Source organism: Salinimonas sediminis, from assembly GCF_003429285.1.
In the GTDB taxonomy this organism is placed as follows: domain Bacteria; phylum Pseudomonadota; class Gammaproteobacteria; order Enterobacterales; family Alteromonadaceae; genus Alteromonas; species Alteromonas indica.
Window position 1 is genome coordinate 2594884 of the sequence record NZ_CP031769.1, and the last position, 230686, is coordinate 2825569.

The following is a 230686-nucleotide window of genomic DNA, read 5'->3' on the forward strand; positions in this document are numbered from 1 at the left end:
TTGTGCGCCCCATCCAATCCCCAATGAATATGTGCTTGCTCTAACCAGAATTGCATAAGATCCAAATCTTCAGAATGCAATTCGAACTTACTGCGCATCGCATCAAGCCGTAGGTAATCCATAATCCGGCTTACCTCAAAACGGCTATCGGGCAGGCTCAGTAAGCTTAAAAAAGCCGCAATCAAGGGTTCTGCATCTAAGGGCGAGCGGTCGGCAATGGAACACACTATACGGGGAGGATTGGTGCGCTGGGTGGCCGGCGTACCTACCCGGTGAAACACCGCATCAATCAATGGCGCATAGTCTTCTATGGCCGGGCACATCACCACTATATCGCCCGGTGCCAGGTCGGGATCGCGTTGCATTAAATACAATAACGTATCGTGCAATGCCTGTACTTCACGTAGCGGGCTATGAGCCTTGACCAGTTGCACACTGGTATCGTCCGGCGCCGTGACGAAGTCGGTATCCGGGCGACTTGCATACAAAATATCCTGCTGCATTTGTTGCAACAGCGAGGGCCCCTGTTCAGGTTGTGGGGGTGGGTCGGTGTCAAAGGCACTGACTTCAAATGTATCCAGTTCAGTAAGAAGATTGAATAAATCCCGGCCTTGCTGCCCCAGATTGGCTAGCAGTGGATTATCTTGTTGTTCCAGCTGCCACTGCTCAATACCCTGCTGGCGTAATAATCGGGCGCGCTCACGATCGCTTTTGGTATCGCCCCAATAAGATACACTGGGGTTAAGATGAAAAATATGGATATCGGTATGTACCGCCAGCGCATCAAAAAACTGCACCAATTGTGGCGCCATAGTATTGATCGCAAAGACAATGATGCGCTCAGGCAGAGCGTCACATCCGTTATGATGCAGCGTTTCGACAGCTTCTTTATGCAGGCGCGCAGGATGCAAAGGAGCCTGGGCCACCAGCATCCGCCAGATGGCGGCTTGCCATAGCTCGTCGCTATTTTCTGGTAATACCGTTTGCTGTTGTTCCCAGGCGAACAGCCACTCTGGCCGATAGAGTTGATACTGCTCAAATACATCTGCCAGCGCCGTGGCAAACTGAAGGCGTTGAACGGCTTGTTCATCGACATCCTGAATTGTCTGCCAGTAACGGCAAACGGGTGCCGCTTCCGGTAGGTTGCAAAAATCACTGTGTTGTATCAGCTTTTCAATGCGCCAGACCAGTACCTCACGGCGGTAAACCGACTGCCTGGGTACTTTGTCTTCGCCTAACACGGTCCGGGCCATTTCCCACATAAACCGCGTCGGTAGCGGAAAATTCAGATTCATCGCCACCCGTTGCTGGCGCGCTAGCTCCATATTCAGCCAATGCTGCATACCCGGGCTTTCTACCAGAATCGTTTCTGCCTGCAGCGGCGGCCCAGGCTGCTGTTGAATCAGCGCGCCGAGCAGATAACTTAAGTGTTCAAGCTTGTTTGAAGGATAGAGTGCGAGCAAGGTAAACCATTGTTGCTGGGGGTTTTACGTATGGTAAAAGATATTGCTGATGAACTCTAGCGATGGGCCGATGAATTATTGGGGATAGGTAAAACTACGCGTAGTGAAGAGGATAAATACCACCGGCCTGCCCCGTAACAGCACAGGAAAAAAGAACCCATACAGACCTCAGGACACGAAAAATCTGTATGGGTAAGGTCACGGGCAACCCTTTGACAACCGGGTTTCGGCGTTGCCTGGCACCGAACATGGTTAGCGCCAAAGGATTACACAGTTAACACTAATAGCTAAGGCAGCTTATGTGCCAACAATTTTAATTTTTATAATTCAATTACTTAGATAATTCTTAGGGGTTTGGGCAAATAGGTAGGCCGTGTTTCATGGTGCAAGCGCACCAATATAATGCACAGAAACGGGAATGTTCTTGTAACCCTTTTCTCCTCGCGGTCGCTTAGGTACAATTCCTTCCTTTTTCCAGGAATGCGTCCTTTATGCTAAGCCAACAACACATCGCCACTATGCTCTCTTTACAGGATAAAATGAATGCTAAAGTTAATCCTCAGTGGTTGCACGCTGGCTATGGCTACCTGCGCGCAGCAATGGTGGAGTCAGTAGAAGCCATAGAACATCATGGCTGGAAATGGTGGAAAGCCCAGGCAAAAGATTTGCCGCAGCTGCAAATGGAACTGGTGGATATATGGCACTTCGCATTATCTGATTGTTTAATTCGGTTTGACGGCAATAGTGATCAGGCGGCGGCGCAGTTAGCAACAGAGTTACAAGATACGCCTGTCAGCCTTGATTTTGATGGCCAGACATATGCATTTGCCCAACAAAACTTATTGGATAACCTGGAGCTTATGGCGGGGCTGTGCGCGGCGAAACGCTTTAGCGTTCCGCTGTTTATGAAAATAGTCGAACAATGTGAAATGCCGGCCGCTGAATTATATCGACAGTATGTAGGCAAAAATATTCTTAACTTCTTTCGTCAGGATAACGGCTACAAAGAAGGCCATTACCTGAAGGTTTGGCACGGCCGTGAAGACAATGAACATCTGGTAGAAGTACTAGCGGACCTTGATATAGACGCGGCAAGCTACAGCGACTTAGTGTATGCCGGACTGCGCGCCCGCTATCCGCAATAAACACACCATCGTTGCCCGTGGTATCCAGGCTCATCTTGTATTGATGAGCCTCGTAGCGTATTGCCCCGGGCCGCTTTTGTTACCGCATTACGGCTCTGGCTAACCATCACGGCGCGCGATAGCACCTATCCGGCCACCGGCGTTACTGCCAGTACCAAGTGGCGTTGTAGTAACCCTCTAACCCTATAGCATGGTCTGCAGGCGACCAGCAACAGGGATTACCCCGCTACGCTTTAAAAACCACCGGCTGATCATATTGAGCATGAATAATGGCATCATAGTGCTCTTCTAAAACATGCCGCTTAACCTTCAATGTGGGGGTGAGTAAGTTGTTTTCGATAGTCCAGGGCTCATTCACCACAATTAAATGATCAAGCTTTTGATGGCTTTCCAGTTTGCTGTTTACTTTATCCAGCGTGGTTATAAGCTTTTGTCTAATTGTCGCTTCATCCAGCGCCTCAGCTGGCTCGCTTAGCACAAGTAAACCAACGGGTTGCGGCAGATTGGTGCCCGTTACGCATACCTGCTCAATCAATGAGTTAACCATAAGCGCAGCTTCAATAGGCGAAGGCGTAACATATTTACCTTTTTCAGTTTTAAAAATATCTTTTAGGCGGCCGGTAATGCGAATATAGCCTTCATCGTCCATTTGTCCTTTGTCGCCCGTTTTAAGGTAGCCATCAGCGGTGTAAGTATCTGCCGTTTTTTCTGGTTCCAGGTAATATTCAACCATATTACAAGGTGACTTCACCTGAATCTCGCCCTCGTCAGACAACCGAATATCCACGCCATCATACGCTTTACCAATACAACCAATTTTATCTTCGCGAAACGGCACGCTGGCGCTGCCATATGCACTATTTTCGGTCATTCCCCAACCTTCTGATATATCAATACCAATTCGGTGAAACCAGCGAATAATCGCTGGCGCCAAGGGCGCCGAACCACTGGCCCAAAAACGCGCCTGATCCAGCCCCAGGCCCTGCCGAATTTTACGTGACACCACGCCCTTAATAATTGGAATGCTAAGCAAAACATTGAGTTTCTTTTGGGGCATTTTTGCCAATACTCCCATCTGGAATTTGGTCCACAAACGGGGCACGGAAATGAATAGTGTAGGCTGGCAATGATGGACATCGCGGGAAAATGTATCGAGGGACTCGACAAAGAAAATTTGCGGGCCGCCATAAAACGCCGCCAGTTCCACCAGTACTCGTTCGGTAATGTGGGCTAATGGCAGATAACTTAGCAACCTGTCATGTTGATTCAGCGTCAGCGAACTTAACGAATTCTGTGCTGCCCAGCATGCGGTGCGGTAGGTATGTACCACCCCTTTGGGCTGGCCGGTACTGCCAGAGGTATAAATAATCGTCATCATGGCATCAAGGTTAGGCAGCGGACTGTCGTTAATAGGATCGCAACTTATAAAGTCGGCCCAGCTTTGGGTGCCGGTCAGGTCTGGATAAGGAAAATAAACGGTATGACAATCGGCTGGAATAGCTGCCAGCTGAGCCTCCCGATTATCCAGTTTGCCCACCAACATGAGCTTAACGTCTGCATGCTGTAAGACATACTGAATCGTGCTTTCGCCAGCAGAACCAAAAATTGGTACGGACACATGCCCGGCCATCATGATCCCCAAATCCGCAATAAACCATTCCGCACAGTTTTTAGCAAAGATAGCAATTCTACTACCCGGCGCGTAGGCCATTTGGTTTAACCTGGCGGCCACTCGGCGGGCCTGATCAGCCACCTGTTTCCAGGTATAGGTTTCAACGCCGCCGGCTCTAGGCTGGTGCAAAAACGGCTCGTCACCTCTCGATGCTTCCCATTTGTATAGCATGGAGAGCGGTGATTCGGTCACAGCCGATACATCTGTTGCGGTGAAATCCAGGGGCATAGTTGGTTCCTTAAAGCATTACGCTTAACACATTGTTCACAAATATATAATAAGCCTGTTTTATCACTCAAGTACATTTCTATAATACCTTTTCATACTTAATGATAAGCCGGACAAATAGTTAGCCCCCGGCTGCCAGTAAAAAACCCTGCCGGTGTGAGGCTGCACCTCGTCTATTGCATATTGACTCAGACTAAAAACCATGGTGCTCTACCATAAACTGCTTAGGGAAAATGTAGCCATGATCACGCTTACCATCAATCAACAAACCCACGAATACGACGGCGACCCACAAATGCCTTTGCTATGGTATTTGCGCGATGAACTGTTATTAAAAGGTACCAAGTATGGTTGTGGCATGGCCTTGTGTGGGGCGTGCACGGTACATGTAGACGGCAATGCTACACGCTCTTGCCGCCTGCCGATGGCGGCCGTCAGTAATGCGCAGGTGACGACCATTGAAGGGTTAGACGAAAAGCATCAACATCCACTGCAAATCGCCTGGGCAGAAAACGACGTGCCCCAGTGCGGCTATTGTCAAAGTGGCCAGATCATGCAGGCGGCGTCGTTACTCGCGGCCACCCCCAAGCCCGATGACACCCAGATTGATCAGGCCATGGCGGGTAATATCTGTCGCTGTGGTACTTATCCGCGTATTAAAAAGGCGATTAAACAAGCGGCCGGGGGCGACAAAGTATGAACCAGACTAACCTTTCTCGACGCCAGTTTATTAAACAGGTATCAGTGGGCTCCGGGCTTACATTAGGCATTACCCTGGCACCAAAATCTTTGGCATTGGCTAACGAGCCAGCCTTACAAGAACAGCTGGCGCCCAATGTATTTGTGGCCATCGACAGTAAGGGTGACCTGGTTGTCACCTGCCACCGATCGGAAATGGGACAGCAGATACGTACCGCCATTACCCAGATTATTGCAGACGAGCTTGATGCTGACTGGCAGCGGGTTAGTACTGTGCAAGCCCCTGGAGACGAACAATACGGCGATCAGAATACCGATGGGTCGCGCAGTATCCGCCGCAATCTTGAACGCTTACAAGTGGCAGGTGCTACCGCCGCGTTAATGCTGTGTCAGGCGGCCGCCAAGGGCTGGGGCGTGACTGCCCAGAGCTGTTATTGTGAGCAGCACCAAGTGGTTCATAAACCCTCGGGTAAAAAAGTCGACTTTGGCGAACTGGTGGCGGTAGCCGCCACTTTGCCGGTTCCGGATGAAAAACTAGTCAAGCCCAAAGCCAGGGAAAAATGGCGTTACGTAGGTAAAAACATCCGTAGTATCGATATGCAGAATGTGGTGAGTGGTAATACTGTGTTCGGGCAGGATATTGAGCTTGAGGATATGCTTATTGCGGTTATCCAGCGGCCACCGGTGATGTTCACCAAACCGGTAACCGTTGATGATAAGAAAACCCGTAAAATAAAAGGTGTGGTTGATGTAATTACGCTAAAAAGTGCTTCGGCCCCCGCGAATTTTGCGCCACTTGGTGGTGTTGCCGTGCTGGCCAACAACACTTGGGCAGCCATGCAAGGCGTCGACGCATTAAACATCACCTGGTCAGAAAATGAACATAGCGCCTATCAGTCTACCGCTGAAAAACAACAACTCATTGATACAGCGAAACAAGCTGGCGAAGTAGTACGTAAGCGCGGCGATGGCGCCGCAGGCTTAACACAGGCAGACAAGCGGCTTTCGGCGACGTATTACGCTCCTTTGCTGGCCCAGGCGCCTATGGAGCCGCCCGCGGCGGCGGCCAGAGTCACCGCTGAACGCGTAGAAGTCTGGACCAGTACGCAAAATCCGCAGGCTGCGCAAGATCTGGTAGCGCAGACACTTGGCGTTCCCAAAGAACAGGTCGTTATTCATGTCACCCTGTTGGGCGGCGGTTTTGGTCGAAAATCAAAACCGGATTTTGCAGCTGAAGCAGCGCTGCTGGCAAAACAAACCGGCAAGCCTGTAAAGGTAATCTGGCGCCGTGAAGATGATATTCAACATGGCTTTTATCATACCGTTAGCGCCCAGCATATCGAAGCCGGGCTGGACGATAAGGGTAATACAGTAGCGTGGCATCATAATACGGTGTTTCCCACTATCAGCACCACATTTTCTACTGAAGCAGAATCCCCAAGTGCCGGTGAACTTCGCTTAGGGTTTATCGATAACCCCTTTGATATTCCGCATATTCAACTGGAAAAAGGCAAAGCGAAAAATCATGTACGTATAGGGTGGTTGCGCTCGGTAGCCAATGTTTACCATGCCTATGCTATTCATACCTTTGCAGATGAACTGGCCCATGCTGCAGGACAGGACAGTAAACAATACCTGCAACAGCTTATCGGCAAGCCGCGCCATATTGACTTAGCTCAAGAGGGCGCTGAATATGATAATTATGGCGATCCTTTAGATGTATACCCCATCGATACCGCTCGGTTATTACGCGTTATCGATAACGTAACAGCGGCGGCCCGTTGGGACCAGCGCCACGATGAAAAACGATTTTTAGGCCTGGCCGCGCACCGTTCATTTTTAAGCTATGTTGCTACAGTAGTAGAAGTTACCATCGATAAAGACGGTCAGTGGCGTATTCCCCATACTTATGTGTGTATTGATGCCGGTACCGTAGTTAACCCTGAACATGTTAAAGCGCAGTGTGAAGGGGGGTCAATTTTCGGGCTAAGCTGCGCTATCGGTCAAATCACCGCCGAAAATGGCCAAATTCAACAGACCAATTTTCATAATTACCAGGTGGCCCGCATACAGCAGGCACCCGCAGCATTTGATATTCAGATTATCGATAGTCAGGCGGCGCCTGGCGGCGTAGGCGAGCCCCCTACACCACCGTTTGCCCCCGCGTTAGCCAATGCGCTATTTGCCGCTACCGGCCAGCGCTTTCACGAGCTGCCTTTACCGCTGACCATAAAACCGGCTTAATGGTGAGCCGGCTGTAATGGCCAGTTAATGGTGCTAAACAGTTGGTCGATATGCGCGGCCGGTAAGGGCCGCGCATATAAATACCCTTGGTGCAGATAGCACCCCAGCTGTTCCATACATTGGGCCTGGTCGGGCGTCTCTACCCCTTCAGCGACACATTCCATACCAAAGGTTCTGGCCAGTTGAATACTGGTATGCACCAGTGCATCAGCTTGTTGGTCCACGCCTACTCCAACAATAAAGCTACGGTCAATTTTTAATACATCCAAAGGAAAACGCTTCAGGTAACTTAGGGATGAATACCCTGTGCCAAAGTCATCCAGAGCGAACTTAAAACCGGCCTGCCGAAAGCGCTTAAGCTGTTCATTAACCACCTGCGAATCATCCATCAAGGCACCTTCAGTAATCTCAAAACGAATTGACGAGGCGGGCAAATTACGTTGCGCCATGGCCTTTTGCAGCAACGGCAGGTCCAGCTCACTGCGAAACTGTAACGCAGATATATTAATGGCAACATAACCGGTAAACCCAGCCTGGCGCCATCGGCTTAAATCATCCAGGGTGCGTATAATGGCCAACCGGGTCACTTCTACAATGTACCTTAGCTGCTCAAGCACCGGAATAAACTGGTCTGGATACAACGGTTCAGACATATTGCACCGCAACAACAGCTCTACCCCTTCAGGTAAACCGGTTAGGCAGTTCATGATAGGCTGGTAATGGTTCACAAACCTATTTTCCTGGTAAGCCAGTTTCACGCTATTTTCCAGCTTGAGCTGCTCAATAGCGCGTGCATTAAGCTCTGCGGTGTAATAAGTGAAGCGATTTACCTTGTCTTTTTTCGCACTGTACATCGCTACGTCAGCTTGTTTTAACAACTCTGCAGGTGCACTGGCATCACCTGGATAGAACGCAATGCCAACACTACATGAGGTGCTGATAAATTCTTCACCCAGGGTAATCGGCGTTTCTACCGCATCAATCAGTTGGCCCACAAACGAATTGATGGTGTCGGGATGCGATACATCCTCTAACACAATGACGAATTCGTCGCCGCCTAGCCGGGCGACCGTATCGTCCCGGCTGGCCAGGTTTTGCATTCTGCTGGCCACCACCCGCAGTAGCTTATCGCCATAATCATGGCCCAGGGTATCATTGATACCTTTAAACCGGTCTAGATCGACAAACAATACTGCGACTGTGGTGTTATGGCTTTTCGCATGAGCTAGCGCATGGTCCAACCTATCAAGTAGCAAACTACGATTAACCAGGCCGGTTAAACTGTCATAACTGGCGAGCTTTTGCAGTTTGCGTTCGGCGCGTTTTTGTTCGGAAATATCTGAAATCACCACCAGATAATGATCAATCTCATGGCTAGGCTGCTGCCTTGCTATGGCCCGACCCGCCACTGCGGTAACATCTACCAGTACATCAAATTGCTGACCGTCAATTCCACTTAAGCTGGTTTCCTGCTTCCAGAATGCTCCCGCCTCCAGTGTTTGTAAGGTTGATTGCAGGTTATCAATCAATTCAGGGCGTTGTTGGGTTAGTTTACTCCACTGCTGCGGGAGTGCTTGGTGGGCATTTAAGCCGAAAATAGTACAAAAAGCCGGATTTGCAGCAATGGGTTTACGCCACCGGTCAAATACCACGACCCAGTCGCGGGTTTGCCTGAAGGCCTCACCCATTAACCGTAACTGGCGCTCAGTATTGGCATGTTTGCGTAGTTGTTGATGCCGGTGGGTATAATAAATAAAGACCAAAATCAGCGTGCCCATCACGTACATGGCGTAAGCAAACGGCGACCGAAATGGCGGATAGGCGATGTTGAAGGTGATGTAGGCAGGACTGATGTCGTAATTATAATGCGCAATAGCAGGCTCTACCTCAAACCGATAAGTCCCCGGCGACAAAAACGCGAACGATGCAAGCCCATTGGCTGAAGAGCCCTGGCTAACGACCTGCCCGGCGCGACTCAGGGTATAACTGTAGTTCCCCCGCCCGGCCGCTTCCGACAACATAGGGGAGAACCCTATTTTAATTCCAAAATCGTCATGTTCCAGGTTCAGGTGATACGCATTGAGATTCGTTAGCGGTAAGCTTAACGCGCGCGAGGCGAGTTCGACCTGGGTAATCGCCATAGGTTGGCGAACCCGGCCAGCCTGATCCGAGGCAATAACCGATAAGGGGTCAAATATCACTGCTCCACGGGTAGAACCAAACGCTATTTTGCCGTCAGCCAGGCGCAGCGCCGCGCCTTCATTAAATTCCGAGACCGACAATTCCTTACCGTAGCTGTAGTTCTTTATTAACTTGTTCTGGGGCGAAAAGCGAAAAACCCCTTGATGCGAGCTGTACCAGATATTATTAGCGGTATCCGTAGTGACACCATAAACTACATCAGTGCTCAGTAAATTGTCGGTGTTATAGCGATGTATTACTTGCCTGGTGTGTAAATCGATTCCTAACAGGCCAAACCGGGGAAACCCCAGCCATAACGTATTAAAATCATCTACCGCCCACGACGATATCGCCACAGAATTGTTTTTTTCCTGTGGCTGGTACGCATAGAGTTTTTCGGCTTTTAACGTAGCCGGATCCAACCACCATAACGCATCGAACGTGGCCAGTAACATCTTGCCATCCAGTTTGGCCGACGTGCCAAGAAACTCTACGGCCAATTGTGGCGATAGTCCCTGCTCGCTTAACGGTAAAACGGTTAACGCTCGGGTGGCCGGGTCATAGCGAAAAAAGTCGTCAGCTAAAAAATACAACCTGTCCTGTGTATCGAGGGCCATACCATAGCCCCAGTCACGTAAAATGGCTTCATCGGCAGTATTGTTAGTGGGCAATACACTAAGCGTGTCGGTGAGGGGGTTAAACTGCCTGATACCGGTGAAACTTTCTACATACAGCGTATTATCCGGCGCCGGAAGGATGTTGGTTATCTCTGCGCCCTCTTCGCTAATAACGTTGGTAGCGTCAGCGCTTACTCCGTTTGCGGACGGTGTACTGCTCAGCGCGGTGCCTGCTTGCAGATGCATAGTACTTTGCAGCGTCGTTAAATTAAGCCGGGTTAAGCCATTTGCGGTACCTACCCATAGCGTATCCGGATCGGACTGATAAAACCGCCACACCGTATTGTCAGTTAATACCGGCTCGGCGTCGCCCCGCTGGTTTTGAATTGTATTAATGGTCATGGTTTCTGGGGACCAGTAAAGCGCACCGCCAAGCTCAGTACCAAGCCACAGGTTACCACCGACATCCTGCGCGATAGCAAGAATGGCTTTTTTGGCTAATTGTACTTCACCGCTATTTGGTTCAAGCAAATGTACTGTTTGCCACTGTTGCGTAGCAGACTGCGAAAGGGAAAATAGTCCCTGACTGGCCGCTAACCAAAATTCGCCAGGCTCAGTTTCTATCATCTGCCAAACATTGATATCGGGTAAGACTGGCGTAAATTCAGGAACCCGTCCGGCTACTAATGCGCGCTGTAAATTCTCCAGGGGTATGCTAAACAGCCCCTGCACGGTGGATAGCCATAACCTGCGGTGGCTATCTACCAGCAAATGTTTAGTATTTTGATTCAGGCTATTAGCAGGAATATCCGCCAGATAATCTATGGCCATAACAGGCTCATCGGAATGGACTAATGGCGTAGCAAAAAAACCTGCTGACGTTGCGACATACAGAAACTGCGGTCCCACCCAAATATCGCGGATAATATCTTCGGAGGCTCGCATAGCAGGGGGCAGCGTAAATAGGGTGTGAGGCGTCGTGGTGTTGCTTTCAAAATAAATCACTTCATGGTCAAGCGCCACATACATTCTGCCGTTGCCGGACTGGGCGAAAGCCTGGGCAGTCTGGACCCAGGATGGCGTAGACAGTGCGTTTTGATAGACCACCCGAGTAATTGACTGAGTGGTAAGATCCAGGGTGAAGACACCAGCGGCGAAGGTGCTTATCCATAAGCGAGAAGAAGCATCCAGAAACAACGCCTCAATGCTGGCATTAACAAAAACATCATCAGGGCCGCTGATGGTCGTAAAATGGTAACCGTCCCAGCGGCTCAGGCCTCCCTCGGTTGCAAACCAAACAAAACCATCTTCGTCTATCAGGATATCCTGAACAGTGTCCTGAGCTAATCCCTGATGGGTGGAAAGCCGTGTGAATTGCGGCGAATTCAGTTCGGGTTGGCCAAAGACCGGTAAACAAAACCAGCTTGCTACAAAGCCTGTAGCGAAAAAATGTATTAAGAAACGCCGTACAAGCAAAGAAAGCGTTTGTAGCCCAAGCCGAAGGTAAAATCCCTTCTTAAACACCGCACTCACCGGTTAGCATTCCATTTATTTTTATATATAGCCTGTACTTACTATAGCAAATTCTTACGCCAAAACGACCCTCTATTCGTACTCAGTATCCTGCGTCCGATATTTTACCGTTTGATAGATACACCAGGAACAATAACTGCCAATAACCGCCACATCTGCCCAGTTCAATATCCTAACGAGTACATAGTGATAGTCTTTGATAGCGTCCCTGAATCCTAAATAATAACTAAAGAATGTCACAATCTGAACCATCGCCAACGCCATAAAAATAGCCATAATGCACTTTGATGCAAGTTCAAGTTTAAGATGCAGACATTTTGAAACGGCGTAAATAGCGCCCACTACGACTAAATCGGTCAGCAAAAAGCTGCCGTACCATACCGCCCTCAGCTGCTGCCATTCGCTTAATGTCAGGTCGGCTGCACTAAACATGGGCAGTAAGGTAAGCTCGATAGGCACGTGGATACATTCGATAATAATAATGCAGGCTATTGCCACGGTAAAACTGGTTACCCGTTTGACCACAATAGTGTAAACCACAAGTGCCAATAACCGGAACGCAAAAAATGGCTCTAAAAAATCAAAACTCATCATCCGCCTTTAGCAGTACCTAGGAGTAATTGCGGTAATTGTTGGAGAACATTTTTAAACAAGCGACAACCGCTACATGGCCTAACAACAGTACTGATACAGTATAATTTGATATCACAATCAGTAGGTTGTGGATGGTATCGAACGACTCCCAATAAAAGAATAAGCGGGCAAACAACGTCACAAGCTGTAATAAACCCATGAAAAGATACAATGTAATTACGCCCTTGGAACTCCAATCCAAGGCCATTTTAAGATTGCTCGACCACCACACAATCAAGGCGACAAAAAGTAGGTCTGTAAGCCCAAAAAACACATACCAGGAAACAAATAATACGGTATCAAACTGATGTAATACATTCAGACTAATAAAGTAATACTCAGCTCCCAGATGAAGCGCATCAAGAATTAGGGTGCCTACGAAGACGAATGAAAATACCGTCAGACGTTTCACGGTAAGAATATAAATGCACAAAGCCGCTAGATTTATCAGCGGCCATGTGGGGATGTGAACTAAAGCTTCAAACATTCATTTTAAGTTTTTAGGCGGCGGCCCTTTTGGTGAGCGCCCGCTACCATTGCTGGTGGTTCCTACCGCACATAGCAGTGGAACAGCTGAACAAATATCATCTACTGACACAAGATAATGTTTCTCTTTATTATCCTGGGCGAGTACCGTAAAAGATAATAATCCGATAACCAGAGTTACCGCAATTTTCTGTACTTTTTTCATCATCATTCCTTCGGATTAACTACCGTTAATAACTGAATTACCACATTCAACAAGGCTATCGACCAGTGTCTTGTATCCTGAAGGTAAATTTCACAAAATTTTGTGACTCAGTTATAAACGTGGGGGATCCTTTCCCAGCCTTCCCGAAAGTATAACATCCTACTCTCTACGTAAAGCAATACGTCCCGTCTTGATAACCTGGCGGCGGATACTGGTGAGGGGGGTCAACCGATATAAATCACCATTTAGGCCTACCTGCCGCTTTTTTACGCCTGTGGCTTTGGCCACGTCAGCATGGGCTTGCAGATGTTCTGGCTCACCGTGCACTGGTATTGCAATTTGCGGCTTTACCCATTCATACATTAATGCCAGCTCTTCTGCACAGGGATGCCCGCTGGCGTGAATAGGCAGCTGGCTATCCTCACTTTGCAAGGTAGTGATACCCTGAGCCGCGAATTGCCGCAACAATGACGCCACCGATTTTTCGTTGCCCGGGATAACGATACTGGAGAATATAACCATATCGCCTTTATCCAAAGACAGTTGCGGATGACTATCCCGGGCAATGCGCCCAAGCGCCGCCCTTGGCTCGCCCTGGCTACCTGTGGCGACGGCCATTACTTCGTCAGGTGGAAGATAGCCTAAGTGCGCCGGGTCAACCAGCGGTAGCTCATCTGGCCAAAACCCGGTTTTGCGGGCAATGCTATACATATTCAATAATGAGCGACCAAACAACGCCATATAACGATTGGTCTTTTGGGCCACCCGCGCCAATGAGATTAAGCGGGCTATGTTACTCCCAAAACAGGTCACCACCACCCGCCCCTTGCAAGGCCGAATGGTGTTCAGCAACCCGTCGTAACAATTACGTTCTGATATAGAAAAACCAGGTTTGTTGGCATTGGTGGAGTCGCCTACCAGGGCCAGGATATTTTCATCGCGCAAGCGGCGAAAGCGCTGTGGGTCAAATGGTTTTCCAGTGATAGGCTGGGCATCTATTTTCCAATCTGCAGTATGTAGCACGGTACCTACCGGGGTGGTAATCTTCAGTGCATAGGGTTCAGGAATGGAATGGGTAATAGCAAGCCAGGAAAGACGAAAAGGGCCAAGGTCAACAATAGCATCCGGGTCCACTTCAATAATAGGGACTTTATCTACTAAGCCCGTTTCGGCCAGCTTACGACGTAACACTTCTGCGGTAAAGGCGGTGGTATAAACCGGGCATTTTAAACGAGGCCACAGGTAAGGTACCGCGCCCACATGATCTTCATGAGCATGGGTTATCACCAAGCCGCACAAATGCTCGTTTTGCGCGCTGATAAATGTCGGATCCGGCGCCACGACCTGCACCCGCCCGCCTTCGCTGCTACCATTACGGTAGGGCGGCGTAAGAGGCTCATCAAAACTTACGCCACAGTCCACCATTAACCAGCGGCCGTCATGTCCATACAAATTCATGTTCATGCCTATCTCACCGGTACCACCTAACGGTACAAACCAGAGATCCTGCGGGCCGGGCGTCAACAACGAAATACTCACCTCCAGACACTTACCAACGACAATTCACACTGTGGGTACATTCGGGTAAACTAATAAGCACCCTGACCTTAGCCCTGCTAATCTTTGTGCAATCGAACGTTAAGCTCATCAATAATGACTACCCATTCAGCATCAGCCTGCATCGCCTGAGCCAAAAATGCTTTTTGCCCTTCGCTCCAAAACGGCGCATCTTCAATATGCCGGCTATCGTTCATTCCACGGTGTTTATCAATAAATGCTTCAATAGCTTCATCGCTGGAATCCAATCCCAACTGTTCAAACAGCTCTGGCATAGTAGGTTGTTCTGTAAACATAAATCTTCCTGGTTATTTATTTATGCTGTTTAAACGCGATCAGAGAAAAGCTAGATCAGCTTTGTTGCGCTATCGGCGTGAATTGAAGAAAGATACACAGTATGGTTAACGCCAAACGCCGGCCGGTTACTACCGTAAATACCGCAGATGCAAAAGGCCATGCTCCACTATTTGCAGGTGTACAACACTAAAGCAGCACCTATATAAGCCCATATATCAAGGTGTTTTCAAGATAGTGAACATTGATATCGCAATGTAAACGGGACGAGGCTAAACGGAAAAAATCCATCGAAAGAAAGGGGCAAATACAGCACCACAGCCCGGGCAGAATTGCCAACAGGCGCGTCTTGGCTGTATTTGCTGCGTTTGCGGGTAAGCCAGGCTAGCACCTGGCAACCAGGCACGCTTACATAATTTTTTCGGCGAGAGTTTCCGGATCCATGACTTCGCCGTCTTCACCCGGTACCGGGCACATCATAATGACCAGATTGTCCTGCATTAGTCCCGGTGTCCATTTCTGTAGCCAGTCTTTAAGCGAAATAGCCATAGGCTCGCAATCCGCCCAGTCTTCGGTTGCCCAAATCAATGCCATGCCGGCATCTGGCCAAACCGGCACCCCATCTTCATCATCGGTGGTAAGCATCACACAGCCATCACCATCTTTGAGGATCCAGACCTCTTCATTCTGTTTAATATTACTAATGGTCTCTGCCATTCTTACATCAGCGCCAGCATTTAATAACGGGTGTTGGTCTAAAGCCATAATACGGTCCTTTGCATCATCAGCAGGCAGCAAAAACAAAATAATGCCTGCGAATCAGGATAAATTGATACATCATCAAATGGGCACTATTGATAAATTTGCAAGGGTCTACCTGACCTTCGGGGCAATTTTAATTGAGGTTGTATAAAGACTGCACTGATATGCCAGGCAGGCTGCATTAACTGGCCGGCTTAAATAACTGATCGATGACGGTAGATAACGCAGGACGCTTGACGGTTTTCAGATGGTTCAAATAAACGCAGGCATACGCTTCAGTGAAGGTTTGTAATAAAATGAGTTCACGCTGTTTGTTACCGCGTTGCGCATAAGATAGCGGTAACACCACACAACCGCCCTCTTCTTCCACTGACGATAACGCCAGCCTTAATGAGTTAGTGCGTAGCCTGGCTTCGCGCAACTGGGGAAAAACCTGACATACTGCCTCACGTGGTTTGCTACCCCACTCTATGGCGACAAAGTCGGCTGCGTCGATGCTTTGCTGAGCATCATTGACAGAAAATAGACCTAACGGTTCGCGCCACACCTCTTCGCTTATCACCTCTTCTGACTTTAGCGCCTCTGAAGAAAAGGCCAAATCTATGACTCTTTCATGTAACTGGCGTGACAAATTATCCAGCGTCAGGATTTCGGCTTTAACCGACCAATCAGGGAAAAATTCATGAATTTTAGATAGGGTACTGGATAATTGTAGTTCGCTGGCTAATTGCGTCGCGCCGCACACTACATATTCGCCAGACTCCAATTGCAGTTCGCGCTTGGCGTCTTTAAGGGTGTCACTAAGTTGATGAGCAAAGGGAAGGAGTTTTTCGCCCGCGGGAGTTAACTGTATACTATTGCGGTGACGAATAAACAGGGTTGTCTGAAAATATTCTTCGAGCAGCTTAATACGGGCGCTCACGGCCGATTGGGTAAGAAAAAGATTTTCGGCAGCTTTGCCAAAATGCCGGGTATTGGCCACTTCGATAAAAGTGGAAAGAAAGCGGATATCCATGCTTTAAGACAATAAAAAACAACTTGCCGCTAAAGCTGGCACAATTTACTGAAATTGTAAACAAAAACAAGCCAAACGGCTGTGATTAACAGCCGTTTGGCGGGGATTCGTTATTAGGTTATTAAGCCCCTTCCTGATGCAGGCGACGTTGTTTGTCCCGGCGCAGTACATCTCGTTTCTGTTTGCTTTTAACCTGGTGACGACGATCTTGCTTTTTCTTACCGTGAAGTTCGTCATCCTCTACCGAGTCCCATGCTTCACGTTGGTAACGATAGTCTTTACTCATTGCAGTCTCATTCTTGTTGCCTACCCCTTCATTATCAGCACCGCGGGTAAAAATAAAAACAAATATTAATCATCGTAACGATGAAATATTTTATATGGCAGGAATTAATTAACGCGCTATTTTAGCTACGACGCTATACCAGCAAGGCGCTATAGCGGATTGCCCCATAGCCGCCATCTGTCAGCTATAGCGAAAAAAGGCATGTGCATAATTTTTTGTGGAAAAGAGCAAAAATTTTTGTTTCATTTTTGTCTGACATTCCCTTAAAAGACACGTGAAAACACCCCACACGAGAATGACCATGAAAGCGTTTGATATTCGTTTATCTTCAAAGCCCTTTATTGACCGGATGAAGTTTCCCTATGGTTTTCGTAAGTCAGGCGACTTCAGCATAAGTGAAGCCGATATTCTGGCCACATATGGTAAGACCCTGCTAGCCTTGGAAACCGGTGAGTTGCAGCCGGAAACTGCCGATGAAGCACATTTTGTTGCGTTTATCAGCGGCCAGGCAGAATCAGCTAATCTGATTGAAAAGGCATGGCAGAAATACGTCCGTCTGGCGCGTGGTAAGCGCCACTTTTATACTTTACATAGTTCTGCCAGCAATCAGGCAGACTTTGATGAAGATTATACCGAAGAAGAATATGATGTAGCAGGCTAAAGTTTGCTATCAAAGGGGCCTTCGGGCCCCTTTTTGTTATTTCCGTAACGTTCTTCTTACCTGCCTGAATCAACCCCTTCTATACTCATTATGAGGGTGGGTAGCTAGGTCTATTTTGGGTCTTTTGCCTGGCTACATTAAACGGTCAGTCTTTGCGCTTCACGCCGGACACTACGGCGGTTAAATTGATCCTTCATCGTCACCCTAACGAATTGAATATTAAATTGTCTTCACAACAGAAGGCTGCTTAGCAAAAGGATCGCGCAAGATGATTTCCCACAAACAAATGAAACAATACTCTATTCACGCCACCGATGGCGATATAGGACCCTGTAAAGATATTCTGTTTGACGATCAGAATTTTGTCGCCCGGTATCTGGTAGCAGACACGAACAGCTGGTTACCGCTAAGCCGGAAAGTGGTGATATCACCTATCGCCGTAACCAAAGTAGATACCGAAGCCCAGTGGCTGTCTATTAACATGTCCTCGCAAGGTATCAAAGATGGTCCTTCAATTGACGAACATAAGCCGGTATCGCGCGAGTATGAAGAAACCCTGTTTAAATATTTTGGCTATGGTTATTACTGGATAGGCCCGGGAGCCTGGGGCGATTTTTCTCACCCAACGCAACTGGCAGATCAGGAAATGCAACAGGAAATAGCCAAAGACCCTACCGGGCCCACCAACCATTTACGTTCATGTAATGAAGTGCATGGTTATGATGTTGCCACTACAGATGATGATGTAGGGCATATTACCGATTTTATTTTTGATACTGACACCTGGACCTTGCAGCTTTTAGTGGTAGATACCAATAATTGGCTGCCGGGCGGCAAAAAACTTGCGATCAAACCCACTGATGTACATAACATTGACTGGTCGAGTCACAAGGTACAGGTCAATTTGTCGCATGAAGGATTACTGGAGCAGCCTGAAATCGATATGGACCGGCTGGCTGATTCAGCGTATTTACAGGCAATTTTAACGAAGGCGCAATAATATGGCCGACGTACTATATCAAAAACAGACCGCGCTGGCGGTAGATAACTTTACCATCGGTAATGAGCCTATGCCGGCCACCTTCATTCATGCTCTGGGCTATCTGAAAGCGGCCTGCGCGACAGCTAATTTTGAGCTGGGCAAACTTGAAGAGCCGGTGTGTGAAGCGATTTGCGCCGCGGCAATGGAAGTGGCGCAGGGCAAGCATGATGAGCAGTTCCCGGTAGATGTTTACCAGACGGGTTCCGGTACCAGTACCAATATGAATGCAAATGAGGTTATTGCCAGTTTAGCGACACAGCGGTTAGGTGATACGGTTCACCCGAATGATCATGTCAATATGGGGCAAAGTTCAAACGACATTATCCCCAGCACAATCCACATCAGTGCTATGTTGGTGGTACAGCGTGAATTAATGCCGGCGCTGTCCAACGCCGAGAAGGTTATGTCGGCAAAAATGGCCGAAGTTGATGGGGTCATTAAAACCGGCAGAACTCACTTGATGGATGCGATGCCGGTGAAAATGTCCCAGGAAATTTCTGGTTGGCAAGCGCAACTAACTCAGTGCAAGCACCGCTTAGACGATACCGCCCAGCGGCTTAGCCGGTTAGCTATCGGTGGCACAGCGGTGGGTACCGGTATTAATACTGATAAAGCGTTTGGCGGTAAGGTGTGCGCCGCGTTAGGGCGTTATTTGGATACGACCTTCACCGTTACAGACAATCATTTTGGCGCCATTTCTTCGCAAGATACTGCGCTTGAGCTGGCTGGCCAGCTAAATACGTTAGCGGCTGCCCTGATGAAGATCAGTAACGATATTCGCTGGATGAACAGTGGCCCGCTGGCCGGTTTAGGGGAAATCAGTTTACCTAAGTTACAGGCAGGCAGCAGTATTATGCCCGGTAAGGTGAACCCGGTGATCCCAGAAGCGGTCACTATGGCTTGCGCGCAGGTAATGGGATATCACACGGCGATTACTGTGGCAGCCCAATCCGGTAATTTTCAACTTAACGTCATGTTGCCATTAATCGGCCGTAATCTGATAAAGGCGAGCCAGCTAATGGCAAACAGCTGCGATGCTATTGCCAATAACGCTATTGCTACTTTTACTGTTAATCAGGATAAGCTGCAACAGGTGCTGGCTAAAAACCCTATATTGGTCACCGCGCTAAACCAGAAAATAGGTTATGAAAAAGGCACTGAAATTGCCATGCAGGCATATCAGGATAAACGCGATATTATCGAAGTGGCGAAAGAAATGACCGACTTGGACGAGGCCGAATTAACGGCGCTACTTGACCCCGCCAAATTAGTTTAATCGGGCATTGATGCTGGGTAAAATGTATTAATAAGGCCCAAAACTTTGTGCACCCGTTCGTCGGTGAGTCGGTAATAAATCACCTGACCATCACGACGGGTTGCCACCATTTTTGCTTCTCTTAACAGGGCAAGATGCTGCGATAACACCGGTTGAGTCACATCAATCCGGGTCAGTAAATCAGACACCGATAATTCTTTGCCAACCAGTGACGTGAGCACCATAAGCCGGGTTTTGTTCGCCAGTTGCTTAAGAAAGTGTTCTGCTTCATTGGCATGTTCCAGAATAACTTCGGTTCTTTCAGGTTCGTTGGTAATGACAGACATGTATACTAAAGTAGTAAGTGTTTCAGAGGCCTATTGAAACGCGAAGGCCACAGATCAGACAAGGGCATTGGTCGCACAAATATGACAGTTAAAAGATAACCACTGGAATTTCGCTTCAGCATTGATCATATTAGAGTTTTCTTATGATTCAGGCCGCCTTTGGGACCGTCAATAAGGATTAGCTATGTTAAAAACAATACCTCAACGCCTCGCCTCCCTCCCCCCCTCAGTAAGAAAAATTACCGCCGCCGAGGCTCGGGCTGAAATACAGTCAAACGGGGGGACGTTAATTGATGTTCGTGAAACTGAAGAACGTACCCGACAGCCAAACGATGCTGCCACGGCTATTCCCCGCGGCATCCTTGAAATGAAAGCATTAGAGCAATTTAAGGACGCCGAGCAGCCACTTTATCTACATTGCGCAAGTGGGGTGCGAGCCCAGCTAGCCGCAGCCCAACTACATGATATGGGTTACGCCCAGGTTACCGCTATTATTAGCAATATTACTGAAATTACCGATGAACTTAACCCTGTAGAAAATGGGTAGACAGGTAAGGCTGCTGCATGCCTTATTTTGGTGAATGTTCTATAATTGCGTGTAATACTGGTGTAATACAGTCCTCACCATTGCGAATTTTCGATTTATCATGCTTAAAGCAACCTTAGAACAGTGGCGGATGTTTAAAGCCGTAGTAGATGCCGGCGGCTTCAACCAGGCCGCCCAGGCTGTGCACAAAAGTCAGTCTTCGGTTCATCACGCGGTACAAAAGCTGGAACACGCGTTAGGCATTGAACTGTTTGAAAACGAAGGACGTAAAGTCCGGCTAACCCCGGCCGGTGAGCTTATGCTGCGCCGGGCTGGCTTTCTATTGGACGAAGCGCAGAAGCTTGAAGCGGTAGCACAAAGTCTGCAAAGCGGGGTAGAAACACAACTTAGAGTCGCCGTGGATATCGTGTTTCCCTCAGAAATTTTATACCGCGTGTTATCTCGCGTATCTGAAGAGTTTCCTTTACTGCGGATTGAGATTATGGAGACGGTATTAAATGGCGCTAATGATTTACTGGAGCACGGTAAAGTTGATATCGCTATTTCACCGTTTGCACTAAACCACGGGTTTAGCGAAGACTTGTGCGAAATCGATTTTATGTTGGTTGCTCACCCGACGCACTCGCTACATCAATTGAAACGACCATTGACGGTGGAAGACTTAAAATCCCACCGGCAAATTGTAGTAAGAGACTCATCCAGCGAACGCAAGGCTGAATCAGGCTGGTTGGGGGCAGAGCAGCGTTGGACAGTAAGTCATGTCAGAACCTCCATTGATATGATTCGCCGTGGTTTGGGTTACGCCTGGCTACCGGTGGCCTTAATACAACATGAGTTGGAACATCAGTGTGTAGCGCCTTTGCCTCTGGCGCAGGGGGGCGTGCGGCGAATTTTACTTAATCTGGGGTTCGAAGATGGGGATAAATTAGGGCCGGCGGCACGAACTTTTATTGGCGAATTGCGGTATCAAGCCATGCAAATGCCAGGTGCCGAGCGGGTTTAGCGCAAACTAGCCGTTGAACATAGCACTATTTAACGATATAAATGTCACGAGCAAAAATAATAATAAGAACCAGCAAGGTTAATGATACGCAGTGTTTTCCTTTCTCTAATGGTATACCTGCGGATTACGTAACGACGGGTTGTCGATATCCATGTATTTAACAGCTTACAATAAGCCGAAAATAACTGTTAATGTGACCATGCTCACGTTAGCAATGAATTACGCGTTTTATCTTGCTCAGGTGACGCGTTGGGTTACCCATGGCAGATAACCTTGAGCTGATAAAAAGTGACAGTAATTTACGTAAAAGGCTGCTGCTTGGCTCGATTATGTTGTCGCTACTGGTTATCACCATTTTTTGCTATGTGGGTTATAACCTGCTGCTTGAAATGGAAAAAGATCTTGAGCGTCAGTCTTTTGAAGAACAATATGCAGATGTGAAAACTCTGCTCTCACCGATTATTGCCGAAGCCGACCTTTCGGGCCCGGTATCATTAGTACCCCGTGATTTGTCCATTCTGGCAGAAGATATTCTGATTATTGAATTTGATCAGAAAGAGCTTTATCGCGATCCCCGTCTCGCTCCCCAAACCTTTTTGCAACCTTTAAAACAAACCGGGTTCTTTAGTTCAGGCGATGGTCAGTATTATGTGCATAGCGATGTATTGCCAGAGAATCAAAAGCCATTAACGGTAATCTGGCAATCTGAAAATATGGCCAGTATTTCCCAACACGTTATCAGTCGTTTATCGGTTGCCGCCTTTCTCACATTCTGGTTATCTATCTGGTCAGCATTAATTATGTCGGCGTTTATTGCACGACGGTTTGAAAATGCGAATAAAAGCCTGGAAAAACTGGCGCTCATCGACAATCTTACAAAACTATACAATCGCAACGCGCTGCTGTCTGGCCTGGAACTTAATAATAAGGAAGGGGCATTGATGTTTTTAGACCTCGACCGGTTCAGAGACATTAATGATGCACTTGGCCATGATATGGGCGATCGAATCTTAAAGGCTTTTGCCCTGCGCTTACGGCAGTTGATGCGCCCGCATACCCGGCTTTACCGGTATCGTAGTGACGAATTTGTTATCTGGATCCCCAACCTGCCTGCCGACGAGGTGATGAGCCGAGCCTTCAACTTGCTGTACGAATGCCGTGAGCCTTTGATTATCGGTAAAAGTGAATTCGAGATAGGTTGTAGCATTGGGGTAGCATGTGCGCCCGAGCACGGCGATGAAGCCGAAACCCTGGTGCAAAATGCCGAAAATGCCATGCTACGGGCCAAACGCATGCGCCTGGGTATACAGGTATATAATGATCGGCTGGCTCATAATAATACCGTAGAGGTTACGCTTCGCAGCCAGTTGCGTACCGCGCTTCAGCAAAACCAATTCGAACTGTATTATCAGCCCAAAGTATGGCTCAGTGATGGCAGCCTGGCTGGCGCTGAAGCTATTGTTCGCTGGAACCATCCTGATGAAGGTTTGTTGTCGCCAGGCTATTTTATTAATCTGGTGGAGCAAAGCGGTATCGTTCACGCCTTTACCCGCTATACCATCGACAGCGCGGTTAAACAGATCAAAAAATGGGACAGTGAAGGTACGCCTCTTTCTGTGGCGGTAAACCTGTCGGCGTATAATCTCATGGATACCGCTTTTATTCCGTTTGTTGAAAAAGCCTTGTTTAGCAGTGGTATTGATCCCGCCCGGCTTGAATTTGAGCTAACCGAAAGTGCTACTATGGTTGATATTGCCGTAAGTAAACGGATGATCAGTGCATTTAATTTATTAGGTATTAAAACGTCGATAGATGATTTTGGCACCGGCATGAGTTCATTTGCCTATCTGCGCGAATTAGATGTACACACGATCAAACTGGATCGCGCGTTTATTACAGACGTAGTGCACAATGCTAAAGATGAGAAGATTGTGACGGCGATGATTGCGTTATGTCACAGTTTGGGAATCGAAGTGGTGGCTGAAGGTATAGAACAACAAGACCAGGCTGCCCTGCTGAAAAAGCTTAACTGTGATATTGGCCAGGGCTTTTTCTTTGGCAAGCCAGCACCCGCGGAAAATATCGATGCATTACTGGCAACCCAACAAGATATATCAGCTAACTTAACAGCGACACGAGCTGCTGAGCGCCCATAAAGAAACCCAATCCGGCTAACGATAAACCCAACAACGCGACTGCGCCATCATCGGTGGCCATACCGATCGCCATAATAAATACCGCAACAGCTGGAATCAGTCCCAAAAAGGGCACTAACTCTAACGGCACCATCATAAGCCCGCACAACGCACAGCTTATTGCGATTAAACTGCGAAAAACAATGCGCCGCATAAAAAACCAGCGCGGCATTAAAAGCCGGTCAACCCGGGTTACCGCAGGCTTGATTCTATCAATTCCACTGTTTAAAGAATCGCGCTCAATGCCTATCCCTTTGATAGCCGAAGGTAGCCAAGGGTGAGATTTTGCCAGTAAAACTTGCAATGAAATGAGAAAAATAGTGATACCCGTTACGGTAGGAATACCGGGGATAGCGCCTATTGGGGTAGAACAGATAAACGCAGGCACGGCTAGCATCGGACCAAATCCGCGCTTTTCCATCATCGCAAGCAGTTCCCCAAAGGTGATTTTATCTTCCTCACCGGTACTTTGCATACGTCCTAGCAATTCGTGCAGGCTCATAGAGCGCACTGCCGCCAAATCTAACATCCTGGGTTTCCTGTTGTCCGCATTGAGACAAAACGTTAAGGCTGATACAGTACTTTTAGCGAATAACGTGCCAGTTATCTTAATAGAGGATAAAATTTATTCCTATTTCAGCACGTTAGCAGTAGACTGCAAATTACAAATTATGATCCGAAATGTCCTTTTGTCAGTAAACCGTTTATTGGCAATATAACCAAAATTATAGGGAACAATCCGTGTTAACTGTTTTACTTGTTGACGACGATCCGGAATTCACTGATGTCGCCTGTACTATCATTGAGTTTCTGGGCCACGAGGTGTTAACCGCAGCCAACCTTGATGAAGCCCGCGACTGGCTAACCAAAGAAAGCTTTGATCACATTCTGCTGGATTTCATGCTTCCCGACGGCAGTGGCGTACACCTATTTGAAGAACTTGATGCGCTTCCAAAACGCCCCCGGGTGACGCTGATTACCGGTCATCCTTCTGTACGCGGTATTATTAAAGGGTTATGCGGCCCAAACATTGATTACCTCGTAAAGCCAATACAGCGCGAAGAAATTGAAGCGGTATTGAGCGGTAAAAAAGAAAAGAAAAGTGAAACCGGCACCGCCACTATTAAGAAGTATTTTGGCCATTTGATCGGCGAATCGCCGTCAATGAAAGAGCTATATAAGCTTATTGAACGGGTTAGCCGTACCAGCGCAAACGTAATGCTGTTAGGCGAAAGTGGTGTAGGTAAAGAAGTGGTGGCTGAAGCTATCCATGCAGCTTCTGATGTCGAAGGCCCCTATATTGCCACTAACTGCGGTGCATTCTCCAAAGAGCTGATTGGCAGTGAGTTATTTGGGCATGAGAAAGGCGCTTTTACCGGTGCAGTGGGACGTAAAGCCGGCGTATTCGAGCAAGCAGAAAACGGTACCTTGTTTTTAGACGAGATAACCGAAATGCCTATCGATATGCAGCCTAACCTGCTTCGCGTACTGGAAAATAAGGTTGTTATACGCGTTGGTGGCACCAAAACAATACCCGTAAATTGTCGGGTCGTGTCGGCTACCAACCGGCAGATGGAAGAAATTGCCGAGAGCAAGGTGCTGCGTGAAGATATTTATTTCCGACTGGCGGTATTTCCTATCACTATCCCACCACTGCGTGAGCGTAAGGAAGATATTCCTTTGCTGGCAACCTCGTTTATTGCGGAACTAAACAAAGAAAATAATACCAGCTTTGCATGGAAAGACGCCCAGTTGGATACGCTCAAAGCCTACGACTGGCCGGGTAATGTGCGCGAATTGCGTCACTTTGTACATCGCGCGGCCATCATGAGCGATCCGGATAAACAGGATATCGAATTACCCAAAACGATTGAATCACCGTTTGCTAAAAAGCAATCGACTACCCCGGCGCTGCAAGCTGGCCGTACTATTGAAGATGTCGAAAAAGAGCTGATTTATGCCACACTTGAAAAAGTGAACGGTAATAAGACCCTGGCCGCTGAAATGCTAGGGATCAGTACGAAAACCCTGTACAACCGCTTGCACGCCTACGGCGACTTAAGCAAAGACGACTAGAGTAAACGAGGTTAGTCATGAATGAAAAAGATTATGCCACTCTGGCCAGACACGTTCACGACGCCCGTAAACCGCTAAACCGCATTTCGATGCAAGCGGAACTGGTCAAGATGGCCCTGGACGGCGATGTTCCGCCCGAACGGGCCAAACAGGCTCTGGATAAAATAATTATTAGCACCAAGGATTGCAGTGAAGCCCTCACCGAAATGATGGAAGCTTTAGGCGATTCGCAGTCGGAATCTTAAGTACATGTTAAACAGGCTGATACAATCTATCTACAGCTGGATATTCCTAGTTGGCGTTATTGTTCTTATTATCACCGCTAATTCGTTTTATGTAGTAAGTACATTGGATAAGCTGGCTGCATTAGAAGCCCGCCTGTTCACTACAAACCGGGTTATCAGTGCAGTTAATACACTGCACATGGCGGTATTGCGTGCAGAATCAGGGCAACGGGGTTTTCTGCTTACCCAGGATGAAGCCTACCTGGAAGATTACACCATTACCCTAACCCGCCTTGAGGGTTTGCTGGAAGAAGTAAAAATTAGTTCGCAGGTCTCAGATTTACCTCAACAGGATGAGAAAATCAGCCAGTTAATTAGCCTTAGTCAGGCGAAAATTGATGAGATGATCAGTACTGTGCAAACGGCCAAAGCGGGTAATTTTGAGCAGGCACAACGCATTATAAGTTCAGATCGCGGCTTGTTGCTTTACGACCGGTTTGAACGGCTATTTAAAGATATTGATGCTTCAGAGCGGCTGGTGCAGGGAGAGCATCTGGCGAATTTGATGAAGCTTCGTCGTGACTCGGTTAATACGCTGATTATTTCTGGCGTCACCACCGCGCTATTGATTGTGGCAATATTTATGTTGCTTAAGCTAAATATGCGCGAAAACCTTCGTCATCAGCGCACGCTGGAAAATGTGAACGAGGAGTTGGAGTTTAAAATTGCGCAGCGTACTCAGGAATTACAGATTTATTCTGACGAGTTATCCCGCAGTAACCGTGAACTTGAAGACTTTGCGTTTGTTGCATCTCATGATCTGCAAGAACCTTTACGTAAAATTCGGGCCTTTGGAAACCGTATTGAAGACGGTTACTCTGATGTTATTGACGAACGTGGCCGTGATTTCTTAAAAAGAATGTTAAATGCTGCTGAGCGTATGTCGATGCTGATCAGCGACCTGCTGTCGTTTTCGCGAGTTTCTACCCGTGGTAAAGATTTTACAGAAGTGAATTTGCAGGAAACGGCGGAAGCTGTGCTCAGCGATTTGGAAATAGCCATTGAAGAGTCTGGTGCCCAGGTTAATGTAGGTAGCCTGCCTACCTTGCAGGCGGACAAATCGCAGGTTGAACAGCTTTTGCTAAATATATTGTCTAACGCCCTTAAATTTAAGCAGCCTGACCGCGCGCCGATTATTTCTATCGATAGCCGGCCTTCTGACCCAGAAGAAATTGAAACATTTCATCACTGTGAAGAGTTCGATTGGGTTACAATTTCGATTGAAGATAACGGCATTGGTTTTGAACAGTCGTTTTCAGAAAAAATATTTGCCCCGTTCCAGCGTCTACACGGCCGAACTTCATACAAAGGTACAGGTATTGGGCTGGCGGTATGTCGGCGTATTGTTGAACGTCACAATGGCCAGATTCGCGCCTACAGTGAACCTGGAAACGGCGCCAAATTTGTTATTATATTACCGGTAAATGGAGAGCCATTTGCCAACCTATCCAGTCAAGGAGTTGTAGAGAATGACCGCTAAAGCTGCGTTGCCTATTAATATTTTAATGGCCGACGATGATGAGGATGATCGGCTGTTAACTCTTGATGCACTCAAAGAAAGCCGGGTGCTCAATAACCTGTATTGCGTAGAAGACGGGGTAGAGCTACTTGAGTATTTGCGTCGTGAAGGCAAATACGCTGATCCTAAGGACTCACCGCGCCCAAGTTTAATTCTGCTTGATTTAAACATGCCTCGCATGGATGGCCGTGAGGCACTACAGCAAATTAAAACCGATCCTGCTATTCGTGGTATCCCCGTAGTGATCCTTACGACCTCAAAAGAAGAAGAAGATATGTTGAGAGGTTACGACTTAGGTTGTGCTTCTTATATCACTAAACCGGTAAATTTTGAGGGACTGGTTGACCTTATGCGCACACTTGGTCGTTATTGGATCGAGTTTGTTGAGCTTCCCCACGATTAAATAGCTAAAACTGAGATGTACTGTGAGTGACCTAATTCGTGTATTACTCATCGAAGATGATGAGGACGATTATTTTCTGACCGCTGATTATCTATCACAGTGCAAGGAGCCCAGGTTTGACATAACCTGGGTTACTAACAGTGCCGAAGCTGTTGCTGCGTTTCGTTGTAAATTGTTCGATATCTGCCTGCTCGACTATATATTGGGCGCCGAAAATGCCCTTGATGTTTTGAGCGTGATTAAGTCGAAAGGTATCAATATTCCGGTGGTAATTTTAACCGGACAGTCTGATACAAAGGTAGATGAAATGGTGATGCGTGCTGGCGCTGCCGATTATCTTACCAAAAGCGAAATCGAAAGCCCCCGCTTTATGCGCACTATGCGCTATGCCATGGTGCGACGGGAAATTGAAAATGAACGAATTGAACGACATAAAGTAGAACAGCAAAACAAAGCAAAAGATAAATTCCTCGCCCATTTAGGTCATGAACTGCGCACTCCCCTCACCTCAATTTTAGGTTACACCGAGCTGCTGATTGACGATAGTCAAAACCAGCGAATAAATCAGGAATTATCCATAATCCATACCAACGGTAAGCACTTATTGAGCTTGCTGAATGATTTGCTGGATATGTCACGTATCATGGCGAATAAACTGGAATTGGCACCTAAAGATGTCGATCTGGCTGGTTTTATGACTGATGTTCATTCATTAATGAACCTGGCGGCCAAAGATAAAGGCCTGCAACTTTCTATTGATTGCCCCGCCCCGGTACCAGAAGTTATCCGGGCTGATCCTACACGGTTGCGTCAGGTATTGATTAACCTGATAAGCAATGCGGTTAAATTTACTGATAATGGTAAAGTTGAAGTCATTATTGATATGTTTCATCAGATGGGCACGCAAGGCAAAGAGATGTTGCGCTTTCGGGTGATTGACTCCGGCATTGGCATGCCGCCGGATAAGCTGGAAGATATCTTTCACCCTTTTGAACAAATTGAAGATGTAATGCGAGCCAACCACGGTGGCGCTGGTTTGGGACTGGCTATTTGCCGGGAATTGGTAAGCAAGATGGGCGGCGAGATTTCGGTAGATTCGGCGTTTGGCAAAGGCAGTACTTTTTCGTTCACCATGGATCCAGGCAACATCAGCGAGCAGCCGCGTGAAGCGCTTAATCTGGCCTCGCCCAGTACCCGCACGGCTACCGGTATGAATTTACACGTTTCCGGCCGGGTGCTTATTGTAGACGACTTACGTGAATTACGCCGGCTTACCGGACATTTGGTTAGTCAGTGTCACGCTCAGGTGGCGTACGCCGAAAACGGTGTGAAAGCGCTGGAAGCAGTATTGATCGCAGAGCAAGAAGGCCACCCTTTCCACCTGGTATTAATGGACATCCATATGCCGGTAATGAATGGCATTGATGCATTGAAGGCGTTGCGCAAGCACAATTGTCAAACTGCCGTGGTAGCCATTACCGCAGCCAGCCGAAAAGGACTGCGCCAATCGTTACTGGATGAAGGATTTGACGGTGTTCTTGGCAAGCCTATTGAAAAGAACGCCTTGATGGAAGTATTGGATAAATACCTTATCAGAACCAGTGGCGTAGACATCGAACACCCTGACAACGCATCAGCTGCGTCGTCTGAGAAATCTACTGAGGCGCCCTTGCTCAATAACGGCCTATCACAAGGCCAGCGTATTTTGGTGATTGAAGATGACATAGACGCCGCCGAACTGATGCAGTTGTTGCTTATTCATCAAGGGCACCAGGTAGATATCGCGCAATCTGGTGAAGAAGCGATGAAAAAGCTCCATCATAACGATTTCGACCATGCGCTGCTCGATTTAACCCTACCTGATTACCAGGGCTTTGATCTGGCCCCGAAGCTACGCAATATTGCCCCAGGCCTTAATATCGTGGTGGTTAGCGGCAGAGAACCGGATGCTCATCAGCTAGAAGAGCACCATATTTACCACGCACTGCTTAAGCCGGTGAGTAAACAAGACCTTACCCGTTTGTTTGAAGAGTAAACCCTTCACGCAATTCTTACAACGGCGTGCAGGAATTACCAGCATGCCCGGTCCCATTTTCTACAACATTAAAAATTATTAATACTTATCAGACACTTACGCACAACTCCGTAGTGGTACACGCCTTGCAACCCTCCTTATGCATACATTCATCAATCAAGGAGATAAGTATGGCTACGCAAGCACGAGCTACTACAGCATCAACCGCTAACACGGCTAATACAACAACTGACAAGGCGAATGGAGTGACTGAGTCTACCCATCCTGTCACTGATAAAGTACAGGAAACCCTGCATTCTTCAGTAGATAAGTTGGCATCCTCCGCAAGTCGCGCAGAAGAAAATTTCCGTACAACTGCAGCTGATTCCGCAGAAAATATGGCCGCACGCAAACGCTTAGCTGAGAAAAAATGGCAGGCATCTTCAATTCGCCGTTACGCAATTGAGAATCCGGTTGCCACAGTAGGTGTTGCCTTTGCTGCTGGTATGCTGATTACGTCACTATTACGTAAGAAGTAAGCCCTATGCCAGGTAAAATGTCACCGACAGATTTTGCCCGGGCATCTTTCAGGCCAGAGCGGCCTGTTTCGTTCTGCCCAACCAGTGATACTGGTTGGGCAAGCGATTGCTCGAAAGACGTAACATGGCAAGACGATACTACCTTCAGCGATGCGAAAACCGCTTTTCAAGACCTCTTCAGTCACAAGAAAGACCAGTTCCATGCGTTACAACATGTCGTCGCAGCGGAAACCAATCTGGTTAAAAAATCCCTTATCGTTTCTGTTGTTGGATTAGCTGGTGCATTTGTATTGGCATGCTTTTGTTGGCTTATTATTAATGCCACTATGGGAATAGCACTCGATCGCGCAGACGTACCGTTATGGCTCACCATGCTGATATTGCTTGGTATTAACGCCATTGGTATTACAATATGCGTTAAAGCCGTGAAGGAAAGTTATCGCCATATTTCACTGATGCCTATTATCCGCGCAGCCACCGGCGAAGCGGGCAAAAGCCAGAAGGAATAATCAATGTTTTTAGATTCTGAATTATATAATGTTGATAAAGCGCACAAAGACTATGCTATTGTTAAGCGTCGTACAGATTATATGCAGACCCGCGCAAAAAGAAGAGCCCGATTGTTGGTGGGAAAACCAGCGGTATTATTGAGCATATTTGCGGTAGGTGCATTTAAAGGAGCCACTACGAGCAATCCAAAAGCAAAGCGTAAAATTGCGTTTATGTCTTTCGCTCGCACAGTATTTTATCAATTAATTTCATAAGGATTTTCGCATGGTCGCACGGAGTTTCAGGCAACTAGGTATTAACGTCGCCACATGCGCCCTTGCCGCCAGTTTATTAGTCAGCGGCTGTTCGTCCCTTTCTCCCACTCAACCCACTCCCTATACAGCTGCGAAGTCTACCGACAGTTACGGTTATTCCAGTATGGAACTTACCGACACTGAATATCGCGTTATGTTCAAAGCTACCGAAGCCACCCCAGCCGATAAGGTACAAGAATATTCGCTTTATCGTGCGGCAGAGATAGCCAAGAAAAACGGCTACGAATGGGTGACTATCGTAAAAACCGATATAGAGCGAAAAACTCGCACCGGCAAGAAAATTGTCAGGGAAAGCAATAATTCTGCCCCTGCTGTGTTAAAAGAAGAGCAGTGTACAATGTCCGGTTGTAATGAAGTTGCCCAACCTTTCGAGCCCAGCGATGCGGATGTAAAGGTCGAACAAACCCGAACTAAAGATGTTTATTATTCTATCGTGGTCCGAATGGGCAATAGTCAGGTCGGCACGGGTAAACGTGCCTTCAAAACGCAAGATATACTGGCAACGCATCCCGATAAATAACGTACTGCAATATCGTTGCAATACTTGGCAGCTATACTTTCTGGCTGCCTAGTTTTTACACCCTCCGCCGCAAAATATTCCCTACCCATTAATTCGCCACTTCAGCACTTTCCCCCACTCCTTTTCAAAAAATTTTAACCTTTTGTTATTTAAGGTTTTTATTTTTATTCCAATCATTGGTAATGCTGCTTCGCTGGAATGCGCTATGCATATTCACACTGCGAGTACGTTTTGTAAATATTGTTTCAAGGAGCAGTAAAATGAGTCAGCTACCTGCTAATATCGAAAAGGTTTCCGATATTATCAACGCCTTAAACGGTGGCATTGCGTTTTATAAAGACACGAAAGAAAAAGTAGCCGGTCAAAACCTGCAGGCAATATTTTCCCGCATGCTGGAAGAAAAGCAATTAGCGGTATTGGCGCTACAATCTTATGCTGATGATTTCAAGCCTATCGTAGTTGAAACCCACAAAGACTGGACCGTTGAGATTAGCAATATGTACACGCAACTGCTTGCTCATGTTAATTCTGCCAATGACAATAGCTACTTTGCGCAGCTTGAAGATGTAGAAGATGAAGTATTAGCGAGTATCGACATTGCTTTAGAGCAAGACCAGCCGCAGGAATTTGCCTGTGAGTTACGCCGTATTCGTTCGCGGATGCAACAATGTCGAGAGGAGCTCCATTCTTTGCAACAGTCTTCAGCTATAGCAGGCTAATTTCGCTGTTTTCAACTACGCTCCGATGACAAAACGTTAAAAATTATTGTGTGGAACCAGGCGGTAGTTATTTTACCGCCCCATGTTATGCTTCTATTTTTGATAGCCCTTGATTAATAGCCCTTTGATTAATACCCCTGCTGGTTAATCCCCTTTTTATTTAATAGCTTTTTTGTTTAACCCGGGCACATTCTTTTGACTACCGCTTCTCTAACGTATTTACAAACCCAGGACACCGGCTTTTAGAACACGGGAAGGTGCATAATAGCGCGCTGCCGCGGTATGAAATTTGGTGCCCGTTTATAAATTTCATGCGGGTATATATGAAGAGAGTAGTACGTTTACCCCGTTCGGTGATCGGGTAGCCTATGAAAGTATAAATAAACAGGATCAATAGACTTCGGCTCTTTTCGCTTGCGCACGAAGACAGGGATCCCCGTGTTTTTAATGTCCACCATCTCATTGGGCGAAAAACACGGTTGTTTGGTTAGTCACTGGAACACGGTAAAAACACAACTAGTCCTTTGTTGACGTTATATGCTTATATCTTTGTTGGTTATGCCCCTACTCCAACTTGCGTACAGCGCCTAAACTAACCGGCTGTTGTGTGTAACGGCTTAGCGCCCCTTGCTTTAGCGCCGCTTAACCAGTGTATTGCCACTATGTTTCGTCAGCCTACCAATAGAATTGGTCTGATATTTTAGAGCTCGGTTTTGTTTGATTGTAGTGTTGTTTGTTCTCGATTTTGTTTGAGCCTCAGGCTCGTGCACTAAGTTCAAAAGTACCAGCACGTAGCGAAAGGGTCGGACGGCTGCAATTATGTGAGCACTCACAGTTTATGCGCAGCTAACACTATCTTTGCATGGTTCTGTTATATCCTTATCACCAGGTTAGTTCAGCGTCTTTCACCCGCCACTTTTTTTTATTGCCATCTGTATCTGTCGGGTTTGGGCTGCGAGAGTGACTTCGCTGGCGTAGGCCTGAACATACGTGGTATGGTGCTGCGCTTGCGCCGCTACATTTGCAAAAGGTTGCAAAGCCATGCTGAATTTATCGAAATAAAATATCTACCAAGGAATAAGGCAGATACGCTGACAGCGTTTTGGGTAGCTACAACAAGTTTGCTAACAGTATGATTCGATTAAATTTAGCGTTATTTATATGGATATATAAGAAATTCGCAATATTGCGCTGTTTTATTTGTAACCAACGTGTAAAAAGTGCATAGTGCTTGTAACCCTGAACAGGCCTGTACCTTTATTACTACCCACCAACATGAAACGTTTTTAATAAACCTTTGAATAATAAAGGATTATTATTGTGGCACGATAAAAGCATATATTATTATGACTTTTAAGGAAGCAATACGAGGATATACTCATGTTAGGTTGGGCCATTACATTTTTTATCATCGCCATTATTGCAGCAGTTTTTGGCTTTGGCGGCATTGCCGGCGCAGCAACAGGCATTGCCCAATTTTTGTTTTTCGTATTTGTCGCATTATTAGTGATTTCACTTATCGCGAATGCGTTACGTGGTAAATCACCAAAAGTATAAATTATTAATCAAGGAGCAAGGACTATGTTGTCGTACAAAAATTTACTAAAAACCCTTCTGGTAGCTGGTTTCGCCTTTTCTCTGGCCGCGTGTGATGACGGCGGAGCAGAAAATGCTGGTGAGAAACTGGATGAGGCAGTAAATGATGCAGGTAACGCTGTTGAAGATACTTGCGAAGACGTAAAAGAAGGCATGAAATCAGAAGACGAAGATTGTTAATCTGATTGAGCTTTAAAAAACCCGGCCTTTGTGCCGGGTTTTTTGTGGCTCGAATTTGTTTTATCCGCTGAGCGTCTTCAGTAGGTTACTTTTCACCAGCGAAGTTTTTCTATTTCCGGTAAAAACACTGCGTTGAGATTACATCTCCGGTATTTTTATTTCTGTGCCATCTACCGCATGACCCCGTGGATCCCAATCATTACATGCCTGTATCAATAAGCATGCGCCCTGCCCGTGTAAGTAGCCTCCAAGAATATAAAAATTACTCCCGTGCCAGCGAAACCGAGACGCTTGATTGGCGAAATCTTCACGAGGCTTTTAAGCCAGGCCAGGCCCGTCATTGTCTGTTAACCCTGCTCCCGACAGGCGTTTCGCCATTGGTGTCGACTATCCGCAATAGGAAAACCGCGGCGTCTTGAATATTGTCGGCTATGGCTTTCAGGTCTCTACCGTTCAAATAGTGCCGCTAACGCTATATGGCTGTCTTGTATAGGCCTAGCTGAGGCAAAGGACTTAAATCAGCGGAAGCTCTGTAGCTGCACTAACTATGCGTGGGTGTCTTGGCGCAGACTTTCTATAGGGCATAGCTATGTTTAATTTGTATGGCTGGCCATTTAGGTCCCCTTGTATGGCTGTCCCCTATAAGTCTCCTTGCCTAGAGCCCTACATGGGTGTCTTGTCTGAAGCTTCGCTGTCCCGTATAGGCCTCCTTGTATGGGTGTCTTGCATAGAGTCCTAACGCAATATGGCTGTCTTGTATAGGCCTAGTTGTGGCAAAGGACTTAAATCAGCGGAAGCTCTGTAGCTGCATTAACTATGCGTGGGTGTCTTGCCTAGAGCCCCTGTAGCTGCACTAACTAGGCGTGGGTGTCTTGGCGCAGACTTTCTATAGGACATAGCTATGTTTAATTTGTATGGCTGGCCATTTAGGTCCCCTTGTATGGCTGTCCCCTATAAGTCTCCTTGCCTAGAGCCCTACATGGGTGTCTTGTCTGAAGCTTCGCTGCTACATGGGTGTCTTGTCTGAAGCTTATCGTTAGCTATTTCAAACTACATGGGTGTCTTGCCTCAGACTTTCTATAGGGCATAGCTATGTTTAATTTGTATGGCTGTCCATTTAGGTCCCCTTGTATGGCTGTCCCGTATAGACCATCTCATATAAACCTCTGCGTATAGATCTTTGTGTGGGTGTCTATCGAGAGGAAATACAGAGGAGGTTAAGCCTGAGACTAGTGTTTTGTATGTGAGATTAACAGGCCCCGAAATAAACAAAACGGCCTGGAGGCCGTTTTGTTTATCCATGCCGTTTATTTATACGGGTAGCTGGATCAGGCTTTGCGTGCTACAAATTTATTCAATAGCGCGGGCAGCAAGGTAATATCGGTAACCAAAGCCATGATCATGGCAGTCGCCGTTAATAACCCGAAATTAACGCTGGGTATAAAGTTTGAAAAGCCAAACAGAGAAAACCCTATTGCTATTATCGTAGTAGTGAACAAAATAGCTAAACCTGTATGCCCAAATGCGGCGTCGCTGGCGCGCTGTGCTGCTTGGCCGACGGTGCCCTCTTTCAGCCCTTTTAAATAGGCATGTAGGAAATGAATGGTATCGTCTACGGCTATACCCATTGCGATGGCGGCGATGGTGATCGTCATAATATCCAACGGAATACCTAACCAACCAATGACACCCAGAATACCTAATGTTGTCAGTACATTAGGCACCAAGGCAATCAGTGCCACTTTTACTGACCGAAATATTGCAAACAGCACCAGCCCCAATACAACATACACGATACCAAGGGTTTTAATTTGCGAGTCAAACAACCGACTTAATATATCCTGGTACAGAATAAATAATCCAGTAAGTGAGAACGACTCAGCAGGCACACCCACTGCACTAATATCGCTGCGCAAATCACGCAGAAACTCATCCCGCTGCAACCCTGCAGTAGTATCTTGAACTCGCACAGCGATACGAAGTTCATCATCCTCGGCAGAGAAATAGGAACCTATCAGCTGGTTAACTACTTTTTCATCCAATAAGCGATACACGGTGGTCAGTTCATATTCAGTTAGCGGCCTATTATCGTTGAGTTGCCGCGCCAGCTCGGTAAAATTAGCCACAGAAGTTACACTCCCGGTGGCTTCAAATGCCTTAACCGCGGCCTGCACCAATTGCAATTGGTTAACGTTGTCAGCGGTTAATACCAATTCGTTATTGGCGTCTGTCGCATCCGCTTTTAAAATAATATCCAGCGGTGTAGACCCCCCGAATTGTTTATCTATAAATGCCAGCTCCTGATATACCTGAGTGTCCTTAGCAAAATAATCAATAAAAGAATTTTCTACATTCAGCCGGCTGATGCCCAGCGCAAGGCCAATGAATAAGGTTAGCATAACAACTGAAACCGTCATCGGCCGGGCTAAATTCATTGCCTTAATGCGCTTATAAAAGTGAGTGATGAAGGCATATTCGGCGCTTTCGTTGCGCGCCTTTAGCAAGGATAAAACAGCAGGAAACAAAAGGAGGCTCACCAGCATGGTAATCAGCATGGCAATAAGCATCATGTAGCCAAACACCACCACCGGTTGCAGTCCGCTAAAGACAAGCGAGCCGAACCCTACCGAGGTAGTGAGCGTAGCAAAAAAGCATGGGGCAAGTTTTTCCTGTAAGGTCGCCACAATGCGCTCATGTTTGGTGTAATTAGTGTGCGTGCGGCTGATATCGCGGTAGGCACCAATAAGGTGAATCATCACTGCAAGGGTCAAAATAAGCTGCAATGCCACAAAGTTAGCCGATATTACCGTGGTTCGCAGGTCCAGGAAGCCAAATAACCCCATAGTAAGCACCACACTAATAGCACAAGCGGCCATGGGGAAGATGACCCAGCGTATGGTGCGATAAAGCAATAGCAAAAGTACTGCAATAGCGATAGCGATAGCACTACCAAAAGTTTGTAAATCTGCTTTGATAATATCAATTAAATGCTGGCCCACCACATAGGAACCGCCCAGATAGGTGCTTGCCCGCTCTTCCACCTGAGCAGTAATACTATGCAACTGCTCAATTTCCTGCTGCCGGGTTTCAGTAAGTTGTTGGCGTATCGGGTCAGCTTGCTGCTGTAATGTAGCCAACGTCTGTTCTTGTTCCTGCGATAACGAGGTGTCCAATAATGTCGTCTGAATCTCGGTAATTTTGCGCTCGAGGGCGGCTAACTGCGCGTTTTCCTCAAATACAATCTGTATAGCGGTGGCAGTGTTATCACGATTTACAAGTAAATCGGTAAAGATAGGATGGCCAGATATTAGTTGCTCCATCTGTTCTGGGGAATAACCTTGTTGCTGCCAGGTCAAAGAACTTACATCGGCCGAAGCGGTAAGTGCCGCGGTGTCCTGGATTAAAGGCACAGAAAGAATGGAGGTAACGGCTTTCACCCTGTCAAGTTTCTCAATAGCCGTAGACAAAGCCTGAATATCATCGAACGTCTGGCGGGAAAACAAGGCGTGATTACGCGGCTCGTAAGCCAGTAAAATAAATTCATCAGGCGAAAAAACCTGATTGGCCAACTGATTTTCAATAAATAACTTATTGTCTTTTACCAACAGCGTATCGGCTGATGCGTCAATTTTAAATTTGCCTAACTGACTGATAGCAAGTACCAGAAGTACAGCGAATACCGCGATAATTGCCCAGCGACTGCTGACAATAAATTGGGCAAGTTTATTCTTCATTTTGCTGCTCTTTGTAATAGAAATACTCGTCGCGGCGTTGCCCCTGTATATACTGATTACGGAAATACAGGTATGGGTCGTTAGCCTTATTATAAAGGCTTTGATAGGTCTCTGATTGATCAGAGAAGTCATCAAAACCGTCAAAAGCTCTGATCTGGTAAGACTGTGGTGTATCTATCAATTGATTTACCGGGTGAATGAAACCTTCTGAAACGGTCGAAAACGCTCCTCTTGAATCACTTGGACCTAATACCGGCAAAACCAGATAGGGCCCAGCGCCTACCTCATAATGAAACAAGGTATCGGCTATTGTTTGTTTGTGTGGCGCAATATCAAACCAGTGAGACGCCGGGTCAAATAAACCAAACAAGCCCACCGTTGAATTAATGAGAAACCGGCTTAAATTAGCTCCCGCCTCATCAAATTCACCTGTGGCAAGGTTATTTAGCAAATTGAGCGGCTCCCGAATGTTATCAAATGCATTACCGATTTTATCGCGAACAGTTGCCGGCACTAAATAATGATAGCCGTCAGAGGCCGGAATGAGCACGTAACTATAGAGGTAATGATTAAACGTGAACATGCTGCGGTTAAAGTCTTCCCAGGGGTCATTGTAGTAAACCTGTGATGAAGACTGCCCGGCCGGCGCCTGAGCATCGGTAATAGCCACCACCGTGGGTTCAACTTCGATGGTGCCCTGGCTGGTTTCGACTTTAACCTTTTTACCGCTATTGAGCTGCTCAACGGCATCGTTTGGTTCGGGGTTATCGGGGTTGGCGGGGGTACTTTGCCGGGTAGATGTATCTGTAGAGGGGGGCGCCTGAGTAGTGCTGGAACAGCCACCTAACACAAAAAGTGTCAGTACCAGTGTCAGTAAATGAGAAACCGATTTAACCACAAACAATCCATCCAGTTAGTTGTCTTTTACCTGCTGCACCACCATTATTTAATACAGTGCAACATCCTGATCTTTTTTATAAATTTCAATACGCTCACCATGGCTATATTGATCGCTTTAATCCGCGCCGTCGCGCCATTGGTGCTATTTTCCTCTACGGTGCAATAGAGCCCACTGAAAAATCCATGCGATCACCGTCCCCCTCAACCAGGACATGGCTGTCGCCTGCGCCAATAGGTGTCAGGGGATACGAAGGATAACCTATGGATAGCAAAGTGTGGCCGTATACCGACATTTAACCCATATTCACTGCACAACAAATTTAGGTTACTGCTTTGGCTCATTGTTCCTACTGACGATGGAGCCCGGCCTGACCACTTCGCCCCGCTCCACATACCAAATGCCAATACGTAGTAACACATGTGTATTGTCAGCTGCATGCAGATTACGCCATAAGCAATAGTGCGGCGATTAGGCGGTGACACTGCGGAAATAGTACGGGAGCTGGGTGCGTTAACAAATTATCCAGGTTCCTTCTTACCTTCTACGTTTGTCTGCGCTTTGAAATATGCTATAGGCGCTGTATTGCGCTAAAGGCTTTTTATCTCGCTGAAGGCACTTTATTTCGCTGAAGGCTCTTTATTTTGCTGAAGGCTCTCTATCTCGCTGAAGGCTCTTTATTCCGCTGAAGACTCTTTATCTCGCTGAAGGCTCTTTATTCCGCTAAAGGCTCTTTATCTCGCTGAAGGCACTGTATTGCGCTGAAGGCTCTCTATCTCGCTGAAGGCTCTTTGTGTCGTTAGAGGCGTGTTGCCAAGCGTCAGGCCTTCTAATATGGGTTCAAGCGATTGTATTGCAGGTTACCCTGCTTATAAAGCCGTCGCCAGCCGGTGACGGCGATTGAGTAATACATTTATTAAGGGGAGCCAAGCTACCTCAGGTTAAAGGCTTCCTAATAGCAAAAGCTATCTTAGGTTTAGAGACGTTAAGACTCATGGCATTGGCGATAGCAGACGGTATACTCCCGCCTTGGCCAACCAGCCGGTATGAGCTATTCACCCACTCGCTTCGCTATCCAACTCATACTTTGGGAAGTTTCAGGGTAAGAGACGGGCTCGGCGTTTTTCTTATCATCGTAACGATCAAACCAGTTGAACACAGGCTGGCTTTGCAGATACTGCTGGAAACGGTTTTCCGGTTTAGCATAGCGCTTAGTTTTTAACAGCTTCATTGAATATCCCTCAATATTATTTGATGCATTTCCATTGAATAAAAACAGCAGACTCGGGCTATTTTTCATTCCTGATACCTAAAGGTATTCAAGGATTGCACCAACTTCACATTACAAAATAGACAGGGCGCAAACCCATATCCAGCAAAGCCTACAGAAAAAGTTGCAGTTTTATGAAAAGCGCAACTTTAGCGGGGTTTATAACTTCTCCCCACTACCGGGAAATATTTACATGCCGATCTTACACAATTATGAAATGTCAGCAGCGGGCAGGCTTTTCACCGTCGTTTTTTTGCAAACAAAAAAAAGCGGCATCAAAGATGCCGCCTTATATTCCAGGGATACTCGATTAACGGGAAATTAATTCATCGCTGACTTTTGTTTAAGTTGAAGATTATCTTCAACATTCTTGACATCAGAAGCATTTTTAGCAATTTCTACCGCTAACTGACGTTCTGCATCCGTTTTAACCAAACCGGTTAACGTAACATTGCCTGCTTCAACATCCACATCAATGTCAAAACCGGAGATATCAGAGTCCATTAACAAGCGGGTTTTGATAACGGTAGCTATTTTAGCATCCGTTAACTCGCTGCCTGCATCGTTAGCTTTTTGCTCCATATCATCTTTCATATCGTGGTTTTCACCTTCAGCATACATGTCACTGTCGCTGACCACGGACAGTTTATTGTCAACCGAAGTTACGCCTTCAATATTTTCCACCAGCTCTTCAGCCAGCTTTTTATCAACCGTGTTTTTCACTTTACCGGTTAATACGACTTTGCCGTTTTTCACATCGGTATTAATATCAAACGAATTGAGATTGCCGTTAAACAATAAAGTTGCTTCTGCTTTGCCATCAATCCAGGCGTCTTTCGCCCCTTTTTCCCAGTTATTTTCTGACTGCATATCAGCGGCAGCTACGTTAGTGCTTACCATGCCAGCTACCAGTAAAGACAGTAGTGTACGTTTCATAATGAACTCTCCTTTGTCAATGTATACTCTGTTGATGCCAGCAATGTGCCAACCTGCTTAAATACATGCTATCTTATTGAATAATAAGTATAATAGGAAATTACAGCGCTAGCACTTATTAATTAGATTTTGCAAGGTTTACGTATGAATAACGTAATATTGTCTTAGTTTTGGCTGTCTTTCGTTGTATCTACTAAAGAAGGGTGAACCTAACCGGCGATGCCGCGTAACAATCCAAGTTACCCAAGGCATGTGCCTTAACTTATCGATCACCACGGCACGCGCGTTGGTATAGGAAGCACGACATGTTCGAAGTACTTTGTTTATTGAGTTTATTAATGGTGTTTACCACCATTGCTCCCCACTTACCTGGCGAGCACTGGCTTATCCGCGTATGGGAATTTCCCCGGGTACAGCAGATCGTTATTATGCTCTTCTGTATGGCTGGCTGGGGCGCCTATCTGTATATGATGGAAGTGCAGACCAGTGCCTATTTATTCATGGCCCTGTTAGCTGGCTGTATTGCCTACCAGATTGGCTGGATATTTCCCTACACGCCACTTGGCCCCCGCGAAGTGACCCGTATAAAACAGCCTCGCCAGGACCGCGTATTTAGCGTAATGACCAGCAATGTTTATATGCACAACGATAATTATCAGGGCTTAATTGAGCTGGTTGAGCAGCGCAAACCCGATATGCTGGTCACGCTGGAAAGTAACAAAGACTGGGAAGATGCCTTACAGCCAATACATGATGATTATCCCTATCGCCTTGCGTGCCCGCTGGAGAATCTTTACGGCATGCATTTGTATAGCCGCTTGCCATTCAAAGAAGAAGCGGTACGTTATATAGTCGAAGACGATGTGCCTTCAATGCAGGTCACTATCGAAATAGATGGGGAGCCGGTTGTTGTGTATTTGTTGCATCCTAAACCGCCTAGTCCCACTGAAAACGAGACAGCGGGCCCCCGTGACCAGGAACTGACCATTGTGGGTCAGGAAATTGTGGAAGAAGCCCGGCCGGTAATTATCGCCGGCGATCTAAACGATGTCGCCTGGTCGCCCACTACCAGGAAATTCAGGAAGTTAAGTCACGCCAGAGATCCACGCCGGGGCCGCGGTTTCTTTAATACTTTTCATGCCAAACATAAACTTATCCGCTGGCCGCTGGACCATGTGTTTCACTCTGATCATTTTGACTTAGTGGAAATAAAAAGATTGCCAGGCTATGGTTCTGACCATTTTCCACTTTACACCGCTTTGCAGCTAACCCGTAAATGCGAACCCTGTGAATCGTCTTCAGCCCCACAAACCAGTAAAACAGCCAGCCCGGAAGTTCACCAGCAGTAACCTCTTATCAAGCTCCCCGGTTTTGCGCTGTCAGGCGCTGACCGGGAAGCTGGCACTGGTCGCCAAAGCCTGACAGCGCGCAATAATATCTTTTATGTCTGAAACATCCGGTGCAATATCGTCCCCCGGGTGGTGCGGTAAGGTTGCCACACCCTTCTCAGTGGCACTGATAAAAAGTACCGGCGGGCTGGGTTGTTGTTGCTTTATTTGCGCACATAACTGTGTGCCTTCCACATCGGGCAGCGCCACATCCAGTAACACTACATCATACTCTTTTTCTAGATGCAGCTTTTGTGCGGCTCGCCCACTGGCGGCAAAGTCGACTTGCCAGCCTAACCCTGTCATCACCCGGGTGATAGAACTCGCCGTGACCGGATCGTTTTCTACTACCAAAATGTGTAATACCTGTTTACCGAGCATGTGTTCCCGCTCCTTTCGTTATAGTCATATAGCTGTTTCGCTAAGCGAGTGACATGCTGATGGGGACTCGCTCTGCGCACAACACTATATGATTGCAGCCCAGAGCCCCACTTCCTATTTTGTAGAGCTAAGTACAAGATACGCCAGAATACGCAATAGTGTACATAACGTTGATTAGGCAATTTGTGTGCCCTACAGTACCACCACCGGTTATAAAAACGCACTCAAAATGTAAATATTTGTACCGCAAACATTTTTTATTGGGAAAAAGAATTCAGTAAGGATGATGCAGGGAGGGTGTTAGCTTCCATATCAAGGCAACACCCCAAATGTGAGCATTGGCTGCGCAGGATTTAACGCAGCACGCAAAGCAGGCTACAGGATTACGAGCCTGTATCATCGCTACCCGTAGGTCCCCGAGGTTGGCCCTGACGCAGCAATAGCAGCTAACTTATTTTAAAGCAGGCGTGGTGGCTATTAGGTTTGGTCGATACAAGCCGGTGCAGTGCTCAACGGCGGTAACGGCTAATATACTGGCTTATGTCTGCACAGGCTTTATCCCGGCTGATAAAATGAGCCAACGCCAATAAGCGGTCATCTCGGGGCCATACTGCCTGGTTAAGCATCTCGATATCCGATTCAGTCAGCTGCGCGGTATCCAGCAACAAGGCAATGGCTTTTTTATTAGGTTTAATTAAGGTGGACTCTACACTGGTTACCAGTGAAGGGGGCAATTGAAAAAATTCACGCTTATACGGGTCGCGTACCACATACAGCATATCCTGGTCTACCAGAACGGCCGGCCAGCCCTCGGCAATCCTGCTTTGCGCAAACATCGCCACCGTAAACACAATAAGCATTGCAACGGTGGTTAAAATAAACGTAGTACTTAACCCGGGCGCCAGGAAAACCAGCAGGCCAACCACCGCGACAAACGCCAACCAGGCACCAAACACCCGTCGCATTGCTTTGGGACTGATACCAGAGAATACTCTGGCCCGTCGAATATGGGGTTTATCTAACTTGACCAGACTAAAATGCGTAGAAGATTCCAATACTGCTTTTCCTGTTGCTGACCCTATGGTTTATCGTTGTTAGCGTAATACGTTAAGCCATAGAGCATCGAGAGAGCGTCATCGCCTGCGTCACGCGGGCCAGCCCTACCATAGGCGGCTATGTTCACATAAATATCAATACCATAGCTAGTATAAAAGGATCAGTTACCTGACTACTACCCCCGGCCGGTAGATTAACCATAAATAAACGGCATTTTGGCCCGTCCCGCTGGTTGCGTATAGCCAAGTCATCCGCATATCTAAGTAACGCACATAAGCAACTTTCTGCGTCTGGCTTCGTTAAACATACCGGCCAGACCAACCATTGTTAAGGTAATTTATGACTGATATTACTATCGATCTGGTTTCTGATGTCGCCTGCCCCTGGTGTGCCATCGGCTATGGCAGATTACAACAGGCGTTAGAACAACTTCCTGAAGTTAGTACCACCCTCACCTGGCGCGCATTTGAGCTTAATCCTGATCCTGACGCCACACCAGAACCTATCGTACCCGCATTGTGTCGCAAATACGGGGCGACAGAAGAGCAAATAAATGACTCTCAACGCCAAATGATGACGATTGCTAGCGAGTTAGGATTGCATTTTGACAAAATGGAAAGCCGTTACACGGCCAATACCTTCGATGCTCACCGTTTGGTAAAATGGGCTGCGACGCACAATAGTCAGACGCCAATGAAACTCGCTTTATTTGATGCTTATTTTGGTGACGCGAAACCGGTAGGCGAGCACAGCGTATTGCTTGACTGTGTTAAAGCTGCCGGGTTAGATACCGAGCAAGCGAAACAGGTGCTGGATTCTGATCAGTTTGGCGATGATGTGCGTCGAGAAGAGCAGCAATACCAGCAAGCTGGGGTAAGTTCTGTGCCCGCCTTTATAATCAACAACAAATACCTGATTTCCGGTGCCCAGGAACCTGATGAATTAGCGCAGGCTATTCGCCAGATAGCCTCGGAAAATCCCTAGTCAACAAGGCTGCGCCATGGGTAAAAATGAAACGGCCACCCTTCATACCTGTGGCATGCGGTGCTTGGATGGCTATTAAGCAGGCTGGGTACCTAATAAAGTAGGTAGGTTAGATGTTGCGTAAGCAAGAAAGCAACACGGCCTCACCGCCTGGGGTAGTTAGGTACGTCGTTTCCCGCGCTGGCAAGATTCTGGGTTAACGCCCCGAAACTGAGGGCTATGCGGAGCCTATCGCCTGGCGCTTCGCCAGGTAAGGCTTGCTTCAGGTCCAGGAAGGCAAGCAAAAGAAGGGAAAGTGATCAGGTACTTACCCTGTGTCTTTCAGTTACCCATTTCACCCACGCAGTATTTGCTGGGCTATTTTACAAAAGGTTTGCAGGGTAAATGTACCCGCGGCTTACCGATATATCTTCTGGGCTATTTACCTCTGGGCTGTTTACCCCTGAGCTGTTTACCCCTGAGCTATTTACCCCCTGAGCTATTTTATAACGTAAGTTCATAAAGCGAGTTGGCAAAGTGAGGTTGTAAAGCAAATTCGGGGGGCAAGCCTTCAGGGACTAACGCGTCACGGCTTTACAGTAAGGTTCAGGTTTCACGCGGCCCAGGCTGAATATGCCTGTCGTCAATCTATGTATTACCCGCCCCCGTTTAGTCTCCCCATCTACCGTCGAGCATACCTTATTCACCGCTGGCCGTAGTGGTCTGCTATTCATCGGTTTTGCCGCGCTTATTTGTGGTTATCCATTGATTTTGGTCTGCTGCGCCGCCACTGCCGTAAGAATGGCAATTCAACCCATGGAGACAATTATGGCGAAAAATACAGAAATTCTACTTAAGCAGCGTCCTGAAGACGGCAAAATCGGCGAGCATTTATTTGAAGTTGTTGAACGTGATGTTCCACAGCCCGGCGACAATGAGATTCTGGTAAAGCAGACGCATATGTCACTTGACCCAGCCATGCTTGGCTGGATGACCGCTGACGAAGAAAGCTATATTCCCCCCGTTGAACTTGGTGATGTCATGCGTTCAAGCGGCGTAGGTAAGGTCATTACTTCTAATCATCCTGATTTTGCCGAAGGCGATTTGGTGATGGGAATGATGGGTTGGCGTGAATATCTGGTGAGCGACGGACAAGGCCTGAATAAAGTTCAGGATGGGATAGATGAAGAAACGGCATTATGCGTATTCGGTTTACCCGGCTTAACGGCCACCCAGGGATTGATGAACATTGGCAAACCACAGTCCGGTGAGACTTTGGTGGTTACCGGGGCTGCCGGTTCAGTAGGCTCAATTGTAGGTCAAATTGCTAAAGCTGACGGGCTAAGGGTTATCGGGGTAGTAGGCAGTGATGAAAAAGCCGACTGGATCACTAACGAGCTGGGCTTTGATGGGGCTATCAACTATAAAAAAGATGATTTGGCGCAAAAACTCGAAAGCCTCACACCGGACCGGGTGAATATTTATTTTGAAAATACCGGCGGCGAAATTCAAAAGCATGTGGTGAACCGTATGGCAGAGCATGGCCGGGTAGTGGTATGTGGCATGATAGCCGATTATCAGGCTGATGAACCATCACCGGGTCCCAATTGGTTGCCGCTTATTAAGAAACGGGTCATGATTCAGGGCTTTGCGATGCCGGATCATTTGCATAAGGCCAGTGAGCTGGTAGGCCAGCTTGCCCCCTACGTGCAAAAAGGTCAGATACAATACCGCTCTCATGTTATTGAGGGGCTGACCAGTGCAATGGAAGGGCTTAACCTGTTATTTGAAGGTAAAAACAAAGGCAAGTTACTGGTTAAATTATAAGTGTATTCACGTGCATGGGGCGCCCGCCCCGTGCACGTAATCCGATAGCCTACACCCATCTACCTGCGTCACCCGTTAACTGTATTACGCCCCTGGGCAACGCGGTGTACAAAATGAATATCCACGCGGCCCCTTAGGTTGGCGCAAGCGGCTGTTCGCCTGCTGGCTGGTTTAATCATCAGACACAGTCGCTGATTCTTGGTCCTTAGTGTAAGTAAACTTGCTATATATAGCGGGGGTGGGTAGCGAATGAGGGCTTACGGTATATAATCCGATATACGTTCCGGTAAATCCGCCTACGGTTTCTGAGCTTATGTAACGGGCGCTTACCGTCTCAAGTTTTTGATACTGATTATCCTCAATAACCCCAAACTCATAATGGTCCCGACGCCCTTTAATTACTAAGTTCGTGGTATCGCCAGCTAGCGGGACGGCTTTACTGCGATGTTCAACCTCACCAAAGCGTAAAATTGCCTGCGCGTTAATTTCACCTGCAACATTGACCAACATGATATCAAAGTGCGCACCGTTGTTTAGCAAGGTTAATCCTGCTTGTTCGTGCGCGGCAGGTGTGAATGTTAAGGTGGCAGTAGCGGTAAAATAAGGGTCGGTTACCCGCTGCCCTATAAAGGTTGGCTGTGAGCCTGGATTTTCCAGTACACCTGCGGTAGCGTTTAGCGTGAGGGTGCCTGCTTGTTCGTCCAGCCTGTAGCGTTCCGGGGCCGGGTATTGAACATAATTCCATGCTAAACCCAGCGGCGCGGTAAAATCGGTACTGCGCGCGGCGGTCGCTATGGGCTTTAAGGGTAACGTAGCCGTCTGCATAGTGGGCGTTACGGTGCCGTTACCGTTAATCTGCGGCCAGCCAAACGCTGGCCAGCTAACGGGCGCCAGCATTGTTTCTCGTCCCAGGGTATGATGTACCCCACCCTCTATTACCGTACGATAGCCATGAAACAATAACCACCAGCGTCCGGTATGATCTTCTACCAAATCGCCATGCCCAACCCCCTGAATAGGGTTTTGCTGACCCGCTCGGTTCACATGGGTTAAAATCGGATTAGCCGGATTACTGTAATATGGCCCGCTTATCTTGTGGCTTCGGGCGATGGTAACAGAATGGGCTTCCTCTGTGCCTCCTTCAGCCGCCAGCAAATAATACCAACCATCTTTTTTGTATAGATGGGGCGCTTCTGCATAACGCCCACCGGTGGTGGCCCACACCGGCCCACTGCGGCTGATAATCTCACCGGTTTGGGGATTTATCTGCGCCAGCTCAAAGTCAGAACCGATGCTATAAACCTTGCCATCGTCATCAAAAAACAAATCCGGATCGATGCCTGGCAGATCTATCCAGACCGCATCGGACCACGGCCCCGCCGGGTTTTGTGCGTGCATAATAACGTTACCACCACGATTTATGTTAGTGGTGATAAGGTAAAACGTGCCATCGTGAAAACGTAAAGTCGGCGCATAAATATCGACACCTTCAGGCAACTGTTCCGGCCGCTCCACCACATGACCTATTTGCTGCCAGTTAACCAGATCCCGGCTATGAAATATGGGTAACGCTGGAAAATATTCAAAGGTACTGGTTGTCAGGTAATAATCATCCCCCACCCGCACCACGCTCGGATCTGAATAAAAACCGGGAATGATTGGGTTGGTATAGGTTACTGGTTGGGCCGTGTCGCGGGCAGCGGTAAACGGGTTAATAGCCTGCGCGTGCGCCAGGCCAGGGGCAGCCAGCAACCCCACGACCACCATTAATATGCAAAGTCCGCTCATCATACTAGCCCTGCTGTTCGGTAATATATTGTGCCGCCAGCGTTTTAAGCGAATCGGCCCATATTTGGTAGCCCGCTGCATTAGGGTGTAATAGGTCCGGCATAATATCAGTACTCAAAGTGCCATTTGCAGACACAAAAGCGTTATTAATATCAATAAACCTGATGCCGAATTTCTCCGCCAGAGCCGCCAACTGCTGGTTGGTATGTTGGTTGTTCTGCCGCAGCTCATCCTGATCATCCGCCCCACGGGGAAAAATGGCGTACAAAACGATAGTGGCAGCGGGCTGCTTGTCTTTTACTAATGAGATTATCCGGTTTACGCCTTCGACTATTGCCTGCGGGCTGTCTTGCCGGTGGCCGGTGTTGTTAGTGCCAATCATAATAGTGATCAGCTTTGGCTTCACCGCATCCAGCTCGCCATGTTCAAGCCGCCACAACAGATTTTCAGTGCGATCGCCGCCGAAGCCCAAATTCAACGTATTAATCTTGCCAAAATGCTGTTGCCAGACCTGTTTACCCTGACTTTCCCACCCTTGCGTAATAGAGTCCCCCAGCATTACCCAGTCCACCTTGTGGCGATGGGCTTCAGCCAACTTTTGTTCATGACGTTGTATCCACCAGCTGGCCGACCAATACTCGTTCAGCGGCGCGGGGGTGGTGGCCAGTTGCCGATCTTCTACGCAGTTTAGCGTCGCGGGCTGATGGGTAAATTTAACTGACTTCAATTGTAACTGTCCTTCTCCGCCAAGTTGCAAACCTACTTGAACCGGTGCTTGTAGGGAAAGGTTGGCTGGCTCGTTTACTTCCTCCCCGGGGTGGTTAGCTGAGCGGGCTCCCTGCAGGCAGGTTAAAGGGATACGCAACGTTTGCCAGCCTTGACCAATATGGGCCATGGCCCACTCGCGCAGGCGCAGGGTACGGTTGCAGTGGCCAGCACAATTCAGGCTAACCCCGAATGCCGCTTTATCCATAGACACGGGATTGACCGTAAGTTCAAGGCTGGTTTGCGCCTGGGGGATAAACGCTGTCGGCAGGCTGAACAATAACTGCGAGCTCCAGCTATCTTTAAATGCTATATCCAGTAAACCAGCACTGTGGTTTACCACCATAGTATCGCCGGGTAAGGCCGTGGTCTGCGCCCCAACCTTTCTGTGGTTAATAGTATCATGCAGTGACACACTGACGTTATCAGCTATCGCGCCGTTGCTCACAAGTGCAGCAGGCGTGGCAATGGCCCCGCTGGCGAACACCACACTTAAAACGGCCCAGGCTATACGTATTGGCATAGTTGGTTTTTCCTTGGTATAAACGCCTGCCAGCAACATGCTGACAGGCCGTTGTGTGAATTCCTATAACATGGTACTTATTTTTTCGCCCTTATAGAGCAAGGTCGTGGCCCCTTCGGTATCCCAGTTAGTGGCTGACTCAGTCGCTCCATCAATCAGTCTGATACGATATTCCCGTTGTGGGGTCATACTGTCATAGGCGCCTACCCGCTTATGCAACGTTACGGTGCGGGTGGCATCATCGTATTGAATCCGCACAAGGCTGGATTTACCTTGCTCATAATCGTAGCTTTTCCCGTCATCCTGGTACAGCGTATAGTCGCCATTGGCCCCCGCGTAGATCGTCAGTAAATAAGGTGCATCCGGCTTCTCGTAAACAGTTTGGATGGCTGGCCCGGTTGGCAGTATAGCGCCGGCCCGCACAAACAACGGTATACGATTTAGCGGGGCCGCGGCGGTAATGGTCTGTCCCCCTTGGTAAGCTTTACCGGTATAAAAATCATACCATTGGGTGTTCGCGGGCAAATACACCTCGCGGGTGGTCGCCCCTGCCTCGTATATCGGGTTAACCAATAAGGCCGGGCCAAACATATAGGCATCATTTATATTCAGGGCCTTTTCATCGTCAGCAAAATCCATTACTAAACCACGCATCAGCGTGTTGTGTTGGTCATACATTTTGCCTGCTTCACTATAAATGTAAGGTAACAGGCGATAACGTAGCCGGGTGTAATAGACCATCGAGTTGTACACTGGCGTGCCTTCATCGGCAATGTTATAAATTTCGCGGTAAGGGTTTTGACCGTGGGAGCGAAATAATGGCACGAACGCACCGAACTGGAACCATCGCAGGTTTATTTCCTGCCATTGCTGTTGATACTCCTTATCCATTTGTGAAAAGTGCCCAACATCGGTGCCATCTGCATAACGGTAATGATTTTCGGGGGTAAACCCGCCGATATCCATCGTCCAGTTAGGCATGCCCGATAGGCCAGTACCCACACCTGCTGCAATCTGTTCTTTTAGATTTGACCAGCGCGTAACGGTATCGCCACTCCAGATAGCCGCGGCGGCACGCTGGATACCACCGAAACCACTACGGGTAAGAATAAACGCCCGTTTCTCCGGATCGCTCTCCCGTTCACCCTTATACACGCCTTCTGCATTGGGCACGGCGTAACTATTGAAGTATTGGGCCCCGGTACCTACCGACAGTCCAGTCATATTTTCTTTGCGTTTTTGATACGATAAATTAGAGTGAATATCCGGCTCAGAGGCATCCAGCCACCATGCATCGATACCTTTGCTATTAAGGTTTTCATCAAGCTGCCGCCAAAATATCTGCTGTGACTCCTGGGGATAGGGGTCATAAAAGCCATTTAAATAGCCCGGGCCAATCCAGTCCAGATTTTGCTCTACCTTGACATTGCGGTTTAGCATATACCCTTTGGCATCCAGCTCTTTGTAATTATCGGTGCTGGCGTAAAACTTTGGCCATACTGAAATCATAATATTGGCGTCCAGTTTATGCACCTGATCTATCATTTTTTGCGGTTCAGGGAAGTGAGTTTGGTCAAACTTGTGGCTGCCCCAGGCATCTTGCGGCCAGTAACTCCAGTCTAAGACAATGTTATCCAGTGGAATATCTCGCTGACGATATTGCTTAACAGTATCTACCACTTCCTGCTGATTTTTATACCGTTCGCGGCTTTGCCAGAAGCCATATGCCCACTTGGGCAGTAATACGGCCTTACCGGTAAGCTGACGATAGCCGCCGATAATGTCGTCATAGTCGTCGCCCAAAACAACATAATAATCAATCGCCCGGCCGGTTTCAGAGCTTAACGATACTGATGCGGCGTTGGCAGGATCGGTAGGCCCGATATGGTTTAGCGCCAGATAGCCTCCCTGTGAATCCCACTCTATTTCAACCGGTACCTTTTGCCCTTTTGTCATATCTACCGTGACATCGTGATACCACGGGTTCCAGTTCATCCGCCAGCGATCCAGTACGACCTCGTTATTGAGGGACAGTTTGGCGTAACCACTACTGTACATTTTCAAAGTGTGTCTGCCGGTTTGTTTAGCTTCCAGGCTCCCGCTCCAGACAATCCTGGGTTCAGTTACCTCACCGAGCTGCGCAGGGAAAGGCGTTTCCCGGGTAGTATTATGGGCAAGAAATTGATAGTCGGGGCCTGTTTCTTCGCGGGTTAAAAGGAGTTTGTCGCCATCATAATAGCGGGCGGTAAGGCCCCCTTTCGTGCCTTCTGCAGTATAGAGATCAAGGTCTTCATTAAGCGGTTTGAGGCCCTCGGGATTACCAAAGTGTGATTGGGAAGCATTGTCCCACAAAATACCATAGTGCTTATCCGACACTAAAAACGGAATGGTAATTTCCAGGTTGTGGGTGGTTAAGAACACATTTTGTTGTTTCAGGTTTACCAGCCCATTTTGATGTTGTCCCAAGCCAAACAGATTTTCCGACACCCCCTCATTCCATTGCTGGGTTAGCGCGTAGTGCTTTGCAACCTGGCTGTTTTCTTTGACCGGCTCAGGATCAGCGGTAACCGGGCCAAACTGCCCACTGTTTTTGGCTGCCAATAAGGTGGTTCCGTTTTTATCTACAATACTTACCCGGCCATCGTTAAGACTAACCCGAGCTTGTCCTTTGGCGGTGCTGACTACCACATTCTCGGCATTCTGCGTAACCTCAAAGTCGCCGCCCGCCTCAGCGACAACTTGAATGCTTTTGGCCACTTTACTGAAGTCGTCATGGGCCATGCTGGTAATACGAAAAATATCATCCTGATAAACCTGAATACGTACGGCTTTTGCCTGTCCTTGCGCTGGGGAAACCACCACTCCGTCAGCAATTTTTTTAACTTGCGCTCTAGCCTGTTGCTGGGTGGCAGTTTGCGCCGTGTCCGTGTGGGTTGGCTGGCATGCTGGTAACGATAGCGCGGCGCATATCGCCAGCCCTAAAGTACTGACAGTGGGGAGTGAAGATGTTTTCATAAATAACTTCCTTGGTAACAATAAAAAATAAATTAATGATGCTGATAGGTTGCCAGCGAGACTTTGAGAATATGCGGCGTATCGGTAAAATTAAGTCCCCAGTCGGTTTGATCGCCGTTCCAAACGCGCTCGAAAACCCACTGTTGCCCTTCAAAATGGCCTTCTTCTACCCGCTTTATCATGGTGGGCTGACCATCAAGTTCTGCTGATCCAGTAAATGTCACCCTGGCCCGTAACCCGGTTACCAGAAATTCGCTATCACTGAGTTTAATAATGCTCACGCCACCGGAGGCAGGCTGATTGCCCGTAGGGGGATTTATCCAGAACATCTCGCGCCCGTAAGTAATTTCGACATCCCACAGTCCCAGATCCGCGGTCTGCGTATAGGCTGGCTGTTCAGCTTCACCAGCGGTGGGCTTACCGGAATCCTGGGCATTCCATATTTGTTGACTTTCATCGTGGGGAGGGGCTTCAGAGAACCCATACACAGGGTGTTGGTAACTCAAGGCTGCCCAGGCCTCCTGCATAGGTCTGAACAGATTAAAAATTTCCGCAAAAGGCGCAATAGTCGCGTCGTTTACGGTTTTTGCACCTAAGGGAAAATTGGCGTAATCGGTATAGTCCATGCCAAATGGCGCGAAGCCGATACCTTGGAAACCCAATGTATCGAACAGGTAACGGGCATAGGGTTGATCGTTACCTATTTCGGCTACAAACAAAGGGTTATCGGGTCGGGCATACAACGATAATACTTTGTTCACCGTACGATGGTCGCGAAAGTAAATATCCGGCGATAGCATATCGATATGGGGCGCTGCGGCTTTCCAGACGTCAAGCATATTGTCAGTAGGCCCACCCATAGAGTAACCGTCGCCAGGATTGAACGGATTACGTAGCGCCGCATTAACATTCATGGGTAAGGGTTTAATGTGCTTTGCGGCCTGCGCAATTTCATCGACATACCGGCCGATATGCCAGGCATGGAAGGTTTCATCGGCGTGTTTACCAAATACGTCTTCCCAGGTGCCGGGCTGTTTATTTAGCGCTTTTAATAGCGCCTGGGGTACGGGCCCTTCAAATATCTGTTGTGCTGTTGCACTGTAATCCCGCTTGCTCCCGTAGGTCCCCACTTCGTTTTCTACCTGCACCATAATAACCTGGTGATCGCGGTCATGTTCCTGCAGGTACCGCATCAGGCGGCTAAACGCCTTTTTATCCGCAGCCAGCGTGTTCAAACCATGCGGCGACAGGGAATTTAGCACTTTGCCCTGCTTGTCTATTACCCTGGGAAAGCGTTGATTATCCAGTTTTACCCAAGCCGGCGCGTAGTGCGGGGCGTTGTTTTTCCAACTGGCGAACCAAAGTAGCACCACCCGGACATCCTGCGCTTTAGCCTGCGCAATAAGCGCATCTAAAAAAGAAAAATCGAACTCTCCTTCGACCGGCTCAATTTGCTCCCAGGCCACCGGAATACCTAGCGTGTTCGCGTTGAGCTGTTTGATAACCGGCCATACTTTATCCAGCGCGTGCGGATAATTCGCCGAGTTGTTAGTTTGACCCGCCAACATCAGGTAGGGTTTATCGTCTACCAGTAGCCTATGGCGACCGTTGTGAGTTTGGATGCGGGGTAAGGCTCGGTTGGCTGATGCAACAACCGGCTGCGTGTCACTTGCACTGGCATTAGCACTAGATTGCGCGGTGCTATAGACACTGTGGCAACCGCTGCTAAGCAGCCCTGCCCCGGCCAGAAATAACCACTGTCTCGCTGTTTGATATATTGCTTTATTCACCTGGCTTCCTGCTATTTTATTATTTACAAAACAAAGTGTTAGTTCGGGTGTGCTACCGATACCCAATAGGAGTGTTAACGACATTGGGTGGCTTACAATAATGCTGTAAAAACGCGTCATGCCCGGGCATAGCCTGAACCCCTGCCTGCAGCGTTGCTCGCATCTTTTCACAGGTACGCAGCAGCCGATCATGGGCAAACGTATCGGCTAAGGGGTCGTAGCGCCGCGGTATTACCCCCTGCCCCTCAAAAACCGCGACCCAGCTGCTATCGCTAAATAGCTCTTCGTCATAACGAAAAACCCTTCCCCGACTTTTGTACAGGGCGTATTTATGGGCCAGGGTATCGGGTATGGATTGGCTGGCACAGTGCTGCCAAAATGCCCCATCCTGCCGCTGGTTAGCGTGATAATGTAAAACCAGAAAATCACGAATGCGCACAAACTCTGTCTCAGCCATCCGGTTGTATTCGTCGATATCCACCGGATCAAACGTTTTGTCGGGAAAGGCTTTCATAAGCTTGGCTAGCGCGGTTTGAATCAGGTGGATACTGGTGGACTCCAGCGGCTCCATAAAGCCGGCCGCTAACCCCAGTGCCAAACAGTTTTTATTCCAGAATTTCTTGCGTTTGCCCGTGGTAAAAGATAGCCGCCGGGGCTCGCTAATCGGTGCGCCAGGTAACTGGCGCAACAAGCATGTCAAAGCCTCGTCGTCACTCATAAACTGACTACAGTACACATGGCCATTGCCCGTACGATGCTGCAACGGTATCTGCCACTGCCAGCCGGCGGGCTGGGCAATACTGCGAGTAAATGGCGGGAGCGGGTCTAAGCGGGCGGTAGTAACAGTGATAGCCCGGTCACATGGCAGTAGGCTTTGCCAGTTGTCATAACCGGTATGCAGAGCCTGCTCTATCAATACACCTTTAAAGCCGCTGCAATCGATAAAAAAATCCGCTTTCAGTAGGGCCGAATGGCGCAGGGACAGGGCTTCTATAAAACCGGTTTTTGGGTGTAGCAAAACCTTGTCGACCGTGTCATCAATAACTTTCACCCCACGGGCCAGCGCATATTTTTTTAGCCACGCCGCATATAGGGTCGCATCAAAATGATACGCGTAAGAGATATTCGAAAAAACCGAGTGCCGGTCGTTGTCAGGCAACCTGAATTTGTTTGCCCGCGCAGCCAGGGTGGCCAGACTGAAATCCGCCAGGGTGGGCTGATAACCCTGTTGATGCAGCTTTCGCCAATATTGGTGAAACGCTACCGTGTCCAGGTCGGCCCCGTAGCGACCAAACGGGTGAAAATAGCTATGACCTTGTTCACGCCAATTTTCAAACTCAATGCCCAGCTTAAAGGTACCCTGTGTTTCGCGCAAAAACGTCGCTTCATCAACGCCCAACATCTGATTAAACAACCGTATCGGTGGTATGGTGGCTTCCCCCACGCCTACCGGCGCGATACCTGAGGGTTCAATAACGGTGATAGCACAGGAATGCTGTTCCAACACACGACTGAGCGCGGCTGCGGCCATCCAACCGGCCGTACCGCCGCCCACAATTACAATATGTTCCAGAAAGGTGTTATCGGCCATTTGTTGTTCCTACGTAATAAAAGCCCAGCACCTTACCCACCGCGCGGGTTGCTACCGATAGCGGTTTAACGCGTACTAAGCCGTGGGAAGGTGCCTTGTTCATTAGAACGTCATACCTACCCGCAGGCTTAAACGGCGATCGTTCAATACATAGTCTCGCGGCCGGTTTTCAAAGCCCTGATAGGACTCATTGGTTTCATCCAGCAGATTTACCGCTGCCAGGGTTACCGAAAACTGCGGATTGATGTCATAACTTACCGAAGCATCCAGTTGCCCATAGGCCCTGCTGTAAATAGGCAGGTTCCCCGTGCCATTGCCTGAGGTAGTAGTGACCCAGTCATCGCGCCAGTTATAGGCTATGCGGCCAGACACCTGATCTTTGTCGTACAGTAAAACCAGGTTGTAGCTGTGTTCAGAAAGTCCTTCCAGCGGCACGACTAATGGGTTGCCTTCAATATCGGTGGCGGTAGGACTGGGGGCTTCGCTATCGACAAAAGTATAGTTAGCCTGAATACCAAAGCCGCTAAAATTGGGGGGGAGAAAGTCGAAGAAGGTTTGTATGCCAAGTTCGAAGCCCTTAATCGTGCCGCTTTCACCATTTACCGGTGCGGTAACCTCGAAAGTCTGGGTGCCCTTGCCGGGTACGTCAAAATCGGCGTTATACACCCCGGTTTGCTCGAAGTTTTTTACTTTTTTATAAAAGGCCGTGGCATATGCCATGTCCCCTTCATCGAAGTACCACTCCAGCGCGGTATCAAGTTGGTTCACGGTTAAAGGCTGCAAGCCGGGATTGCCGCCTTCGCCGGTACTGTCCCGGTATTCCGGCGGAGTATCGGGATTACCATCAGCATCAAGATAGTTTTCGGACAGCGTAAAGTTGGCCGCCAAGGCTTCAAAGGAGGGGCGCGACAGACCTTTAGAGGCGGCCACCCGCCAATACAGGGTGTCTGTTAACAGGAACTTGATATTAAAACTGGGTAGCACTTCGGTATAACTTTGATCGACTTCGATAGCACTTTGGCTTTGCAAGTCTGTGGCGGTGTCTGCGGCATTGCGATACGTTAGCGTTTGCGTACCCGCCGCGCCCACTTCTGTTTTTACGATTCTTACCCCCACATTACCTGAATAAAAATCGTCTTCAGGATCAGCAAAATCAAGCATGCCATAGAGGGCGTAGGTTTGTTCTTCCTGGGCATTAAGCTCGTTCCGTTCAGTAAAGCCGGGGGTGGCACCAGATAAAGGATTAAGGCCAGCCAGCGTGGCCAGGGCATTACTATTGTTTTGCATTAATTGGGGGCTGACGACAAAATGCGGGCCAAACGCAGAGGCCGCGCTATCACCGCGCCAGAACGAGGACTGGTGCGGGTCCGGCGAATAATATTCCGGAAATTCGTTATAGGTTGCAGTAGCATCTTCGGAGCCGTCCCAAGGCGGCCCGGATATAGCCGCCCAGTCAAAGCCTGAGTCAGCAGTATTGATATCTTTGGTGGTGTAGCGCGCGCCGGTGGTAAACGTCCGAAATACCGAACCGTGATCGAAGTCCCATTGTAAATCGGCGCGGGCAGCCACTTCATCGCCATCGTTATCAGCCGACCGGGCCATCATGGCCTGATACAGGTAGTTATCCGGGTTAGTTAAAAAATCAGTACTGCCGGTAGCGGTCTCGCGAACCTGGTAAGCGGGCCGGTCGCCGCGTAAATCCATGTAAAAAGTAGAGCCGGCATTGAGACTGCCAAAACCGGTGGCATCGCGGTACTCTGTCGACGAATCTATGTATTGAATATCGGCGCTAATCCCCAGTTGACTGGATAATTGCCAATTAAAACCCAGCGAAAAATCTGAGGTTTGCGAATTGCGCGTGGCGTCACGAGTGAACGACTGAAACGGCGGGTTGTTATAAGCCCCGGTTAGCAAATTGCCCTGGGCGTCAAAACTAAACTCGCCTGGCACAGCATCCAGGGTACCGCCTTCACCCGCGCCATAAGCGAAAATACCGGTCTGGGGATCATAAAACTCGTATTCCGAGCGTAAAAACTGCGAGTATAGGGTAAGATCTGACGTTGGTGCCCATTGCATCGACATCGCCAGACCTTTGCGCTCGCGCTCCCCTACCCAGGCAGAAATGCCTCCCCCGGAGGCAACTTCCACCGCTTCACCTTCATAGCCGGGTATATCGGTACGGGTGTAGAATGGCTCAACAATTACCGCGTCTTCACGAAACTTTGCTTTATTGTAAGAGCCGTTGATTAAAAAGCCGAATTCACCGTGGTCGGTATCCCACCGGTTAGAATACAGGCCAGATAGGTTCACGCCATTTTCTTCGCTCAGGTCATAGTGAATAAGCTGCGCCGTAGCACTAATCAGTTGCCCATCGCTATCAAAAGGTTTGCGGGTACGCAAATTGATCAGCCCGCCGATGCCGCCTTCGATTTGCTCTGCAGATGGGTTTTTGTAGACATCAATGCCGGACAGCAATTCAGACGGCACATCTTCAAAACTTAGCGAACGTCCGCCGATGGTAGAAAAGATATCGCGTCCGTTAAGTTCGGTTCGGATCTGCGTTAAACCGCGAATGGCTACATCACTGCCCTCCCCCCGATTACGGCTAATCTGCACTCCCGAGATTCGCTGTAAGGCTTCGGCAACGTTTAAATCGGGTAATTTGCCAATATCGTCTGCGATAATCGAGTCAACAATTTCAGTTGAAAACTGCTTGCGGCTAACTGCCGTCATCAGGCTCTGCCGTAGGCCCGAGACCTCGATAATTTCCACATCATCGGCCTGTTCCTCTACTTCAGTAGACTGTTGAGCAAAGGCATAGCCATTACTTCCTAAGGCAGCAACAATAGCCATCGTCAGGCAGGAACGCCGCCGTCTGAGGCCGTTCTTGCTCAGCGCATTTATAGAACGTTTCATTGTATTTCCTTTTTCGTTGTTGTGATGGCCGACGCAGCAGTGTGAGTCGACGGATAAAACAATGAACTGATGCTTCCGTGTTGGCGCTTTATCAGGTACTGCTGCCCTGCTTTCGCCTGGAATGTCAGCACGTTGCCATCAAGCGAAACTGGCAGCACTGCACCGCTTTGCGCATTGGTTACGGCTATATGGCTAATCGTGGGAGTATCAGAAAATCGAACCTTTAAAAGCTGGCCTGTTGGCGGATAGACGGCGGGGGTATCCGGCATGGTCAACTTGGCTTGCGTTAGCTCACCATGTTGCCACTGTATCGATACGGTGATGTTGCCACGCGCTTTTAAGCCTGTGACCTGGCCGCCAGGCCAGCTATCAGCTAACGCGGGCAATAGCGCAATATCATTGTTATGACTTTGCAGTAGCATTTCCGCCATACCGGCGGTGGCGCCAAAGTTACCGTCTATCTGAAACGGGGGATGGTTATCCCAAAGGTTACTAAGCGTGCTATGGATAAGTTGTTCAGTTAACAATTTGTGCGCCCGATTGCCGTCCTGTAAGCGGGCCCAAAAGTTAATCTTCCAGGCTTTGCTCCAGCCAGTGCCGCCGTCGCCCCGGGCATTCAGCGTAGTGGCTGCCGCAGTGCTAAGCGCGGGCGTGGTGTCAGGGCTGATTTGATTGCCCGGATGTAATGCATATAACTGTGACACATGTCGATGCTGCGACGCGGGATCGTCGCGATCTTGCCGCCATTCCTGTAATTGCCCCCAATGGCCAATTCGTAAACCCGGCTCTAGTTTGTTCAGCGCCTGCTGTAAACGTTGAGTAAAATCCTTTTTGTTCAACGTTTTTGCCAGCTGTAGCGTATTGCGTAGCAGGTCAGTGACAATTTGCTGCGACATCGCCGCCCCTACTACAAAATTACCGTGTTCTGGTGAGTAAGAAGGCACCACCACCAAGGTGTTAGTGTCGGGGTCGTTAACCAGTGTCTGTAACCATAGCTCGCTGGCCTCTCGCATTATCGGCCAGGCGCGCTGAACCAGAAAATCATGGTCCTGGGTAAACAGGTAATGTTCGTAATAATGCCGGGCTATCCAGGCACCTGCTTCAGGCTGCCAGAAAGCGGTGGGCCAGGCGATGGTGCCGGTAAAGCCCCATACATTAGAATTTAAAAACAACGTCCAGCCGTCAGCTCCTAACAAGCTGCTGGCCGCTATACGGCCTGGCTTGACCAGACTGTCTACATAATCGAACAACGGTAGCTGGGTTTGTGCCAGGTTAGTGACATTTGCCAGCCAGTAATTCATTTGTAAATTGATATTAAAGTGATAGTCCGCATTCCACGGCGCCACCTGGTGAATGTTCCACACCCCCTGTAAATTAGCGGGTAGACTTCCCGGGCGAGAAGAAGCAATAAGTAAATAACGCCCGTACTGAAAATACAGGGCTTCGAGATAACGTTGAGCACTAGCACTGGCCTTGCCCTGCTGATAGCGCTGTAATAATTGATTGGTGGGTAGTGCACTATGCGCATCATCGAGAGTCAGCGCCATCCTTTCAAATAGCGGTTGATAATCGTCCAGGTGGCGCTGTTGTAAGGTAGTAATAGGCGTCGATTTAATCGCAGCCATTACTTTATTCAGACGGCTTATCGCCGCTTCCCCGCGATAATCGGGGTATTGGTTTTTGTAGTTGGTAGCAGCACTAATCTTAAGGGTTACCGCATCGGCATGTTCAACCTGTAGCTGCGATTTAGCCGAAACTGCATTGCTAGCAGCCGGGCGGTTATCGTCGTTCCCGGCATGCGCTTTATTTACCCCAAGCGGGGTAGCTAATGCACCACCTTGAATATCGGCCTGTATATGTAACGCGTACTCCAGCTGATTGTCATTCAACGTACCGCTAACCTGTAAAATGTTATCGGTTACATTTTTATGCGCAGAACGGTTGTCAGGTATGGCTGTCTCAATGGTAACTGATATGCTTGCCGGCTGATTAGCAGTAAGTCGAATAACCACGGCGTCGTCGGGATAACTCACAAAATAATCACGCTGATAATCAACGCCTTGATACTGATATGTAACGCTTGCTGTAGCGGTAGCTAAATCAAGTTTACGCTGGTAATCGGTAACCTGCTGATGGGGAAAAGACAGTAGCAAATCGCCGAGGCTTTGAAAGCTGCCATAGCCGGAAACCGCATGTCCGAGTTTTTGCGCCACATACTATGGGCTGAGCTCGCCTTCCTGCAAAAGCCGTTGCTGCACCAACTCCAGCTGCTCAAGGTAGGCCGCTGGCTTGGCAGGTAAGCCTCTGCTATAGCCTTCAGCGCTCCCTGGCCCACCGGTCCAGAGTGACGTTTCGGTTAAATTAATTCGGTCCTGTGTTACCCCTCCTAACACTGCTGCGCCTAAGCGGCCATTGCCCAGCGGTAATGCCTGCTTCTCCCAATCAGTACCTGCGCTGCTATACCATAGGGTATCGGCCTGTGCCGAGACCCCTGCGCACAGCCCACACTGCACAGTTAGCAACGCCCGTAGCATGGTCGCGCCTGTGGGCAATGTAAGCCTGGCAATGGCCGAAGAAAGACAAACAGGTAATGTCATGGTCACCGTCTTGTAAATTTAGTGTTAACGTTTTCCTTGGAGAATACGAGTACCTAACCACCAAAAATATTGCGATTTTTTATATAAGGGTTTACGAAAATGCCTTTATTCATTCGTTTTTATGACGTTTACAGCCGGCTAAATCTTTCTGCCAGCATAGGTATGCCTTACCTGCCCTGCGCTGGGTAAACCTTTACCGCTGTATAATAAAATAAGAATTTATGGGGTGGGCTGTCAGTTGCGCCAGCCAACTGGCTCTAGCTAACGGGGTTGATGTGGGCCGCAAAAGCGACGTATTGGTAAGCGGCATTCACTTTAAGTTTATTCATCGTTCAGCTAACTATCCGGGTGAGTATTAGTTAATGGCAGTAGCGAGATATAAAAAGCGACGTACGCTTCTACATCAGTGATAGCGCTTATCCCTTCTTTTCTCATGCGGAGCCGGGCCGACTTAGGCCGCATTGAGGCACGGTGCTTTGACCAGAATGGGTCAGCGATATGCGATGGTTTATCGCATTTAACACAGCGACGCATATCGCCAAGCTAGCCAGCCCCGTCTCGCTCGACCAAGGCCGCGCTTAACCAGGACTATAGAGCTGACCTTTGGCATACGATCTACTTCTGGATCGCTCTCCCCGTGCGCTACCTCTTGGCAGTGATCAACGGCCACAGGGCGCGCTGAGATAGGAGATTTACCTGCCGGGCCGTTACAACAGCGCCATGCTTTGTAGCGCATACCGCAATATGTGGAGGATTACTTTTAGCCTTAGCCTCAATAGTTTATAAGCGCACAAAGCATAGAACTTTCATCCTCAACGAGCGGTTTTACTTCATAGTATTTACCTATTGAAAGACAATAGTGGAGTAACGAAAGAAGTAACGAGAGAAGTAACGAGAGATGACATCACCAAGCCAACCATAGCTCACCGCTTGAATGTTGGAACGAGTTATGGCTTCTCTATGATTTCTCGATATGCAACATTGAATCATTGTCAGTAGTTGCATTTAGTTTAGCGGTTTAGCTCCCTGCCCCGTCTTGGGAGAAGATCCGGCCCCCACAAGCTTAGTAATACCAGGCAAACCAAACTAATGTTCAATATATCGCTGCCGACGCGGCTGCGTAAGATGGCGGGATTGCTCCGTTAACCTACTAAAGCATTCTGGACATCGTATAATATATTGGTTCCCGTGGAGTAATTAAGAGCCCGCCGGGTTGTTGCCCCGCTGACAACTTCACATTCTGCTGGCGCTAAAAGATATAAGCTGCGGTTTATATTGAACTTTTTCCGAACCTAACCCGCTGCGCATACCTTGCTCAGGCCTTTTCTTTTATAGCTAATTGTACAAAAACTAACCCCATGATTTTTCTAAGACTTTTTCTCACAATCGCTTGACCCCGGCGGCATTCGCGATTAAGATGCCCCCCATCAAATAGCGCACGGCCAGATTACTCAGGTAGCTTTGGATTGCATTTTCGCTGTTTGTTGTGTGGAGTGGTACCCAAGCGGTCAACGGGAGCAGACTGTAAATCTGCCGGCTCAGCCTTCGCAGGTTCGAATCCTGCCCGCTCCACCAATTTCTTCTTTTTCCCCTTGCGTTCTTCTATGTATTCTTATTGCTAAATACTCTTATTGCTAAATATTCTTATTACTAATTTTTGTTCACTATAATGCCTTGATGAATACCTGCATCGCAAAGTGGTGGGCTGAAGCTATTGCCTATTACGTTTAATAGTACCTGCCCACTGGCGCTATTCCTATGCGCGCTCATCTTTGGATGAACCCATAACCACATGGGTAGTGATGGTTCTGACCTGCGCTATAGCCCCCAATATATCGGCGTGAAATTGTTTATAAGCTTGTATATCGCTGGTTTCTACACGCAACAAGTATTCAAAAGCCCCCGTTATATTGTGGCATTCGCGGACTTGTTCACTTTGGCTAACAGCTTTTTCAAATGCCCGCTGTGACGCCGTAGAGTGCTCGCCCAACCCCACGCTCACATAGGCTACAAAACCTCTGCCCAGGCTGGTCTGATTCACCACCGCCCGGTAACCGGTAATCACGCCCTGGCGCTCCATTTCCTGTACCCTACGTAAGCAGGCTGATGCAGATAAACCGACCTGCTCGGCTAGTTCCGTATTGGCAATCCGCCCATCCGCCTGCAGCACCTGCAATATTTGTTGGTTATATCGGTCATTCTTCATCATTAATTGCGTAAAGAGTAAAATTAGTTAGTTACTTTGCACAATATCACCACAAAATACGAGTTAAAATTGTTACCTAATTAATAACGAACTACTCTCATGATTCCTGAATTATTGTATTCATTAATGCTTTTTGCTCTGGTTTCTTCTATTACCCCAGGGCCAAACAACCTGATGCTAATGAGCTCGGGGGTCAATTTCGGCATTCGTGCCTCCCTTCCGCATATGTTTGGGGTGGCTATCGGTTTTACAGTAATGATTGCTGCCGTTGGGCTAGGCGCTCTGCAGCTGTTTAAAATCTGGCCTGCCACGTTTGATATTCTGCGTATTATCTGCGCTATTTATCTGATGTACCTTGCTTACAAAATTGCCAGTTCCTCTGCGCCCGTTAAGCGCAGCGACAGCGCTCATAAACCTTTGACATTTTTACAGGCTGCCCTATTCCAATGGGTCAACCCCAAAGCCTGGGCGATGGCCGTTACCGCCACCAGTGTTTATGCTGCAGATAGCAGCCTTACCAGTATTTTGGCCGTGTCGTTAGTGTTTGGGGTGATTAACCTACCTTGTATCAGCGTATGGGTGGGAATGGGTCATCACCTGGCCGGGTTCTTAAATGAGCAGAAGCGGCTGCGCTACTTCAATATCCTGATGGCAGTACTTCTGGTCGCCTCGGTGCTGCCAGCGCTGATTCGCGGTACATAGCAAAGCGGCGGCTATAGCTGATAACGAACATGTAGACTAAGCCCTTCAGAACCAGGGTTTGTTTCACCCAGCCCGCCGTTGGAAATATGACCTACTTCAAGTGCCAGCGCCCATCGAGTGTTAAGTTGATAACCCGCATTGAGTGCAGAGTAGAATTCAATGTTGTCACCGAGTGCTTCGGGCGAATCGACAAGCCCAGCGTGAAATGACACCGATAAACTAAACGCGGCATAGCGATATACCTGTTTGTGCACGCCCAGCGAATAATAATGCTGCCCCTCATCGGCATAAATAACCAAAAAGCCGGGCTGGATATCATAAAACCGGCTAAGTGGCCGGTGTAGGTAAGCCAGGTGAACTGCACTTCGGTCAGCATCGTCTAGTGCATTCCACAAGGCTGCGGCCAGACTTATTTCACCTAGCCTGTTGTCCGTCCCCTTAGGGGCAGAAGAATCGGTATTGCTCACGCTCAGTTGACTGGCCTGAACCATTGCAGCAGTACAGGGTAAGGCGGTGGAAGTGGCTAGCAGGCTTAAAACCTGAAAAGAGCGGATAAAGGTTGGCATAAGATTGTTCCTGGCATCAAAAGGCTAACTAAAATGAAATGGGGAATCGCGGCGCATCATATACTCGGCCCCTGCGCGTCATGCAATTGCTCCCCCCGGGGCGATTGAACAGGTGTAAAAGTGCGTTAAATCGCATATTCTTAGTCAAACGTGGTTGCCAACATTTCTTGCATAAGCGCTTTGGACAATAGCATGCTGTTTAAGGCACCCACGGTACAGGTACGCTATAGCGCTTTTTTTCGATTGACTCGCAGTAGGAACACATCGCCATGACAGGCTATTTTTTACAGGCATTTATTTATCTGGCAGCGGCAGTTATAGCGGTGCCGGTGGCCAAACGGTGTGGCCTTGGGTCGGTGCTGGGTTATTTACTTGCGGGGGTGGCTATTGGCCCGGTTTTGGGTTTGGTAGGCTCTGAGACCGTCGCTATACAGCACTTTGCTGAGTTCGGTGTAGTCATGATGTTGTTTTTGGTCGGGCTGGAGCTGGACCCACGCGCCTTGTGGGCGATGAAAAGTAAGCTTATCGGCCTGGGTGGACTTCAAATCGGCCTGACCACAGCTATGGTCATGGGTATTGCTATGGCGTTAGGCCAGATATGGAGTATCGCACTTACAATCGGCCTGATTTTCGCGCTTTCTTCTACGGCCATTGTGTTACAAACGCTTCAGGAAAAAGGCCTGCAGAAAACCGAAGGTGGCAAGAGTGCATTTTCGGTTTTATTGTTTCAGGATATCGCCGTGATTCCCATGCTGGCATTTATTCCGTTGTTAGCATTGCCCGCGCTGGTGTCGGCTACAGATTCTCCCGCCACGGCTGGACATACCGACCACTACAGCCTGGTCGCTGGCCTTCCTGGTTGGGGTCATGCGCTGGTAGTCATTGGCGCTGTGGCCGCGGTTATTGTCGCCGGCCATTACCTTAGCCGCCCTCTGTTTCGTTTTGTGGCTTCCAGTGGTTTGAAAGAAATTTTTACGGCTACCGCACTGATGCTGGTTATCGGCATAGCAGCCTTAATGAGCCTCATCGGGCTCTCTCCTGCGTTGGGTACTTTTTTAGCCGGTGTAGTACTGGCCAACAGTGAATTCAGACATGAACTGGAGTCCAATGTCGATCCCTTCAAAGGCTTACTGCTGGGCCTGTTCTTTATTACCGTGGGCGCCGGGATAAACGTGCAGTTATTGCTGGACAATAGCGGGTTGGTGGTGGCGCTTACGGGTTGCGTTATGCTGGTAAAGGCAGTAGTGCTGTATCTGATAGGCTGGGTGTTCAACGTGCGTGGCAGCGACCGCTGGTTGCTCACCCTGAGCCTTGCCCAAGCCGGTGAATTCGGGTTTGTTTTGCTCAGCTATGCGGTGACCAATCAGGTACTGCCGGAAGGAATAGCACAGATATTAGCGCTGGTTGTGGCGCTATCAATGTTTTTAACACCCGCCTTATTTATCCTTTTTGACCGTCTGATATTGCCCCGCTTTACCCGGCAAACCAATCAGCAACAGCCCGACACAATCGATGAAACTGGCACAGTTATTATCGCCGGCATTGGCCGTGTAGGGCAGATAATTAACCGCTTACTTATGGCAAATGGCATAAAAACCGTGGTGCTGGATGTACGTGCAGAACAAATTGAAACTATGCGCCGCATCAATACTAAAGCTTTTTTTGGCGATGCTTCCAGACCTGACATCCTGCACACAGCAGGTATCGAGCAAGCAGCGTTACTGGTAGTAGCAATTGATAATCGGCAAACCAGCCTGGATATGGTGAAATACGCCAAACATGCCTTTCCCCAGATAAAGGTCATGGCACGGGCTTTTGACCGCGGTCATGGCTATCGGCTGCGCCATGCCGGCGCCGATGCCACCATTTCAGAAACTTATCACTCGGCCCTTGAGCTGGGTGCCCAGGCGCTCCGTTGCGCAGGGTTTGATGCAAAGACAGTAGAGCGACAAAAAAACGCCTATATGCAAATAGAAGAGCAACAATCCAATGCCTTATATCAGGCATGGGTAGATGGCCGCGCGGATGGGCGCACAGATAATAACTACCTAAAGTTGTTCATGCAGTTGGAAGGGTTGATTGACCAAGCACTAAAAGAACAGGGTACCGCGCCGCCAGTCAATGCTATTCCAGCCAGTACACAGACCACATCAATGGCGGCACAAGCGAAGTCCAGCATGACTTCATCCGCGCCGCCTTCACCCTAATACTACCTGACGGGAGCCGCCGCAGCGAAGCTGTCTCTAACGCCAACATGGGTCCATTAGTGCAATAAAAAACCCGGCTAAGACTACCGCCTTAACTGGGTTTTTTAACACATCGATGGTAGTCAGCCTGGGGCGCTTTCAATGGCCTGAGGCTGACAGTTAGCGGCTAGGCTTTTAATTGCTCTTTTAACTGTGCTGCTCGCATAGGCAGGTCACGTAAACGCACCCCTACAGCCTGATAAATAGCATTGCTGATAGCCGGGGCCACGCCGACTACGCCAGGCTCACCTAACCCCACCGGGAACTCGTTACTTTGGACAAATTCGATGTCCATATCGGGTACCTGGTTCATTCGCAGTGGCGTGTATGCATTAAGATTGTTGGCTTTTACGCGCCCGTTTTCAAAAGCATTTCCTTCATGCAGCGCCAGGCTGGTTCCCCACAATAATGAGCCTTCAAGCTGGGCCAAGCCCCCGTCGGGATGAACAACGATACCGGCATCAACCACCGCAGTAAGTTTTTTCAGCGTGATATCTCCGGTTTGCCGATTAACATGAACATGGGCCGCGGTAGCAATCCAGCAAGGCATAGTGCGCTCCTGCCCGGCGGTAACCGAAAAGCCTAGCCCTTCGTCTTTGCCTAGTGGAGTATTTTTAACTTTTGCCTGTAGCTGTTCAAGAACCTTACGCAACCGATTGGCGCCACCCACGCTTTCAGGCGCTGAGCCGCCCTGCTTTCCTTTACCATCCAGCATGGATAGTCGGAAAGCCACAGGGTCTTGCCCCGCCTGATGTGCAATTTCATCGATAAACGATTCCAAGCCAAACAGAATCCACCCCTGGCCGACTGATCGCAACCAGCCGGGAGTGAAAGTGTCATGCGCCAAATCATTGTTCACTGCGGTGGCCCGGTGATTCGCCATGGTGTACCAGTGGTCAGCCCCAGAGGCAGAAAACGGGTCTATTTTTCCCTTACCGTCTACAGCATCTGCCAAAAAACCAGAGGCCATGGCCTTGGTGGGCCAGCCTGCCGCAAAGGTGTGTTCCATGCCGGTAAAATCGCCCTGCTGATTAAAGGAGGCGCGAAACACCGAGGTCGAAGCAGAACGTGGTTGATCAAAATAACTATCATCAGGGCGCGTGAAAACCAATTTAACCGGCTTACCCGCTGCCTTCGCAGTCAACACGGTCGGTATACTGTAATCGCCATATAAGCGACGGCCAAACCCGCCCCCCAGGTAATACTGATGTAACGTGACCTTATCTTCGGTTACCTGAGCCGCTTCGGCCACCCGTGGCAGGGTTAACGACTGCCATTGGTTGCCGGTGTGGACATGCCATTGACCCTCTTGTTCATAGGCCACGGCATTCACCGGCTCCAGGTGAAAATGGCTGGCTGTGGCAGTGGTGTATACTGCCTCAATGGTATTGGCCGCCTGCTCACGGGCCTGGGTCATATCGCCCTGCTCAACAAACAATGCACCATTGGCAGGATCCATCGCCAGTGCTTTGCCGCGGGCCTGAATGTCCGCTTCGCTAACCTCGGCGGTTTTACCCTTTTGATACGCGATAGTCAGCGCGTCAGCCGCTTTAACGGCACTGTAGTAATTGTTTGCGGTAACTACCACCCAGCCCTGACAGGTATCGGTGGGATCGTCCAGAACATAGTGGCCCAGATAGCCGCTCACTTTTTTCGCTTCTGTATCATCAACCGAGGTAACTTTACTGCCAAAAGTAGTAGGCGGCATAACAGGACGCGCGTAAATCATGCCGTCAACTTCCACATCAATACCGAATGTCGCGCTACCATTGGTTTTTGCTGGAATATCTAGTGCGCGGGTATCTTTACCTACTAATTTCAGTTTGTCAGCAGGCTTTATTGGCATCTGGCCAAGCTCATCGGTAGTAAACGTCCGGTCCACATCACCGTTAGTCACAATATCGCCAAAACTGATTTTTTTGCTTCCACTGACCACCAAGCCGTCTTTGGCTTCGCACGTATCAGGTGACACTCCAAGGAGTTTGGCTGCGGCGTCAATTAAGACGGTGCGTCCTGCTGCACCCGCTTGTGATAATGGCTTATACGACTGGAACACCGACCACGAACCGCCCGTCACCATGTATCCCCATTTAGGATCGGTATCGACGTGGCGGATACTGACCTTAGCCCAATCGCAGCCTAACTCGTCGGCCACAATCCGCGCCAGCGCGGTGCCCACATGCTGGCCCATTTCGGCCCGGGCAATATTTACCAGCACTTCACCACTGCCATTCATTTCAAACCATACGGTAGGTGAAAAGGCTTTTTCCGTTAATGCTACTTTAGCGGTTTGTACACTGGCCAGGGCGGCTGGGGCAAATGCCATCAGTAACGAGGCATTGACGGTTCCTACCATGAAACCGCGCCGGCTTAGATCTATCGTGTCTTTTTTACTTTTTTGCAGGCTCATGATCAGGCTTCCTTATCTGCCGTTTCGGGAGTGTAAGTCTGAACAGCATTTTGGCTGTCCTGCGCGGCGCGTTTCACCGCCTTTTTAATCCGCACATAAGCCATGCAGCGACACAGATTACCGCTCATATGATTGACAATATCTTCATCGCTCGGGTTCGGATTATCCGCCAGCAAGGTAGCCGCCTGCATTATTTGTCCGGATTGACAATACCCACACTGTGGTACCTGTTCTTCAATCCAGGCTGCTTGCAAAGGATGCGTATTGTTAAGCCCCTCAATGGTGGTAATGGATTTGTCGGCCGCCAACGAGACCGGAAACGAGCAGGAACGTACCGCGCCACCATCCACGTGAACAGTACATGCGCCGCACATTGCTATGCCACAGCCAAATTTGGTGCCCTTAAGGTTAAATTCGTCCCGAATAACCCATAGCAAAGGCGTATCGGCCGTGACATCCGTGCGCACGGTTTTGCCGTTTAATGTAAATTCAATCATCGTGTTGGTACCTTTGTGTGAATAACGGTCTGGCGTGTTGTTACTGTTGGCTGCCCAGGCAGCCATTGTGTTGCGCTATATCCTGGGTAAATTGTGGTGTTTATATAGCAACAGGCCAGGGTAATACCCGGTCTGGTAATAGGTTATCTTGCCAGTATAGCGCAGGGCTCGTCACTTTCCGCCTGGCTGTAATCGTTCAATTGTACTTGCGGGTGTTGTAATGTGCACTTGCCAATTGGCTGGGTTAGCCGCAAAGATTAGCAAGAACCTATATTCCGCTTATTATTCGTACACGTTGAAGCTATTCAGGTATTTTTGTAGCTTGAGCGCTGCGCAAGATTGTTAGCCCGACAGTAACTACGAATTTGGTTGTATTTTGATTACTGGTTTAAACTATTTTATGCAGAAAAGCTTATCTTTTTTTGCATACCCCATGGCAACCTGATTATTATTGCATTTATCACAAATCTCTTTTGCTTTTTTTGCTGTTAATAAGTGAAATGGTTATGCGTACACTCCGCTGTACTGAATTAAGACGGAGTTGTGTAATGAGCACATTGTTTACCCCTATAAAATTAGCCGGCATCCCCCTTAAAAACCGTATTGTTATGCCCCCAATGACCCGCTCCCGGGCTACCCAGCCCGGCGATGAAGCCAATTCCCTGATGGCTGAATATTACACCCAGCGCGCCTCTGCCGGCCTTATTATTAGCGAGGGTATGCAGGTGAGTGCGTTGGCGAAGGGTTATGCCTGGACCCCCGGCATTTATACTGCCGGCCAAATTGAGGGTTGGCGCATCGTTACAGCTGCTGTGCATAAGGCGGGCGGCACTATGTTTGCCCAGTTATGGCATGTGGGGCGGGTTTCTCACCCGGCTAATACTGACGGCCAGCAACCTGTGGCACCTTCAGCTATACAGGCTGAGGGCGTAAAAGTGTTTGTTGACTCACAAGGTGAACCCGGCTTTGTGCAGGCCGCCTTACCGCGACAAATGAACCAGCAAGATATTGATGAAGCTATCGACAGCTTTCGACAGGCTGCGCTTAATGCGCGTGAGGCTGGCTTTGACGGGATTCAACTGCATGCCGCCAATGGTTACTTAATCAACCAGTTTATGGACTCTCAAAGTAATCAGCGTACCGATCATTACGGCCATAGTGTGGAAAACCGATTGCGCTTTTTGCGGCAGATTGTGGAAGCCGTTGCCCAGGCTATCGGTGCTGAGCGCATTGGCGTACGTTTGGCACCATTGACCACCTTAAATGGTACAGTAGACGATAACCCTGAAGATACCTACGTAAAAGCAGCCGCCATGCTCAACCAGTTACACGTTGGTTACCTGCATATTGCCGAAGCCGACTGGGACGATGCCCCACAGATGCCCGTTACCTTCAAACAGGCTATTCGTGAGGTCTTTGACGGAGTACTGATTTATGCTGGCAAATACAATAAGGCCCGCGCGCAGCAGGCCATTGACGAAGGTTGGGCCGATATGATTGGGTTTGGTCGGCCTTTTGTAGCCAATCCAGATTTACCCGCGCGCTTAAAGGCCGATATACCGTTAGCGCAACATCAGCCGGACACGTTATTTGGCGGGGGCGCAGCGGGGTACACAGATTACCCCGGCGCGGTATAGCCAGCGCATTGCCCGTTGTTTACGCATCCTCGTTAAGCTCCCAAGGGGATGCGCCGTTCACCGGATTAAACGTTGCACGGCGCAGGTTATAACGTACGTAGCTTATCCGGCTGTCAGCAAGATGTTCATTACCCGGCGTAGTGGTTCTGCAGCGCCCCATAACAGCTGATCGCCCACGGTAAAGGCAGAAATATATTCAGGCCCCATGGACAACTTGCGGATGCGCCCCACCGGAATACTCAACGTTCCGGTAACCTGTGCTGGGGTAAGCTGCTGCATGGTGGCTTCACGATCATTAGGAACCACTTTCACCCATTCATTATGATCAGCCACAATACGTTCAATTTCTGCCACTGGTAGATCTTTCTTAAGCTTGATGGTTAGCGCCTGACTGTGACAACGCATGGCCCCTACCCTTACGCAAATCCCATCGATAGGAATCGGCGCGGTAGTCGTGCCCATAATTTTGTTGGCTTCTGCTTGCGCTTTGTATTCTTCGCGGCTTTGTCCAGACGGTAGCTGACTGTCAATGTAGGGAATCAGGCTGCCGGCTAACGGCACGCCAAACTCATCGCAAGGGTAATCACTGCTGCGAATAAAATCGGCCACCTGGCGGTCGATATCTAAAATAGCGGATGCCGGATCGTTAAGCTTGTCAGCAACCTGTTGATGTACAGCGCCCATTTGGTTTATCAGTTCCCGCATATGCTTAGCCCCTGAGCCCGAGGCTGCCTGATAGGTCATCGGTGAGACCCAGTCAATCAAATCCTGCTCAAAAAGGCCGCCCAGGGCCAGCAACATTAATGATACTGTACAGTTTCCTCCAACAAAGGTTTTCACCCCGCCGGCGATACCTTTATCAATTTCTGCACGGTTAACCGGGTCTAGTACGATAACCGCATCATCAGCCATCCGCAGCGCTGATGCTGCATCTATCCAATAGCCTTGCCAGCCACTGTCGCGCAATTGGGGATAAACCGCTTTGGTATAATCGCCGCCCTGGCAGGTAATAATCATATCCTGCTGGCTTAAGGCGGCAATGTCATAGGCATCTTCAAGTACGCCAGCTGGCTTGTTCGCCACCTCGGGCGCAGGCTGGCCCGTTTGTGAGGTAGTAAAAAAAGTTGGCGCTATTGCAGCGAAATCATTTTCCTGCTGCATTCGGTCCATTAGCACAGACCCCACCATACCGCGCCATCCAACAAGACCTACTTTTTTCTGTGACATAATAAAACCTAATTGTTCCTGAATATTTCAAATTTTCCCGACAACCGCTTAAGCCTGCGGGCCGGGCGACGTGGTCGTCTGTCGATTTATTTTTATTATGAGGGGCCTGAGTCTATAAATAATTAGCCGGGATGGCTAGCCTAATTTCAGCATTTCGATGCTTCTTATTTTGCTTGCAATATCTATAACATCATTGCAACATCAAACGGTTAATCTAGGCAGGCTGCCATTACGAAAATATGAATATTTATCCCCCGTAAGGGGTGTACAGCAACGTTCGTTATATATCATTCGGTGTTAAAAAAGGAGAATATCGCCATGCGTTTATTTTTACCACTTTACGGCTCAGCGTTGTTATTGATGAGTGCTGGTCTTAGCGCCGCACAACCTGACAGCCAGATTATGCCGCAAGCGGAAGCCTTTATTGAAAAAGGTGAAGGATGGGTATTTCGCCGCTATTTCAACCATGACACCCCTTCAACGCGCCAGGTTATTACCGGATCGGCTACCATTATGCCAGGGGCGGAAATTCATCCGCCCCATGAACATGCTGAAGAAGAGTATCTTATGGTAACCAAAGGTACGGGAACCTGGACCGTGAACGGCAAAGACATGGCGGCAGATACCGGTGATTTACTTTATGCCGCACCGTGGGAGCCACACGGCATCCGTAATACAGGTGACACGCCATTAGAGTTCGTGGTTTTCAAATACCATGGCAAAGGAGTACCGGTACCTGAAAAACCCGCTGGCTCTAAGTAGTCTTTAATAAGGCGGCCTGGCCCATCTTACACAGGTGCGGCGGGTAGTTAACCCCGCTACGTTAACTCTATCCTGGATGATGCGCGACGGGCGACTTTAATCTTTCGTATTCTGCACAAACAATAAACCGGCCTCGACGGGCCGGTTTGTTAGTTTACGACCCCCTGGGCGGGGGCTTCGGCCTGTGGCAGGCTACTATCACTTATATACTGATCCAATACGGCGACGTGCGCAGGATTCAAGCGAAGGCCTTGTTTGGTCCTGCGCCATAGAATATCTTCACTGCTACAGGCCCATTCATCAGCTATCAGGTAATCGACCTCTGCCTTAAATAAATGCGCACCAAAGTCGTATCCCATCTCCTTAATATCGGTTTTACCATTTAAGAAGCGCTCGCATAACCTGCCGTATTGACGGGCATATCGCTTAGCCAGTGAACGGGGAAGCCAGCCATAGTTTGCTAAGAGTTGCTCAACGTAATCACTTTGGTTGCTGAAATCACCGCCTGGTAACGGAACTTGTTTAGTCCAGGGCGCGGCCTTAATATTGAGTACTTCGGTAAGCTTATCTACCGCATGCTCGGCAAGCTTGCGGTAGGTGGTAATTTTCCCGCCAAATATATTCAAAAGTACCGGCTGGTCTGCTCCGCCCCTAACCTCGACTTTATAGTCCCGTGTAAGCTCCTGGGCCGAGGCATTTTTCTCTTCCAGTAACGGTCGTACGCCGCTGTAACTATGTACAATGTCTGCGCGGCTGATTTTGGTTTTGAAATAATCATTTACGATAGTAATAAGGTAGTCAGTCTCTTCACTGGAAATCGCAGCCTGGCGTGGGTCACCGGTATAATTTTCATCGGTTGTACCCACCAGTGAAAAGTCATTTTCGTAAGGAATAACAAATACGATACGGCCATCCTTGTTTTGCAAAATGTACGCTTCAGCACTGTCATACAACTTGGGCACAATGAAATGGCTACCCTTCACCATACGCATAGCATTCGGGTTGTCGGTATCGGCCATACGGTCGAGCAATGAAATCGCCCACGGCCCGGCTGCATTAACGATAGCGCGGGTTTTAACGGTAAACGTTTTACCTTCTGGCCCTTTTAAAGTGACTAGCCAGTGATTAGCCTGTTTCCGGGCTCCCAGGCATTCTGTGCGTACCCGAATATCAGCCCCCTTCTGCTGGGCGGCCATCGCATTTAATACCACCAGCCGCGCATCATCTACCCAACCGTCTGAATACTCAAAACAGGTGGTGATGTCGTCAATCAGGGGGCTATCGGATTGCGTCTTAAGTTTGCGCGAACCGGGCAGTACATTGCGCTTTGCTAATGAATCGTATAAAAACAAACCGATTCTGATCATCCATGCCGGGCGTAAGTGTTTTTGATGCGGTAACCGAAAGCGCAGAGGCCACATGATATGCGGGGCCTTACGAAGCAGTACTTCGCGCTCAGCCAGCGCCTCTTTCACTAAACGAAACTCATAGTGCTCAAGATAACGTAACCCACCATGAATTAACTTACTGCTGGAAGATGACGTGGCGCCTGCCAGATCCGCTTTTTCGCAAAGCATCACCTTTAAGCCGCGACCAGCGCTATCCAGCGCGACGCCGACGCCGTTTACACCACCGCCTATCACCAACACATCCGTTTGGATCTGGGCTTGTTCCTCTACCGACATTTGTGACTCCCGCTAAAGCTACCATTCGTTTACTATTTCAACGCTAATAATGCGCCAAGTCAACATAAAACGAACACATACGAACATATTCGAACCTTGCCATTCTATATAAGTGCATTAATCTGCCTGGATAAAGTGTATATTATTTTCAGCAATTATTTTTTTTATTGATGGCGGTGGCGGTTGGTCACATACCAGATAATCAAGTTGCGCAATGTTGCCCTGCTCGACCATCGCCCGGCGTTCAAATTTACTGTAGTCGGCGGCCAGAATAGTTGTTTGGGTATTTTGGATAATTGCCTGGGAGACTTTCACTTCCCGGAAGTCAAAATCAAGCAAGGCGCCATCTGCCGATATTCCACTTATCCCAATGATGCCGTAGTCCATTCTAAACTGACTAATAAAATCGCAGGTTGCTTCGCCGATAATGCCACCGTCGCGAAACCGGACCTCACCAGCGGCAATTATGACTGAAAAATCTTCTTTCGCGCTGAGCAGCGTAGCGACATGAATATTATTCGTGACCACATGCAAATTTTTATGGTTAAGCAAATGTTTAGCGATAAGCTCGGTGGTCGTGCCAATATTGATAAACAGCGAAGCGCCATCGGGAATCATTTGTGCTACGGCGCTGGCGATACGCTCTTTTACTTCACTATTTATTGCTTTGCGTTCCTGATAAGGCGTGTTTTCCCAGCTACGATTAAGCCCTGCTCCGCCGTGATACCGGCTTATCACACCCGATTGCGCCAATTGATTGAGATCCCGGCGGATGGTTTGAGGGGTAACATCACAGGTTGCAACAAGATCATCAATAGACATAAAGCCGTGCTGCTTGAGTAGGTTTAAAATAATGTCGTGGCGTTTGGTTTGATTCATGATGACTCCTGCAAAATCGAACGGGTAGTATACGATTTTTAATTCGCCGAGCCTACGATAAACCTGCGCAGGAATGTTCGTTTTCGAAAATAACCATTGTTAAATGGTTGTGAATATTGCAAACTCTAAACAAATTGCGTTTAGGAGAATGAGCTTGACTCAATATATTCTGGCGATCGATCAGGGAACCACCAGTTCCCGCAGTATTATATTTGCCGATGACGGCCGTATTGTGGCGATGGCGCAACGGGAGTTTTCACAACATTACCCGCAGGATGGCTGGGTAGAACATCAGCCCCAGGCCATCTGGGACAGTGTGGTAAGCACCCTGCACGAGGTATTCGATGCCTGTGATCTTACGGTAGACGATATTGCGACATTGGGAATAACCAATCAACGTGAAACGACCGTGGTATGGGACAAACATACCGGCCAGGAAGTCTATCCGGCAATTGTCTGGCAAGATCGACGCACCGCTGGGACGTGTCGAGCATTGGCAGAAGACGCCGAGCTGGTGGATTACATTACCCGCACTACCGGGTTGTTACTAGACCCCTACTTTTCAGCCACTAAGGTTAACTGGATATTAGATAACGTAGAAGGGGCCCGGGCTCGCGCAGCAGCCGGCGATCTGTTGTTCGGTACTATTGACACCTATCTAATCTGGCGACTTACCGGCGGGCAGTCACACAAGACCGACGCCACTAACGCTTCTCGCACCATGTTGTTTAATATTCATACCCAGCAATGGGACAGCCGCTTACTGGAGACCTTTGCTATACCGCCAGCTATGTTGCCTGATGTAATGGATTGCGCAGCAGAATTTGGCGACGTTTCTTCGGACCTGTTAGGTAAACGTATACCCATACAAGGGGTGGCCGGCGATCAACAAGCCGCCCTGGTAGGCCAGGCGTGTTTTGAAAAAGGCATGGCAAAAAGCACCTATGGTACCGGCTGCTTTATGATACTCAATACTGGTGACGAACCCCTGGTATCGAAAAACCGCCTGCTTACCACGGTGGGTTATCGCCTTAATGGCAAGGTTACCTATGCATTAGAAGGTAGCATTTTTATGGCCGGTGCCACTATTCAGTGGTTGCGGGATGGCCTGAAACTTATCGATAACGCAGCCGAAACAGAAGCCCTCGCCAAACGCGCCCGCGAAGATAACGGTATTTTCATGGTGCCGGCGTTTACCGGTTTAGGTGCACCCTATTGGGACCCGGACGCGCGAGGCGCTATTTTAGGGCTAACCCGGGATACCGGAATTAGTGAAATTGTTGCGGCTGGTTTGCAATCAGTGTGTTACCAAACTAAGGATTTGCAAAAAGCGATGGAAAGTGATGGCGCAAGGCCGGTTACCTTACGGGTAGATGGCGGAATGGCCAAGAACGACTGGGTAATGGGCTTTCTGGCCGATATTTTGGGCGCCGAGGTCAAACGCCCCACCATTACGGAAACGACAGCCGTCGGAGCGGCTTTTTTAGCCGGCCTCCAACACGGCATTTTCACTGGGGTGGATACGCTTACCCACTGCTGGCAATGTGACAGCGTGTTTACACCTCGGTTAACGAAATCGCAACGTGATACCGCTTACGAAGGTTGGAAAGCGGCTGTAGCCCGCATTCGCTGTAGCTAACACTCCCCACCTCACGAACTAAGCGCAGCCTGGCCTGCGCTTTTTTTATGCAAAAATAATTTTACAAGCTTGTCACATTTGATTTTTTTTGTGTTAGGATACGAACAATTCAGGAAAACGTTTCACCTTTTACTGAATGCCGCTTACTGTTTGTTTTATGAGCTACTATTAAAAAGCTTAGAAAAACATAAGCAAAGGCTATGTTAACGCACTAGGCATCACACCCTACCGTCTATAACAATATTGTGGTGTTTAGGTTAATAAATCCACACGGAGAGAACACTGTGATACATAAAAACAATCTCAACCAGTTCATGCCCATTGCGACGCGCACACTCCTGGGTGTTGCTATCGCCTCTGCCCTACATTCACCAATGACCTTAGCCCAGGACGACGCTACCGCAGCTGCCGATCCCAATGGCACCGTAGAGGTTATTGAAGTTCGAGGAATAGTCAGTTCATTAAAGCGCGCGATGGCCGATAAGAAAGAAGGCTTGGCAGTGTCTGATGGTATTGCAGCAGAAGACCTGGGGAAATTTCCTGACCTGAACGTAGCAGAATCCTTGCAGCGCATTACAGGTGTCTCTATTGATCGTAGTGGTGGCGAAGGTCAGCAAGTAACGGTACGCGGCTTCGGCCCGCAGTTTAACACGGTACTGGTTAACGGCCGTCAAATCGCCTCAGATGACGAAGGCCGGGCGTTTAACTTTGATGTATTGGCCGCCGACCAGATTACGGGTGCTAACATCTACAAAAGCGGGCTGGCTAGCCTGCAGTCAGGTGGCATTGGTTCTACCATCAATATTTCTACGGCCCGGCCGTTTGACTATGATGGGTTGCAGCTTGTTGGCTCGGTAAAAGGGGTATACGAAAGTCTGTCGGAAGAAACGTCCCCTCAAGCATCGTTTTTGGCTAGCAATACGTTTGCTGACGATAAGTTAGGCTTGTTGCTGGCCGTGTCGCACCAGGAACGTCAGGTACAAATTAACCGCATTCAAACGGCAGGTTGGCGCCCCGGGGTGACCTTATCTAACCGGAATGATGGCGTGATAGCCGATAATGTTTATTTCCCGCGTAACTGGGATCAAACCGTCGATCAACAAGACAGAACACGAACTAACGCTTCGCTAGTAGCGCAATACGCGCCATCGGATGAGGTCACTATTACCCTTGACGGGTTTGTGTCAAAATTTGAAATCGACTCTCAGGTTACCGACTTAGCATCATGGTTTGAACCTGACCGGGTGGGTTCAGCCACGGTTAATCCTGATACCGGCACGGCCACCCAGTTTACGCAGGAAATCGACCTGCATCAGGGTAGCGGTAACCCCGCTTCTGACTTTGTGAACAGTACCCGTAACAAACGTGATGTCACCAATGAAGGCTATGGCTTAAATGTAGACTGGCAAATTAATGATGCCCTACGGGCAAAATTTGATGTGTCGCATTCTACCGCAGAAAATGACATTGCCGGCGAAGGCAACTTTTTTGTAGTGGGTGCCATTAACAGCTATGAATTCGATGGTACAGGCAGTATCCCAACTGTTTTACACGGTGATTTAGGTAATGGCCAACTACCTGATATATCGCGTAACAGCCTGCATTATGTTGATTCGGGGAACCCCCGCGCATCCGAAGATGAAATAACCGAATACAAAGCCGACTTCACTTATCTGTCTGATTCAGAAGTATTCCGTAAAGCCGATTTCGGTATTCTTCATTCAGAACGCGAAAAATACAGCTATCAGTTTTTTGCTTCTCAATGTGCATTTTGTGGCTACGGCACTCAGGCCCCTGCCGATGAGCTCAACATTCGCCCTTTCACAGCAAATAACTATTTCGATGGCTTGATAGACACCTGGTATACGTATGACGGGGATGCTTATCTTGATTTCCTGGCTGCTGAAGGTTTTCCGGTTACGCCAACCCTTCAACCAAACCATTACACAATTAACGAAGAAGTTACGTCACTGTACGCGCAATTTGAATTTGGTTACGACATTGGCGATATGCCATTAACCATGAATGTGGGTGCCCGGTATGAAGAAACTGACGTGGATGTCTCTGCTATTCAGGCCTTTGTGCAGGATATCGTACCGACCACCGATCTGACATTGTTTGCTAACCAGTTTGCGCCTGAACAGAGTATCGCCGGCACCACGTCTTACACTAATTTGTTGCCTAGCATTAATGTGAAGCTGGAGTTGCAGGACGACATGATTCTGCGGTTCTCGCGCTATGACTCGTTGACCCGCCCTACCATGTCACAAATGTCGCCGGCCACCACGTTCGGCGAACCGCGCCGCCAGAACTTACAGGCCTCCGGCGGTAACCCGGCGCTCCAACCCTTTGAAGCGGAAAACTGGGATTTATCGTTCGAGTGGTACTACAGTGATGATTCCGTGTTCTCATTCGCAGTATTTAATAAAGAAGTTGAAAACTTTATTGTCACCTTATCAGGGGATGAGTCTTACTCAATGACCGCTCGCAGTGCAGCTGATGGCTATCGCTGTACCGCTGACGCCTGTGCCCCGGGTGTGGTACTGGACCCGTCGAACCCAGATCTTGATGTAGTGGCGTCGACTGAAGAGCTGAACGGCGAAAGTGAAGTCTACAATGTCAGCCGCCCCCAAAATGGCGAAACGGCCACGGTGAATGGTTACGAAATTGCCTTAACCCACGTATGGGAGAACGGTTTCGGCGTTACGGCCAATGCCACGGTGGTGAACAGTGATGCACAAATCTCTGGGGATACCAGCCAGTCTTTCGCATTAGAAGGTTTAGGCGACTCACAAAACCTGATCATGTTTTACGAAAGAGACGCGTTTCAGACCCGTGTAGCCTTTAATAACCGTGAAGCTTTCCTGTTTGCGCTGGATAACGGCTTTAACGGTGAGCCTACGACTACCCAAACGTATGGGCAATGGGACGTCAGTGCCAGTTATGACATCAACGAAAACCTCACCGTGTTCGTCGAAGGCATTAATGTTACCGAAGAAGAACTCACCCAGGTGGGACGCTTCGCTGACCAGATCTATTCGGTTGAAGACAACGGTTCGCGCTATGCGGTTGGCTTACGCGGAACATTTTAAGCGTTAACACCCTATATTATGGCGGGCTCCGGCCTGCCATTTATCCATAGGTTTAATGGCTATGCAGTTGAATTTATGGATAAATGTATTCTACCCACAATGATAACGAATAAGCATTATGGCACACATGGCACAAACACCCTCTAAACAACGGATCGTCATTGTTGGCGGCGGCTCTGCAGGTTGGCTAACGGCCGCCATCGTAGCGGCGAAACACAATATTGCAAAGGGCCAGTGTGGGGTGGATATCGTTTTAATAGAGGCAAGCGATATTCCTACAGTAGGTGTAGGTGAAGGCACCTGGCCAACCATGCGCAATACTCTCAGTGAAATTGGTTTATCCGAAAAAGAGGTGTTTCGGCGCTGTCATGCAGCCTTTAAACAAGGCGGCAAATTTGTTAACTGGGTCACCGGCAATGATGCCTATTATCATCCGTTTACCGTGCCGCTGGGGTATGGCCGGATTGAGCTTGCCCCGTACCTTGAAGACATCACCGAATTTGCTAATGCCAGCAATTTTCAGCAGCACGTTTGCGAACATAATTTGGCGCCCCGCGCACTAAGTGAAAATGAGTACAGTAGTGCGCAGTCAAACTATGCCTACCATCTTGATGCTGGTGAATTTGCTACGTTGTTAAAAGAACATTGTCTTGAAAACCTCGCAGTGGTGCATCAGGTAGCTACCGTTGAGGAAGTTAATGTAGAGGCTAGCGGGCATATTGCCCAGCTAATCTTGAATGATGGCTCCGTAGTGGAAGCTGATTTATTCGTCGACTGCTCGGGGTTTCGCGCCCGGTTGTTGGGAGAAGCCCTGGGGTCGCCATTAACCCGTACCGATAACGTACTATTTAACAATGCCGCGTTGGCGCTACATGTTCCCTATGAATGCGATTATGAAATTAAACCTTATACCCAAGCTACCGCTCAGGAGGCGGGCTGGATATGGGATATCGGGTTGTCTTCGCGCCGTGGCGTTGGGCACGTCTACTCTACAGACTTTACGGATGATGATGCCGCAGAAACGCTATTGCGTAATTATGTTGGCGATACTCAAGGCAACCTTTGCGCGCGGGTCATTAAGTTCGACTCAGGTTATCGAAAAACCGTCTGGAAGGGTAATTGTGTAGGCGTAGGTTTAGCGGCTGGCTTTGTTGAGCCATTGGAAGCCACAGCATTAATGCTGATAGAAATTTCTGCCCGTTATATTGCCGAGCAAATCCCCGCCCCTTCCAGTGCAATGCCTATTATCAGTGAACGTTTTAACCAGCAAATGCAATATCGCTGGCAGCGCATTATCGACTTCTTAAAGCTTCACTATATTTTCAATCAGCGCAGCGAACCGTACTGGCAAGCCAACCGTGAAGCGGCCTCTATTCCAGAAAGCCTGCGCCAGGACCTTGCCATATGGCAATACCGAGGCCCCCAGATTTCTGATTTTTCTGCTGCTATTGAATTATTTCCGGCCGCCAGTTACCAGTATGTGTTGTATGGGATGGGTTTCTCGCCCGATTTTTCTTTGCACGGTCACCGCCATACACAGAGCGCAATGGCGCAGTCGGTCATTAAACAAAACCAGCTAATCACCGAGCAAAAACTCACTAACCTGCCCAACCATCGCGATTATATAGCGCAATGGCTGGCCAGCTAACGGATACCCACAATGTCTGATTATGAAGTGCTTGAACCGTCCCGCCACGCCCAGTTGCGTATAGACGAGCAGCAGCGAACACAACTTTTTACCCAGCGGCATATGGTCAATATTGAGTTAAAAGAAGCGGTTCAGGCAGCCGCTGATTTTCCTTTGTTTATCAGTAAAGTCGCTGATAACTCACGTTGGGCAATTTCTGCTTTATGTGGTTTAGCCCCGGGTGAGAATGTGTACGTAGATAACCTGCAATGGCAGGCTCAGTACACGCCTTTATGCCTGCAAACCCTCCCCTTTATTATGCACAGACAAGACAGCACAAGCGATCCTGTGGTACTGCTCGATAGCCGCTCACCGGTGTTGTCTGCCACCCATGGCGAGCCATTATATTTAACCTCCGGCCGTCCTACCGCTTATTTGAATAATAAGACGAAGCTATTGAAAGATCGGGTAGCCGCGATGGAGCAAACCGCACTGTTATTACAGCAGCTTGCTGATTTAGCGCTATTTCGCCCCTTGGATCTGGTTCTGCAGTTTCGGGACGAAAGCCAACAGCGGGTAAGTGGCTTATTTGGCATTGATGAGCAAGCATTACACGCCCTTAGTGGTGACCAATTACAAGCGCTTAACGCCAATAATACGTTAGCTGCACTGTTCAACATTCTTGGCTCAGTATTTCAGGTTAACCAACTCATTCGCCTGCACAACAGCAAATTTGCTGACCGTGCCATTAATAATATTAAGCTTGAAACCATCAAGCAATAACCTACCGCGTAAGGAGCAAGTCAATGCCGTCCAGCACTATCCAGGTGTCTGTTTTTGTTTTCGTCACCGCCCTTATCGGCTTTTTAACCTATTTAAGTTGCCGCGGCCAAAACCGTAACGCCAGTAACCAGAACCGTGAGTACTTTCTGGCTGGCGGCGGTTTAGCCTGGTATTTTGTGGCTGGCAGTATCACCCTGACCAATCTGAGTACCGACCAGCTCGTGGGGATGAACGGCAACCAAATGGCCTTGTTGGCGCTGTGGGAATTTTCGGCGGTAGTGGGCCTGTTCGTATTAGCCAAAGTGTTTTTACCGGTGTACTACCGGTTTAAATGTACCACTACCACCCAACTACTCGAACAGCGTTATCACAACAAACATATACGCGCGGTCATCAGCACCCTGTTCTTTTTAGGTAGCGCATTAATATTTTGTCCCGCGGTCATTTATTCGGGCGCTCTATTTATGCAGTCCATGTTCAACGTTGAACTGCCCATTATGTATATTTCCGTTATCTTTATTATTGTCGGCGCGCTTTATGCTATTTTCGGCGGGCTGCGGGCGGTAGCAGTGTCTGATACATATTCAGGTGTGCTGCTGCTGACAATGGCGGTAGTGGTGGTAATTCTGGCCTTGCAGGCTATCGACTTTAACTTCGACGGTATTCCCGCGGAGCGACTTACCTTAATTGGTGATGATGAATCGCCTATTCCATGGCACACCCTGTTAACTGGTATGATTTTTATCCAGATGTTTTACTGGGGTACCAACCAGGTTATTACCCAACGTGCTATGGCTGCGCCGTCCCTTAAAGAAGCGCAAAAAGGGGTGTTTGCGGCGGCGGGGATCCGGTTATTAATTGTACCTTCTATTATCGTTATACCCGGTATTGTGTCGTATAAATTGTTCGGCGATGTAGGCGATAGTGCGTACGGCCGAATTGTAGCCGAATTATTACCAGACTGGTTATCAGGAATATTTGCTGCCGCGATGGCGGCCGCAGTGCTCACTACCTTTAACAGTAATCTGAACTCAGCCACCGCACTTTATGTGTGCGATATTCATGAAGCCTACGTCAATAAGGTGCCTAACGTTCCGGTGTTAAGTGGATTCGTTACAGTTGTACTGTGTTTGGTCTCACTGGCGCTTATTCCGGTTTATCAACAGGCAGAAAGCATTATTAATTTGATTCAGGAATTGTACGGGCTACTGAGTATGCCAATACTCTCAGTATTTGTGGTGGGCTTGTTGTTCAAAAATGTTAATGCCAACGCGGCAATTGGAGCGGTGATATTTGGGGTGGCACTGTACGCCTCCATGGCGTTCAAATTCTCTCCCTTGTACGCGCCATTTGGCTTACATTATATTCACTTGATGTTTGTTACCTTGATTGCGTGCGTGTCGTTTGCGCTGATTGTTAATCGTGTGGTTTATAAACAGAAAGCCGAGTTTTCGCTGGCAATTAATGCCGATGATGAAGCAACGGCCTAAAGCCGGCCACGAACCCGGGTGCCCGCTAGTGCTAGCGGGCATGGTTTACCCGGTTACACCCTAGGCGTACAAGCCAGGATAGTGTAAACGCTCTGAATACAGTCACCTACCCTTTGACTTTATTCCAGAGCAATAAAAAGACCGGGCCAACTAAAGTGGGCCCGGTCTTTTGCTATTGAGTACTCTGCATCAGCGTTTGGTAATGGCGTAGCCGTAAGCTGATAATTCGTTACTTCCAACAATAAATTCTTTATCTTCAAAGCCGTCTATACGCACCGGTTCCCCGGCATAATTGAACAGGAAGCGATAGTCCCCACGCTCCGCTGTGCGCACATCTTCAGGTAGAATGAAAGTGGTTATACCTTGCTCGGCGGCCAGCTTACCTAACAGGCTTTTAGTAAAATCAACGCAGCCTAGCGTGGCAACATAGACCAGATTGTTATGGCGGACAACCGCTGGCTTGCCATTTTCATACTGGGCCATAACCTCAGTATTTTCTTCAACGCCTAGTTCTTCACGCCAACGATTACTGTGGAACGTTTCACCTTCAAAATGCAGTGTTTCGCTGATATCTTCTCGCAGTGTTTCCACGGACAATACCTTGATTGGCATTAACGATTGCAGCTTGCCTGGGCCGAGGTTGCGCGGATATTGAAACTCCTCGGTCTTAGCGCCACTGCGCGGCCCAAATACCACAGTGGCATTGGTCGCCTTACAATTGGCGATAAACGTATCGCTAATAATTGGCATAGTCGGCACGACCACTAAATCAAAATCCTGCAAACTGTGATCTGGCGAGACAAAAGCCACATTGAGGCCGAGTAGGCGCAGCGCATGATAGTACTCAAATTCTACTTTCTCGTGATGATAGCTTTGGCCCTGTTGTTCAATTTCACTAACCCATTGGTTCGTGGTAGTACTGACCATCGCTACCCGGTAATGCAAGGGATCGTTTAGCTCGATATTCAATTTATCAAGCTCAGCTTTAACTTGTTGTACTTCTGGGTAGGCAGCAGAAGGAGAATTATCTACCCGTTTTAATCCGGCGTGCATCTGTTCTTGGGCGAAGGCCGCCTGGCGCCAGCGAAAATAACACACCGTGTCGGCGCCATGGGCAAAAGCAACCCAGGACCAAAGCGCGATCATGCCTGGCTCTGGCCGCGGATTATGGACTGCCCAGTTTACCGGCCCTGGCTGTTGTTCCATAATCCAGAAATTCTGTTGGCACAGGCCCCGTGTTTGATCAAAATAATAGCTTGAAAAATCGGGATGACCGGTGCGCATATAGCGTTTAAATTGGGCTGTGTCGGCACCGGCAAAAAATAAATCGGTGCGCCCCAAAGGATAATTATCAAAACTGGCAAAATCTAAATTTCTGGCCAACGCATAGTTGTCGGTTTGGGTGTCGGACATGGGTATAAAATTGTGGGTAACAAAGCGTCCGGGCGCATGCTGGCGGATAATATCCACCATTTCATCATGAAACTTGATGACCTGGTCCGACGAGAAGCGCCGAAATGCCAGTGAGTGTGAAGGATTGGCTTCTGTGACCGCAAAATAAGGCACATCGATACTATCAAAAGAGGGGTATTCCATAGACCAAAACACATTGCCCCACGCTTCATTAAGCGTTTCAATGCTTCCATACCGTGCCTCGCACCAACGTTGAAATGCCGCAAGCGCTGAGTCCGAAGCGCTGGGCGTGGTGTCGTGACAGGCTAATTCGTTGTCGGTTTGCCAGCCGACTATGGCAGGATGCGTGCCATAGCGTTCGGCCAGCACGGCACTAATACGCATGGCTTCGCGGCGGTAATCTTCACTGGAAAAGTCATAATGACGGCGCGAACCAAACCCGCGTACCAATCCGGTGTTCACATCCACCGCTAACATGTCGGGGTATTGCTCTACCAGCCAACGTGGAGGGGTCGCCGTAGGCGTACACATAATGACCTTAAGACCTTCAGCGGCTAAGGTATCAATAGCCCGGTCAAGCCACTCAAATGTGTAGTTACCGGCGGTGGGCTCTAAACGTGACCAGGCAAATTCCGCAATACGCACATAAGTAAGCCTAAGTTCGCGCATTTCTTTGGCGTCCTGAGCCCACTGCGACTCGGCCCAGTGTTCTGGGTAATAACAAATTCCTAACATCTTGCCTCCAAACCGAACTGATCTGTTTTAAATTAACCTGAGTCACGTTATCATAACATTAAGTAAAACGTTTAACCTACTTTGACGCGACGTAATAGCAGGCTTAGTGTATTTAACTGTTGTCGGTATTAATAGTCGTGAGCGAATTTTTAACATTAGATTAATAGTAAGAGGCTCCTATGACCGCACTGCCCGCATTTGTTACGTTACATAACGCCCATACTACCCTTGTTTTTGAGTGTAAAGGCCGCGTGCCTACCTTGTTGTATCACGGCAAGCCTTTACAGGCAGGCACTACGCCGCAAATGTTAGCAGGGTTAAGCACGCGTCAGGAGGCCAAGTGTGCGCCGGTCATTGAACCACCTGTGGCGCTGGTTCCCACCCACGGCGAAGGATTCACTGGCGCCCCGGGGCTAGAAGTATCAGGAGAGGCAGATATCTGGGCGGCCGGCTTTAGCCTTACCCAGGTTAACAGTGATGAACTACAGGCCACCTTTACGCTGCAGGATGAATCACGCGGGCTGGCGCTGATTATTTCAGTGGTGCTTGATGCGCAAACCAGTGTATGTACCTTCCAAACGCAATTAACTAACCATAGCCGGCAGGCAGTTAATTTACATTACCTTAACGCCGCCACCCTGGAATTGCCTGCTAGCGTGTCGGCTATTCGCGGCTTTGAAGGACGATGGTCGAACGAATTCCAAACCCAGGATCATGACTTATTTATGGGTAGTTATGTAAGAGAGAACCGGCGCGGAAAAACATCTCACGACTGTTTTCCTGGCCTTATTGCCTATGCTAAGCACAGTGATGAACAAAGCGGACAGTGCTATGGCTACCATTTAGGGGCCTCGGCTAATCATAAGCTACGCGCAGAGTTGATGGCTGACGGCCGGCGCTACGTCCAGTTTGGTGAACTTTTATTGCCCGGCGAAGTGGTATTACAACGCGGTGAAAGCTATCAAAGCCCGGTGCTGTACGCCGCTTATTCGCCTCAGGGCTTTTCATTACTATCGCAACAGTTTCATCGTTATATTCGAAGCAATATATTAACCCATTCAGCACAATCTGCCCCACGGCCTGTGCACTACAATACCTGGGAAGGTATTTACTTTGATCATGACGAGAAAACCTTAAAAGCCCTAGCAGACGCCGTCGCGCCTTTGGGAATTGAGCGTTTTGTACTGGATGATGGCTGGTTTAAGGGCCGGCGTAACGACAAAGCAGGTTTAGGCGATTGGACCGTAGATAAAACAATTTATCCTCAAGGCTTAGGCAGTTTAATTGACCATGTTACCGATTTGGGCATGGAGTTTGGTATCTGGTTTGAACCGGAAATGGTTAATCCTGACTCTGATTTGTATCGCGCGCACCCGGAGTTGGCGCTGCATACGGCTAAAAATCCGCAAGTGCCCTTTCGAAATCAGTTTGTTCTGGATTTAACCAATCCTGAGGTAGTGACATACTTGTTCAAGGTTATTGACGATGTTTTGTCCACCTATCCCAAAATACGTTATATAAAATGGGATATGAACCGTGACGTAAATCATCCGGGTAATCACCTCGGCAAACCCGCGATGCACGGCCAGATTGAAGCATTGTATAGCTTGATTGATAAGGTTAAAGCAGCCCATCCTCACCTTGAAATCGAAAGCTGTTGTTCCGGTGGTGGCCGGGTCGATCTGGGTATATTGAACCATACGGACCGCTTCTGGACCTCGGATTCCAACGATGCTTTAGACCGTTTGTATATTCAGCGCGGATGTTCGTTTTTCTTTCCCAGTGAGGTAATGGGAGCGCATGTAGGCCCACGCCACTGCCATATCACTGGCCGGCACTTACCGATTGAGCTGCGCGCTGCGGTAGCAATGTTCGGCCATATGGGAATTGAGATGGACCCGCGCGAGCTTACCGAACATGAACGGCAGGTGCTGACCAATGCAATTACCTTGTATAAATCTTACCGTGAGCTTATACATAGCGGTGATGTGTTCAGAAGTGATGACGACGGACTAAATGTCAGTTTTGGTTATGTATCGAAAGACAAAAGCCAGGGCATATTTTCCTACAACAGTATTAAAGAAACACCGCGTACTACCCCTGGACGATTCTATTTTCACGGCTTAGATCCCGAAAAGCAGTATCGTTTAACGCGGGTATGGCCAGAAACATTAAAAGAATATTCGGGATCAGTACTACAAGCGGTTGAAGGGCAAGTCTTCAGCGCCCAGGCGCTGGCGGAACATGGCATGCAACTACCAGTGCTATTTCCTCAAACCTGCCTTATTTATACCGTTACCGAAGTCTGACACACGCTAGCCGCTGTGCAGCTTGTACCTAACCCGCCAATCTTGGGTTAATGAAGGTATTTGTGAGGCACCCACTACAACACGCCTCATGGGTGTCTTATCAAGGGATTGAAGGGACACCCACTCCAACAAGACTCCTGGGTGTCTTACCCGCAATCTTATTTTTGGGTGGCTGTCCTGCTAAAGAATTAGTAAGACACCCATAGGAATTTACATGAGATTGAAGGGACCCCCTCTACAACAAATCTCATGGGTGTCTTACCAACAATCTTATATTTGGGTGGCTGTCCTGCTAAAGAATTAGTAAGGTATTTGTGAGACACCCACTACAACAAGACTCATGGGTGTCTTACCCACAATCTTATTTTTGGGTGGCTGTCCTGCTAAAGAATTAGTAAGACACCCATAGGAATTTACATGAGATTGAAGCGACCCCTCTACAACAAATCTCATGGGTGTCTTACCAACAATCTTATATTTGGGTGGCTGTCCTGCTAAAGAGTTAGTAAGACACCCATAGGAATTTACATGAGATTGAAGGGACACCCTCTACAACAAATCTCATGGGTGTCTTACCAACCATCTTACCAACCAACTCATCAATCAACTTAAGCTCGGGTAGCGGTCTTGCTAAAGTCCGATAACATGTTTACAGGTTATCGCCATCAAATTCTGCTACCTGGTTATTTCAACCATTTAGCAGGAGGGGCCTACATTAAAAGAGTTACTTGCTGTCCATCCTTAACCCCAGACCATAGCGCTTATTGAAGCCTGGCCATGCTGGTGTAGTTTTTCCTTCTGCGTCTACCTCATTACTATTTCCCTGTACTGCCAGGTACTTACATGATTGCTTTTGGTCTTTAAGGTAACAGTTCATTTGTGCTAACGAAAAGTGGCGAACAATATTATTTAATGCCTGAGTTTGCCACGCTGGCTCATAGTAGTGACCAAGGTCCAGCTCGTGGTTGTAGGCTTCAGCTGGCGCAGGATGCCCTGCAATATTATGCCGCGCATTATCTATCGTTAGTAATTTTGTCTGATTGTTCTGAGTTTGTTTATACAGCCACGTGACCCCGTCGTAGCCAGAAATATCATCGAATTCCCCTACCACGTAAAGTATCGGAACAGCTATGTTGTTTAGTGATTTAGGTGAAAAAAGCTGATGCTGCCCGCCCCAAGGTGCTAAAGCTACTACCGCCGCCCAACGCCCATCAGGCTCAGTTTGGTTACCACCACTACAGGTATTCAATTTTTTAGCAATGCCGGCTGCGGTCTTGGCATCCGTCACCCCAGTAAACGTCGCTACGCTCTGTTGGTCAAAAGCATAGCAACCGCCCGCCGTGGCTACTGCACCATAACCACCCATTGAATAACCAATTAAACCTACCTTGCTATCATCTATAACAGCACTGAACTGAGTATGCTCAGTTAGTGCCTCTAAGACGAACTGTTGATCCCGCGAACGGTTATATAAGGTACTGGGAAAGCCAGCGTAAGGGGATTCCTGTATATTTATGTCCTGATTTGTTGAATCAGTATGGTCGATAGCTGCGACCACATATCCATGACTGGCCAGATGTTCTGCCAGGTAATACATAAGATGTCGATAGCCCGTGTAACCGTGGGATAAAATAATGAGAGGGTACGAGCCTTTGGCTGGCTCGCTATCCCGGCTAGCGCTACCTATAATGGAAAACGGTGTGTGGCTACGCATTACATTTTCGTATAAAGCAGGTTCACCTTGCTGACTCGCTGGATACCATACCTCAAGTACCAGTTCGCGAGGCTTTTGCTCTTTTTCGAATAACGGATAATGGGCTTTATTTACAACCGTAATAGTACGCACAGCTACTGGCCATTTTCCCGCTTTACTTAATGCTGGGATGACCTCGTCTGGTAGGGGCGAATAAAGCCTTTGGGCTTCACCAACTGGATTTCCAATGGCACAGGTACTTATCAATAACAACAATATCGCCGAAACTTTATTTATAGGGTTAAACGTTTTCATTATGAAGTTTATTGTAGTTGTTAAAAATTTGATATTAGCACGTGATCAAGCATATGACGTACGAAATTCAACCTCCCTGGAATTTAAACGCTATACTTTCAGTAGGTTTGTTGATTTTTTAAGCTGACCTTAATGCATATTGAACACATCATGTCCGTCAAATTAGTCACTGTTAACATGGATGACAATTTTGCGACTATTCAGGAGCTGTTTGAAAAAACTGGCTTCCGTCATTTGCTGGTTGTAGAAAGTCACCGCCTTACAGGGGTAATTTCAGATCGCGACTTGCTGCGGACCATCAGTCCATTCCTGAACACGCCAGGTGAAAGGCGTTGCGACCGGGCCACGTTACATCGCCGGGCGCATCAAATTATGGCACGTAATCTGATTACAATTACCGGTGAAGTCTCAGTATCTCACGCGCTACATTTGTTCAACTCTCATAAAATATCCTGCCTCCCCGTTATTGACGTCAACGCCTGCCCTATCGGTATTGTGTCATGGCGGGATATCATGAGGTACCTTGAACTGCGAATCCGAGGAAACCGTGGACTGGGTACACCTGCCCGGTAGCGCCCCAATTGTACCGCGGAGGGTAGGTATGGAATATGCGTATTACATTGTTTTATAAGTTTTCTTTTTTACTCCGTTCTTTCTCAACAGAGTCTGGTAAATTGTGTTGCTATTATACTTAGCGCCACAGGGAGTGAGCGCCATTCGAATCCTCCTGCCTGGTGGTTGCAATTTGATGTTTCTCATTTAATTCACGCATCTTAGCAGCGTTTTAAATATTGAGTGTTGCGGTTAAAACTGCGATATTGAAGGTTGTTAAAACACGCTAGGTTATTGTGAGTTTTCAGCACGTCGCGCGTACCTATGAAGTCGATATCGTTACGCACGATATCGACTTTGGGATATTAATTTTTGATATGCCGCAATAAGTTATCAGCTAAAGGAAATAATAGCGTCAATGTCTTCAATTGTAGAAAAAGCTAAACAAAGAATCTATTCGCTTAAGCATCGCCATCTTGATGACTTTGTTTTTATACATATAAACAAAACAGGCGGAAGCAGTGTTGAAAAGGCGCTTAACTTACCTTTCGAACATAAAACCGCGCGGGAAAAAATTGCTGAAATAGGCCGGGAAAGCTGGAACAAAAAACTGTCGTTTACCGTGGTTAGAAATCCATTCGATAAGGTGGTTTCTCACTACCACTATCGTATAAAAACCAACCAGACTCAATTGGGCGATAAACCCATAGGGTTTACCGAATGGGTGGAGCTTGCTTATAAAGACAAAAATCCAGCCTATCACGACAAACCTAAAATGTTTATGCCACAAACAGAGTGGATTAACGATGAAAACGGCGCGGTGGTAGTTAACGAGATTATTTATTTTGAAAATTTAAACGGCGACTTTAATAACGTACTGCAGAAGATAGGTAAAAACACCAGCCTGCCTCATGTAAAAAAATCTAACCACAAAAATTACAAGCAATATTACGATCAAGCTACCATAGACATTGTGGCAGCGCATTTTGCGCCGGATTTAGAAATGTTTAACTATAGCTTTTGAGCAGTTGGCGTTTAGTAGCCTCACGTTAACAGCTAGCTCTACCCTGGTCTTCTTTAGTGTTTTTACGGCTTAACCTTCTGAAGCTTTTCACCGTGCAGAACAGCTAGCCCAACACTTACGGGTGTTTTTTATAGCTAGCTAATTTGGTTAACAGGTTGGGAGCCGGGTTATCGGCCCGCGGAAATAGTTAATCTGCTGTGGAATACTATACCCACTACATTATGCCAGCCATGCCCCGGTTGCTCCTCAATTGGTGCACCATTGAGGGATATTAGCTGCTGGCATGGGTCGGGCTATGCCGTAGCCTTGCGCCAACTCACAACCCAGTTTTTGTAAGGCTTTGCCATGAGCCAGAGTTTCCACACCCTCAGCGATAACTTGTCGCTTGAATGTTTTCGTTAAACCTATCACCCCTTCGATAATGGCAAGATCATCCGGGTCATCCAACATAGTGCGCACAAAGCTTTGATCAATTTTTATCAGATAAGCTGGCAAGCGTTTCAGATAAGTCAAAGACGAGTACCCGGTGCCAAAATCATCTAACGAAAAGCGAACACCCAATGCGTGACATGCATGCATAGTGGCCGAAACCTGACTGGTATCCTGTAGCGCACTGGTTTCCAATATTTCTAACTCCAGCCAGTTAGCTTTTGCCTCAGGGTGTGCAGCAAGAAGCGCCGATAAACGCTCGGTAAAATTACCTTGCTGAAGCTGGTATGCACTAATATTGACACTTACGGGTAAATGTATGCCTACAGCTTGCCAGCGGGTTATTTGGCTCAGCGCCTCATCTATGACCCACTCCCCTAGTGTCAAACTAATTGAATGCTCTTCAATAGCGGGTAAAAATGCCAGCGGAGGTATGATCCCCTGATTAGGATGCTGCCAGCGTAACAGCGCTTCTGCTCCGATGATTTCGCCGGTTCGCATATTCACTTTCGGCTGATAGTGGAGCGTAAATTCATTATTTACGAGAGCCAGCCGTATATTATCGATACTTTTGTGCTGAAAGTTAATGGCGTCTTCCTGCGCCGTATCAAACTGATGATAGCGGTTTTTGCCCGCCTGTTTTGCTACGTACATAGCCTGGTCTGCATGGCGCATTAGCTGCTCAGCATCAACGCCATCCTGGGGGTATAGCGTAATACCGATACTGGCAGAAACCTGAACCTGGGTTTTTCCTATCGATAATGGCGCCGACGCGGCTTTTAGCAGACGCTTGATAACCCGCTCACCATCTTCGAACTTTTCAAGGTCCACTAAAATTGCAATAAACTCATCACCGCCTATCCTGGCCAACGTATCTCCATCACGTAGCGCATATGTAATGCGCTGGGATACTGCGATAAGAAGCTCGTCACCAACGGTATGACCGTAGGTATCGTTTACAGCTTTAAAACCATCTAAATCCATAAATGCTACCGCCAACGATTTACCATAGCGCTTGCACTCAGCCATTGCTCTGTTCAGCCTGTCGGCCAGCAATACCCGGTTAGGTAAGTTAGTCAATAAATCGTAGTGCGCTATCCGTTCCAGCTTTTCTTGGTTAGCTTTTATGGAAGTAATATCGGTGGATAAAGAGACATAATGCTGCACCACATCGTTGGCATCCTTAACCGCACTTACTGTAATCGTTTCGGGATACACTTCTCCATTTTTACGGCGGTTCCAAATGTCTCCACGCCAATGTCCATTGTCTAGAATTTCGGCCCACATATCCTTATAAAAATCGGGTGGGTGGCGATCTGACTTAAGGATTCTTGGGTTGCATCCAAGGACATCTTCCTGCGTGTAACCAGTGATTCTGGTAAAAGTATGATTTACCTCAATAATATCACCTGCAGCGTTTGTAATAATGATACCTTCATTGGCGTGGGTAAAAACACTCGCCGCCCGTTTAAGGTTCTCCTGCGCCTGCTTTTTCTCAATGGCAATACTGGCTAATGAAGCAGTCTGTTCGATGGTGGCTAAATCAGCGTCTGATGGGTAATTTACAGTACTATGGTAAATCGCAAAAGTCCCTAGAACCCGACCGGTGGTAGAGCGTATAGGTTCCGACCAACAGGCACCAAGGCCAGCTTTTTGGGCTATCTCTTTATAGGGCGCCCAGTAAGGATGAGTTTGGATATCGTCTACAATCACCCGTTCGTTAAGGAATGCTGCCGTACCACACGACCCGGCGCCTATGCCAATGGCTAAGCCGTGTACAGCCCGATTATAAAACTCAGGTAGATTAGACGTTCCGCTCAACAGATGCTTACCAGCATCATCTAATAAAAGCACACTGCATAGCATATCGGAGTTTTCAAGCTCTACCCCGCGTACTATAGCTTCCAGTATAGTGGGTAACGTTTCTCCCCCGGTAATAAGTTCCAGCACATGCGCGCGGTTTTTTTCACGTTTGTCTGCCAGTTTGTATGGGGTGATATCGTGCCCAATACCCACTATATACTTATTTCCATCTGGCGCCGTAAAGCGGTACTTACGGGTGAGAATGGTTTTTGTCGGCTGCCCCTTAACGGTTACACTTTCCTCGGCTACGGTTTCATTGCCCGAGATGAGTATCTCACGCTCCTGGGCAAGTAGCTCTTTGGATGAATATGGCACTGAGCGAGGCTCATCCTCATCCCCAATAAGGTCTTTTTTCTCCAGTCCATAGACCTGACAGAACGCATCGTTCACATGAACGAAGCAACCTTGCGTATTTTTGATAAATATCGGATCTTTTGAAATATCAAACGCTGCGTTGACCAGCATAGATGCTTTAACATAGTCGATAGATTTGGGCTGAGTTATTGGCATGTTCTTCTGGGATGCCATAATACGAACTCCTTTCGAGGCCTTTAAATGCTGACAAACTTACTGTTTCCGTAATGATTATAAATCAAGAGTAGTCATTTTAAGCATTAAGAAAACGGTAAGGCATGAGATGGTGCGTGAAAGTCTTGATACGATGCGTAAAACTGGATAAAAAATGGATAAAGCACATACACTGCATGAAACTGTAGAACCAATCGCCTAAATCCGCAAATGAGCGACACGTGATCCCCCTAATTGGTCGAGATAATCCTTTGAGATAACGCTTTGGGACATCCATCTATTTACTCGATCAGTTTACTGAGACATCCATAGCTGACGTAGAGAAGCTTTGGTGAGACACCCACGCCGGTCCTCCCTGTAAACACATTGGTAAGGGCTCGTCGGTTAGAAGTAGCGTAGTTTACTGAGACATCCATAGCTGACGTAGAGAAGCTTTGGTAAGACACCCACGCCGGTCCTCCCTGTAAACACATTGGTAAGGGCTCGTCGGTTAGAAGTAGCGTAGTTTACTGAGACATCCATAGCTGACGTAGAGAAGCTTTGGTAAGACATCCACGCCGGTCCTCCCTGTAAGCACGTTGGTAAGGGCTCGTCGGTTAGAAGTAGGGAAGACATCTATTACAGGCCCAGGTCAGACACCCATTTCTGGCTTTTTGTTAACAAAAGCTTTGGTAGGACATCCACCCGGGCTTCTCGGTAAGGACATTGGGAAGAGCTCATCAGTTAGACGTAGGAAATACACCCACTCTTGGCTTTCGAGTAACAACCTCTTCATCAATTGCCTATCCCCCGCCCTCTTTTACAGCATAACCTGATCTTTTGAACCGTAGTCATTGCCCGCTTTAAGCCTATACTGGCCTTAATACTTTCAACTGTATTTATTGTTATGCCCAGCGCCAGAAAGACCCAGATTTGCCTCAATGATACGCCTTATTATCACTGTATATCACGCTGCGTAAGGCGTGCCTGGCTATGTGGTAACGATGTCCTGACCGGCCACAGTTACGAGCATCGCCGCGCCTGGGTTGAAAAGCGACTGCATTTTCTTGCGGGTATCTTTGCTATCGATGTATGTGCCTATGCAGTGATGAGTAACCACACTCATGTGGTACTGCATATTGATAAGCCCCTGGCGGATACCCTGACTACAGTGGCAGTATTACAGCGCTGGCACCGCTTATATAAAGGCACATTGCTAAGTGCTAAATACCTTTGTCCGCAGCAGCGTCGAAGCCTGTCTCAGGCAGAAGTGGCTACGGTGGAAGCCACCGCTGGTATTTGGCGAGAGCGGTTAGCCGACATCAGTTGGTTTATGCGGGCGCTTAATGAGTACATCGCACGTCAGGCCAATCAGGAAGATGAGTGTACCGGGCGGTTCTGGGAAGGACGCTTTAAATCCCAGGCATTATTAAGTGACACGGCGTTGTTAGCCTGCATGGCCTATGTAGACCTTAATCCGGTTCGCGCGGGCATTGCCTCCACGCCCGCAGCGTCGTTGTATACCAGCATTCGTCACCGGCTACGCCATAGCCACCGTCAGCGCCCGGTGGCACCCTTAATGGCCTTTAATGACCAAACAACACTGTGCCCATCCCGTTCTTGTATACCATTTAGCTTTACTGATTATCTGGAACTGATAAACACTACAGGCCGCTTTAAGATAAAAGGCAAATCCTGCCTTAGCGATACGTTGGCGCCCCTCTTACATCAGTTAGGACTGAAACCGGAGCAATGGTTAGCGTTGACGCAGGGTTTTGAGCAGTGTTTTCACCGGGCCGCAGGGGATATGGAAAGTTTGCTGCGGTATCGCAACAATCATAATCTCAGTCGTATTGCCGACAGACGTAATGCACAACGACTGTTAGGTTAGGCATTTCCATTTCCATTTCCATTTCCATTTCCAAAAAAGGTATCGGGTATATGTAACCCCCCCCTCATTAGTTGCGCCCATAATTAGAGGAGGTTTACATATAGCTCAGCTAACCAGAGATGCGAAGCCGAACTAACATAAAAAGGCCAGCCTTGTTATGGCTGGCCTAATAAACAGGTAATCAACTAACCAATATAGTTTAGAAGCTAGTGTTTACCTGAACACTTAGGATGTGCGCGTTCGCTGATTGTGTACCCACCATTGTAGACTCAATGCCGGTTTCACCCAGTGCACGGGTTTTGTTGATATCAGCCTCACGACCATTGATGTAGGCGTAGCCAAAATCAACAGAGGTTTCTTTACTCATATTGTAAGTAAGACCACCTGTGACCCAATGACGATCAGTATCCGGGATACTCAATGAACGGTTCTCAGTAGTGACCACGCCATCATCGTAAGCGTATCCTGCACGTAAGGTAAATTCATCGTTGAGAATATAAGTTACGCCCAGAGCACCGCGCCATGAATCATCAAAGTTTTCTTGTTTGATCAACTGGTCAGTGCCATCTTGTAGATTCGCTTCAAGTTTCTCAAAGGTACTCCAATCTGTGAAGACTACACTTGCTTGAACAGACCACTGGTTAGTTATTTTTTGATTGACCGCTAGTTCAGTTATGGCAGCAAGGTTTAAATCAAGGCTACCAGGCTGATTGAGGTTGGCCGCCAATATTGAACTTACTTCACCATCCAGCTCAAGTTTTGTTTCACTACGGTAAGACAAACCTACATTCGTCATCTCAGTCGGTTGCCAGAAAATACCCGCATTCCACCCAAAGCCCCAATCATCACCTTCGAGTTTCAAAATAGATGCATTTTCCGGAAGCGTGATCGCCGTTCCCATCTCAGCACTCAAACCTTGCTCTACAATAGGCGTTAATGAATCAGGTAAGGCAGAGCTTATTTCAGCATCAGCATAAGTGACACCCACACCAAAACCAACTCGCAAGGTATCGCTAACTTTATAAGCTAGTGTTGGATTTAGCGTAAATGACTTAACCTCTGCTGTATCAGCAAAATTAAGCGCGCCAAAGTCGCTTCCGTAGTCGGTGCGTAAACCGTAGGTCGTAAACCCACCCAGACCAAAGGAGAGCTCATCGTCGATAGGCGTGATATAGAAGAAAGCAGGAACGATAGCTGTATCGGCGATATTATCTTCTGACGCTTCGACTTGAGCTACAGTCACTCTTCCGGCTGGCGTAAGCGCGGTGGAGGTAGACTGGCCTGCCACATCAACGTTCGGGTCGATAAAACTGATTGCGCCGCTTAACTGTGTTTTCTCGAACACGCCGATGGCCGCCGGATTTGTTGCTAATACCGACGCGTTTTCTGGTGTTGCAGCTTGTCCAGCAAAAGCCCGGCCTAAGCCATTGGCACTGTGTTCATTGACTTGGAAGCCAGCAGCGAAAACCGAAGAAGATAGGCATGACACGGCCACACCAACTGATAAGAATAATTTTGAATGTCTAAACATGAAGCTCTCTGGTTTTTATATTTTAAAGACTGCACACTGAATAAACGATGTGTTAACAGCTAATAGTTTATATTCAGGCGCGCATACTAAGACAGAGATTACGGGGAAGTGGTACGACCTGCAATATCAACTCATCGCGATTGGTTGGTATTTGAGCGAACAATTTGATAATTTTTTGTTTAAGGACATTTAACAAACATTTAAGCTTAATATTTATCATTTAATTAACATTTTTTCGTATATATTCACATTCGCTGTATCGTTTAAGCTCTAATCGAAAAGTAAGTAGTGAAGTTGGCATACAAATAAGTAGTAGCGCAAGGGGTCAATTACAGATAGAGAGTATCGCTGAATATTGAATTGTTCTCTCTAGCACGCAGTTAGCGATTCGAATATAGCTAAGGCGATTTATAGTTAACTGTACTTATCCTGCATGCTATTTTTAACAGAAAATAATGGGAGCTATGAAATTTACCCGCAAGATCTCCTCAAGGAATTCTCCGAATATTTATTGTCGCTGCGCTCAGGCTGAAGATTATCGAAATTTTTATAACCAATCACATTTGACGTGCTGTTATTATTGTCAACCGCCTCACCCGACGCCGTAGGTACCTGACAGTTGACACATGCAAAGGCAGGCATCGTGGCTATACGATGCTGGCCCATATAATGGCGCTTCGGCTAAGGCGTTCTGACTATTTGTTCTGTGAGGAAAATGGAGATGTCACGGAAATCTTTGGGCTTCTGGTAACCGCGACCATCAGCATAGCGGTGCGGTCTTCCACAGCACACCGATACTCTTTTAGTTTGAGCCTATCGTAAGCAGAGCATAGGAAAACAGAAATTGTCTGCGCTTTTTCAATAAGCTTATTATTCTGCCCTTCTTCAACCTCAAGTAAAATAGCACAAATGTCGAAGGCACAGCCGAGATACGCTATAGCGTCGCGATAATTCCCATCCATAAATAGCATGGTTCCCTGCAGCTCGTCTCTGGCCAGAAAGTGGATAGCGTCCGCAGGGTGACTGTAGACCCAGTCAGTATGTTTAGAACACAAAAAATTGATATGCATAGTTCGTCCTCCTGTTTAAAACAGTAAAACCTTTACATTATTATTGCAACTGATAATTGTTATCATTTGCATTATAGCGTTTCAATTTTACTTTTTATCCGCTTAGGCGTTTGCTCCGAGGTACCCTACACATAGGTTTAGCCAGGGCTATTACAGGGAACTACTACAATGGGTGTTTTGTAGTAGTCCCATGCATCGCTAGATTAAACTCTCGAATGGGTGTCTTGTAGTAGTCCCACGCATCGCTAGATTAAACTCTTGAATGGGTGCCTGGTGAGTAGTCGAATAGGCTCGAGTGGATGTCCTATGAATCTCAATGGGTGTCTTATAGTAGTCCCATGCATCGCTAGATTAAATTCTCGAATGGGTGTCTTGTGAGTACTCGAATGGGTGTCTTGTGAGTACTAGATTGAATTCTCGAATGGGTGTCCTATGTATCTTGAATCCGGGCTCGAGTGGATGTCCTATGAACCCTTGAATGGGTGCCTGGTGAGTAGTCGAATAGGCTCGAATGGATGTCCTATGAATCTTTCCTATGAATCCGAATGGATGTCCTATGAATCTTGATGGCTTTTCGTTTAAATGTGCCCTACCCCGTCTACGCCAGTTTACTCATCATTTAGATCATCTGGCCAGTCCTGTAAATGGTCCCACCACTGATACTTTAACCATGCCGACGTTATCACAGCGGTGGCAGCGGCGAGGCTAAAGGGTAGCCATTGCTGAATAACCAATAACACTGGCGCGGCAGTTAGTGATGTATGCCAAATAAGGCCTACGCCAACATTCACACTATCACGCTTAAATGCTCGATTAGGTTTTAAGGTAGGGTAATGCTTTATCGCCTGTCGATGCACCGGTCCCCACCAGCCCCAGGGTCTGGTTTTTCGATAAAAATGGATAAGCACCGACATGTCGTCGGGGCCGCTTAGTAAGCTTGCTATAACGCTAACCACCAGGCAGCCTGCGAATAAAAACGGAAAGCCATACAGCGCTGAGATATCAGTAAACATCATAATTACCGCAGCCGACATCCCCGTCATCATACCCCAGCAGTAACCTGCAGCGCTAAAGCCCCACCAATACCATTTGAGTAAGTTGGCGGCCGTGTATCCGCCAAACAACGCCGCCCCCAGCCACATGATGAGATGGTTCAGGCTATTCATAAACATTCCCAGCGTGGCACCACCTATAATGAAAAGGAGTGATACCCAGAAGCCTGCTTTAACTTTGGTGTATTCCGTTGCGTTGGGATTGATATATTTTTCGTACACGTCGTTGATAATATACGCCGGCGCAGCATTGGTAGTGGCGGCAAATGTAGACATGAAGGTAGCCAGTAGCCCGGCCACAATAAGGCCTAACAAACCAGTGGGGATAAAATTTGCCATGGCAAAAGGAAGGATACTTTCAAAGTCTATCCAGCCGCCGCGCTGCTGAAATCCTGGCACTAAATAGACTAACGCCAATACGGTTAATCCGGTGATAAACAAATACCTGGGAATCAGTAATACCGCGCTCACCAAGCCACTCATTCTGGCTGCGTCCCCTGGCGTGCGAGCCGATAAAATGCGCTGCATGTCGTAATTAGGCGCGGGGCCGGCTAAGCTCTGCAAGATACCTTTGAATACGGCCAGCATCAAAAACAAGGAAAACAACGAATAGCCATCTGTAGCAATTTGTTCATTTACCTGCGGCAAAATACCTTGCCAATTAAGCTCTAGCTCCCACCCAAAACGAAGGTTCGACCAGCCGTGGGGGACTGCCGCCTCCAACATCGCTGGTGTGACCTGCATTATCGCGATAATGCCTACCGCCACGCAGGACATTGTCATTACGATAAATTGTAAAATTTCAGTATATACCACGCTCAACATACCGCCTTTAAGCATATAGAGCGCAGTGAAAAGGGTTACCAAGCCCCCGTAATATATTGCATTAGTTGCCGGATCTGAATGCAGCGTCCAAGGTAAGAATGCGCTGGCAAATTTCCCAATGCCAACAAACCCATAGGCTAGAAAGCCCAACACACTGATAAGCGCAAAGGCCACTACTATAAGCTGACTATAACGGGCCGCACGGCTGTGCCCAAACCGAAACTCAATCCATTGCGCCCCCGTCATCACTGATGAGCGCCTCAACCACAGGGATAAAAAAACCATCAAAAAGACCTGATTAAAGCTAGGCCATAACCAGGGTATAAAGATACTTTTCAAACCATATACAAACAGCAGGTATACCATCCACATGGTGCCGCTGATATCAAACATGCCGGCCGCATTAGACAATCCAAGCGCGGGCCAGCTAATTCGGTTGGACCCTAAAAAATACCCTTTTGCGGTTTTATCGCTGCGTCTGGCGGCCAGCCAGCCAAGCCCGGCTACGCCCATCAAATAGGCCACCATTACCGCAATATCAATTACAGACAGGATCATCGCTGCTTGCCTGAGCCGGCCTTATACGCGTTTGGGTGCACTGGTGCTTTCACGGCTAATCAATTCATATGGAAGAATATATTCCTGCACTTTGGGCGTTTCGCCTTCAATCATCTGTAACAGCAGTTCAGCCGCTTTTTCGCCTATTTTCACCGCCGGTTGGCGTACTGTCGTCAGTGCGGGATCGTAGTAATTAGCCACGTCGATATCATCAAAACCGGTTACCGAAATATCCTCGGGCACTTGCAAGCCCTTCTCTTTAAGCCCTTTAATTGCACCAATCGCCATATCGTCGCTCATGCAAAACAGTGCTGTGGGTTTATTTGCCACCTGGGAAAGATGCTGAACCGCATTAAAGCCCGACCATAAGCTGAAATCGCCCTCCACAATAATCTCGTCGTCATACGCAATGCCGGCACTTTCAAGTGCCTGTTTGTAACCCTGTAGCCGATCTATGCTATGGCGGTTGTTGCTCAGGCCTGAAATCACGCCAATACGGGTATGGCCCAATGACAATAAGTATTTCACTACTTTGCTGGCCGCTTCAATATTATCTATCCGTACTGAATGATAGGGTGTACCTGCACAACCTCCGGCATTAACAGCTTTTATGGTTGGATCAGGAAGAGGGGCGTCATCGTCGTGTGGCCGCAGCTGAATGAGCCCGTCTGCCTGACGGGTTTCCACCAGGCTAATAAACTCACTTTCACGAGTTACGCTATCACGGGTGTCTCCTAATAGCACATTGTAACCACGCCGGGCGGCTACATCTTCGATGCCACTGATTAGCTGGGCGAAAAACAAATTTGCGATATTAGGGACCAAAACCACGATGGTATTGGTTCGCTGCAAGCGAAACTTTTGCGAGCTTAAATTCGGTTTATACTGAAGTTTTTCGATGGCCTCGTTAACGCGTTGCAAACTGTGTTTGGATACCATCTCAGGGTTACTGATTGCCCGGGATACAGTAGCAATCGATAGACCCGACTCGCGGGATACATCTCGTATTGTCGCCATTTATGTGTCACTGGTTTAAAAGAATTGTTTCAACCTACCGTGTTTACGTTATATTTTTCAATAAAAACATAAATTAACGCGTAAGCCTATAAGCATACATGGACGGGTAAATAACACAAAGGCCAGCCGCTGAATTATCCCGCGCTGGCCTTTGGCTGGTGAGCAAAACGCTATAGTAGCAATAGCACCCAAGGAGCTTCTTATTGAATGCTATGTGCAGCTATAGCCGCCTTTTACTGCTAAAACTTCGCCCGCACACCTACAATATAGCGGGTTTCGTAGTAGTTCTGGAAGGCGTACTGGTCTTCCCACTGTAAATAGTAATCTTCATATTCGCCGGTAATGTTCGAACCTTGAGCGTATACCGTAAATATGTCGTTGATATCATAGGATGCCGAAACATCAACATAAGCGGTATCTTCCTGGAATAGGTTCAGCGCGCCCCACCCGCCTTGCCCGGCTAGCCTTTCACTACGGTAGTTATAAGCAATCCGCGCTTCAAACCGGTCGCCCTGGTACCAGCCGATAAAGTTAAACTGGCGCTCAGAGTTATCATTGAACATGTTTTGGTTGCCATATATATCCGTACCAGACCCTTCGCTTGGCGAATAGGTAAAGTTGCTATCAATACCGAAATTCACCAGCAAGCTGTCCGAGTCGATAAAATCACTGAACGCTATTTTTGTACCCACTTCAAACCCTTCCAGAGTACCTCCATCACCTTGTGCTAAGGTCGATATAGGCACCGAACGCCGTACCACGCCGTCCGCGTCAGGCATTTCCATGTCTATGGTTTCAGAAATAGTAAAGCTGTCTATTTCGACTCTGAATATCGCTGCACTTATCATGCTGGCTTTACCCGGATAATACTCTACTGACAGGTCATAATTGGTAGAGCGCCAAGGATCCAGGTTTGGATTTCCGGCCAGGCTACCGCCGGTTACAATAAACTGGCCCTCGGTGGGGCTATCCGCCACAGAATCCAGGGCGTTATTTAAACGTAGACCTTCACCATACTGGTTCAGGTTCAATGGCGTCATTGCTTCAGAAAACGCCAATCGCGCCACCACGTTTTCACTCAAATTGTAAGCCAGGTTAAGTGACGGCAGCACATCGGTATAACTACGTTCAGTGACCACGTCTCCCACATCAATAGCGGTACCACCGTACGCCAAATTTTCACCGGCTATATTCTGTTTAACCTTAAGGTCGGTTTCCACCACCCGCAGCCCAACGTTACCTGTAAGCTCACCGTCCAGCCCTTCGAAATTGGCTTGCACAAAATAGCTCATTTCAGCAATATCTGCGGTAAAGCTATTCCCCGGTATAACTTGTTTGGTCGACGAACCAAATACTCGGTTGTGGAAAGCTTCGGGGTCGTCATAATCAGCTGGATCCACTGCCCACACCGCCGGAATTCCTTCAACCGGGCCAAAATCAGACACCTGAATAACGTTATTATTCTGGTTCAGCCCTATATGTTCCAGTGCAGCGTACGGCATAAATTCGCCATTCACTAGTTCGCCATCAGAACAGGCGGGAGCCGGCGCGCTCAACAATACATCGGTAGCTTTCCACTGGGCCTCGCAGCCCGCGCTCTGAACGGGTGAAAACAGGTTATAACGCTCGTAATCGGCGCTGCGATCACCGTAGCGAACGCCTGCCTCAATACTGGTAATATAGCCGCTTTCCAGCAAATATTTTCCTTTCATGCTAAACGCGTGCATATCGCCTCGCGCGTTTTCGTTACCTTCAGAGCTATAAGCACCAATATTGTAACTGTCTACATTGGCCATATAGTCGGCGGTAGTGGCACCGTTTCCTAAGCCGCCGGCAAGCGGCCGGTCAAAGCCACTCCACACGGGATGTTCGCCGGTCGTATCATAGCTTAAATGCGGATTTTCACTGTATCCCAGCGCATTAATTGCTTGCAGGCAACCACCTTCATCACCTACTACAGTATCTCCCGCTTGGCACTTATCCGCGGGTACCAGATTGGTCGTACGCCCCAGCGTGGTGGAGCCGTTAGTCAAATCCCCTTCATTATAACCATGGCGATGTTCCTGGGTGGCGCGGCCGATAATAGCTCTGAACTCGCCGGTGAACGCCCCGCCATTATCATAATCAAGTTGCAAATTAATGTTGGTCGACTGATTGTTATAAACATCGTTTTGAGTAAACGATTTCAACCTTGATGGGTACAATTCAGCTTGCTGCCATGCGTACATTTCCCCGCCATCGATCATAGCCCCGGTGGCCCGTTCTTCGGTAGGCGTAAACCAGCCTCGCGGGCCCCATTTATTGGTCGCGCTAACCCCTACCTTACGGTTAAATTCTTCCTGTTCGGTATAAAAGAGATCGGCGGTAAATACGAAGCCTTCACCAAGATCAACCTGGGTGGAAGTATTAAAACCAATTCGCTCGCGCTCTGTCCCCTGGTTCCATGCTGAAAAGCCCTGGGCACCCATGATTACCCGGCCATCACGCCCTGGCGCACCAATTTCATCAGCGTTAGTGCGGTCGGTCCAGCCCGCATCACCCGGGCTTCCGGTATTCAGGCCATTGTATGAGTTCGCCAGGTTAACATTGGCATAGGTCCCGGAAACCAAAAAGCCAACTTTACCGTTTTGCCAGTTGTATAAAGCCGATACATTCGGATCGCTTTCTTTGGTTTCATCCCCGCGCTGAATTTCAGCCGTCCCACTTACCGTCTGACCCTCTTCAAAGTCAAATGGGCGATAGGTTTTTAAATTCACCGTACCGGTAATACCGGCATTACCTAAATTGGCTGTCGCGTTTTTGAATACATCGGCACCGCGAAATAACGGGGAAGGTATATCGCTGAAATTGGGTTGCGTAGACACAACAGAATTAGCGCCCAGATATTGCTCGCCGTTTAATTGCGTTACCACCTGGGGCAAACCGCGTATATTTAACGATGCACCTTCACCCGCAGAACGACGAATTTGTACACCCGAAATACGCTGCAAAGAGTCGGAAATGGTCACATCCGGCAACTTTCCGATGTCCGTAGCCGCAATTGAGTCAACCACCGTTGCCGCATTGCGTTTATTAAATATTGACGCTTCCTGCGAACCACGGATGCCGCTGACATTAATCACTTCTATATCTTCATCCTCCGGCACAGTAGATTGTTGAGCAAAAGCACTGCTACAGGTGAACGCAGTAAATATACTCAAAGCCAAGGCACTTAAAGGGAAACTATGTTTTTTATTGGTTAATATGTTCATCTCAGTGTTCCGTTGATTAGCAGGTAAAAGTCGCCGGCGAAGTACACGTTAGCAGCTCGCTCAATATCGTCCCTTCGCTGGCAATGTAACCGTTTTCAGCGAAAGCACTCTAATACACAAAGATTCACTTTTCAATAACACAATTTTCACACCCACCCTGAAGTACGCGCTTTCATCATCCTGCCGAATAAAGATTAAAAGTATAATTTTCATGGTTTTATACACCACTAATAGCGCTAGTAAAAAAACTGAAAATTTTATTTTTGACTTATCTGAAGCCGTATAAACGTAGCGGTAAAAGCCCACCTCCTACGATAAAAAAGTGAACTTTATGAAACCGGTTATTTCTGGTTGAAATCATCGCTTTGATTAAAAAGGATTTTTCATTCATCCCATCGAAACTGCGCGCTAAATATTATTTCACTAGCAGGCCCTATTTATTCATCGTTTGCCGTGTTATGCATAACTACCTTCTCTTATCAAAATATCCAGACAAGCCCACCATCCCCTATTTTAGTGGCGTAGGCCGCTGCTAATGGTGTTGAAACGACGGTGGCCCCTCCCCCTGTTTTTAAATATTTCCAATAGCTGACTAAAAGAATATGATTGAAACCGGTTACAATTAATCGTATCGTACGGTAATGTTAATTTTATTCACATTTACTCAGCGTGTTGAAGCGCAGTGGGGTCATATCCACAGATTGCGGCTTACCGACGGGGCAAAACCGGAGAAAGACAACCAATATGGAACGTAGAGAGCTCTTAAAAACGGCAGCACTGTTATGTGGCAGCGCTGCAACCGGCGTACTTCTTAGTACGCCTTCCCTCGCCATCACGAATACTTTTCAGCAAGCCTCGGCAAACGCCGGCCATAGCCCGAACCTGCTCAATACCGTACAGCTAGAAACACTTCGCCGGATTTGTGAGCTAACGATACCGGCTACCGACACGCCCTCGGCGGCTCAGGTTAATTGTCATTTTTTTATTGATGCACAGCTATCCAGTGTATTTGACACACAAACCCAACACGCTGCGGTGACATTGCTGGACGCACTAGACAATCACGCGGTGCACCAACATAAACAAGGCTTTAGCCAGCTAAACGAGACCGCGCAATTAGCCCTTTTAACTAAGCTTGAAGCGGCCAGCGCCCCGTTCAGTGTTATACAAAAAGATGCATTTAAAGTGCTCAAGGGGCTCATCGTCTTTGGTTATTACACATCGCAGCCCGGCGCGACGAAAGAACTTACTTACCTGGCGGTTCCCGGGCGTTTTGTAGGGTCGGTTAAACTGTCGAAAATTGGCAGCGCCTATAGTTCTAAAGCTTACTATTAAGAAGAATTGCAGTAATGAAAAAACAAACTTACATTAATGAATCGTCAGAAGTTTACGATGCCATCGTGGTAGGCTCGGGGATCACCGGCGGCTGGGCAGCAAAAGAGCTCACCGAAAAAGGCCTTAAAACTTTGATGGTTGAGCGTGGGCGCGTGGTTGAACATCAAAAAGACTACATTACCGAGTCTAAACCGCCCTGGGAATACCCCAACCGTACGAAAGTTCCGCACAATTTAGTAGAAGAACAATACGCCATTCAGCGCCAGTGTTATGCCTTTCATGATGGCACCAAACACTTTTTCGGCAATGATAGAGACTATCCCTATGCAACGGAAGAAGGCACAGACTTTAGCTGGATCAGGGCCAATCAGCTAGGCGGTAAGTCGCTGCTATGGCATCGCCAATCTTACCGCATGAGCGAGTTTGATTTTCTGGCTAACCAACGCGACGGTCACGGTAACGACTGGCCTATTCGCTACAAAGATTTAGCCCCTTGGTATAGTTATGTTGAACAGTTTGTTGGCATCAGTGGTAGTAAGGAAAATTTGCCGCAATTGCCTGATAGCGAGATGCAACCGCCATTTGAAATGACCGCTCCAGAGCGCGATTTTGCTAACAAAATGAAACAGGTTGAGCCCGATAAGCCGGTAATAATAAGCCGTTGTGCACACCTTACCCAGCCGACTAAAATTCAGGTCGAATTGGGTCGCATGCAATGTATGGTGCGTAACGAATGCCAAAAGGGTTGCTCTTTTGGCGCGTATTTCTCTACCCAGAGCGCTACCCTGCCCGCAGCAGCGCGCACCGGAAATCTTTATATTGCGCCTAACAGCGTAGTCGAAAGCCTGATTTTTGATGAAAAAACCAATCGGGTTAAAGGGGTAAGAGTGATAGATAATGACACCCTTGCCACTCGCGAATATTTTGCCAAAATTGTGTTTTTATGTGCCTCTACGCTGGGTACTACTCAGATTATGCTCAATAGTACTTCAAAGCGTTATCCCAATGGTATTGCCAACAGTTCAGGCGTTTTAGGCCGTTATTTGATGGACCATAACTACAATGCCTTGGTCACTGCATCAATAGAAGGCTACGAAGACGAATACTATATCGGCCGGCGTCCCGCCTCATTATACGTGCCTAATTTTCACTACGAACCCGGCCGCTATCATAAGCAATTTAAGCGCGGATATGCGCTGGCAGGTACTGCTTCACGCGCCGATTGGCAGTCAATGGGAACAGGAGACGGCTTTGGTAAAGACTTTAAAGCGCGCCTGCACAACCCGGGCCCCTGGGGTATTGGCCTACAAGCGCAAGGCGAAATGCTGCCCAATCCTGACAATCAGGTTACCTTGCACAACAGTAAAAAAGATAAATGGGGTATGCCACAGCTTAATATAAACTGTCGGTGGTCTGATAACGAAAATGCCATGATGGAAAGCGCCCTTGAAGTTAGCTCCTCAATGATGAAAAAAGCAGGCTTTACCAATATTCAGCAGCGTATTTTAGGCCAGCCCCCCGGGCTCGCTATTCATGAGGTCGGCACAGCCAGAATGGGCCGGGATCCAAAAACCTCTATTTTAAATGGCTACAATCAATGCCACGATGTAGACAATTTATTTGTTACCGATGGAGCCAGCTTTTGTTCCACCGGTGTAGGCAACCCTTCACTCACCTTTATGGCTATCACTGCCCGCGCAGTTGACTACGCGGTTAGAGAAGTCAAAGCAGGACGATTAGGATAATTTATGATGCTATCGACAAAACAATTGTTACTTACTTCGACCTTCAGTGCCGGGCTACTGCTGGCTGGCTGCAGCGAATCAAAACAACCTATCGATAACCAGGCAAAAGAAGTTACGCAGACCAGTGATATTGCCGCGCCGCAAATCAGCGTACAGCTATGGTCGGTAAAAGATGCCTTGAAGGATGACTTCAAAGGCACGTTACAAGAAATTGCGGGAATGGGTTTTGACGGGGTTGAGTTCGCCGGCGATTTTGGTCCTTTCGCCGAGGACCCAGAGGGGCTTAAAGCGTACCTTAAAAGCCAGGGGCTCAGCGCCAGTGGTGCGCATGTGCCAATGGAAACACTAAAAACCAAGTTCGAAGCCACCGCTGAATTTTACCAGTCGCTAGGCGCAAAGTGGCTCATCGTGCCATGGGATGATCGTGCTTTTGACGGAGATAGCGTAAAAGAAGTAGCCGCTGATTTATCCGCTTTAGCCGACAAGCTCGCCCCTTATGATATGCAAGTGGGATTTCACAATCACGCTCAGGAGTGGGCAGATTATCAGCAGGCCAGCTACCTCGATTATCTAGCCCAACACACACCTGATTCAGTAATTCTGCAGCAGGATGTGGGTTGGACAATTCATGCCGACCACGATCCGATTGCCTTTGTTAAGCAATATCCCGGGCGCACGTTAACCACCCATTTCAAATCTGATGTGGCAGAAGGCGATACCGACAAACAACCCATTATTGGGCAGGACGGTATCCAGTGGTCAGCAATTTACCGGGCCACGGTCGAGCACGGCGGTGCTCAGTGGATTGTGCTTGAGCAGGAAGTGTACCCGGATGGTATGACGCCTCTTGAAGCCGTAGAAAAAACAAAGCAAGGGTTTGATAATATCGTAAAATAACAGATTCCAGAGTTGAATGTGCGCTGGGCGGTTGTCCGGGGCACACTCACCTTACAGCTATCATTTATTGCCATGAAGACGTGGGTAAGAGCTGGCAAAATAAACTAACCGGGCGGGCAAACTGGCAGCGGTTAGAAGTGAACAGTCGTGATAAATGAGCCGCAAAAATAAGCGGGCTGCAGGAATAAGCCGACGGGGAGGATTACCCCCTCCCCTACCTCAAACATTTAAACAGCGATTATTGAAAAGGTTACCCGTCTGCTATTTACGCCAACAGTTCAGCTACTTAGCTAAAAACGTGTTCCCAACCATACCCATAGCTTATTGGTATCAACCGCAGCATCGGCACCATCATAGCTAGCATATTTGAGCCCTAGGCTAAATGAATCGGCTATTTTAGTAACGTATTGCACATCAATTTCACTTCCTAAATCGTCAACCTCGGCATCCGACTCACTAGCACTAAAATCATGATAGGTTACCAGCCAGTTGCCGCCCGCTATATTTCCCGCCACCGACACAGACAGATCTTCCAACCCTTGTTGGGGCGTAGTCAGAAACTGATCTACCCAGCCGTTAAACTTATGCAGCGTAGCAAGGGGGGTGGCAAATCCATAGGCCCCATCGTCGGAGCCTAGTACTTCCCAGTTAATTTTACCGGTAACGCCGCCAGCGGCTGCCCCAGCCTCTAACATAACATAACTGGCATCAAACTCGGTGTCTGCATTGGTACTGGTTTGGGTAGCAAATTCAGCCGCATATAACCATTTAACCGTGGCGGTCTGGGTATGGCCGGCATAACTCATACCATACGTATCCAGCCCATTTCGGATATTATTATCTGTTTCGAGTAAATACGCATAGGCGGTTAATTTACCCCACGTGCCCTGGTAGCTTGCATTTAGCAGGTGGTCTTTGCTGTCCATATCCGCCGCATCAGCAAATATGCGGTTGCGCTGGTCGATATAGCTGTAAAAGATGCGTAGATCTTCCTGTTGATAATGTGCACTTAATGCATCAAAAGTTTGCCAGTTTTGACGCCAGCCGACATGGCCGATAAACCGCTGGCCATCCAAAGCAATCACCTGTCGCCCTGCTTTTACCGTAAGCGCTTTAGTTTTATACTGGATAAATCCTTGATGCAGTTCGGTCGACTCAGGATCAGCAATAACCGAATACAAGCCTGTGTTATAACCGGTCGGCGGCACCGCATAGTCATCTATACCAGCAACAGCGCGAACGTCTTCAAGCTCGGCGGTAAATGACCAGCCGTTATGTTCCTGGCTGGAATATCCTACTAAGGTGCGTAAGGTAAGGGCATCGGCATCTTGCAGTGCATTGTCCTGGTCTACCGCCTCATAACGTAACCTAAAATCGGCGAACCCGGTGCCTTGCTTCATTGCCTCATACCAATCTGCAGCGACCGCCGGGCTGTGGGCTAACACTGCTGTGCTGGCTAGCAATATCCCGGGTAAAGCACGTAAACGAGCGGTAGTGTGAGTTCTCATGGTGTATTCCTTGTTAATATTTGCATATAGCCAGGCACGGCCGGAACAAACAAAGCCGGGCCAAGCGTGCCATTACTGTGCTTTTTAGTTAGGTTGAACGGTGAGGCTTTATTTTTTTATGCCGCATCAATTTTTTTGCCTTTCGCACTGCAGGCTTTATTCGCCGCGGTTTGCTTCGCATTAACCGGCTCAATTTTCTTTTGTTTTTCGTACAGGAATGTCAATACCTGGTGGCGGTAGTGGTTGTAGGTAGGATTATCGGCCAGCGCGAGCCGGTCACGCGGCCGCGCCAACTCAATCGGTAACACTTCCCCTACTGTGGCGGCGGGGCCATTGGTCATCATCACAATGCGATCCGACAGCAATACTGCCTCGTCAACATCATGGGTAATCATTATTACCGTATTGCCTAACTGGGCATGAATTTCCATCACCGAGTCCTGCAAATGAGCGCGGGTAAGTGCGTCGAGTGCGCCAAAGGGTTCATCCATCAACAGAACTTTAGGCTCCATAGCCAATGCTCTGGCTATCCCTACACGCTGCTTCATTCCCCCCGATATTTCAGCCGGCAATTTGTCACTGGCGTGGGTCATGTGAACCAATTCCAGATTATGCATCACCCATTCTCTGATTTGTTTTTTAGGCTTGCCGCGCAAGGTCTGCTTCACCGCCAGTTCAACGTTTTTGTATACTGACAGCCACGGCAGCAACGAGTGATTCTGAAAGACCACAGCGCGTTCGGGGCCCGGTTGGGTGACCTCCGCACCATCTAAAATAACCCCACCGCGCGTAGCGTTGAGTAGGCCGGCCACAATATTCAGCACCGTTGACTTTCCGCAACCTGAATGGCCGATAAGCGATATAAACTCACCTTTATTTATCCGCAGATTTACCTCTTGCAGTGCAGTAAAAGCGCCTTTTGGTGTAGGAAAATCTATTCCCACCTGAGTTAGCTCTAGATGCTTGCTCATCATTATGTTCTCCTATTTACCTATTAGCGCAATACGCTGTTCTTATCCCAACTTACCAGCCGCTGTAAGCTAAGCATCAACCGGTCCAGTACAAAACCAATTGCGCCAATGGTAAGTACAGCCACCATAATTCTCGCCAGCGAGGCTGAACTACCGTTTTGAAACTCATCCCATACAAACTTTCCTAACCCCGGATTCTGAGCCAGCATTTCAGCGGCTATCAGTACCATCCAGCCTATTCCAAGGGATAATCTGAGGCCGGTAAAAATCATCGGGATGGAGGCTGGCAGCACGATTTTGCGCAGATGGGTGAGTGGTTTTAAACGCAGTACCCTGCTGACATTGAGTAAGTCCTTATCGATATTGGAAACACCCACTGCGGTATTGATTAAAGTGGGCCATAAGCAGCACAAAGATACCGTCACCGCCGAGGTTACAAACGATTTGGAGAACATTGGATCATCAGAGACATACACCGCACTGACCACCATGGTCACCAAAGGTAGCCAGGCCAACGGAGAAATAGGTTTAAATAGTTGAATAAGCGGATTTATAGCTGTGTACGAAGAACGGCTCAGGCCACACAAAATACCAATTGGAACGGCTACCAGTGAAGCCACCAAAAATCCCACCATTACGGTATACAGGCTGGTCCATATTTGATCAAAAAAGGTCGGGGCGCCGGTAAAGGGTCGTATTTTTGCCGGATAGGTAGGATCTTGCGCTACCCGTTCAGCGTTACGTTGTTCCTGGCGGGCATAAAATGCCTCGGCTTTGGTGCGCTGTTGGTTATGCTCATCCACCAGCGCGCCAGCTTGCTCCCATACCTGAGCCGGGCCGGGGAACTGGCCAAGAGACGTATCAATGTTTTTGGCGACGCCGTTCCATACTGCCAAAAAAAGCACCAGGCCAATCACCGGCAGCAGCAACAAGGGCACTCGCTGAGTTAGTTTCTCTATCCACGGATTGGAAGGGGTTTGGCTAATTGATAAAACCGGGGTTGCTGATTTACTCATAAATATCTCCTTTTACAGGTTGCCAGCCGCCTACAGTACGGTTTCGCCTTTCAAGCCAATTGCAAAGCGTTGCAGATAGGCATTGGGTTCGCTGCCGTCATACGTTACACCGTCGATAAACTCATTTTGCGCAGGTTTAATACCGGTTTCGGTGGCAAAATCAGGGAATGCACTTGCCTCGGCTTTACCCTCAGCAATTAAAGACTTAGCTGCTTTAGCATACACATCTGGGCGATAGACTTTTTTGGCAGTTTCCAGATACCAGCTATCGGTTTGGGGCTGCGCTATCTGGCCCCACCGGCGCATTTGGGTCAGGTACCAGATAGCATCGCTGTAATAGGGATAGGTAGCGTGATAGCGAAAGAACACATTGAAATCAGGCACCGCGCGTTTATCGCCTTTTTCATATTCGAAGGTGCCTGTCATACTGTTGGCCAGCACTTTTTCATCGGCCCCGACATAATTACTTTTTGCCAGAATCTTAACGGCTTCCGGGCGATTAGCGTTGTTGTTAGCATCCAGCCACATGGCGGCGCGAATCATTGCTTTCACTACGCGTATATGGGTGTTGGGGTATTGCTTTGCCCACTCGCTATTCACCCCAAAGACTTTTTCCGGGTTATTTTTCCAAATTTCATAGTCGGTGATCACCGGCACACCGATTTCCTTAAATACCGCTTGCTGATTCCACGGTTCACCTACGCAGTAGCCGTAAATAGTGCCTGCTTCCATAGTGGCCGGCATTTGTGGTGGAGGGGTAACAGACAACAATGCCTGCGCGTCAATCTGGCCTGACGTATCGCCTTTGTGCGGGGCATAAAAGCCTGGATGAATGCCGCCCGCGGCAAGCCAGTAGCGCAGTTCGTAATTGTGGGTAGATACCGGGAATACCATGCCCATTTTAAACGGCTTGCCGGCTTGGCGATAATCTTCCACCACCGGTTTCAGGTAATCCGCCTTAATGGGATGCACCGGTTTACCATTTTGCTGGGGAATATGCGGGCGCATGGCATCCCATATTTCGTTGGAAACAGTAATACCGTTACCGTTTAAATCCATACTAAAAGCCGTAACGATATGGGCTTTGGTCCCATAGCCGATGGTGGCCCCCAAAGGTTGACCCGCTAACATATGGGCGCCATCAAGTTGGCCGTCAATGACCCTATCCAACAAAACTTTCCAGTTTGCCTGTGCTTCCAGCGTTACGTATAACCCCTCGTCTTCAAAAAAGCCCTTCTCATAGGCAATGGCCAAAGGTGCCATATCAGTCAGCTTGATAAACCCAAATTTAAGTTCTTCTTTTTCAGGCCAGCCTAACTCAGGTTCTGCCCATGCGGTGCCGGTACAGGCGGCATGTAACAGCAGCGCGCTGGCTGCCGCTTTTAAGGTGTGTTTCAGGGTTAACAATGACGTAGATGGTTTCATGTGTATTCCTTTTAGCCACAAAAAAAGCCCACCCAGCCAGTCTGACTACAGCAGACTGGCTGGATGGGCTTCGTTGCCCCGTTACCACTAAACATAGTGGTAACAGATATAATATTAGCGTCAGCAATACATTGCTGGCGGTTAAAAATGCGTGGTTATCGGTATCAGTAACCGGTGTTATCTAGTATTTTTTTCTCAGCACTTATTTTCTATAAAGGTTTTGCAGTATTAATGCCATGTAGCTTTTTCTTTATTTATCATTAATTTAGAAATTTTAGCTAGTCTAGCCACTGCGGTGGTGATGCAAAATTGTGCAACTACTGCACTATTATTGAACTACCACGTATTGAACTACCGCATATCGAACTATCCTGAATTTACCTACTTTATAGCGACAGGGTGGCCAGCGGTTGAGCCGCCTCTAGCAGTGCAGGGGTGACGTGCTGGCGGTAGTTCACTACCTCGCCAAACATTAATAAGGCGGGGCCCTTAAGCGTTCGCGCGGCAACCAAGTCAGCGATAGTCGCCAGCGTGCCGATAATAACCTGCTGGTTATGGCAACATGCGTTTTCGATAACGGCTACCGGTAAGCCCGTTGCTACGCCCTGCGCCTGAAGTTGCTGGGTTATTATTGGCAGGCGCTTTAATCCCATATACATTACGACAGTTTCGCTGGCCAGATTATTAGCCATCGCGCGGTAGTCGGGCGATGCATCAGGGTCCTGTAAATGCGCTGTCATTAACCTCACCGACTGGGCGCAACGGCGATCAGTTAATGGTATGCCGGTATAGGCAGATGCGCCGGAGGCCGCGGTAATACCCGGTACAATCGCAAAAGGAATATTTGCGCGATACAATGCGGTGGTTTCTTCACACGTTCTGGCAAACACCGCAGGATCCCCGCCTTTTAGCCGGACTATGGTTTTGCCTGCAGAGGCTAACGCCACCAAACGCTGGCAAATCTCGTTTTGGGTAGCACTATGCCGACCACACCGCTTGCCGACAAACTCTTGTTTTACATGACGAGGAATAAGCGCCAATACAGACTTATCTACCAACCAGTCGAATAGCACTACATCAGCGCTTTGTAATAGTCGTACTGCTTTTACCGTCAGTAATTCAGCATCACCCGGCCCAGCCCCCACAATATATACCTTCCCTGGCGTACCTGAACTGGCAGACGGCCGGCTCAATAAACCACCTAAACGAGATGAAGCTGTAGAAGATGAACGCCCACCTGGCGATAGCGCCGCTGGTAAGCGAGCGAACAATCTGGCATACCAAGGCATACCTAAAGGGGATAAAAAACTCATGCGGATTCTCCTGCAAGTATAGGGTTTACGGTGGGGGTGGTAGATGCTTCTGAATGTCTGCTATGTCGGTTGACCAGCCGGGCTAATTCGCCTTTACATGATCCGCAATTCGTTCCGCACTGCAATGTGCTGCCCAACGCCGTTACCGAATTACAGCCTTGTTCTATAGCGGTAACAATACGCTGCTGGCGCACTTTGAAACAGCTACAAACCAATGGACCTTGCAAAAATTCAGCATCAGCAATACCGTTCAACAAATTGTTTATCCGTCCGGTATTGGTCACGGTGCAATCGTCATAAATCGCATCCAGCCACTCCAGCGGTATAGGTGCATAGCTTTGCGCTGTTTGCGCACTAAGCCACACCACGCCAACTAACTGGTTATCCTGTAACCACAGCATACTGCAAGATGATTCGGTAAAACGGCTAATATAGGTTGCGGTAGGTGGCACCAACGGCATAACGGACTGGGCTAATTCATGCATATTTTTGTGGCACGCCACGCGTGCACTTTGCACATACTGACCTGGCTGTTTAGCCCAGTATTCGACCTGTTTAGTGACTTTATCAAACACAATCGGGTCGCTAAAAACGATTTGGCCATGAACAGGATAACGGGTTTTAACCAATGACACCGCACCATGCTTGGTTTCAGGCTGGCCAGAAATAGGGTCGGTTGCACTGCTATATAACGCCCCCAACGTAATATGCGAACCCCAGGTTGCAGACCAGTGAATAGGGGCAAAACATTCGCCCCGGCGCTGCCCCGACTGCGCAGCAACAGGTAAAATAACCGGATTGCCGGTATTTCCTGCGCTTTGCAAAGTAACCAACTCACCTTCACTTACACCGCTATCAAGCATATCCTGCGGATGCATAGCCAGCGTGGCCATCGCTGCATGATTTAATAACGCGCTGGCTTTACCGGTGCGGGTCATGGTGTGCCATTGATCGCGGCTGCGGCCCGAGTTCAATATGTAGGGATACCGGTCACAGGTTTGCTGGGTAGGCAAACGCGCGGTGATAGCAACAAACCGGGCTTTACCATCGGCGGTAGCAAACTGCCGATTGCCGAACAGACGTGGCGAGCCGGCAGCGTCCCCCTGCCCTAATGGCCACTGAATAGGTGCAAGGCGATCGTACTGGGCACGGTTAAGGCTACTAAGCCCGGCTAAGTTAAACAGGCGCTGACCATTATTTTTGTAGGCAGACAAACCCGCGTGTTCCGCGAATATTTCGCTTACGTGGTTATAGTCGAAACGGTCGCCATAACCCAGTTTAGCTGCCACGTTACAAAGTGCTTGCCAGTCATGGCGGGCTTCACCGGGGGGCGGCATAATGCCGCGCTGACGAGAGATACGGCGTTCAGAATTAGTCACTGTACCGTTTTTCTCCGACCAGCCGGTGGCAGGCAGCGCTATATCTGCATAAGCCAGGGTATCGTTACTGCTTACCATATCCGATACCACGACCATCTCGCACTGCTGTAATGCTTTTTCTACCTGGCGTCGATCAGGCATACTCACTACAGGGTTAGTAGCCATAATCCAAACAAATTTTATTTTTCCTGCGGCCATCTGGCTAAACATATCCACCGCTTTTAAGCCTGGCTTGGTACAAAGCGTCGGGGATTGCCAGTAGGTTTGCACTGCCTCACGGTGCGCCGGATTTTCTATATCCATATGGGCGGCCAGCATATTGGCTAATCCACCTACTTCACGGCCGCCCATAGCGTTGGGTTGACCGGTAATCGAAAACGGGCCGCTGCCAGGGGCGCCAATTTTGCCGCTGGCAAGGTGGCAATTAATAATAGCGTTTGCTTTATCTACGCCACTGTTTGACTGGTTAATTCCCATCGAAAAAAATGTTATGGCAGATTGGCTTTTCCCAAACAACCGGTAAAACTGATTTACCTGCGCCAGACTAAGGTTACAAACTTTCGCGACGCTATCCGGGTTCCAGTCCCTGGCACTTGCAAGAGCCTCATTGAATCCATTGGTGTGTTCGCTAATAAAGCGTTCATCAAGTAAGTCATTGGTGAATAAATAGTGTAGTAACCCATTAAATAAATAGGCATCGGTGCCAGGTTTTAACGGCAAGTGGAGGGTAGCCAGGTCGGCAGTTTCCGTTGCCCGCGGGTCAATAACTACTACCTTCATGGCCGGGTTTTTTAAGCGCGCCCGCGACATTCGCTGGAACAGAACCGGATGCGCCCATGCCGCATTACTACCGGTGAGAATTAACAAGTCGGTACATTCGATGTCTTCATAACAACAGGGAACCAAATCTTCTCCGAATGCGCGTTTGTAGGCTGCTACTGCGGAAGACATACATAATCGGGAATTTGTATCGATGTTGGCACTGCCAAGGAAACCTTTGATTAATTTGTTCGCGATATAATAATCTTCGGTAAGCAACTGGCCTGACACGTAGAACGCCACGGCATCCGGCCCATGCTGGCTGATGACCTGGTTAATTTTGTCGGCTATTTTACCGGTTGCCTGATCCCACGTTGTGGCCCTGCCTCCTACATGAGGCTGTAGCAAACGGCCGTGTAAACTATTAGTCTCTAACAGGTGCGTGCCTTTTATGCACAAGCGACCGTAATTGGCTGGGTGTTCTGGTGTGCCGGTTACCTTTACTGGAGTGCGGTTTAGTGCTTCACCCTGGCAGCTAACATCTACCCCACAACCCACTCCGCAATATGGACAGGTGGTTTGTACCAGCGTGGTTTGGCTGGAGGGCATATCGCTAGCTGCGGCACATTGGCTATCTTGCTTTAGGCTATTGTTGCGCTCAGGGCTGTCTTTGAGCTCAGGGCTGTCTTTGCGCTCAGGGCTGTCTTTGAGCTCAGGGCTGTCTTTGCGCTCAGGGCTTTTTTTGCGCTCAGGGCTGTCTTTGAGCTCAGGGCTGTCCTTAAGCTCAGGGGCGGTAAGCTTAAGGCTCTCATCACTTTCCAGACGGCGACGTTCAGCGGCTTTAGCGGTTGCTGGTGCTGGCGTAGTCTCGGTTAAAAGCTCCGTCATCTTGCCTCCTTCACGCATAGTTATGCAAAATAAATTAGCCGTATTAAAGCGCGATGCGCACTTTGCCGGCTTTAAGCTCTACCTCAAACGTCGGTAACGATAAGGCGTCGTTTTCCAGACACTGGCCACTTGCCAGGCAGTAGTGCTCTTTATATAGAGGCGAAGCAACGACTGGTTGCCCATTTACCGAGCCCATAATACCGCGGTAAATAACATTCGCTTTGCCCACCGGATCGTAATTGCTAAGTGCATAAAGTTGACGATGGCCTTGCCAGTCCAGGGTAAAAATGGCTACTTGTTGCTGGCCGAGTAATGCACATACACCACTGTTGCTGATTAAGTCCTGTTCATCACAAATGTCGTACCAAATCGGAAGTTGTTGCGCTTTTGCCTGCATGAAGATTCTCCTTAAACCAATTCAACGGGGATACGTGCATGTTCGGGGGTCTTTTCCAGCTCAGTAGCCGGACGTATTTGCCCTCTTTCATCGACAAACTGGATATTGGTATCTTCCTGTTTGCTGTTAACAAACTGGCGGAAGCGTTTTTTCGCCTCAGGCGAGGCCAGGGTGGTTTTCCATTCGCACTGATAGGCATCAATGACCTGCTGCATCTGGGCTTCAAGTTCGCTGTTGATACCCAACACATCATCTATAACCACGCTTTGCAGGTAAGCCAGCCCTCCTTCAAGGTTATCCATCCACACCGACGTGCGTTGTAACCGGTCTGCCGTTTTAACGTAAAACATTAAAATTCTATCGATGTACTGCACCAACGTAGGGGTGCTTAAATCGGTGGCAAATAAATCGCCGTGGCGGGGTTTCATACCGCCGTTGCCACATACGTATAAATTCCATCCATTCTCGGTAGCAATAATGCCGATATCTTTGCTTTGCGCTTCAGCGCACTCACGGGTGCAACCAGATACCGCAAACTTTATTTTGTGGGGCGCCCGTAAACCTTTGTAGCGATGTTCTAAAGCAATGGCCTGACCTACAGAGTCTTGCACGCCGTAGCGGCACCAGGTACTACCTACACAAGATTTTACTGTGCGTAGCGCTTTTGCATAGGCATGCCCGGTTTCAAAACCTGCTGAAACCAGGGTCTGCCAGATGTCAGGAAGTTGTTCTACCCGCGCACCGAATAAATCAATACGCTGACCACCGGTGATTTTGGTGTACAGATTGTATTTTTGCGCTACCTCGCCAATAACGATAAGGCCGGCGGGGGTAATCTCGCCGCCCGGAATACGCGGAACAATAGAATACGTGCCATCTTTTTGCATATTGCCAAGGTAGGTGTCGTTAGTATCCTGTAAGGGAACATTACTGGGGTTTAACACGTAATCGTTCCACACTGAGGCAAGAATGGAGCCCACCGCAGGCTTGCAAATATCACAACCCATGCCACTTCCATGTCGTTCAATAAGTGCATCGAAGGAACGAATCTGTTCAATTTTTACCAGGTGAAATAATTCTTGCCGGGTATGGTTAAAGTGCTCACAAAGCGCTTTGGACACAGCCACTCCACGCTTTTCAAATTCACTGTCGACGACATTTTTAAGCAGTGCGGTACACCCCCCGCATCCAGAACTTGCTTTCGTACAGGCTTTTATCTCGCCAAGGCTGGCACAGCCTCCTTCAATAGCTTCAACAATATCGCTTTTAGCCACATTATGGCATGAACAAATGGTGGCAGTGGCCGGCAAGGCGTCGGCCCCCAAAGCAGGTTTCTCGCCACTGGCCGGCAGAATCAGCGTTTCCGGAGTCTGCGGTAATGCCATATCATTCAGGCAATACTGTAATAAGGTGTCGTAGTCGCTGGTATCCCCTACCAATACTGCCCCCAGCACCTTGCTGTGGTTTGCATCGACAATCAGCTTTTTATACACGCCCTGGGGTTGATTATGATAGGTATAACATTGCGCACCTGGCGTTCTGGCGTGGGCATCGCCAATTGAGCCAACCTCGACTCCCATTAACTTTAGCTTGGTGCTCATATCCGCGCCGGCAAAGTCCAGTTCTTCACCAGCGATGCTGGCCACAGCCGCCCGCGCCATGGTGTAACCGGGGGCCACCAACCCGTAGATACGGTTCTCCCACAGGGCACATTCTCCAATCGCATAAATAGCAGGATCATCCGTTTGGCATTTATTATTGATTACAATACCGCCACGTTCGCCTATGCCAAGCCCCGCTTCACGCCCTAATTGATCGCTGGGCCGGATGCCAGCAGAAAACAGAATCATATCGGTTTCTAAAAAGCTGCCATCTGCGAAGACCATGCGGTAGCGACACTCTTGCCCCTGCTCAATAACCTGAGTGGATTTTTGGGTATGCACCGTCACGCCAAGCGCTTCAATTTTTTCCCGTAACAAAGTGCCGGCGCCCTCGTCCAGTTGCACTGCCATTAACTGTGCAGCGAATTCAACCACATGGGTTTTCAGTCCTGCTTGTTTCAGAGCGTTGGCCGCTTCAAGCCCTAATAAGCCGCCCCCCACTACCACGCCAACCTTGCTTTGCGCAGCGCTCTCTTCAATAGCCTGTAAATCTTCTATCGTGCGGTATACCAGACAATGGGGCTGATCGCTGCCAGGGATAGGCGGTACAAACGGGTAAGATCCAGTCGCCAGAACTAAAACATCGTAGTGATAAGACTGTTGCTGTGTAGTCACCAATTTCTGGGTGCGGTCAATGCCTTCGACTTTGGCATTTAATACATAATTGATACCCCACTGCTGATACGTTGCTTCATCCGTCAATGCCAGGTCCTCGGCGCGGCTGCCGGTGAACCATGAAGATAAATGCACCCGGTCGTAGGCCAATCGAGGTTCGCCGCTTAGCACGGTGATATGCGCCGGCTGACCACTGTTAATCAGGCTCTCTACAAAGTGGTGCCCCACCATGCCATTACCTACTACCACTACCCGGATGACTGAATTGTCTGCTGTCATGATTCACTCCTTTTTAGGCATAAAAAAACCCATGATCACCGGCGAAGGTGAGCATGGGCTTCGTTGCCCTGACTGACCGGCTATAACCGGCAGTCAGCTATGTAATGTAGAATATAACGTTTAGTCTCGCCGGTTACCCACAAGCAGCATGGCTGGGTAAATGCGGCAACAACTAACGCGATATAACGGGATTTGTTATTACTGTATCAAGTTTGGTGCCAACACTACGCTTACTAAAAATCAGTAACTTAGCCAGCATTTCACCGGGCCCATTTGTTTTTGGCGCACTGTTTTGGTGTCATTGCGCCAACCCTGTGCAATAGGTGTTATGTCTTCCCTTAGCGTACCGACTCAACTAATAAGTTTTGTAAGGGAGGAATTTTCCCGACATTACCACTTTGACCCGGTCACCTTTAGGGTCGGCTTCGCGATTAAGATCCATCGAAAAATCTATGGCACTCATAATTCCGTCGCCAAATTCTTCGTGAATCAGTTCTTTCAATGTGGTGCCATACACACTAATGAGCTCATACCAGCGATAAATCAGCGGATCGGTTGGCACGGCCGTAGGTAGCGAACCTTTATAGGGAGCTATTTGTAACCAGGCGATCGCTTCATCCTCCAGTTCAAACAACGCCCCCACCGCTTCAGCCTGTTGTTTGTTCATGGCCATCTGTCCAAGGCAAGCTGCGGTACTCCACTCTTTTGACTGGCCTACCACCTCGGCTACCTGCGTCCATTTAATCGCCTTGGCGACTTTTTTACTTATAATCAGGTTTGTTACCTGGCTTCTATCAGTGATCATAACTCACTCCTTTGGAGGTTAAGGTTTATAGGTCATGCATTGCTTGTGTTGAGCAATACAATGACCAAACACAACAACAGCGCGCTAACGCCCTGCCAAAAGCGCACTGGATGGCGCTGAATAAGGGGCGCCCGCTGGGCCTGTAAGTAGGCCGGATTAGGATGACGCAGGTCGTATAAGAATGCCGAGAGTACCGGGTAACGTTTAGCCGGGTTCGGATGCAGAGCTTTTTTTAAGGTATCATCTAACCAACCGGGGATATGACGCTGGGCATCTAACACACTGCGGTAGCGCAACTTATGCTGGGCGGCCACGGTGGTAGCTCGCGGTACAGCAGCACCATAAGGATAGCGCTGACTTAACAGGTAGTAGGTGAGCACTGCAAGCGAATACATGTCAGACTGCACACTGCCGGGCTCACCCAAAAAGCATTCTGGCGCGCAATACATCAAGGCGCCGGTAAGCTGCACGTCAGGTTGATAAAATTCGTTGAGGCCGGCAATACTGGCGCTACCAAGGTCAATTAAACACACCGCCCCCTGCGCGTTTAGCATAATATTTTCAGGGCGCAAATCCTGGTGAATAACGTCAGCCCGGTGTAAAGCCCGCAATCCCAGAGCGATCTGTTCGACCCAGCTGCGGATGGTTTCAAGATCCGGTTGGGGGTTGTCTCGTAACCACTGTGCCAGGGTCTGGCCTGGGACGTGATCAAGTACCGTGTATAGTGCAGTACGATTGTTTGCGCTGGCCGGTGCGCCTATGACATGAATACTGCTGATGCGCCGGGCCACCCACTCTTCAGTCAACAACCGGTCCAGGTGCTCGCGCTGTTCGGCCAATTCCTGGCTGGGCGCTTTAATAACGTATTGCGGGCCGTGGGGCGCTTCACTTTGATGTTTAGCAAGATAAATATGACTGCGGGCACTACTATACAGCACCCGAGTTATCAGGTAGTCATCTAACATATCGCCAGGGCTTAGTACCGGAGGAACCGGTAAATTTACCTCATCAGCGTTAAACCATTGAACCGGTTCCGGCAGCGCATCAATTCTGAGCAGTTGCACCGTAAGGTTATCGTCACTGCCATTATCAAAAGCCTGTTGCACCATGTGTTTGGCACAATCGGTAAGCTGCTGGCCGTGCTCAGCCAAGCACTGAGTCATCTGCTGTGCGGGTAAATATTCATATACTCCATCAGTTGCCAGTATAAAAATATCCCCTTCGGCTAAAGCTACTTCGCTGGTATCGACTACAAGCTGTTCGTGCATACCAAGAGCGTTACTGAGATAGAAACGCTGATCATGCCACTGGCGGTGGTCGCGGGTAAGTTGCTCTAACTGATGCTCCCGCCAGCGATAAATTCGGCTATCTCCAACGTGAAACAGATACCCCTGTCGATGCTTGGCAATTAATGCACTGAATGTGCACACATAACCGTGATCCTGGTTTTCCCAATGTTCACTGTTTCGCGTGGTGTTTAACAAGCTGCGGTTAATGGTTTGGATAACTTGCTCGCCAGCGTGCGCAACTGACCAGCTATCGCTGGTACAAAAATAGTCGTGCAAGAACTGGGTGATAGCGGCCTGACTGGCTTGGTCGCTTACCGGGCTACTGCCGATACCGTCAGCCAGGGCCACCGCTGCACCCTTGAACTGTAGCGGGGACCCTAATGGAACCCGGGCACCATGACTGTCCTGGTTAAGCGTTTTTTCACCTGCGCTGGAATGTTGGCCTAAAGCAACCTTCAACATAAAATAGTGTCCGGCACCCGCTCCAAAACAGAGAGTGCCATTCGCAGGCTATACGGTTGCGGGTTTAGTGTCAGCACTGGTGCGCACTGGCGTGCTTTGCGCTGCCAGTTTACGTTTGGGCGCCGTACGATAGTGGGTGCTATAAAGGGTCAATCCGGTAAAGGCAAGCCCGCCTACCAGGTTCCCCAGCGCGGTGGGTATTTCATTCCACACTAGATAGTCCATTACCGAGAATTCCCCCCCCATAATCAGCCCGAACGGGAATAGGAACATATTTACTACAGAGTGTTCAAAACCCATAAAAAAGAACAGCATAATTGGCATCCACATGGCAAATATTTTGCCACTGACATGGGTAGATATCATTGCGCCTACTACACCCATCGACACCATCCAGTTACATAACATGCCGCGGATAAAAATAGTTAGCCAGCCTTCAGTACCATATTGAGCATAACCCAGGGTACGAGCTTCGCCGATACTGGCCACTTTGGTAGCAATAGCGCCACCGTCGGTGTTAAAACCATAGGTAAAAACAAATGACATCATAAATGCCACTGTTAACGCGCCCGCAAAATTGCCGCAAAACACCAGCCCCCAGTTCCTTAGTATCTGCGGCCAGGTGACCCCCGGCCGTTTTGCCAGCCACGCCAGCGGGGTAAGCACAAACACCCCGGTTAGCAGATCAAAGCCCATAAGATAGAGCATGCAAAACCCCACCGGGAATAACACCGCGCCAAGTAAAAATATGCCCGTTTGAACGGCAATAGTAATCGCAAATACCGCAGCTAACGCCAAAATGGCCCCGGCCATGTATCCACGGATAAGCGTATCGCGGGTAGACATATAAATTTTGGATTCGCCCGCATCGACCATTTTGGTCACAAATTCGTTCGGTAATAAGTAAGCCATGGTGTTCACCTAAGGTTAAGGGTTAAGTTGACATCTACAAGCCGGCCCATTGGTAACAATTAATTGCGGGCACAAAAAAGCGCCCACACTTTTTCAGCGTTGCTGAAAAAGTTATGGACGCCATTATCCAAATATCGACATTGTCACGGCACATAGGCCAGTTGCTTACCGATACTTATTACAAAAATAGGGCCAATATCTTTTAGCCATTTATTTTCAATAACTTGCAGCTTATCCGTTGAAACCAACGCGCCCTCACCCGCCATGAATGCACTTTAACTGTGCAGCCTACGCACTTAAAATGGGCTTTCTTTCTTATCTTCTACTAGCAATCGGCGGTGAGGAAGGCGCGGGCGCAGGGGCGCTAGGGTGTTCCGTGTTGTGGAATGGCCTTTGCTTAGGTAAGGGTATTCTTGATGTTTAGCGTTATGGCCGGTCCAATGCCCCACTATACTGATACCACAAAGCGTTTTTTACTGGCTGCCAAGTACGCCGAGATAGCCGCGTTAGAGCAACTTGCAGCGAACTGTCGCCTGGTTATAAGTATGACCAGTCTTATCCACCAGCTGCAACGCGAGCGCGGCGCCAGCAATGTTTATTTAGCCTCCCAGGGGCAACGCTTTTCAAATCAGCTGCAGGCGCAGCATGCGCAAAGCATACAGGCTGAGGATACGCTTAAAAGCCAGCTCAACGCGATGTACCTGAATGATGCAGAACAAGCAGGCAATATGCGGTTGCTCGGCAGTATCGCGGTGGCACTACAGGGTATGGATAACGTCAGCTTTTTACGTGACCAGATAAAGGCTACCAAGATTAGCGCACTGGCTTCCACACAGGCATATTGTCGGCTGATCAACAGTTTGCTGGCCGTGATTTTCGAAGCAGCCGATGTGGCTGGAGACCCGGTTATCACCCGCCGTTTGGTGGCACTATTTAATTTTATCCAGGGTAAGGAGTTTGCAGGTCAGGAGCGAGCCTGGGGGGCCATTGGCTTTGCCGAAACGCATTTCAATACCTCGCTATGTGAGCGTCTTGAACATTTACAGCAGCAACAGCAACACCATGTTGATATCTTCCTGGAATTTTGTGATGAGCATGCCCGTAGCTTGTGGCAAGCCACCCAGCAAAGTGATGCCACCCAGCAGCAGGCTAAACTACGAGCGATGATTAAACAATTAGCCGATGGCAGCCCTATTGATGGCCAATTAAGTGAGATCTGGTATGACGTGGCAAGTAGTCGCATCGACGGGATGCAAAACGTAGAGGAATGGCTAACAAACGAATTGATCACCCTCACAGCAGAGCGTCTTCAGCAAGCAATCAAAAGCCTCAAAAATCACAAAAAACTTCTGCAAACATTAACCGAACAGGCCTCGGCAGCTGACCGCCCACTCACCGTATTATTTGACCCCACTGTACCGGGACTGCAAGGTAGTGAGGGCCACCGGGAAACCACATCACCTAACAATGGGCTATCGGCGCACCGCTCATTTTATGATTTGCTGTGTGAACAGTCAGAACATATTCGCCAAATGTCGAGCGAACTCGATGCCGCCCGCCAAGCGATTAACGAGCAAAAAACCATAGACCGCGCAAAATTGCTGCTCATGCAGCAGTGGCAATTAACAGAAAGCCAGGCTTACCGGCGCTTGCAAAAGCACGCTATGGAACAAAACCTACGGATTGCTGATATCGCCGGCCGCGTAGTCAACAGCACCCCGGCGCGCTAGCCTGGCGCGGGGCATCGACGCCTTCCCCCTTCAGGCCTCATGGGTAGGTAGATGGAAATATGGCGACCATGCCCAACCGAATAAATACGAGCACGCCCAAGCGCCTCGCTTTATACATTTAGCCGAACGGCTATTACACAGCACCGCCATTTGCTCTAAGTACCTGACCGTTCACCCATTCGCCGTCCGGCCCTAACAAAAAGGCGACGACGGCGGCAATATCCTGAGGGGTACCCAGGCGCTCTTTCGGGCTCATATTTGCCAGCTTATTAATGAGTTCATCAGACTTACCGGATAAAAACAGGTCGGTTTCTGTGGGGCCGGGGGCCACCGCATTAACATTGATATTTTTTCCCCGCATTTCTTTGGCCATGATAGCTGTGGCGGTTTCAACCGCCGCCTTAGTAGCGGCATACACGCTATAGTTTTCCAGCTTTAACCCCACCACTGACGTGGATAAATTTACAATGCGCCCATTCTCACGCAGCCGCTTTGCAGCTTCACGCATGGTGTATAAAGTCCCTTTTAAATTAATATCAATATGCTGGCTTATATGGCTATCCGTTACCTCGCTTAGAGGGGCTAACTCAAGTACACCGGCATTATTTACCAGCGCATCAACGCCGCCAAAGTGTTCTACGGTGGTATCAAATAGTGCTGTCACTGCTGTAGCATCACTAATATCTGCCTGATACGCCATGGCCTGGCCGCCCTTTTCGGTAATCTCCTGCACTACTGCCTGGGCAGCCTCTGCGCTACTGGCATAATTTACCACCACCGCAAACCCTTCCTGACTGAGTCTTTTGGCTATCTGCGCACCGATGCCCCGAGAGGCGCCAGTGACAATGGCAACTTTATTTGGGTTACTCATGGCTGTCTCCTGTTAACGTGCATTGCGTCGCGTGATTTGCCTAAGATATACGAAGCAAGCATGGTTGATGGTTGATTAATTCCCCACCCTAACCTGTTTCTTCGGCTTACCTGGGACGCTTTACGATAAACGGCACAGAATAACGGTTGCGTGGTGGCAGCAGCCATGGCTTACGGGGAGCATTTTAGATGCATGCTGGTTTGGCCTGCGTGTCTGGCTCGCGTGACCGGCCAGCCGCTAAATTCGTAAAGCCCTGTTAGGTCCTGTCATAAGGTTACATTGCCCCGCAGGTATGCGTAAAACCAGGATAAAGCCAAGTTAAAGCCAATCGGCCGTGCCGTTTATTTAGCTAACTTTAGCCAGCGTTGATATAGCCATTGCTATTAGCGCACGGCTGTTTGTGTTTGCCCAAATTATGACGTTGCAGTAGTTGACCCGCAACAAACAAGGGCCGACCTGAAAGGCTAGCCCAATGATATTTCCAGTCCGATACCCATCTAATACTAAAAACAGATTAGTCTAATTATGTTTTATCGATTTTAATAATTGATGTTATCTAGGATACTCTTTCGCTCAACAAGCCAGCAGTGTTTTTAAGAATACCTAGTTCTGTTAATTAAGGTACTTAAGTCACTGTTTATACGAAATGTAATCGCAGCATAACTATAAAGTTTATTGGCGTTCCCAGGGGTTAAGAGCTTAAAAGTTTGTAAATAATGTTGCCATCTAAAGGAATTCAGCATGAAGACCGCGTTTTCAAAAGTATTATTAGCCTGTGTGACTGCGGGTATGTTAAGCCTATCAGTACAAGCAGATACCCTGACCCGTCAGAACGGTGCACCGGTAGGTGATAACCAGAACTCACAAACGGCGGGGCCGTGGGGACCTGTGTTATTACAGGACTCTCATTTAATTGAAAAATTAGCCTCATTTGACCGTGAACGGATCCCTGAGCGTGTGGTTCACGCCCGTGGCACCGGGGTGTACGGTTACTACGAAAACTATGAAGATCTCTCTGATGAAACCATGGCCGCACCATTTCAGAAAGAAGGTAAAAAGACGGATGTTTTTGTTCGTTTTTCAGCGGTAATTCATGGTCACCAATCACCCGAGACTTTACGTGATCCTCGCGGCTTTGCGGTTAAGTTTTATACCGAGCAGGGTAACTGGGATTTGGTAGGCAATAACTTCCCGGTATTCTTTATTCGGGACGCCATAAAGTTCCCTGATATGGTGCATGCGTTTAAACCTTCGCCGGTAACCAATGTTCAGATGGGTTCGCGTATTTTCGACTTTTTCTCACACGTGCCAGAAGGCACCCACGCTTTAACAATGCTGTTTTCTGATTACGGTACGCCTGCAAGCTACCTGAACATGAACGGCTCGGGTGTACATGCGTTTAAATTTGTCGATGAAAGTGGCGATTATAAGTACGTCAAGTTCACCTGGAAGGCAAACCAGCCAGTGAAGAACTTCACTGCTGAACAAGCTATGAAAGTACAAGGTGAAGATTTTCAACCACATACCAGCGATATTTATACCCGTATCGGTGAAAAAGGCGAAACCGCTTCATGGGATTTGTACCTGCAGGAAATGGAACCTGAACAACTGGACGACTATGACTTTAACCCGTTAGACACTACTAAAATCTGGCCGGAGTCGTTAGTACCGGCGCGCAAGATTGGCCGATTGGTATTGAACCGGGTACCGGATAACTTCTTTGAAGAAACTGAACAGGCGGCATTTGCACCAAGCAACCTGATTCCGGGTATCGAGCCGTCTGAAGATCGTATGCTACAAGGTCGTTTGTTCTCGTATGCTGATACTCAACGTTATCGTTTAGGCGTAAACGCCTACCGCATTCCGGTTAATTCACCGAAAAATGCAACTATTGATAACCACGAACAACACGGCCAGTTGCGCACTACGCACTCTACCCGTGACGTAAATTATCAGCCAAGCCGTCGGGTAGACCTGAATGAAGATCCAGCCTACCGTTATTCTAGTAAGCCGTTGGCCGGTATGACTCAACAAATTCCTTTTTATAAGGAACAAAACTTCAAGCAGGCCGGAGATTTCTATCGCAGCCTTAGCAAAGAAGGCCGTCAACACCTGATAGAAAATATGGGTGGTACCTTGGCCGGTACGCCAGAAGAAGAAATTCGGGTAATTATCAGTGCGTATATGTATAACGCCGATAAGGAATACGGTACTGGTGTAGCCAAGCGCGCGAACGCGTCGTTGTCTAAAGTTAAAGCAAAAGCCAAAGAGCTGATGGACACCCAAACTGAGCGTGCTAAACATGCCAAACAGGTTGCCGAAAGCCTGGCGGCCATGCATAAGTAACCCTGCCCATCCTGCACCCCCGGGTGCAGGATTTTACTTTGTTTAACCGGGAGTATTTAAATGCAACATACTTTTACACGTTGGTTTTTAACCGCCATTTTCATACTGTGCTCATTTACTGCTATTGCCAGCCAGGCTCAAAATGCAGAGGCCTTGAAAGCGCGCTATTTCGACGCCGCCCGGGCCGGCAATATTGAACTGCTAAGCGCTTTCTATGAAGCTGGGGTAAACGCTAATGTAGCGGATGAGAAAGGCTATACGGCGTTAATTCTGGCGGCTTACCATGGACATCAGAAGGCCGTGACTTATCTTATTGACACTGCGCACGCGGATACTTGTCAGGAAGACAATAAAGGTAATACTGCACTAATGGGCGCTATTTTCAAAGGCCATCTGACTGTGGCTAAACAATTAATGTTTGCAGACTGCAATGTTGATGCACAAAATCAGCAGGGCCAGACAGCCCTGATGTTTGCCAGCTTGTTTGACCGCCAGGAATTGGTACAGGAACTGATTGCCAGTGGAGCAAACCCGCAACATACAGATTTATCGGGTAACACAGTGGCTGATATCGCGTTATCACAAGGTAATTATGCTTTGGCCCAGGCGCTAACTAACAGCAAAAAACAGCCCAGCACCGCTAAATAGGTCCGGGCTACCCAGGGGGTTTCCAGGTTTCCGTTAAGCTGAGCGCCCCAGTATATGGCCCCAGTGAAGAAGGCAACCTTATACAGATTACCACTGCCACCGCTAGTTCAGCGTGGTTAGCTTTTGGCCTTATAAGCGCAAACGGACCATTTTACGGCCCTCCCTGCCCCGCCAGCATCTGCCGCTAGCTAAACCGTTTGCTTAGGAACCACTAGCCAGCACAGCCAATGGCCTTACCGCTATGGTCCGATAATATCAAATAGCTTCGCGCAAACTCACGCTGCTCGCCGACATTCTCTGCGCAAGCGAGGTTTCTCCGCCAGGCAAGTCCATTTTGCGTAGCGACCGCCATCAGCTATTGGCTGTTATCGCGCGCATATAAGGCGCCGTTTTACTCTGTGTCGATAACGCGACGTGGGCAGGAGTGCCACTGGCCACAATAAGACCGCCATTTTCCCCCGCCCCGGGGCCTACGTCTATCACCCAATCACTGTTTAGCGCCACCTGCATATCATGCTCAACCATTATGACCGTATTACCAGCATCCACTAATGTGTTTAACTGTGCCATCAGCCGTTCAACATCAGCAGGATGTAAACCGGTGGTGGGTTCGTCTAGAATATATAAGGTATCGCCACGCTGGGTTCGTTGCAGTTCTGTCGCGAGCTTTATGCGCTGGGCTTCCCCGCCGGATAACTCGGTAGCCGGTTGGCCTAGGCGTAAATACCCCAACCCTACCTGAAGCAACGCATCTAACGCCCGGCGCACGGGTAATTCGGTGGCAAAAAACTCACTGGCAGCCTCTACCGTTAACGCCAGTATTTCGGCAATGTTTTTATTGTTGTAGGTAATTTTTAAGGTGTCTTCGTTGTAGCGCTGACCATGGCATACCGGACACGGTGAAAACACGCTGGGTAAAAATAGCAGCTCCACGGTAACAAACCCTACACCATCACAGTTTTTACAGCGTCCTTTAGCAACATTAAAGGAAAAGCGTCCCGCATCATAGCCGTTTGCCTGGGCCTGGCTGGTAGCAGCAAAGAGTTTGCGTACATGATCAAACAGCCCGGTGTACGTTGCCAGGTTCGATCGTGGTGTCCGGCCTATGGGTTTCTGGTCTACTGTAATCAACCGAGACAGTTGTGCTAAGCCTTGGGTAATCTCGCCTGTTGTAGGACTATCTGGTGTTTGCTCAAGCAAATTTACCTCAGTATCGGCCGCCGGATTGGCCTTAGCGCCGAGCTCTTGCTGTACCAGCTCGACCAAAGCCTGGCTAACCAGACTCGATTTGCCCGATCCAGATACGCCGGTAACAGTGGTCATCACACCCAAAGGGAAATCGGCCGTCAGGCCCTGGATATTATTGCGTACAACATTTTGCAGGCTCAGCCACCCGGCCGGTGAACGAAAAGACGTTTTATACCCACCACTGTCCCGGTATAAATGTTGAGCGGTATGCGACGCCGTCACCTTCTGTAAACCCGGCGCCGGCCCGCTATATACCACCTGTCCACCGTGGGATCCGGCATCGGGCCCTATGTCCACAATCCAGTCTGCATGACGCAGAACACTGACATCATGTTCCACTACGAATAGCGAATTGCCTGCCGCGATAAGTTCATCTAGCGCCCCCAATAAAGCTTGGGTGTCAGCTGGATGTAAGCCGGCTGACGGCTCATCCAGCACATACACCACACCGAATAACTGAGAACGCAACTGTTTGGCCAAGCGTAGCCGTTGTAATTCCCCCGGCGATAACGTGGGGGTAGCCCGCTCTAAGGAGAGGTAACCTAAACCAAGCCTGATAAGTGTGTTAACTCGCGCCAGCACATCAGCGGCTATACGTTGGGTAACAATGGCTTTTTCGCGCGACAGGGCGCTGGTTTCGATATCTCCATGGGCGGCATCGTGGAGTTTCTCAGCAAGCTCAGTGAAACTGAGTTGCGAGAACTCGCCGATATCCATTCCGCCGAAGGTAACGGCTAATGCAGCTTGTTTAAGCTTCTTACCCTGACACGCGTGACACTGGGATATCTGCATGTACTCGGCAACCCGGTTTTTAGTACGCTGGCTTTGCGTATTGGCAAATGTATCCAGCACAAAGCGCCGGGCGCTGACAAATGTTCCATTATAGCTGGCTTCTTCGCCCCGTTCCTTTGCCGCCTTAGTTTGGGCCAGGGTGTAGTCGCGGTATACCGGTACAGTGGGCGCTTCGTCGGTGTATAATATCCAGTCACGGGCCTGGGGTGACAGCGCCTCCCATGGTTTATCCACGTCATAGCCCAGCGCCAACAGAATTCTGACCAGATTGCGCCCTTGCCAGGCACCGGGCCAGGCTGCGATAGCGCCCTGTCTAATCGTTTTGCTGCTATCTGGAACCAATAATGCTTCGGTCACCTCAAATACCCGGCCCATCCCATGACATTGTGCGCACGCTCCTTCAGGCGTATTCGGGGAAAAGGCATCTGCGTATAGTATGCTCTGCCCGGGCGGGTAATCACCTGCCCTTGAATACAGCATGCGTAGCGCGTTGGATATTGTGGTTACGCTGCCCACCGAGGATCGCGCCGAAGGGGTGCCACGCTGCTGATGCAGCGCTACAGCCGGCGGCAGGCCACTGATACTGTCAACATCGGGCTCTTCAACCTGATCTATCAAGCGACGGGCATAGGGCGAAACCGAATCAAGATAGCGATGTTGCGATTCAGCGAACAAGGTACCAAATGCCAGTGATGACTTACCTGAGCCAGATACACCGGTAAACACCACCAGTGCATTGCGGGGTAAATCTACATCGATATTTTTTAAATTATGAACCCGGGCGCCACGCACTTTAATGCAATTGTCAGACGCATGTGGCAACGCCTGCTTATCAGCTGGCGAGGGGGAAAGAGACGATGTTGACTTTGTTGCAGAGGCGTTGCCGGTCGATGCAGCCATAATACTATGCGTCCTGTGGTGTAGTGGAAAAACGAAAAAAAGATGATAACGCCCCGGTTGGCACGTAATTAAAGGTAACTGGTTAGCCTGCCTATGCCGGTTTTTGCCACAGCGACATAACGCACCTGCCGGATTGCCGGAATATAAACAGAATAAGCAGAGCTATTTGTGTATCAGATAGACTACGCAAAAATTCGGTTACCGGTTTGTCTCTCCTGCTTTACAACTTACCTGAGTGAAAGAGTTGATAAGAAAGGCGCAGCATATTGTTTAATAATTTGTTATTTAAAATCGTGCAAAATACCGGCTATAAGCGCTTTTTTGCTTATTAATTAGACTAAAGTATACGCCTATGGTCGCATTGTTAACGCGGTGTAACCTCCCTAGACTGACACCTCTTTCTTCAACACGAGGTGCGTTGTGTCTCAAAAGATACCAAACGACTATTCGTCTTTATCAAAACCGCGCTCTGAATTTGCCAGCAGAGCTGACTATCTTGACCATGAACTGCAAATAATGGCGCCTCGCCGCTGGCGTCCCAACCTACCGATGCGCGATTACCGCTTTGAGTGGGAAGATTTGGTACCCGGCATGGCGGCAACTATCGGTAAAATTGTGATGGTGGCCGCGGTGGTTGGCGCATTTGCTGCCCCGTTGGGATTATCTTCCGAATTTGTAATTGAAAACGTTCGGTTTGAGCTACTCATTGCGGCGGTTTTGTTTGTTATTCTTATTTCGGGGTTTTTAAACCCCTCAGCTAACTTAGCTGGCACGCACGGCCCATTGTTACCATTAGTACCGCTTATTGTAGCCTCTGGAGGCCACCCAATGGCGCTCGGCCTGCTTATCGGTGTGCTGGGGTTTATTTTGGGTATTACCAAAGGCGGAAGTATTCTGGCAAAACTCACCAGTAATGGCGTTTGTGGCGGGCTGCTACTATACCTTGGCTTTATCGGTATCACCGGGCAGGTGCAAAAATTATTTACCTGGGCCGAAGGCTTTAATATGGGCTACTTAGCCTTTGTGGTACTGATTGCCACTATCGTTATGTACGCCTGGCTGGAACATATTCAAAAGCGCTGGCTGGCGATACCCTTAGGTGCTGGAATGGCGGCTGTTATTGCTTTAGCATTGGGTGCGCCCTTTGAATTTACTACCTCCCCGGGTGTACCGAATATGAACCCGGCTTACTGGTGGGGCGAAAATACCGGTTGGCAGCTGGGACTGCCGGACTGGTCGCATTTTGTAGCAGTACTTCCTTTTGCTGTGCTAGCCGTCGCTATGTGGTCGCCCGACTTTTTAGGCCATCAGGTATTTCAGAAATTAAGCTACCCTAAAAATACCAAGCGGGTGATTATGAATATTGACGATACCATGATGGCCGCATCTACCCGCCAGGCCGTGGGTAGCTTGTTGGGTGGCGGTAATATCTCTTCTTCATGGGGAACCTATATTATCCCCGCCTCAATTGCCCGCCGCCCCATTCCTGCGGGCGCTATTGTAACCGGTGTACTATGTATTGTGGCCGCTTTCTGGGGCTACCCGATGGACCTGGCGGTATGGCCTCCGGTACTCTCTGTAGCACTGATAGTTGGCGTATTTTTGCCGCTTATGGAAGCCGGCATGCAAATGACCCGTGAAGGTAAAACTACCCAGTCTGCCGCCATGGTGGTGATCTCGTCGGTACTGGTTAATCCGGTATTCGGTTGGTCATTTGCTATGTTATTGGACAACTTGGGTATTATTGGCTGTAAAGACCGCGCCCGTAACCTAGGAAAGTCCGGGCGTTGGATTATCCCCGGTATTGCTTTTGCTGTGCTATGTACAGTAATGGCTATCATCGGCATGTTTCCGGGCGTGCCGGCAATCGTGGATACCTTTAATTAGGTCGACACCAGACCATAATTAATCCCCAACCTTAATGCGCCTGTTTGCGCGTGTTCAGCCCCGCTAATATGACTTATTAACGGGGCCTTTTTATTGTTGCTGTTCTGGGATAGGGTAACCGGTACGGCTGTTTTTTCGACAGGATTTGAATACAGCTTTACACCCATTCACCGGTTGCCGTTAAAGGACTAAAGCAAGATGACCGCTCAGCATTGCGAAGCTATTTATTATCAAGCGCAATGGCGGGAAATGAACACCTGCCCTCTTGATAGCTATTTTTTACTCACCCAACATACCGGCTTCGAGCAAGCTGGTACCGCTTTAACGCGGGGCTATATAGCTGAATGGGAAATTATTGATGACCGCTTGTACTTATGTTCAGTTACTACCGATCCTCCCGCTTCACCTAACCTGATAGAGACGCTATTTCCCGGTTGTTCTAAGCGGGTATTTGCCCATTGGTATTCCGGTGTGCTGGTTTTACCTGAAGGCGCTACGTTACCTTATCTGCATGTAGGCTTTGCTGGTCAGCGCGAAAAACAACGGTTGCTATACCTGAAAAAAGGCGTGGTCACCGGATCGATTATTAAGGAAAGCCCGCCATGCTTATTGCGTTTTATGGATATTTAACCATTGCGGCCGTAATTATATGGCTTACCGTATGGCCCACCAGCTCATCTGCCAGGTGGCCCGCGCCGCTGCCCCCTGAGCCCCCGGTTTCGTTAGCCTCCAGTCGGGGGCGCGCAACACGGCTATCAGACTGGAGCTGGGGCCTGCTAATCGCATTACTTTGGCCTATCGCTTTAATAGCGCTAGCGCTTTACTACCTGGTGCTATTGTGGCAGCTTAAAAGATGGGGGCCAGCCTACACGGTCAGTGCAGAGCAAACGAGCGTTAGCTATCATCAGGGAACGCACCTGACCATTGATGAAATTGAACCGCGTCATTACTTTTTTGACCCATTAGACAGTATTCCGCCGCAGCCCTTTGGATTGTTGTACCCCAAGTGGCAGATATTTAAAGCAAAATATTCCGCTACTCCCTTGGTACCTTATTCACAAATTACCCGGGCCCCGACGTATCTACAAATTATCAAAGGCTACGCGGTTATCAACCAAGCTAATCAGATGGTAGATTGCTTCATGTACGAGGTGGAGGAGCGGCCAGTGGTATAGCGTATTTTGTTATATATGCCCAACTGCCACAGGCCTTCACAAGGTTATTATTGGCCTTTAAAAACGTCGTCTTTGATAATGCGCAAGACCTACTAAATAGAGGAAGGGCTGGACGGTCAGCCCAATACTGGCTAAAGCTTAGCAGTGGCGCTATTTACCGCCCACGGGCCGTTTGCCTGAACGCCCGGCCGGGCTCGTTCGCCGGCTGGCCGGTTTAGGTTTGTTACCGGTTCGCTTTTGTCCACCTGACTTGCTGTCACCGCCAGCCTTAGAAGTATTGTTTGGTGGCTTGTTCGCATCGGCTGGCGCGCCCCGGCTACGTGACGTGCTGCCCCTGCCCTCGCTTCGCGAACCACTACGCGGGGGTCTGGCTCTGCCATCACCAGCTTTGTTGGGTTTGGGACGTGTACTACGATGCCCCGCGGGCGCTTCTGATGAAGAGTGCTCAACTGACTTTAATAACAGGGTAAGCTCATCTTTGGTTAGCTCCCGCCATTGTCCTACCGCTAACCCGCGTAAATTCACATTCATTATTCTAACGCGTTCAAGTTTTTTCACATCGTAATCAAAGTGACTGCACATTCTTCTTATTTGCCGGTTCAGGCCCTGGATAAGGGTGATCCTAAACGCAAACCGACCTTCTTTTATCACTTTACAACGTTTGGTCATGGTGCCTAATATCGGCACCCCGCTGCGCATGCCAGCGATAAATGCATCGGTCACTGGTTTATCGACCGTTACCACGTATTCTTTTTCATGGTTATTGCCAGCCCGCAGTACTTTATTCACTAAATCGCCGTTATTGGTTAAAAATATCAGCCCTTGTGAGTCTTTATCCAGTCTGCCGATTGGAAAAATCCGTTCTTTGTAACGGATATGGTTAACAATATTGGCCCGCTCTGCACTATCTGTGGTACTTACCACACCAACAGGTTTGTTGAGCGCCAGTACCACAAACTTTTCCTTATCTGCCGGTTTAATTACCTTACCATTTACTTTCACTATGTCCCCGGCCACCACTTTACTACCTACCTCAGCCCGTAGCCCGTTTAGACGTACCGCGCCTTGTTCAATGTATTTGTCGGCATCACGGCGAGAACAAAAGCCGCTTTCACTGATAAATTTGTTCAGGCGTGTAGAGCTTGGTGTTTGCATATAGATCTTCTGTTGGCTAGGAGAATGAATAGGTGACTATGGTGCAGGCAGGCGCGATTGCAGCCTTGCCCAGTTAATTCTAACTTTTATGCGCAACCAAATACAGTGCCGTACCTGCTGATACTATAAAAGCGTGCACCCAGCCTGTTTAAGCTGGCGCAACACGATGCTCAGACTTTCGTATAAAATGCTCATATTCTGCCGCTTTGCCCCCCTTTAGCGTTAAAGTTTTCAATGCTTAAGCCGTTAAGACACTAGCTGAGATTTGCACTGCTGTGTGCCCACATGTTGCGCTATTTCAAGTGCTATCACGGTTCTTATTATGTGCATTGCGTCGGTAATCCGCCCGGATGGATGAACCTATTGATGCGTAGTTATTGACGCCGGATTCCCGCGCTGGCTATTTCACCGCCAGCGTTTCTGGTCGTTCCTGAATTTGTTTATCCCTATGTCAGATGTAAGAGGTACAACGTGACCACCCCGTTGAAAAAGGCAAAAACCATACGCCAAATCTTAATCCAGTCGATCAGCTTAATGGTGGTCATCGCCGGACTCGTTATTTCTACCTATCTTTGGTTTGCAATTAACACAGAGATACAAGAACAAGCCACGGAAGAGCGGCAGGACCTTAAAGAAGAACTGCTCGGTTTACTCAGCCTTACTGACGGTTTAATGAAAAAACAGGTTAATGCAGCGCTCAATGTACTGGTCGCGCACGCTAATCGCCTGGGGGCGCCGCGGATAGAGGCAACCTCAGGTACCACTGCAAACCTGTATTTTGGGGATACCCTGATGAATCAATCGAATGCTTTGGTCGATGAGGTAACCGCCCAGGTCGGCGGCACGGCCACGGTATTTGTCCGCCAGGGGAATGACTATGTCAGAATCGCTACCAATGTAACTAAACCGGATGGCACCCGGGCTACCGGAACCAAGCTGAATCCCCAGGGCCTGGCAATCCAGGCCATCAATCAAAAGAAAACCTTTGTAGGTCAGGTAGACATTCTGGGCAAACCATATATTACCGCTTATCGGCCAATTATCGATTCGGCCGACAATGTCGTGGGCATCTTATACGTGGGGTACAGTGCTGATATTAGTACCCTCACCGCCGCAATAGAAAGTGCCAGCGTACTCTCAAAAGGCTACGTGGTATTAAAAGACGATATGGGCCGTACCCGGGCCCACAGCAATAATATCAGCGAAAAGCAGTTGATGACCGCGGCCAGCGAGCCCGAACAGTGGAACAGCCAAGATTATCCATTTGAGGCATGGCGGTACAGCCTGACGATAGCGTATTCCTACGATGAAGTCAGTCAACGGGTAAGCAGCAGGCTGGCAGCCTTGTTAATCACCCTGTTTGTTAGCGCCGCGCTGCTTATTGCCGTGTTAGTCTGGCTAATCAGCCGCTCGGTTGCCGCCCCGCTCAATGCATTAACGCAACGTATTAATGACCTTACCGGCGATGATGGTGATTTAACCCGCCGCTTTGCAGCAGGCCAAACAAAGGAAATAAATAATATCAGCGTCAGTTTTAACGGTTTGCTGGATAAGCTGCAAACGACGATATCTAAAACCCGCCAGGCCACCCAACAGATCTCTTCGAGCTGTCTGCAATTATCAGATATTTCGCACCGTTCGAATGAGGCTGTAGCACAACAGGTTATGGAAACCGAGCAGGTTGCTACGGCCATCACCGAGCTAAATGCTACTGCCCAATCGGTGGCGCAAAGTGCGGCCACCGCGGAAACCCTCTCTGTTGAGATCACCGGTGTAGCTGGCGCCACCCGCGAGCTGGTAGTAAATACTGCCGGTCTAGCGAAAAATCAGCGTGTTGCACTTTCCCAAACAGCCGAATATTCGGACAACCTGACCCAGCTGTCTAACAATATCGGGAGTGTTTTGGCTGTTATTGAAGCCATAGCTGACCAAACAAATCTACTGGCCCTGAACGCCGCGATTGAGTCGGCTCGTGCTGGCGAACATGGTCGCGGGTTCGCCGTTGTATCAGATGAAGTGCGGCAACTGGCCGTACGTACACAAGAATCGATTAAAGAAATTCAGAGTAATATTTCGAAGGTCCAAAACGCCGTGGTGTCGGTGAATACCTCGGTGACGCAATGCTCGTCGCTATCCGAAAATGTTGAAGCTCAATGTGCCCGGATTGCCGATGAAATCGAGGGACTGCACAAGAAGATTGATAGTATCCGCAATACCAATGTCGAGATGGCGAGCGTAGCCGAGGAACAAAGCCAAGTGACCGAACAACTTAGTGTAAATATAGAAACCATTAGGCAGTCGGCACAAGATAGTGCGCGATTTGTAGAAGAGACCTCCCAGTTAGCCCGTAATACTTCCGAAATGGCCGTGGCCATAGACCATGAGCTAAGTCATTACACCGTATAACACTTGCTCTATCACGCTCTCGCCAGTCAATAAAATGATTGCTGGCGATTAGCCTCGGTCGCAACAAAAACTATCCTCGGATTTACCCTGGCAGGTGGGCTGGCACATATGTTCGACGCCCTGAACTTATTCCATACGTTTATTCGATAAGCTTATGCAATTGTCTGGTGCGGGGAGGCAAAGCTAAACAGCGGGAAAGCTAGCGGCGTACAGTTGGGAATAAAGGCGTGCGCCAAATAATGCCGGTCCAGCCCAATATATCAGGAAGGAAAGACAAACAGGAAAGGGGAATAAAACCGTCGATATCGATGTTAGTGGGGTATCACTAAAAGAGAAGTTGGTCGGTGTGAGAGGATTTGAACCTCCGCCCCCTGACACCCCATGCATATCCAAACAGTCACTCGTCATCATTAGAAGTACTTATCCATCACTACGATAGCCCCCTAACTAACTGTTTAAAATACTCTTTCAGTGAAATAATTCATTCAGTGACCACTCGTTACCTGTAGTTACAAATAGTGAGCTTTTTGCTCCTCGTGCAACACAGGTGCAACATATTTCGCAATTAAACTCACTGATGGTGCAACATGGAATCAATCCAGATAAAGATAACTGAAAGTATTCTGAAGAAAGTCGATCCGTCGATTAACCGGATAAGCGACACTGTCATTTCTGGTTTTCATGTAAGGCTCGGGAAAACAGATAAACAGCGAAACCGTACAACTAAGTTCTACCTATATTACCGGATTGGTGGTCGTACAGGAACTTCAGGAAACTACCTGATAGGTTCGCATGGCAGTATAGACGTCAAAACGGCGAGAAGTGAAGCAAAGCAACTCTTTGGTCAAGTTGCCCGTGGCATCGACATTAACCATGCCAAGAGGAAAACCAGACAAGCGACAATCGACGAAAAATCTGCACCAGTACTAAATTCATTACTGGATGATTTCGAAAGTCATGCAGAGCAACAGAGGAAGTGAGCAGAGCTTTCCGCGCAGATGTTCGTCCCACAATAGGTAATATCAAGCTGAAAGAATTGTCGCGTCTGTGCATTATACAAAAGTGCTTAGATCCGATAAAAAAACGAGGGGGATCTGTTCAAGCAAATAAGACGCTCTCACTTCTAAAGCAAACTCTTCAATTTGGTGTCGAGCGCGGTCTACTTGAAACTAATCCCCTCTCTGGCACACGCAGAATTAACATCGGTGGAAAAGAACAACCTCGGAACCGCTTTCTTTCTTTGGATGAAATAGAGTACTTCTTTAATTGGCTTAAAACTTCTACAGCAAGCATTCAGGTTAAGCAATCGTTCAAACTGCTTCTTTTAACCGGCTGTAGAGCACAAGAGCTAACCCTGTCTGAATGGACGCATATTGATTGGGAGAACAAAGTCTGGCTTTTTCCTGAGTCAAACAGAAAAGGCAACAAAGGTGAGACCAAAGATCATATTGTCCCGTTAACTGATCCAATGACAGAATGTTTGATCGTTCTGAAACAAGCACACAAAGACCTTCAAAGTAAATACGTCTTTCCATCTACTACCGGCCAGGTAGGACAGAAGCCAGTTGATAGAGCTGTCTGTGCTAAATTTCTGCGAAGACGATTCGACGGGGACCAACCAGAGCTAGAAATGGAACGTTTTGTACCCCACGACTTACGCAGAAGCTTTCAGACGCACCTTTCAAAGCTTGGCGTAGATGCGATAGTCTGTGAGAAATTACTTAGTCATGAGCTGCAAGGAATGCTCAGAGTTTATAATCAGAACGACTATATAAAGGAGCGTGAGGAAGCATTGGCAGAGTGGAGTGAACTTGTTGGAGATTACATAAAATGAATAATGACGAAAGAATAAAGTTTCTATCAAAAAATATTTCTGTTTACGAGAATCCTAGGGTGAAAGAGATTTTACGTTCTGCAGAACACAATCCGCTTAATCTCATCAGGGAATTTTGCCTCGGCCACTACAGAGGAGAAGACAATCCTGAACTAAAGGCACTAACTGCAGACTTTATGTTTGATCTACTTTTAAAGTTAAGCTCTTGCGAGAAGCAATCAAGATCTGAATTTGATCAGAATGAGAGGATTAAGTTTTCTGAACAAAAAAAAACCTTAGCTCGGGCCTTTGGGCTGAGTCCCCATGTGAAAAATGAAGGGCTAAGAGGTAAGGTTCATCATCATTACAGGATGAATCGCATTAAAAAAGAACTTAGTCAAGATGATGCAAAAGCATTGGCGCTTCAAGAGTGCGGCTTGAGCGAAGACTCTGGAAAAAATTACTTTAGCGGTAAGAATACAATGAGAAACCTTGAAAAGGAGGTGAAAGACGCAAAACAAAATTGGGAATAAAGAGTTAGTTTCAAGGGAAGCAAATTCATTTCGCTTCCACTGACACAGAAGCCGACTTCCTTAACAATGATTCCTGTCATCAGACTACACAGGAATCTTTTCAATGACACCTCTATTAACTGACAGTGAAGCCGCTGGCTTCCTCGGTTCTACAAAAGCAGCACTAAGACAAAGCCGATACTCCGGAAAGTTGTTCGGCGTTCAGGCTCCGCCATATCTGAAGCTCGGTCACACCGTTAGATACCGTCAGGAATCGCTCGAAGACTGGCTTAGTTCACTATCGCAATTCCAAGTTGAACCCGCTACTGCTACTAAGGATATCTGACATGTCGTACTTGAATATCGAAATTCACCAAGCTATAGAACTTACCAAACATTTTATTCCGACCTTTAAAAGGTATGGATACAGCACAGCCGTACTAGAAGAGTTTTGCAATGTTCATCCAAAAGCTAGTGGCGCATGCAGATCAACTTCAGTTATCGACGAGCTGCCTCCAATAGAGATAGGCCTGTCAACTCCCTACCTCGCACTGACAAAGTTAAAACTCGGCATTCTTGCACACGATGTTTGCACTAATAAAGAGATACTGCAAACGGCGATATCGTTAGCAGACTTATTACTGTTAACTAAAGTTCTTCTGGCAAGGATTGAATATAACTTCTCGATAAACTCTTCCAAATGGGAAGAGCATGATCTCCCTCACAAGCGATGGGAGAAAAAGCAAATTGAGCAAATTTGTTACACTCTCAGCCGCCTAGAGGAACTATAAATGAGCCAATTATTTAAAGAGTCCTTCGTAGAACTCTGGACTTCCCAGCTTTCACTAGACAGTTATCTGTTTCGTAAACCAAGCATTCTCGAATTGAGCAGGTGAGACATCGTCTGTATGAGAATGCCGTTTTTTGGAATTGTAAAACATCTCGATAAAATTAAATATCTCTGATCTGGCTTCATCACGGGTGGCATATATCTTTTTCTTTGTAACCCGTTTCTTAAACGTAGCAAAGAAGCTTTCCGCTACTGCATTATCGTGACAGTTACCGCGTCGACTCATCGAGGGCCTGAGGTTGTTTTCCTTCATGAACGCCAGATAATCTGCACTACCGTACTGACTTCCCTGGTCACTGTGCACCAGAACCTGCTGTTTCGGTCTGCGTTGATAAACCGCCATGAGCAGCGCATTGATAACCAGATGCTTATCAATATTTTCGTCCATTGACCAGCCCACTACACGACGCGAAAACAGATCAATGACGGTGGCCAGGTACAAAAAACCTTCGTAGGTTCTTACGTACGTAATGTCGCTGACCCAGGCTGTGTTTGGGCTGGCGGGAGCGAAAGCACGTTCCAAAACATTATCGGCAATACGTGAGGGCTTGCCGTTCTTAATGTATCGACGCTGGTAACCAATTTGTGCACGAAGCCCGCTTCTACGCATTATCTTTGCCACGCGATGAACACTACATGATTCTCCGGCTTCCAGTAAGTCACGACGGATCCAGGGACTGCCGTATGTTGCTCCACTGGCGATATAGAATTCACGTATCAGTTTTAACAGGCGTTCATCTTCAATCTCTCGCGCACTTAAGGGCTGCTTCAGCCAGGCATAGAAACCGCTACGGTGGATTTTTAGAACACGAGAAATCGCAGCGACCGAAAATTCTCGCTGATGGTCACGGATAAAGGCGTACTTCACTCTGGCTGGCTTGCAAAGTACCTTGCGGCCTTTTTTAGAATGTCTCTTTCCTCCGTCACCCGCTTGAGTTCAGACTCTAGCTGAGCGATACGGACAGAATCATCAGCGGACTTCTTCGGTTCAGATTTTTTATCCAACTGCTTTTGCCAGTTGTACAACGAATTACTTGAAATGCCGAGCCGCTCTGCCACGTCAGCGGCAGAATACCCGCGCTCTGTAATTTGCTTCACTGCTTCGACTTTAAACTCGTGGGTATACCGTTTGCCTTTGCTCATAAACACCTCTTTGTGAAGTTACATTGTAACTGTTAAAAGTGTCTAGCAAAGTCTGGGAAGTCCACAAGAGGCAGCGGAAAGAGAGCAACATAAATACGAAGAACTTGTAGCTAAAGCCAATGAAAGAGCTAATAAAGCTACTGGTGACGAGCTAGAGCGTTTAAAGTCTGAACTTGAAGAACTTGAGGCACAACTTAACGAGGCCAGAGCAAAATCAGAACGAGCTCTTTCAATGGCTCAACAGACCAAATCTGGTTACGTCTATATCATTAGCAACATTGGTTCATTTGGTGATGGGGTATTCAAAATTGGGATGACCAGAAGACTTGAGCCCTTTGACCGTGTTCGTGAGCTTGGAGATGCCAGTGTGCCGTTCACTTTCGATGTTCATGCTCTTATTTACTCTGAGGATGCGCCCGCACTTGAAGCTGAACTTCATCGTCATTTCAATGAGCACCGGCTAAACCTAGTAAACAACCGTAAAGAGTTTTTCAGAGTAGACTTAGCTGATCTGAAAGGTAAGCTTGAAGAATTAAATCCTGATGTAGAGTTTCTAACTGATGCCGAAGCGCAGGACTATCATCAAAGTCTATTAATCACTCAAGACAAAATTAAAGAGCACAATACTGTTAACCAAGAGCTACCTGAAGAGATTTGAGAGCGCTCCAAAAGCTCAATATCTGGACAACTTCACGACTATCTGGTGCTCTGAAGGTATTTAGCGAGTGTGAACAAGATTGTGAACGTTCACAAATTTGACTATCATTACTATGAAAGTGAAGTCTGTATGCAGTCTTGAAGGTTGACTTTAAGAACTGCTATAGAGTACGCCATATAAGGCTTTTGGGTGTCGCTTCGAAGAGAGAAGTTGGTCGGTGTGAGAGGATTTGAACCTCCGACCCCTGACACCCCATGACAGTGCGCTACCAAGCTGCGCCACACACCGACCGAAAGAGCGGACAAGTTTACTTATTTTTTGAGTTAATGCAATCGACTAAGGTCATTAATTATCATCATCGCGTCTGTTCGGCGATTTTTTCACCGCATTCTGCGTGAAGTTCTCTCGCCCCAATATGGTTTGCTCAAATAACCGTCCGATTTTAGCATATCTGGTACCGCGCACTTTGCGCAGTGCTTAAAAACACTGAAAACGAAGTGAGTTTCCTAACTGGCCTGTAGTATAAAATAACCCGCTCCGACAGCGACTTGTTGTATATCGGCAAAGCCACCGCCCCGCCCTATCTTGTGAACGTCTCGGCAAATTCGTTGCGTGCTTATGAGCGGCTAGTTTTTTGGGTCCTTTTCATCAGCACTGATACGGCTGGCATCAGCGCCCATCTGGCCCTTATATTTAGCATCTTGTCTTGCGTTGTAGGGCTTTTCAGCAGCCTGAGATAATAACTCGAAGCTCAATGCGCCTATTTTCATCATCGGCTTTAATGCCAGCGGCAGCTTACCACTGTTGAAAAACTCTAATACAATATTGCCTGACCAGCCCGGATCGATGCGGTGGGCGGTGACATGCACCATTAAACCCAAGCGGGCCAACGAGGAACGCCCATCTAGCCAGCCAACGATATTATCCGGCAACGTAACCGATTCGTGTGTAATGGCTAGTGCCAGTTCCCCTGGATGTAGAAAAAAGGCTTTGTCTTCAGGTAAGACAATTTCATCGCTCATAACAGAGTTGAGCGCTTCTTGTACTTCTGCCTTAGGACCGCTTAGATCGATATACGGTGCCTGGTGGTCTTCAAACACCCGGAATTTATTCCCCAGCCGGATGTCAACGGTCACCCCACTGATTTGGTCATAGTCGGGCATGGGGTGAATGCTGATCTTGCCTGATTGCAAGTGTTCAAAGATATCACGATCGCACAAACGCATTTTTAGGTCCTGACGAATATAAAATGGTCGCTATTATGCTTGCTAGCTGCGCCCTGCACAACCGGTCATCGCGCTTATATAGCATCACCGGGTGCGCCTTATTTAGAACGGTTTGCCAAAGCTTCTAGTTTTGTATTCAAAGCATCCAGTTTATTGATGATGGTATGCAATAGGACACTGAATAAAGACAGCGCCCCAAAGATAAGATAAGTGGCATACAGGCTTTTATCGTGGCCACTGGCAAATACCACAACCACTAAAAGTATGAACAGGATATAGCCCATCCTGAAGAAATCGATTCTTGCCATAGTCAGTCCCTGCCCTGAATCTCGATGCTATTACTTTTGAATGTAAAAAGATGCCGCTGGCTTATTTGCCAGCGACAGGTGGCTTTTTAGGGATGGGCGTAATAGCCAATAGCCAGCATAGAACCGCCAACTGCGAGACCAAACAAGGCGGTGGCAGGCCCACCTGCAAAACCGAGTCCGATGACGGCTAACCCACCACTGTCCCAATCCAACCGGCCCCCATTGACGTGGTTAACCTCTTCCTCTTTTAATTGCTGCATATAAAGTTTTCCTCTTTTCATGTGTTAATAGATGATTCCGGAACGTTATTAGTATTGCAGCTTGTAATAAGCGCATCGCCGCCCTATCGGACAGTTTTGGCAAACTTTTTATCTTGGTAGACAGTCATGTTTAATACAGACCGGCCTATACCGGCTTGAAACTGATTGGGTCGCCTTTAATATGCCCTTCGGCTTTGGCCGCCGGAACACTTAATGCCAGATGCATAGACACTGCCCGGGCAATATCGCGATACGTAGCAGCCAGTTCGCTATCGGGCTGGGTTACCACCAACGGTGTACCCGCATCGCCATGCTCGCGTATCCGGGTGTTAAGCGGCAACTGGCCCAGCAACGGCAAATGATGACGCTCGGCTAACGCTTCTCCTCCGTGCTCAGCAAAAATCGGATCTTTATTACCGCACTGACTACACTGGTAGTAACTCATGTTTTCTATCAGGCCCAATACAGGCACATTAACCTTATTAAACATTGAGATACCTTTTTGCGCATCAGCCAGTGCCAAATCTTGTGGCGTGGTAACGATTACCGTGCCGCTCAGCGGTACCTGTTGCGCCATAGTTAACTGGATATCGCCAGTGCCAGGGGGCATATCTACAATCAAATAGTCCAGTACCGGCCACAGCGTTTCATCCAATATTTGCTTCAACGCGCGGCTGGCCATAGGCCCCCGCCATACGGCGGCATCTTCAGCTGGCACCAGATACCCGATAGAGTTTGCCACCAACCCCCAGGCCTGCGGAGGTTGCATGTGTTTTTCATCGCTACTGGCAGGGCGCGCTTGCGGATTTCCCAGCATAATAGGAATCGAAGGCCCATAAATATCCGCATCCAATATCCCTACCCTGGCACCTTCCTGGAGTAAAGCATAGGCTAAATTAACCGCCGTGGTAGACTTGCCGACACCCCCTTTACCAGAGGCTATGGCGATAATATTTTTGATGTTATTCACCGGTGGATGGGTAGTTTGGGCACTCGGGATAGCCGTTTTTATGACGACCTCAATTTCCCTACAGCCAGCATCTGCCAGCGCTTGCTGTAAATATTCCTGTAACGCATCGAATTGCGACATCGCACAAAATGGCAATGTAACCGTTACGACGTTATCGCCGGCATGCAGCCAGGTGCCGGCAGTATCTTCAGGTACACTATAATAATGCGCCAATGCCTGCTGTGTGGTTTCTCTCACAGAGCCGGGTTTGGTTGGCTTGTCATTTTTTTTCGTGAAAAACATCGTTTACCTTTGTTCTATGCTGTAGATGTAGGGTTTGGCGCAATTACGTAATGCAAAAACGGCCAATATCAGCTAGTATTTGCAGCCATTTTGTAACGCTTGAGAACAGTAAAAGTCATTATGTCAGAACACACCACGTCTTCTGCTGCACCAGCAACTGCGGATAAGCGCCGCATTCTGGTGACCAGTGCTTTACCCTATGCTAACGGCTCGATTCACCTGGGCCATTTGCTGGAACATATCCAGACCGACATCTGGACCCGCTTTCAGCGCCTGCGTGGCCACGAATGCTACAGTGTTTGCGCCGACGATGCCCACGGTACCCCCGTGATGTTAAAAGCACAGGAACAGGGTATTACCCCTGAAGAAATGGTAGCGAAGACTCGCGCAGAGCACCATCAGGACCTGCAAGACTTTTACGTAGATTATAACAACTATTATGTGACTCACTCGCCTGAAAACAAGGCGTTGTGCGAAGAGATTTATACCCGGCTGGATAACGCCGGCTATATTTCTAAACGTACCATTAATCAGTTGTACGACCCGCAAAAAGAAATGTTTTTGCCTGACCGCTTCGTGAAGGGTACCTGCCCTAGCTGTAATGCTGAAGATCAAAACGGCGACAGCTGTGATGTATGCGGCGCAACCTATAGCCCCACTGAGGTTAAAAATCCGCGCAGTGTGGTATCAGGGGCTACGCCGGTCTTAAAAGAGTCAGAGCATTTTTTCTTTGATTTACCAAAATTTGAAGACATGCTCAAAGGCTGGATTCGCTCCGGAGCCATTCAAAATGAAATGGCGAACAAGCTGCAGGAGTGGTTTGAAGAAGGCCTGCAGCAATGGGATATTAGCCGGGATGCGCCCTATTTTGGCTTTGAAATTCCGGGCGCGCCAAATAAATTTTTCTATGTTTGGGTTGATGCTCCGGTAGGCTACATGGCCAGTTTTAAAAATTTCTGTGATCAGAACAGCCTGGAATTTGATGACTTCTGGAAAGCTGATTCTACCGCTGAGCTGTATCACTTTATTGGTAAAGATATCACCTATTTCCATTGTTTGTTCTGGCCAGCCATGCTGGAAGGGGCGGGTTATCGTAAGCCTACCGGGGTGAATATCCATGGTTTTGTTACGGTCAATGGTGCAAAAATGTCAAAGTCCCGGGGCACGTTCATAAAAGGGCGTACCTATCTTGACCATTTAAACCCAGAATATTTACGTTATTACTTTGCCGCGAAACTGGGCGATAGCGTCACAGATATCGACCTTAACTTTCAGGATTTTGCCCACAAGGTTAATTCTGACTTAGTGGGCAAGGTGGTTAATATTGCCAGCCGGTGTGCCAGTTTTATCACCAAACGCTTTGATGGAAAATTATCAGACACCGTGCTTGATCAGGCCCTGTTAAATGAATTTCATCAGGCGGCGCAAAGTATTGCACAGCTATATGAAAACCGTAAGTACCATCAGGCGGTGCGCGAAATTATGGCACTGGCGGATAAGGCAAATCAGTTTATCGATACCAATGCACCCTGGGTTACCATAAAAGAAGAAGGTAAAGCCCAATTTACGCATGACGTATGTTCCATGGGTATCAATATGTTCCGCATTCTGGTGACCTACCTGAAACCGGTATTACCGGTACTGGCAGATAAAACAGAACAATTCTTAAATGACACCCTAACCTGGCAAAGTACGCAAGAGGTGCTGACCGGGCATGCGATTAACAAGTTTAAACCGATGATGCAGCGCGTAGAGATGGAGAAAATAGACGCCATGGTAGATGCTTCTAAAGAACACCTCGAGCCAACAACTTCTGTTGATCCTGACAGCCCCCTGGCGAAAGACCCGGTAAGCGACACGATCAGTTTTGAAGAATTCGCCAAAGTGGATTTACGTATTGCACGTATTGCTAATGCAGAGCATGTGGAAGGCGCAGATAAATTGTTGCGACTGGAACTGGACCTGGGCGGTGATACCCGGCAAGTGTTTGCTGGTATTAAATCTGCCTATTCACCCGAAAGCCTGATTGGCAAACATACGGTAATGGTGGCGAACCTGGCCCCGCGTAAAATGCGCTTTGGTTTATCCGAAGGCATGGTGTTAGCGGCCGGCCCTGGTGGCAAAGATCTGTATATTATGGAACCGCACGAAGGCGCCAAGCCGGGTATGCGGGTAAAATAACGCTCGTTAGTGATAAAAAAGCAGCCTGTTGGCTGCTTTTTTTATGTATGGCGATTTGCCGCCGAGTCGTCATGCGGAAACCGCATACTTGCCCCCACCGGCGAAAATTGCGGTTTGAGTTTCCATTTAGGCCGAATAGTGGTCATCGGCCACACGCGTTTACGGGCTAAAATAACATATACCGAGGAACACCAGGGAAGATAACGGCTTAACCGGTTATGCCACTGGCTGGGCAAGGGGCGCCGCTGATTGAAAAACAGCATGGAAAAAAGCACATTGCGCTGTTCGATAATTTCAAAGCCTAACAAGCCAAGCCAGTCTTTCACCCTGGGAGCAGAGAAGCAACGGGCATCGTGTAACATATTCCCGCGTTTTATCGGCAAGTATTTTCCTAGCCCTGTAAGGCTATAGGGATTAAACCCACTGATGATTACATAACCGCTTTGCGTGATACAGCGGTCGACCTCTCGCAGTATCTGGTGCGGATCCTGGGCAAAATCAAGCTCATTAGCCAGCAAAAAACCATCTATGCTGTTTTCCACATAAGGCAGTTCTTTGGCTTGCGCCACTACGCTACAAAATGGGCTAAGTGTCGGTGTTTGACTAATATGATGCGACACCGCACACCGTGATAGCGAAATCTGACTACTTAAACTACCCAGTTTTACCATGTGGTAACCAAAAATACGCTGGCTCAACTCGTCACTCACCGATTCCACGGCGAGTCTGATGGCATCGCCGCCAGGAAATGCTGACCAGTCGGTTGGATAACGAGGCACTTTTTTACGCTGTGCCGATCTCATTGTTTACACATCTGATCTATCTGGTTGCAGTAGGCCTATGAAGTTCCTATAGTATCCTAAATATTCCATTTCTCAAGCAGGTACGCCATGTCCCACGCGAAAGACGCCCTGCCCGCAGGCATTAACATTTCTCCTATTCGCGCATTTACCGATAACTATATCTGGTGTTTGCATAACGAGCGCGACGCGGTGATTGTTGATCCGGGTGACGCTGACCCAGTGTTGGCGTTTATAAAAGCACGACAGTTAAATCTGGCGGCAATCTTAATTACGCACCATCACCATGATCACACCGGCGGTATCGCCAAGCTGGTATCAATTAAGCCAGATGTACCGGTTATTGGTCCCCGCGGTGGCCATATTCGTGGTATTACCCGTTCAGTCAGTGAGGGCGATAGCTTTAGCCTGCCATGTTTTGACCTGACCTTCTCAGTCAGTGAAGTGCCCGGCCATACACTGGATCATATCGCTTTTAACGGAAATGGCCTGTTGTTTTGTGGCGATACGCTATTTAATGCTGGTTGTGGCAGACTGTTTGAAGGAACGCCTGACCAAATGCTGCATTCGTTGAACAAACTGGCACATTTACCTGATCATACGCAGGTTTATTGCGCCCACGAATATACGGCTGCCAACCTGGCATTTGCACAGGCTGTAGAGCCTTCCAATAGCGCGGTGGCAGACTACCTCCAAGAGGTGGAAGCGTTACGTCAACAAGACCAACCCAGTGTGCCAACTTCTTTGGCTAAACAACGCGCAATTAATCCTTTCCTGCGCTGCAATACGCCAGAAGTACAGCAGGCTGCACAACATAGAAGTAATGAACCACTAACTGATGAGGTCAGTGTTTTTGCTACCATTAGGCAATGGAAAGATGAGTTTTGATGCATTTTGTCAGCGTACGCATTACAATGCGCCGTGTCCTTTTTTCTATATAAGTTATTGTTAATAACACGAGGTTCGGTTTTTATGCGTCGACAGTGGTTTGTTCTTTCCTCCATTGCCCTGGCCTTAGCGCTTAGCGGGTGTCAGTCTACTGAGCCTCAAACCCAGTCAGAAATTACAGAACCGAATACTACCGACGATCGGGATGGTTGCGAGGTAGGGAACACTCCTATTGATAGCGAGCAAGACTGCGATATTGCCAAAGATGGCGTAATTGATGTGGTGCATCCTAAAGAAGATATAGCGGTAAAGCTGGAGCCGAAAAAATCAAAGCGGGAAGTCTCTGAGGCGCCGATTGTGATCACGAATGTGTGGGATCGTATCGCCAACCAGTCGCAGTTTGCTATTCCCGATGATAAACGGCTACTGGTACAACGCAACTGGTATCTAAAGCACCCGGAATACATGGCCAGGGTAGTAAAACGCGCCGACCCGTTTTTGTATTATATTACCGAACAAATCGAAGCGCGGAAAATGCCATTAGAGTTAGCGTTACTGCCCATTGTAGAAAGCGCGTTTGACCCATTTGCCTATTCCCATGGTCGGGCCGCTGGCATGTGGCAGTTTATACCGGGTACCGCGAAACGCTTCGGTATCCGCCAGTCATGGTGGTATGACGGGCGCCGGGACGTCATTGCGTCTACCGCCGGCGCACTGGATTATCTGAACTACCTTAACAAGTATTTCGACGGTAACTGGTTACATGCGCTGGCCGCTTATAATAGTGGCGAAGGTCGGGTCTCGCGGGCCATTAAGCGCAATAAAAAATTGGGTAAGCCTACTGATTTCTGGTCGTTAGATTTACCCCGGGAAACCCGCGCATACGTTCCCAAACTGCTGGCCCTGGCAGATATACTGCGCAACCGTGAAGCGTATGACTTTGCGTGGCCAGAAATTGAAAACGTACCAGTAATTGAAGTAGTTGAGATAGGCTCACAGGTTGATTTGGCATTTGCCGCAGATTTGGCCCAAATGGAGCTGGAAGCCTTACAGGCGCTAAACCCGGGGTTTAACCGTTGGGCGACTGACCCGGACGGCCCCCATCACTTGGTATTGCCGGTAGATAAAGCCCAGGGCTTTACCACCGAGTTAGCAAAAATTGATCGTCAGGAGCGGCTTAACTGGGTACGCCACCGCGTAAAGCGTGGCGACAGTTTGTTACGCCTGGCCGGCAAATATCATACTATTGCTGCCATAATCAAACAGGTTAATGACCTGGATTCGGACGTTATTCGTATTGGGCAAGCCATTATGGTACCGGTAGCGTTGAAAGAGCTTAACGCTTATGCGCTGTCTCAGGACCAACGTCTGGCTTCGCTACAAAACATTGAGCGCGCCGATCATAAACTGGTCCATAAAGTGGTGTCTGGTGATACATTTTGGGACATTAGTCGCAAATATGATATCTCTAGCGCAGAGTTAGCCAAGTGGAACGGTATGGCGCCTAACGATACGCTCCAGCCGGGTCAGGAGCTAGTGATCTGGACCAATCAGGTTAGTCAGGACCAACGCAACGACGCCATTATTAAATCGCTCACCTACACCGTGCGCAACGGCGACTCGCTTTCACGCATTGCCAGTAAATTTAATGTGCGAATCAACGATATAAAAAAATGGAACGACTTGCAGTCCCATCGCTATTTGCAACCGGGCCAAAAATTAAAACTGTTCGTCGATGTTACCAGGCTCAAAAACATAGGATAACCCATTATCATGTTCACTATTAACCGGGACAAACTTCGACAAAGTCATGAAACGCCCTGGTTAATACTGGATATTATTATGCTGGCCCTATTGTTAGTTAACCTGGGCTGGCTTATTTTTGACGCCTTATATGCCACCAGCGCACTACAACGTTTATTGGCCGAACACGTACCCAGCTTGTACCGCCGCTATCAGCCCGTTCACGCCAACTTTCTATTCATAGACCTGGCCTTTATTGCGGTATTTTTTACTGAATTCTGTGTGCGCTGGGCAGTGTCGGTAAAGCACAAGGAACATTTGCGTTGGTATTTTTTCCCGGTATTACACTGGTATGATCTGATCGGACTTATTCCCTTACCCGCAACCCGGCTATTCCGCTTTTTGCGGGTCTTTTCTATTTTGCACCGGCTGCATAAAAAGCAAATTATTGATTTAAATCACACTCGTTTCTATCGATTTTTTGCGTTTTATTATGATGTCGCGATGGAAGAGCTTAGCGATCGCATTGTTATAAAAGTACTAAGCGATGTGCAAAAAGATATCCGTCAAGGCTCGCCGCTGGTAAATAAAATCAGCCAGCAAGTACTTACCCCCCGCCAACCGGTGTTAAGCCGCTGGTTGGCGGGCGTAATGCAGCATATGGGACAAAACTTAGCCGATGAAAGCCGCGGCTCCGTGATTCGCGACCATGTTCGCCAGAGCGTCAATCAAGCCATTAAAAATAACCCGCAGATGGCAAACCTACAGTATTTGCCCGTTGTGGGCCGAACCATTGAAAGCACGCTTGAGCAAACCGTCACCGATATCGTGACCTCATCGCTGGTTCACCTCTTAAGTGATATTGACGATAGCCGGATAAACCGCTTTATAGAAACCAATATAAAGGGGTATGCTGTAGCAGACGATAAGCTGGACCAAGAAGTGCTGCAGGTAATAGACGAATGTGTTGAGCTGGTTAAAGCTCATGTGGCACAGCAGCGTTGGAAATCTCAGCTTAGCACCGGCCGGGGGCGATCGCCCTTACCGGATGTAACCCAACATGTGGTAGACCCGGAAAAACGCGGATGAGTGTATCTTTAGAATTAAAAATCCCCCCAGCAGCCCTGTTTATTGCCGCCGTATGCGCAGTGGTATTGATTGCCCAGTGGCCTATTGGCAAGGTGCCGGCACTATTACAACTGGTGGGTTTGTTGATCATCGGGGCGGGCGTACTGATTATTTTGTCTGCGGTGGTGCAGTTTCGCCGTCATAAAACGACGTTGGATCCCCGTACGCCGGATAATGCTTCGGCGCTACTGACCAGCGGCATTTTCGCCATTAGCCGCAACCCTATTTATCTGGCATTTGTATTGCTGCTGTTTGGTCTGGCACTGGCGTCCAACAGTTGGCTGGCGCTACTGATTGCGCCAGCCTTTGGTGGTTTTTTGCAGGTCTATCAAATTAAACCGGAGGAACGCCAGCTAGCGCGCAGCTTTGGTGCCAGCTATAACGCTTATTGTCAGCGCACCCGGCGCTGGCTGGGTAGAAGCTCTACTGACGCCGCCAAATAGTTCCTTGCGGGCCGTCTTCTAATACTATCCCCATGGCAGTCAGCGCGTCACGGGCGGCATCGGCAGCGGCCCAGTCTTTGTTTGCACGGGCATCATTACGTTGTTTTATTAACGCTTCTATCGCGGCTGCGTCATCATCGTCGCCTTGTAAAAAACGGTCAGGAGAAGACTGCAACAAGCCTACAATGCCTGCCAGCCCTTTCAACACACCCGCCAAACGGCCTGCTTCCGCAGGATCATCACACTTGTTTAAATCACGAGCGATATCGAACAACACCGAAAAGGCTTCGGGCACATTCAAATCATCATTCATGGCTTCTTCAAAGCGTGTCAGATAGCCGCCGTGTGACAACGCTACCTGCGTATCAATGGTGACCCCTCGTAACGCTGTATACAGCCTCTCCAACCCGGCCCTGGCCTGGCTAATGTTGTCTTGGGAATAACTCAACTGGCTACGATAATGGGCTGACATCAGAAAGAACCGTAAGGTTTCAGCATCGTGTTGTTCCAGTACATCGCGCAGGGTAAAGAAATTGCCCAGCGACTTAGACATTTTTTCGTTATCTACCTGGACCATCCCGGTATGCATCCAGGTGTTTACATAAGGCGTATTGTAAGCACAGCATGACTGGGCCACTTCGTTTTCGTGGTGCGGGAAGGTTAAGTCAGAGCCCCCGCCGTGAATGTCAAAATGGGCGCCAAGGTGTTTGTAGTTCATGGCCGAACATTCAATATGCCAGCCGGGACGGCCATTGCCCCAGGGTGAGGCCCAGAACGGTTCATCCGGCTTAGCGGTCTTCCACAGAACAAAGTCCATTGGATCGTCTTTACCTGCGGCAACATCGACCCGCGCCCCGGCATTAAGCTGTTCCAGATTCTGTTTGCTTAGCTGACCGTAATCTGCGTACTTGCTCACATCAAACAACACATCGCCACTGGATGCCTGGTAAGCAAACCCTTTGTCCATAAGGCGTGTGATAATATCGATAATCTCGCTGATATGGCCGGTAACCCGAGGCTCGACATCCGGCAGCAACAAATTTATGGCAGCGAAATCTTCATGCATCATACCAATGGTACGTTCAGTGAGTTGCTCCACGGTTTCATTGTTTTCAATGGCGCGAGCGATAATTTTGTCGTCAATATCGGTGATATTGCGCACATAATTAACCTCGTAGCCCAAATGACGCAAGTAACGCACCAGGACATCAAACGCTAAGTAAGTGCGGGCATGCCCCATATGACTCAGGTCATACACGGTAATTCCACACACATACAAGCCCACCTTACCTTCTTCGAGCGGTTTAAAGCGCGCTTTTTCACGGGTGAGGGTATTGTAAAGGTGCAGCATTGTTCGTGATTCCTGTGATTTTAAAGGCCGCAAAGTTTAGCACTGTCATGACGTAAGTCACAGTATTTGTTGGTCGCTTCGAGCCTATAAAACCTGACTCATCTGTTTAGCGCCGATTTATCTCGCGTCGTAAATAGGCTACTATTACGCTTTATAATTACGGCTTATTAGAAAGGTAACATGCATGGTAACTCTTAAAACGAATTTTGGTGAGATCAAACTTGAACTGTTTGAAGATAAGGCCCCTAAAACCGTAGAAAACTTCATCAGCTACGTGCAAGATGGCTTTTTTGATAACACCATCTTCCACCGTGTGATTAACGGTTTTATGGTTCAGGGCGGCGGTTTCACCCCTGATATGGAACAAAAAGATACCAAAGCACCGATTCAGAACGAAGCGAACAATGGTGTAGCCAACGAAATTGGTACGGTGGCAATGGCGCGTACCCAGGACCCTCATTCTGCCACTGCCCAGTTCTTTATTAATGTAGGCAACAACGACTTTCTAAACCACACCAGTGAAACAGCAAACGGCTGGGGCTATTGTGCGTTTGGCAAAGTAGTTGAAGGGATGGACGTGGTCGACAAAATAAAAGCGGTGGAAACTGGCTCGCACGGTTTTCATCAGGATGTTCCGGTTGAGCCTGTGATCATCGAGTCTGCTCAGGTTAGCTAACTGCCCTGCCTGGTGACGGGCGGATGTAATGTCCCCGTCACCTTCGGTTATCTTCGCTGTATTTATACAACCACCTACAAATAGAACCTGCATGGCATTTACCTACTTTATTGCTGATCTCCACCTGGCTGCTGAACGACCCGATATTACGGCATGTTTATACCGTTTTCTAGCCCAGGATGCCCCACAGGCAGAAGCTCTCTATGTATTGGGAGACCTGTTTGAAGTGTGGATAGGTGATGACAATGTGACGCCATTTAATGAGGCGATAGCGGCGGCGTTTTATAAAGTCAGTCAGCAGGTGCCCATTTATTTTATACACGGCAACCGGGATTTTGCGCTTCGCCAGGGCTGGGCAGATAAAGCCGGGATGACACTGCTACCCGAACAAGCTGTAATAGACTTATACGGTATTCCCACCCTGATCACCCATGGTGATGAGCTATGTACACGAGATGTGGCTTATCAGAAGTTTCGAAAAAAATCGCGAAGCTGGTGGTGGCCGCGGATTATGCTGGCCCTGCCACTATGGTATCGGCGTAAAGTAGCCGAAAAGGCGCGCATCCAGAGCAAAAAGAACCAGCAAGGTTTACGCCCGGAAATCATGGATGTCACCCCCGAAGAAGTTATAAAAATAATGGAGCATTACCAGGTTCAGCGGCTTATCCATGGCCATACGCATCGTCCGGATATTCACAGTTTGCAGGTTAACGGGCAGCCCGCTACCCGCATCGTGCTGGGTGATTGGTACGAACAAGGCTCAGTATTAAAAGTGTCAGCTAACGGCTTTGACCTGCAAACACTGCGCTTTCACGCCGGATCAACTAAGTAAACACCGATATTAAGGGGTTAGCCTTTCCCCTTTGCTCCGCCCTTACCCCGCGCGCGTCTAGCGTGTCTTTTTTGTGCAACAAATCCTTCATCCATCCGTAAATTGAGCGTCATAAACCCTGCCTATGCTCGGTTCTGACATCGGAGTTTAACGCTATCTACAGCGCCCCGTACTGCCGGGCACACACAGTCAGGCCCTTTCCTTTGTCATCACAACCACAATAATACTGAATTAGGAATAACACCATGAGACTTAACTGGAAAGTGAACGCCAGCGCTTTAGCTATGGCCGTTTCCTCAGTCGTTCATGCCGACGTACTGCCTGAATATCAGGCTCAGAGCGCTTGGTTCACCGATGCCCAGACCCGTATTGAAGCAAAATTGTCTACCGACAATCGGTTTAAAGCAAAGAACGTAATTTTATTTGTCGGTGACGGTATGGGAGTATCGACACTAACCTCTTCGCGTATTTTAAAAGGCCAGCAAGCAGGCAATCCCGGTGAGGAAGGCTACCTGGTATTTGAAACATTCCCCCATACTGCGATGGTAAAAACCTATAACGTTGATGCACAGACGCCGGACTCAGCAGGGACCATGACCGCAATGATGTCAGGGCTTAAAACCGACGTTGGCGTTATTGGCGTAGATGAAGACATTGAGCGAGGCGATTGCGCAACGGTCGCTGGCAATGAAGTGGTTAGCGCGCTGGAACTGGCAGAAATTAAAGGGCTGGCTACAGGAATTGTGTCTACCGCCAGAATAACGCATGCCACCCCGGCGGCAACGTATGCGAAGTCAGCGGATCGCAACTGGGAAGATATATCCGATATGCCCGAGGACGCGGTAGCAGCCGGCTGTACCGATATAGCAGACCAGTTGATTAACTTTGAAAGTTTGGTAGAAGCCCGCTATGCCGGCGTGGATATCAATGGAATAGACGTCGCATTTGGCGGTGGGCGACGACATTTTTTACCTAACGACGCCAGCTTCAACAGTAATGATGCGGTGAGTGAAGTAGAAGGTGACCGCAGTGACGAACGCGACCTTACCGCAGAATGGCAGCAGCGCTATACCGACGGGGTGTACGTTACCGACCAGGCCGGCTTTGAGGCCATTGATGCCAGTACCACCACCCGCGTTTTGGGCTTATTTAACGAATCACACATGCAGTATGAAGCAGACAGAAGTAACGATGTAGCTGGCGAACCCTCTATTGCCGACATGACCACCAAAGCTATCGATATTCTGGATAACAACGCCAACGGGTATTTTTTAATGGTGGAATCAGGCCGAATTGATCACGCACATCATGCTGGAAATGCCGCTGGCGCGCTGGCCGACACATTGGCTTTTGAAGCAGCAGTTAAAGCAGCCCTGGATAACACCAGTGCCGAAGATACGCTGATTCTGGTTACCGCCGATCATGGTCACGTGTTCACTATTGCCGGCTATCCCAAACGCGGCAATCCAATTTTAGGCAAGGTAGTGAATGTAGGCGAAGCAGAACCTGCGTTAGCGGCAGACGGGATGCCCTACACCACAGTGGGATACATGAACGGACTAGGCTATCAGGATTTGGCTAACGAGACAGATTCCGACGAAAGTTACCAATATGAGATTAACGCCGGCCGGCAAGCGTTAGCGGCTATCGATACGACTGCCGCAGGATATCATCAAGAAGCCCTTATTCCGCTGAGCTCGGAAACTCATTCGGGCGAAGATGTGGCGCTTCATGCCAGTGGCCCGGGCAGCCAGTTAGCCCAAGGTGTGGTAGAGCAAAATGTTGTTTTCCACCTTATTAACCAAGCTCTTGATCTTGTTAGCGAATAGGTGGAAAAAGCCATGAAAATATTTACGTTAAGTGTAATTGCCCTAACGGTAGCGGGTTTATCTGCCTGTAGCCTGGACGGCGACGATGGGGAAACCGGAGCCAGTGGTGTTAACAGCCTGACCGTACACACTGATTTGCCCCAGGGCGATACCCATTGCCCCAATAGCGGGGTGCGTTTTGATTCGGGCCTGGACGCAAACGCTGACGGCCAGTTAAGCGACGATGAGATAGCCGATACCAGCTATGTGTGTGCCCCGGGCAGCAATAGCCTGGGCGGCGCTGCATTATTAACCAGTGTTAACAATGACTGGTTTCAGGCCGCAGCCACAGAGGTTCAGGCCAACAAGCAGGTATGGCTAGATGCCACCAACAGTAGCACTGGTACAGCGCAGATCACCTCGCAAGGCCAGGTGAACAGCAAAGCAGAGCTGCAAGCCATGGTGGAGAATTTGCGCGGTACGGCAAAGAACGTCATTTTGTTTGTAGGTGATGGCATGGGAATTTCCACAATCACCGCCGCGCGCATACTTGATGGCCAGATGAACGGCTTACAAGGCGAAGAGCACCAGTTAAGTTTCGATAAATTCCCCTTTGCAGGGCTAGCCAAGACCTACAATGTGGATGCCCAAACGCCTGACTCGGCTGGCACCATGACCGCCATGATGAGCGGGGTGAAAACCGATGTAGGGGTTATTGGCGTGAACGAAAATATCGAACGTGGCGATTGCTCAACCGTTGCTGGCAACGAGTTAGTAAGCGCCCTGGAATTAGCTGAAATTGCAGGCAAATCCACCGGGATTATCTCTACTGCCCGAATTACCCATGCCACGCCAGCGGCCACTTATGCAAAATCGGCAGACCGCAACTGGGAAGATATATCAGATATGCCGCAAGATGCTATAGCGGCAGGCTGTACCGATATTGCGGCGCAACTAATAGGCTTTGAAGCGAGCCTGGAGGCGCGATACTCGGGTCTGGACGTTGACGGTATTGACGTTGTCATGGGCGGCGGGCGGCGTCATTTTTTACCTGATGATCCGGCGTTTAATAGCAATGACGCGGTAAGCGAAGTTGAAGGCGATCGCAATGATGGCCGCGATCTTACCGCCGAATGGCAGAATATGTACCCTACCGGGGTCTATGTTACCGACGAGTCTGGCTTTAACGGCTTAAACACCGAAACCACTGATAAAGTTTTTGCCCTGTTTAATGAATCGCATATGCAATACGCGGCAGAGCGGGGCAACGATGTTGCCGGTGAACCTTCAGTTGCTCAAATGACCGAAGCGGCCATTAACGTTCTCAACAACAATGCTGAAGGGTTCTTTTTAATGGTTGAGTCTGGACGCATAGACCATGCTCACCATGCCGGTAACGCCTATGGTGCGCTTCACGATACGCTGGCGATGGCTGAGGCGGTCGCCATGGCCGACGAACTTACCAGCGACGAGGATACACTCATTATTGTGACTGCTGACCATGGCCATGTATTTACCATTGCCGGTTATCCCAAGCGCGGAAACCCTATTTTGGGCAAGGTGGTTAATGTCGGTGCCGAGGAACCAGCGCTGGCTGCCGATGATTTGCCCTATACAACGGTGGGTTATGCCAACGGGTTAGGATTTCGCAATCTTGGCGAGGAGACCGATTCTGACGAAGGCTATAACTACGATATTGACGCCGGCCGCAAAGACTTACGCGAAATTGATACAACCACACCAGGCTACCATCAAGAAGCGTTAGTTCCTTTATCGTCTGAGACCCACTCAGGTGAAGACGTGAGTATTCACGCCAAAGGCCCGGGCGCGTTTTTGATTAATGGTACGAATGAGCAAAGCGTGATTTTTCACGTAATGGATTTTGCCGCTGATTTGGTCGCTGAAGCAGACCGCAGTCTTTAGTAAACCTCCTGGGTGGCGCTGCGCCGCCCAGGACAGTTTTACACACCCGCTTAATGGAAATTATCGTTAATATGAGAAAGTTAATTTTAGGAATATTTACGCTAGCAAGTGCGCAGGCCGTGGCTAACCAATGCGACGAACCAGCTAAATGGGCTATGGCCACCTATGCTCAGGTCGCGTACAGCGACAACCCGCAGCAGCGTCACCGAACACTGACACTATGGCGCAAACCCAATAATGTAGCCCATCAGTATCCTCAACTGGAAATAACGCAGGCGTGGCAGTCTGTGCGGCCTGATACCGTAAAACCCATTCGCTATTTTGACGCCCATGAACGGGCGATAGAATATCAACCTGGAGAACTGATTCATGGCAAAAGAGATACGAATTGGTCGGAACATAATCAGCTTATTAGCGATACGTTATTGCGCTCAATGAGACTGACTCACCAGGACGGTATCGGCTGTGACAAAGTTGAGCACTATGTACTTAATCACCGTGATGGCTCGATTAAGGTTGCGTGGTTAGCGCAAAAGAAACTGGTCAAAACAATGGTCATTGAAAATAACACGCGGCGCGAAGAGTTCACGTTACAGCATATTCATCATAACAAAGCGGCAATTAGCGCGTTCTTCGAGCATCGCGATAAATATAAGAGCACGGATTATGCCGATATAGGAGATGATCATACCGACCCATTTTTAACCAATATGGTCCACCAAGGGTTTATTGAGGCGGGCGCTTCAGGGTTTTATCAGGCCAATGGTGAGCCTTTACCTACCGTGCACGCGCATTAAACCGGAATCTCGGGCGTGTGAGAGGCAATTAACTTAACGGATAAAGATAGTAACCGTAAAATCCGGTTATTTTAACGCGGGATATTCACTTAATCGATACACTTATGCTATAAAAGCAAGCTCATAGCTTCATTAAGGATGATGAGCATGGCTACCTGGTTAATCAGTGGCGTAAATATATGGTTTGGGGCGGCAGTTGCCGTAGTCATTACGGTTTTCCTGCTGGAAATCGGCTTCATGATAATAGGTAAAAGCGGTATGGGCGTATTTGATACTATGCCGGACCAGCGCACTTATCCTTACAGCGCCCCTTGTCGCTTGCCATCGTACGTGACACATGTAATTAAATGGGTGGGGCTGGATGCCATGCCCAACATGCAATGGTTATCACTGTTTTTAACGTTGTTTGCGATAGCCGGCTATTCCGTAAGCTTGCTAGTTACCAAGCTTCTACCTGCTATCCATACCAGCTCTTTTATCCTTCCATTAGCTACCACATTAGCGGTTATCGGGTGCAGTTTATGTGGCCAATCACTTACGACCTTATTGCATGGGTCTCACTCGAGGTTTTCAAAGGCTTATTGTGGCTGCGCTGCGCAAATAACGGTAGGCGAAGCACGGGTGGGAAACCCTGCTGAAGGTCGGTTTACCGACGGTGAACACCAAACCCGGTATATTTTAATTGAGCCAGAAAATGCGCAATGCGCCTTTTCGCCAGGCGATACAGTTATTCTGGTGCGGCCCTCGCCGCCCTATTGGTTGGCCAAACGCTACGATCACAGGGCTGTGTAAGCCCTCGCTATATTAGTCTTGTTGTTGCTCGATAGCCTGCTTTTGCTTGAAGATTTGTTTTGAGCGTAGGTTCTCATGCAATTCTGAATTAATATAGGTATACAGGAAAAGCCCGAAAATCAATGGGGTGAAAATAAGTACCACTATCCATTCCATACTATTGTAACCTTTATGACGAATAGCGATGGCTTCATTCTGACACCGTCGACGCAATCTGTTTAATCGTTTGTGCATCAGCATAAAGTTGACGATGGAGAGTACCGATACCAGCATTTTGGTGATGGTTTCAATTTCGAAAATGCTGGCGGCAGCAAAAAACACCCCACAGCCAAAAAACACCATCATCCACATATATTCAAAAATTATTGGCCAGCGCCGTATATTCAAACGCTTTTCCGCCCGTCTTAGGTAGCGGCTGAACCAAATCAGCGCATACGGTTGTACTACAAAAATCAATGGCACTAAGGTCCATGCTAACGGGAATAAATCATCGTCGGTGATACGTTTAATATCGCGCACCGCAAGATAAAACCAAATAGGTAAATATAGGCCAGCAGTACAGAACACCAATAAGCCTTCAAGCAGACTAAGTCGTGGGGGAGCGGTTATAAAACGTGCTTTTGCCTGGTGCTGCATTGTGCCAGTGCCTCGTAACATTTCACGCGGCCGTTAGTACAATTGTGCAAAAACACGGCCTGCGACTGGAATAATAAAAACTCACCAAATGTTGATGAGCAATGCTTGTTTCTACCCAATGATAGTAAACCAATAAACAAATCTAAGGTTACTGATTGCTAATCTGACGCGCAGGGTTTTCGCGCCTCGTTATTGCTATGGGATACCACTTGTAGTGGTAAATCCTCGAACTGGTTCATTTGAGCATGATTTTACGTATTTATAATAGAAATCCGTTAAGCGCCAGCGCTTTCAATACGTTACCTATGATGAACTACTCAAAGTAAATTGTATATCCGGCTATCATTCCCTCCCCTTATAAACGAGTTATTCTCTGCCGCTATGGAGCGTAAAATCAACATACTATAAGAAAGCCTGGGCAACCAACCACACCTTAGTTGCCACTTCGCGCTTTTGCCGCGAATAGACGCGCTTACGGTGGGTGTCCAGCTAAAAAGATGTTCGTAGCGCTATCTGAAAAGACATGGGTGTCTTGCTAAAAACTATCTAGTTGCCACTTCATGCTTTTGCGGCGAATAGACGCGCTTACGGTGGGTGTCCAGCTAAAAAGATGTTCGTAGGGCTCTCTGTAAAGACATGGGTGTCTTGTTAAAAACTATCTACTTGCCACTTCATGCTTTTGCCGCGAATAGACGCGCTTACGGTGGGTGTCCAGCTAAAAAGATGCTCGTAGCGCTATCTGAAAAGACATGGGTGTCTTGTTAAAAACTATCTACTTGCCACTTCATGCTTTTGCCGCGAATAGACGCGCTTACGGTGGGTGTCCAGCTAAAAAGATGCTCGTAGCGCTATCTGAAAAGACATGGGTGTCTTGCTAAAAACTCTCTAGTTGCCACTTCACGCTTTTGCCGCAGATCGACGCGCTTGCGGTGGGTGTCCAGCTAAAAAGATGTTCGTAGGGCTATCTGAAAGACATGGGTGTCTTGCTAAAAACGCTCTAGTTGCCACTTCATGCTTTTGCCGCAGATAGACGCGCTTGCGGTGGGTGTCCAGCTAAAAAGATGTTCGTAGGGCTATCTGAAAAAACATGGGTGTCCTGCCAAAAAAGCCGCGTACCGCTATCTGAAAAAGACATGGGTGTCTTTTAAAAACCTGTTTTAAAAGACAGTGGGCGCCGCGGCTTCTTAATGGTAGGCGCTAAATATGCGGAACGTCAAAGTTACCCTATCTCAACTTACCCGGAAGGCACGTCTTGCATATTGGCAACAAGCATTAGCTTCAGGCGGTTGCAACCGCTGCAGGTACCCCACTATGGAATTTAAAATCAGCATCGGTGCTAGCGATTAGCTGCGCTTCGACTTCTGCGAAATGCTTTACTCTATCGCTAATATCAGTACCTGCAACTTGCTGAGCTAAAGTCAGATAATCCTGATAATGGCGGGCTTCGCTACGCAGTAATGATATATAAAAACGTCCTAGCTCTTCATCCAACAAGGGAGCAAGCCGGGCAAACCGCTCACAACTACGTGCCTCTATATAGGCGCCACAAATAAGTTTATCCACCAGGGTTTGGGGTTCATAGGTGCGAACATGGCGCATCATTCCCCGCGCATAGCGCCCTGCACCAACATTGCGATAGGTGATCCCTCGACTTTGCATAATTTCCAGCACCTGCTGAAAATGATGTAACTCTTCTTTAATCAACAACACCATCTTGTTCACCAGCTCATCAGCAAAATCAGTTTCGCCATGTGACTGAATCATTTTTTTCAAACCGGTATGTAACCGATCAAAGTTACCATCACCCTGCTGGCGGTAAACAAAATCCTCATAGGGTTTTAGCCAGGCCAGTAATAGCTCGCCGTTGGCTTTATCTACGGCATACCGCCGGATAAGCAACATGGCTGTCTGGGCGGCCTTTAATTCACAATTACAATGATCAATTAACAGACCTTCGAGGTTTTGCGGTTTAACAGCTTCAGCCACCCACTCATCAGGCGTAGGACAGGATAAAAAGGCGTTGATAGGTTGCAACAATGCTGAATCAAATGCGGGTGTGGTCATACAGAAAATCTACCGTTCAGTTAGCGCGTCTCAGGTACGCAAGTTCGCGCGCGAAGTTTACCACCGCACTTACCTAATGTCATATCGGCCACCTTTACATTTGGTTATTTTTTGAACTTTTCAATTGACTCTTACACGCTGATGACAGATAGTGATATTTGTTAACGACTTGTAAAAAGCAACTGAGGGCTAGCTATGATCCTTAACCATCTGTTCGGTATCTATACCCATCCAAGAGAAGAATGGGAGTGTATCGACAAAAAGCACGAAAGCTACGCCTATGCGCTTAGCCATATCCTGTTTATCGCCCTGATCCCTTCCTTAGTGACCTATTACTCAGCCACCCAACTAGGCTGGAGCTTTGGTGCCGGGGAAGTGATTAGATTAACGCCACAAAGTGCGCTGTTTGTATCGGTCGGCTTATATGTGGGGCTGATTATCGGGGCAATGTTGCTGGCGGTAATGATTCATGAACTGGCTACGATATTTGATGCTGAGCCAACATACACCCAATCATTAGAACTGGCTGCCTATACCGCGACCCCTTTATTTATGGTGGGCTTCGCCGGGCTTTATCCTCAACTGTGGTTTGTCATGACTATCGGACTGTTAGCATTAGCCTATTCTGTCTACCTCTTGTATTCGGGAGTACCCATTATTATGCACATACCTGAAGAAAAAGGGTTTATCTATGCCAGCTCAGTTGTAACCTGCGGATTAGTGTTACTCAGCATACTTATGGCGGCCACCGTCATAGCGTGGGGTTCCGGTCTCGGGCCGGAATTTTTACACTAATTTGGCCTCCCTAAATAAAAAAACGCAGCCGTTGGCTGCGTTTTTTGCGTACCTTCCGGCCGCGTTAGTCGGAATCCATGTTGTGCATTTCAAGGTTCGACAGTTCCGCCTGAAGCACTGGCGCGCGGCTTGATTCACCTCGGGCCAAATCAATTCTTTCCAGGTATTCCTGATCTACATCCCCGGTAATATAATTGCCATCGAATACTGATGTCTCAAACCTCAGGATATCGGGATTTTCTTCGCGCACGGCTTCCACCAAATCAGAGATATCCTGAAAAATAAGGCCATCGGCCTGAATCAGGTCGGCAATCTGTTCAATTTCGCGGCCGTAAGCAATAAGCTCGTTAGCCGAAGGCATATCGATACCATATACGTTAGGAAAACGAATTTCAGGGGCGGCAGAGGCAAAATATACCTTTTTAGCACCGGATTCCCGGGCCATTTCAATAATTTGCCCGGAAGTTGTGCCACGTACGATTGAATCATCTACCAGCAGAACGCTTTTGTCTTTAAATTCAGAGGAAATAGCGTTTAGCTTGCGCCTGACTGACTGCTTACGCATAGTCTGACCTGGCATAATGAAGGTACGGCCAATATAGCGGTTCTTAACAAACCCCTGGCGGTACGGCAGGCCTAAGGTATTGGCTATCTGTAAAGCCACATCCATGGACGTTTCCGGAATAGGGATAACCACATCAATATCCAGGTCGGCCCATTCGCGCGCGATTTTCTCGCCCAGTTTACGTCCCATATTAACCCGCGACGCATATACCGAAACACCATCAATAAAGCTATCAGGGCGGGCAAAGTAAACAAATTCAAACACACATGGTGAGGTCGAAGGTTGTTCAGCACACTGTTGCGTATGCAGTTCGCCTTGTTCAGTGATAAATATCGCCTCACCCGGCGCCACATCACGAATAAAGGTAAAACCTACGGTATCCAACGCAACAGATTCTGAGGCAACCATGTACTCTTCGCCCATTTCGGTAATTCGCTTACCCAATGCGAGCGGGCGAATACCATTAGGGTCGCGAAACGCTACTACGCCCTGCCCGATAATCGCAGCCACGACCGCGTAGGCACCGCGAATTTTTTTATGAACGCTGGTAACTACCTTGAATATGTCTTCCGCGCTAACACTAAGCTCTGTGCAGTTTTGCAACTCGTGGGCAAAAATATTCAGCAGTAACTCAGAATCGGAAGAGGTATTGATGTGACGGCGGGCAATGCGGAACACCTCTTCTTGCAAATCGTGGGAATTGGTCAGGTTGCCATTATGGGCAAACGCAATACCAAAGGGCGAGTTAACATAGAAGGGTTGGGCTTCCGCTGAGCTAGATGAGCCTGCGGTAGGGTAACGTACATGTCCGATACCCATGTTGCCAGATAAGCGCTTCATATGGCGAGTATGGAAAACATCTCTGACCAAGCCATTTGCTTTGCGCAAATTAAACCGGTTTTGCTCTATGGTAATAATACCGGCGGCATCCTGGCCGCGGTGCTGCAACACAGTCAGCCCATCATAAAGTGACTGTGCTACCGGGGTTTTACCGACTATTCCGACAATACCACACATCTGATTTACCTATTTCAAGCGGGAGTTAAAAAACTGGAGCTGCCTTTTACAAATGCAAAAAACCACTCAATAATGATTCCAAATTCCGGAATCAGCACAGACTGTTGCCACCAGGTTGCCGTAGCTGCAGCTGTGAAGGTATCCATAAAAAATAATAGCGCACTGACAATTAATAAGCCGCGCATAGCGCCAAATACTGCGCCCAGCAATCGGTCAGCGCCAGATAGACCCGACGCCTGAACAGCGCGTCCAACAACATGATTAATGAGTCCGCCTAAAATAAGCGTCATAATAAATAAGGTGGCGATAGCTGCGCCATTGCGCAATACATCGTCTTCAATGCGGGTGTAATAGATTGCCAAATCGGCAAAAAACTGGCTGGCAATAAACAGTGCACCAAACCAAACAATCAGTGATATCGCTTCTTTAACAAAACCACGGACCAGGCTTATCAAGGTAGATATCGTAATGATACCCAAAATGGTAATGTCTACCCAGTTCAACACGTTATATCGGCCTATTAGTGCAAGTAGCGCAAACGAGTAACCCTATGGGACCGCGTGCGCCTAAACAGATGGCGCGCATTCTACCGAAAAGCCATATTGATTACCAACCCCAAATAGACTAATTGTTAAGCACACAGACGGCAGTCACTCAACTTTAAATTCAGTAATTTTGCCTTTAAGCCCAGTGACCTCGGTTAGGTGTGGCAATGCTGCTTCAAGCTTTTGTTTATTTAAATCAGGCCCTACAAACACTTTGGTTAATAACCCCGAGCTGGTTCTGATTGGTCGGCTAAAGGCCCGATAGCCAGCGCTTTCCAGTTTGCCAAGAAGTTGTTTCACATTCTTTTGATGGCGAAAACTGCCCAGCTGAACCACCCAGCCGGCATCGTTATCATTTACCTGCTGGCTTACCACTGTGCGCTGGGCCAGATCGTTGGTCTCAGCTTGCTGTTCTGCTTGCACGCTATTAGCCGCTTCAATGTCATTTTGCTCTGACTGCGCGGGCTGGTCATCAACCGGGGTTTCCTTGACGATTTCGAGGGGACGCTGGGCGGCTTTCGCTACTCGGTCAGCCGGGAACGCATCAGGCTCCACAATCGGTTTTTTTTCAGGCGCGGCCGGTACACTCGCAAAATGGGTGGTTTTCGTTTCTTTTTTGCCATCCAGAAAATCAGGTAAAAAAATAACCACCAGGGCAACGGCAATGACGGTTCCAACAAGACGGTTTTGCAAGGCCGAACTCACGTACTGCTCCTATAATGCATTAGTGTCAGCTTCCAGGATAAGCACATCAGCTACCGTAAGAAAAGAGCCAAACACCAGAATAAGATCGTTATCGTTTGCTTCGGCTAATGCGTGTTGATAAGCCGAAGTTACGGTATTGTAACAGCTTGCCTGCGGTTGTTGTGAAATATCCAGTTGGTCGTAAAGGGTCTGGGCAGCAGCCCCTCTAGGGCCGTGCGTGCTACCAAAATACCAACGCGTGTCACCCGGCCTAAAAGCATTGAGTGTGGCGGCAATAGATTTATCTTTGAGCATGCCGGCAACCAGATGCAACTGGTCGAAGGTTTGCTTATCAAGCCAGCTTTGCATGGCCCGCACCGCTTGAGGATTATGCCCCACATCTATCACCACTTGCGGTTCGGTGCGTATTATTTGCATTCGCCCGGGCATACTGGCAGATTTTAACAGCGCGTCGAGATCGGATGGGGACGGTAACCAGTTTAAGCATTCCAACGCGGCCAAAGCTGTAGACACATTTTGTATTGGTATATGCGGTGTGGGTAAATTGCTAAAACGCGCCGCCCTGCCCTGCCAACTCCATAGGCCGTTCTGGGTAAAAGTGAAATCCTGGCCCGCCCATCGCGCGTTTACCTGCCGCTTTTCAACTTCATCTTGTAAACTGACCGGCGGGTCTGTCTCACCGATAACCGCTAGCCCATGACAACGCATTATACCTGCTTTCTCACGGGCGATGGCCTCCCGCGTATCCCCTAACCAATCCTGATGATCCAGGTCAATGGTGGTGATTACCGCCAAATCAGGGTCAATAATATTAGTGGCATCTAAACGGCCGCCCAGCCCCACTTCCAGGATCAACACCTCTACCTTGAAGCGCTGCATCAATAACAATGCTGCCAGGGTGCTAAACTCAAAATAGGTTAGTGTAACATCGGCACGCGTACGCTCTATTTGCTCGAAGGCCTGACAAAATGCGGCCTCATCAGGAGACTCCCCATTTATTCTCACGCGCTCGCGGTAATCCAGCAAGTGAGGTGAACTGTATACGCCGGTGGTCTTGTGCTGCGTTTGACACGCCAGTTCAAGAAACCGACAAGTGGTTCCCTTCCCGTTGGTGCCAGCAACGGTAATGACAGTTTTATCGCTAAAATGCAGGCCCAAATTGTCAGCCACAGCTTTGATACGGTTCAAGCCCATATCAATACTATTGGGATGGATAGATTCCAGGTAGGTAAGCCATTGCGCCAAACTTCGCAAGGGTGGCGCCTTGGTATCACAAGATGTGTTCACGTATTGTCTAACCGCTTGGAGTTACACGCCCACCCTATCAGGTAGGTCGATGTAATTTAACTAACAGGCCATGTAATTTGTCGCGCATTTCGCGGCGATCAACAATCATATCAATGGCGCCTTTTTCAATCAGAAACTCACTGCGCTGAAACCCTTCTGGCAAGGTTTCTCGCACGGTTTGTTCAATAACCCGGGGGCCAGCAAAACCGATTAGCGCCTTAGGCTCTGCTACATTTATATCGCCCAGCATAGCTAAGCTGGCGGAAACACCACCCATAGTAGGGTCGGTAAGAACCGAAATATAAGGCAGGTTCTTTTCGCGCATTTTTGCCAGTGCGGCAGAGGTTTTGGCCATTTGCATGAGGGACATTAAAGCTTCCTGCATGCGCGCACCGCCGCTGGCTGAAAAGCAAATAAGCGGCATGTTGTGCTCCAGACAAGCATTTACCGCCGCAACAAAACGTGCGCCCACCACAGAAGCCATCGAGCCACCCATAAAGGCAAACTCGAAACTTACTGCTGCCACTGGCATACCTTTAAGTTTCCCTTTCATAGCAATCAGTGCATCTTTTTCACTGGTGCTTTTTTGGGCCGCAGAAATTCTGTCTTTGTAGCGCTTTGAGTCTTTGAACTTAAGAATATCCTGCGGCTCAAACTCGGCGCCTAACTCTTCGCGGTCGCTCTGGTCTAAAAAGCTATCCAGACGACGACGGGCGCTGATACGCATGTGATGGTCACACTTGGGACACACCTCAAGTTGTTTATCTAAATCGTTTTTATACAGTACGGCCTGACAACTGCCACACTTGGTCCAGATTCCTTCTGGCACATTGCCTTTGGTTGAGGTTTGTGTCCGCGGAAGAATTTTTTGAATCCAGCTCATTAAAGAGAATCCTTTTGCTTGTTAGTTGTGCGGATGCTTAGTTAATGTTTATTAGTGCATCGCCGAAGTTTCAGTACAGCCCGCTATTAGACCACAATACAGAATAATCGAAAAAATAAAACTGGTCTTAGAAGTTAACACTATAGTGGTGGCTTAACTTTCTGGCAAAAATAACGGCCCCAGTGGTCTTTGTGGCAAGTTAAACTGCGTAGGATAGGTCACATCTACCAGGTATAAACCATGTGGCTTCGCTGTTGCTGCCGCCTGGGTTCGGTCTTTACTGTGTAACAGTGTCGCGATCCAGTCAACCGGTTGCTCCTTGGCGCCAATGGCAATCAGCGAGCCCACAATATTACGTACCATATGATGCAAAAAGGCGTTAGCGCGGATATCTAAAATAACATACCGCCCTTGGCGATGTACCGACACATCAGTGACTTTTCTGCAAGGCGAGTTTGACTGGCAGTGCGCTGCGCGAAAGGCGCTGAAATCCTGCTCGCCAATAAGGGCCTGAGCTGCCTCATGCATCAATGAAGCATCTAGCGGCTTATAAACATGGGTGACCCCTTTGCCTAAAATAGCCGGCCGCAAGGTGGCGTTATACATAATATAACGATAGCGTCGATGGGTGGCAGAGAAGCGAGCATGAAACTCAGTGGGTACTTCACATGCCCAGTTAACCGCAATAGAGCCCGGCATATTCGTATTAGCACCCATTTCCCATGCTTTTAAAGGCCTGGCGTGCGGCGATTCAAAATGCACAACCTGACCGGTTGCGTGCACCCCGGCATCTGTGCGTCCTGCACACTGTACATTAATTCTGGTGTCAGCTACTTTTGATAGCGCATCTTCTAGAAATTCCTGCACGGTTGTTACCCCGCGTTGACGTTGCCAGCCATAATGCGCCGAGCCGTCATACTCAATGCCTAAGGCATATCGCCACATGTTTTGTTACCTGCGTTAAAAAAATCGGGTAAGTGTAGTCGCACCATCCAACAGATGCAATCTGCCTGGCCGTTACTTTAAATCGGATGGCGGATAAACCGGCAATAGCTATACCCAGCCAGCGCCATAACGACGCGGTAATGTACGCTACACTCCATAGCATGGCCGCATGCTCCTTACATCACGCCCGGGTGCTACAGGTATTGTCCAGGGGGGCACGCCTAGCGGGGCAGGCTTATCGGGGCCAGCCAATTAGCCTCCTGGTAGCTGCTAGGCAGGAGGTCTTCAAATCAACAACTAACGGTGGTTTAACATACGCAAATTATGGCTTCTTGTTCTATGCTCAGTGAACTCACAAGGAGAGTTTTTGTATGCAGCAACCCGCTTTCCCTTCTCATATAGTGCCTATTTTATCTGGTGGCGGCACCCGATTACCTGCCCATATCGGTATACTTCAGGCACTTCATGACCTAAATATCCAATACACCAGCATTGTCGGCGTGTCTGGCGGCTCCATTATTGCTGCGCTAACGGCGAAAGGATTTAGCCTGGCTGAGTTAAAAGCGCTGGCGATTAAAACGGACTTTAAACAATTTGTTGATATATCGCTGTGGCGATTACTTAAACAAGGTGGTTTAGCGTCCGGTGATAAACTTGAGCAGTGGTTGGATACACTGTTGGAAGGAGACACATTCGCTACGCTGGCTTACCCGCTTCATATATTGGCCACCGATGTAAACGGCGGCGGACCGGTATTATTTAATCGGGAAAATACCCCAGATGTGAAAGTTTCACAGGCGGTACGCTCTTCAATGTCAATTCCGCTTATTTTTTCATTCAAAGAATTTGGCGATCAGCTGTTGGTAGACGGCGCGATTTTATCTGAAGATGCGCTTTTTCGAGACTGGCAGCAAGATGGTACACCTTCAGTTTGTTTTCGCTTACGAAGCGAACAGAAAAAAGAAGCGCTGCACCGAAAGGGACGCTTCCCCCTACCCCTATATTTAACCATGCTGACTCGGACATTTATGTCAGCCCTTGCCCGGGAGTATGTGGACTCACGCTTCTGGCACAGTACGATTATAGTTAATACGGGGACTATTTCAGCTGTCGACTTCAAGGCCGGGGAAGACACTAAACTGGCTTTATACGAGCTCGGCTACAATACCGCTTTGGCGTATCTGCCCAAAAAACTGCAATCTCGTGTGGCTTTGCCTGACCAGCCGGTGCATGCTTTGACATAAGGGCTTTACAGGCTAGGATACCTGGCCGGTTAGCTGGGTACTTTTGTTCTACCAGCAGCCCCAAACAAATTTACCGTAAGGGTAACGTTGTTTGGGGCCATTTATAATTCGCCAGTGTGCCCGGCGGAAAGCTATTTAGCCGGTCTAGTTGACTGGGCTAACGGGCGCTATTTACTATCGGTTTGGCCGACGTGTCTAAGCGGTGGCTTAAACCAAGCTTCCTAATAATTCCACGGCTTCTTTCTTTTGCTCCTCGCTGCCCTTTTCAATAACTTCTTCAAGTAGCTCGCGGGCGGAGGGCATATCATCCATTTCCATATATACCCGAGCCAGATCGAGGTTCGCGTTTTGGCCCGCATCTTTATCAATATCGATAATATCGGCGTCATCACTAATACCGCTAAAATCAGATAAGCTCACATCTAAATCTAATGGCATTTCTTCAAACTGGCGATCATCATCCTGCATAGACTCATCAAGCAAGGTTTCAACATCTAAATAATCCGGTTCAGCTGATGGCTCATTGCCACCTACGCTATCTTCTGGCTCATTCAATAAGGCCGCTAAGTCCAGATCAGGATTTGCCAGACGGAAGGCGTCTTCGGCTGCGGTAGGTGACGCCGCCGCGTTATTCTCGGCAGCCGATTCGTTATTTACCGGGGGCTCTGGGAAACCAGAGTCGTCATCCATACTGCCCAGCAAATCGTCAAAATCAGACCCTTCAAGTTCATCCAGAATGTCTTTGTCGGCGGTGCTGTTGCCTGATAGCCACTCATCAAGTCCGGGAACGTCTTCTAGCTCATTGATATCGCCCTCATGGGCGCGAGTACCCGGCACGATACCGTCTTGTTCCTGTTCCAACGAAAAATCTTCGTTATCGTCGAATGATGTAAGAATACTATCGTCAAACGTGTCTTTCGGTGTATTAGTGTCGTTTACCGTATCAGTGATAGAGGGAATATCATCCATTAATTGCTGGTCGAACTCAGCTAAGGCGGCATCCAGCGGATCGATTTGCACCGCGGTATCATCTGTCGCTGGCACTGCTGTGGGGGCCCCACTGCTAAGTAGCGATTCCTCTTCGGCGTCATCCTCCAGTTCAAGTGATGGCTCACCCTCAAAATCGGCTTCACTGAGGGTTTCCGGCAGATGATTCAGTTCTTCAAACAATGCCTCATCGTGAACGGCAGATTCGCTATCACTTTGAGCAGTTGGCTCATCCGCGATATCAGCAGCAGGCTCAGCTTCCTCGACATCATCCAGCAGTGAATCAATACCCTGCTCGGCCAGCGCAGCGTCGGCGGCTGGCTCGGGTTCTGCTGGCTCGGTTTCGTCTTGCTCTTCGGCTGTCGGAGCGTCAGAACCTGATTCTTCCGCGGTTGGCTCGTCTACAGTCAGTTCGTCAGAAAGCACGTTTTCTGTATTATCAGCGTCGCTCGGTGCTGCTGCATCTTCGGCCAGTGTATCTGTAGCGTCGGCAAGATCAGTCTCAGGCTCTGCTTCCTCGACATCATCCAGCAGTGAGTCAATGTCCTGCTCGGCCAGCGTATCGACGGCGGCTGGCTCGGCTTCTGCTGGCTCGGGTTCTGCTGGCTCGGTTTCGTCTTGCTCTTCGGCTATCGGAGCATCAGAACCTGACTCTTCCGCCGCTATATCGTCTACAGCCTGTTCGTCAGAAAGCACGTTTTCTGTATTATCAGCGTCGCTCGGTGTTGCTGCATCCTCGGCCAGTGCTTCTTCAGCATCGGCAAGATTAGCCTCAGGCTCAGCTTCCTCGACATCATCCAGCAGTGAATCAATGTCCTGCTCGGCCAGCGCAGCATCGGCGGCTGGATCGGCTTCTGCTGGCTCGGGTTCTGCTGGCTCGGTTTCGTCTTGCTCTTCGGCTATCGGAGCATCAGAACCTGACTCTTCCGTAGTTATATCGTCTACAGCCAGTTCGTCAGAAAGCACGTTTTCTGTATTATCAGCGTCACTCGGTGCTGCTGCATCTTCGGCCAGTGTATCTGTAGCGTCGGCAAGATCAGTCTCAGGCTCTGCTTCCTCGACATCATCCAGCAGTGAATCAATGTCCTGCTCGGCCAGCGCAGCGTCGGCGGCTGGCTCGGTTTCGTCTTGCTCTTCGGCTGTCGGCGCGTCAGAACCTGATTCTTCCGCCGTTATATCGTCTACAGCCAGTTCGTCAGAAAGCGTGTTGTCTGTATTATCTGCGTCGCTCGGTGTTGCTGCATCCTCGGCCAGTGCATCTGTAGCGTCGGCAAGATCAGTCTCAGGCTCAGCTTCCTCGACATCATCCAGCAGTGAATCAATATCCTGCTCGGCCAGCATTTCATCTGCGGCTGGCTCGGCTTCTGCTGGCTTGGATTCTGCTGGCTCGGTTTCGTCTTGCTCTTCGGCTGTCGGAGCATCAGGACCTGACTCTTCCGTAGTTGGCTCGTCTAAAGCCTGTTCGTCAGAAAGCACGTTTTCTGTATTATCAGCGTCGCTCGGTGTTGTTGACTCATCGGCCAGTGTTTCTTCAGCGTCGGCAAGATCAGCCTCAGGCTCTGCTTCCTCGACATCATCCAGCAGTGAGTCAATGTCCTGCTCGGCCAGCGTATCGACGGCGGCTGGCTCGGCTTCTGCTGGCTTGGGTTCTGCTGGGTCGGAATCTGCTGGGCCGGTTTTGTCTTGCTCTTCGGCTATCGGAGCGTCAGGACCTGACTCTTCCGTAGTTGGCTCGTCTACAGCCTGTTCGTCAGAAAGCACGTTTTCTGTATTATCAGCGTCGCTCGGTGCTGCTGCATCTTCGGCCAGTGTTTCTTCAGCATCGGCAAGATCAGTCTCAGGCTCAGACTCAGCTTCCTCGACATCATCCAGCAGTGAATCAATGTCCTGCTCGGCAAGCTCAGCCTCAGGCTTGGCTTCGTCTGCATTATCGGGCTGCGAGTCGATATCCTGTTCGGCAACCGAAGCATCTAAAGCGGGCTCCCCGGGTGGCTCTGTTGTATCGGTAACCACATTGTCTACCGACTCAGGCGCAGGCATCTCGACGTCGTCTAATAGCTCATCAATATCAATATCCTGGGGCTCGTTTTCGCCCTCATTACCGGTATCTGAAGGGCTAAACGGCTCTACTGGAAATTCATTTATGGGCTGCTCGGCATCAGTTGGGAGCTCGTTACCCGTAATCCCCGCTTCCAGCTCCGCCAACAGGTCATCTGTTAACTCATCTTCAATACTATCTTCAGGCTCTACAGCTGCAACATCGCTCGTTTCACCTAATTCACCATCGTGTTCCAACTCTGCCAATAGTTCATCCGACAATGAATTTAGCTGTGCCTCTTCGTCATCTTGTTCTGCACTTAGCTCAGCAAGCAGTTCGTCGCTTAATGGGTCGTCAAACCCAGTCACCGCCTCGTCACCCTCAGGCAATGCTATGTCGGTAGTGTCGTTCGCAAAATCGTTTTCAGCTTGTAATTGAGCGATAAGTTCGTCGGATAATGGGTCGGCAAAGTTCTCGGAAGTGTCTATCTCATTGAGTTCGCTTTCTTCCAACTCCATATCTTCGATGTCGTCAACCAAGCCATCAAGGCTTTGAATTCCCTGCGGCGATCCTTGTCCGAAAAATGCTTGCTCTTCCTCTTCAAGCTCTTCCGCCGTGGGTAAGCCTCCCATCTGTTCAAGCTGGTCAATTTCTTCCAGAATACCGTCGGCAAGACGGTCAAGTTCAGCGTTTTGCTGATTAATTTCGCTGTCTAACTTACCCAGCATAGTTTCATCCACGACGTCATTGTCTTTGGCGAAACTATTTTTTGCTTTTTCCTGCTCGGCTTCCAGTAAGTCATCAATACTGATTTCTGGTTGCTCCTCACCGTCATCAGCAATACCTGCCATGGTAGGCAGTGCATTTTCCTGTGCGTCAGATACAGGAGCCGATTCTTCGGGTGCAGTAGACGCATCATCAGTGACGACCGTAAAATCATCTTCCGACACCGGCGGTTGATTCTCTGCCAACAATTCATCAATGGTTTTATCATCATCGGGCACGACTTCGTCTTCTTCAGCCGTACTACCTGTATCATCGTCCGCTAAATCAATCCCCTCTAAAGCACTGTCGTCTAAAGCTTCGTCGTCTAAAGAAGTATCGTCTAACTCGTCATCAAATAGACTATCAAGGTCATCCTGACCAAGTTCCGACTCGCCGTCTTCAAATATTTGTTCGCTGTCATCGGGCACCAGCATATCGTCGTCAAGGTCAGAAAAACTGTCCAGCTCGGAGTCGAGGGTGTCTTCCAGTTCGCTGGAAAGCACGTCATCCAGCAGTTCATCATCGTTAAACAACTCATCGTCGGTCAACTCAGGGGTATCGTCCTCTAAGTCCGGACTCATACTGGTAGCCCGATCATCGATATCAATATCGCTGGCGACTGCTGGGGCGGGTTCGCTTTGCGGGGCAAGCGCTTCTGGTTCGGCATTACGCTTTCTCAATAGCCACGCTGCCAAACCACCCGCCAATAGCAGGGTCAGTATACCCGAGCCGATAATCAGGCTGGCTGGCTGGGTTAATGTGCTCGATAAACTATTATTTTTTTCGGCGGTACGCTCTGCCTGCTCCTGCTTGACCATATCCAGCAATTGACGCTGCAAAGCCAGTTGCTCATCCATTTGGCTTTGGACATCACCTTCCACTTGCTGACGCAAGTTCATCAGGTCTGTATTGACCTGTTCTACCCGCTTATAGAGTTTGCGATTTTCATCCAACAGAGCTTGTACATTATCCAGCGAGGAAGAGAACTGCTGGCGCAGCTCATCGAACTGGCGAACCTGTTGTTCATCCAAACGGGTGATTTTTTGTTCTATTGCGCTGCGGGTGTCGGATAGGTCGGCACGATTCACCAAGGGTTCGGCCGGCTTAATATTATTATTTGTAGTGGAGGGTTGTTTAAGCAACTCGGCGTAGCGGGCATCGTCACGGTCAGCTCGCGCCTGCGCTTGTGCTTTGTTTACGCGAGCGGTATAGCGTTGGGATGGCAGGCGAAGGGTAGCACCCTGCACCAGCAAATTAAGGTTATCTTGTTCAAACGCATTGGGGTTTAATTCATAAATGGCCAGCATTACCTGATATACCGACACACTTTTATCTTGCCGGTACCGATCAGCAATGCGCCACAATGTATCCTGTTCATCGATCGGCCCGTACACCGCGCCAGAGTATTGACTGGTAGCATTTTTAGGGCCACGCAGCTGAGTCTGCCGCTCTTGGGCACCTGCGTCGGTAACAGGATAAGCACTTAGTAGTAAAAGTACCAACAAACCCGTTAAATGCGATTTCATAGCGTTCCTATATGCCCTTAAGTGTCATCAAATGGATGACCAGGTGTAAATCAGAATAGTCACCGGCAATGGTGATGTTGCGATAAGACGCCTTCTCTATTCTGTTATTGTTATTATCGTAATACGTACTATTGCCGGTCGGTTTCAACGAAGCGTTCTACAATGGTAATCAAGTAGGACGTGGCTGCCGGGTGACAAGTTTCTGACGCGATTGATATAAACTATGGAATAAACACCCACTTATGCAAACTTTAATCCAGTTTTGTGTTAAATACCTGCCGTAATCTCGTCTATCGGGTGTCTTTCACCGCGTTGGTAATAAAGCCCTTACACGCCCTACACGCTGTTTCCCGCTTACCCTGGTTTTGCTGATTACCTTGCCTGATATTTTTTGACGCCTGTAATAATAAACTATAAACCAGAGCCGCCCAGCAATCTAGCCAGGATAAGAAAAACCGACAATATTAGTAAGTTAGCCGTAACTGCTGGCTACTTTATCGGCGGCCGGTTAAATTTATTTAGTTCGGCCGCCGTATTTTAAGCCTATCGCTTAAAGGTAATCACGCACCAGTGTTTCGGCTATTTGAACACTGTTAGTGGCGGCGCCCTTACGAATATTATCCGACACGATCCACATATTCAGGCCGTTAGGGTGGGTAATATCATTGCGGACCCGTCCTACATGCACCCAGTTGTTGCCACTGGCACTGGATACCTGGGTTGGGAAAGCGGCGGGGGTATCGTACAGTTTTACGCCTTCAGCCTGTTCCAGCAGGGTTTTCGCGTGTTCTGCTTCAATAGGCATGCGGGTTTCGATGTGCACCGCTTCACCGTGACCGTAGAATACTGGTACACGTACAGCCGTAGCATTTACTAAGATAGTATTGTCGCCCATAATTTTTTGTGTTTCCCACACCATTTTCATTTCTTCTTTGGTGTAGTCATTGTCCATAAATTCATCAATTTGTGGGATGGCGTTAAAGGCGATCTGGCGGCTAAACGCCTCCGGTTCTACCGGCCGGGCGTTAAGCAGGCCCGCAGTTTGTTTCGCTAACTCTTCCATGGCCGCTTTACCAGCGCCTGAAACCGACTGGTAGGTTGCTACGTTGATCCGTTCAATGCCCACTTCGTCATGGATAGCCTTCAGTGCCACCAACATCTGTATAGTTGAACAATTAGGATTGGCGATAATATTCCGGTTGCGAAATTCTGCCAGAGCATGGGCGTTGACTTCCGGTACCACAAGAGGGATATCGGGCTCATAGCGAAACTGTGATGTGTTATCAATAACTATACAGCCAGCCTCGGCGGCTATCGGCGCATAAATGGCTGACACGCTTCCCCCGGCCGAGAAAAAACCAAATTGCACCTGACTAAAATCGAAGCCTTCTGCATTAAGTACTTCAATATCTTCACCTTTAAAGCTTACGGTGCCACCGGCTGAGCGCTCACTGGCCAGCGGATATAGGTTATTTACCGGGAAGTTCCGCTCTTCCAGCATTTCGATCATGGCCTGGCCCACCAGGCCAGTAGCGCCTAATACGGCAACATCAAAAGCTTGTGACATAGATTTTCACTCTCCTATTTAAATGATAACGGCGACAACCAGATGTCGCTAAATGGTTTCTAAGATAAAACCCAAACCGGTTAACTGACGCAAAATACCTTCTGACACCATCCCGGACAAGCGCAGTGTATAAGCATTAAACTCACGCCGCACCCGATAGGCTTTTCTGAACTCGGCAAACTGGTTCGATTTTGCCATCATCTGACGGAAAAGCCCATCATCCTCACGTACATCGTAAATACTCAATAATAAACGACTTAACTGCGAATAACTGAGCGCTTCTACTGAGGGATCTTCTGGCGTAAAGTCTATTGGCAACGGAGCGGCCAGAAAATCCTCTAATTCTAGTTCGCTGGGCCGGTTCGCATGTGCGCAAAATGCATCGTATACCATTTGTGTACCGCGCAGTTTACCTTCAATGGAATGCCCGGCTATATGTCCGGTAGACAACCATATATTGTCTACTACCTGCGGGTTAATGGCCGGTTCATGCATGTACACATCCAGTACTACGGTGGGCGCATCTGGCTGCTGTAAACGTTGAATCAACGCGGTTTCTTCAATCACTTCCCCCCGACAGGCGTTAATTAATAACTGGTCCTCGCCAAGCAACGCTAAATTACCCGCGTTGAGCAGGTTTTCAGTGGCATGGCTACCTGAGCGGGTAAAGGGTACATGCAAAGACACCACATCACATTGCAAAGCCTCGTCTACGTCCACAAACGCTCTGCTATCACCTGCCTGCTGACGTAAAGGATCATTCAATACGTAGCTGATATTCAAGGCGTGCAGTAAACGTGATAGCGCAGTACCTACATGCCCCGCCCCGATAATGCCCACCGTAATACGGCTTAAATCTAGCTGGCGGTGAAGGTAGCTGTTGAGCAATACACTCACCACATACTCAGCCACAGCCACAGCGTTACAGCCGCCGGCGTCCTGCCAGGCGAAGCCGCGCTGGTTAAGATATTCAATATCCATATGGTTTGTACCGGCAGTCGCTGTCGCCACCATTTTGAGGCGCGGGGCCTGGCTCAATAAGGTTTCGTTTACCACCGTGGTGGAACGGACCGCAAGATAGTCGCAATCCTGCAAATCTGTTGCACTTAGCGAGCCTGTCGCAAACGCCTGAGCCGAGCCAAGCTGGCTAAAGTAGTCTGCGCCATGAGGGATACTGTTTTCGTATAAGATTTTCATAAGTCACTTTTCCAACCGAAAAATTATCAGCCAGCAATTTTACCGCCGGGGTAAAACAGGATAACACTGGCTTTGCAGATAAAAAAACAGCGCCATCAGGCGCTGTTTTTTTATCTTTGAATAGCGGCTTCGTTACTTATCGTAGCGCTGCATTACCAAAGTGGCGTTAGTACCGCCGAAACCAAAGCTATTAGACATCACTGTATTCAATCGGGCTTCGCGGGTTTGAGTTACCACATCTAGTCCCTGCGCTTGCTCATCCAGCTCATCTATGTTGATAGAGGGTGAAATGAAATTATGTTGCATCATCAGTAGGCTGTAAATAGCCTCGTTAACCCCGGCGGCACCTAACGCATGGCCCGTCAGCGATTTGGTAGCACTAATGGGTACACCGGTATCGCCAAAGACTTCGCGTATGGCCCCCAGCTCTTTTACATCCCCTACCGGGGTAGAGGTGCCATGAGTGTTGAGATAATCAATTGGCCCTTCCACGTTAGCCATAGCCATCCGCATGCAGCGCGCTGCACCTTCGCCGGAGGGAGCTACCATGTCAAACCCGTCAGAGGTCGCACCATAGCCTACCACTTCACCATAAATGGTCGCTCCGCGAGCTAGCGCGTGCTCAAGTTCTTCTACCACAACCATGCCACCGCCACCAGAGCTGACAAAGCCATCACGGCCCGCATCGTAAGTACGCGATGCCACAGCTGGGTTATCGTTGTATTTGGTAGACAAGGCGCCCATTGCATCAAACTGGCTTGATAGGGACCAATGCAGCTCTTCACCGCCACCCGCAAACACCACGTCCTGTTTGCCCAGTTGAATCAACTCCAGAGCGTTACCAATACAATGTGCACTGGTAGCACAGGCAGAAGCAATGGAATAATTCACACCACGAATTTTGAACGGTGTGGCCAGACAGGCTGAAACAGTGGATGCCATGCAACGTGGCACCATATAGGGGCCTACCCGTTTCACGCCTTTTTCCCGCAGGATATCAGCAGAAAGTACCTGATTTTCAGACGATGCACCGCCGGAACCGGCAATAATACCTGTGCGCTCGTTAGAAATGTCACTTTTCTGCAAGCCTGAATCTGCGATGGCTTGTTGCATTGCAATGTAAGCGTACGCTGCCGCATCGCCCATAAAGCGCATCGCTTTACGGTCAATATGGTCTTTAAGGTCAATGTTAACATTGCCCCACACCTGGCTACGCAAACCCATTTGCGCAAACTGTTCAGAAAATGTAATACCTGACTTACCTGCTTTTAGTGAAGCAAGTACGTCGTCTTTATTCGTACCGATACTTGAAACAATCCCAAGACCGGTGATAACTGCTCTTCTCATAATCTACCCTTTATTTTGCTGGGGCATATGGTAACGATTTCGGTTAACAAAGTGGTCTGCTCTTTTACCTATTGTTTACCAAATCGCCAGCGAACGTCCAAACAACTATCCTCACTGTACCATGCGCGATATGATCATGCAGTCAAATCACCACAAGGTAGGATAGATTGCGTGAAAACCCGCCACGCCAAAGTACATTTTAATGAACAGGGCACCCCGATTGCCGATGATTTCGATGACGTTTATTTTTCTAACGACAGCGGAATAGATGAAACCCTGCATGTGTTTATTGCCGGTAATGATCTACCTCAGCGTTGGCTTGAGCACAATCAAAAACATTTTGTTATCGCCGAGACCGGCTTAGGCACCGGCTTGAATTGCCTGGTTGCCATGCAGGCATTCGCCCACTTCAGACAACAAAATCCGACACACGTTCTTAAACAGTTATTTATTCTTACTACAGAAATGTTTCCACTAACGCGTGAAGACCTGAAGCAAGCACTGGCGCGGTTTGAACCCCTGAGTGAGGCCGCCGGGTTATTGGCAGAGCAGTATCCGGTTAACCTGGATGGCTGCCATCGGCTTTGCTTCGACCGCTATTCTACCGTGTTAGATATTTGGCTGGGTGACGTACATAGCCTGCTAGGCCAATGGCATTGCCCGGCTGATGGGTTAGTCGATGCCTGGTTCCTGGATGGCTTTGCCCCGAGCAAAAACCCGCAAATGTGGACAGCAGCCCTGTTTAGTCAAATGGCCAGATTAACCCGTACGGGCGGTACACTGGCCACATTTACCGTAGCCGGGGTGGTAAAACGTGGCCTACGCGAGGCTGGATTTACCATTTCCAAACGGCCCGGTTTTGGCCGCAAGCGCGACATGCTTAGTGGCGTTTATTTACACGATAAGCATAGCGATAGTAAGGCCTTCCCGATAGAGAATCCGTATTATCGCTATACCCAGTCCGCCCTGCAGCCCACCCAGCAGGTGGCCATTGTAGGTGGCGGTCTGGCCGGGGCCACAATGGCGTTGGCGCTGACCCGGCGCGGGCTGAATGTTACCTTAATAACCCCAAAGGCCGAACTGGCAGATGGTGCTTCGGGTAATCCGCAGGGGGGCTTTTATCCGCAGTTGCATGCACAGCCCAGCCGGCCAAGTAATATTCAGGCTCACAGCTTCTTGTTTGCCCGCCGTTATTACCAGGAAATACTTGACCAGGGGGCCACATTTGCCCACGACTGGTGTGGCGTTTTACTGCTGGATTTTAATGCAAATGTTGCCGCGCGGCATCAGGCGTTGCTGCATAATGGCGCCTGGCCGAGCGAATTAATCAGTGGTGTATCGCAAACACAGGCCAGCACCATTGCAGGGCTGCCCGTTCCTACCGGCGCGTTGTATTGTAAATCTGGTGGCTGGCTAAGCCCCCCTGAGCTGGTTCAGGCAATGGTAACACTGGCCAGTCGCGAAGGCCGCTTAACGGTAATGCATGACACCAGGGTAACCGCAATATCCCAGGCAAACGAGCATGAGCAAACTGGTCGGGCTAACCACGTTACCCTAACCACCAATAAGGGCGTAATCCAGGTGGATCACGCTATTTTGTGCACCGGTGCTGATAGCCACCACCTGGGCCTTGAGCGTTTTTTGCCTTTACGCGCAGTGCGCGGCCAGGTGGAGTCGATTAAGTCAACCGGGGCGCTACGTAGCTTGCAAACTGTGCTGTGCCATAAGGGCTACCTGACGCCGGCATGGCATGGTCGCCACGCGATGGGCTCAACCTATGTAAAAGGCGATACGGATACCGCAGTAAGGCCATCCGAGAGCACCCAAAATCAACAGTTACATCAACTCACATTGGCCCACGCTGACTGGCATCATCTACTGCGCAGTGACGGTACGGCGCGCGCAGCTATACGATTAGGATTACCTGACCATTTGCCAGCTGCTGGGGCGCTGCCATTGCCACTGGATGACTGTGCACGCTGGCACGCGCTGAGTAAAGGTGTGGGGTTGTCAAAGGTGCCCAAGCCGCCAGCCCAGGCGGTACATGTACTGACAGGGCTGGGCTCCAGAGGGCTTACTACGGCCCCGCTTATGGCCGAGATACTAGCAAGTCAGCTATGTGGGGAGCCCTTACCTATGGCAAATGAGCTATTGAACAGCGTTAATCCGCAGCGCTTTGTGGTACGCCAGTGTATTCGCAGCGAGTCGTCAGCATAAGGGTTAACGCTTAGGTGCGGCCGGCTTGCCATGCAGGTATGAACTGCGCAAAAAGCACAAAAAATGTGAAAAGTGCCTTACCACGGGTATATAAAAAGGAATTGGCTATACCCGTCAATCCGCACTCGCCGTTTGATTAAGGCTGGTCACCATAAATGCCGGTAACTGAATAGTTGAGGCAGCAATAAGCTGGCCTGTGTCCAGGGCGATAATTCTGGCGTTAACCCGCACCCCTCGAGGCGTTTCAACCATAGTGCCGGTGACCACGTGGTCCATCGTCATGGTAGCGTCCTTGCTGGAACGGCTAAAAGCCAAATCGCCACGCGCGGTAACCTGTACCTGTGAGTTAACTTTAAAGTCCACCACTGACAATCCATATTCTTGCAATTCCGCCATTAAATACTCTGCAAGCTGGTTCCCCAGTACGGTCGTTTCCTGAAGCGACGCATTTAACCTGACAAAGCTGGCCACCCCGATGCGCGCGGTACTCACCTGTGCGGCTTTGTCCATTAAACCCATTGCTAACTGGTCGGCATATTCATGCAGAGACTTGTGAGTTTGGTCAGCATAGAAGCCGGTACGCAATGGATCCTGATACTGATAGATGGCCGGCTGGGCCGGCGGGTTCTGTAAATCACGGCTATCGGGGCGATAACCCAGACCCGAGGCCGCCGCCGGCTTGATAACCGGGTCCGCAGTGCTGGTATCCCACCGCGCATCATACTGTGCAGGGTCGTCGGCGTCCTCGCTCAGCAGCGCACAGCCCGATACCGCCGTTAGCGCCAACAGCATCACTATTTTCCGGTGTGGTATACCTGCCTTCATTCCCGGTTACCCCTTGCTTAGCTTAACGCCATCTTTACTGCCGGCCGGCTGGGCCCCATCACTGGGGATAAGAGCATCGACCACGTAAAAGGGGATAAGCATCTGCGCGCTGGCTACCACCGCCCGCGATTCAATACCTAGAATACGGGCATTTACCATTACCCCACCCTGGTGTTTAGCCATAGTGCCGGTTAACACGTATTCGATAGGTAAACTGCTATTTAAATCCAGATAATCACGGGAGAGTAAGAAGTCGCCATTATTAGTAATGCGGATGTAGTCGGTCGCTTTATAATCAAGAACCGGTATACGAAACTTGTGTAGTTCGTGCATAAAAGATTCCGACATTTGCTGCCCCAGTAAATTGGTATGCTGCAAATCTGAATCCAGCAACGCAAAATGGGTTACCGCCACTGGCGTTTTCGGGCTGACATACTCCATGTTGGAGATCAAATCTTGCGTCAGGTTTTTGACATAGTCACCCACGTGCCGGGTCAGGGGGCGCCCTTTATAGGCGCCTTGTACACTGGAATAGATGCGCGGTTGATCAATAGCCCCGAAACTATCTGGCTGGGCGGGCGCAACCGGTAACGACGCCGTGCGATCGGCGGCACTGATATCCACCACATCCATTGAAGAAGCATTGTCAGCCGCTGCCAGCTGCGCTGCTTCCTCGTTGTTTAGCAGACTGCATCCTGACAACAATAGTACTACCGTGCCAAGTGTAAACAACGGCTTGTTCATTTGCGGTTACCCCTTATTTTCGGTTCTGTACAACCGACCATTTCTGGTTGTGACCTGTTCTTCATTCCAAAACAAGCCAGCCGGAAAAAACCGGGTTGCCGCAGCAACCACATCTTTGGTCCGTACATCAATAATTTTGGCATTTACCATCGCCCCGCCCTGCTGATGCACCAGCGTACCGGTAATATAAAAATCCACCCGGTTAAGCGCAGACAACTGGTCTATCTGACGTGACAATACCCTGTCACTGTTATCACTCATTATTATATCGTTCGTCAGGCGAAACTCTTGAGCGGTAAACCCCCGTTTGGCAGCTTCCGTCACCAAACCTTGCTCTAACTGATGCCCCAGTAACATCAGCGGCTGCTGGTTTTCACTGTTGTGGGCCAGCGTATCTGCCGGCACAAAGCCAGCCACGGCATAGCGGGCATGGCGGGTGGGTGTCATCCCGGCAAAAAGCTCATTTGCCAGCATATATGTTTCGTATTCAGCATTGCCCAACGCCTTCGCTGGCGCTGCTTTGCGCGATTGCTGTGTCGTCTCAGTGGCTAGCATACTGCAACCTGATGTTACGCCGGCTAGCAGAAGGCCCATAGCCAGCCCGCTAGCAAGGCGGCGAGGCATAAAGGTAAGGCGAGGTACAAAGGTAAAAGGTAATAATGTCGACATAAAGGAGCGCCAAAAAAATCTTACTATAGTCAGTTAGGGCAAGAAACGTACCAAGCAAGGTTTATTAGAAAACGTGGTGCTCGCTCCCGGTTTTCAACCCTATCACCGAACAACGGCTCTGCCCCCATAGATTAAAAGATGATGGTCGATAATGAGCAGTATGACCGCGGCGGATGATACGCGGTGTATATAGCCTAAAAGCCTGGTACTGGTGCCCAGCAGGCGCGTATTGCGTCCTGCCGCTATACCCCCAATCGTTCTAGTTTTGCCCCTTAGGCCCTGTATTGGCATGTGTTTAGCCGGCAGATGCCACGAAGGGGCCATACACATGCATGCAACAGAAAGGCTGCAAAATGAAAATAGCCAGGTTACGAAAAAAGCATTTGATTGCCGCCTTTTAGGACAAAATCTGCCGGTAGACATACAAATAAACCTGAACTGTGGGTTTATTTTCTGCTAAGTGAATGATGATTGCCGGCAGGAAGATAAAGGCGAGGCACACTTTTTTGCGTGTGTAGTATGCCTTTGCGCGCAGCTTACTGAGTGATGTAGTTACCCTTAGCGCGGCTGAAGCTAATGTTAACGCTTCGCCTGCGTGACCAGATGCGACCACAACGCCCATACCTTTTGCTGATCATCGGGATCTAATTCATTATTCGCAAACGCGGTATTCAGGCTTTGGGTTACGGCCTCATTTAAGGATTGCAGGCTGGCCTGCGGCTCCATTTCAAGTGGTTTGGAGATGACCGCAAAATGTCCTTGTAAGTAACTGGCGGTAAATAATTCGTCATCATCACCATGGTCAACTACGCTATCTAAAGCTGTTTCGATGTGCTGTGAAGCAACCAGGTAATCGGCCGGCGCCAATGGTGTTGTATGCATAATATAGGTCCTCTTAGTGCGCCGGATACAGGACTTTATCCTGATACCCGGTAATGACTGCTAAACTACCTGCAAATTGCTGGTCTAGTTTTTCATCGCCGCTATCCAACCTGAGGGGGCGGCCCTCCAGTGAATGCAACTTTTGTTTAGTGGCGACAATGAGCAAATCTTGTTTATTTAACTGATGTAAAAAACGCGCGCTAAGCTGCTGATTACCGCGCCCGAATAGATGCCCCTGCCCGCCGATGACGGTGACTACCAGTTTGACCGGTTTTTGCTGCGTAATCTGCAATAGCTGCTGCGCTGTGACATCACTTGCCACCAGCGCGCCGCGATGAACGACATCCACCCCCAGAAGTGTATTGGCAATACCTAATTGCTGCATAATAGCGGCCACGGTAGAACCCGACCCCATGACAAAATAGGTCTCGTCGTCTTCGGTGATTATTTCGCTGACATATGCGGCAATATCATCTAATACCAGCTCTTCGTGCTCCCGACCACCCGTTTTGACCGCTTGAATATATTCAAGCTGATGCGGCACCCGCATTTCGCCATAATGTTGCGCCCTAACGTTACCCTCCCGGAATGCCTGTTCATCGATGTCTTTTACTTCAGCATCAAACTCGCTTACCAGTTCGCCGCGGGCCATCATCCCGGCCACGGTACCGGCCGCCGTGGGGGTAACGGCATAAACGCCTGAATGAATTTTACAGCCAGCGGGTACGCCTAATACCACTGCGCTATCGCCCAGTACCTGACACAAATTTCTGGCGGTACCATCGCCGCCAGCGAACAATAGCAAATCGAGATTACAGGCCGCCAGAGCGCTGGCCGCCTGCTCACTATCAAACGCTTCAGTTTGCAGGGTCGCGGGGGTATACACTATCTCACAGGGTAGCGCGGCAGCAGCGCAGCTTTGCTCACCCATCAGGCCGGCCACTGTAAACACCTGTAAGGCCTGTTTGTCGATATCAATGGCGTTAAGCGCCCTGGTCATCTTCGATATCGCCTCAAGCGAGGCACCCATAGCCAGCGCCTGCTCACGAATCTGTTTTCCATCGCTACCTTTTAGGGCCATGGCTCCGCCAATGCCGGCATAGGGATTTACCAATACACCAAGTCGAAAGGGTCTTGTGGGCGTCATGCGATCTCAGTTAGTAAGATGTTAAGTGAACGTTCAGAAGTGGCAAAGCAGCCTTGCAACGCCTCAATAAATTGTTGTGCGCGGGGCGGAAACTGGCCTGCAATATAGGTGTGCAGCTGTTGCCTGACCGCACGGGTAAAGCCCTCCCGGTCAGGTTGCGCGCCGTCTAAGTTATCAGTACTTACCGTAAATTGGCGTCCGACCGCCAGGGTGAACGCCCACTCAATAGCCTGAGGTTTTACTTCTACCTGTTCAAACGCGCGTTGCTGTTGGCTATCTCTGCCATCGGGGCAATACCAGTAGCCATAATCTTCTAACCGACGGCGCTCGGCTCCTGCAATACACCAATGCGCAATTTCATGAAGCGCGCTGGCAAAGAAACCGTGGGCAAACACAATCCGATGGTAAGCATGGTCCGCGTCCGCAGGCAGGTAGACAGGTTCGTCTGTACCACGTACTAACCGGGTCTTATACGAAGGCTCGAACGTACGGTTGAACAGCCTAATCAACCGGTCTACCTGATACGCCTCCCGGGCGGCGTCATCAAGCTGGCCGGAGGCTACTGGTGTGGGTGTTTTCAGCGTGTGGTTTTCCAACATACAATCTTGTACAGCGTGCTCAGCTAAAATGTCATAGGCGGTGTCGCATTTACCGTAGGATAGCCGAAAGCAACCATTGTTCCAGCCGCCCCATGATCCTGCCTGACCGCATGATTAGGATGCCCGGAAGTCTATCAAACCGGTTGCGCAAAGGCCATCGTCGCGCACCTGTTTGCCACAGATGGCTTGGACACAGTGTGCACAACTTGCGGTAGTGAGCCGAGGCTGCGAATAAACCACGAGGACGGCGACCCGTTATTGCCACTTATGCATGATAATGGTAGAACCAACCCAGATATCAACGATAACGTGGTGACCTAGCGATGCAAAGCTTATCGTGGCTTCATGAACAGCCATATATTGAAAACTGGAAGGTGGAAGACGCGCATATCGACCATTATGGACATGTAAATAACCAGGCTTACCTGGCGCAACTTGAAGCCCTGGCCTGGGCACATACTAATGCTTTGGGGCTCACCTTAGACGATTACCGGCATCTCGACCGTGCCATGGTTATTCGTCGCCATGAGTTAAATTATCATCTCCCCTCCCACCTTGGCGATGAACTGGCTTGTGCCACCTGGATAACCTCATGTGATAACAAACTGTCTTTGACCCGGCAGTTTCAGTTTATTTGTCGGCGCCGCCAACAAACAGTATTTTCAGCTACCACCGGGTTTGTTTGTACCAGCCTGAATAACGGCACGCCCAAGCGGATGCCACCTGTATTTATTCAGGTATACGGGCAGGCGTGTATTTAATAGCTGAAGCCATACTGCTGCGCCGCAATTATAAGGCTCATGAGTATGCTGGCTGACTGCATAACATCTATTCCCAGTAGTGGCCTGGCAGGTAGCTAAAACCTGGCCGCGGCAATGCCCAAGGTTTAGGTTATCTCTGGACGCGGTTTACGTAGCAGTACCGCTTAACCGTTTCAGCTTGTGTGCAATATCAGTAGGCTGCGACGTAATGCGATTACCAGCAATAGCCTGGAGGCTTTGCGCGCCCCTTGCTGCGCCTCTTGCCGAGGGATCTGCGCCCCGCCCTTTCGCGGCGGGGCTTTGAGCAAAGGGGTGCGACAGCGTAATAGCAAAGGACCTTTAGCCTAAGGTAAAAGCAAAGGCTTCGATTGCAGTGGCCAGGCCCGGCAACCTTTACCGGCTACGCGGCTGACAACCGGCGTGGTAGTTACCACGCCCGATTTGCTGGCAATAGAAAAGCGCTCTGATAGCCCTTAAATAATACTCGCTTATGGTTTACCGGCCCCTTAACGCCTGACCAAGATTTAATGTTTGTAAACGATCCTGATTAAGCGAACGGTGCGTACGAAGAGGCACATTGTTAACTTAGGAGAACGTCATAATGGGTGTATTAACAGGTAAAACCGTTGCTATTCTTGCCACCGACGGCTTTGAACAAGTTGAACTGACCGAACCAATGGAAAAGGTAAAGGATGCGGGGGCAGAGGTACATATCGTGTCGCTGGCATCAGGTGAAATTCAAGGGATGCAGCATGCCGATAAAGGCGACAAGTTTCCGGTAGACAAAACGGTAGATGAAGTGTCTGCGGCAGACTACAACGGGTTGATTCTGCCTGGCGGTGTATTGAACCCTGATACATTGCGTGCCAATGCTAAAGCGGTACAGTTTGTTCGTGATTTCTTTGTTCAGCACAAGCCGGTATCAGCTATTTGCCACGGGCCATGGTTGTTGGCCGAAGCTGATGTGTTGAAAGGCCGTACGATTACTTCTTTTGCATCAATCAAGACAGACCTGATGAACGCTGGCGCCAACTGGGTAGACCAGGAAGTGGTAGTGGATCAAGGACTAACGACCAGTCGCGATCCTGATGACCTGGAAGCGTTTTGTAAAAAAGTGGTGGAAGAGCTTCGCGAAGGCAAACACGAAGAACAAACCGCGTAAATTCTCTTTAACTTTAGATAGCCGGGCAGCCGTTGCCCGGCTTTTTTGTGGTCTATTCAGGAATTTTCATGACAGATTTATTTTCAGCCGGCAGTACCGGTACGATTGAACTGCGTAATCGCATTTTTATGGCACCGCTCACCCGCAGCCGTGCCCATGATGACACGGATATCCCTTCGGATATGGCTATCACGTATTACGCCCAGCGGGCTTCTTCGGGCTTGATTGTGTCAGAAGCGACGCAAATTAACCCACAAGGAAAGGGTTATATCCAAACACCAGGCATTTATACCGCGGAACAGGTAAGCAAATGGCGTGAAATTACTGACGCGGTGCATGCTAAAGGCGGTAAAATTGTTTTGCAATTATGGCATGTAGGGCGTATCAGCCATACGCACTTTCAGCCTGATGGCCAAGCCCCCCTTGCGCCTTCTGCTATTCAACCCGATGTAGAGGTGTTTTTTGATGGCCAGAAGCAGCCTGCGTCCACTCCCAAAGCAATGCGTGTGGAAGAAATAGAAAACACGGTGGAAGATTATCGCCAGGCAGCGAAAAATGCGCGCGAAGCAGGTTTTGACGGAGTAGAAATTCATGCAGCTAACGGCTATCTGATAGACCAGTTTTTGCGTGACAAAACGAATCAGCGTGAAGATGAATACGGTGGTTCTGTGCAAAATCGGATGCGTTTTCTCAGTCAGGTCACAGAGGCGGTGTTGAGTCAGTGGGACGCCTCTCAGGTGGGTATTCGCCTGTCTCCTATCGGTAATCAGAACGACATAGATGATAGCGATCCGTTAGGCACGTTTACTTATATCATTGAGCGCCTGAACCAGTATGGTTTAGCATATTTGCATATGGTTGAGCGTTTTCCAGGGCTGCCGACCAATAACAAGGACCTTAAAATTCAGGCAGCGCTGCGCCAAGCATGGCAGGGTTTTTATATCGCCAATGGTGATTACGACTATCTTACCGCACAAAATGCGGTGGAGTCAGAGTATGCAGATGCGGTGGCGTTCGGCCGTACCTATATTGCGAACCCCGACCTTGCAGAACGCTTTGAAGTGGGCGCCTCACTGAATGAACCCGACCCGGATACCTTTTATGGTGGCGGCGAAGAAGGGTACACCGACTACCCGTTTATGCAGCAAGACAGCTAATAAGCCGTGTTGGTATTAACGACTTGAAGGGCATCCCAGGATGCCCTTTGTTTAATCTGCTAAAGGCTGGCTGCCAGCCGTGTACCTTGATCGATGGCCCGTTTGGCATCAAGCTCCAAAGCTTCGTCGGCCCCCCCAATCAGATGATAAGGCATCGTCAGACCCTCGGTCAGTGCCCGCAAAGGCTCTTGCCCCGCACACACGATAATATGGTCAACATCCAGTAGTTTGGCCTCACCGTCGACAGTGATGTGCAAACCAGCATCATCAATTTTATTGTAATGCACACCGGTAAGCATGGTGACCCCTTTACTTACCAGGCTGGCCCGATGCGCCCACCCGGTAGTTTTCCCTAGACCAGCCCCTATTTTACTGGTTTTGCGTTGAAGCAGATAAATATCGCGCGCCGCCGGTTCAGGCTCAGGTTGCATACCTTCAACGCCCCCACGGGCAGTAAATGTCATATCTATGCCCCATTCGCGCATAAACGCGGGGATATCCAGACTGGGCTGGGCTTTACCGTGAGCAAGATATTCTGCGGTATCAAAACCAATGCCGCCGGCACCAATAATTGCGACCTTCTGGCCGACCGGACGATGATGTTTTATCACATCCAGATATGACAACACTTTGGAATGATCAATGCCTACTATGTCCGGCGTTCTGGGCACGATTCCGGTAGCCAGAATAACGTCATCAAAACCAGCATCATTGAGTTGCTGGGCGCAGGCTTCGGTATTGAGGTTTACAGTGACATTATGCAGTGCTAATTGTTTATCGAAATAACGCAATGTTTCGCTAAACTCTTCTTTTCCGGGTATTTGACGGGCAATATTAAACTGGCCACCGGTGCTAGACTCTTTATCAAACAGCGTGACCTTATGGCCGCGAGACGCCGCCGTCACCGCCGCCGCCAGACCAGCCGGCCCAGCGCCGACCACAGCAATATTTTTGCGTTGCTCGGCGGGTTTGATAACCAGCTGTAATTCGTGGCAGGCTCGAGGATTAACCAAACAACTGGTTAGCTTGCCGTTAAATACATGATCCAGGCACGCCTGATTACAACCGATACAGGTATTAATCTCATCGGCTTTATTCTGTTCTGCTTTGATAACAAAATCTGCATCCGCTAAAAAGGGCCGGGCCATGGAAATCATGTCGGCATCCCCCCGAGCTAATACCGCTTCAGCCACCTGCGGGGTATTAATACGGTTTGAAGTAATTACCGGAATGGAGAGTGCTTGCCTGAATTTTGCTGTAACCCAGGTAAACGCAGCCCGGGGCACCCGGGTTGAAATAGTAGGGATGCGTGCTTCGTGCCAGCCAATGCCGGTATTGATAATAGTCGCCCCAGCCTGCTCAATGAGCTTACCTAACTGCACGACCTCGGCATAATCTGATCCCCCTTCGACCAGGTCCAGCATAGAAAGCCGATAAATAATAATAAACTGTTCGCCCACCGCCTCGCGAACCCGCCGCACTACTTCAATGGGTAAACGAATGCGGTTTTCATACTCCCCACCCCAGCCATCATCGCGATGGTTGGTACGACGGGCGATAAACTGATTGAGAAAGTAACCCTCGGAGCCCATAATTTCTACGCCATCGTACCCGGCTTTTTGCGCTTGTTGTGCAGTAAATACAAAGTCATCAATTTGCTGATGAATTTCATCATCTGTTAAGGCTTTGGGCTTAAACGGATTGATAGGTGCTTGTAAAGCGGAAGGAGCCACCAGCTTTTCGCTGTAAGCATAACGCCCGGTATGCAGTATCTGCATGCATATTTTTCCGCCCGCCTGGTGCACAGCATCAGTGACCTCTTTATGATGGGCCACCGCTTTATCACTATTAAGGCGCCGTGTGACCGGGTGAGTAGCGCCCTCTTCGTTGGGCCCTATGCCCCCGGTAACAATCAGGCCCACGCCCCCTTTCGCGCGTTCTGCGTAAAACGCTGCCATATGCTTATGCCCACTGGGCATCTCTTCCAGTCCGGTATGCATTGACCCCATCAGTACCCGGTTTTTTAACTGCGTAAACCCCAAATCCAGGGGGGCAAAGAGATGAGGATAGACAGAATGTGGGGTGTGGTTTTCCATGAGATCGCCTGTAAACAGAGTAAAAAATAAGGGCAAATACGAAAATTGTGGTGCGCCCTGGCTCAACGCCAACTAAACTAGACAGCGTCAAGATAGTATGCAATATTGACAGTGTCAAGATAGATTTTTTCATTTCATTTACATTTATACAGGCAGTAATGTGGCTCACAAACAGGCTTATCATCACGGCGATTTGCGCGCGTCCATTATCAGCGCCGCTACCGCACGGTTGGAGTTGCATGGCATCGAACAGCTGTCACTGCGCAAACTTGCTGAAGATCTCGGGGTGTCCCGTACCGCCCCCTATCATCACTTCAAAGATAAGAATGCACTGCTTAGCGCCATTGCCGCTACCGGGTTTGAAAACTGGAAAGTTACTGCGCAGTCAATTTTTGAACGTGAAGACTTGCCGGCCAAAACCCGCCTAACCCGGTTTATTCACGCCTACATTCATTATGCGGCGCAGCATCCGCAGCTATATGACCTGATGTTTGGCCGTACATTGTGGCAACATAATAATGCCACTGAAGATTTGAAAGCGGTGGCCTACCCTACTTTTCATTATCAGGTAAGCATGACACGGCACTGGCAACAGCATGGCTTATTGCCAGCAGATACCGATGCGTTAAGGCTGGCCCAAGTTACCTGGGGTACCTTACATGGTATTGCGCGACTAGTAATTGATGGCGTGTATGCCAACAGCAGTCATATTGATGACATGTGTGATACTGCTGCCGCTCTATTTATGCAGCAGTACCGCGGCGCTGCCGATCCTGCAGGATAAAGCAGGCAGCCCGTTCAGCTATCATCACTACAGCAGCATGAGTATTACCGCCTATAATAGAAGGCATTACCGAGGCGTCGACCACCCGTAACCGTTTTACCTTTATAACTTTTAGTTCAGGGTCAACCACTGCCCATGAATCGTCGGGGCGGCCGATTTTACACGTGCCTACAGGGTGATAAATAGTCTCACTATATTCACGGATAAATTCTGTTAACGCGCTATCGCTGGTGCGTTCCATACCGGGTAACACTTCTTTTTTCAAACAGGGCGCCAAGGCTTCACTATGAAGAATTTGGCGCGCCATCCGTAGCCCATCAAGCATTACAGGTAAATCTGCAGGATGGCTAAGATAACGGGGATCAATAATCGGCGGATCGGCCGGGTGACTACTGTATAAGCGAATTTCGCCGCGGCTTTTGGGGTACAGATTACATACGTGCAAGCCAAAGCCATAACCAAAAGTGGTACGTCGGCCATGGTCGTTCAAGCGCGCCGGTAAAAAGTGAAATTGCAAATCGGGTTTGCCAGGAGACGCGGTAGCAGAACAGGCAAACCCACCCGCTTCAGCTATATTGGAACTGAACGGTCCATTCCGCCGAAAGGCGTACGCCAAAGCGGCATGGAAAAACGTAGGTAGCGCTGCCGGGGTTACTGCATAGCCGTGCCGCCCAGCGCTTGCGCACTGTACGATCACATCTAAATGATCTTGCAGGTTCTGCCCTACACCCGGGGCCTCTGCCACCAGCGCTATACCATGACGTTGTAATTCCTGTTTGGGCCCGATTCCGGATAACATTAATAACTGGGGCGAATTGATAGCACCAGCACATACTATGGTTTCGCTTCGGGCCAGAATTTGCTCTGAGGTGCCACTACTTCGAAGCTGTACCCCCGCTGCCGCTCCGGCTTTTATCAGTATTTTCTCAACCAATACCTGGGTTTTAATGACCAGGTTTACCCGCCCTGTAATGCCGCCTAAATAGGCTTTAGCACTTGAACAGCGCTGACCCTGTGACTGGGTAACATGGTACAAACCCAGCCCTTCGCGATGGGCGCGGTTAAAGTCATTGCACTGTGGCAATCCTACTTCGCGAGCGGCGGCTACAAAACGCCGTGAAAGGGGGTCGACATGGCGCAGTGAGTTAACCTGTAATGGGCCACCATGGCCATGATATTCATCTGCCTCCCCGGCAAAGTTTTCGGCCTTTTTAAACCAAGGTATGACGTCTTTTGCGCCCCAACCTATGGCACCGGCCCGCACCCAGTCATCGTAGTCGCTGTATTGTCCTCGAATGTAGCACATCGCATTAATAGAACTGCTGCCGCCCAACGTTTTGCCGCGGGGCCAGAATAATTCGCGGTCATTAAGGGCGGTTTGTGGCGCAGTGGTGTATCCCCAATTCAGGTTCGTCACGCGACTTAACCCTGCTAAACCAAATGGAATATGAATTAATGGGTGTTTATCGCATTTCCCTGCTTCAATAAGACACACGGTTATGGCAGGATCCGCACTAAGTCTGGCTGCCAATACGGCCCCGGCTGATCCCGCTCCGACTATAATATAATCGAATTCTTTGGGCGGAGAGGCCAGCATTACCGGCATCGCCAGATATAAAAGTGAGTAGGCACAACGCATCCTTCTTTTGTACTGTTAACACTTTTATAACATAAATTCAGTTAAACACACTCTCTGGGTATGTTAACTATTATCCCTGCACCTGTAATTTGCGTGTAGCGCCGCATACAACTGGGTTATCGGTTGTGAATGGTTTAGTCGCAGCCCTCTTTCCACCAGGGGCAGCAAAAGGAACGATGTGAATAAGAAGATTGAAAACCCGGATAGCCTGTACACCCAGCAAATTAAAAAATTGCTTGATGAGGTGTATCCTAATGACACTAGCGCGCCGTCAATATATGCTGACGCACGTCATTTTTATACCCTAACGCCTTCCTTGTTGGTCCATATCCGGGAAACCGAAGAGCAGCTCGCCAGTGCCATGGAGCGCGATGAAACAGGCTCACAGGTTGCCGAGTTACACATTAAGCTGAAAAAAAGTAAGCAAAAGCTGGAAGATGAGCGGCAAGCCCGCATTGAACGCATCAATACGGTAAGCCGCACTATTATCAGTCTGTGTGAAGCGGATAACTATGACGAAACACAGTTACTTAGTGCAAAGTTCCTGGGCACACTTATGTTATTAACCCAAGGGACGGCCCCGGGGTTTGCCCGCTTCCATCAGCGCTTAAAGCCGCTGTATAAAGCGGTGCTGATATTGCGCCTGGTCGACAAACTGATTCAGGATGAAAGTATTTCTCATCCTTATCTGGCGCTTTATCGCCCTTCTTTGTCACGTATGAATGGTGATCGCTACTGGCGCGATAAGTGGGAAAAAGAGTTGGCTATTCCGTTAATATCGGCAGCGTTATTGCAGGACATTGGCTTGCAGCATCCCGATGCGCAACATATTTTGGTGGGCGAAAACCGCGACGAAAATGAATTCAGGCTATTGGCTGAAGGCCAACGTAAAGCGTTACTTAAGCTAAACTTCTTACATACCATGAATTATCTAAAACGCGGTTTGGGCATGCCGACTTATGTGGGGGTGGATGTGGAGGAACGTCACCGCTTCAACCAGCTGCATGAAGCCGCAAATTTATTTCGCGAAAAGCTGATGCACGATGCGTTTGTATCAAAAAGTGGTATTGGTGAGTTACTTAAAGTACCGCAAATTTATGTTTCGATTATTCTTTCCACCAAAAGTGATTATACCCGCAAGGAATTACCTAAAGGCTACTTACTGATAGAACAGTTAGCCAAAAAAGGCGGCCTGAATAATAAACTGGCCGAGGCATTTATCCAGATTGTTGGCTATTTCCCGCAAGGTTTTGGCATAGCCTTTATACCGGAAAATGAACGGGGGGAAGAAAAAAACCAGTTTGAATACGCTATTGTGAATCAGCTGAACCCAAAACACCCGGCCGAGCCCCATTGTCGGGTTGTGTCGCGGAATCTGAACTATACCACTTCGGGGCCGGATGAGGTGGTCAGCAAATCCCGCAATCTGTACTTCCCGGCTAATCAGAAAAAATTAATGCGCATCGGCCGCGACCGGTTGCAGGAAATAATGAGTCAGCTGAAAAGTAACTTCAATGCCGATTCAGTAGACCAGCTTGCGCCACCATGGTGGGAGCCTGCCGATTTCTTTGCCGACAAAAAGCATCAGAATTTATGGAAAAAAGGCAACTGACGATGGTTGCCCTTCACCTGCCCACTAAAAAAGCAGGGCTGTTTACTGTAGCGAGTGTAAACCAATAGTATTGCCTTCGGTGTCTTTCACCAAGGCAATATGGCCGTATTCACCTATCGCCATTTTGGCTTGTACCACGCTGCCCCCAGCCTGTTGTGCCCGCTGTTGCTCCTGTTCACAGTTGTCACAGCTGAAATAAACAATAATTCCGCCAGTGCCGGCTTGATGTGACGGGTTATGAACCAACGCACCGCTACAGCCGTGCGCCTCATGATTGCCATAAAAAGATAGCATGGTCAAAGCTTCATCAGAGGGGTCGCTAAGTTCCTCAAGGGTGGTATCAAGCATAGTTTCATAGAATGCACGGGCGCGTTTAATATCATCTACATATATTTCAAACCACACCAACGGGTTAATATCCATAACCGATTTTCCTGTAATAGTAAGGGTCATAAATACCTGGCGGGTACGGTTAATACCGCCAATTACTACAGGCAACCAAGCCATAGCCAGGGTGTATACTGCACTCAAAAGCATAGCACGCGCCTCGGCGCACACAGGTCAGATAAGTGTTAAAGGTAGGATTAAGAGACGCCCCCGCGGATACGCCATTATGTGAAAAATGCGGGGCAATACCACTGCAGGACCGAGGAAACAGGGCGCGCACAAAAAAAGGTGCTGAAGCACCTTTTTGTTGTTTACACTTTTCGGGCAATCCCCGCTGAGCTACATGCTAAGAACAGCGCTCAGATAGCATTTTATTAGGGTTAGTCGACCAAATCTTTGGGCATTTCTTCACGTACCTGCTGCCACACTTTGCCAGATTCAATTCCGTAGTTACGAACCACTACCGGCACCGCATCGAAATCGCCCTGTTCGGCCACTTCAAGCAGCTTAGCATAAAAGTTACGCGCTACCCGTTGGGCATTTTCATGCGAGAAAAAATAGCCCCCGATACGCGAGTAGAGTCCTCTGAAGCCATTCATCATTAACACAAATACATTGTTACCCGAGGCCAGAGCAAGATCATGATTCATTTGATAATCATAATTAGCGAAGGCAGCGCCATCCGCTTCCACGTCTTTATAGCGAGAAATAATTTTGATCGCTTCTTCAGGGTTATGGCGAATAGCACCCCGAATAAATACTGCACTTAAATTAGTGCGGGCAGCCAGCAGGTTATCAACCAGTTCAGGGATACCTTCCTGGTCTAACCGCGCCAGTGTTTCCAGGATATTCAGACCGCAGGTTTCCCAAAAGTTATTAACTTTGGTCGGCTTTCCATGTTGTATAGTCAGCCAGCCATCTCGGGCTAACCGCTGCAACACTTCGCGTAAGGTAGTGCGGGTTACCCCTATCAGTTCGGACAATTCGCGTTCAGCGGGGAGAATAGTGCCCGGAGGGAAACGTCCGCTCCAAATTGATTCTACGATATATTCTTCAGCAAATCCGGCAGGACTCTGGGCCTTATAAATCATAATTTTTTCGCCTGAACATCTCTTCTTATAATAGTCAACTGATTGTACCAGATGCCTTTTAATATACACAATCTATTAATGGCCTCCAACACAGGCTTTTCGCTGCCTGGGTGTAAACATTGGCCGGTTATTACGCAAATTTTAGCGTATGTATGAAAGCATGATAGTACAACTTTTACGATACCCTTTTGATATAGATGTTGTAGAGTGCCTATAAGCAAGTTTATGCGAGGCAAACTTTGCCATCTTAAGTCTTATAACCGGTGGTTTCGCCTTTGCTGTTTCGCCCTATAGGGAAACGCTATGTTACTGAAGGCAGTAATAATTTGCGGTTTGCTTACGCACTATAGCCAGCGATTGATAGTTTTATTGGCAATTCGCCGGCTAAATAAGCTCGCTGGCTTCCGCAGTTGTTAATTTTACGCTAGGCTTAATTGTCTCTAAACCCAGAATGACAATACGTGTCATTACATATGCCAGCCTGTCGGTTACTTTTTCAGGTTTGGCGAAAATAATTAAAACAACGTAGCGCGTGTCTACAAGTTGTAGAAGGATTTATACTCATGCAAACCTCGATGTCCATGGCTCTGTACCGAAATTTCCTCGGCCATGCGCCTGACTGGTACAAGAACACCATCATTGCCTGTTTAATTGCCAATCCGTTTATCTTTATGTTGGATAGTTATTTGGCAGGCTGGGTTCTGATAATCGAATTTATCTTCACTTTGGCGATGGCGCTCAAATGCTATCCGCTACAGCCGGGTGGCTTACTGCTTATCGAAGCAATGGCTATCGGCATGACGACCCCCGAACACATGTTGCACGAAATTCAGGTTAATTTGGAAGTGCTGTTGCTGCTGGTGTTTATGGTTGCCGGCATTTACTTTATGAAAGATCTGCTCATGTATTTGTTTACCAAGCTGGTCATTAAAGTAAAGAACAAGATGATATTGTCGTTGTCCTTTATTGCCGCTTCGGCTTTTTTATCGGCGTTTTTGGATGCCCTGACGGTGGTGGCCGTAATTATCAGTGTCGGTCTAGGCTTTTACACTATTTACCACAAGGTTGCCTCGGGCAAAGAATTCCATCATGACCATGACCACACCACCGATGATGGTGTACACGAATTGGGCCGCAACGACTTAGAAGATTTCCGTGCGTTTTTACGCAACTTGATGATGCATTCCGCGGTAGGTACGGCGCTTGGCGGCGTTATGACAATGGTAGGCGAACCACAAAACCTAATAATTGCCGATAAAGCCGGTTGGAACTTCATAGAATTCTTTATTCGTATGGCGCCAGTGTCGCTGCCGGTGTTCGTGTTCGGACTCCTCACTACCATCGTGCTGGAAAAAACCAAAATTTGTAGCTACGGGGCACAATTGTCGCCAGCCGTGCGCGAGATTCTGGTGGATTACGACAAGCATATGGACCAGGAACGTACGACACGCGATAAAGCCCGCCTGGCGGTCCAGGCATTGATCGGCGTATGGCTGATTGTCGGTTTGGCGGGCCATTTTGCTTCAGTGGGTTTAATCGGCTTATCAGTCATTATTCTGGCTACCTCCATGAGCGGCATTATCGAGGAGCACGCTCTGGGTAAAGCATTCGAAGAAGCACTCCCCTTCACAGCGTTACTTTGTGTGTTCTTTGGGGTAGTGGCGGTTATTATCGACCAGGGGCTGTTCCAACCCGTTATCCATTGGGTACTAAGCTTTGAAGGGAAAACCCAGTTAGTCATGTTCTATCTGGCCAACGGCGTATTATCTATGGTGTCTGACAATGTATTTGTGGGCTCGGTGTATATAACCGAAGTGACGGCCGCATTGGCGGAAGGAAAAATTACCCGTGACCAGTTTGACCTGCTGGCAGTAGCCATCAATACCGGTACTAATCTGCCTAGCGTAGCTACACCTAATGGCCAAGCAGCCTTTTTGTTCCTGCTGACCTCAGCCATTGCCCCGTTACTGCGCTTGTCTTACGGTAAAATGGTAATTATGGCGTTACCCTACACCGTGGTATTGACACTGGTAGGTCTGGCAGCAACGTATTTCGGGTTACTCGACGCAACGCAGATGTTGTACGACGCTAACCTTATTGAACATCACTCCGGTGAAGTATCTACTGGCAGCGAGTCGCATTAAGGAACGTGATCTGTAAATGATGAGTGTAATTCGTTTAATAAGCCGTCAGGCCGAGAAAAAATCGGCCTGGGCTTTACTTTTTATCAGTGCGTTGGCGCTGGAAGTGGCGGCCCTTTATTTCCAGTACGGTCTGGGGCTTCAGCCTTGTATTATGTGTATTTACCAGCGTACTGCCATGTATGGCATCGTGTTAGCGGGCCTATTGGTCATGGTGGTTAACAACAGCTTCACCCGTTTATTGGGCTTTGCAGGCTGGGCAATAGCAGCTGGCTGGGGGGGCTTGATAGCATTTGAGCATGTAGAAATCCTTCAGGCGTCAAACCCATTTTTTGCCAGTTGTGAAATTGTGCCTAACTTCCCTTCTTTTATGCCATTGCATGAATGGTTACCCGCTATTTTTGCGGCGAAGGGCGATTGCATGGAAGATGGCTGGCGCTTTATGTCAATGGGCATGGCGCAATGGATGATTGTGATCTTTGGCGCTTATTTTGCTGTATTTTTGGTAGTATTTATTAGCCGCCTGTTAGACAAGAAGCCCTTTTGACCGATCTTACCACCCTTGCCGCGCGCTTGCCGGTAGCCCATGCCGATTACGACCAGTTAACCGTGGCACGGCTATCTGGCCGCCATACCCAGGCGCTGGCAGAAGCATGCGTGTTTGCTGCCAGCCATGTTAAGCCATGGCTGGGCACTGCCCTATGCCCGGTTACCCCTGCTGCCGTACGCAAGTTTATCGACGATGCCGAACACAAGAAAGATGCGGGATATGGCATCACCTACTTAATGATGGACGGCCAGCGCTGTTTGGGTATGGGCTTTATAAATTATATTCACCCCGTGCACTACACTGCTAACCTTGGTTTCTGGATACGCCCTGATGCGTGCGGTAAGGGCCTTGCTGTAGCATTATGTAAAAGTTTAACCAAGTTGGCTTTTTCGCAAATGCAATTACACCGCTTAGAGCTATTTATTGAACCTGCTAACAAAGCCAGTATGAAAGTAGCCCAGAAGCTGGGGGCCCAGCCTGAAGGATTGTGTCGAAAGCGGATATTTGGCCGCGACGCCTACTTATACGCGCTGTTGGCCGAAGATTAACAGCACTGGCCTAATCCAAATCTTCGAGCGGCCAAAGCGCGATATAATCTTCAAAATGGGTTAAGTCCACATCTGTTTCATAAACGGTTTTGCCTCTAACCGACATCCCTTCTTTGTGCATTGCTGCTTTCTTGCCTTTATTTAACAACGGATGCCATGACGGCAGCCCGCGATTTTCATAAAGCCGCCGGTAACTACAACTGGTGGGCATAAAGAAAATATCTTTTAAATTTTCTTTGGTAAGCTTCACGCAGTCAGGCACCAGTACAGTTCGGTTTTCATATTGAGTGCACTGACAGGCTTTGGTGTTCAAATAGGAACATACGATATTGGTATAATGCACCTGCTCATCTGCACGTAATTCATCAGTTGGGGCTGCTTCATTAGCCTCATCATCTTCAATAAATTTGTGTAAGCAGCATTTACCACAACCGTCGCATAGCGCTTCCCATTCCTGGTCATTCATTTGTTCCAGTGTTTTGGTTTCCCAGAACCGTTCAGTCATATTGTTACTACATGTGTATTGATATTAATAAAATCGGCCAGTTGAACGGCCAGCTTGTCGCCATGGCAAAGAGGCCCTACCCCTTTTGGAGTGCCTGTCATCACAATATCTCCTGGTTCAAGTGTAAATTGCTGAGATATCTGTACGAGCAGGTCTAGTACCGGGCCCATCATATCAGCACTATTACCTTGTTGGCGAACCTCATTATTAACCGACAGACTAAATGGCAGTGACTGCAAGCTGGCAATTTGGCAGGCTGGCACAAAGCCAGATACCGGACAGCTAAAGTCAAATGCTTTCGCCCGCTCCCACGGGTGACCATCGGCTTTAAGCTGCGCCTGAACATCACGCAACGTCAGATCCAGGCCCACGCCTACGCCCCAAATCACCTTTTGCAGTTCAGCGTCGGTAGCCCCCTGGGGTGCCTTACATAAAGTCTGGCCAATCAACACAGCAATCTCTACTTCATTATGACAAACCCCTTGATCAGCGGGGATGCTAACCGGCTGTGTTAGATGACACAGCGCCGTTTTCGGCTTCATAAATAATAACGGTGCGACAGGAACCTGAGACTGCATTTCCGTAATGTGGTCGAGATAGTTGCGACCCACGCACATAACTTTGCCTACTGGTAAATCTACCGGTAGGCCCAGGTTATCGGTATGACGGTACATGGTTACTCTCCTTTGTTAATGCGGTCAGCCAGATAGCCCACCGACACCCCAAAGTAACGTGAACGATTCCACTTCATCAGGGTGTGAAAGTTATTGTAGACCAGATAAATTCTGCCCTTTTCCCCGTCAGGCATGATAAGTGAGGCAGGCAAAGGCAAATCGGGCAAGGGCTGGCCGTTATAGCGCCTGACACCGCGTGTATGCCAGGTGGATAACGGCGCCATGTTGGCCGCTGCCAAGCCTTCATGTTCCGCATCATAACCATTGGTCAAGATGACCTGACGACCCCAGGTATATTGATCACTCCAGCCTTCTGAGGACAAAAAATTGGCAATTGAGGCGAACACGTCGGCGGGCGTTCCCCAGATATCTTTACGGCCATCTTTATCATAATCGACTGCATAATGGAGAAACGAGGTTGGCATAAATTGGCTTTGCCCCATCGCCCCAGCCCACGAACCGGTGAGCTTATCTGGTTTAATATGGCCTTCTTTAAGAATCTGTAAGGCGGCGAAAAACTGCTTTTTAAACAGTGTTTCCCGCCTGCCCTCGTAAGCTAGCGAAGATAATGCACTGAGCACATCAAAGTTGCCCTGCAATTTTCCGAAGTTAGATTCGTTGCCCCATAACGCCACGATGAAACGTGGTTGGACGTTGTATTGCTGGCCAATCTCCTGCAATAAAGATTTGTGCTGCTGCAGCAGTTTGACAGCTTGTGCCACTTTCCAGTCAGGAACCCGTGATGCCAGATAGCTATCAAGGGTTATTTTTTGCTCTGGCTGATTTTTGTCTGCCTTGACGACCGTAGGCCTGAACTGCATTTTGGCAAAAAGAGGCTCTAGCCAGGTTTCGTTGTAGCCTTGGGCCACCGCTTCTTGTTTCAACGTGGTCAGGTACCGGCTATAGCCTGCTTCATCTTTTGCCGCCGTAGCGGCCAGCGACATCAGCACCAACCAGCTGCCTATAACTAATCGACACAGTTTCATACTAAAATTTCTTAGTTTCTTCGCGCGAGGAGAGACCTAAAGACGACCGGTGCTCGGCCAGCCAATCTTCCTGGCGAGGGGGTATTTGCAGGTAAAAGCCTTGGTCGTTTAGGGCTGCTATCAGTGTTGCCTTATCTACCCGACCTAATGCCTCGCGTTTATTTAACGGTAATAACATGACGAGTTCCGGGCGGCCGAATTGCGCCATAAGCGCTTCGGGCACAGCCGAAAAATCTTCTTTTTTAGGCACGTATAAAAACATGCCTTCTTTTTTACGAGTTTTGTAAACTGCGCACAGCATAATGGTTCCTATGAGGTGGTTCCCAGTAAGGTGTCCAAATGAGAGCTAAAAAGGGGCGCTCGCCAACTACTTAACAAATCCGGTTTCAGGCCTTGTACTCGGGTTTCATCCAAAGTCAGCCAATACCATTTTAGTACCTGATTCATTTGCTTTTTCGATGCGACAACTTCAACGGGTACCTGTTGCTGGGCAGCAATATCATCGGCCAGCGTCTTTAGTTTACCCAACATCTTTTTATACTCTGGAAATTCGACCAGCCGGCGTACCCGGGCTAATTGCTCCGTGGCCGGAATATCATCGTATTCTTCCAACGCTTTTTGCACCACTGCTAATAATGTGTCGCCATGTCGACGCATAGTGGGGCCAATCATTCCATCGATAGCGCTAAGCGCATTGCGACTTTGTGGTAAGCGTAGCGCAATATCCAGCATCACCGACTCTTTCACCACGAAATTAAGGGCAATGTCTTTTTGCCGCGCAGTACCCAGCCGCCACGCTGCTAAATGCTGTAATACCGTTAATTGCTGACTATTAAGCTTCCAGTTATTTTTAACCGGTAAATAAGCAAACGCCAATGGCAGTTGGGACTTTTTCTTCAGTCCCAGCGCGGCTATCTCATCAAACACCCATTGGGTTTTACCGCATTCGGCCATGCGTTCGTTTAACTGATGATATACCGGTAACAGATAGAGCACATCGTTCGCGGCGTATACCAGCTGATTGGCACTGAGAGGCCGAGCCAACCAGTCGGTTCGCGATTCGCCTTTATCCAATGCCACGCCACTCAACTCTTCCACCAGTCGCGCATAGCCTAAAGACGGCCCTAAGCCTAACACCGCCGCCGCAAATTGCGTATCAAACACCGGCTCAGGTAAAGTATCGAAGGCCGCCAGAAAGGCTTCCAGGTCTTCTGAACATGAATGCAGCACCTTTATTACGGCTGGGTTTTCCAATAACCGAACAAAAGGGGTCATATCATCTATGGCCAGCGGGTCAATTAATACCAATTGCTTGCCATCGTACAACTGCAACAAGCCTAGTTGAGGGGTAAGCGTTCGGGTACGCACAAATTCTGTATCCAGGGCAATGGCTTCGCACTGGCTGGCAGCATCACATACAGCCTTAAGGTCGCGGTAAGTGGTGACTAATTCATAATCCATAATAATAAAAACAGCCGGCATTTGCCGGCTGTCCCTGATAAACCTGTTAAACGCCGCGCCGGCAAAATACGGTGTGGCAAGAATAAAAGTAAACTACAGCATGGTTAATCCCGCAACTCTCTACGCAGAATTTTACCTACGTTAGTTTTAGGCAGCTCGTCTTTAAACACTACCTGCTTAGGCACTTTGTAACCAGTAAGGTGTTTACGGCAATGGGCAATAACATCCTGAGCGGTTAAGCTGGGGTCTTTTTTGACCACATACAGCTTAACCACTTCGCCGCTAACCTCATGCGCTACGCCAATAGCGGCGGCTTCTACAATACCAGCATGCATTGCAGCGACTTCTTCAATTTCATTTGGAAATACATTGAAGCCAGAGACCAGAATCATATCTTTTTTCCGGTCAACAATATAGAAGTAACCCTGTTTATCTACCCGGGCTATATCCCCGGTGGCTAACCAGCCATCTTTTAAAATCTCTTCTGTTGCTTCTGGACGGTTCAAATAGCCCAACATAACCTGCGGGCCTTTCACCCACAGCTCACCGGGCTCGCCCTCTGGCACTTCATTGCCATCATCGTCGAGCAATTTAATATCGGTGGAAGGTACTGGTAAGCCAATTGTGCCTTTGTATTCCCCAATCTGTGGGGGCGTGACGGCCACTACCGGCGAACACTCTGTTAATCCATACCCCTCTAACAATACGGTGCCCGTTACCTCATGCCACTTTTCAGCTACTGGACGCTGCACAGCCATCCCGCCGCCCAGCCCAAATTTAAATTTACTGAAATCCAGTTCAGCAAACCCTGGGGTATTGAGTAAACCGTTAAATAAGGTGTTAACGCCAGGTAAGATAGCAAAGGGGTATTTCTGTAATTCTTTTATAAAACCCGGCATATCCCTGGGGTTGGTGATAAGCAGGTTTGGGCAGCCGTATTTCAAAAACAGCAAGCCGTTGGCCAGTAACGCAAAGATATGATAAAGCGGCAGCGCGGTCACCACTAAATCCTTACCTTTATCAATAACTGTCTCCAGTATACCGGAGACCTGTTCAAGATTGGCAATCATATTGCGATGCGTCAGCATTGCACCTTTGGATACCCCGGTGGTACCCCCGGTGTATTGCAAGAAAGCCAGGTCATCGCCGGTGATCTCTGGCCGGGTGAAGGTCTGGTTCGCACCCTGCTTAACCGCTGCCATAAACGACATAGACTGCGGTAAATCAAACGCCGGCACCAGTTTTTTGACATGCTTCACCACAAGATTAACCACCCATCGTTTGGGCACGGGAAGCATATCGCCTAATGCCGTTAAAAGAACATGTTTAACCGGGGTGTCGGCCACTACCTCTTGCAGGGTGCAGGCAAAATTCTCCACTATTACAATGCCTTTTGCATTGGCATCGGATAGCTGGTGCTTCAATTCGCGGGCGGTATAAAGCGGGTTAACATTAACTACTACCATACCGGCGCGTAAAATACCGAACATGGCAACCGGGTATTGCAGCAGATTGGGCATCATAATTGCCACGGCATCGCCGCGTTGCAAACCACTGTTTTGCAGATAAGCCGCAAACTGAGCGCTCAATACGTCCAACTCTTTAAACGATATCTCATGGCCCATATTGATATAAGCCGTTTTATCGCCGTAATTTTGAACAGATTGCTCAAATATATCTACTACGGACGCATAATGATCCGGGTCAATTTCAGCATTTACACGAGGGTCATAATGCTCCAGCCAGGTTTTCTCCACAAAACCTCCTACTTATTATTCTTTTAACGGTACTTCCAGGGCATGCTGTTTGAGAAATGCACAACTGGTCTGATTACTTGGCTATAGTAGCGGAAGTACCCGTAAAGATAAATGACCACGTTTACAATTGTTCAACAAAACGTTTGATGGCAGCCCCTACCTCATCTGGCTTTTCCATATGAATATGATGACCGCCTACAAAATATTCACATTGCGCATTTTTAAACCAAGCTTCTCGTTTAGGATAGTTTTCCTGCAGATTTTTAAAACTATTGGTGGCCCCGGCAAAATATACCGGACATTGGATATCGCCCATTAACGCTTTTGCCTGAGGGTCTGTCAGGCGCAGATTGGAGCGGGTACGCAACTTAGGATCGCTAGCCCAGAAATAGTGCCCACCGGCATCTTGTGTCAAATTACGCTTTAAAATTACCCGGGCGTGCTCTTCACTGATATCGCTAACCTGGCAACGCGCCTCCACCGCTTGTTCAATGTCGACCACCTTTAAACGATTACGGGTTTTCTTAAAGCGGCTTTCAATGGAATCACGCAATTGCTCCGTGGTGGTCTCAACAGGTTTAGTTAGTGGCCCGCAAGCATCAATACTTACGACACCGCTGACTTTTTCGGGAAATACTGCGGCATACATTGTAGCCAAAATGCCCCCCAGGGAGTGACCCAGCAACACGACTTTATCAAACTCCTTATGCTGAATGAGTGCGTGTAAATCCTGCAAGTAGTCGACTAAATTGTAGTGGGCCCCATGCGGACGATGGCTGGAGTTTCCATGTCCGGCCAGATCTAAGGCAATAAACCGGCAATTGTGGAGGAAGGGGGCCAGCGGTTCCAGGCTAGCAGCATTATCTAAATAACCATGTAGCCCAATCACTACCGGTCCTGCACCCTGGTTATCCAACGCTGTTAGTGTGGCGGCGCCCGCCTGAAATTCTGTTTCTATCATGAGTCATCCTGTCAGTCTGGAAACGCAAAAGGCGGCAAAAAGCCGCCACCCTGCTGGCATATAATTGCCGGCCAGCGGCAACTATATGACATTTATTTGCAGACTTTTATACCGCCTGAAACAGGTAAGGATCGTCTTTAATCATTAATTATCTTGCCCCGGGAGGGCGGCACTTTTTGCAACTGTGCTGGGGCTCGATCCGCTGACTGCGGCAAACGTGGTGTAAAGCCCCGACTTTCAATAACCCGAATACGCGAGGTACCAAAACCCCAGCCGCCGCCAAACGGATGATGACGATAGTAAAAAGGCGAATACCAACCGGTATTATAGTTAAAGTAAAGCGTAGACACATCGTATGTTTGCACTTCCCGCCACAAATGATAATCCCGCGCTTTAATTGAGGGATACATATAGGGCTGTTCGCCTACCATACCGGCTAGCGGCGTAACAACGTTACCCACAAAAGTAACCGCCCGCCCTTTTTCAAATACAATAGGATCAACAAAGCCGTCTATCTGTACTTTAAATCGACCCACCGTTTCTTCCGAAGTATTGGGCCGACCGTAATGATTGAGAGGAAAATGGACAACCTCGACAAAGGTCTTTTTAGGTTTATTTTCCACCCCGACTATCACCCCGCCCCAACGAGCAGTTCTACCGGTAACCTCTTCACCGCCGGTCACTGATTGCTGGTAGGATACCAAGGTGGTCCCATCTGGCACAGCCAGATTGTCCGGTACCATCGCACAACCTGACAACAGCAATACGGCACTGGCAAACAACACTTTTAACAACATAAATATCCCCTGAAGACCGAGATTTATCATTACGATAGTATATGAAAATGGGATGAATAAAAGCTGAACAAGCTGAGAATTTACACAGTTAGGCGTAAATATCGACACCGAGCATATCACGGATGGTGTCGCGCTGCGCTTCACGCTCCAGGCTCATGTAAGCCCCCACGGCCTGCTGCCCTTTGCCTTGCGGTTGATCATAGCCGGCCTCCTGTTGGAACCGTTTTGCCTGATTCAGGGTATCGCGATCGGCGCTGGTGCGTAGGCTCTGGCTCGCTTCTACCGCAGGTGCCGGCGTCTCACGTTCAACGCGACGCACTTTGCTGGTGTCGGCGGGCGGCCGACTTTGCGGGTCAGGGGCGAGGACAGAAAAAGTAGCGTTGATATCCATAGTCAGGTGCAGATTAACTCACACGTTACTGTGCCACAGGGCAACCATTAGATAATGTTCACAAGCCAGGTCAGGTATCGTGGCCTGCACGTTTATATGCTCAGTATGAGCGCTTTATCAGAAACTATCAAAGCAATATATATGCCCAAAAGATTAAATTTCACGCTGGGACCCCGCGCGGCTGAATTGGCTAGCTGTTGCAACCACCAAGCGGGGTATGGGTAATGCTATTCGCGGCCCGGCAACTTTTTCCAGGTGACTTTATCGCGTAAATATACCGGCTGAACGGTATCGGCGCTAAACGTACGACCGGCAGTGAACTCCGCGTTGGCCAAAGGCAGCATATAACGGGCCTGCGGAAACTCAACGTTTGGCGCATTCTGCGCTAAGCGCGACGCAAGCGAAGGATAAGCTGCCCAGCCTGTGCCTACCGCAATAAAACCCGATTGCGGGCAGTGCCCTGCGGCTTCTTCCGGCGGGCAAACAACTTCCTCGCCCTGCAAGCAGGCCAATCCTTGCTCTTCTACAAAATGACCAAAGTACACTTCACTCATTCTGGCATCAATTGCGCTGTACACCGTTGTGGCGTGTTGCTCTTCGATTGCCTGTTGGGCCATAGCGGCCAAGGTGCTGATGCCCACCACGGGTAAGTTAGCGCCCAGCGCCAGGCCCTGTATCATGCCGGTGGCGATACGCACGCCAGTAAAGCTACCAGGGCCGCGGCCAAATACCAGGCCATCCAGTTGGGCTAAGGTAACCCCCGCTTCTGCCAGCACCTCATCTACCATAGGCAGCAATTTCTGGCTATGTTGCTGGGGGCAAATATCGAAGCGATGAAACTGTGCTGATTTGTAATTCAGGGCGACCGAAAGCGCTTCGGTTGCGGTATCAATGGCTAATAAATTCATATCTTCTTACTCAATATCAGTCAAAAAAGCGGCCACCTCATCCAGGCTTCGGGTACGGCGCATATCAGGTAAACTGGCTAAAAATGTTTTTGCATAGGGTTTAGTCACCAGCCGGTTATCGCAAATAACCAGCACCCCCTTATCGTTCGGGTCGCGAATCAGTCGGCCGGCCCCTTGTTTCAAAGTGATTACAGCCTGGGGTATCTGGATGGCGGCAAAGGGGTTAGCGCCGCGCTTTTTGACATCTTCTATACGGGCCTGCAACAGTGGATCATCTGGCGAGGCGAAGGGTAACTTATCAATCATAACACACACTAAATCACTGCCGCGCACATCCACCCCTTCCCAAAACGCACCGGTCCCCATTAACACTGCATTTTCGGTCGCCAGGTATTCGGCCAGCAGCGCTTGCTTTGTGGTAGTCCCCTGAACCAGCAATGGGTTATCTATTTGAGTTTCTAGGCTTGCCGCAGTTTGCCGTAGCATGGCGTGACTGGTAAATAATAAAAAACAGCGGCCTCGGCTGGCTTTAATCAAGGTTTTGGCCGTATCGAGCAGGGTTTCGCGCATTTTAAAGCTGTTCGGCTCGGGTAAATAGCGCGGTACACACAATATCGCTTGCTGCTGATAGTCGAAGGGGCTATCCAGACCAAGGGTAGTGGCTTCTTCAAGCCCCATACGTCGCTGAAAGTGCTCGAACCCCTCATCGACCATGAGGGTCGCCGAAGTAAATACCCAACCGCGTGGTGGATCGCTGATAAACCGACGAAATTTTGCCGCTATCGATAAGGGCGTTAAATGCAATACCATGTGGCGGTGAGTGGTTTCATACCACAAGCTCACTCCCTGTTGCTCGGTATTACGAAACGCATCAAGTTGTTCTCGCGCCTCCACTACCCGCTCATATAAGTTATCTAAGTCTTTATCGCGGCCTATATGTAATTTACACACTTCATGTAACACCCCAAGCGCGTCGGCCAAACGGTTCACCTGCCCTTGCACATCTTCTCGCTGCATTGCTTCAACCCAGTTGCCACGCTGTGGCGTTTCGGGGAACAATAAACGCAAATCAGCAGCTACAATACGACATTTGTCGGCGGTTTTATCAAGCTGCCCTGCATCCTTTAAGACAGTGCGAAACAACAGTGTAATGTCCTTTGCCATATCGTGAATTTGTCGGGTAGATAGGGCTTCGCCGAAATAATCACTGGCGATATCCGGTATCTGATGCGCTTCATCAAAAATCACCGCGTCCGCTTCTGGAATGAGCTCACCAAAGCCTGTGTCTTTCAATGCCATATCAGCAAAAAACAAGTGATGATTAACCACAATAACATCAGCATCCAGTGCCTTGCGGCGTGCTTTAACTAAATAGCAATCTTCGTAATCCGGACAGTCACGCCCCAAACAATTGTCTACCGTTGAGGTGACAAGAGGGAGTACTTTAGCATCTTCAGGTAAGGTTTTTAGCTCGCCCATATCACCGCTTTTGGTGGTGGTAGACCAGGTTTTTACTGCCGATAACTGATTGAGAATGTCTTTTTCAAGCAGCGTGGAGTTGCCGCCGTGCTGGGCTAAACGATGCACGCATAAATAATTAGAGCGGCCTTTAAGCAGCGCGGTTTTGCGGACGCTGCCCAAAGCTTTTTTCACCAGTGGCAGGTCACGATGATACAGCTGCTCCTGCAAATTTTTGGTGCCGGTAGAAATAATTGCTTTACCTTTGGCTTTCAGCGCAGGGGCGAGATAGGCAAAGGTTTTACCTGTGCCGGTACCCGCTTCAACAATTAAACAGTGCTTTTTATCCAACGCTGACTGCACGGCTTCTGCCATTTGCGTTTGGGCGTCGCGGGGCACAAAACCTTTGATGGCTTTGGCCAGCGCGCCGTCAGCCGAAAATACATGAGAAATTGAAGGCATAGAAACCGCAGTATGCTAAAAACCCGCATTATGCCAGATTCGTCACGGCCATGGCGAGCCAAGCGAACGGAAACTGTCCTTATTTTTGCTTTTTGATCGGTTTTTCGGCTAGGGTTAGTACAAGGATGTAGAAACGAAAAGAAAATAACCTGTAGAAAAGCAATAATTAAGGGACAAGAACGTGAAATCGACAGTCAGGCTGGCGATTATACTCTGCGTTATGTGGGTATTGTTGTCTGGACACTTCTCGGTACTTTTACTTAGCCTCGGCGTTGCCTCTGTGGCGTTGGTATTGTGGCTCGACTGGCGCATGGATGAAATCGACCATGAACAGTTCCATATCCCGGTAACCTCTGATTTATTTCTCTTTATTTTTAAACTTGGCCGGCTGGTGGTCAGTTCAAACATTGATGTATGTTTACGAATATATGGCATACGCAAAGCTACCCCTACGTTTAAAGAGATCCCGCTACCATTTGATAATTCTTTATCGAAAGTCATTTATGCGAATGCTATTACCCTGACCCCGGGTACCGTAAGTATGGTGTTGGATAAAGATAAATTACTGGTCCACAGTATTAGTCGCGAAGGCGCTGAGGAACTGGCCCAGGGAGCGATGGCCGACATTATTCCGCGGATTCGCCAGCAGGATGTGAAAACGGTACCGGTGCGCAAAAAAAGGAGAACGCTGTGAATATGCTTTATCTGGTTGCCGGTATTGCGTTTTTGATCACCATGGCGTTGGCATTAGCCCGCGCATTTGTCGGCCCCACCGTGTTCGACCGGATCCTGGCGGTGAATATGTTCGGTACTAAAGCGGTATTACTGGTTGCTTTAATTGCCTTTTTTTCCGGCCGGGCTGATCTACTCGACATTGCATTATTGTATTCACTGCTTAACTTTATAGGGGTGGTGGCCGCGCTAAGGCTGGTCGAACGAGGCCGGTTTTATGCATCAACTGACCACCCGGAAACGCCAGAGGAGGAGCAACAGCGATGATGGAAATATTGTCTTACGCGCTAATTGCGCTGGCCTGCGTATTAAGCCTTACCGGCGGTATTGGCTTATTTAGACTCCCCGATTTCTATTCACGTCTGCACGCTGTTGGCATTACCGATACTCTGTGTTCGTTTTTACTGCTAGCCGGACTGGCCTGCCAGTCAGGTTGGACATTGACCTCTGCCAAGCTTTTAATTGTTTTCCTTTTTTTATTATTTACCAGCCCGGTGTCTTCTTACGCGCTGGCGAACAGCGCGTGGCGTTGGGGGCTACCTGGCCATGCCTCGAAAAATAACGATGAGGCAGATTTATAATGAGCCTGTTGTTAAATACCGTGTTACTGGTGTTTTTATTAGTAACCGCCTTTGCTGTGATGCGGGTAAAAGTATTGCTGGCAATGGTAATGCTGTTTGGCCTATACAGCCTGCTGGTATCAAGCCTTTTTGTTGTACTGGATGCGCCTGATGTTGCATTTACCGAAGCGGCGGTAGGAACGGGCATTTCTACCGTGCTGATGCTGGTTACGCTGGCCGCAGTGCGCCATGGTCATAGCGCCCCGATAAAACCCGGCAAACGGGCCCTCCCCCTACTGCTGAGCTTAGCCATGGGTAGTTTAGTGATATTTGGCATTCAGGATTTACCGGCCTTTGGCGATAGTCAGTCGCCGGCCTATCAGCAGGTAGCCAAGCATTATATTGAAAAAGGCGTGGATGAAACCGGCGTGCCGAACCTGGTTACCGCTGTGCTAGCCAGCTATCGCGGCTTTGACACATTAGGCGAGGTTACCGTGGTGCTGACAGCCGGTATTGGTGTGTTATTGCTGTTAGGTCGCCGGGAAAAAGTCCATCTCAAAGCCAGGAGGAATGATGAGTGACAGCCTGATATTACGGGTGATAACCAAATGGCTGGTACCGGTTATTTTACTGTTCGCGTTGTATGTACAGTTTCATGGCGATTACAGTCCGGGCGGCGGCTTCCAGGCGGGCGTTATTTTTAGCAGTGCATTTTTATTGTACGCCCTTGTCTACGGCGTAGAAGCCACCAGCCGGGTGTTACCTGAGGCGGTGCTGCGCATAGGTGCTTCTGCGGGCGTATTATTATTTGCTGGCGTAGGGGTCGTCTCTTTATTTAAAGGGGGCACTTTCCTGGACTATAGCGCATTGTCAGATACCCCTTTAGCCGGCCAGCATATTGGCATTATCGTTATCGAGCTGGGCGTGGGCATCACCGTAGCCTGCGTTATGTTGCTATTGTTTTACACCTTCGCAAGGACAATCCCACCACAATGACTACGTACCTGCTTGGACATTTAAATTACTGGCTCATTATCGGCGTAATGATGATTGGTATGTTCACCATGATGAGCAGCCCCAACCTGATGAAAAAACTAGCCGGCCTAAGCATGTTTCAAACCGCGGTGATCCTGTTTTATGTCAGTATTGGCAAAGTAGAAGATGGCACTGCGCCTATCATTACGGAAACCGCCACACGCTATGCTAACCCGCTGCCCCAGGTGTTGATGCTGACCGCCATTGTGGTGGGTGTAGCCACGATGGCGCTTGGCTTTGCTTTAATTATTCGTATACGACGCGCGTACAACAGTATGGAAGAGGACGATATTCACTTGCAGATTCAACGGGAGGAGCTGGATTGATGGAGCTGCTTACGGTTTTACTGGTGGTTATTCCATTAATTTGCGCCCCCATTACCGCGATGATTGCCGACCGGCGGGTAGCCTGGGCATTAACGCTAATGATGTGCCTGGCTCTGGCAGTTATCAGTGCAATGGTATTGAATGATGTGACTACCGGTAAAGTCATCCATTACGAATTAGGAGGTTGGAAACCGCCTTGGGGCATTGAGTATGTGATTGATTCATTAAACGCGCTGATCGCCGTGATTGTTGCGTTTATTGCTTTAATTACGGTCATTTATGGGCGCAAAAGTGCCGAGCAGGAAATCCACGACTCACAAATTCACCTTTTTTATGCTGCCTTCCAGCTAGTTATTCTTGGATTGATGGGGATGGCACTGACCGGGGACATTTTTAACCTGTTTGTGTTTTTGGAAATCTCATCGTTGGCCTCTTATGCGCTGATTGCGATGGGACACAAACGCCAGGCCTTGGTGGCGTCATTTAATTATTTAATTGCCGGCACATTGGGGGCCACCTTCTTCCTGTTAGGGATAGGCTTTTTATATGCGGCCTCTGGTACATTGAATATGGCCGATCTGGCAGCTCGCTTTGATGACTTCGCCTCAATGAAACTGGTAATCACAGCGTTATTGTTTATCTTAATTGGTCTGGCGCTCAAGGCCGCGGCGTTTCCCTTGCATTCCTGGCTACCAGAGGCATATACCCAAGCCCCTACTATGGTCACTGTATTGCTGGCGTCGACTTCAACCAAGGTGGCCGTGTATGTACTCATTCGCATGCTGTATCAGGTATTTCCACAGGCCTATTGGGAAGAAATGTTATTGCCTGGCTTCCTTATGCTTAGCGGCTGTCTGGGCATGCTGTACGGCTCGTATAAGGCTCTATGCCAAGTATCTATCAAGCGCTTGCTGGCGTATTCCAGTGTCGCTCAGTTAGGTTATATGATTGTCGGCATTGGTTTAAACAATGAGGCTGGGCTGACGGCAGCAATTGTGCATATGTTTAATCATGCCGTTACCAAGGCAGCCTTATTTATGGCGGCTGGAATGGTTCTTATGCGGCTGCATACAACCAGCCTGGATAAGTTACGCGGAGCGGGGAAAACCATGCCCTGGACTACCGGCGCGTTTGCGTTGGCCGGGTTAAGTCTGATTGGAGTACCTGGCACTGCGGGATTTATCAGTAAATGGTATTTGGTACAGGGCGCCCTAGCCCAAGGCAATTATTTGGTCGCAGGCAGTATTTTAGGGGCCTCTATTCTGGCAATCATGTATGTATGGAAGATAATAGAAACCCTTTATTTTGATGGTAGTGACAAGCTTCATGTGCATAAAGTTGGGTCTGGCAAACAAATTGTAGCCGATCTTCCGGTGGCCACGGCTTGCTGTTACCTTATGGTATTCGCGTGTTTTTACTTTGGCTTGTACACGTCGATCCCCCTGGAAGCGGCTCAAACGGCAGTGCAAGCGATGATGGGTAACGGAGGTGCGCAATGACCCCGTCCACGCTGTTGTTAGCTACTATGCTGGTTCCGCTGGCCGGTGCTTTGCTCATACCGATGTTTTCAGCCAGACCTAATATCCGAGATGCGGTTTCAGTTATAACCGCAACGGTGCTGTTTGTTATTGTATGCGCCTTGTATCAGCAAGCTGATAGCCCAGCCTCTCTGGTACTGGCGGAACCACTCAGCGGTTTGCAAATTGCCTTTTCGGTTAATTATTTCGGGGTTTTATTCGCCCTTATCGCTAGCAGTTTGTGGATTGTTACCACCTTGTATGCCATTGGCTATATGCGCGCCCATCATGAGCGCAACCAAACCCGGTTTTATACGCTGTTTGCAATTGCTATCGCCTGTGTCATGGCTATTGCTTTTGCTGAAAACCTGCTCACGTTATTTTTATTCTACGAGATACTTACGGTAGGTACGTATCCGCTGGTGGCCCATGCCGGTACCAGCGAAGCGCGAGCCGGAGCGCGAAAATATTTACTTATACTAATGGGCTCGTCAATTGCGTTCTTTTTACCGGCCATCATCATTGTGTATCTGCAGGCCGGTACCCTTAGCTTTAGCGAGGCCGGCGTAATGGCTGGCAATATGGAAAGTATCTATATTGCTCCGCTTATGCTGTTATTTTTGTTAGGTATAAGCAAAGCGGGCATCATGCCCCTGCATCGTTGGTTGCCCTCGGCAATGGTGGCCCCTACCCCCGTTAGCGCGTTACTGCATGCTGTGGCGGTGGTTAAGGCGGGCGTGTTTACCCTGTTAAAAGTGGTCCTCTTTATTATGGGGCCCGACGTTATCGCTCAGGCGATAAATTCCCAATATTTATTACTGCTGCCCATGGCCACGATTATCCTGGCCTCGTTGGTGGCTATGACCCGGGACAATCTTAAAGAACGGCTGGCCTACAGCACCATTAGCCAATTAAGTTACATTGTACTGGGTGCATTGATGGTAAACCAGGCGGCGCTGGTAGGGGCCACGCTGCATATCGCCATGCACGCTTTTGCCAAAATCACCTTATTTTTTGCCGCAGGGGCAATTTTGGTGGCTACCCATAAAACCCGTGTGAGTGAGCTAAACGGCCTAGCCAAATCCATGCCCGTTACATTCATGTGCTTTGCAATTGGTGCGATGAGTATTATCGGTATTCCGTTTTTCGGTGGAATGTGGAGCAAATGGTATCTGGTCAGTGGCGCCGCAGCCTTTGAGGGTGCTACCTGGCTGGGCTGGGCGTTAAGTATTACGCTGATGCTAAGTACCTTACTGAATATCTGGTATTTACTCACTATCCCGATTAACGCCTGGTTTAAAACGGCCCCGGCCAATGAACCAGCCAGTGGCGAAGCACCGCTGCCCTGCTTAATAGCCATGATTATCCCCTGCGTCATATGTATATATTTATTCTTTCAGCCGGATATTTTCCTACAGCTGGCACACACCATTGTGGGCGGAGACAACACATGAACCATAAACCCTCACAAGACGGCTTTTTCGATGACCCCAACGTTGTGCGTTGGATTTTGCGCATTTTTTACGGTATCTGCGTGTTGTTGGTAGTTGCTGACTTTATCGTGCACCGGCATATTTACACTGAGCTTGAACGTATCCCGGCTTTTTATGCTTTGTATGGTTTTATTGCCTGTGTGCTACTCGTGTTTGCGGCTAAGGCATTGCGCACATTACTGATGCGTAATGAGGATTATTACGAAGCGCCACTGGATAAAGAAGATATCGGGCAGGAGAAGAAATAATGTGGACGGCCAGCCTCCCCCCTTTTGTTGTATTTTTTATATTTGCTGCTTTGGCGCCGCTATTAAAAGGTAAACTGAAAATCCTGTTATTGCTGGCTCCACTATGGGGCGGGCTTAACCTTTATCTAACTCAGGGCCAGGCTGGAGGAACCACCTGGCAAATTGGGGCAATGGTGTTGGAGTTGTACCATGTAGACAGGTTAAGTTTACTGTTCGGCTATTTGTTTCACATTGCCGCTCTTATTGCACTTATCTACTCTTTGCACGTAAAAGATACCACCCAGCAAGTATGCGGTTTACTGTATGCAGGCAGTGCCGTGGGGGCAGTATTTGCCGGTGATTTACTCACTGTATTCATGTTCTGGGAACTATTAGCTATTACTTCGGCCTTCCTTATTTGGGCCCGGCGCACCCCTGAGGCTATACGCGCAGCAAATCGCTATGTGATTGTTCAGGTGTTATCTGGCGTTCTGCTGCTAAGTGGAACGATTATGTTATACCAGCAGACCGGCAGTTTAAAACTTGAATATGTTGGTTTGCAAGGCGCTGCCTCCTGGTTGCTGTTTTTTGCCTTAGGGATCAAATGTGGTTTCCCGTTTTTGCATACCTGGCTTACAGATGCTTATCCGCTGGCTACCCCCACCGGCACCCTGTATTTGTCAGCCTTTACCACCAAGGTGGCTATTTACTTACTGGCCAGGATGTTCCCCGGCGAGCCAATATTGATCTATATTGGCGCCGCCATGACCTGCTTCCCAATATTCTATGCCGTAATTGAAAACGATCTGCGCAAAGTATTAGCGTATTCGCTGATTAATCAACTTGGGTTTATGGTCTGCGGTATTGGGGTGGGCACTGCGCTGGCACTAAATGGCGCAGTCGCCCATGCCTTTAATGATGTGATCTTTAAAGGTCTGTTATTTATGACTATGGGGGCGGTATTAACCCGGGTTGGCCATGTTAATGGTTCAGATTTAGGTGGTTTGTACAAAACTATGCCGCGCACGACTGTATTTTGTTTGGTGGGGGCTGCATCGATATCGGCGTTTCCGCTGTTTAGTGGTTTTGTGAGTAAAAGCATGGTTATGGCAGCGTTACTTGAGCAAGAGCAAACCATTGTCTGGCTAATGTTGCTATTCGCTTCAGCGGGCGTATTTCACCACGCAGGGATTAAAATTCCGTTTTTTGCTTTCTTTGCCCATGACTCCGGCCTACGTCCCAAGGAAGCGCCTTTGAACATGCAACTGGCTATGGGTTTGGCAGCAGTACTGTGTATTGCTATCGGCGTAAATCCACAATGGTTGTACCAACTGTTACCGTGGGAGCATGAATATAGCCCTTACGACCTCACCCACACCTTAACTCAGATTCAACTGCTGTTTTTCTCTGCTTTGGCGTTTGTATGGTTAAACAAGCAAGGGCTGTATCCGCCGGAGTTACGTTCAGTAAATTTAGACGCAGAGTGGCTGTATCGGCGCTTGTTACCCCGAACCGGGGGCTGGGTATTGACAATGGTAACGGGGCTTCGCGACCAGTTTGTACAGGTCGGTCAGGCTGTAACCGAGCAATTTGAGCGCCGGCAGACACCCACTCCCACCGGCACAGTGACAATTCTAACCCGGCGGATGGCATGGGTATTTATAGCGTTGATGCTATTGATTCTGGCCAGTCTGACCTTGTAATACGAGATCACGGTTAAATTGTGGCAGCGCAATGGCTTTATCTCGCTCAGCGGATCGGATGCTGATAGTGCTGATGCCAGTGTAGGTGTAGGTGTATATAACGATAATGAGCTTCGCGCCCTGAATATTCTGGTTGGCGTGGGGGCTTAGCTGGCCATTCGAACGCCTACCGCTAAATGGCAATTCTAACGTAGCGAATGGCATGGGTTTTGATCGCATTGATGCGATTAATGCTGGCTAGTCTCACCTTGTAATACATAATAGCTATAAGGTGGCAGCGAAAGCGCCTGGTCGGTGGCAAGCGTGATGGTCTCCCCAGTGAGTAGATTTTTATAACGGCCTGGATAGAGTATTGAATCAAATTTCGCATCTATATGCTGGGCGGAAAAGTTAAGCAGAACCAATATTTTTTCGCCAGCCCCCGGCTTATCGTTATCCATCCGTACAAAGCTAAATACCTGTTGCATATGCGATGATGGCACCTGGATCATGGTTGCCCCAAAAGGACCGTTATGAAGGGCGCTAAACGACTTTTTGATTTGAATCAGCTCGCGGTACAACTGTCCTATGGCATGGGGTTGCCACTCAATTGGGTCGCGCTCAAAAAACGCTAAGCGTTTCGTTTCGCCTGCCTCCTGGCTATTGTAAATTAACGGCATCCCTTCGCCGATAACAGAAAGTACAATGGCAGGCGCCAGCATGTCGCCAAATTGTTCATGTTGGGTGCCTTCCCAGGCATTCATATCGTGATTGCTGACAAACGTCATTCGATAAGCACTTGTTGGCCAGGAACGCTCGTTCCACGAATAATATTTACGTAGTTTATCTAACGACAGTTGTCCTGTGGCGATACCATGCATGGTTTCATTCCAGCTCCATGCGTAGGTCATATTAAATGCTTGTTCGTGCAGATCGCGGTTTTCCCATTCTGCCAGCATAAAGACCGGTTTTACTGTTTCCAACGCAACTTTTGCCTGCTCCCAGAAATCATTAGGTACATAACCGGCAACATCGCAGCGAAAGCCATCGATATCGTATTCAGTAAGCCAGTATTGCATTGCCTCTATCATATACTCACGCAAACCTGACTGTTGATAATCAAATTCGATGATATCGTCCCAGTCCCACCATGGCGATGGCCTGAAATCGTTTTTAAAGTCCCGGGCATACCACTGCGGATGAGAAGTTACCAAATCACAATCCCATGCACTGTGGTTTGGTACCCAATCTATAATGACCCGCATACCGCGCTGGTGAATCGCTTTTACCAGGCTGGCAAAATCAGCCGGGGTGCCAAATTCGCTATTTACGCCGTAATAATCTTTTACCGCGTAAGGCGAGCCCAGCGTACCTTTACGGTTTTTATGCCCAATAGGCTGCACCGGCATAAGCCAGATAATATCGGCGCCCATTCCTTTGATATGATCCAGCCCCTGCTCGACGCCTTTAAACGTTCCCTGCTCGCTAAACTGGCGGGTATTCACCTGATAGATAACGGCGTCTTTCGTCCACAAAGGTTGAGTAAGCTGATATTTAGGCTGTGCTGTGAAGCGATGTTGTGACATGCAGGCTGTCTCCTGTTATATAGTTGGACATACCTGCTTTGTTACGTGATGTACCTGGTTTAGTTTGCCCCTTGGGATAAACGGTTTGCGCGACTGGTTTAAAATACCGGCAAGCCAGCTAAACCCATCAGCAGCACCCACACCCCGAAAAATATTTTTAAGTGACTGGCGTTAAATGCCAGCACCACGCGTTTAGCGACAATCCCACCAATGACAGCACCGGCCCCAGCGAATAACACAATAGGCCAGATTATCGCCTGACTCTGTACTATATGAAAGCCGACAGCCGCCCACACCGTTAGTGCGCTCAACATCACGGCCACAGCAATAGACATAGTGATATTAAAGCGCCGAATAATTAAATACACCGCGACTAATTCCCCCACCCCCACCGACAACCAGGCAGTAACCAAACCGCCAATAAATGCAATTAAAGGTAATGCCAGGCAATCACCTTTACTAAGCTTTAGTTCAAAACGACTGCGTTTTAACAATGGCACCGAGCCTAAAATTGCCAACGCCAGCATTATTGAGAACAGCCCAAAGCCTATATGAAGCTGGGCTGCGTTCTCACCAAACGCCGCCAGCGCTGCTAAATGTTGCCCCCACTGCGCCAGCAATATTGCACCTATCGAGCATGGCACAGTAAGCAACAAGCTGGCAGTTAACGGTTGCCATTGTTCATCTTGGCCGTGGTGCTTTCGATAATAATGCCACCACGTCAACGCGCCGGCGCTCATGCCGCAGCATTGGATGGCAAAGCTGGTAGCGACAATTTGCATGGGTGTCAGGCCAAGATGATGAAAGAAGGGTACAAATACAACGCCCCCACCCGCGCCGGTAGCGTTGGCAAATACTGCGCCAGTTACACCCAGCACGCTAAAGGCAGCGTAATCTGCCAACATATTAAGAGGGGCTGGCTGCATCATTACAATTACCAGCCAAAAGAGAACTAACAGGCTTCGCCAGGGGTGTTGCTTTAATACCGCTACCATGGATTTACATCATAAAAATAAACAGCGCAAACAGTGCCAGAAACCCGCTGAAAAAGAAATCCTGTGTTACGCTTATTATTACCTTTTCACAAATTTTTAACCTGCCGTGATTCAACATAGCGTGGTTGACGACACAACTATTCTACTGCTGCTACCGAATTGCTCGGCGCATTGGCCGCAAGCAAAATTAACGATCGTACTGCTGAGTATACCGGTAAGCATGATTGCCGTGCTATGGGGGCTGGCAGGCGCGTGGTTTGTACTTCCCTTTGCCGGTATTGAACTTGGTCTTTTTGCGTGGCTTATGTACCGGGTAAATGGGGCCGCCCACCACGGGCAATTGCTGACTATCACTCAATCTTCTATACAACTATCGCAAGGTCGCTATCAGGGGAGTAAAACGCCTATGGTGGTCACCTTTGCGCGCAAAGGCTGTGTTTTCACATTTACCCAAACCGAAAGACACTGGCAACTGCCTATATGCGCGCTGCACTGCGATGGCCAACATTATCAGTTAGGCTCCTTCCTTAATTTACAGGACCGCAAACAATTAGTGTGCTATTTAGCGGATTGTGGCCTGGCAATATGCCGTAACCGTTGGTGGGAGCAGTAACCGCGCAATGAGTTGTTACATGCATTGTGTTGCGCATTGCGGCGAAGCCGATTACATTGCTTGTTCTATAATTTATGAACGAAACGGAGTTCACCTATTATTATGCGCAAAATATTCAGCTCGCTGGTGGTATTACTGCTAACCAGCCAGGCTCAGGCGGCGTCGGTATGGCAAGTAACTAAAGGTGACAACACCTTGTATTTGGGCGGTACGCTCCATATTCTCAGCCCGCAAGATTATCCGTTACCTGCGGCCTACGAAAAAGCTTACCAGCAAGCCGATACCTTGGTGTTTGAAACGGATATGCAAACCGTAAGCTCGCCAGCGTTTGGCCAGAAAATGCTGCAGCAAAACAGCTATCAAGCCCCTCACACTATTGCCAATGATTTATCGGCGGACACTTATCAGCTACTTACCGCCTATATGAATGCGCGAAGTTTGCCGGTAGATACCCTGATCCATTTAAAACCAGCCATGTTGGGGCTCACCCTGACCATGATTGAATTTCAGCGCGAAGGGTTGACCAGTCAGGGCGTCGATGCTTATTTTTTTAGCACAGCCATCGGTGAAGAGAAAACCATCGATTGGTTTGAAACGCCAGATGAACAATTGGCCTTTATTAGTGCTATGGCGCAAGGCCAGGAAAACGCCTTTATCCGCTATACACTGGAAGACATCAAAGAGTTGAGCAGCGTCCTTGAACCTATGAAGCAACAATGGCGAAAAGGCGATATGGAAGCGCTACATGAAACGGCAATGGGCGATGTAGCCCAGCAATATCCAGAGGTTTATGACGACCTTCTGGTCAACCGCAATAAAAACTGGCTCCCTAAAATTGAAGCCATGATGGCGACAGACGAGATTGAACTGATTTTGGTGGGAACCTTGCACATGCCCGGAAAAGAAGGGGTTTTGGCCCTGCTTGAAGAAAAAGGCTACACGCTTACCCAACTTAATTAGAAGTGCCCCGCCCACTTTCACCCGGGAAGCTATGCTTCCCGCTATTTTGCTAAGTTGTTTGCTAAGTTGCCCCAAGCCGGTAAAGAATCAGTAAAGTTTTGAACAAGTAAGCTTAATAGATGCCTGAATACTGGCTTGTGTTTATCCGGTAACTAAACCAAACCTTTCGTTGCCTATGCCTGTATTAGTGGTTATTCAAACATAAAAGTGCTATTTGCACGATATTTGCTGTAACTAATCGAAGTACCATGTGCCTGACGTGGATACAATAGGAGACTACCATGAAATTTATGAGATATTTCAAACGTATAGCGTTAGCTACCGGCCTAATAGCAATGGCAGGTTGTGCTTCAATGGGAGATGGCACTGTAGCGCAAAAGCGTCAGGCTATTCTGGATATGCAGGAAAATGCCCTGTCCCGGCTGTATCAGGAAAAACCCGATACCCGTTCACAGTTGCGCGATGCTGCTGGATACGCGGTATTTAGCAATGCCAATATCAATGTGATTTTTGTTTCTGCGGGCACAGGTTATGGCGTAGTTAACAACAATGCCACCGGCGTGAAGACCTATATGAATATGGCTGAAGGGGGCATCGGTTTGGGGATAGGCGCGAAAGACTATCGCCTGGTCATGGTTTTCCATAGCCAACAGGCGTTGAACTATTTTATTGAAAACGGCTGGACGGCTGGTGGGAATGCAGATGCCACCGCTAAAGCAGGTAATAAAGGGGCCTCCGTGGCCGGTGAGGGTTACCTGGGTAATGTAACGGTGTACTCAATGACGGAAAGCGGCTTAGCGCTGCAGGCTACTGTTAAAGGCACTAAATTTTGGGTGGATCAAAAGCTGAATTAGGCGCGTGTTCCACCTTGCCCGAGCCAGCGAGCACGGGCGTTTGTCCCTCTTCAAAAACCGGCTGCTGTTAGCCGGTTTTTTAGTTTCCTACCGGTTTCAAGCATTCGCCTACTCACTGCAATTATTAATTATTTTGTTTTTCTTACGCCTTTTACAACATTGGGTACGTTAGTTGCTAAACAGCGAGTGGTTATACACTTGGAGAAAACCATATATGAAGCGTTTCGCTTTAGCTTTGCCTTTTATAATGTCGGCGTTTACCGCTCACGGCGCGCTGCTGAACTTAAGCAGTTGGCAATCTGATGGTGATGGCGTTTGGACAGTCGATGCCGACGGCACACTGGCCACCCAGAGCAAAAATGGCTCACCCACAGTGTTCTATTCAAATGAGAACATGCTGGGCAAAACAATTTCAGGCCAAATGACGGTTTCCGGCAATCAGGATGATGATTTTGTCGGCTTTGTACTCGGTTACAATGCAGGCGATGTGAATTCTGCAAAAACCGATTTTCTGTTGATTGATTGGAAACAGGCTGATCAAACGCACAGTAAATTAGGTACCGCCAGCGTCGGGATGTCAGCATCGCTGGTTAGCGGTGGCCTGGGCTACAATAAAGGTGCGTGGGAGCATAAAGAAAGTCGGGGCGTAACCGAGCTTGCACGGGCAAATACCCTGGCCGATGCGGGCTGGGCGTTCGACGTTAGTTACGACTTTGATATTACCTATACCGCCGACTTGGTGGAAGTGTTTATCAATGG

The 230686-nt window shown here is 48.7% G+C and carries 187 protein-coding genes, 2 tRNA genes and 2 pseudogenes (2 of these 191 running past the window's edge); 90 read left to right on the plus strand and 101 right to left on the minus strand.

Features of this window, described 5'->3' with window-relative positions:
- Positions 1-1463, minus strand: the beginning of a protein-coding gene (gene recC, locus D0Y50_RS11600; protein WP_117317092.1) for an exodeoxyribonuclease V subunit gamma. Its footprint begins 1813 nt before the window's first position; the window shows 1463 of its 3276 coding nt (coding positions 1-1463); it begins with the start codon at positions 1461-1463; the stop codon falls past the left edge of the window.
- A 491-nt stretch (positions 1464-1954) separates the two neighbouring features.
- Between recC and D0Y50_RS11605 the strand changes: the two genes are divergently transcribed.
- Positions 1955-2608: a dUTP diphosphatase gene (locus D0Y50_RS11605; protein WP_117317094.1), complete on the plus strand. Its 654-nt coding sequence runs from the start codon at positions 1955-1957 to the stop codon at positions 2606-2608.
- Between the two features lie 226 nt (positions 2609-2834).
- Here the strand turns inward: D0Y50_RS11605 and D0Y50_RS11610 are convergent, their stop codons facing one another.
- On the minus strand, positions 2835-4508 hold the full coding sequence (locus D0Y50_RS11610; RefSeq protein WP_117317096.1) for an AMP-binding protein: 1674 nt from the start codon (positions 4506-4508) through the stop codon (positions 2835-2837).
- Positions 4509-4749: 241 nt separating this feature from the next.
- Between D0Y50_RS11610 and D0Y50_RS11615 the strand changes: the two genes are divergently transcribed.
- Together D0Y50_RS11615 and D0Y50_RS11620 are read left to right on the plus strand one after the other, a co-directional pair.
- Positions 4750-5208: a (2Fe-2S)-binding protein gene (locus D0Y50_RS11615; RefSeq protein ID WP_108567129.1), complete on the plus strand. Its 459-nt coding sequence runs from the start codon at positions 4750-4752 to the stop codon at positions 5206-5208.
- Positions 5205-7451, plus strand: a complete 2247-nt coding sequence (locus D0Y50_RS11620) for a xanthine dehydrogenase family protein molybdopterin-binding subunit (RefSeq protein WP_117317098.1) — start codon at positions 5205-5207, stop codon at positions 7449-7451. The genes D0Y50_RS11615 and D0Y50_RS11620 overlap by 4 nt, the downstream gene beginning before the upstream one ends.
- Here the strand turns inward: D0Y50_RS11620 and D0Y50_RS11625 are convergent.
- The 9 genes from D0Y50_RS11625 to D0Y50_RS19540 all read right to left on the minus strand — a co-directional run bounded on the left by D0Y50_RS11625 (position 7448) and on the right by D0Y50_RS19540 (position 17020).
- Positions 7448-11773, minus strand: coding sequence for an EAL domain-containing protein (locus D0Y50_RS11625; protein WP_147318238.1), 4326 nt, complete (start codon positions 11771-11773; stop codon positions 7448-7450). The genes D0Y50_RS11620 and D0Y50_RS11625 overlap by 4 nt on opposite strands.
- 81 nt (positions 11774-11854) lie before the next feature.
- Positions 11855-12373: a hypothetical protein gene (locus tag D0Y50_RS11630; RefSeq protein WP_117317102.1), complete on the minus strand. Its 519-nt coding sequence runs from the start codon at positions 12371-12373 to the stop codon at positions 11855-11857.
- A gap of 19 nt (positions 12374-12392) precedes the next feature.
- Entirely contained in the window at positions 12393-12902 is a 510-nt protein-coding gene (locus tag D0Y50_RS19645) for a hypothetical protein (protein ID WP_108567125.1), read from the minus strand.
- Positions 12903-13106 (minus strand): hypothetical protein, encoded by a 204-nt coding sequence (locus D0Y50_RS11640; RefSeq protein WP_108567124.1) that lies wholly within the window; start codon positions 13104-13106, stop codon positions 12903-12905. It abuts the gene before it with no gap.
- 159 nt (positions 13107-13265) lie between these two features.
- A complete protein-coding gene (locus tag D0Y50_RS11645; RefSeq protein WP_408640697.1) occupies positions 13266-14633 on the minus strand; it encodes a ribonuclease J in 1368 nt (455 codons plus the stop codon).
- Positions 14634-14722: 89 nt separating this feature from the next.
- Complete coding sequence (locus D0Y50_RS11650) at positions 14723-14959, minus strand: DUF2789 family protein (protein ID WP_108567123.1); 237 nt, start codon at positions 14957-14959, stop codon at positions 14723-14725.
- Between the two features lie 406 nt (positions 14960-15365).
- Positions 15366-15722 (minus strand): DUF2750 domain-containing protein, encoded by a 357-nt coding sequence (locus tag D0Y50_RS11655; protein WP_117318757.1) that lies wholly within the window; start codon positions 15720-15722, stop codon positions 15366-15368.
- Between the two features lie 178 nt (positions 15723-15900).
- On the minus strand, positions 15901-16734 hold the full coding sequence (locus D0Y50_RS11660; RefSeq protein ID WP_108567122.1) for a LysR family transcriptional regulator: 834 nt from the start codon (positions 16732-16734) through the stop codon (positions 15901-15903).
- A gap of 121 nt (positions 16735-16855) precedes the next feature.
- Entirely contained in the window at positions 16856-17020 is a 165-nt protein-coding gene (locus tag D0Y50_RS19540; protein WP_170145498.1) for a hypothetical protein, read from the minus strand.
- A gap of 301 nt (positions 17021-17321) precedes the next feature.
- Between D0Y50_RS19540 and maoP the strand changes: the two genes are divergently transcribed.
- From maoP to D0Y50_RS11675, 3 genes are all read left to right on the plus strand, one after another.
- Positions 17322-17681 (plus strand): DUF413 domain-containing protein, encoded by a 360-nt coding sequence (gene maoP / locus D0Y50_RS11665; RefSeq protein WP_108567270.1) that lies wholly within the window; start codon positions 17322-17324, stop codon positions 17679-17681.
- A 268-nt stretch (positions 17682-17949) separates the two neighbouring features.
- Positions 17950-18681 (plus strand): PRC-barrel domain-containing protein, encoded by a 732-nt coding sequence (locus D0Y50_RS11670; protein WP_108567121.1) that lies wholly within the window; start codon positions 17950-17952, stop codon positions 18679-18681.
- A gap of 1 nt (position 18682) precedes the next feature.
- Positions 18683-19999 carry a class II fumarate hydratase gene (locus tag D0Y50_RS11675; protein ID WP_117317104.1) on the plus strand — a complete coding sequence of 439 codons (1317 nt, stop codon included), beginning with the start codon at positions 18683-18685 and terminating at the stop codon, positions 19997-19999.
- Here the strand turns inward: D0Y50_RS11675 and D0Y50_RS11680 are convergent.
- Positions 19996-20325: an ArsR/SmtB family transcription factor gene (locus D0Y50_RS11680; protein WP_108567119.1), complete on the minus strand. Its 330-nt coding sequence runs from the start codon at positions 20323-20325 to the stop codon at positions 19996-19998. The two genes, D0Y50_RS11675 and D0Y50_RS11680, sit on opposite strands and share 4 nt — an antisense overlap.
- A 184-nt stretch (positions 20326-20509) precedes the next feature.
- Here D0Y50_RS11680 and D0Y50_RS11685 point away from each other — a divergent pair, with 184 nt between their 5' ends.
- The 3 genes from D0Y50_RS11685 to D0Y50_RS11695 all read left to right on the plus strand — a co-directional run bounded on the left by D0Y50_RS11685 (position 20510) and on the right by D0Y50_RS11695 (position 24031).
- Positions 20510-20872, plus strand: coding sequence for a rhodanese-like domain-containing protein (locus D0Y50_RS11685; RefSeq protein ID WP_117317106.1), 363 nt, complete (start codon positions 20510-20512; stop codon positions 20870-20872).
- Positions 20873-20972: 100 nt separating this feature from the next.
- Positions 20973-21875 (plus strand): LysR family transcriptional regulator, encoded by a 903-nt coding sequence (locus D0Y50_RS11690; RefSeq protein ID WP_108567117.1) that lies wholly within the window; start codon positions 20973-20975, stop codon positions 21873-21875.
- A 260-nt stretch (positions 21876-22135) separates the two neighbouring features.
- Positions 22136-24031 carry a putative bifunctional diguanylate cyclase/phosphodiesterase gene (locus D0Y50_RS11695; RefSeq protein WP_108567116.1) on the plus strand — a complete coding sequence of 632 codons (1896 nt, stop codon included), beginning with the start codon at positions 22136-22138 and terminating at the stop codon, positions 24029-24031.
- On the opposite strand, the gene D0Y50_RS11700 is transcribed toward D0Y50_RS11695, so the two are convergent.
- A complete protein-coding gene (locus tag D0Y50_RS11700; protein WP_108567115.1) occupies positions 23994-24599 on the minus strand; it encodes an exopolysaccharide biosynthesis protein in 606 nt (201 codons plus the stop codon). The genes D0Y50_RS11695 and D0Y50_RS11700 overlap by 38 nt on opposite strands.
- 212 nt (positions 24600-24811) lie before the next feature.
- Here D0Y50_RS11700 and D0Y50_RS11705 point away from each other — a divergent pair, with 212 nt between their 5' ends.
- From D0Y50_RS11705 to D0Y50_RS11760, 12 genes are all read left to right on the plus strand, one after another.
- The gene (locus D0Y50_RS11705; protein WP_117317108.1) at positions 24812-26146 is read left to right on the plus strand and encodes a sigma-54-dependent transcriptional regulator; all 1335 of its coding nucleotides are present in this window, start codon (positions 24812-24814) and stop codon (positions 26144-26146) included.
- Positions 26147-26163: 17 nt separating this feature from the next.
- Positions 26164-26391: a hypothetical protein gene (locus tag D0Y50_RS11710; RefSeq protein ID WP_108567113.1), complete on the plus strand. Its 228-nt coding sequence runs from the start codon at positions 26164-26166 to the stop codon at positions 26389-26391.
- 4 nt (positions 26392-26395) lie between these two features.
- Positions 26396-27910 carry a sensor histidine kinase gene (locus D0Y50_RS11715; protein ID WP_117317111.1) on the plus strand — a complete coding sequence of 505 codons (1515 nt, stop codon included), beginning with the start codon at positions 26396-26398 and terminating at the stop codon, positions 27908-27910.
- Positions 27900-28352, plus strand: a complete 453-nt coding sequence (locus tag D0Y50_RS11720) for a response regulator (RefSeq protein WP_108567111.1) — start codon at positions 27900-27902, stop codon at positions 28350-28352. Before D0Y50_RS11715 ends, D0Y50_RS11720 begins: the two co-directional genes overlap by 11 nt.
- A gap of 22 nt (positions 28353-28374) precedes the next feature.
- Entirely contained in the window at positions 28375-30387 is a 2013-nt protein-coding gene (locus D0Y50_RS11725; RefSeq protein ID WP_117317113.1) for a response regulator, read from the plus strand.
- Positions 30388-30557: 170 nt separating this feature from the next.
- Positions 30558-30905 carry a DUF883 domain-containing protein gene (locus D0Y50_RS11730; protein ID WP_108567109.1) on the plus strand — a complete coding sequence of 116 codons (348 nt, stop codon included), beginning with the start codon at positions 30558-30560 and terminating at the stop codon, positions 30903-30905.
- Between the two features lie 5 nt (positions 30906-30910).
- Positions 30911-31414, plus strand: coding sequence for a hypothetical protein (locus tag D0Y50_RS11735; protein ID WP_133175121.1), 504 nt, complete (start codon positions 30911-30913; stop codon positions 31412-31414).
- Positions 31415-31417: 3 nt separating this feature from the next.
- Positions 31418-31669, plus strand: a complete 252-nt coding sequence (locus tag D0Y50_RS11740; protein WP_117317115.1) for a hypothetical protein — start codon at positions 31418-31420, stop codon at positions 31667-31669.
- Between the two features lie 10 nt (positions 31670-31679).
- Positions 31680-32249 (plus strand): CC0125/CC1285 family lipoprotein, encoded by a 570-nt coding sequence (locus D0Y50_RS11745; RefSeq protein ID WP_117317117.1) that lies wholly within the window; start codon positions 31680-31682, stop codon positions 32247-32249.
- 260 nt (positions 32250-32509) lie between these two features.
- Positions 32510-32968 (plus strand): DUF2383 domain-containing protein, encoded by a 459-nt coding sequence (locus D0Y50_RS11750; RefSeq protein ID WP_170145499.1) that lies wholly within the window; start codon positions 32510-32512, stop codon positions 32966-32968.
- A gap of 1380 nt (positions 32969-34348) precedes the next feature.
- Positions 34349-34525, plus strand: a complete 177-nt coding sequence (locus D0Y50_RS11755) for a DUF1328 domain-containing protein (protein WP_018982048.1) — start codon at positions 34349-34351, stop codon at positions 34523-34525.
- A gap of 24 nt (positions 34526-34549) precedes the next feature.
- On the plus strand, positions 34550-34744 hold the full coding sequence (locus tag D0Y50_RS11760; RefSeq protein ID WP_108567104.1) for a hypothetical protein: 195 nt from the start codon (positions 34550-34552) through the stop codon (positions 34742-34744).
- A gap of 1328 nt (positions 34745-36072) precedes the next feature.
- Here D0Y50_RS11760 and D0Y50_RS11765 read toward each other — a convergent pair.
- From D0Y50_RS11765 to D0Y50_RS11780, 4 genes are all read right to left on the minus strand, one after another.
- The gene (locus D0Y50_RS11765) at positions 36073-38478 is read right to left on the minus strand and encodes an MMPL family transporter (protein WP_117317120.1); all 2406 of its coding nucleotides are present in this window, start codon (positions 38476-38478) and stop codon (positions 36073-36075) included.
- Positions 38468-39376 carry an MlaA family lipoprotein gene (locus D0Y50_RS11770; RefSeq protein ID WP_147318239.1) on the minus strand — a complete coding sequence of 303 codons (909 nt, stop codon included), beginning with the start codon at positions 39374-39376 and terminating at the stop codon, positions 38468-38470. Before D0Y50_RS11770 ends, D0Y50_RS11765 begins: the two co-directional genes overlap by 11 nt.
- A 1051-nt stretch (positions 39377-40427) precedes the next feature.
- Positions 40428-40676: a hypothetical protein gene (locus D0Y50_RS11775; protein ID WP_108567100.1), complete on the minus strand. Its 249-nt coding sequence runs from the start codon at positions 40674-40676 to the stop codon at positions 40428-40430.
- 291 nt (positions 40677-40967) lie between these two features.
- On the minus strand, positions 40968-41582 hold the full coding sequence (locus D0Y50_RS11780) for a BON domain-containing protein (protein WP_108567099.1): 615 nt from the start codon (positions 41580-41582) through the stop codon (positions 40968-40970).
- Between the two features lie 305 nt (positions 41583-41887).
- On the opposite strand from D0Y50_RS11780, the gene D0Y50_RS11785 reads away from it, so the two are divergent.
- Complete coding sequence (locus D0Y50_RS11785) at positions 41888-42931, plus strand: endonuclease/exonuclease/phosphatase family protein (RefSeq protein ID WP_117317123.1); 1044 nt, start codon at positions 41888-41890, stop codon at positions 42929-42931.
- A 30-nt stretch (positions 42932-42961) separates the two neighbouring features.
- On the opposite strand, the gene D0Y50_RS11790 is transcribed toward D0Y50_RS11785, so the two are convergent.
- Positions 42962-43351, minus strand: coding sequence for a response regulator transcription factor (locus D0Y50_RS11790; protein WP_108567097.1), 390 nt, complete (start codon positions 43349-43351; stop codon positions 42962-42964).
- Positions 43352-43860: 509 nt separating this feature from the next.
- Positions 43861-44406 carry a hypothetical protein gene (locus D0Y50_RS11795; RefSeq protein ID WP_117317124.1) on the minus strand — a complete coding sequence of 182 codons (546 nt, stop codon included), beginning with the start codon at positions 44404-44406 and terminating at the stop codon, positions 43861-43863.
- A 340-nt stretch (positions 44407-44746) separates the two neighbouring features.
- On the opposite strand from D0Y50_RS11795, the gene D0Y50_RS11800 reads away from it, so the two are divergent.
- Both D0Y50_RS11800 and D0Y50_RS11805 read left to right on the plus strand, forming a co-directional pair.
- Positions 44747-45391 (plus strand): DsbA family oxidoreductase, encoded by a 645-nt coding sequence (locus tag D0Y50_RS11800; RefSeq protein WP_117317126.1) that lies wholly within the window; start codon positions 44747-44749, stop codon positions 45389-45391.
- Positions 45392-46198: 807 nt separating this feature from the next.
- Positions 46199-47197, plus strand: a complete 999-nt coding sequence (locus D0Y50_RS11805) for an NADP-dependent oxidoreductase (RefSeq protein ID WP_108567269.1) — start codon at positions 46199-46201, stop codon at positions 47195-47197.
- 171 nt (positions 47198-47368) lie between these two features.
- Here D0Y50_RS11805 and D0Y50_RS11810 read toward each other — a convergent pair whose 3' ends face one another.
- The 8 genes and pseudogenes from D0Y50_RS11810 to D0Y50_RS19960 all read right to left on the minus strand — a co-directional run.
- Positions 47369-48988 (minus strand): glycoside hydrolase family 43 protein, encoded by a 1620-nt coding sequence (locus D0Y50_RS11810; RefSeq protein WP_170145500.1) that lies wholly within the window; start codon positions 48986-48988, stop codon positions 47369-47371.
- A 1-nt stretch (position 48989) separates the two neighbouring features.
- Positions 48990-50273, minus strand: a complete 1284-nt coding sequence (locus D0Y50_RS11815; RefSeq protein ID WP_170145501.1) for a GDSL-type esterase/lipase family protein — start codon at positions 50271-50273, stop codon at positions 48990-48992.
- Positions 50274-50336: 63 nt separating this feature from the next.
- A complete protein-coding gene (locus D0Y50_RS11820) occupies positions 50337-53288 on the minus strand; it encodes a TIM-barrel domain-containing protein (RefSeq protein WP_117317131.1) in 2952 nt (983 codons plus the stop codon).
- Between the two features lie 32 nt (positions 53289-53320).
- A complete protein-coding gene (locus D0Y50_RS11825) occupies positions 53321-55078 on the minus strand; it encodes a DUF5597 domain-containing protein (RefSeq protein ID WP_232366247.1) in 1758 nt (585 codons plus the stop codon).
- Between the two features lie 52 nt (positions 55079-55130).
- A complete protein-coding gene (locus tag D0Y50_RS11830) occupies positions 55131-56669 on the minus strand; it encodes a tryptophan halogenase family protein (RefSeq protein ID WP_117317135.1) in 1539 nt (512 codons plus the stop codon).
- 102 nt (positions 56670-56771) lie between these two features.
- Entirely contained in the window at positions 56772-59585 is a 2814-nt protein-coding gene (locus D0Y50_RS11835; protein WP_108567089.1) for a TonB-dependent receptor, read from the minus strand.
- Entirely contained in the window at positions 59582-61210 is a 1629-nt protein-coding gene (locus tag D0Y50_RS19955) for a glycosyl hydrolase family 95 catalytic domain-containing protein (RefSeq protein WP_332308389.1), read from the minus strand. Before D0Y50_RS19955 ends, D0Y50_RS11835 begins: the two co-directional genes overlap by 4 nt.
- Positions 61211-61321: 111 nt before the next feature.
- Positions 61322-62182 (minus strand): annotated as a pseudogene (locus D0Y50_RS19960) (glycoside hydrolase family 95 protein); the annotation flags it as partial.
- A gap of 1490 nt (positions 62183-63672) precedes the next feature.
- Between D0Y50_RS19960 and D0Y50_RS11850 the strand changes: the two are divergent.
- Positions 63673-63757, plus strand: a tRNA-Tyr gene (locus D0Y50_RS11850).
- 181 nt (positions 63758-63938) lie between these two features.
- Here D0Y50_RS11850 and D0Y50_RS11855 read toward each other — a convergent pair.
- A complete protein-coding gene (locus D0Y50_RS11855; protein ID WP_108567087.1) occupies positions 63939-64391 on the minus strand; it encodes an Lrp/AsnC family transcriptional regulator in 453 nt (150 codons plus the stop codon).
- A 96-nt stretch (positions 64392-64487) separates the two neighbouring features.
- Here D0Y50_RS11855 and D0Y50_RS11860 point away from each other — a divergent pair, with 96 nt between their 5' ends.
- On the plus strand, positions 64488-65090 hold the full coding sequence (locus tag D0Y50_RS11860) for a LysE family translocator (protein ID WP_117317140.1): 603 nt from the start codon (positions 64488-64490) through the stop codon (positions 65088-65090).
- A gap of 11 nt (positions 65091-65101) precedes the next feature.
- Here D0Y50_RS11860 and D0Y50_RS11865 read toward each other — a convergent pair whose 3' ends face one another.
- Positions 65102-65656 carry an acyloxyacyl hydrolase gene (locus D0Y50_RS11865; protein WP_232366248.1) on the minus strand — a complete coding sequence of 185 codons (555 nt, stop codon included), beginning with the start codon at positions 65654-65656 and terminating at the stop codon, positions 65102-65104.
- 269 nt (positions 65657-65925) lie between these two features.
- Here D0Y50_RS11865 and D0Y50_RS11870 point away from each other — a divergent pair, with 269 nt between their 5' ends.
- Positions 65926-67863, plus strand: a complete 1938-nt coding sequence (locus D0Y50_RS11870) for a monovalent cation:proton antiporter-2 (CPA2) family protein (protein WP_117317141.1) — start codon at positions 65926-65928, stop codon at positions 67861-67863.
- Positions 67864-68029: 166 nt separating this feature from the next.
- Here the strand turns inward: D0Y50_RS11870 and D0Y50_RS11875 are convergent, their stop codons facing one another.
- Positions 68030-70312, minus strand: coding sequence for a xanthine dehydrogenase family protein molybdopterin-binding subunit (locus D0Y50_RS11875; protein WP_232366249.1), 2283 nt, complete (start codon positions 70310-70312; stop codon positions 68030-68032).
- Positions 70313-70314: 2 nt separating this feature from the next.
- Positions 70315-70809, minus strand: a complete 495-nt coding sequence (locus tag D0Y50_RS11880) for a (2Fe-2S)-binding protein (RefSeq protein WP_117318763.1) — start codon at positions 70807-70809, stop codon at positions 70315-70317.
- A 548-nt stretch (positions 70810-71357) separates the two neighbouring features.
- Here D0Y50_RS11880 and D0Y50_RS11885 point away from each other — a divergent pair.
- Positions 71358-72446 carry an alkene reductase gene (locus D0Y50_RS11885; RefSeq protein WP_117317143.1) on the plus strand — a complete coding sequence of 363 codons (1089 nt, stop codon included), beginning with the start codon at positions 71358-71360 and terminating at the stop codon, positions 72444-72446.
- Between the two features lie 102 nt (positions 72447-72548).
- On the opposite strand, the gene asd is transcribed toward D0Y50_RS11885, so the two are convergent.
- The gene (gene asd, locus D0Y50_RS11890) at positions 72549-73673 is read right to left on the minus strand and encodes an aspartate-semialdehyde dehydrogenase (protein ID WP_108567083.1); all 1125 of its coding nucleotides are present in this window, start codon (positions 73671-73673) and stop codon (positions 72549-72551) included.
- 318 nt (positions 73674-73991) lie between these two features.
- Here asd and D0Y50_RS11895 point away from each other — a divergent pair, with 318 nt between their 5' ends.
- Entirely contained in the window at positions 73992-74435 is a 444-nt protein-coding gene (locus tag D0Y50_RS11895; protein ID WP_117317144.1) for a cupin domain-containing protein, read from the plus strand.
- A gap of 149 nt (positions 74436-74584) precedes the next feature.
- On the opposite strand, the gene glpD is transcribed toward D0Y50_RS11895, so the two are convergent.
- Positions 74585-76120 (minus strand): glycerol-3-phosphate dehydrogenase, encoded by a 1536-nt coding sequence (gene glpD, locus D0Y50_RS11900; RefSeq protein ID WP_117317146.1) that lies wholly within the window; start codon positions 76118-76120, stop codon positions 74585-74587.
- 117 nt (positions 76121-76237) lie between these two features.
- A complete protein-coding gene (locus D0Y50_RS11905; protein WP_108567080.1) occupies positions 76238-76999 on the minus strand; it encodes a DeoR/GlpR family transcriptional regulator in 762 nt (253 codons plus the stop codon).
- 154 nt (positions 77000-77153) lie between these two features.
- Between D0Y50_RS11905 and glpK the strand changes: the two genes are divergently transcribed.
- The 5 genes from glpK to D0Y50_RS11930 all read left to right on the plus strand — a co-directional run bounded on the left by glpK (position 77154) and on the right by D0Y50_RS11930 (position 85630).
- On the plus strand, positions 77154-78638 hold the full coding sequence (gene glpK / locus D0Y50_RS11910; RefSeq protein ID WP_108567265.1) for a glycerol kinase GlpK: 1485 nt from the start codon (positions 77154-77156) through the stop codon (positions 78636-78638).
- 314 nt (positions 78639-78952) lie between these two features.
- Positions 78953-81730: a TonB-dependent receptor gene (locus D0Y50_RS11915; protein WP_176582482.1), complete on the plus strand. Its 2778-nt coding sequence runs from the start codon at positions 78953-78955 to the stop codon at positions 81728-81730.
- Positions 81731-81857: 127 nt separating this feature from the next.
- A complete protein-coding gene (locus tag D0Y50_RS11920) occupies positions 81858-83378 on the plus strand; it encodes a tryptophan halogenase family protein (RefSeq protein WP_117317148.1) in 1521 nt (506 codons plus the stop codon).
- Positions 83379-83390: 12 nt separating this feature from the next.
- A complete protein-coding gene (locus D0Y50_RS11925) occupies positions 83391-84140 on the plus strand; it encodes a SapC family protein (RefSeq protein WP_117317150.1) in 750 nt (249 codons plus the stop codon).
- A 23-nt stretch (positions 84141-84163) separates the two neighbouring features.
- Positions 84164-85630: an SLC5 family protein gene (locus D0Y50_RS11930; protein ID WP_117317152.1), complete on the plus strand. Its 1467-nt coding sequence runs from the start codon at positions 84164-84166 to the stop codon at positions 85628-85630.
- A gap of 189 nt (positions 85631-85819) precedes the next feature.
- Here the strand turns inward: D0Y50_RS11930 and D0Y50_RS11935 are convergent, their stop codons facing one another.
- Positions 85820-87778 (minus strand): beta-galactosidase, encoded by a 1959-nt coding sequence (locus tag D0Y50_RS11935; RefSeq protein ID WP_117317154.1) that lies wholly within the window; start codon positions 87776-87778, stop codon positions 85820-85822.
- 179 nt (positions 87779-87957) lie between these two features.
- On the opposite strand from D0Y50_RS11935, the gene D0Y50_RS11940 reads away from it, so the two are divergent.
- Positions 87958-90087 (plus strand): alpha-galactosidase, encoded by a 2130-nt coding sequence (locus tag D0Y50_RS11940; RefSeq protein ID WP_117317156.1) that lies wholly within the window; start codon positions 87958-87960, stop codon positions 90085-90087.
- 724 nt (positions 90088-90811) lie between these two features.
- Here D0Y50_RS11940 and D0Y50_RS11945 read toward each other — a convergent pair.
- A complete protein-coding gene (locus D0Y50_RS11945) occupies positions 90812-92095 on the minus strand; it encodes an alpha/beta hydrolase family protein (protein WP_108567078.1) in 1284 nt (427 codons plus the stop codon).
- Positions 92096-92227: 132 nt separating this feature from the next.
- Between D0Y50_RS11945 and D0Y50_RS11950 the strand changes: the two genes are divergently transcribed.
- Positions 92228-92668, plus strand: a complete 441-nt coding sequence (locus D0Y50_RS11950) for a CBS domain-containing protein (protein ID WP_108567077.1) — start codon at positions 92228-92230, stop codon at positions 92666-92668.
- 397 nt (positions 92669-93065) lie between these two features.
- Positions 93066-93671 carry a sulfotransferase family 2 domain-containing protein gene (locus D0Y50_RS11955; protein WP_108567076.1) on the plus strand — a complete coding sequence of 202 codons (606 nt, stop codon included), beginning with the start codon at positions 93066-93068 and terminating at the stop codon, positions 93669-93671.
- Between the two features lie 246 nt (positions 93672-93917).
- On the opposite strand, the gene D0Y50_RS11960 is transcribed toward D0Y50_RS11955, so the two are convergent.
- Entirely contained in the window at positions 93918-96491 is a 2574-nt protein-coding gene (locus tag D0Y50_RS11960) for an EAL domain-containing protein (protein ID WP_232366250.1), read from the minus strand.
- Positions 96492-97377: 886 nt separating this feature from the next.
- Between D0Y50_RS11960 and D0Y50_RS11965 the strand changes: the two genes are divergently transcribed.
- On the plus strand, positions 97378-98361 hold the full coding sequence (locus tag D0Y50_RS11965) for a transposase (protein ID WP_117317158.1): 984 nt from the start codon (positions 97378-97380) through the stop codon (positions 98359-98361).
- Between the two features lie 199 nt (positions 98362-98560).
- On the opposite strand, the gene D0Y50_RS11970 is transcribed toward D0Y50_RS11965, so the two are convergent.
- The 5 genes from D0Y50_RS11970 to D0Y50_RS11990 all read right to left on the minus strand — a co-directional run bounded on the left by D0Y50_RS11970 (position 98561) and on the right by D0Y50_RS11990 (position 107665).
- A complete protein-coding gene (locus D0Y50_RS11970; RefSeq protein WP_108568223.1) occupies positions 98561-99892 on the minus strand; it encodes an OmpP1/FadL family transporter in 1332 nt (443 codons plus the stop codon).
- Between the two features lie 695 nt (positions 99893-100587).
- Positions 100588-100962 carry a hypothetical protein gene (locus D0Y50_RS11975; protein ID WP_108568224.1) on the minus strand — a complete coding sequence of 125 codons (375 nt, stop codon included), beginning with the start codon at positions 100960-100962 and terminating at the stop codon, positions 100588-100590.
- 608 nt (positions 100963-101570) lie between these two features.
- Positions 101571-103397: a sodium:solute symporter family protein gene (locus tag D0Y50_RS11980; RefSeq protein WP_117317160.1), complete on the minus strand. Its 1827-nt coding sequence runs from the start codon at positions 103395-103397 to the stop codon at positions 101571-101573.
- A 21-nt stretch (positions 103398-103418) separates the two neighbouring features.
- On the minus strand, positions 103419-104414 hold the full coding sequence (locus D0Y50_RS11985) for a LacI family DNA-binding transcriptional regulator (RefSeq protein ID WP_108568226.1): 996 nt from the start codon (positions 104412-104414) through the stop codon (positions 103419-103421).
- A 239-nt stretch (positions 104415-104653) separates the two neighbouring features.
- Positions 104654-107665 carry a TonB-dependent receptor gene (locus D0Y50_RS11990; RefSeq protein WP_117317162.1) on the minus strand — a complete coding sequence of 1004 codons (3012 nt, stop codon included), beginning with the start codon at positions 107663-107665 and terminating at the stop codon, positions 104654-104656.
- A 744-nt stretch (positions 107666-108409) separates the two neighbouring features.
- On the opposite strand from D0Y50_RS11990, the gene D0Y50_RS12000 reads away from it, so the two are divergent.
- Genes D0Y50_RS12000 through D0Y50_RS12010 form a run of 3 tightly spaced genes read left to right on the plus strand, consistent with a single transcriptional unit; the run spans position 108410 to position 111642 of the window.
- Positions 108410-109000, plus strand: coding sequence for a gluconate 2-dehydrogenase subunit 3 family protein (locus D0Y50_RS12000; protein ID WP_108568335.1), 591 nt, complete (start codon positions 108410-108412; stop codon positions 108998-109000).
- A 14-nt stretch (positions 109001-109014) separates the two neighbouring features.
- The gene (locus D0Y50_RS12005; protein ID WP_108568229.1) at positions 109015-110745 is read left to right on the plus strand and encodes a GMC oxidoreductase; all 1731 of its coding nucleotides are present in this window, start codon (positions 109015-109017) and stop codon (positions 110743-110745) included.
- A gap of 3 nt (positions 110746-110748) precedes the next feature.
- Positions 110749-111642, plus strand: coding sequence for a sugar phosphate isomerase/epimerase family protein (locus D0Y50_RS12010; RefSeq protein WP_108568230.1), 894 nt, complete (start codon positions 110749-110751; stop codon positions 111640-111642).
- A 290-nt stretch (positions 111643-111932) separates the two neighbouring features.
- Here the strand turns inward: D0Y50_RS12010 and D0Y50_RS12015 are convergent, their stop codons facing one another.
- The 12 genes from D0Y50_RS12015 to D0Y50_RS19900 all read right to left on the minus strand — a co-directional run bounded on the left by D0Y50_RS12015 (position 111933) and on the right by D0Y50_RS19900 (position 127587).
- Positions 111933-113150, minus strand: coding sequence for an alginate export family protein (locus D0Y50_RS12015; protein ID WP_108568231.1), 1218 nt, complete (start codon positions 113148-113150; stop codon positions 111933-111935).
- Positions 113151-113266: 116 nt separating this feature from the next.
- The gene (locus tag D0Y50_RS12020; RefSeq protein WP_108568232.1) at positions 113267-114124 is read right to left on the minus strand and encodes an ABC transporter ATP-binding protein; all 858 of its coding nucleotides are present in this window, start codon (positions 114122-114124) and stop codon (positions 113267-113269) included.
- Positions 114125-114144: 20 nt separating this feature from the next.
- Positions 114145-115137 (minus strand): ABC transporter permease, encoded by a 993-nt coding sequence (locus D0Y50_RS12025; protein WP_108568233.1) that lies wholly within the window; start codon positions 115135-115137, stop codon positions 114145-114147.
- 30 nt (positions 115138-115167) lie between these two features.
- Positions 115168-116562, minus strand: coding sequence for a CmpA/NrtA family ABC transporter substrate-binding protein (locus D0Y50_RS12030; protein ID WP_108568234.1), 1395 nt, complete (start codon positions 116560-116562; stop codon positions 115168-115170).
- 386 nt (positions 116563-116948) lie between these two features.
- On the minus strand, positions 116949-117875 hold the full coding sequence (cobA, locus tag D0Y50_RS12040) for a uroporphyrinogen-III C-methyltransferase (protein ID WP_108568236.1): 927 nt from the start codon (positions 117873-117875) through the stop codon (positions 116949-116951).
- A complete protein-coding gene (locus D0Y50_RS12045; protein WP_232366251.1) occupies positions 117872-120901 on the minus strand; it encodes a nitrate reductase in 3030 nt (1009 codons plus the stop codon). Before D0Y50_RS12045 ends, cobA begins: the two co-directional genes overlap by 4 nt.
- A 43-nt stretch (positions 120902-120944) precedes the next feature.
- The gene (gene nirD / locus D0Y50_RS12050) at positions 120945-121298 is read right to left on the minus strand and encodes a nitrite reductase small subunit NirD (protein ID WP_108568237.1); all 354 of its coding nucleotides are present in this window, start codon (positions 121296-121298) and stop codon (positions 120945-120947) included.
- An 11-nt stretch (positions 121299-121309) separates the two neighbouring features.
- Positions 121310-123853 (minus strand): nitrite reductase large subunit NirB, encoded by a 2544-nt coding sequence (gene nirB / locus D0Y50_RS12055; RefSeq protein WP_117317166.1) that lies wholly within the window; start codon positions 123851-123853, stop codon positions 121310-121312.
- A gap of 355 nt (positions 123854-124208) precedes the next feature.
- Positions 124209-124658 (minus strand): cyanase, encoded by a 450-nt coding sequence (gene cynS, locus D0Y50_RS12060; RefSeq protein WP_108568239.1) that lies wholly within the window; start codon positions 124656-124658, stop codon positions 124209-124211.
- A gap of 32 nt (positions 124659-124690) precedes the next feature.
- Positions 124691-126409: a bifunctional protein-serine/threonine kinase/phosphatase gene (locus D0Y50_RS12065; protein ID WP_117317168.1), complete on the minus strand. Its 1719-nt coding sequence runs from the start codon at positions 126407-126409 to the stop codon at positions 124691-124693.
- Positions 126410-126457: 48 nt separating this feature from the next.
- Complete coding sequence (locus tag D0Y50_RS12070; RefSeq protein WP_117317170.1) at positions 126458-127321, minus strand: formate/nitrite transporter family protein; 864 nt, start codon at positions 127319-127321, stop codon at positions 126458-126460.
- 143 nt (positions 127322-127464) lie between these two features.
- Positions 127465-127587, minus strand: coding sequence for a hypothetical protein (locus D0Y50_RS19900; protein WP_269748298.1), 123 nt, complete (start codon positions 127585-127587; stop codon positions 127465-127467).
- 150 nt (positions 127588-127737) lie between these two features.
- Here D0Y50_RS19900 and D0Y50_RS12075 point away from each other — a divergent pair, with 150 nt between their 5' ends.
- Positions 127738-129051 carry a nitrate regulatory protein gene (locus tag D0Y50_RS12075; protein ID WP_176582455.1) on the plus strand — a complete coding sequence of 438 codons (1314 nt, stop codon included), beginning with the start codon at positions 127738-127740 and terminating at the stop codon, positions 129049-129051.
- 133 nt (positions 129052-129184) lie between these two features.
- Here D0Y50_RS12075 and D0Y50_RS12080 read toward each other — a convergent pair whose 3' ends face one another.
- Positions 129185-129922, minus strand: coding sequence for an SDR family oxidoreductase (locus D0Y50_RS12080; RefSeq protein WP_117317173.1), 738 nt, complete (start codon positions 129920-129922; stop codon positions 129185-129187).
- Between the two features lie 789 nt (positions 129923-130711).
- On the opposite strand from D0Y50_RS12080, the gene D0Y50_RS12085 reads away from it, so the two are divergent.
- Entirely contained in the window at positions 130712-132268 is a 1557-nt protein-coding gene (locus D0Y50_RS12085) for a catalase (RefSeq protein ID WP_232366520.1), read from the plus strand.
- A 60-nt stretch (positions 132269-132328) separates the two neighbouring features.
- Entirely contained in the window at positions 132329-132916 is a 588-nt protein-coding gene (locus D0Y50_RS12090; protein WP_117317175.1) for an ankyrin repeat domain-containing protein, read from the plus strand.
- Between the two features lie 351 nt (positions 132917-133267).
- On the opposite strand, the gene D0Y50_RS12095 is transcribed toward D0Y50_RS12090, so the two are convergent.
- Complete coding sequence (locus D0Y50_RS12095; protein ID WP_117317177.1) at positions 133268-135856, minus strand: excinuclease ABC subunit UvrA; 2589 nt, start codon at positions 135854-135856, stop codon at positions 133268-133270.
- 420 nt (positions 135857-136276) lie between these two features.
- Between D0Y50_RS12095 and D0Y50_RS12100 the strand changes: the two genes are divergently transcribed.
- The 3 genes from D0Y50_RS12100 (at position 136277) to D0Y50_RS12110 (ending at position 138918) form a co-directional block, all read left to right on the plus strand.
- Positions 136277-137743: a DUF3360 family protein gene (locus D0Y50_RS12100; protein WP_117317179.1), complete on the plus strand. Its 1467-nt coding sequence runs from the start codon at positions 136277-136279 to the stop codon at positions 137741-137743.
- A 198-nt stretch (positions 137744-137941) separates the two neighbouring features.
- Complete coding sequence (locus D0Y50_RS12105; RefSeq protein WP_108568247.1) at positions 137942-138373, plus strand: hypothetical protein; 432 nt, start codon at positions 137942-137944, stop codon at positions 138371-138373.
- Positions 138346-138918, plus strand: a complete 573-nt coding sequence (locus tag D0Y50_RS12110; protein WP_117317181.1) for a hypothetical protein — start codon at positions 138346-138348, stop codon at positions 138916-138918. The genes D0Y50_RS12105 and D0Y50_RS12110 overlap by 28 nt, the downstream gene beginning before the upstream one ends.
- A 150-nt stretch (positions 138919-139068) precedes the next feature.
- Here D0Y50_RS12110 and rluF read toward each other — a convergent pair whose 3' ends face one another.
- Positions 139069-140073 (minus strand): 23S rRNA pseudouridine(2604) synthase RluF, encoded by a 1005-nt coding sequence (gene rluF / locus D0Y50_RS12115; RefSeq protein WP_117317183.1) that lies wholly within the window; start codon positions 140071-140073, stop codon positions 139069-139071.
- A 471-nt stretch (positions 140074-140544) separates the two neighbouring features.
- Here rluF and D0Y50_RS12120 point away from each other — a divergent pair, with 471 nt between their 5' ends.
- From D0Y50_RS12120 to D0Y50_RS12145, 5 genes are all read left to right on the plus strand, one after another.
- Positions 140545-142479, plus strand: a complete 1935-nt coding sequence (locus D0Y50_RS12120; RefSeq protein WP_117317185.1) for a methyl-accepting chemotaxis protein — start codon at positions 140545-140547, stop codon at positions 142477-142479.
- Between the two features lie 587 nt (positions 142480-143066).
- Complete coding sequence (locus D0Y50_RS12125) at positions 143067-143459, plus strand: Arm DNA-binding domain-containing protein (protein ID WP_117317187.1); 393 nt, start codon at positions 143067-143069, stop codon at positions 143457-143459.
- Entirely contained in the window at positions 143456-144313 is an 858-nt protein-coding gene (locus tag D0Y50_RS12130; protein WP_117317189.1) for a tyrosine-type recombinase/integrase, read from the plus strand. The genes D0Y50_RS12125 and D0Y50_RS12130 overlap by 4 nt, the downstream gene beginning before the upstream one ends.
- Positions 144310-144825: a hypothetical protein gene (locus D0Y50_RS12135; protein WP_117317191.1), complete on the plus strand. Its 516-nt coding sequence runs from the start codon at positions 144310-144312 to the stop codon at positions 144823-144825. Before D0Y50_RS12130 ends, D0Y50_RS12135 begins: the two co-directional genes overlap by 4 nt.
- A gap of 326 nt (positions 144826-145151) precedes the next feature.
- Positions 145152-145595, plus strand: coding sequence for a hypothetical protein (locus D0Y50_RS12145; protein WP_117317195.1), 444 nt, complete (start codon positions 145152-145154; stop codon positions 145593-145595).
- A 54-nt stretch (positions 145596-145649) separates the two neighbouring features.
- Here D0Y50_RS12145 and D0Y50_RS12150 read toward each other — a convergent pair.
- Positions 145650-146797, minus strand: a protein-coding gene (locus D0Y50_RS12150; RefSeq protein ID WP_117317197.1) for an IS3 family transposase whose coding sequence is annotated in 2 segments (ribosomal slippage) — positions 145650-146560 and positions 146560-146797 — 1149 coding nt in all. Because the reading frame shifts where the segments join, the coding sequence is not laid out codon by codon here.
- Positions 146798-147029: 232 nt separating this feature from the next.
- On the opposite strand from D0Y50_RS12150, the gene D0Y50_RS12155 reads away from it, so the two are divergent.
- The gene (locus tag D0Y50_RS12155) at positions 147030-147455 is read left to right on the plus strand and encodes a GIY-YIG nuclease family protein (RefSeq protein WP_232366252.1); all 426 of its coding nucleotides are present in this window, start codon (positions 147030-147032) and stop codon (positions 147453-147455) included.
- 211 nt (positions 147456-147666) lie between these two features.
- On the opposite strand, the gene D0Y50_RS12160 is transcribed toward D0Y50_RS12155, so the two are convergent.
- From D0Y50_RS12160 to apbC, 5 genes are all read right to left on the minus strand, one after another.
- Positions 147667-147743, minus strand: a tRNA-Pro gene (locus D0Y50_RS12160).
- 338 nt (positions 147744-148081) lie between these two features.
- On the minus strand, positions 148082-148681 hold the full coding sequence (gene dcd / locus D0Y50_RS12165) for a dCTP deaminase (protein ID WP_108568251.1): 600 nt from the start codon (positions 148679-148681) through the stop codon (positions 148082-148084).
- Between the two features lie 98 nt (positions 148682-148779).
- Positions 148780-148989 carry a hypothetical protein gene (locus D0Y50_RS12170; RefSeq protein WP_133175140.1) on the minus strand — a complete coding sequence of 70 codons (210 nt, stop codon included), beginning with the start codon at positions 148987-148989 and terminating at the stop codon, positions 148780-148782.
- An 86-nt stretch (positions 148990-149075) separates the two neighbouring features.
- Positions 149076-149249 carry a hypothetical protein gene (locus D0Y50_RS19545; RefSeq protein ID WP_170145502.1) on the minus strand — a complete coding sequence of 58 codons (174 nt, stop codon included), beginning with the start codon at positions 149247-149249 and terminating at the stop codon, positions 149076-149078.
- A gap of 145 nt (positions 149250-149394) precedes the next feature.
- Positions 149395-150501: an iron-sulfur cluster carrier protein ApbC gene (gene apbC / locus D0Y50_RS12175; RefSeq protein WP_108568253.1), complete on the minus strand. Its 1107-nt coding sequence runs from the start codon at positions 150499-150501 to the stop codon at positions 149395-149397.
- Between the two features lie 120 nt (positions 150502-150621).
- Between apbC and metG the strand changes: the two genes are divergently transcribed.
- Positions 150622-152682, plus strand: a complete 2061-nt coding sequence (metG, locus tag D0Y50_RS12180) for a methionine--tRNA ligase (RefSeq protein WP_117317199.1) — start codon at positions 150622-150624, stop codon at positions 152680-152682.
- A gap of 41 nt (positions 152683-152723) precedes the next feature.
- Here the strand turns inward: metG and D0Y50_RS12185 are convergent, their stop codons facing one another.
- Positions 152724-153485, minus strand: a complete 762-nt coding sequence (locus D0Y50_RS12185; protein WP_108568255.1) for a methyltransferase domain-containing protein — start codon at positions 153483-153485, stop codon at positions 152724-152726.
- 87 nt (positions 153486-153572) lie between these two features.
- On the opposite strand from D0Y50_RS12185, the gene gloB reads away from it, so the two are divergent.
- The 4 genes from gloB (at position 153573) to D0Y50_RS12205 (ending at position 157684) form a co-directional block, all read left to right on the plus strand.
- The gene (gloB, locus tag D0Y50_RS12190; protein WP_108568256.1) at positions 153573-154370 is read left to right on the plus strand and encodes a hydroxyacylglutathione hydrolase; all 798 of its coding nucleotides are present in this window, start codon (positions 153573-153575) and stop codon (positions 154368-154370) included.
- Positions 154371-154454: 84 nt separating this feature from the next.
- A complete protein-coding gene (locus tag D0Y50_RS12195) occupies positions 154455-156134 on the plus strand; it encodes a LysM peptidoglycan-binding domain-containing protein (RefSeq protein WP_117317201.1) in 1680 nt (559 codons plus the stop codon).
- Positions 156135-156143: 9 nt separating this feature from the next.
- Positions 156144-157202, plus strand: a complete 1059-nt coding sequence (locus D0Y50_RS12200; RefSeq protein WP_108568258.1) for an ion transporter — start codon at positions 156144-156146, stop codon at positions 157200-157202.
- Positions 157199-157684 (plus strand): methyltransferase family protein, encoded by a 486-nt coding sequence (locus D0Y50_RS12205; RefSeq protein ID WP_108568259.1) that lies wholly within the window; start codon positions 157199-157201, stop codon positions 157682-157684. Before D0Y50_RS12200 ends, D0Y50_RS12205 begins: the two co-directional genes overlap by 4 nt.
- Here the strand turns inward: D0Y50_RS12205 and cysS are convergent.
- Complete coding sequence (gene cysS / locus D0Y50_RS12210; RefSeq protein ID WP_108568260.1) at positions 157665-159035, minus strand: cysteine--tRNA ligase; 1371 nt, start codon at positions 159033-159035, stop codon at positions 157665-157667. The genes D0Y50_RS12205 and cysS overlap by 20 nt on opposite strands.
- Before the next feature lie 184 nt (positions 159036-159219).
- Between cysS and D0Y50_RS12215 the strand changes: the two genes are divergently transcribed.
- From D0Y50_RS12215 to D0Y50_RS12240, 6 genes are all read left to right on the plus strand, one after another.
- A complete protein-coding gene (locus tag D0Y50_RS12215; protein ID WP_108568261.1) occupies positions 159220-159711 on the plus strand; it encodes a peptidylprolyl isomerase in 492 nt (163 codons plus the stop codon).
- Positions 159712-159802: 91 nt separating this feature from the next.
- Entirely contained in the window at positions 159803-160543 is a 741-nt protein-coding gene (gene lpxH / locus D0Y50_RS12220) for a UDP-2,3-diacylglucosamine diphosphatase (RefSeq protein ID WP_108568262.1), read from the plus strand.
- 245 nt (positions 160544-160788) lie between these two features.
- Entirely contained in the window at positions 160789-162372 is a 1584-nt protein-coding gene (locus D0Y50_RS12225; protein WP_108568263.1) for an alkaline phosphatase, read from the plus strand.
- Positions 162373-162384: 12 nt separating this feature from the next.
- Positions 162385-164274 (plus strand): alkaline phosphatase, encoded by a 1890-nt coding sequence (locus D0Y50_RS12230; protein WP_117317203.1) that lies wholly within the window; start codon positions 162385-162387, stop codon positions 164272-164274.
- A 71-nt stretch (positions 164275-164345) separates the two neighbouring features.
- Entirely contained in the window at positions 164346-165071 is a 726-nt protein-coding gene (locus D0Y50_RS12235) for a hypothetical protein (protein ID WP_133175141.1), read from the plus strand.
- A gap of 147 nt (positions 165072-165218) precedes the next feature.
- A complete protein-coding gene (locus D0Y50_RS12240; protein WP_170145503.1) occupies positions 165219-165863 on the plus strand; it encodes an OB-fold-containig protein in 645 nt (214 codons plus the stop codon).
- A gap of 12 nt (positions 165864-165875) precedes the next feature.
- On the opposite strand, the gene D0Y50_RS12245 is transcribed toward D0Y50_RS12240, so the two are convergent.
- On the minus strand, positions 165876-166499 hold the full coding sequence (locus D0Y50_RS12245; RefSeq protein WP_117317205.1) for a hypothetical protein: 624 nt from the start codon (positions 166497-166499) through the stop codon (positions 165876-165878).
- Positions 166500-167777: 1278 nt separating this feature from the next.
- On the minus strand, positions 167778-168563 hold the full coding sequence (miaE, locus tag D0Y50_RS12250; RefSeq protein ID WP_108568268.1) for a tRNA isopentenyl-2-thiomethyl-A-37 hydroxylase MiaE: 786 nt from the start codon (positions 168561-168563) through the stop codon (positions 167778-167780).
- 195 nt (positions 168564-168758) lie between these two features.
- On the opposite strand from miaE, the gene D0Y50_RS12255 reads away from it, so the two are divergent.
- Positions 168759-169358 carry a Yip1 family protein gene (locus D0Y50_RS12255; protein WP_108568269.1) on the plus strand — a complete coding sequence of 200 codons (600 nt, stop codon included), beginning with the start codon at positions 168759-168761 and terminating at the stop codon, positions 169356-169358.
- A 64-nt stretch (positions 169359-169422) separates the two neighbouring features.
- Here the strand turns inward: D0Y50_RS12255 and purF are convergent, their stop codons facing one another.
- The 6 genes from purF to truA form a co-directional block, all read right to left on the minus strand.
- Positions 169423-170940, minus strand: coding sequence for an amidophosphoribosyltransferase (gene purF / locus D0Y50_RS12260; RefSeq protein WP_108568270.1), 1518 nt, complete (start codon positions 170938-170940; stop codon positions 169423-169425).
- A 14-nt stretch (positions 170941-170954) separates the two neighbouring features.
- Positions 170955-171443 (minus strand): CvpA family protein, encoded by a 489-nt coding sequence (locus tag D0Y50_RS12265; protein ID WP_117318771.1) that lies wholly within the window; start codon positions 171441-171443, stop codon positions 170955-170957.
- A gap of 147 nt (positions 171444-171590) precedes the next feature.
- Entirely contained in the window at positions 171591-172190 is a 600-nt protein-coding gene (locus D0Y50_RS12270) for an SPOR domain-containing protein (RefSeq protein ID WP_117317207.1), read from the minus strand.
- Between the two features lie 9 nt (positions 172191-172199).
- Positions 172200-173477, minus strand: coding sequence for a bifunctional tetrahydrofolate synthase/dihydrofolate synthase (gene folC / locus D0Y50_RS12275; protein WP_117317210.1), 1278 nt, complete (start codon positions 173475-173477; stop codon positions 172200-172202).
- Between the two features lie 37 nt (positions 173478-173514).
- Positions 173515-174360 (minus strand): acetyl-CoA carboxylase, carboxyltransferase subunit beta, encoded by an 846-nt coding sequence (gene accD / locus D0Y50_RS12280; RefSeq protein WP_108568273.1) that lies wholly within the window; start codon positions 174358-174360, stop codon positions 173515-173517.
- A gap of 153 nt (positions 174361-174513) precedes the next feature.
- On the minus strand, positions 174514-175305 hold the full coding sequence (truA, locus tag D0Y50_RS12285; RefSeq protein ID WP_108568274.1) for a tRNA pseudouridine(38-40) synthase TruA: 792 nt from the start codon (positions 175303-175305) through the stop codon (positions 174514-174516).
- Between the two features lie 371 nt (positions 175306-175676).
- Here truA and D0Y50_RS12295 point away from each other — a divergent pair, with 371 nt between their 5' ends.
- Positions 175677-176549 carry a patatin-like phospholipase family protein gene (locus D0Y50_RS12295; protein WP_117317215.1) on the plus strand — a complete coding sequence of 291 codons (873 nt, stop codon included), beginning with the start codon at positions 175677-175679 and terminating at the stop codon, positions 176547-176549.
- Between the two features lie 207 nt (positions 176550-176756).
- Here the strand turns inward: D0Y50_RS12295 and D0Y50_RS12300 are convergent, their stop codons facing one another.
- The 5 genes and pseudogenes from D0Y50_RS12300 to fabB all read right to left on the minus strand — a co-directional run bounded on the left by D0Y50_RS12300 (position 176757) and on the right by fabB (position 185976).
- Positions 176757-181865 carry a FimV/HubP family polar landmark protein gene (locus D0Y50_RS12300; RefSeq protein ID WP_117317218.1) on the minus strand — a complete coding sequence of 1703 codons (5109 nt, stop codon included), beginning with the start codon at positions 181863-181865 and terminating at the stop codon, positions 176757-176759.
- Between the two features lie 550 nt (positions 181866-182415).
- Positions 182416-183432 (minus strand): aspartate-semialdehyde dehydrogenase, encoded by a 1017-nt coding sequence (locus D0Y50_RS12305; protein WP_108568277.1) that lies wholly within the window; start codon positions 183430-183432, stop codon positions 182416-182418.
- Between the two features lie 48 nt (positions 183433-183480).
- Positions 183481-183750: a DUF3410 domain-containing protein gene (locus D0Y50_RS20055; RefSeq protein WP_408640698.1), complete on the minus strand. Its 270-nt coding sequence runs from the start codon at positions 183748-183750 to the stop codon at positions 183481-183483.
- Positions 183751-183918: 168 nt separating this feature from the next.
- Positions 183919-184629, minus strand: a pseudogene (locus D0Y50_RS20060) (NAD(P)-dependent oxidoreductase); the annotation flags it as partial.
- A gap of 132 nt (positions 184630-184761) precedes the next feature.
- Positions 184762-185976, minus strand: a complete 1215-nt coding sequence (fabB, locus tag D0Y50_RS12315; RefSeq protein WP_117317222.1) for a beta-ketoacyl-ACP synthase I — start codon at positions 185974-185976, stop codon at positions 184762-184764.
- Positions 185977-186147: 171 nt separating this feature from the next.
- Here fabB and mnmC point away from each other — a divergent pair, with 171 nt between their 5' ends.
- Entirely contained in the window at positions 186148-188193 is a 2046-nt protein-coding gene (gene mnmC / locus D0Y50_RS12320; RefSeq protein ID WP_117317224.1) for a bifunctional tRNA (5-methylaminomethyl-2-thiouridine)(34)-methyltransferase MnmD/FAD-dependent 5-carboxymethylaminomethyl-2-thiouridine(34) oxidoreductase MnmC, read from the plus strand.
- Positions 188194-188307: 114 nt separating this feature from the next.
- Here mnmC and D0Y50_RS12325 read toward each other — a convergent pair whose 3' ends face one another.
- The 6 genes from D0Y50_RS12325 to D0Y50_RS12350 all read right to left on the minus strand — a co-directional run bounded on the left by D0Y50_RS12325 (position 188308) and on the right by D0Y50_RS12350 (position 193059).
- Positions 188308-189018: a FlgO family outer membrane protein gene (locus D0Y50_RS12325; protein WP_147318240.1), complete on the minus strand. Its 711-nt coding sequence runs from the start codon at positions 189016-189018 to the stop codon at positions 188308-188310.
- Positions 189019-189024: 6 nt separating this feature from the next.
- Positions 189025-189762 carry a FlgO family outer membrane protein gene (locus D0Y50_RS12330; protein ID WP_108568282.1) on the minus strand — a complete coding sequence of 246 codons (738 nt, stop codon included), beginning with the start codon at positions 189760-189762 and terminating at the stop codon, positions 189025-189027.
- 6 nt (positions 189763-189768) lie between these two features.
- Positions 189769-190431 carry a FlgO family outer membrane protein gene (locus tag D0Y50_RS12335; protein WP_170145504.1) on the minus strand — a complete coding sequence of 221 codons (663 nt, stop codon included), beginning with the start codon at positions 190429-190431 and terminating at the stop codon, positions 189769-189771.
- Between the two features lie 579 nt (positions 190432-191010).
- Positions 191011-191313 (minus strand): YfcL family protein, encoded by a 303-nt coding sequence (locus D0Y50_RS12340; protein ID WP_108568283.1) that lies wholly within the window; start codon positions 191311-191313, stop codon positions 191011-191013.
- A gap of 13 nt (positions 191314-191326) precedes the next feature.
- On the minus strand, positions 191327-192460 hold the full coding sequence (locus D0Y50_RS12345) for an ATP-NAD kinase family protein (protein WP_108568284.1): 1134 nt from the start codon (positions 192458-192460) through the stop codon (positions 191327-191329).
- The gene (locus D0Y50_RS12350; RefSeq protein WP_108568285.1) at positions 192457-193059 is read right to left on the minus strand and encodes an elongation factor P hydroxylase; all 603 of its coding nucleotides are present in this window, start codon (positions 193057-193059) and stop codon (positions 192457-192459) included. Before D0Y50_RS12350 ends, D0Y50_RS12345 begins: the two co-directional genes overlap by 4 nt.
- Before the next feature lie 323 nt (positions 193060-193382).
- On the opposite strand from D0Y50_RS12350, the gene D0Y50_RS12355 reads away from it, so the two are divergent.
- The 3 genes from D0Y50_RS12355 (at position 193383) to D0Y50_RS12365 (ending at position 196139) form a co-directional block, all read left to right on the plus strand.
- Positions 193383-193820, plus strand: a complete 438-nt coding sequence (locus D0Y50_RS12355) for an acyl-CoA thioesterase (RefSeq protein WP_108568286.1) — start codon at positions 193383-193385, stop codon at positions 193818-193820.
- Between the two features lie 601 nt (positions 193821-194421).
- Positions 194422-194982 (plus strand): type 1 glutamine amidotransferase domain-containing protein, encoded by a 561-nt coding sequence (locus D0Y50_RS12360; RefSeq protein ID WP_108568287.1) that lies wholly within the window; start codon positions 194422-194424, stop codon positions 194980-194982.
- A 68-nt stretch (positions 194983-195050) separates the two neighbouring features.
- Positions 195051-196139, plus strand: coding sequence for an alkene reductase (locus tag D0Y50_RS12365; RefSeq protein ID WP_108568288.1), 1089 nt, complete (start codon positions 195051-195053; stop codon positions 196137-196139).
- A gap of 59 nt (positions 196140-196198) precedes the next feature.
- Here D0Y50_RS12365 and D0Y50_RS12370 read toward each other — a convergent pair whose 3' ends face one another.
- A complete protein-coding gene (locus tag D0Y50_RS12370) occupies positions 196199-198235 on the minus strand; it encodes an NADPH-dependent 2,4-dienoyl-CoA reductase (RefSeq protein ID WP_108568289.1) in 2037 nt (678 codons plus the stop codon).
- Between the two features lie 160 nt (positions 198236-198395).
- On the opposite strand from D0Y50_RS12370, the gene D0Y50_RS12375 reads away from it, so the two are divergent.
- Positions 198396-199019, plus strand: coding sequence for a TetR/AcrR family transcriptional regulator (locus D0Y50_RS12375; RefSeq protein ID WP_108568290.1), 624 nt, complete (start codon positions 198396-198398; stop codon positions 199017-199019).
- Here D0Y50_RS12375 and D0Y50_RS12380 read toward each other — a convergent pair.
- On the minus strand, positions 198979-200616 hold the full coding sequence (locus D0Y50_RS12380) for a GMC family oxidoreductase (protein ID WP_108568339.1): 1638 nt from the start codon (positions 200614-200616) through the stop codon (positions 198979-198981). The two genes, D0Y50_RS12375 and D0Y50_RS12380, sit on opposite strands and share 41 nt — an antisense overlap.
- Positions 200617-200836: 220 nt before the next feature.
- On the opposite strand from D0Y50_RS12380, the gene D0Y50_RS12385 reads away from it, so the two are divergent.
- Complete coding sequence (locus D0Y50_RS12385; RefSeq protein WP_108568291.1) at positions 200837-202270, plus strand: hypothetical protein; 1434 nt, start codon at positions 200837-200839, stop codon at positions 202268-202270.
- Positions 202271-202312: 42 nt separating this feature from the next.
- Here the strand turns inward: D0Y50_RS12385 and D0Y50_RS12390 are convergent, their stop codons facing one another.
- Positions 202313-202807 carry a VOC family protein gene (locus D0Y50_RS12390; protein WP_232366253.1) on the minus strand — a complete coding sequence of 165 codons (495 nt, stop codon included), beginning with the start codon at positions 202805-202807 and terminating at the stop codon, positions 202313-202315.
- Positions 202808-203037: 230 nt separating this feature from the next.
- On the minus strand, positions 203038-203748 hold the full coding sequence (fadR, locus tag D0Y50_RS12395; protein WP_108568292.1) for a fatty acid metabolism transcriptional regulator FadR: 711 nt from the start codon (positions 203746-203748) through the stop codon (positions 203038-203040).
- Positions 203749-204311: 563 nt separating this feature from the next.
- On the opposite strand from fadR, the gene nhaB reads away from it, so the two are divergent.
- Genes nhaB through D0Y50_RS12410 form a run of 3 tightly spaced genes read left to right on the plus strand, consistent with a single transcriptional unit; the run spans position 204312 to position 206987 of the window.
- A complete protein-coding gene (nhaB, locus tag D0Y50_RS12400) occupies positions 204312-205892 on the plus strand; it encodes a sodium/proton antiporter NhaB (protein WP_108568293.1) in 1581 nt (526 codons plus the stop codon).
- Positions 205893-205908: 16 nt separating this feature from the next.
- Positions 205909-206436 carry a disulfide bond formation protein DsbB gene (gene dsbB, locus D0Y50_RS12405; protein ID WP_176582456.1) on the plus strand — a complete coding sequence of 176 codons (528 nt, stop codon included), beginning with the start codon at positions 205909-205911 and terminating at the stop codon, positions 206434-206436.
- Positions 206433-206987 carry a GNAT family N-acetyltransferase gene (locus tag D0Y50_RS12410; RefSeq protein ID WP_108568295.1) on the plus strand — a complete coding sequence of 185 codons (555 nt, stop codon included), beginning with the start codon at positions 206433-206435 and terminating at the stop codon, positions 206985-206987. Before dsbB ends, D0Y50_RS12410 begins: the two co-directional genes overlap by 4 nt.
- A 10-nt stretch (positions 206988-206997) precedes the next feature.
- Here the strand turns inward: D0Y50_RS12410 and D0Y50_RS12415 are convergent, their stop codons facing one another.
- The 11 genes from D0Y50_RS12415 to D0Y50_RS12465 all read right to left on the minus strand — a co-directional run bounded on the left by D0Y50_RS12415 (position 206998) and on the right by D0Y50_RS12465 (position 217347).
- Positions 206998-207492, minus strand: a complete 495-nt coding sequence (locus D0Y50_RS12415; protein ID WP_108568296.1) for a YcgN family cysteine cluster protein — start codon at positions 207490-207492, stop codon at positions 206998-207000.
- On the minus strand, positions 207489-208166 hold the full coding sequence (locus tag D0Y50_RS12420; protein WP_117317230.1) for a fumarylacetoacetate hydrolase family protein: 678 nt from the start codon (positions 208164-208166) through the stop codon (positions 207489-207491). Before D0Y50_RS12420 ends, D0Y50_RS12415 begins: the two co-directional genes overlap by 4 nt.
- Before the next feature lie 2 nt (positions 208167-208168).
- Positions 208169-209152 carry a lytic murein transglycosylase gene (locus D0Y50_RS12425; protein ID WP_117317232.1) on the minus strand — a complete coding sequence of 328 codons (984 nt, stop codon included), beginning with the start codon at positions 209150-209152 and terminating at the stop codon, positions 208169-208171.
- Position 209153: 1 nt separating this feature from the next.
- Positions 209154-209453 (minus strand): YcgL domain-containing protein, encoded by a 300-nt coding sequence (locus tag D0Y50_RS12430; RefSeq protein WP_108568299.1) that lies wholly within the window; start codon positions 209451-209453, stop codon positions 209154-209156.
- A gap of 8 nt (positions 209454-209461) precedes the next feature.
- Complete coding sequence (gene rnd / locus D0Y50_RS12435; RefSeq protein ID WP_332308352.1) at positions 209462-210634, minus strand: ribonuclease D; 1173 nt, start codon at positions 210632-210634, stop codon at positions 209462-209464.
- 83 nt (positions 210635-210717) lie between these two features.
- Positions 210718-212370: a long-chain-fatty-acid--CoA ligase FadD gene (gene fadD, locus D0Y50_RS12440; protein WP_108568300.1), complete on the minus strand. Its 1653-nt coding sequence runs from the start codon at positions 212368-212370 to the stop codon at positions 210718-210720.
- A gap of 121 nt (positions 212371-212491) precedes the next feature.
- The gene (locus D0Y50_RS12445) at positions 212492-213331 is read right to left on the minus strand and encodes an alpha/beta fold hydrolase (RefSeq protein WP_108568301.1); all 840 of its coding nucleotides are present in this window, start codon (positions 213329-213331) and stop codon (positions 212492-212494) included.
- 137 nt (positions 213332-213468) lie between these two features.
- Positions 213469-214128 (minus strand): Slp family lipoprotein, encoded by a 660-nt coding sequence (locus D0Y50_RS12450; RefSeq protein ID WP_108568302.1) that lies wholly within the window; start codon positions 214126-214128, stop codon positions 213469-213471.
- Positions 214129-214216: 88 nt separating this feature from the next.
- Positions 214217-214519, minus strand: a complete 303-nt coding sequence (locus tag D0Y50_RS12455) for a hypothetical protein (protein WP_108568303.1) — start codon at positions 214517-214519, stop codon at positions 214217-214219.
- A gap of 227 nt (positions 214520-214746) precedes the next feature.
- Positions 214747-215427, minus strand: coding sequence for a tRNA (adenosine(37)-N6)-threonylcarbamoyltransferase complex dimerization subunit type 1 TsaB (gene tsaB / locus D0Y50_RS12460; protein ID WP_108568304.1), 681 nt, complete (start codon positions 215425-215427; stop codon positions 214747-214749).
- Positions 215428-215433: 6 nt separating this feature from the next.
- Positions 215434-217347 (minus strand): ATP-dependent DNA helicase, encoded by a 1914-nt coding sequence (locus tag D0Y50_RS12465; protein ID WP_108568305.1) that lies wholly within the window; start codon positions 217345-217347, stop codon positions 215434-215436.
- A gap of 181 nt (positions 217348-217528) precedes the next feature.
- Here D0Y50_RS12465 and D0Y50_RS12470 point away from each other — a divergent pair, with 181 nt between their 5' ends.
- The 11 genes from D0Y50_RS12470 to D0Y50_RS19905 are packed head-to-tail and all read left to right on the plus strand — an operon-like array spanning position 217529 to position 225090.
- Complete coding sequence (locus tag D0Y50_RS12470; protein ID WP_133175143.1) at positions 217529-218041, plus strand: Na+/H+ antiporter subunit E; 513 nt, start codon at positions 217529-217531, stop codon at positions 218039-218041.
- Between the two features lie 2 nt (positions 218042-218043).
- Positions 218044-218346, plus strand: coding sequence for a monovalent cation/H+ antiporter complex subunit F (locus tag D0Y50_RS12475; RefSeq protein WP_108568342.1), 303 nt, complete (start codon positions 218044-218046; stop codon positions 218344-218346).
- The gene (mnhG, locus tag D0Y50_RS12480) at positions 218343-218660 is read left to right on the plus strand and encodes a monovalent cation/H(+) antiporter subunit G (RefSeq protein WP_108568307.1); all 318 of its coding nucleotides are present in this window, start codon (positions 218343-218345) and stop codon (positions 218658-218660) included. The genes D0Y50_RS12475 and mnhG overlap by 4 nt, the downstream gene beginning before the upstream one ends.
- On the plus strand, positions 218660-219220 hold the full coding sequence (locus tag D0Y50_RS12485; protein WP_108568308.1) for a DUF4040 domain-containing protein: 561 nt from the start codon (positions 218660-218662) through the stop codon (positions 219218-219220). The genes mnhG and D0Y50_RS12485 overlap by 1 nt, the downstream gene beginning before the upstream one ends.
- Positions 219213-219635 (plus strand): Na(+)/H(+) antiporter subunit B, encoded by a 423-nt coding sequence (locus D0Y50_RS12490; RefSeq protein WP_108568309.1) that lies wholly within the window; start codon positions 219213-219215, stop codon positions 219633-219635. The genes D0Y50_RS12485 and D0Y50_RS12490 overlap by 8 nt, the downstream gene beginning before the upstream one ends.
- Positions 219632-220000: a cation:proton antiporter subunit C gene (locus D0Y50_RS12495; protein ID WP_108568310.1), complete on the plus strand. Its 369-nt coding sequence runs from the start codon at positions 219632-219634 to the stop codon at positions 219998-220000. The genes D0Y50_RS12490 and D0Y50_RS12495 overlap by 4 nt, the downstream gene beginning before the upstream one ends.
- Entirely contained in the window at positions 220000-221499 is a 1500-nt protein-coding gene (locus D0Y50_RS12500) for a monovalent cation/H+ antiporter subunit D family protein (RefSeq protein ID WP_218023536.1), read from the plus strand. Before D0Y50_RS12495 ends, D0Y50_RS12500 begins: the two co-directional genes overlap by 1 nt.
- On the plus strand, positions 221496-222971 hold the full coding sequence (locus D0Y50_RS12505) for a proton-conducting transporter transmembrane domain-containing protein (protein WP_117317235.1): 1476 nt from the start codon (positions 221496-221498) through the stop codon (positions 222969-222971). Before D0Y50_RS12500 ends, D0Y50_RS12505 begins: the two co-directional genes overlap by 4 nt.
- On the plus strand, positions 222968-223258 hold the full coding sequence (locus D0Y50_RS12510) for a hypothetical protein (RefSeq protein WP_108568313.1): 291 nt from the start codon (positions 222968-222970) through the stop codon (positions 223256-223258). The genes D0Y50_RS12505 and D0Y50_RS12510 overlap by 4 nt, the downstream gene beginning before the upstream one ends.
- Positions 223258-224940, plus strand: a complete 1683-nt coding sequence (locus tag D0Y50_RS12515) for a Na(+)/H(+) antiporter subunit D (protein WP_117317237.1) — start codon at positions 223258-223260, stop codon at positions 224938-224940. Before D0Y50_RS12510 ends, D0Y50_RS12515 begins: the two co-directional genes overlap by 1 nt.
- An 18-nt stretch (positions 224941-224958) precedes the next feature.
- Positions 224959-225090 (plus strand): hypothetical protein, encoded by a 132-nt coding sequence (locus D0Y50_RS19905; protein WP_269748299.1) that lies wholly within the window; start codon positions 224959-224961, stop codon positions 225088-225090.
- A 77-nt stretch (positions 225091-225167) separates the two neighbouring features.
- On the opposite strand, the gene D0Y50_RS12520 is transcribed toward D0Y50_RS19905, so the two are convergent.
- Both D0Y50_RS12520 and D0Y50_RS12525 read right to left on the minus strand, forming a co-directional pair.
- Positions 225168-226505, minus strand: a complete 1338-nt coding sequence (locus D0Y50_RS12520) for an alpha-amylase family glycosyl hydrolase (protein ID WP_117317240.1) — start codon at positions 226503-226505, stop codon at positions 225168-225170.
- Between the two features lie 98 nt (positions 226506-226603).
- Complete coding sequence (locus D0Y50_RS12525; protein WP_108568316.1) at positions 226604-227500, minus strand: sulfite exporter TauE/SafE family protein; 897 nt, start codon at positions 227498-227500, stop codon at positions 226604-226606.
- A gap of 106 nt (positions 227501-227606) precedes the next feature.
- Between D0Y50_RS12525 and D0Y50_RS12530 the strand changes: the two genes are divergently transcribed.
- The 4 genes from D0Y50_RS12530 to D0Y50_RS12545 all read left to right on the plus strand — a co-directional run.
- Positions 227607-228113: a DUF2244 domain-containing protein gene (locus tag D0Y50_RS12530; protein ID WP_117317242.1), complete on the plus strand. Its 507-nt coding sequence runs from the start codon at positions 227607-227609 to the stop codon at positions 228111-228113.
- Positions 228114-228215: 102 nt separating this feature from the next.
- Positions 228216-229073, plus strand: a complete 858-nt coding sequence (locus D0Y50_RS12535) for a TraB/GumN family protein (protein WP_117317244.1) — start codon at positions 228216-228218, stop codon at positions 229071-229073.
- A 290-nt stretch (positions 229074-229363) separates the two neighbouring features.
- Complete coding sequence (locus D0Y50_RS12540) at positions 229364-229927, plus strand: lipid-binding SYLF domain-containing protein (protein ID WP_108568343.1); 564 nt, start codon at positions 229364-229366, stop codon at positions 229925-229927.
- Between the two features lie 214 nt (positions 229928-230141).
- On the plus strand, positions 230142-230686 hold the 5' portion of the coding sequence (locus D0Y50_RS12545; protein ID WP_117317246.1) for a PEP-CTERM sorting domain-containing protein. Its footprint extends 208 nt past the window's final position; only the first 545 of its 753 coding nucleotides appear in the window; it begins with the start codon at positions 230142-230144; the stop codon falls past the right edge of the window.

Excerpts from the sequence above, each read along its gene's own strand:
- D0Y50_RS11960 (WP_232366250.1), bottom strand. The coding sequence starts at position 96,491 with ATGGCATCCCAGAAGAACATGCCAATAACTCAGCCCAAATCTATCGAC.
- D0Y50_RS11965 (WP_117317158.1), top strand. The coding sequence starts at position 97,378 with ATGCCCAGCGCCAGAAAGACCCAGATTTGCCTCAATGATACGCCTTAT.
- D0Y50_RS12240 (WP_170145503.1), top strand. The coding sequence starts at position 165,219 with ATGGCTACCTGGTTAATCAGTGGCGTAAATATATGGTTTGGGGCGGCA.
- D0Y50_RS11820 (WP_117317131.1), bottom strand. The coding sequence starts at position 53,288 with ATGAAAACATCTTCACTCCCCACTGTCAGTACTTTAGGGCTGGCGATA.
- D0Y50_RS12500 (WP_218023536.1), top strand. The coding sequence starts at position 220,000 with ATGGAGCTGCTTACGGTTTTACTGGTGGTTATTCCATTAATTTGCGCC.
- D0Y50_RS11700 (WP_108567115.1), bottom strand. The coding sequence starts at position 24,599 with ATGTTAGATTTGGCGGCAGTGCGCTCTATGAGCCTGCACGAATTGCTA.
- D0Y50_RS11610 (WP_117317096.1), bottom strand. The coding sequence starts at position 4,508 with ATGCCCCTGGATTTCACCGCAACAGATGTATCGGCTGTGACCGAATCA.
- rluF (WP_117317183.1), bottom strand. The coding sequence starts at position 140,073 with ATGCAAACACCAAGCTCTACACGCCTGAACAAATTTATCAGTGAAAGC.
- D0Y50_RS12345 (WP_108568284.1), bottom strand. The coding sequence starts at position 192,460 with ATGACGCCCACAAGACCCTTTCGACTTGGTGTATTGGTAAATCCCTAT.
- D0Y50_RS12105 (WP_108568247.1), top strand. The coding sequence starts at position 137,942 with ATGACCGCTCAGCATTGCGAAGCTATTTATTATCAAGCGCAATGGCGG.
- metG (WP_117317199.1), top strand. The coding sequence starts at position 150,622 with ATGTCAGAACACACCACGTCTTCTGCTGCACCAGCAACTGCGGATAAG.
- fabB (WP_117317222.1), bottom strand. The coding sequence starts at position 185,976 with ATGAGAAGAGCAGTTATCACCGGTCTTGGGATTGTTTCAAGTATCGGT.
- D0Y50_RS12390 (WP_232366253.1), bottom strand. The coding sequence starts at position 202,807 with ATGCTTTTGAGTGCAGTATACACCCTGGCTATGGCTTGGTTGCCTGTA.
- D0Y50_RS11615 (WP_108567129.1), top strand. The coding sequence starts at position 4,750 with ATGATCACGCTTACCATCAATCAACAAACCCACGAATACGACGGCGAC.
- D0Y50_RS11785 (WP_117317123.1), top strand. The coding sequence starts at position 41,888 with ATGTTCGAAGTACTTTGTTTATTGAGTTTATTAATGGTGTTTACCACC.
- D0Y50_RS11990 (WP_117317162.1), bottom strand. The coding sequence starts at position 107,665 with ATGAACATATTAACCAATAAAAAACATAGTTTCCCTTTAAGTGCCTTG.
- D0Y50_RS12020 (WP_108568232.1), bottom strand. The coding sequence starts at position 114,124 with ATGATGAGCAAGCATCTAGAGCTAACTCAGGTGGGAATAGATTTTCCT.
- D0Y50_RS11865 (WP_232366248.1), bottom strand. The coding sequence starts at position 65,656 with ATGCCAACCTTTATCCGCTCTTTTCAGGTTTTAAGCCTGCTAGCCACT.
- D0Y50_RS11810 (WP_170145500.1), bottom strand. The coding sequence starts at position 48,988 with ATGATGAGCGGACTTTGCATATTAATGGTGGTCGTGGGGTTGCTGGCT.
- D0Y50_RS11805 (WP_108567269.1), top strand. The coding sequence starts at position 46,199 with ATGGCGAAAAATACAGAAATTCTACTTAAGCAGCGTCCTGAAGACGGC.
- D0Y50_RS12535 (WP_117317244.1), top strand. The coding sequence starts at position 228,216 with ATGCGCAAAATATTCAGCTCGCTGGTGGTATTACTGCTAACCAGCCAG.
- D0Y50_RS12305 (WP_108568277.1), bottom strand. The coding sequence starts at position 183,432 with ATGTCACAAGCTTTTGATGTTGCCGTATTAGGCGCTACTGGCCTGGTG.
- D0Y50_RS11660 (WP_108567122.1), bottom strand. The coding sequence starts at position 16,734 with ATGGATATCCGCTTTCTTTCCACTTTTATCGAAGTGGCCAATACCCGG.
- D0Y50_RS11750 (WP_170145499.1), top strand. The coding sequence starts at position 32,510 with ATGAGTCAGCTACCTGCTAATATCGAAAAGGTTTCCGATATTATCAAC.
- D0Y50_RS12030 (WP_108568234.1), bottom strand. The coding sequence starts at position 116,562 with ATGAAACCATCTACGTCATTGTTAACCCTGAAACACACCTTAAAAGCG.
- miaE (WP_108568268.1), bottom strand. The coding sequence starts at position 168,563 with ATGACCACACCCGCATTTGATTCAGCATTGTTGCAACCTATCAACGCC.
- D0Y50_RS12365 (WP_108568288.1), top strand. The coding sequence starts at position 195,051 with ATGACAGATTTATTTTCAGCCGGCAGTACCGGTACGATTGAACTGCGT.
- D0Y50_RS11775 (WP_108567100.1), bottom strand. The coding sequence starts at position 40,676 with ATGAAAAATAGCCCGAGTCTGCTGTTTTTATTCAATGGAAATGCATCA.
- D0Y50_RS12085 (WP_232366520.1), top strand. The coding sequence starts at position 130,712 with ATGTTAAGCCTATCAGTACAAGCAGATACCCTGACCCGTCAGAACGGT.
- D0Y50_RS12245 (WP_117317205.1), bottom strand. The coding sequence starts at position 166,499 with ATGCAGCACCAGGCAAAAGCACGTTTTATAACCGCTCCCCCACGACTT.
- D0Y50_RS11620 (WP_117317098.1), top strand. The coding sequence starts at position 5,205 with ATGAACCAGACTAACCTTTCTCGACGCCAGTTTATTAAACAGGTATCA.
- D0Y50_RS11815 (WP_170145501.1), bottom strand. The coding sequence starts at position 50,273 with ATGCCAATACGTATAGCCTGGGCCGTTTTAAGTGTGGTGTTCGCCAGC.
- D0Y50_RS11730 (WP_108567109.1), top strand. The coding sequence starts at position 30,558 with ATGGCTACGCAAGCACGAGCTACTACAGCATCAACCGCTAACACGGCT.
- D0Y50_RS12370 (WP_108568289.1), bottom strand. The coding sequence starts at position 198,235 with ATGGAAAACCACACCCCACATTCTGTCTATCCTCATCTCTTTGCCCCC.
- D0Y50_RS12520 (WP_117317240.1), bottom strand. The coding sequence starts at position 226,505 with ATGTCACAACATCGCTTCACAGCACAGCCTAAATATCAGCTTACTCAA.
- D0Y50_RS11875 (WP_232366249.1), bottom strand. The coding sequence starts at position 70,312 with ATGAGCCTGCAAAAAAGTAAAAAAGACACGATAGATCTAAGCCGGCGC.
- D0Y50_RS12450 (WP_108568302.1), bottom strand. The coding sequence starts at position 214,128 with ATGTTGTTAAAAGTGTTGTTTGCCAGTGCCGTATTGCTGTTGTCAGGT.
- lpxH (WP_108568262.1), top strand. The coding sequence starts at position 159,803 with ATGGCATTTACCTACTTTATTGCTGATCTCCACCTGGCTGCTGAACGA.
- D0Y50_RS12095 (WP_117317177.1), bottom strand. The coding sequence starts at position 135,856 with ATGGCTGCATCGACCGGCAACGCCTCTGCAACAAAGTCAACATCGTCT.
- D0Y50_RS11630 (WP_117317102.1), bottom strand. The coding sequence starts at position 12,373 with ATGAGTTTTGATTTTTTAGAGCCATTTTTTGCGTTCCGGTTATTGGCA.
- D0Y50_RS11835 (WP_108567089.1), bottom strand. The coding sequence starts at position 59,585 with ATGAAACGTTCTATAAATGCGCTGAGCAAGAACGGCCTCAGACGGCGG.
- D0Y50_RS12090 (WP_117317175.1), top strand. The coding sequence starts at position 132,329 with ATGCAACATACTTTTACACGTTGGTTTTTAACCGCCATTTTCATACTG.
- D0Y50_RS12325 (WP_147318240.1), bottom strand. The coding sequence starts at position 189,018 with ATGAAGGCAGGTATACCACACCGGAAAATAGTGATGCTGTTGGCGCTA.
- D0Y50_RS12125 (WP_117317187.1), top strand. The coding sequence starts at position 143,067 with ATGGAATCAATCCAGATAAAGATAACTGAAAGTATTCTGAAGAAAGTC.
- D0Y50_RS11745 (WP_117317117.1), top strand. The coding sequence starts at position 31,680 with ATGGTCGCACGGAGTTTCAGGCAACTAGGTATTAACGTCGCCACATGC.
- D0Y50_RS11790 (WP_108567097.1), bottom strand. The coding sequence starts at position 43,351 with ATGCTCGGTAAACAGGTATTACACATTTTGGTAGTAGAAAACGATCCG.
- nhaB (WP_108568293.1), top strand. The coding sequence starts at position 204,312 with ATGCAAACCTCGATGTCCATGGCTCTGTACCGAAATTTCCTCGGCCAT.
- fadR (WP_108568292.1), bottom strand. The coding sequence starts at position 203,748 with ATGATTTATAAGGCCCAGAGTCCTGCCGGATTTGCTGAAGAATATATC.
- D0Y50_RS12015 (WP_108568231.1), bottom strand. The coding sequence starts at position 113,150 with ATGAGAACTCACACTACCGCTCGTTTACGTGCTTTACCCGGGATATTG.
- D0Y50_RS11735 (WP_133175121.1), top strand. The coding sequence starts at position 30,911 with ATGCCAGGTAAAATGTCACCGACAGATTTTGCCCGGGCATCTTTCAGG.
- D0Y50_RS12295 (WP_117317215.1), top strand. The coding sequence starts at position 175,677 with ATGCAGCAACCCGCTTTCCCTTCTCATATAGTGCCTATTTTATCTGGT.
- D0Y50_RS12330 (WP_108568282.1), bottom strand. The coding sequence starts at position 189,762 with ATGAACAAGCCGTTGTTTACACTTGGCACGGTAGTACTATTGTTGTCA.
- D0Y50_RS11955 (WP_108567076.1), top strand. The coding sequence starts at position 93,066 with ATGTCTTCAATTGTAGAAAAAGCTAAACAAAGAATCTATTCGCTTAAG.
- D0Y50_RS11690 (WP_108567117.1), top strand. The coding sequence starts at position 20,973 with ATGCTTAAAGCAACCTTAGAACAGTGGCGGATGTTTAAAGCCGTAGTA.
- D0Y50_RS11755 (WP_018982048.1), top strand. The coding sequence starts at position 34,349 with ATGTTAGGTTGGGCCATTACATTTTTTATCATCGCCATTATTGCAGCA.
- D0Y50_RS12340 (WP_108568283.1), bottom strand. The coding sequence starts at position 191,313 with ATGCATACAACACCATTGGCGCCGGCCGATTACCTGGTTGCTTCACAG.
- dcd (WP_108568251.1), bottom strand. The coding sequence starts at position 148,681 with ATGCGTTTGTGCGATCGTGATATCTTTGAACACTTGCAATCAGGCAAG.
- D0Y50_RS19645 (WP_108567125.1), bottom strand. The coding sequence starts at position 12,902 with ATGTTTGAAGCTTTAGTTCACATCCCCACATGGCCGCTGATAAATCTA.
- D0Y50_RS12465 (WP_108568305.1), bottom strand. The coding sequence starts at position 217,347 with ATGCCTTCAATTTCTCATGTATTTTCGGCTGACGGCGCGCTGGCCAAA.
- D0Y50_RS11780 (WP_108567099.1), bottom strand. The coding sequence starts at position 41,582 with ATGAAACGTACACTACTGTCTTTACTGGTAGCTGGCATGGTAAGCACT.
- D0Y50_RS11985 (WP_108568226.1), bottom strand. The coding sequence starts at position 104,414 with ATGGCGACAATACGAGATGTATCCCGCGAGTCGGGTCTATCGATTGCT.
- D0Y50_RS12475 (WP_108568342.1), top strand. The coding sequence starts at position 218,044 with ATGCTTTATCTGGTTGCCGGTATTGCGTTTTTGATCACCATGGCGTTG.
- D0Y50_RS12195 (WP_117317201.1), top strand. The coding sequence starts at position 154,455 with ATGCGTCGACAGTGGTTTGTTCTTTCCTCCATTGCCCTGGCCTTAGCG.
- rnd (WP_332308352.1), bottom strand. The coding sequence starts at position 210,634 with ATGCCGGCTGTTTTTATTATTATGGATTATGAATTAGTCACCACTTAC.
- D0Y50_RS12430 (WP_108568299.1), bottom strand. The coding sequence starts at position 209,453 with ATGCTGTGCGCAGTTTACAAAACTCGTAAAAAAGAAGGCATGTTTTTA.
- D0Y50_RS19540 (WP_170145498.1), bottom strand. The coding sequence starts at position 17,020 with ATGAGTAAAGACTATCGTTACCAACGTGAAGCATGGGACTCGGTAGAG.
- D0Y50_RS11640 (WP_108567124.1), bottom strand. The coding sequence starts at position 13,106 with ATGAAAAAAGTACAGAAAATTGCGGTAACTCTGGTTATCGGATTATTA.
- D0Y50_RS12505 (WP_117317235.1), top strand. The coding sequence starts at position 221,496 with ATGACCCCGTCCACGCTGTTGTTAGCTACTATGCTGGTTCCGCTGGCC.
- glpD (WP_117317146.1), bottom strand. The coding sequence starts at position 76,120 with ATGTCGGTAGAGGAACAAGCCCAGATCCAAACGGATGTGTTGGTGATA.
- D0Y50_RS11710 (WP_108567113.1), top strand. The coding sequence starts at position 26,164 with ATGAATGAAAAAGATTATGCCACTCTGGCCAGACACGTTCACGACGCC.
- D0Y50_RS12495 (WP_108568310.1), top strand. The coding sequence starts at position 219,632 with ATGACTACGTACCTGCTTGGACATTTAAATTACTGGCTCATTATCGGC.
- D0Y50_RS11885 (WP_117317143.1), top strand. The coding sequence starts at position 71,358 with ATGAGCACATTGTTTACCCCTATAAAATTAGCCGGCATCCCCCTTAAA.
- D0Y50_RS11830 (WP_117317135.1), bottom strand. The coding sequence starts at position 56,669 with ATGGCCGATAACACCTTTCTGGAACATATTGTAATTGTGGGCGGCGGT.
- D0Y50_RS12355 (WP_108568286.1), top strand. The coding sequence starts at position 193,383 with ATGCAAAGCTTATCGTGGCTTCATGAACAGCCATATATTGAAAACTGG.
- D0Y50_RS11975 (WP_108568224.1), bottom strand. The coding sequence starts at position 100,962 with ATGCATATCAATTTTTTGTGTTCTAAACATACTGACTGGGTCTACAGT.
- D0Y50_RS12335 (WP_170145504.1), bottom strand. The coding sequence starts at position 190,431 with ATGTCGACATTATTACCTTTTACCTTTGTACCTCGCCTTACCTTTATG.
- D0Y50_RS12205 (WP_108568259.1), top strand. The coding sequence starts at position 157,199 with ATGAGTGTATCTTTAGAATTAAAAATCCCCCCAGCAGCCCTGTTTATT.
- D0Y50_RS12425 (WP_117317232.1), bottom strand. The coding sequence starts at position 209,152 with ATGAAACTGTGTCGATTAGTTATAGGCAGCTGGTTGGTGCTGATGTCG.
- nirB (WP_117317166.1), bottom strand. The coding sequence starts at position 123,853 with ATGACAGCAGACAATTCAGTCATCCGGGTAGTGGTAGTAGGTAATGGC.
- D0Y50_RS11800 (WP_117317126.1), top strand. The coding sequence starts at position 44,747 with ATGACTGATATTACTATCGATCTGGTTTCTGATGTCGCCTGCCCCTGG.
- D0Y50_RS11950 (WP_108567077.1), top strand. The coding sequence starts at position 92,228 with ATGCATATTGAACACATCATGTCCGTCAAATTAGTCACTGTTAACATG.
- D0Y50_RS11930 (WP_117317152.1), top strand. The coding sequence starts at position 84,164 with ATGCCGTCCAGCACTATCCAGGTGTCTGTTTTTGTTTTCGTCACCGCC.
- D0Y50_RS11695 (WP_108567116.1), top strand. The coding sequence starts at position 22,136 with ATGGCAGATAACCTTGAGCTGATAAAAAGTGACAGTAATTTACGTAAA.
- D0Y50_RS12255 (WP_108568269.1), top strand. The coding sequence starts at position 168,759 with ATGATCCTTAACCATCTGTTCGGTATCTATACCCATCCAAGAGAAGAA.
- accD (WP_108568273.1), bottom strand. The coding sequence starts at position 174,360 with ATGAGCTGGATTCAAAAAATTCTTCCGCGGACACAAACCTCAACCAAA.
- D0Y50_RS11715 (WP_117317111.1), top strand. The coding sequence starts at position 26,396 with ATGTTAAACAGGCTGATACAATCTATCTACAGCTGGATATTCCTAGTT.
- D0Y50_RS11970 (WP_108568223.1), bottom strand. The coding sequence starts at position 99,892 with ATGTTTAGACATTCAAAATTATTCTTATCAGTTGGTGTGGCCGTGTCA.
- D0Y50_RS12230 (WP_117317203.1), top strand. The coding sequence starts at position 162,385 with ATGAAAATATTTACGTTAAGTGTAATTGCCCTAACGGTAGCGGGTTTA.
- D0Y50_RS12010 (WP_108568230.1), top strand. The coding sequence starts at position 110,749 with ATGATGCTATCGACAAAACAATTGTTACTTACTTCGACCTTCAGTGCC.
- D0Y50_RS12065 (WP_117317168.1), bottom strand. The coding sequence starts at position 126,409 with ATGTTGAAGGTTGCTTTAGGCCAACATTCCAGCGCAGGTGAAAAAACG.
- D0Y50_RS11680 (WP_108567119.1), bottom strand. The coding sequence starts at position 20,325 with ATGTCTGTCATTACCAACGAACCTGAAAGAACCGAAGTTATTCTGGAA.
- D0Y50_RS12445 (WP_108568301.1), bottom strand. The coding sequence starts at position 213,331 with ATGATAGAAACAGAATTTCAGGCGGGCGCCGCCACACTAACAGCGTTG.
- D0Y50_RS12005 (WP_108568229.1), top strand. The coding sequence starts at position 109,015 with ATGAAAAAACAAACTTACATTAATGAATCGTCAGAAGTTTACGATGCC.
- D0Y50_RS11880 (WP_117318763.1), bottom strand. The coding sequence starts at position 70,809 with ATGATTGAATTTACATTAAACGGCAAAACCGTGCGCACGGATGTCACG.
- D0Y50_RS11915 (WP_176582482.1), top strand. The coding sequence starts at position 78,953 with ATGCCCATTGCGACGCGCACACTCCTGGGTGTTGCTATCGCCTCTGCC.
- D0Y50_RS19545 (WP_170145502.1), bottom strand. The coding sequence starts at position 149,249 with ATGCAGCAATTAAAAGAGGAAGAGGTTAACCACGTCAATGGGGGCCGG.
- D0Y50_RS12110 (WP_117317181.1), top strand. The coding sequence starts at position 138,346 with ATGCTTATTGCGTTTTATGGATATTTAACCATTGCGGCCGTAATTATA.
- asd (WP_108567083.1), bottom strand. The coding sequence starts at position 73,673 with ATGTCACAGAAAAAAGTAGGTCTTGTTGGATGGCGCGGTATGGTGGGG.
- purF (WP_108568270.1), bottom strand. The coding sequence starts at position 170,940 with ATGTGTGGTATTGTCGGAATAGTCGGTAAAACCCCGGTAGCACAGTCA.
- D0Y50_RS11605 (WP_117317094.1), top strand. The coding sequence starts at position 1,955 with ATGCTAAGCCAACAACACATCGCCACTATGCTCTCTTTACAGGATAAA.
- D0Y50_RS11685 (WP_117317106.1), top strand. The coding sequence starts at position 20,510 with ATGTTAAAAACAATACCTCAACGCCTCGCCTCCCTCCCCCCCTCAGTA.
- D0Y50_RS12025 (WP_108568233.1), bottom strand. The coding sequence starts at position 115,137 with ATGAGTAAATCAGCAACCCCGGTTTTATCAATTAGCCAAACCCCTTCC.
- D0Y50_RS12070 (WP_117317170.1), bottom strand. The coding sequence starts at position 127,321 with ATGGCTTACTTATTACCGAACGAATTTGTGACCAAAATGGTCGATGCG.
- D0Y50_RS12200 (WP_108568258.1), top strand. The coding sequence starts at position 156,144 with ATGTTCACTATTAACCGGGACAAACTTCGACAAAGTCATGAAACGCCC.
- cobA (WP_108568236.1), bottom strand. The coding sequence starts at position 117,875 with ATGAGTTTTTTATCCCCTTTAGGTATGCCTTGGTATGCCAGATTGTTC.
- D0Y50_RS12510 (WP_108568313.1), top strand. The coding sequence starts at position 222,968 with ATGAACCATAAACCCTCACAAGACGGCTTTTTCGATGACCCCAACGTT.
- D0Y50_RS12515 (WP_117317237.1), top strand. The coding sequence starts at position 223,258 with ATGTGGACGGCCAGCCTCCCCCCTTTTGTTGTATTTTTTATATTTGCT.
- truA (WP_108568274.1), bottom strand. The coding sequence starts at position 175,305 with ATGTGGCGATATGCCTTAGGCATTGAGTATGACGGCTCGGCGCATTAT.
- D0Y50_RS12420 (WP_117317230.1), bottom strand. The coding sequence starts at position 208,166 with ATGTACCGTCATACCGATAACCTGGGCCTACCGGTAGATTTACCAGTA.
- D0Y50_RS11870 (WP_117317141.1), top strand. The coding sequence starts at position 65,926 with ATGACAGGCTATTTTTTACAGGCATTTATTTATCTGGCAGCGGCAGTT.
- D0Y50_RS12455 (WP_108568303.1), bottom strand. The coding sequence starts at position 214,519 with ATGGATATCAACGCTACTTTTTCTGTCCTCGCCCCTGACCCGCAAAGT.
- D0Y50_RS19955 (WP_332308389.1), bottom strand. The coding sequence starts at position 61,210 with ATGGCTGCGATTAAATCGACGCCTATTACTACCTTACAACAGCGCCAC.
- D0Y50_RS12170 (WP_133175140.1), bottom strand. The coding sequence starts at position 148,989 with ATGGCAAGAATCGATTTCTTCAGGATGGGCTATATCCTGTTCATACTT.
- D0Y50_RS12145 (WP_117317195.1), top strand. The coding sequence starts at position 145,152 with ATGTCGTACTTGAATATCGAAATTCACCAAGCTATAGAACTTACCAAA.
- D0Y50_RS19900 (WP_269748298.1), bottom strand. The coding sequence starts at position 127,587 with ATGGCGGGTGAGGGCGCGTTGGTTTCAACGGATAAGCTGCAAGTTATT.
- gloB (WP_108568256.1), top strand. The coding sequence starts at position 153,573 with ATGTCCCACGCGAAAGACGCCCTGCCCGCAGGCATTAACATTTCTCCT.
- D0Y50_RS11765 (WP_117317120.1), bottom strand. The coding sequence starts at position 38,478 with ATGAAGAATAAACTTGCCCAATTTATTGTCAGCAGTCGCTGGGCAATT.
- D0Y50_RS12380 (WP_108568339.1), bottom strand. The coding sequence starts at position 200,616 with ATGCTGGCCTCTCCGCCCAAAGAATTCGATTATATTATAGTCGGAGCG.
- D0Y50_RS11935 (WP_117317154.1), bottom strand. The coding sequence starts at position 87,778 with ATGTTAGGAATTTGTTATTACCCAGAACACTGGGCCGAGTCGCAGTGG.
- D0Y50_RS12000 (WP_108568335.1), top strand. The coding sequence starts at position 108,410 with ATGGAACGTAGAGAGCTCTTAAAAACGGCAGCACTGTTATGTGGCAGC.
- cysS (WP_108568260.1), bottom strand. The coding sequence starts at position 159,035 with ATGCTGCACCTTTACAATACCCTCACCCGTGAAAAAGCGCGCTTTAAA.
- D0Y50_RS12525 (WP_108568316.1), bottom strand. The coding sequence starts at position 227,500 with ATGGTAGCGGTATTAAAGCAACACCCCTGGCGAAGCCTGTTAGTTCTC.
- D0Y50_RS11675 (WP_117317104.1), top strand. The coding sequence starts at position 18,683 with ATGGCCGACGTACTATATCAAAAACAGACCGCGCTGGCGGTAGATAAC.
- D0Y50_RS11860 (WP_117317140.1), top strand. The coding sequence starts at position 64,488 with ATGATTCCTGAATTATTGTATTCATTAATGCTTTTTGCTCTGGTTTCT.
- D0Y50_RS11650 (WP_108567123.1), bottom strand. The coding sequence starts at position 14,959 with ATGTTTACAGAACAACCTACTATGCCAGAGCTGTTTGAACAGTTGGGA.
- D0Y50_RS11925 (WP_117317150.1), top strand. The coding sequence starts at position 83,391 with ATGTCTGATTATGAAGTGCTTGAACCGTCCCGCCACGCCCAGTTGCGT.
- D0Y50_RS12045 (WP_232366251.1), bottom strand. The coding sequence starts at position 120,901 with ATGACGGAGCTTTTAACCGAGACTACGCCAGCACCAGCAACCGCTAAA.
- D0Y50_RS11655 (WP_117318757.1), bottom strand. The coding sequence starts at position 15,722 with ATGGCTTTAGACCAACACCCGTTATTAAATGCTGGCGCTGATGTAAGA.
- D0Y50_RS11905 (WP_108567080.1), bottom strand. The coding sequence starts at position 76,999 with ATGAATCAAACCAAACGCCACGACATTATTTTAAACCTACTCAAGCAG.
- D0Y50_RS11895 (WP_117317144.1), top strand. The coding sequence starts at position 73,992 with ATGCGTTTATTTTTACCACTTTACGGCTCAGCGTTGTTATTGATGAGT.
- apbC (WP_108568253.1), bottom strand. The coding sequence starts at position 150,501 with ATGTTTTTCACGAAAAAAAATGACAAGCCAACCAAACCCGGCTCTGTG.
- D0Y50_RS12080 (WP_117317173.1), bottom strand. The coding sequence starts at position 129,922 with ATGAGTAACCCAAATAAAGTTGCCATTGTCACTGGCGCCTCTCGGGGC.
- D0Y50_RS12235 (WP_133175141.1), top strand. The coding sequence starts at position 164,346 with ATGAGAAAGTTAATTTTAGGAATATTTACGCTAGCAAGTGCGCAGGCC.
- D0Y50_RS11940 (WP_117317156.1), top strand. The coding sequence starts at position 87,958 with ATGACCGCACTGCCCGCATTTGTTACGTTACATAACGCCCATACTACC.
- D0Y50_RS11670 (WP_108567121.1), top strand. The coding sequence starts at position 17,950 with ATGATTTCCCACAAACAAATGAAACAATACTCTATTCACGCCACCGAT.
- D0Y50_RS12415 (WP_108568296.1), bottom strand. The coding sequence starts at position 207,492 with ATGACTGAACGGTTCTGGGAAACCAAAACACTGGAACAAATGAATGAC.
- D0Y50_RS11855 (WP_108567087.1), bottom strand. The coding sequence starts at position 64,391 with ATGATGAAGAATGACCGATATAACCAACAAATATTGCAGGTGCTGCAG.
- D0Y50_RS12490 (WP_108568309.1), top strand. The coding sequence starts at position 219,213 with ATGAGTGACAGCCTGATATTACGGGTGATAACCAAATGGCTGGTACCG.
- D0Y50_RS12185 (WP_108568255.1), bottom strand. The coding sequence starts at position 153,485 with ATGAGATCGGCACAGCGTAAAAAAGTGCCTCGTTATCCAACCGACTGG.
- D0Y50_RS11760 (WP_108567104.1), top strand. The coding sequence starts at position 34,550 with ATGTTGTCGTACAAAAATTTACTAAAAACCCTTCTGGTAGCTGGTTTC.
- D0Y50_RS12135 (WP_117317191.1), top strand. The coding sequence starts at position 144,310 with ATGAATAATGACGAAAGAATAAAGTTTCTATCAAAAAATATTTCTGTT.
- D0Y50_RS12360 (WP_108568287.1), top strand. The coding sequence starts at position 194,422 with ATGGGTGTATTAACAGGTAAAACCGTTGCTATTCTTGCCACCGACGGC.
- dsbB (WP_176582456.1), top strand. The coding sequence starts at position 205,909 with ATGATGAGTGTAATTCGTTTAATAAGCCGTCAGGCCGAGAAAAAATCG.
- maoP (WP_108567270.1), top strand. The coding sequence starts at position 17,322 with ATGAAAGCGTTTGATATTCGTTTATCTTCAAAGCCCTTTATTGACCGG.
- D0Y50_RS12300 (WP_117317218.1), bottom strand. The coding sequence starts at position 181,865 with ATGAAATCGCATTTAACGGGTTTGTTGGTACTTTTACTACTAAGTGCT.
- D0Y50_RS12225 (WP_108568263.1), top strand. The coding sequence starts at position 160,789 with ATGAGACTTAACTGGAAAGTGAACGCCAGCGCTTTAGCTATGGCCGTT.
- nirD (WP_108568237.1), bottom strand. The coding sequence starts at position 121,298 with ATGCAGGCAAAAGCGCAACAACTTCCGATTTGGTACGACATTTGTGAT.
- D0Y50_RS11920 (WP_117317148.1), top strand. The coding sequence starts at position 81,858 with ATGGCACAAACACCCTCTAAACAACGGATCGTCATTGTTGGCGGCGGC.
- D0Y50_RS11740 (WP_117317115.1), top strand. The coding sequence starts at position 31,418 with ATGTTTTTAGATTCTGAATTATATAATGTTGATAAAGCGCACAAAGAC.
- D0Y50_RS11980 (WP_117317160.1), bottom strand. The coding sequence starts at position 103,397 with ATGATCCTGTCTGTAATTGATATTGCGGTAATGGTGGCCTATTTGATG.
- mnhG (WP_108568307.1), top strand. The coding sequence starts at position 218,343 with ATGATGGAAATATTGTCTTACGCGCTAATTGCGCTGGCCTGCGTATTA.
- D0Y50_RS12485 (WP_108568308.1), top strand. The coding sequence starts at position 218,660 with ATGAGCCTGTTGTTAAATACCGTGTTACTGGTGTTTTTATTAGTAACC.
- D0Y50_RS12075 (WP_176582455.1), top strand. The coding sequence starts at position 127,738 with ATGTTTAGCGTTATGGCCGGTCCAATGCCCCACTATACTGATACCACA.
- D0Y50_RS12540 (WP_108568343.1), top strand. The coding sequence starts at position 229,364 with ATGAGATATTTCAAACGTATAGCGTTAGCTACCGGCCTAATAGCAATG.
- D0Y50_RS12155 (WP_232366252.1), top strand. The coding sequence starts at position 147,030 with ATGGCTCAACAGACCAAATCTGGTTACGTCTATATCATTAGCAACATT.
- tsaB (WP_108568304.1), bottom strand. The coding sequence starts at position 215,427 with ATGAATTTATTAGCCATTGATACCGCAACCGAAGCGCTTTCGGTCGCC.
- D0Y50_RS12215 (WP_108568261.1), top strand. The coding sequence starts at position 159,220 with ATGGTAACTCTTAAAACGAATTTTGGTGAGATCAAACTTGAACTGTTT.
- D0Y50_RS11720 (WP_108567111.1), top strand. The coding sequence starts at position 27,900 with ATGACCGCTAAAGCTGCGTTGCCTATTAATATTTTAATGGCCGACGAT.
- D0Y50_RS12350 (WP_108568285.1), bottom strand. The coding sequence starts at position 193,059 with ATGTTGGAAAACCACACGCTGAAAACACCCACACCAGTAGCCTCCGGC.
- cynS (WP_108568239.1), bottom strand. The coding sequence starts at position 124,658 with ATGATCACTGATAGAAGCCAGGTAACAAACCTGATTATAAGTAAAAAA.
- D0Y50_RS11945 (WP_108567078.1), bottom strand. The coding sequence starts at position 92,095 with ATGAAAACGTTTAACCCTATAAATAAAGTTTCGGCGATATTGTTGTTA.